General features: G+C 59.1%; 192 protein-coding genes and 2 pseudogenes (2 of these 194 cut by a window edge). 83 read left to right on the top strand and 111 right to left on the bottom strand.

All coding sequences use genetic code 11. The annotated features are described in order from the left end of the window. The 4 genes from AB3226_RS01770 to gloB form a co-directional block, all read right to left on the bottom strand. Positions 1-783 carry the beginning of an extracellular solute-binding protein gene (locus AB3226_RS01770; protein ID WP_367371760.1) on the bottom strand. The gene continues 1,059 nt to the left of window position 1, outside the view, so only the first 783 of its 1,842 coding nucleotides appear in the window; it begins with the start codon at positions 781-783; its stop codon lies beyond the left edge, outside the window. Beyond that, a complete protein-coding gene (locus AB3226_RS01765; RefSeq protein ID WP_367371759.1) occupies positions 780-2,612 on the bottom strand; it encodes an extracellular solute-binding protein in 1,833 nt (610 codons plus the stop codon). The genes AB3226_RS01770 and AB3226_RS01765 overlap by 4 nt, the downstream gene beginning before the upstream one ends. A gap of 285 nt (positions 2,613-2,897) precedes the next feature. Further along, positions 2,898-4,352, bottom strand: coding sequence for a transglycosylase SLT domain-containing protein (locus tag AB3226_RS01760; RefSeq protein ID WP_367371758.1), 1,455 nt, complete (start codon positions 4,350-4,352; stop codon positions 2,898-2,900). A gap of 99 nt (positions 4,353-4,451) precedes the next feature. Beyond that, positions 4,452-5,219 (bottom strand): hydroxyacylglutathione hydrolase, encoded by a 768-nt coding sequence (gene gloB / locus AB3226_RS01755; RefSeq protein WP_367375732.1) that lies wholly within the window; start codon positions 5,217-5,219, stop codon positions 4,452-4,454. A 65-nt stretch (positions 5,220-5,284) separates the two neighbouring features. Here gloB and AB3226_RS01750 point away from each other — a divergent pair, with 65 nt between their 5' ends. From AB3226_RS01750 to AB3226_RS01730, 5 genes are all read left to right on the top strand, one after another. After that, positions 5,285-6,043, top strand: coding sequence for a methyltransferase domain-containing protein (locus AB3226_RS01750; protein WP_052964263.1), 759 nt, complete (start codon positions 5,285-5,287; stop codon positions 6,041-6,043). A 92-nt stretch (positions 6,044-6,135) separates the two neighbouring features. Continuing rightward, positions 6,136-6,588 carry a ribonuclease HI gene (gene rnhA / locus AB3226_RS01745; RefSeq protein ID WP_003180633.1) on the top strand — a complete coding sequence of 151 codons (453 nt, stop codon included), beginning with the start codon at positions 6,136-6,138 and terminating at the stop codon, positions 6,586-6,588. Between the two features lie 152 nt (positions 6,589-6,740). Next, the gene (dnaQ, locus tag AB3226_RS01740) at positions 6,741-7,499 is read left to right on the top strand and encodes a DNA polymerase III subunit epsilon (RefSeq protein WP_367371757.1); all 759 of its coding nucleotides are present in this window, start codon (positions 6,741-6,743) and stop codon (positions 7,497-7,499) included. A gap of 303 nt (positions 7,500-7,802) precedes the next feature. Next, positions 7,803-10,058 (top strand): Orn/Lys/Arg decarboxylase N-terminal domain-containing protein, encoded by a 2,256-nt coding sequence (locus tag AB3226_RS01735; RefSeq protein WP_367371756.1) that lies wholly within the window; start codon positions 7,803-7,805, stop codon positions 10,056-10,058. Positions 10,059-10,072: 14 nt separating this feature from the next. Then, positions 10,073-10,687 (top strand): GNAT family N-acetyltransferase, encoded by a 615-nt coding sequence (locus AB3226_RS01730; RefSeq protein WP_367371755.1) that lies wholly within the window; start codon positions 10,073-10,075, stop codon positions 10,685-10,687. Here AB3226_RS01730 and AB3226_RS01725 read toward each other — a convergent pair. Then, a complete protein-coding gene (locus AB3226_RS01725; RefSeq protein ID WP_367371754.1) occupies positions 10,653-11,546 on the bottom strand; it encodes a LysR family transcriptional regulator in 894 nt (297 codons plus the stop codon). The genes AB3226_RS01730 and AB3226_RS01725 overlap by 35 nt on opposite strands. Positions 11,547-11,634: 88 nt before the next feature. Continuing rightward, positions 11,635-11,871, bottom strand: coding sequence for a hypothetical protein (locus AB3226_RS01720; protein WP_367371753.1), 237 nt, complete (start codon positions 11,869-11,871; stop codon positions 11,635-11,637). A 182-nt stretch (positions 11,872-12,053) separates the two neighbouring features. Between AB3226_RS01720 and AB3226_RS01715 the strand changes: the two genes are divergently transcribed. Beyond that, the gene (locus tag AB3226_RS01715; RefSeq protein ID WP_367371752.1) at positions 12,054-12,614 is read left to right on the top strand and encodes an NADPH-dependent FMN reductase; all 561 of its coding nucleotides are present in this window, start codon (positions 12,054-12,056) and stop codon (positions 12,612-12,614) included. A 264-nt stretch (positions 12,615-12,878) separates the two neighbouring features. Here the strand turns inward: AB3226_RS01715 and AB3226_RS01710 are convergent, their stop codons facing one another. Then, a complete protein-coding gene (locus AB3226_RS01710; RefSeq protein WP_367371751.1) occupies positions 12,879-13,829 on the bottom strand; it encodes a DUF1853 family protein in 951 nt (316 codons plus the stop codon). Positions 13,830-13,953: 124 nt separating this feature from the next. Here AB3226_RS01710 and AB3226_RS01705 point away from each other — a divergent pair, with 124 nt between their 5' ends. The 9 genes from AB3226_RS01705 to ltrA all read left to right on the top strand — a co-directional run bounded on the left by AB3226_RS01705 (position 13,954) and on the right by ltrA (position 26,969). Then, entirely contained in the window at positions 13,954-14,844 is an 891-nt protein-coding gene (locus AB3226_RS01705) for an NAD(+) kinase (protein WP_007906781.1), read from the top strand. Continuing rightward, positions 14,841-15,815: a metallophosphoesterase gene (locus tag AB3226_RS01700; RefSeq protein WP_367375731.1), complete on the top strand. Its 975-nt coding sequence runs from the start codon at positions 14,841-14,843 to the stop codon at positions 15,813-15,815. The genes AB3226_RS01705 and AB3226_RS01700 overlap by 4 nt, the downstream gene beginning before the upstream one ends. Next, on the top strand, positions 15,812-16,684 hold the full coding sequence (locus tag AB3226_RS01695) for a rhomboid family intramembrane serine protease (protein ID WP_367371750.1): 873 nt from the start codon (positions 15,812-15,814) through the stop codon (positions 16,682-16,684). The genes AB3226_RS01700 and AB3226_RS01695 overlap by 4 nt, the downstream gene beginning before the upstream one ends. A 31-nt stretch (positions 16,685-16,715) precedes the next feature. Further along, the gene (locus tag AB3226_RS01690; protein ID WP_038984092.1) at positions 16,716-16,976 is read left to right on the top strand and encodes a YeaC family protein; all 261 of its coding nucleotides are present in this window, start codon (positions 16,716-16,718) and stop codon (positions 16,974-16,976) included. Further along, a complete protein-coding gene (locus AB3226_RS01685; protein ID WP_367371749.1) occupies positions 16,973-17,803 on the top strand; it encodes a DUF2797 domain-containing protein in 831 nt (276 codons plus the stop codon). The genes AB3226_RS01690 and AB3226_RS01685 overlap by 4 nt, the downstream gene beginning before the upstream one ends. Positions 17,804-17,813: 10 nt before the next feature. Then, positions 17,814-20,471: an aminopeptidase N gene (gene pepN / locus AB3226_RS01680; protein ID WP_367371748.1), complete on the top strand. Its 2,658-nt coding sequence runs from the start codon at positions 17,814-17,816 to the stop codon at positions 20,469-20,471. Between the two features lie 1,115 nt (positions 20,472-21,586). Then, the gene (locus AB3226_RS01675; protein ID WP_367371747.1) at positions 21,587-22,654 is read left to right on the top strand and encodes a WD40/YVTN/BNR-like repeat-containing protein; all 1,068 of its coding nucleotides are present in this window, start codon (positions 21,587-21,589) and stop codon (positions 22,652-22,654) included. Positions 22,655-22,682: 28 nt separating this feature from the next. Continuing rightward, entirely contained in the window at positions 22,683-25,067 is a 2,385-nt protein-coding gene (locus tag AB3226_RS01670) for an RND family transporter (protein WP_008011335.1), read from the top strand. 480 nt (positions 25,068-25,547) lie between these two features. Continuing rightward, complete coding sequence (gene ltrA, locus AB3226_RS01665; RefSeq protein ID WP_367371746.1) at positions 25,548-26,969, top strand: group II intron reverse transcriptase/maturase; 1,422 nt, start codon at positions 25,548-25,550, stop codon at positions 26,967-26,969. 195 nt (positions 26,970-27,164) lie between these two features. Here ltrA and AB3226_RS01660 read toward each other — a convergent pair whose 3' ends face one another. Together AB3226_RS01660 and AB3226_RS01655 are read right to left on the bottom strand one after the other, a co-directional pair. Next, positions 27,165-27,884: a FadR/GntR family transcriptional regulator gene (locus tag AB3226_RS01660; protein ID WP_367371745.1), complete on the bottom strand. Its 720-nt coding sequence runs from the start codon at positions 27,882-27,884 to the stop codon at positions 27,165-27,167. A 209-nt stretch (positions 27,885-28,093) separates the two neighbouring features. Further along, the gene (locus tag AB3226_RS01655; RefSeq protein WP_367371744.1) at positions 28,094-29,830 is read right to left on the bottom strand and encodes an IlvD/Edd family dehydratase; all 1,737 of its coding nucleotides are present in this window, start codon (positions 29,828-29,830) and stop codon (positions 28,094-28,096) included. Between the two features lie 193 nt (positions 29,831-30,023). Here AB3226_RS01655 and AB3226_RS01650 point away from each other — a divergent pair, with 193 nt between their 5' ends. From AB3226_RS01650 to AB3226_RS01610, 9 genes are all read left to right on the top strand, one after another. Continuing rightward, a complete protein-coding gene (locus AB3226_RS01650) occupies positions 30,024-31,346 on the top strand; it encodes an MFS transporter (protein ID WP_367371743.1) in 1,323 nt (440 codons plus the stop codon). A gap of 159 nt (positions 31,347-31,505) precedes the next feature. Beyond that, positions 31,506-32,498, top strand: coding sequence for an AraD1 family protein (gene araD1 / locus AB3226_RS01645; RefSeq protein WP_367371742.1), 993 nt, complete (start codon positions 31,506-31,508; stop codon positions 32,496-32,498). A gap of 10 nt (positions 32,499-32,508) precedes the next feature. Beyond that, positions 32,509-34,089 carry an aldehyde dehydrogenase (NADP(+)) gene (locus AB3226_RS01640; protein WP_367371741.1) on the top strand — a complete coding sequence of 527 codons (1,581 nt, stop codon included), beginning with the start codon at positions 32,509-32,511 and terminating at the stop codon, positions 34,087-34,089. A 165-nt stretch (positions 34,090-34,254) separates the two neighbouring features. Then, the gene (locus AB3226_RS01635) at positions 34,255-34,551 is read left to right on the top strand and encodes a DUF5629 family protein (RefSeq protein WP_038984082.1); all 297 of its coding nucleotides are present in this window, start codon (positions 34,255-34,257) and stop codon (positions 34,549-34,551) included. Then, positions 34,544-35,713, top strand: coding sequence for a lactonase family protein (locus tag AB3226_RS01630; RefSeq protein WP_367375730.1), 1,170 nt, complete (start codon positions 34,544-34,546; stop codon positions 35,711-35,713). Before AB3226_RS01635 ends, AB3226_RS01630 begins: the two co-directional genes overlap by 8 nt. Positions 35,714-35,868: 155 nt before the next feature. Beyond that, on the top strand, positions 35,869-36,048 hold the full coding sequence (locus tag AB3226_RS01625) for a hypothetical protein (protein ID WP_367371740.1): 180 nt from the start codon (positions 35,869-35,871) through the stop codon (positions 36,046-36,048). A gap of 207 nt (positions 36,049-36,255) precedes the next feature. Continuing rightward, positions 36,256-36,381, top strand: a complete 126-nt coding sequence (locus tag AB3226_RS01620; RefSeq protein WP_301271561.1) for a hypothetical protein — start codon at positions 36,256-36,258, stop codon at positions 36,379-36,381. Positions 36,382-36,496: 115 nt separating this feature from the next. Continuing rightward, entirely contained in the window at positions 36,497-36,709 is a 213-nt protein-coding gene (locus AB3226_RS01615) for a hypothetical protein (protein WP_367371739.1), read from the top strand. Then, positions 36,706-36,963 carry a hypothetical protein gene (locus AB3226_RS01610; protein WP_367371738.1) on the top strand — a complete coding sequence of 86 codons (258 nt, stop codon included), beginning with the start codon at positions 36,706-36,708 and terminating at the stop codon, positions 36,961-36,963. The genes AB3226_RS01615 and AB3226_RS01610 overlap by 4 nt, the downstream gene beginning before the upstream one ends. A 157-nt stretch (positions 36,964-37,120) precedes the next feature. On the opposite strand, the gene AB3226_RS01605 is transcribed toward AB3226_RS01610, so the two are convergent. The 10 genes from AB3226_RS01605 to AB3226_RS01560 form a co-directional block, all read right to left on the bottom strand. Continuing rightward, positions 37,121-37,717, bottom strand: coding sequence for a glutathione S-transferase (locus AB3226_RS01605; protein ID WP_367371737.1), 597 nt, complete (start codon positions 37,715-37,717; stop codon positions 37,121-37,123). Further along, positions 37,714-41,355 (bottom strand): AAA family ATPase, encoded by a 3,642-nt coding sequence (locus tag AB3226_RS01600; RefSeq protein ID WP_367371736.1) that lies wholly within the window; start codon positions 41,353-41,355, stop codon positions 37,714-37,716. The genes AB3226_RS01605 and AB3226_RS01600 overlap by 4 nt, the downstream gene beginning before the upstream one ends. Next, the gene (locus AB3226_RS01595) at positions 41,352-42,596 is read right to left on the bottom strand and encodes an exonuclease SbcCD subunit D C-terminal domain-containing protein (RefSeq protein WP_367371735.1); all 1,245 of its coding nucleotides are present in this window, start codon (positions 42,594-42,596) and stop codon (positions 41,352-41,354) included. The genes AB3226_RS01600 and AB3226_RS01595 overlap by 4 nt, the downstream gene beginning before the upstream one ends. Positions 42,597-42,856: 260 nt before the next feature. Further along, a complete protein-coding gene (locus AB3226_RS01590; protein WP_367371734.1) occupies positions 42,857-44,497 on the bottom strand; it encodes a BatD family protein in 1,641 nt (546 codons plus the stop codon). Next, positions 44,494-46,230 carry a tetratricopeptide repeat protein gene (locus AB3226_RS01585; RefSeq protein ID WP_367371733.1) on the bottom strand — a complete coding sequence of 579 codons (1,737 nt, stop codon included), beginning with the start codon at positions 46,228-46,230 and terminating at the stop codon, positions 44,494-44,496. The genes AB3226_RS01590 and AB3226_RS01585 overlap by 4 nt, the downstream gene beginning before the upstream one ends. Beyond that, positions 46,227-47,306, bottom strand: coding sequence for a VWA domain-containing protein (locus tag AB3226_RS01580; RefSeq protein WP_367371732.1), 1,080 nt, complete (start codon positions 47,304-47,306; stop codon positions 46,227-46,229). The genes AB3226_RS01585 and AB3226_RS01580 overlap by 4 nt, the downstream gene beginning before the upstream one ends. Beyond that, a complete protein-coding gene (locus AB3226_RS01575; protein WP_038984065.1) occupies positions 47,299-47,793 on the bottom strand; it encodes a DUF4381 domain-containing protein in 495 nt (164 codons plus the stop codon). The genes AB3226_RS01580 and AB3226_RS01575 overlap by 8 nt, the downstream gene beginning before the upstream one ends. Next, complete coding sequence (locus AB3226_RS01570; RefSeq protein ID WP_367371731.1) at positions 47,790-48,734, bottom strand: DUF58 domain-containing protein; 945 nt, start codon at positions 48,732-48,734, stop codon at positions 47,790-47,792. The genes AB3226_RS01575 and AB3226_RS01570 overlap by 4 nt, the downstream gene beginning before the upstream one ends. Before the next feature lie 5 nt (positions 48,735-48,739). Further along, positions 48,740-49,699: a MoxR family ATPase gene (locus AB3226_RS01565; RefSeq protein ID WP_007901181.1), complete on the bottom strand. Its 960-nt coding sequence runs from the start codon at positions 49,697-49,699 to the stop codon at positions 48,740-48,742. A gap of 1,296 nt (positions 49,700-50,995) precedes the next feature. Beyond that, on the bottom strand, positions 50,996-51,349 hold the full coding sequence (locus AB3226_RS01560) for a hypothetical protein (RefSeq protein ID WP_038984062.1): 354 nt from the start codon (positions 51,347-51,349) through the stop codon (positions 50,996-50,998). A 502-nt stretch (positions 51,350-51,851) separates the two neighbouring features. On the opposite strand from AB3226_RS01560, the gene AB3226_RS01555 reads away from it, so the two are divergent. Beyond that, positions 51,852-56,759, top strand: a complete 4,908-nt coding sequence (locus tag AB3226_RS01555) for an NAD-glutamate dehydrogenase (RefSeq protein ID WP_367371730.1) — start codon at positions 51,852-51,854, stop codon at positions 56,757-56,759. 196 nt (positions 56,760-56,955) lie between these two features. Here the strand turns inward: AB3226_RS01555 and AB3226_RS01550 are convergent, their stop codons facing one another. From AB3226_RS01550 to AB3226_RS01540, 3 genes are all read right to left on the bottom strand, one after another. Further along, on the bottom strand, positions 56,956-57,372 hold the full coding sequence (locus AB3226_RS01550; RefSeq protein WP_367371729.1) for a cupin domain-containing protein: 417 nt from the start codon (positions 57,370-57,372) through the stop codon (positions 56,956-56,958). Between the two features lie 281 nt (positions 57,373-57,653). Then, complete coding sequence (locus tag AB3226_RS01545) at positions 57,654-57,947, bottom strand: antibiotic biosynthesis monooxygenase family protein (protein ID WP_367371728.1); 294 nt, start codon at positions 57,945-57,947, stop codon at positions 57,654-57,656. A gap of 123 nt (positions 57,948-58,070) precedes the next feature. Further along, positions 58,071-59,504, bottom strand: coding sequence for a PLP-dependent aminotransferase family protein (locus AB3226_RS01540; protein WP_367371727.1), 1,434 nt, complete (start codon positions 59,502-59,504; stop codon positions 58,071-58,073). Between the two features lie 203 nt (positions 59,505-59,707). Between AB3226_RS01540 and AB3226_RS01535 the strand changes: the two genes are divergently transcribed. Both AB3226_RS01535 and AB3226_RS01530 read left to right on the top strand, forming a co-directional pair. After that, a complete protein-coding gene (locus tag AB3226_RS01535) occupies positions 59,708-60,148 on the top strand; it encodes a carboxymuconolactone decarboxylase family protein (protein ID WP_367371726.1) in 441 nt (146 codons plus the stop codon). Between the two features lie 108 nt (positions 60,149-60,256). Continuing rightward, positions 60,257-61,237, top strand: a complete 981-nt coding sequence (locus tag AB3226_RS01530) for a LysR family transcriptional regulator (RefSeq protein WP_367371725.1) — start codon at positions 60,257-60,259, stop codon at positions 61,235-61,237. A gap of 127 nt (positions 61,238-61,364) precedes the next feature. Here AB3226_RS01530 and AB3226_RS01525 read toward each other — a convergent pair whose 3' ends face one another. The 4 genes from AB3226_RS01525 to AB3226_RS01510 form a co-directional block, all read right to left on the bottom strand. Then, positions 61,365-61,511: a hypothetical protein gene (locus AB3226_RS01525; protein ID WP_367371724.1), complete on the bottom strand. Its 147-nt coding sequence runs from the start codon at positions 61,509-61,511 to the stop codon at positions 61,365-61,367. A gap of 183 nt (positions 61,512-61,694) precedes the next feature. Beyond that, positions 61,695-62,453 carry a metal-dependent hydrolase gene (locus AB3226_RS01520; protein ID WP_367371723.1) on the bottom strand — a complete coding sequence of 253 codons (759 nt, stop codon included), beginning with the start codon at positions 62,451-62,453 and terminating at the stop codon, positions 61,695-61,697. Positions 62,454-62,456: 3 nt separating this feature from the next. After that, complete coding sequence (locus AB3226_RS01515) at positions 62,457-63,404, bottom strand: fatty acid desaturase (protein WP_367371722.1); 948 nt, start codon at positions 63,402-63,404, stop codon at positions 62,457-62,459. After that, positions 63,341-64,135 (bottom strand): hypothetical protein, encoded by a 795-nt coding sequence (locus AB3226_RS01510; RefSeq protein ID WP_367371721.1) that lies wholly within the window; start codon positions 64,133-64,135, stop codon positions 63,341-63,343. Before AB3226_RS01510 ends, AB3226_RS01515 begins: the two co-directional genes overlap by 64 nt. A 328-nt stretch (positions 64,136-64,463) precedes the next feature. Here AB3226_RS01510 and AB3226_RS01505 point away from each other — a divergent pair, with 328 nt between their 5' ends. Then, a complete protein-coding gene (locus tag AB3226_RS01505) occupies positions 64,464-64,991 on the top strand; it encodes a GNAT family N-acetyltransferase (protein ID WP_367371720.1) in 528 nt (175 codons plus the stop codon). A gap of 145 nt (positions 64,992-65,136) precedes the next feature. Here the strand turns inward: AB3226_RS01505 and AB3226_RS01500 are convergent, their stop codons facing one another. Continuing rightward, the gene (locus AB3226_RS01500) at positions 65,137-65,829 is read right to left on the bottom strand and encodes an aspartate/glutamate racemase family protein (RefSeq protein WP_367371719.1); all 693 of its coding nucleotides are present in this window, start codon (positions 65,827-65,829) and stop codon (positions 65,137-65,139) included. A gap of 233 nt (positions 65,830-66,062) precedes the next feature. Between AB3226_RS01500 and AB3226_RS01495 the strand changes: the two genes are divergently transcribed. Continuing rightward, positions 66,063-66,557, top strand: coding sequence for a hypothetical protein (locus tag AB3226_RS01495; protein ID WP_367371718.1), 495 nt, complete (start codon positions 66,063-66,065; stop codon positions 66,555-66,557). A gap of 157 nt (positions 66,558-66,714) precedes the next feature. On the opposite strand, the gene AB3226_RS01490 is transcribed toward AB3226_RS01495, so the two are convergent. Then, on the bottom strand, positions 66,715-67,026 hold the full coding sequence (locus AB3226_RS01490) for a hypothetical protein (RefSeq protein WP_367375885.1): 312 nt from the start codon (positions 67,024-67,026) through the stop codon (positions 66,715-66,717). Positions 67,027-67,229: 203 nt separating this feature from the next. Between AB3226_RS01490 and AB3226_RS01485 the strand changes: the two genes are divergently transcribed. The 3 genes from AB3226_RS01485 to AB3226_RS01475 all read left to right on the top strand — a co-directional run bounded on the left by AB3226_RS01485 (position 67,230) and on the right by AB3226_RS01475 (position 70,422). After that, positions 67,230-68,903, top strand: a complete 1,674-nt coding sequence (locus AB3226_RS01485; protein WP_367371717.1) for a nitrite/sulfite reductase — start codon at positions 67,230-67,232, stop codon at positions 68,901-68,903. Continuing rightward, positions 68,900-69,394 (top strand): DUF934 domain-containing protein, encoded by a 495-nt coding sequence (locus AB3226_RS01480; protein ID WP_367371716.1) that lies wholly within the window; start codon positions 68,900-68,902, stop codon positions 69,392-69,394. The genes AB3226_RS01485 and AB3226_RS01480 overlap by 4 nt, the downstream gene beginning before the upstream one ends. 356 nt (positions 69,395-69,750) lie before the next feature. Further along, on the top strand, positions 69,751-70,422 hold the full coding sequence (locus AB3226_RS01475; protein WP_367371715.1) for a DUF3313 domain-containing protein: 672 nt from the start codon (positions 69,751-69,753) through the stop codon (positions 70,420-70,422). Between the two features lie 143 nt (positions 70,423-70,565). Here AB3226_RS01475 and AB3226_RS01470 read toward each other — a convergent pair whose 3' ends face one another. After that, entirely contained in the window at positions 70,566-70,991 is a 426-nt protein-coding gene (locus AB3226_RS01470; protein WP_367371714.1) for a YciI family protein, read from the bottom strand. Positions 70,992-71,206: 215 nt separating this feature from the next. Between AB3226_RS01470 and AB3226_RS01465 the strand changes: the two genes are divergently transcribed. From AB3226_RS01465 to AB3226_RS01415, 11 genes are all read left to right on the top strand, one after another. Beyond that, entirely contained in the window at positions 71,207-73,789 is a 2,583-nt protein-coding gene (locus AB3226_RS01465) for an S-type pyocin domain-containing protein (RefSeq protein WP_367371713.1), read from the top strand. After that, the gene (locus AB3226_RS01460; RefSeq protein ID WP_367371712.1) at positions 73,779-74,054 is read left to right on the top strand and encodes a bacteriocin immunity protein; all 276 of its coding nucleotides are present in this window, start codon (positions 73,779-73,781) and stop codon (positions 74,052-74,054) included. Before AB3226_RS01465 ends, AB3226_RS01460 begins: the two co-directional genes overlap by 11 nt. Positions 74,055-74,161: 107 nt before the next feature. Continuing rightward, complete coding sequence (locus tag AB3226_RS01455; RefSeq protein WP_367371711.1) at positions 74,162-75,745, top strand: bacteriocin immunity protein; 1,584 nt, start codon at positions 74,162-74,164, stop codon at positions 75,743-75,745. A gap of 47 nt (positions 75,746-75,792) precedes the next feature. After that, positions 75,793-76,236: a polyketide cyclase gene (locus AB3226_RS01450; protein WP_367371710.1), complete on the top strand. Its 444-nt coding sequence runs from the start codon at positions 75,793-75,795 to the stop codon at positions 76,234-76,236. A 297-nt stretch (positions 76,237-76,533) separates the two neighbouring features. After that, positions 76,534-77,034, top strand: a complete 501-nt coding sequence (gene tpx, locus AB3226_RS01445) for a thiol peroxidase (RefSeq protein WP_367371709.1) — start codon at positions 76,534-76,536, stop codon at positions 77,032-77,034. A 165-nt stretch (positions 77,035-77,199) separates the two neighbouring features. Continuing rightward, positions 77,200-78,516, top strand: a complete 1,317-nt coding sequence (locus AB3226_RS01440; protein ID WP_367371708.1) for an MdtA/MuxA family multidrug efflux RND transporter periplasmic adaptor subunit — start codon at positions 77,200-77,202, stop codon at positions 78,514-78,516. Continuing rightward, entirely contained in the window at positions 78,513-81,617 is a 3,105-nt protein-coding gene (locus tag AB3226_RS01435) for an MdtB/MuxB family multidrug efflux RND transporter permease subunit (RefSeq protein ID WP_367371707.1), read from the top strand. The genes AB3226_RS01440 and AB3226_RS01435 overlap by 4 nt, the downstream gene beginning before the upstream one ends. Continuing rightward, positions 81,614-84,721 (top strand): efflux RND transporter permease subunit, encoded by a 3,108-nt coding sequence (locus AB3226_RS01430; protein WP_367371706.1) that lies wholly within the window; start codon positions 81,614-81,616, stop codon positions 84,719-84,721. Before AB3226_RS01435 ends, AB3226_RS01430 begins: the two co-directional genes overlap by 4 nt. After that, the gene (locus tag AB3226_RS01425; protein ID WP_367371705.1) at positions 84,718-86,211 is read left to right on the top strand and encodes an efflux transporter outer membrane subunit; all 1,494 of its coding nucleotides are present in this window, start codon (positions 84,718-84,720) and stop codon (positions 86,209-86,211) included. Before AB3226_RS01430 ends, AB3226_RS01425 begins: the two co-directional genes overlap by 4 nt. Positions 86,212-86,543: 332 nt before the next feature. Then, the gene (locus AB3226_RS01420; protein WP_367371704.1) at positions 86,544-88,625 is read left to right on the top strand and encodes a putative bifunctional diguanylate cyclase/phosphodiesterase; all 2,082 of its coding nucleotides are present in this window, start codon (positions 86,544-86,546) and stop codon (positions 88,623-88,625) included. A gap of 211 nt (positions 88,626-88,836) precedes the next feature. Then, on the top strand, positions 88,837-89,583 hold the full coding sequence (locus AB3226_RS01415) for an SDR family oxidoreductase (protein ID WP_008069154.1): 747 nt from the start codon (positions 88,837-88,839) through the stop codon (positions 89,581-89,583). A gap of 148 nt (positions 89,584-89,731) precedes the next feature. Here the strand turns inward: AB3226_RS01415 and mapR are convergent, their stop codons facing one another. The 3 genes from mapR to AB3226_RS01400 form a co-directional block, all read right to left on the bottom strand. Further along, a complete protein-coding gene (mapR, locus tag AB3226_RS01410; protein ID WP_367371703.1) occupies positions 89,732-91,141 on the bottom strand; it encodes a GntR family transcriptional regulator MpaR in 1,410 nt (469 codons plus the stop codon). A 185-nt stretch (positions 91,142-91,326) separates the two neighbouring features. Next, positions 91,327-92,757: a cytochrome c oxidase accessory protein CcoG gene (gene ccoG, locus AB3226_RS01405; RefSeq protein WP_367371702.1), complete on the bottom strand. Its 1,431-nt coding sequence runs from the start codon at positions 92,755-92,757 to the stop codon at positions 91,327-91,329. A 195-nt stretch (positions 92,758-92,952) separates the two neighbouring features. Continuing rightward, complete coding sequence (locus AB3226_RS01400) at positions 92,953-93,186, bottom strand: DUF3203 family protein (protein ID WP_367371701.1); 234 nt, start codon at positions 93,184-93,186, stop codon at positions 92,953-92,955. 130 nt (positions 93,187-93,316) lie between these two features. Here AB3226_RS01400 and AB3226_RS01395 point away from each other — a divergent pair, with 130 nt between their 5' ends. After that, positions 93,317-93,817, top strand: a complete 501-nt coding sequence (locus AB3226_RS01395) for an MgtC/SapB family protein (protein ID WP_367371700.1) — start codon at positions 93,317-93,319, stop codon at positions 93,815-93,817. A gap of 28 nt (positions 93,818-93,845) precedes the next feature. Here the strand turns inward: AB3226_RS01395 and AB3226_RS01390 are convergent, their stop codons facing one another. Then, on the bottom strand, positions 93,846-94,019 hold the full coding sequence (locus AB3226_RS01390; protein WP_367371699.1) for a hypothetical protein: 174 nt from the start codon (positions 94,017-94,019) through the stop codon (positions 93,846-93,848). Between the two features lie 216 nt (positions 94,020-94,235). Here AB3226_RS01390 and AB3226_RS01385 point away from each other — a divergent pair, with 216 nt between their 5' ends. The 3 genes from AB3226_RS01385 (at position 94,236) to glgB (ending at position 102,014) form a co-directional block, all read left to right on the top strand. Next, positions 94,236-96,233 (top strand): alpha-1,4-glucan--maltose-1-phosphate maltosyltransferase, encoded by a 1,998-nt coding sequence (locus tag AB3226_RS01385; protein WP_367371698.1) that lies wholly within the window; start codon positions 94,236-94,238, stop codon positions 96,231-96,233. 205 nt (positions 96,234-96,438) lie between these two features. Beyond that, a complete protein-coding gene (gene treS / locus AB3226_RS01380) occupies positions 96,439-99,780 on the top strand; it encodes a maltose alpha-D-glucosyltransferase (RefSeq protein ID WP_367371697.1) in 3,342 nt (1,113 codons plus the stop codon). 2 nt (positions 99,781-99,782) lie between these two features. Further along, a complete protein-coding gene (glgB, locus tag AB3226_RS01375; RefSeq protein ID WP_367371696.1) occupies positions 99,783-102,014 on the top strand; it encodes a 1,4-alpha-glucan branching protein GlgB in 2,232 nt (743 codons plus the stop codon). 49 nt (positions 102,015-102,063) lie between these two features. Here glgB and AB3226_RS01370 read toward each other — a convergent pair whose 3' ends face one another. The 13 genes from AB3226_RS01370 to AB3226_RS01310 all read right to left on the bottom strand — a co-directional run bounded on the left by AB3226_RS01370 (position 102,064) and on the right by AB3226_RS01310 (position 120,185). Further along, positions 102,064-103,131: an autotransporter domain-containing protein gene (locus AB3226_RS01370; RefSeq protein WP_367371695.1), complete on the bottom strand. Its 1,068-nt coding sequence runs from the start codon at positions 103,129-103,131 to the stop codon at positions 102,064-102,066. A 428-nt stretch (positions 103,132-103,559) separates the two neighbouring features. Continuing rightward, positions 103,560-104,360, bottom strand: a complete 801-nt coding sequence (locus AB3226_RS01365; RefSeq protein WP_367371694.1) for an endonuclease/exonuclease/phosphatase family protein — start codon at positions 104,358-104,360, stop codon at positions 103,560-103,562. Positions 104,361-104,480: 120 nt separating this feature from the next. Next, entirely contained in the window at positions 104,481-105,239 is a 759-nt protein-coding gene (locus AB3226_RS01360; protein ID WP_367371693.1) for a PIG-L deacetylase family protein, read from the bottom strand. A gap of 260 nt (positions 105,240-105,499) precedes the next feature. After that, positions 105,500-107,659: a glycogen debranching protein GlgX gene (glgX, locus tag AB3226_RS01355; RefSeq protein ID WP_367371692.1), complete on the bottom strand. Its 2,160-nt coding sequence runs from the start codon at positions 107,657-107,659 to the stop codon at positions 105,500-105,502. A gap of 176 nt (positions 107,660-107,835) precedes the next feature. Further along, a complete protein-coding gene (locus AB3226_RS01350) occupies positions 107,836-108,186 on the bottom strand; it encodes a DUF2934 domain-containing protein (RefSeq protein ID WP_367371691.1) in 351 nt (116 codons plus the stop codon). A 21-nt stretch (positions 108,187-108,207) separates the two neighbouring features. Then, positions 108,208-111,006, bottom strand: a complete 2,799-nt coding sequence (locus tag AB3226_RS01345) for a malto-oligosyltrehalose synthase (protein ID WP_367371690.1) — start codon at positions 111,004-111,006, stop codon at positions 108,208-108,210. Beyond that, a complete protein-coding gene (malQ, locus tag AB3226_RS01340) occupies positions 111,003-113,081 on the bottom strand; it encodes a 4-alpha-glucanotransferase (protein WP_367371689.1) in 2,079 nt (692 codons plus the stop codon). The genes AB3226_RS01345 and malQ overlap by 4 nt, the downstream gene beginning before the upstream one ends. Beyond that, a complete protein-coding gene (gene treZ, locus AB3226_RS01335; protein ID WP_367371688.1) occupies positions 113,078-114,874 on the bottom strand; it encodes a malto-oligosyltrehalose trehalohydrolase in 1,797 nt (598 codons plus the stop codon). Before treZ ends, malQ begins: the two co-directional genes overlap by 4 nt. A 13-nt stretch (positions 114,875-114,887) precedes the next feature. Further along, positions 114,888-116,474, bottom strand: coding sequence for a glycogen synthase GlgA (gene glgA, locus AB3226_RS01330; RefSeq protein WP_367371687.1), 1,587 nt, complete (start codon positions 116,472-116,474; stop codon positions 114,888-114,890). A gap of 596 nt (positions 116,475-117,070) precedes the next feature. After that, positions 117,071-118,018 (bottom strand): D-2-hydroxyacid dehydrogenase family protein, encoded by a 948-nt coding sequence (locus AB3226_RS01325; protein ID WP_367371686.1) that lies wholly within the window; start codon positions 118,016-118,018, stop codon positions 117,071-117,073. A gap of 14 nt (positions 118,019-118,032) precedes the next feature. After that, positions 118,033-119,076, bottom strand: a complete 1,044-nt coding sequence (locus AB3226_RS01320) for an alpha/beta fold hydrolase (protein WP_367371685.1) — start codon at positions 119,074-119,076, stop codon at positions 118,033-118,035. 228 nt (positions 119,077-119,304) lie between these two features. Continuing rightward, a complete protein-coding gene (locus AB3226_RS01315; RefSeq protein WP_367371684.1) occupies positions 119,305-119,739 on the bottom strand; it encodes a YqaA family protein in 435 nt (144 codons plus the stop codon). Beyond that, positions 119,739-120,185 (bottom strand): DUF411 domain-containing protein, encoded by a 447-nt coding sequence (locus AB3226_RS01310; RefSeq protein WP_367371683.1) that lies wholly within the window; start codon positions 120,183-120,185, stop codon positions 119,739-119,741. The genes AB3226_RS01315 and AB3226_RS01310 overlap by 1 nt, the downstream gene beginning before the upstream one ends. A gap of 286 nt (positions 120,186-120,471) precedes the next feature. On the opposite strand from AB3226_RS01310, the pseudogene AB3226_RS01305 reads away from it, so the two are divergent. Further along, positions 120,472-120,600 (top strand): annotated as a pseudogene (locus AB3226_RS01305) (LysR family transcriptional regulator); the annotation flags it as partial. On the opposite strand, the gene AB3226_RS01300 reads toward AB3226_RS01305, so the two are convergent. From AB3226_RS01300 to AB3226_RS01280, 5 genes are all read right to left on the bottom strand, one after another. Beyond that, complete coding sequence (locus AB3226_RS01300; RefSeq protein WP_367371682.1) at positions 120,589-121,551, bottom strand: GNAT family N-acetyltransferase; 963 nt, start codon at positions 121,549-121,551, stop codon at positions 120,589-120,591. The pseudogene AB3226_RS01305 and the gene AB3226_RS01300 overlap by 12 nt on opposite strands. After that, positions 121,551-122,840 (bottom strand): phenylacetate--CoA ligase family protein, encoded by a 1,290-nt coding sequence (locus AB3226_RS01295; protein ID WP_367371681.1) that lies wholly within the window; start codon positions 122,838-122,840, stop codon positions 121,551-121,553. Before AB3226_RS01295 ends, AB3226_RS01300 begins: the two co-directional genes overlap by 1 nt. 65 nt (positions 122,841-122,905) lie before the next feature. Beyond that, positions 122,906-125,308, bottom strand: a complete 2,403-nt coding sequence (locus AB3226_RS01290; protein ID WP_367371680.1) for an aldehyde dehydrogenase family protein — start codon at positions 125,306-125,308, stop codon at positions 122,906-122,908. Position 125,309: 1 nt separating this feature from the next. Then, a complete protein-coding gene (locus tag AB3226_RS01285) occupies positions 125,310-126,440 on the bottom strand; it encodes an acyl-protein synthase (protein ID WP_367371679.1) in 1,131 nt (376 codons plus the stop codon). A 21-nt stretch (positions 126,441-126,461) separates the two neighbouring features. Continuing rightward, entirely contained in the window at positions 126,462-127,703 is a 1,242-nt protein-coding gene (locus AB3226_RS01280; protein ID WP_367371678.1) for an MFS transporter, read from the bottom strand. 259 nt (positions 127,704-127,962) lie between these two features. Here AB3226_RS01280 and AB3226_RS01275 point away from each other — a divergent pair, with 259 nt between their 5' ends. Together AB3226_RS01275 and AB3226_RS01270 are read left to right on the top strand one after the other, a co-directional pair. After that, complete coding sequence (locus tag AB3226_RS01275) at positions 127,963-128,244, top strand: hypothetical protein (RefSeq protein WP_367375884.1); 282 nt, start codon at positions 127,963-127,965, stop codon at positions 128,242-128,244. Between the two features lie 57 nt (positions 128,245-128,301). Further along, positions 128,302-128,490: a hypothetical protein gene (locus AB3226_RS01270; protein ID WP_007901365.1), complete on the top strand. Its 189-nt coding sequence runs from the start codon at positions 128,302-128,304 to the stop codon at positions 128,488-128,490. On the opposite strand, the gene AB3226_RS01265 is transcribed toward AB3226_RS01270, so the two are convergent. Further along, entirely contained in the window at positions 128,480-128,881 is a 402-nt protein-coding gene (locus AB3226_RS01265; protein ID WP_367371677.1) for a fe2+ zn2+ uptake regulation protein, read from the bottom strand. The two genes, AB3226_RS01270 and AB3226_RS01265, sit on opposite strands and share 11 nt — an antisense overlap. 224 nt (positions 128,882-129,105) lie before the next feature. On the opposite strand from AB3226_RS01265, the gene AB3226_RS01260 reads away from it, so the two are divergent. After that, on the top strand, positions 129,106-131,451 hold the full coding sequence (locus AB3226_RS01260) for an acylase (RefSeq protein ID WP_367371676.1): 2,346 nt from the start codon (positions 129,106-129,108) through the stop codon (positions 131,449-131,451). A 55-nt stretch (positions 131,452-131,506) separates the two neighbouring features. On the opposite strand, the gene AB3226_RS01255 is transcribed toward AB3226_RS01260, so the two are convergent. Both AB3226_RS01255 and AB3226_RS01250 read right to left on the bottom strand, forming a co-directional pair. Continuing rightward, the gene (locus tag AB3226_RS01255; protein ID WP_367371675.1) at positions 131,507-132,508 is read right to left on the bottom strand and encodes a FecR domain-containing protein; all 1,002 of its coding nucleotides are present in this window, start codon (positions 132,506-132,508) and stop codon (positions 131,507-131,509) included. Positions 132,509-132,758: 250 nt separating this feature from the next. Then, positions 132,759-137,579 carry a dermonecrotic toxin domain-containing protein gene (locus AB3226_RS01250; RefSeq protein WP_367371674.1) on the bottom strand — a complete coding sequence of 1,607 codons (4,821 nt, stop codon included), beginning with the start codon at positions 137,577-137,579 and terminating at the stop codon, positions 132,759-132,761. Positions 137,580-137,841: 262 nt separating this feature from the next. Here AB3226_RS01250 and AB3226_RS01245 point away from each other — a divergent pair, with 262 nt between their 5' ends. Continuing rightward, the gene (locus AB3226_RS01245; protein WP_367371673.1) at positions 137,842-138,882 is read left to right on the top strand and encodes an Ldh family oxidoreductase; all 1,041 of its coding nucleotides are present in this window, start codon (positions 137,842-137,844) and stop codon (positions 138,880-138,882) included. Between the two features lie 131 nt (positions 138,883-139,013). On the opposite strand, the gene AB3226_RS01240 is transcribed toward AB3226_RS01245, so the two are convergent. Beyond that, on the bottom strand, positions 139,014-139,331 hold the full coding sequence (locus tag AB3226_RS01240; protein ID WP_052963404.1) for a YqjD family protein: 318 nt from the start codon (positions 139,329-139,331) through the stop codon (positions 139,014-139,016). 165 nt (positions 139,332-139,496) lie between these two features. Between AB3226_RS01240 and AB3226_RS01235 the strand changes: the two genes are divergently transcribed. Next, positions 139,497-139,748 (top strand): hypothetical protein, encoded by a 252-nt coding sequence (locus AB3226_RS01235; RefSeq protein WP_007897387.1) that lies wholly within the window; start codon positions 139,497-139,499, stop codon positions 139,746-139,748. A gap of 54 nt (positions 139,749-139,802) precedes the next feature. On the opposite strand, the gene AB3226_RS01230 is transcribed toward AB3226_RS01235, so the two are convergent. Further along, positions 139,803-140,717 carry a LysR substrate-binding domain-containing protein gene (locus tag AB3226_RS01230; protein WP_367371672.1) on the bottom strand — a complete coding sequence of 305 codons (915 nt, stop codon included), beginning with the start codon at positions 140,715-140,717 and terminating at the stop codon, positions 139,803-139,805. Between the two features lie 85 nt (positions 140,718-140,802). On the opposite strand from AB3226_RS01230, the gene AB3226_RS01225 reads away from it, so the two are divergent. Continuing rightward, complete coding sequence (locus AB3226_RS01225; RefSeq protein ID WP_367371671.1) at positions 140,803-141,723, top strand: carbon-nitrogen hydrolase family protein; 921 nt, start codon at positions 140,803-140,805, stop codon at positions 141,721-141,723. Here the strand turns inward: AB3226_RS01225 and AB3226_RS01220 are convergent. Next, positions 141,716-142,261, bottom strand: coding sequence for a GNAT family N-acetyltransferase (locus AB3226_RS01220; RefSeq protein ID WP_367371670.1), 546 nt, complete (start codon positions 142,259-142,261; stop codon positions 141,716-141,718). The genes AB3226_RS01225 and AB3226_RS01220 overlap by 8 nt on opposite strands. A 104-nt stretch (positions 142,262-142,365) precedes the next feature. Between AB3226_RS01220 and AB3226_RS01215 the strand changes: the two genes are divergently transcribed. Beyond that, a complete protein-coding gene (locus AB3226_RS01215; protein WP_367371669.1) occupies positions 142,366-143,943 on the top strand; it encodes an alkaline phosphatase D family protein in 1,578 nt (525 codons plus the stop codon). A 3-nt stretch (positions 143,944-143,946) separates the two neighbouring features. Here AB3226_RS01215 and AB3226_RS01210 read toward each other — a convergent pair whose 3' ends face one another. Beyond that, positions 143,947-144,420 carry an LEA type 2 family protein gene (locus AB3226_RS01210; RefSeq protein WP_367371668.1) on the bottom strand — a complete coding sequence of 158 codons (474 nt, stop codon included), beginning with the start codon at positions 144,418-144,420 and terminating at the stop codon, positions 143,947-143,949. A 270-nt stretch (positions 144,421-144,690) separates the two neighbouring features. On the opposite strand from AB3226_RS01210, the gene AB3226_RS01205 reads away from it, so the two are divergent. From AB3226_RS01205 to AB3226_RS01185, 5 genes are all read left to right on the top strand, one after another. Further along, positions 144,691-145,407 (top strand): YafY family protein, encoded by a 717-nt coding sequence (locus AB3226_RS01205; protein WP_217854795.1) that lies wholly within the window; start codon positions 144,691-144,693, stop codon positions 145,405-145,407. A 52-nt stretch (positions 145,408-145,459) separates the two neighbouring features. Then, positions 145,460-145,801: a nuclear transport factor 2 family protein gene (locus AB3226_RS01200; RefSeq protein ID WP_367371667.1), complete on the top strand. Its 342-nt coding sequence runs from the start codon at positions 145,460-145,462 to the stop codon at positions 145,799-145,801. A 238-nt stretch (positions 145,802-146,039) separates the two neighbouring features. After that, positions 146,040-147,158, top strand: coding sequence for a cell division protein ZapE (gene zapE, locus AB3226_RS01195; protein WP_367371666.1), 1,119 nt, complete (start codon positions 146,040-146,042; stop codon positions 147,156-147,158). Between the two features lie 18 nt (positions 147,159-147,176). Continuing rightward, positions 147,177-147,758, top strand: coding sequence for a DinB family protein (locus tag AB3226_RS01190; protein WP_367371665.1), 582 nt, complete (start codon positions 147,177-147,179; stop codon positions 147,756-147,758). A 116-nt stretch (positions 147,759-147,874) separates the two neighbouring features. Next, complete coding sequence (locus AB3226_RS01185; protein ID WP_367371664.1) at positions 147,875-148,366, top strand: GNAT family N-acetyltransferase; 492 nt, start codon at positions 147,875-147,877, stop codon at positions 148,364-148,366. Between the two features lie 163 nt (positions 148,367-148,529). Here the strand turns inward: AB3226_RS01185 and AB3226_RS01180 are convergent, their stop codons facing one another. Together AB3226_RS01180 and AB3226_RS01175 are read right to left on the bottom strand one after the other, a co-directional pair. Next, positions 148,530-150,275, bottom strand: coding sequence for a phosphoethanolamine transferase CptA (locus tag AB3226_RS01180; RefSeq protein WP_367371663.1), 1,746 nt, complete (start codon positions 150,273-150,275; stop codon positions 148,530-148,532). Positions 150,276-150,473: 198 nt separating this feature from the next. Beyond that, the gene (locus tag AB3226_RS01175; protein ID WP_367371662.1) at positions 150,474-150,656 is read right to left on the bottom strand and encodes a DUF6026 family protein; all 183 of its coding nucleotides are present in this window, start codon (positions 150,654-150,656) and stop codon (positions 150,474-150,476) included. A 272-nt stretch (positions 150,657-150,928) separates the two neighbouring features. Between AB3226_RS01175 and gnd the strand changes: the two genes are divergently transcribed. From gnd to AB3226_RS01160, 3 genes are read left to right on the top strand one after another with little or no spacing between them, the layout of a single operon-like run. Beyond that, positions 150,929-151,909 carry a phosphogluconate dehydrogenase (NAD(+)-dependent, decarboxylating) gene (gene gnd, locus AB3226_RS01170; RefSeq protein ID WP_367371661.1) on the top strand — a complete coding sequence of 327 codons (981 nt, stop codon included), beginning with the start codon at positions 150,929-150,931 and terminating at the stop codon, positions 151,907-151,909. Beyond that, positions 151,906-153,432, top strand: coding sequence for a glucose-6-phosphate dehydrogenase (zwf, locus tag AB3226_RS01165; RefSeq protein WP_367371660.1), 1,527 nt, complete (start codon positions 151,906-151,908; stop codon positions 153,430-153,432). The genes gnd and zwf overlap by 4 nt, the downstream gene beginning before the upstream one ends. Further along, the gene (locus tag AB3226_RS01160; RefSeq protein ID WP_367371659.1) at positions 153,425-154,246 is read left to right on the top strand and encodes an HAD family hydrolase; all 822 of its coding nucleotides are present in this window, start codon (positions 153,425-153,427) and stop codon (positions 154,244-154,246) included. Before zwf ends, AB3226_RS01160 begins: the two co-directional genes overlap by 8 nt. 115 nt (positions 154,247-154,361) lie before the next feature. Here the strand turns inward: AB3226_RS01160 and nhaB are convergent, their stop codons facing one another. The 3 genes from nhaB to AB3226_RS01145 form a co-directional block, all read right to left on the bottom strand. Further along, a complete protein-coding gene (gene nhaB, locus AB3226_RS01155; protein WP_367371658.1) occupies positions 154,362-155,864 on the bottom strand; it encodes a sodium/proton antiporter NhaB in 1,503 nt (500 codons plus the stop codon). A gap of 78 nt (positions 155,865-155,942) precedes the next feature. Then, positions 155,943-157,232 carry a hypothetical protein gene (locus AB3226_RS01150; RefSeq protein WP_367371657.1) on the bottom strand — a complete coding sequence of 430 codons (1,290 nt, stop codon included), beginning with the start codon at positions 157,230-157,232 and terminating at the stop codon, positions 155,943-155,945. A gap of 283 nt (positions 157,233-157,515) precedes the next feature. After that, positions 157,516-157,782 carry a hypothetical protein gene (locus AB3226_RS01145; RefSeq protein ID WP_367371656.1) on the bottom strand — a complete coding sequence of 89 codons (267 nt, stop codon included), beginning with the start codon at positions 157,780-157,782 and terminating at the stop codon, positions 157,516-157,518. A gap of 343 nt (positions 157,783-158,125) precedes the next feature. On the opposite strand from AB3226_RS01145, the gene AB3226_RS01140 reads away from it, so the two are divergent. Continuing rightward, complete coding sequence (locus tag AB3226_RS01140; RefSeq protein ID WP_367371655.1) at positions 158,126-159,451, top strand: sigma 54-interacting transcriptional regulator; 1,326 nt, start codon at positions 158,126-158,128, stop codon at positions 159,449-159,451. Positions 159,452-159,623: 172 nt separating this feature from the next. On the opposite strand, the gene AB3226_RS01135 is transcribed toward AB3226_RS01140, so the two are convergent. The 9 genes from AB3226_RS01135 to AB3226_RS01095 all read right to left on the bottom strand — a co-directional run bounded on the left by AB3226_RS01135 (position 159,624) and on the right by AB3226_RS01095 (position 168,287). Then, positions 159,624-160,904: a hypothetical protein gene (locus tag AB3226_RS01135; RefSeq protein ID WP_367371654.1), complete on the bottom strand. Its 1,281-nt coding sequence runs from the start codon at positions 160,902-160,904 to the stop codon at positions 159,624-159,626. 46 nt (positions 160,905-160,950) lie between these two features. Next, positions 160,951-161,691: a hypothetical protein gene (locus AB3226_RS01130; protein WP_367371653.1), complete on the bottom strand. Its 741-nt coding sequence runs from the start codon at positions 161,689-161,691 to the stop codon at positions 160,951-160,953. A 32-nt stretch (positions 161,692-161,723) separates the two neighbouring features. Further along, the gene (locus tag AB3226_RS01125) at positions 161,724-162,404 is read right to left on the bottom strand and encodes a C39 family peptidase (protein WP_367371652.1); all 681 of its coding nucleotides are present in this window, start codon (positions 162,402-162,404) and stop codon (positions 161,724-161,726) included. A gap of 62 nt (positions 162,405-162,466) precedes the next feature. After that, positions 162,467-163,774, bottom strand: a complete 1,308-nt coding sequence (locus AB3226_RS01120) for a heme utilization protein (protein ID WP_367371651.1) — start codon at positions 163,772-163,774, stop codon at positions 162,467-162,469. A gap of 52 nt (positions 163,775-163,826) precedes the next feature. After that, the gene (locus AB3226_RS01115) at positions 163,827-164,399 is read right to left on the bottom strand and encodes an adhesin (protein WP_367371650.1); all 573 of its coding nucleotides are present in this window, start codon (positions 164,397-164,399) and stop codon (positions 163,827-163,829) included. Between the two features lies 1 nt (position 164,400). Further along, complete coding sequence (locus tag AB3226_RS01110) at positions 164,401-164,838, bottom strand: hypothetical protein (protein WP_367371649.1); 438 nt, start codon at positions 164,836-164,838, stop codon at positions 164,401-164,403. A 497-nt stretch (positions 164,839-165,335) separates the two neighbouring features. Next, positions 165,336-165,860 carry an AAA family ATPase gene (locus AB3226_RS01105; protein WP_367371648.1) on the bottom strand — a complete coding sequence of 175 codons (525 nt, stop codon included), beginning with the start codon at positions 165,858-165,860 and terminating at the stop codon, positions 165,336-165,338. Then, positions 165,857-166,420: a nicotinamide riboside transporter PnuC gene (pnuC, locus tag AB3226_RS01100; RefSeq protein ID WP_367371647.1), complete on the bottom strand. Its 564-nt coding sequence runs from the start codon at positions 166,418-166,420 to the stop codon at positions 165,857-165,859. The genes AB3226_RS01105 and pnuC overlap by 4 nt, the downstream gene beginning before the upstream one ends. 232 nt (positions 166,421-166,652) lie before the next feature. Further along, the gene (locus AB3226_RS01095; protein WP_367371646.1) at positions 166,653-168,287 is read right to left on the bottom strand and encodes a methyl-accepting chemotaxis protein; all 1,635 of its coding nucleotides are present in this window, start codon (positions 168,285-168,287) and stop codon (positions 166,653-166,655) included. Between the two features lie 292 nt (positions 168,288-168,579). On the opposite strand from AB3226_RS01095, the gene AB3226_RS01090 reads away from it, so the two are divergent. Both AB3226_RS01090 and AB3226_RS01085 read left to right on the top strand, forming a co-directional pair. Next, positions 168,580-169,410: an undecaprenyl-diphosphate phosphatase gene (locus AB3226_RS01090; protein ID WP_123359582.1), complete on the top strand. Its 831-nt coding sequence runs from the start codon at positions 168,580-168,582 to the stop codon at positions 169,408-169,410. Further along, positions 169,407-169,838: a DUF1294 domain-containing protein gene (locus tag AB3226_RS01085; protein WP_367371645.1), complete on the top strand. Its 432-nt coding sequence runs from the start codon at positions 169,407-169,409 to the stop codon at positions 169,836-169,838. Before AB3226_RS01090 ends, AB3226_RS01085 begins: the two co-directional genes overlap by 4 nt. Positions 169,839-169,844: 6 nt before the next feature. Here AB3226_RS01085 and AB3226_RS01080 read toward each other — a convergent pair whose 3' ends face one another. Continuing rightward, complete coding sequence (locus AB3226_RS01080) at positions 169,845-170,204, bottom strand: MmcQ/YjbR family DNA-binding protein (protein ID WP_095054908.1); 360 nt, start codon at positions 170,202-170,204, stop codon at positions 169,845-169,847. Further along, positions 170,201-171,109: a LysR substrate-binding domain-containing protein gene (locus tag AB3226_RS01075; RefSeq protein WP_367371644.1), complete on the bottom strand. Its 909-nt coding sequence runs from the start codon at positions 171,107-171,109 to the stop codon at positions 170,201-170,203. Before AB3226_RS01075 ends, AB3226_RS01080 begins: the two co-directional genes overlap by 4 nt. A gap of 129 nt (positions 171,110-171,238) precedes the next feature. Between AB3226_RS01075 and AB3226_RS01070 the strand changes: the two genes are divergently transcribed. Both AB3226_RS01070 and AB3226_RS01065 read left to right on the top strand, forming a co-directional pair. Beyond that, on the top strand, positions 171,239-171,850 hold the full coding sequence (locus AB3226_RS01070; protein WP_367371643.1) for an FMN-dependent NADH-azoreductase: 612 nt from the start codon (positions 171,239-171,241) through the stop codon (positions 171,848-171,850). A gap of 169 nt (positions 171,851-172,019) precedes the next feature. Continuing rightward, on the top strand, positions 172,020-173,057 hold the full coding sequence (locus tag AB3226_RS01065; protein WP_367371642.1) for an alpha/beta hydrolase family protein: 1,038 nt from the start codon (positions 172,020-172,022) through the stop codon (positions 173,055-173,057). 120 nt (positions 173,058-173,177) lie between these two features. Here AB3226_RS01065 and AB3226_RS01060 read toward each other — a convergent pair whose 3' ends face one another. The 3 genes and pseudogenes from AB3226_RS01060 to AB3226_RS01050 all read right to left on the bottom strand — a co-directional run. After that, positions 173,178-174,365 carry an MFS transporter gene (locus tag AB3226_RS01060; RefSeq protein ID WP_367371641.1) on the bottom strand — a complete coding sequence of 396 codons (1,188 nt, stop codon included), beginning with the start codon at positions 174,363-174,365 and terminating at the stop codon, positions 173,178-173,180. A gap of 125 nt (positions 174,366-174,490) precedes the next feature. Continuing rightward, on the bottom strand, positions 174,491-176,080 hold the full coding sequence (locus AB3226_RS01055; protein WP_081501323.1) for an ABC-F family ATPase: 1,590 nt from the start codon (positions 176,078-176,080) through the stop codon (positions 174,491-174,493). A 71-nt stretch (positions 176,081-176,151) separates the two neighbouring features. Next, a pseudogene (locus AB3226_RS01050) lies at positions 176,152-176,377 on the bottom strand (site-specific integrase); the annotation flags it as partial. A 469-nt stretch (positions 176,378-176,846) separates the two neighbouring features. Between AB3226_RS01050 and AB3226_RS01045 the strand changes: the two are divergent. After that, positions 176,847-177,140, top strand: coding sequence for an excalibur calcium-binding domain-containing protein (locus AB3226_RS01045; protein ID WP_367371640.1), 294 nt, complete (start codon positions 176,847-176,849; stop codon positions 177,138-177,140). 427 nt (positions 177,141-177,567) lie between these two features. Here the strand turns inward: AB3226_RS01045 and AB3226_RS01040 are convergent, their stop codons facing one another. Next, entirely contained in the window at positions 177,568-177,771 is a 204-nt protein-coding gene (locus AB3226_RS01040) for a hypothetical protein (protein WP_367371639.1), read from the bottom strand. 372 nt (positions 177,772-178,143) lie between these two features. On the opposite strand from AB3226_RS01040, the gene lpxO reads away from it, so the two are divergent. Continuing rightward, positions 178,144-179,043 carry a lipid A hydroxylase LpxO gene (gene lpxO / locus AB3226_RS01035; protein ID WP_367371638.1) on the top strand — a complete coding sequence of 300 codons (900 nt, stop codon included), beginning with the start codon at positions 178,144-178,146 and terminating at the stop codon, positions 179,041-179,043. A 162-nt stretch (positions 179,044-179,205) separates the two neighbouring features. Here lpxO and AB3226_RS01030 read toward each other — a convergent pair whose 3' ends face one another. Beyond that, the gene (locus AB3226_RS01030) at positions 179,206-180,066 is read right to left on the bottom strand and encodes a Ku protein (RefSeq protein WP_367371637.1); all 861 of its coding nucleotides are present in this window, start codon (positions 180,064-180,066) and stop codon (positions 179,206-179,208) included. 210 nt (positions 180,067-180,276) lie between these two features. Here AB3226_RS01030 and AB3226_RS01025 point away from each other — a divergent pair, with 210 nt between their 5' ends. Together AB3226_RS01025 and AB3226_RS01020 are read left to right on the top strand one after the other, a co-directional pair. Next, the gene (locus AB3226_RS01025) at positions 180,277-180,651 is read left to right on the top strand and encodes a hypothetical protein (protein WP_367371636.1); all 375 of its coding nucleotides are present in this window, start codon (positions 180,277-180,279) and stop codon (positions 180,649-180,651) included. 51 nt (positions 180,652-180,702) lie between these two features. After that, entirely contained in the window at positions 180,703-181,854 is a 1,152-nt protein-coding gene (locus AB3226_RS01020) for a PQQ-dependent sugar dehydrogenase (protein WP_367371635.1), read from the top strand. Positions 181,855-182,029: 175 nt separating this feature from the next. Here AB3226_RS01020 and AB3226_RS01015 read toward each other — a convergent pair whose 3' ends face one another. Continuing rightward, complete coding sequence (locus AB3226_RS01015) at positions 182,030-182,365, bottom strand: DUF2834 domain-containing protein (RefSeq protein ID WP_367371634.1); 336 nt, start codon at positions 182,363-182,365, stop codon at positions 182,030-182,032. 248 nt (positions 182,366-182,613) lie between these two features. Here AB3226_RS01015 and ilvA point away from each other — a divergent pair, with 248 nt between their 5' ends. Further along, on the top strand, positions 182,614-183,627 hold the full coding sequence (gene ilvA / locus AB3226_RS01010; protein ID WP_367371633.1) for a threonine ammonia-lyase, biosynthetic: 1,014 nt from the start codon (positions 182,614-182,616) through the stop codon (positions 183,625-183,627). Positions 183,628-183,646: 19 nt separating this feature from the next. Here the strand turns inward: ilvA and AB3226_RS01005 are convergent, their stop codons facing one another. After that, positions 183,647-183,952 carry an NIPSNAP family protein gene (locus AB3226_RS01005; RefSeq protein ID WP_367371632.1) on the bottom strand — a complete coding sequence of 102 codons (306 nt, stop codon included), beginning with the start codon at positions 183,950-183,952 and terminating at the stop codon, positions 183,647-183,649. A gap of 30 nt (positions 183,953-183,982) precedes the next feature. Next, the gene (gene eco, locus AB3226_RS01000) at positions 183,983-184,465 is read right to left on the bottom strand and encodes a serine protease inhibitor ecotin (RefSeq protein ID WP_367371631.1); all 483 of its coding nucleotides are present in this window, start codon (positions 184,463-184,465) and stop codon (positions 183,983-183,985) included. Positions 184,466-184,855: 390 nt separating this feature from the next. Between eco and AB3226_RS00995 the strand changes: the two genes are divergently transcribed. Further along, positions 184,856-185,125 (top strand): DUF1652 domain-containing protein, encoded by a 270-nt coding sequence (locus AB3226_RS00995; protein WP_048393539.1) that lies wholly within the window; start codon positions 184,856-184,858, stop codon positions 185,123-185,125. On the opposite strand, the gene AB3226_RS00990 is transcribed toward AB3226_RS00995, so the two are convergent. The 13 genes from AB3226_RS00990 to AB3226_RS00930 form a co-directional block, all read right to left on the bottom strand. Next, a complete protein-coding gene (locus AB3226_RS00990; RefSeq protein ID WP_367371630.1) occupies positions 185,122-185,520 on the bottom strand; it encodes a hypothetical protein in 399 nt (132 codons plus the stop codon). The two genes, AB3226_RS00995 and AB3226_RS00990, sit on opposite strands and share 4 nt — an antisense overlap. An 88-nt stretch (positions 185,521-185,608) precedes the next feature. Then, entirely contained in the window at positions 185,609-185,872 is a 264-nt protein-coding gene (locus tag AB3226_RS00985; RefSeq protein WP_367371629.1) for a DUF2790 domain-containing protein, read from the bottom strand. Between the two features lie 323 nt (positions 185,873-186,195). Further along, a complete protein-coding gene (locus AB3226_RS00980; protein ID WP_367371628.1) occupies positions 186,196-187,140 on the bottom strand; it encodes a carbohydrate kinase in 945 nt (314 codons plus the stop codon). 13 nt (positions 187,141-187,153) lie between these two features. Then, positions 187,154-188,650 carry a xylulokinase gene (gene xylB / locus AB3226_RS00975; protein WP_367371627.1) on the bottom strand — a complete coding sequence of 499 codons (1,497 nt, stop codon included), beginning with the start codon at positions 188,648-188,650 and terminating at the stop codon, positions 187,154-187,156. 185 nt (positions 188,651-188,835) lie between these two features. After that, entirely contained in the window at positions 188,836-190,308 is a 1,473-nt protein-coding gene (locus tag AB3226_RS00970) for a mannitol dehydrogenase family protein (RefSeq protein ID WP_367371626.1), read from the bottom strand. A 14-nt stretch (positions 190,309-190,322) separates the two neighbouring features. Continuing rightward, positions 190,323-191,426, bottom strand: coding sequence for an ABC transporter ATP-binding protein (locus AB3226_RS00965; RefSeq protein WP_367371625.1), 1,104 nt, complete (start codon positions 191,424-191,426; stop codon positions 190,323-190,325). A 168-nt stretch (positions 191,427-191,594) separates the two neighbouring features. Beyond that, on the bottom strand, positions 191,595-192,425 hold the full coding sequence (locus AB3226_RS00960) for a carbohydrate ABC transporter permease (protein ID WP_140668699.1): 831 nt from the start codon (positions 192,423-192,425) through the stop codon (positions 191,595-191,597). Positions 192,426-192,435: 10 nt separating this feature from the next. After that, entirely contained in the window at positions 192,436-193,335 is a 900-nt protein-coding gene (locus tag AB3226_RS00955) for a carbohydrate ABC transporter permease (RefSeq protein WP_367375729.1), read from the bottom strand. A 201-nt stretch (positions 193,336-193,536) separates the two neighbouring features. Beyond that, positions 193,537-194,847, bottom strand: coding sequence for a sugar ABC transporter substrate-binding protein (locus AB3226_RS00950; RefSeq protein WP_367371624.1), 1,311 nt, complete (start codon positions 194,845-194,847; stop codon positions 193,537-193,539). Between the two features lie 323 nt (positions 194,848-195,170). After that, positions 195,171-196,076, bottom strand: coding sequence for an AraC family transcriptional regulator (locus tag AB3226_RS00945; RefSeq protein WP_063343635.1), 906 nt, complete (start codon positions 196,074-196,076; stop codon positions 195,171-195,173). A 156-nt stretch (positions 196,077-196,232) separates the two neighbouring features. Continuing rightward, complete coding sequence (locus tag AB3226_RS00940; protein WP_367371623.1) at positions 196,233-197,090, bottom strand: phospholipase; 858 nt, start codon at positions 197,088-197,090, stop codon at positions 196,233-196,235. 165 nt (positions 197,091-197,255) lie between these two features. After that, a complete protein-coding gene (locus tag AB3226_RS00935) occupies positions 197,256-198,548 on the bottom strand; it encodes a glycosyltransferase (RefSeq protein WP_367371622.1) in 1,293 nt (430 codons plus the stop codon). A gap of 50 nt (positions 198,549-198,598) precedes the next feature. Beyond that, complete coding sequence (locus tag AB3226_RS00930) at positions 198,599-198,967, bottom strand: response regulator (RefSeq protein WP_367371621.1); 369 nt, start codon at positions 198,965-198,967, stop codon at positions 198,599-198,601. Positions 198,968-199,225: 258 nt separating this feature from the next. On the opposite strand from AB3226_RS00930, the gene AB3226_RS00925 reads away from it, so the two are divergent. From AB3226_RS00925 to AB3226_RS00910, 4 genes are all read left to right on the top strand, one after another. Next, positions 199,226-202,717 (top strand): response regulator, encoded by a 3,492-nt coding sequence (locus AB3226_RS00925; RefSeq protein WP_367371620.1) that lies wholly within the window; start codon positions 199,226-199,228, stop codon positions 202,715-202,717. Between the two features lie 158 nt (positions 202,718-202,875). Beyond that, on the top strand, positions 202,876-203,691 hold the full coding sequence (locus AB3226_RS00920) for a protein-glutamate O-methyltransferase CheR (protein ID WP_367371619.1): 816 nt from the start codon (positions 202,876-202,878) through the stop codon (positions 203,689-203,691). 76 nt (positions 203,692-203,767) lie between these two features. Further along, positions 203,768-204,982 (top strand): ATP-binding protein, encoded by a 1,215-nt coding sequence (locus AB3226_RS00915; protein WP_367371618.1) that lies wholly within the window; start codon positions 203,768-203,770, stop codon positions 204,980-204,982. A 44-nt stretch (positions 204,983-205,026) separates the two neighbouring features. Continuing rightward, complete coding sequence (locus tag AB3226_RS00910) at positions 205,027-205,404, top strand: response regulator (RefSeq protein ID WP_038983388.1); 378 nt, start codon at positions 205,027-205,029, stop codon at positions 205,402-205,404. A 97-nt stretch (positions 205,405-205,501) separates the two neighbouring features. On the opposite strand, the gene AB3226_RS00905 is transcribed toward AB3226_RS00910, so the two are convergent. Next, positions 205,502-206,557, bottom strand: a complete 1,056-nt coding sequence (locus AB3226_RS00905) for a tetratricopeptide repeat protein (protein ID WP_367371617.1) — start codon at positions 206,555-206,557, stop codon at positions 205,502-205,504. 179 nt (positions 206,558-206,736) lie between these two features. On the opposite strand from AB3226_RS00905, the gene AB3226_RS00900 reads away from it, so the two are divergent. Genes AB3226_RS00900 through AB3226_RS00890 form a run of 3 tightly spaced genes read left to right on the top strand, consistent with a single transcriptional unit; the run spans position 206,737 to position 210,044 of the window. Continuing rightward, positions 206,737-208,884 (top strand): FUSC family protein, encoded by a 2,148-nt coding sequence (locus AB3226_RS00900; RefSeq protein ID WP_367371616.1) that lies wholly within the window; start codon positions 206,737-206,739, stop codon positions 208,882-208,884. Further along, positions 208,874-209,074 carry a DUF1656 domain-containing protein gene (locus AB3226_RS00895; protein WP_367371615.1) on the top strand — a complete coding sequence of 67 codons (201 nt, stop codon included), beginning with the start codon at positions 208,874-208,876 and terminating at the stop codon, positions 209,072-209,074. Before AB3226_RS00900 ends, AB3226_RS00895 begins: the two co-directional genes overlap by 11 nt. A 4-nt stretch (positions 209,075-209,078) precedes the next feature. Beyond that, positions 209,079-210,044 carry a biotin/lipoyl-binding protein gene (locus tag AB3226_RS00890; protein WP_367371614.1) on the top strand — a complete coding sequence of 322 codons (966 nt, stop codon included), beginning with the start codon at positions 209,079-209,081 and terminating at the stop codon, positions 210,042-210,044. A gap of 209 nt (positions 210,045-210,253) precedes the next feature. On the opposite strand, the gene AB3226_RS00885 is transcribed toward AB3226_RS00890, so the two are convergent. The 8 genes from AB3226_RS00885 to AB3226_RS00850 all read right to left on the bottom strand — a co-directional run bounded on the left by AB3226_RS00885 (position 210,254) and on the right by AB3226_RS00850 (position 221,714). Next, the gene (locus AB3226_RS00885) at positions 210,254-211,675 is read right to left on the bottom strand and encodes an efflux transporter outer membrane subunit (protein ID WP_367371613.1); all 1,422 of its coding nucleotides are present in this window, start codon (positions 211,673-211,675) and stop codon (positions 210,254-210,256) included. Continuing rightward, on the bottom strand, positions 211,672-214,863 hold the full coding sequence (locus AB3226_RS00880; RefSeq protein WP_367371612.1) for an efflux RND transporter permease subunit: 3,192 nt from the start codon (positions 214,861-214,863) through the stop codon (positions 211,672-211,674). The genes AB3226_RS00885 and AB3226_RS00880 overlap by 4 nt, the downstream gene beginning before the upstream one ends. A 15-nt stretch (positions 214,864-214,878) precedes the next feature. Then, complete coding sequence (gene mexE / locus AB3226_RS00875; RefSeq protein ID WP_367371611.1) at positions 214,879-216,132, bottom strand: multidrug efflux RND transporter periplasmic adaptor subunit MexE; 1,254 nt, start codon at positions 216,130-216,132, stop codon at positions 214,879-214,881. Between the two features lie 434 nt (positions 216,133-216,566). Continuing rightward, the gene (locus tag AB3226_RS00870) at positions 216,567-218,039 is read right to left on the bottom strand and encodes an amino acid permease (protein WP_367371610.1); all 1,473 of its coding nucleotides are present in this window, start codon (positions 218,037-218,039) and stop codon (positions 216,567-216,569) included. Positions 218,040-218,084: 45 nt separating this feature from the next. After that, a complete protein-coding gene (locus AB3226_RS00865; RefSeq protein WP_367371609.1) occupies positions 218,085-218,861 on the bottom strand; it encodes an SDR family NAD(P)-dependent oxidoreductase in 777 nt (258 codons plus the stop codon). A 207-nt stretch (positions 218,862-219,068) separates the two neighbouring features. Continuing rightward, positions 219,069-219,770 (bottom strand): FadR/GntR family transcriptional regulator, encoded by a 702-nt coding sequence (locus AB3226_RS00860; RefSeq protein WP_367371608.1) that lies wholly within the window; start codon positions 219,768-219,770, stop codon positions 219,069-219,071. A 3-nt stretch (positions 219,771-219,773) separates the two neighbouring features. Beyond that, positions 219,774-220,550 carry an SDR family NAD(P)-dependent oxidoreductase gene (locus tag AB3226_RS00855; RefSeq protein WP_367371607.1) on the bottom strand — a complete coding sequence of 259 codons (777 nt, stop codon included), beginning with the start codon at positions 220,548-220,550 and terminating at the stop codon, positions 219,774-219,776. 129 nt (positions 220,551-220,679) lie between these two features. Then, positions 220,680-221,714, bottom strand: a complete 1,035-nt coding sequence (locus AB3226_RS00850; RefSeq protein ID WP_367371606.1) for a cupin domain-containing protein — start codon at positions 221,712-221,714, stop codon at positions 220,680-220,682. Positions 221,715-221,742: 28 nt separating this feature from the next. Between AB3226_RS00850 and AB3226_RS00845 the strand changes: the two genes are divergently transcribed. Continuing rightward, positions 221,743-222,741 (top strand): NAD(P)-dependent alcohol dehydrogenase, encoded by a 999-nt coding sequence (locus tag AB3226_RS00845; protein ID WP_367371605.1) that lies wholly within the window; start codon positions 221,743-221,745, stop codon positions 222,739-222,741. Between the two features lie 103 nt (positions 222,742-222,844). Further along, positions 222,845-223,594, top strand: coding sequence for an SDR family oxidoreductase (locus AB3226_RS00840; RefSeq protein ID WP_367371604.1), 750 nt, complete (start codon positions 222,845-222,847; stop codon positions 223,592-223,594). A 150-nt stretch (positions 223,595-223,744) separates the two neighbouring features. Here the strand turns inward: AB3226_RS00840 and AB3226_RS00835 are convergent, their stop codons facing one another. From AB3226_RS00835 to AB3226_RS00805, 7 genes are all read right to left on the bottom strand, one after another. Next, positions 223,745-224,848 (bottom strand): mandelate racemase/muconate lactonizing enzyme family protein, encoded by a 1,104-nt coding sequence (locus AB3226_RS00835; RefSeq protein ID WP_367371603.1) that lies wholly within the window; start codon positions 224,846-224,848, stop codon positions 223,745-223,747. After that, positions 224,845-225,948, bottom strand: coding sequence for an alcohol dehydrogenase family protein (locus tag AB3226_RS00830; protein WP_367371602.1), 1,104 nt, complete (start codon positions 225,946-225,948; stop codon positions 224,845-224,847). The genes AB3226_RS00835 and AB3226_RS00830 overlap by 4 nt, the downstream gene beginning before the upstream one ends. Beyond that, a complete protein-coding gene (locus tag AB3226_RS00825) occupies positions 225,945-226,634 on the bottom strand; it encodes a dimethylsulfonioproprionate lyase family protein (RefSeq protein WP_367371601.1) in 690 nt (229 codons plus the stop codon). Before AB3226_RS00825 ends, AB3226_RS00830 begins: the two co-directional genes overlap by 4 nt. A 70-nt stretch (positions 226,635-226,704) precedes the next feature. Continuing rightward, positions 226,705-228,030, bottom strand: a complete 1,326-nt coding sequence (locus tag AB3226_RS00820) for an NAD(P)/FAD-dependent oxidoreductase (RefSeq protein WP_367371600.1) — start codon at positions 228,028-228,030, stop codon at positions 226,705-226,707. A gap of 14 nt (positions 228,031-228,044) precedes the next feature. After that, on the bottom strand, positions 228,045-228,938 hold the full coding sequence (locus tag AB3226_RS00815; protein WP_367371599.1) for a dihydrodipicolinate synthase family protein: 894 nt from the start codon (positions 228,936-228,938) through the stop codon (positions 228,045-228,047). Between the two features lie 95 nt (positions 228,939-229,033). Then, positions 229,034-230,185 (bottom strand): MFS transporter, encoded by a 1,152-nt coding sequence (locus AB3226_RS00810; RefSeq protein ID WP_367371598.1) that lies wholly within the window; start codon positions 230,183-230,185, stop codon positions 229,034-229,036. Positions 230,186-230,282: 97 nt separating this feature from the next. Continuing rightward, positions 230,283-230,686 carry the 3' portion of a GlxA family transcriptional regulator gene (locus tag AB3226_RS00805; protein ID WP_367371597.1) on the bottom strand. The gene runs 631 nt beyond the window's last position, so only the last 404 of its 1,035 coding nucleotides appear in the window; its start codon lies beyond the right edge, outside the window; the stop codon is at positions 230,283-230,285.

The raw sequence follows: 230,686 nt of genomic DNA, 5'->3' as shown, positions 1-230,686 counted from the left end.
GGTGTTGTCGCGGTAATAGTCGGTGGTCATTACGTCGAAATTGTAGAAGCCGCGATTGACCGGAAGGTCCTTGCCCCAGTAATCCTTGACCCGCTCATAGCGTACCGAACGTCCGGCCTTCACTTCGCTGACCTTGTACGGGCCGCTGCCCAGCGGCAGTTCCAGGTTGCCCTTGTTGAAGTCGCGGGTCGCCCACCAATGCTTGGGCAGTACCGGTAACTGGCCGAGGATCAGCGGCAATTCGCGATTGTTTTTGTGCTTGAACTTGAACAGTACTTTGAGCGGGTCTTCGGCGACTGCTTCTTCTACGTCGCTGTAATAGCCGCGATAGAGCGGGGCGCCGTCCTTGGTCAGGGTCTGGAAGCTGAACACCACGTCTTCGGCACGCACCGGGTGGCCGTCGTGGAAGCGTGCTTCGGGACGCAGGTAGAAGCGCACCCAGCTGTTGTCCGGGGCTTTTTCGATTTTGCTGGCGATCAAGCCATATTGAGTGAACGGCTCATCCAGACCCTGTTTGGCCAGGGTGTCGTAGATCATGCTGATGTCGTCGGCCGGCACGCCTTTGTTGATGAACGGGTTGAGGCTGTCGAAGCCACCGAACCCTGCTTGGCGAAAGATCCCGCCCTTGGGCGCGTCAGGGTTTACGTAATCGAAATGTTTGAAATTGGCCGGGTATTTTGGCGGCTCGTTGTACAGGGTCAGGGCATGTTGCGGGGCGGCGCAGGCCAGCCCGGCGAACAACAGACCGCTGGCCTGCAAGAGCAGGGCGCGTAGGGGTTTCATCGATCTTTCTCCGAAGATTTCAGCCACCACGCGCTCAGGCCCAGGGTGTAGGGCGGCGTGGTGACGAAGGCGAACCGGTTGCGGTAGGCCAGGCGGTGATAATTGAGGTACCAGTTGGGAATGATGTAGTGCTGCCACAGCAGCACCCGGTCGAGCGCCTTGCCGGCGGCGACTTGTGCATCGCGGGTCTGGGCGGCGAGCAGTTGTTCGAGCAAATGGTCGACCACCGGGTTGGCGATGCCTGCGTAATTCTTGCTGCCCTTGACCCCGACCTGGCTGGAGTGGAAGTACTGCCATTGTTCCAGGCCCGGGCTGAGGGTCTGGTTGAGGGTCATCAGGATCATGTCGAAATCGAACTGATCGAGGCGCTGTTTGTACTGGGCGCGATCGACCGTGCGCAGCCGTGCGTCGATGCCGATGCTGGCGAGGTTCTCGACGTAAGGCTGAAGGATGCGCTCCAGGTTCGGGTTGACCAGCAGGATCTCGAAACGCAACGGTTGGCCGATGGTGTTCTGTAGCCGTTGACCGCTGAGCTTCCAGCCGGCCTCGGCGAGCAGCTCCAGGGCCTTGCGCATGTTTTCCCGCGGAATGCCGCGCCCTTCGGTCTGCGGCAGGCTGAACGGCTCGGTGAGCAACTTGGCGGGCAACTGATCGCGATAGGGCTTGAGCAATAGCCACTCATGACCGACCGGTAGCCCGGTGGCGGAGAACTCGCTGTTGGGGTAATAACTCATGGCGCGCTTGTAGGCGCCGCTGAACAGTGTGCGGTTGGTCCACTCGAAGTCGAACATCAGCCCCAGCGCTTCGCGGACCTTGGCCTCGGCGAAGGTTGGTCGCCGGGTGTTCATGAACAGGCCCTGGCTCTGGGTCGGGATTTGGTGCTGGATCTGCGCCTTGATCACATCGCCACGGCGCACAGCCGGGAAGTTGTAGCCGTTGTCCCAGTTCTTCGCCTGGTGTTCGATGTAAATGTCGAACTCGCCGGCCTTGAACGCTTCGAAAGCCACGTCGCTGTCACGGTAGAACTCGACTTCCATGCGATCGACGTTGTACTTGCCGCGATTGACCGGCAGGTCTTTGCCCCAATAATCCTTGACCCGTTCGAAGACAATCTGCCGCCCGGGCGTTACCGAGGTAATGCGATACGGCCCGCTGCCCAGTGGCGGCTCGAAGGTGGTGGCCTTGAAATCGCGACCTTCCCAGTAATGCTGGGGCAGCACCGGCAACTCGCCCAGGCGCAGGATCAGCAGCGGATTGCCGGCGCGTTTGAAGACGAAACGGATGCGCCGTGGGTTGAGGATGTCGACCCGCGACACTTCCTGAAGGTTGGTGCGGTATTGCGGATGACCTTCCTTGAGCAGCAACCGGTACGAGAACGCCACGTCGTAAGCGGTGATCGGCGTGCCATCGTGGAAACGCGCTTCGGGGCGCAGGTTGAATACCACCCAGCTGCGGTCCTCGCTGTATTCCACCGATTGGGCAATCAAGCCATAACTGGAGGTCGGCTCATCGCCGGACGGCGCGTATTGGCCGGTGCCGACCATCAACGGTTCATTGAGTTCGTTGATGCCGTACTGCAGGAAGTTGGCGGTGGAAACCGGGCTCGAGCCTTTGAATGTGTATGGGTTGAGCGTATCGAAGGTGCCAAATGCCATCACCCGCAACGTACCGCCCTTGGGCGCTTGCGGGTTGACCCAGTCGAAGTGGGTAAATCTGGCCGGGTACTTGAGCGTGCCGAACTGCGCATAACCATGGCTTTCGCTGATCGTCGCGCTGGCGGGGGAGCTCAAGGCCAGGCTGATCAGGAGCAGGAGGAGGGGACGCTTCAAGTCAGAGATCCGATCCAGGCGGCTTGGGCTTTGTGTGCCGTACAGTAACAGCTTGTATCGACAGGAAAAAGACGGGGGGTTAATGCGTGGTTAATTGTGCCGGTGAAGGTTCGGCGGATCGCAGAACCCGTGGCGAGGGAGCTTGCTCCCGCTCGGCTGCGAAGCAGTCGTAAACCGAAATACGTGGTGTGTCAGAAATCACCGGGTTTCAGGTTTTGGGGCTGCTTCGCAACCCAACGGGAGCAAGCTCCCTCGCCACAAAAAGCCCCCATTGCCTGAACCAGCTTAATTCGGCGAAGCAACCGTCAGCATCTGCCCCGGCTTCAGCGCCTGGCCAACCCGAGGGTTCCAGCGCTTGAGGTGCTGCATTTCAACGTTGAAGCGTTTGGCGACCATGTACAGCGAATCGCCTTGCTTGACCTTGTACTGGGTCTGTTGCGTCTTGTTGGTTACCCTGCCATTCGTCTTGCTGTTCGCCGCGACCACAGTGTTGACGCGCCCGGATTTGCGCTTGGTGGTGTCCTGCATCACCAGGGTCTGGCCGACCTTGAGGTCTTTGCCCGTCAGTTTGTTCCAGCGTTGCAGGTCCTTGATGTCGACCTTGTTGGCCTTGGCGATGGTGCCCAGATTGTCGCCACGTTTGACCCGATAGGCGCGCTTGAGGTTGGCGATTTCGCTCTCGTCTGCGCCTTCGAACACAGGCTTGAACGATCGCTGACTGATCAGCTCCTCAGGACGCATGGTCGACAGGCTGGCGGTCAGCAGTTGCGCCTTGGACGTTGGCACCAGCAGATGCTGGGGGCCGTCGATGGTGGTGCGCTGCTTGAAGGCCGGGTTGAGCTGGAACAGTTCGTCTTCGTCGATGTTGGCCACCGCGGCGACCTTGGACAGGTCCATGCGCTGGTTGATTTCGACGACCTGGAAGTACGGTTCGTTGGCGATAGGGTTGAGGTTCACGCCATACGCTTCGGGCGCCAGGACCACTTGCGACAGGGCCAGCAACTTAGGCACATAGGCTTGGGTTTCTGCAGGCAGCGGCAGGTTCCAGTAGTCGGTCGGCAGGCCGAGCCGTTCGTTGCGCTCGATGGCCCGGCTGACCGTACCTTCGCCGGCGTTGTAGGCCGCCAGGGCCAGCAACCAGTCGCCGTTGAACATGTCGTGCAGGCGGGTCAGGTAATCCATGGCCGCGGTGGTCGAGGCGGTGATATCGCGACGGCCATCGTAGAAGCGGGTCTGACGCAGGTTGAAGTAACGCCCGGTGGAAGGAATGAATTGCCAAAGACCCACCGCATCGGCCCGGGAATAGGCCATCGGGTTGTAGGCGCTTTCAATCACCGGCAACAGCGCCAGTTCCAGCGGCATGTTGCGTTCTTCAAGGCGTTCGACGATGTAGTGAATGTAGAGGCTGCCGCGTTCGCCGGCATTTTCGAGGAAGGACGGGTTACTGGCGAACCACAGGCGCTGTTGCTCGATGCGCGGGTTGACGCCCAGGTTGTCCTGCAACTGGAAGCCTTGGCGCATGCGCTCCCAGACGTCCTGTGGTATTTGCGGTGTGGGTTTTTCGCTGAGCCAGACAGGTTTTTGCTTGGCTCGCGCGGCAATATTCGGAGTGTGTGTCGCTTCGGTCTGCGGCACATGGCTGGAACAGCCCGCCAAAGTGGCGGAGACAGCCACCGCGATGGCTTGAGCCAAGCGGGTCAATGCGTCTGAATTGATGGCTTTACGAATAGGTGACGACATTGGCTGGAAGTAAGTTCCGGGCAAAAATGTCGGGCGATTCTAGAAAGCGCACCCCCTGCGGTCAACCATTCAGAATTTTTGTATCGTCAAGCAGCCTCCCTAGAACGTATCTTTCCAAGCTCGAAGGGCAGCAAAAACCGCACTCGGAGCCCGGTTATCGGTTCCGTTCCGTTCGTCCACTTTTTCTTTAACGGATGTTTCGCCGGTACGCAAAAACGGATTGGTGAGCTTTTCCAATGCCAGCGTCGAAGGCAGCGTCATGATTCCGGCTTCACGTTGCCGGGTCACTTTGGCCAGCCGTTCGAGGGTATCGGGGTTGTTCGGTTCGACTGCTGTGGCGAACTTCAGATTGCTCAGGGTGTACTCGTGGGTGCAGTAGACCAGCGTGTCTTCGGGCAGCGCAGCGAGGCGGCTCAGCGAGTGATGCATTTGCTCGGGCGTGCCTTCGAATAACCGTCCACAACCGGCAGCGAACAGGGTGTCGCCGCAAAACAAATGGCCCTGGTGATAAAAGGCGATGTGCCCCAGGGTATGGCCCGGCACCTGCATGACGTCGAAGTCCCAGCCCAGCACGTTGATGCGGTCATTGTCCTTGAGCGCCACGTCTCGCGCCGGGATGCTTTCGCTGGCCGGGCCGTAGACTGTCGCGTCTGTCGCTTTTTTCAGCCGCTCGACGCCGCCGACATGGTCATGATGGTGATGAGTGATCAAAATATCGCTTAACACCCAACCCGGGTGCGCGGCGAGCCAGGCTTGTACTGGCGCGGCATCGCCCGGATCGACCACGGCGCAGCGCTGGGTGCTGTGGTCTTGTAATAACCAGATGTAGTTGTCGGTGAAGGCGGGCAGGGCACTGATCTGTATCATCGTCGGATTCGCCAAGCGGAAAACATTGGCGCATCTTAGAACTTCCTGGCGCGTTGGAGAATGCAATGACCGATAAAGCGTTCGCTCAGGCCGATCCTGAGTGGCTGACATTGATCAGCGCGGCCCGTGAATGGTTGTCCGGGCCCATCGGGCAATTTCTGCTGGACGAAGAACGACGCATGCTCGAAGACGAGTTGGGGCGCTTCTTCGGCGGCTACCTGGTGCATTACGGCCCCTCGGCGCAGACACCGCCGTCGGCGCCGCAGGTCCAGCGCAATGTGCGGCTCGGTGCGCCGTTGCCGGGGGTTGAGATCGTTTGTGAAGAGCAGGCCTGGCCGTTGAGCGAGCACGCCGCCGATGTGGTGGTGTTGCAGCATGGGCTGGATTTCTGCCTGTCGCCCCACGGTTTGCTGCGCGAAGCGGCGAGCAGTGTTCGGCCTGGCGGGCATCTGCTAATTGTCGGGATCAACCCCTGGAGCAGCTGGGGCCTGCGTCATGTGTTCGCCCATGACGCCTTGCGCAAGGCCCGCTGCATTTCGCCGTCGCGGGTTGGCGATTGGCTGAACCTGCTGGGCTTCGCGCTGGAGAAACGCCGCTTCGGGTGCTATCGTCCGCCGCTTGCGTCGCCCGCCTGGCAGGCCCGTCTGGCCGGTTGGGAGCGCAAGGCAGGTGACTGGCAATTGTCGGGTGGTGGCTTCTATTTATTGGTCGCGCGCAAGATCGTCGTAGGCCTGCGGCCGGTACGTCAGGAACGGCGCGAACCGATGGGCAAGCTGATTCCGTTGCCGATGGCCAAGGTCAACCGTCGTCACCTCGAACCGTAATACACAGTTTATTTTCCCGGCCGGGTTTGCCCCGGCCTCGGGCATCGTCGGTCACCGATCGGCGAGCCACCGCATTTTCTGGATAGATTGGCATGAGCGATAGCGTAGAACTCTTCACCGATGGCGCCTGTAAGGGCAACCCTGGCCCGGGCGGCTGGGGCGCGTTGCTGGTGTGCAAGGGCGTTGAAAAAGAACTCTGGGGCGGCGAAGCCAATACCACCAACAACCGCATGGAGTTGATGGGCGCGATCCGTGGCCTGGAAGAACTCAAGCGCTCCTGCGACGTGCTGCTGGTGACCGATTCCCAGTACGTGATGAAAGGCATCAACGAGTGGATGGCCAACTGGAAGAAGCGCGGCTGGAAAACCGCGGCCAAGGAGCCGGTGAAAAACGCTGATCTGTGGAAGCTGCTCGACGAACAGGTCAACCGCCATAACGTCACCTGGAAATGGGTGCGCGGGCATATTGGCCATCACGGCAACGAACGGGCTGACCAACTGGCCAACCGTGGCGTTGATGAAGTGCGTGGGTACAAGCAAGCCTAGACCCTTCACTGATCGTTCCCACGCAGAGCGTGGGAACGATCAGTGGGAGCGAGACTGCTCGCGATGGGTGCACACGGTGTATCTGAAAGACCCCGGCGAGCGTGTTAACATCGCCGCTTTTGCACGATTGACCCGTTGAGAGCTGAGCACTGATGGCCACCAGATCCGTTGTACTCGATACCGAAACCACCGGCATGCCGGTGACCGACGGCCACCGGATTATCGAAATCGGTTGTGTCGAGTTGATCGGTCGGCGCCTGACCGGCCGGCATTTCCACGTTTACCTGCAACCGGATCGCGAGAGTGACGAAGGCGCCATCGGCGTCCACGGCATCACTAACGAATTCCTGGTGGGCAAGCCGCGTTTCACTGAAGTAGCCGATGAGTTCTTCGAGTTCATCAAGGGCGCGCAGCTAATCATCCATAACGCGGCGTTCGACGTTGGCTTCATCAACAACGAATTCGCCCTGATGGGCCACCACGATCGCGCGGACATCACGCAACACTGCTCGATCCTCGACACCCTGATGATGGCCCGGGAACGTCACCCGGGGCAGCGCAACAGCCTCGACGCCTTGTGCAAACGCTATGGCGTCGACAACTCCGGCCGTGAACTGCACGGCGCCTTGCTCGACTCCGAGATTCTCGCCGACGTTTACCTGACCATGACGGGTGGCCAGACCAGCCTGTCGCTGGCCGGTAACGCGTCCGACGGCAATGGCTCAGGCGAAGGCGCGGACAACTCCGCCACCGAAATCCGTCGTCTGCCGGCCGATCGTCAGCCGATCCGGATCATCCGCGCCAGTGAAGACGATCTGGCTCAGCATATTGCGCGCCTTGAAGCCATCGCCAAATCCGCCGGCGCTCCGTCGCTGTGGCAGCAATTGGCCGAGGCCAAGGCTCAGGCCTGAGTCCCCTAGCGGAAGGCTTTTGTGGCGAGGGAGCTTGCTCCCGCCGGCCGATCCGCGCCCGGGCGCAGCAGTCGCAAATCCTGCCAACACGGTGTATCTGAGCGAATGCAGGGGGCCGCTTCGCAGCCCAACGGGAGCAAGCACCCTCGCCACAGATAAACTTTCTGAACAATGGGTTTGCTGGCCACATGCTGGTGCGCCTTCCGACCCACTTCAGGGCATCCCGCTCGCCACATGCGCGCCAACCCTCTACCCTGAGGTTATTGGCAGGCCACGGTCTGCCGCTTCAGGACACCGAGCACCATGTATAAAGATTTGAAATTTCCGGTCCTGATCGTCCACCGCGACATCAAAGCCGACACCGTTGCCGGTGATCGTGTGCGTGGCATCGCCCGGGAGCTTGAGCAGGAAGGCTTCAGCATCGTCTCGGCAGTCGATTACAACGAAGGGCGTCTGGTCGCCTCGACTCATCACGGCCTCTCTTGCATGTTGATTGCCGCCGAAGACGCCAGCACCCATGCTCATCTTCTGCATAACATGGCCGAGCTGATCCGCCTGGCACGGGTTCGGGCGCCGGACCTGCCGATCTTTGCCCTGGGCGAACAGGTCACCCTGGAAAATGCCCCCGCTGATGCCATGGCGGAGCTCAATCAGCTGCGCGGCATTCTTTATTTGTTCGAAGACACCGTGCCATTCCTCGCCCGTCAGGTCGCCCGCGCGGCGCGCAAATATCTGGACGGTCTGTTGCCGCCGTTTTTCAAGGCGCTGGTGCAGCACACGGCCGACTCCAATTATTCCTGGCATACCCCCGGCCATGGCGGCGGCGTGGCGTATCACAAGAGCCCGGTGGGGCAGGCGTTTCACCAGTTCTTCGGGGAAAATACCCTGCGTTCGGATTTGTCGGTGTCGGTACCGGAACTCGGTTCGCTGCTCGATCACACCGGCCCGCTGGCGGAGGCCGAAGCGCGAGCCGCACGCAATTTCGGCGCCGATCACACCTTTTTCGTGATCAATGGCACCTCAACCGCCAACAAGATCGTCTGGCATTCCATGGTGGCCCGTGATGATCTGGTGCTGGTAGATCGCAACTGCCACAAGTCGGTGCTGCACTCGATCATCATGACCGGCGCGATTCCGCTGTACCTGTGTCCGGAGCGCAATGAACTGGGGATTATCGGCCCGATCCCGTTGAGCGAATTCAGCCGCGAATCGATCCAGGCCAAGATCGACGCGAGCCCGCTGACCCAGGGTCGCGAGCCCAAGGTCAAGTTGGCGGTGGTGACCAACTCGACTTACGACGGCCTCTGTTACAACGCCGAGCTGATCAAGCAGAGCCTGGGCAACAGCGTCGAGGTGTTGCATTTCGATGAGGCCTGGTACGCCTACGCGGCATTCCACGAGTTCTTCGCCGGCCGTTACGGCATGGGCACCTCTCGCAGCGAAGACAGCCCGCTGGTATTCACTACGCACTCCACACACAAACTGCTGGCGGCGTTCAGTCAGGCGTCGATGATTCACGTGCAAGACGGTGGGGCGCGGCAGCTCGATCGCGATCGCTTCAACGAAGCGTTCATGATGCATATCTCGACCTCGCCGCAGTACAGCATCATCGCCTCGCTGGACGTAGCCTCGGCGATGATGGAAGGGCCGGCCGGGCGTTCGCTGTTGCAGGAAATGTTCGACGAGGCCCTGAGTTTTCGCCGGGCCCTGGCCAATCTGCGCCAGCACATTGCCGCTGATGACTGGTGGTTTTCCATCTGGCAACCGCCCTCGGCCGAAGGTATCGAGCAGGTGGTCACCGAAGACTGGTTGCTGCAACCCGACGCCGACTGGCACGGCTTTGGCGGCGTGACCGACGACTACGTGTTGCTCGATCCGATCAAGGTCACGCTGGTGATGCCGGGTTTGACGGCGGGCGGTGCCCTGAGTGCGCGGGGGATTCCGGCGGCGGTGGTCAGCAAATTCCTCTGGGAACGTGGGCTGGTCGTGGAAAAGACCGGGCTGTATTCGTTCCTGGTGCTGTTTTCCATGGGCATCACCAAGGGCAAATGGAGCACGTTGCTGACCGAGTTGCTGGAGTTCAAGCGCAGTTACGATGCCAATGTCAGCCTGGCCACCTGCCTGCCGTGCGTGGCGCAACACAATATTGCCCGTTATCAAGGCATGGGTTTGCGCGATCTGTGTGATCAATTGCACGCCTGTTATCGCAGCAACGCCACGGCCAAACACCTCAAACGCATGTACACCGTACTGCCGGAAGTCGCGATGAAGCCGGCGGACGCCTATGATCAATTGGTACGCGGGGAGGTTGAGGCTGTTTCGATCGATGCTCTGGACGGGCGGATCGCAGCGGTAATGCTGGTGCCATACCCGCCGGGGATCCCGTTGATCATGCCCGGCGAGCGTTTCACCGAGTCGACCCGTTCGATCATCGATTACCTGAAGTTTGCCCGTACGTTCGACAGCAGTTTTCCCGGATTTGTCGCCGATGTGCATGGCTTGCAACACGAAGACGAGGGCAATGGACGGCATTACACCGTCGATTGCATCAAGGAATGAGGACCTTTCCGAGTATGCAACCAGTCATGAATCCCAAATACCCAGGCCTCTCGGTGCGTGTCGCCGATGAGGGGTTTGCGGCTTATATCTGGGGCAGCGATTTCAGTTTTGAAGTCGCCGCCTACGGTGCCGCGCAAATTGGTAAGCCGGTGGCGCAGTGGCCGGTGACGCCAATTACCCCGTATCGCAAGTGTTATGGCATCGATCCCGAGGAATTCAGCAGTTTTCACGATGCTACTGACAGCGCGATTTTCATGGCCTATCTGGATGATGAGCCGGTGGGGCATCTGGTGGTCAGCACCAACTGGAACGGCTTCGCCCATATCGACGAATTAGCGGTGCATGCTCCAGCGCGCCGTCATGGCGTGGCCAAGGCGCTGCTGGACGTGGCGCAGTTCTGGAGCCGCAAGAAAAAACTGCCGGGCATCATGCTGGAAACCCAGAACAACAACCTCGGCGCCTGTCGACTTTATGAACGTTGCGGTTACACCGTCGGCGGGGTCGATCATCTGCGCTACCGCGGGATCGATCCGAACACCGCCGAGGTGGCGCTGTTCTGGTATCGGCTGTTCGATAATCCGCTGGAAAACCCGCTCAGCTCGCCAACATCGCCACGGCTTGTTCCGTGATGATATCCAGCAGCGCCTGAACGGCCGAAGAGTGCTCGACACCCTTCAGGGTCAAGGCATAGACGCTGATCGGCACGGCAGGCGCCAGCGGGCAGGCATCGAGCCCGGCCGATTTGGCGCCGAGGGCGGTAAACGGGTCGACGATCGCCAGGCCTTCACCGGCCTCGACCATGCTGCGCATCATCTGGTGGGTCTGGACCCGGGTCTGAATGACCGGGGCAGGGCGCAGCGCATGCAGTTTGTTGTCCAGCGCCGGGCTTAACGGATCGTGACCTTCCAGGCCGACCATCGACTGGCCGGCCAGGTCCTGCAGCGAGATGTACTTCTGTTTCGGTTGCAGCCAGCCATGGGGTGCCAGCAGCTGGAGCTTGCCTTGAGCGATGACCTGGCAATGGATGTCGGCGTGGTCCGGGTCATGCAGGCTCAGGCCCAGATCGCTTTCACGCAGCAACAAGCTTCTGACAATTTCGCGGGTCGGCTGGCTCAGGAGAGAGCACGGTGCGTCTGGGAGGCGTCGGCGCAGGGCCGCGATGCTGTGTGGCAACAGTTGTTGTGCCAACGGCGGGGTGCAGATAATCCGCAGGGGCGGGGCCAAATATTGCTTGAGGCTGCTGGCCAGTCGCTGGACCGGCTCGAGGGCTTCGTAGACGTGGGCGATCTCGACTTGTAGCTCCCGCGCCTCGCGCGTGGCTTGCAGGCGACCACGCACGCTGGCAAACAGCATGAAACCCAACTGATCCTCGGCATCACGCAGAGTGCGTTCAACCTCGGCCACCGGCAGCTGCAGCCATTCGGCGGCGGTGCCCAGGTGACCGGTCTGCAGGAGCGCCTGGATCACTTCGATATGACGTAAACGCATGCGTGAAGTCCATGTTCAGCAGGTGAGGGAGTCAGTCACTGAATCCTAACTCAAGTGCGCGCATATGACTTCTGCTCATAACAGCGGGTTATGAGGCCACGTTCGTTTCAGGTTCGCGAGTGAGGGTGACGCCTGATTGCACTAGCACAAATGCGTTGTCGTCGAGTTTGTTGAGCCGGTCGCCAATGGCCAGCTTATAGGTGGTGACAGGCACCGAGCCGGCGAGGCCGTCGTGCGACGGGGTGGATTCCTGGAACTCATGCACGGAATAAACGCGGCCTTCCGCGTCTCTTGCATGGAACTGACCGACGAGTACTGCTGCCATCTGCTTAGAACCTCTGGAGATAAATCACTCAATTTGCGGTTCTGTAGACCGTGGTTGGGCGAGGTAAGTTTTCCTACAGGAAAAAAATAGTCAGGGGCGGCGATTTCCGTCGCTCACTGGTTGAATCGTCATTTGAAATCTATAACTAGAAGCTCTTTCCATCGGACAGTCGAGAATCTTCCATGAGCAACGTCTACGAGATTGCCGTTCTGGTCGGCAGCCTGAGAAAAGCGTCGATCAACCGCAAAGTCGCGCTGGCGCTGGCCGAGCTGGCGCCTGCCAATCTGAAGCTGACTATCGTCGAAATCGGCGATTTGCCGCTCTACAACGAAGACATTGATGGCGAATCACCGCCGGCAGCCTACAGCACTTTCCGACAACAAGTGAGTTCATCCGACGCGGTGCTGTTCGTGACCCCGGAATATAACCGTTCGGTGCCAGCGCCATTGAAGAATGCGATCGACGTGGGTTCGCGCCCCTATGGCCAGAGCGCCTGGAACGGTAAGCCGGGTGCGGTGATCAGCGCTTCACCGGGCGCCGTCGGCGGATTTGGGGCCAATCACAACGTGCGCCAGTCCATGGTGTTTCTCAATGTACCGTGCATGCAACAGCCGGAAGCCTATCTGGGCGGTGCCGGTTCAGCGTTCGACGAGGCGGGCAAATTGTCGGAGTCGGTCAGGCCGTTCTTGCAGAAATTCATTGATGCGTATGCGCAGTGGGTTGAGCAGCATAAAAAGCAATGACCCGTTTACCAAACGCTGAATAACTCCTGCGGCGAGCACCCTGTGGGAGCGGCGGTGCGACGATTCGACTTGCTCGCGAAGACGACGGCACAGTCAACATCGATGTCGCCTGACATACCGCTTTCGCGAGCAAGCCCGCTCCCACAGGGTTTAGTGTGATCCTGATCTGACCCCAAATTAGGATTGGTGTCCAACTTTTGGGGTGCAGATCATCCTGTGGGAGCGGGCTTGCCCGCGATAGGGCCCGACCATTCACCACAAAACTCAACCATTACCCGGCACATTCGGCCAAAGATCGGACACCAGAAACAATCGCTCGGCTTCTTCCCAATCCCCGTTCGTGCGTTCTGTCAGCCGCACCATCAATTGCGCCGGTGCCAGTGGGTCCAGATCGCTCAACCATGCACTCAGCTGTTCAGCGTTCCAGGTTTGCTCCTCGGGGTAGTGCGCCGGCGCCAGCCAGGCATGGCGGGGCAGGGGTTGCCAGCGACCGGATGGGCGCTGCACGACAAAGTCTGCCCAGTCCTTCTGATGCAGCCAGCTACCGCGCAAATGCTGAGGGTGCGCGCCGCTGGGGGACTCGGCCTGTCCCGGCCACGGATAAAGCAGATAACCGCCCAGCCATAGATGCGCACTGAATTGCTGGATATCCAGTGATGCCAGCACGGCGCGGCTTTCCGCCCGCGCGGAAATCGGTAATTGATGCTGGCTCAGGTGCTTCAGTTTACGGTCGAGCCGATCATGACAACCCGGTCCGAGCCACTGCGCGGAGTCATGGCCGTCACCGTTCTGTGGCCCAAGGTAGAGCTTGATCGCCAGTTCCAGATGATGCACGCCATCGCGATCACGCAGCAGCATGTCCAGCTCACCCAAAGTGTGGCCTTCACGGCGGATCGGCAGGTTGGCGGCAATCAGTTCGATGCCCGGCGCGTGCCGCACGGCGTATTGCCACAGCCGCTCATAGTACAGACCCAGCCGCCGGGTCCTGGCCTGGGCCAGCCAGTGCAGCAAATCGTAACTGTCGCGATCCAGTTGCCTGAGCCAGTGTTCCAGGCGCTCCGGTGCCTGCACCCAGTCGCTGCCCGCCAGCGGATGACGCTGCGGCCACGGGGTGATGCTGAGCATCGGCGGCGCGAGGATGACCCAAGCCAGGTCGCGCACTTCAGGGTGGCGCAACTGGTGAGGTAACTGGAGCAAATCTGGAAATAGGATCATCTTGCGAGCATAGCCCGAAACGCGAGCGCACCGTTGTGGCTGAAAGGGTTTTGTCTACGCCGCGCTTTCGCCCATAATCGTGTTTTTCGCCGTCGCAGGCCCTCCGCGTCCCAATAGGAGCCCCATGGAGCAATTTCGTAATATCGGCATCATCGGTCGCCTGGGCAGTTCTCAGGTGCTGGATACCGTCCGCCGACTGAAACGGTTTCTGCTCGATCGTCACCTGCACGTGATCCTCGAAGACACCATCGCCGAAGTCCTGCCGGGTCATGGCCTGCAAACTTCGTCGCGCAAGATGCTCGGTGAAGTGTGTGACATGGTGATTGTGGTCGGTGGTGACGGCAGCCTGCTGGGCGCCGCCCGGGCGCTGGCCCGACACAATATTCCGGTGCTCGGCATCAACCGTGGCAGCCTGGGATTCCTGACCGATATTCGTCCCGATGAGCTGGAAGTCAAAGTCGCCGAAGTGCTCGACGGCCACTACCTGGTGGAAAACCGCTTCCTGCTGCAAGCCGAAGTCCGCCGCCACGCCGAGGCCATTGGCCAGGGCGATGCGCTGAACGATGTGGTGCTGCACCCCGGCAAATCGACGCGGATGATCGAGTTCGAGTTGTACATCGACGGCCAGTTCGTCTGCAGCCAGAAGGCCGACGGCCTGATCGTTGCCACGCCAACCGGTTCGACCGCTTACGCGCTGTCGGCGGGCGGCCCGATCATGCATCCCAAGCTCGACGCTATTGTGATTGTGCCGATGTACCCCCATACCTTGTCAGGTAGGCCGATCGTGGTCGATGGCAACAGTGAGCTGAAAATCGTCGTGTCCAAAGATATGCAGATTTACCCGCAAGTCTCCTGTGACGGGCAGAATCACTTCACCTGCGCGCCCGGTGACACCATCACCATCAGCAAGAAAGCGCAGAAACTGCGGCTGATTCATCCGCTGGACCACAACTACTATGAAGTCTGCCGGACCAAGCTCGGCTGGGGCAGCAAGTTGGGTGGTGGAGGCGACTGATGCTCGATCCCGCGCGTAGCTACGACCTGATCGGTGACGTGCACGGTTGCGCTCTGACCCTTGAGCACTTGCTCGACCGGCTCGGTTACCACAAACAGGCTGGCGTCTGGCGGCATCCGTCGCGCATGGCGGTGTTCCTCGGCGACATCATCGACCGCGGCCCGCGGATTCGCGAGGCGCTGCACATCGTCCGTGACATGGTCGAGGCCGGGCAGGCGCTGTGCATCATGGGCAACCATGAATTCAACGCCCTTGGCTGGAGCACGCCAGCGCTGCCGGGCAGTGGCCAGCAGTTCGTGCGTGAACACACGCCGCGCCATGGCCGCCTGTTGCACGAAACCCTGACCCAGTTCGAAGACCATCCCGCGGAATGGCATGACTTCCTGCAATGGTTCTATGAACTGCCATTGTTCGTCGATGCCGGACGCTTTCGCGTCGTGCATGCCTGCTGGGATGCCAGCCTGATCGAGCCGTTGCGTGGATTGTTCCCCGACGGCTGCATCGATGAGCATTTCCTCCAGGCCTCCGCGGTACCGGGCAGTTTTGCCTGCACCGTGTTCGATCGCCTGTTACGCGGCACCGACATGCGCTTGCCCCACGGGTTGACCATGACCAGCGGCGACGGCCTGACGCGCTCGTTTTTCCGCACCAAGTTCTGGGAAGACGACCCGCAAACCTACGGAGACATAGTGTTCCAGCCCGACGCCTTGCCTGAGCCGGTGGCCCGCACGCCGCTATCGTCCCGCGAAAAAGACAACTTGCTGCGCTACGGCGTCGATGAGCCGCTGTTGTTCGTCGGTCATTACTGGCGCAGCGGCAAACCGGCGCCGATCCGCCCGAACCTGGCGTGCCTGGATTACAGCGCGGTGCTCTACGGCAAACTGGTCGCTTATCGCCTGGATCAGGAAACCCGTCTCGACCCGCATAAATTTGTCTGGGTCGATGTCGAGCGGCCGGAGGTGCTGCAATGACGGCGGTAGCGGTATTGCGTCTGCCTCTGGCGGTGGATTTGAGCGGGTTCGTCAAATTGCTGCAGCGTATGCAAGTGCCCCATCGGGTCAGCGAAGAGGCGGGCGAGCAGGTGCTGTGGGTCCCGGCCAACATCAGCGAAGACGTACGCTCATTGTACGAACGCTTTCCGGCGGGCGACCCCGATCAGCAACTGGATATCCCGATCGCGCAGACGCGACCGCGTCCGGGCTTCGTCGAGCAATTGCGCCACAGCAAGGCTACGGCGCTGGTGCTGCTGCTGAGTCTGATCGTCGGCATGGTGACGCTGCTGGGCGAAAATCTCGAAACGATACGCTGGCTGACCTTCCTCGATTTTCGTGTGGTCGGTGAGTACATCCATTTCACGCCATTGGCTGACAGCCTGGCGGCGGGGCAGTGGTGGCGTCTGGTGACGCCGATGCTGATCCACTTCGGCGTCCTGCACCTGGCCATGAACGGCATGTGGTACTGGGAACTGGGGCGGCGCATCGAGTCGCGTCAGGGCAGCATCAACCTGATCGGCCTGACGCTGTTGTTCAGCCTGGTGTCCAACTATACCCAATACCTTTTCAGCGGTCCGAGCCTGTTTGGCGGGTTGTCCGGGGTGCTGTACGGCCTGCTCGGGCATTGCTGGATCTTCCAGGTTCTGTCGCCGAACCCGGCGTATCGCCTGCCCCGAGGGGTGTTGGTGATGATGCTGGTGTGGTTGCTGGTGTGCCTGTCCGGGCTGGTCTCGATGATCGGCTTCGGCCAGATTGCCAACGCGGCCCACGTCAGCGGGTTACTCATCGGATGCTTCACCGGTTTGTTGGGCGGTTTGTACAACCGCCGTAAACTGACTTCCAAATAAGTTATGTGAATTAAAGAGCGCGGAGCCCTTAATGTCCTCTTTTAACGAAATGATCAAAAACATCACCCCGGATATCTATCAGAGCCTGAAACTGGCGGTGGAAATCGGCAAATGGTCCGACGGCGGCAAACTCACCGCCGAGCAGCGCGAACTGTCTCTGCAAGCGATGATCGCCTGGGAAATCCAGAACCTGCCCGAGGAAGAGCGCACCGGCTACATGGGCCCGCAGGAATGCGAGTCGAAGTCGATTGAAGTGCCAAACATTCTGTTCAAATCGGATGCCATCCATTGATCGAGATTGGCCGCGGTGCAATCAGCAAAATGTCGGCGCGCCTTGACGGGCCGAACGTTCAGTACGCTTTTCGTCTGGGCGACGCCGAGGTACCGGTCAATCCGTTGATCGGCACCACAGTGCGCCTGGAATACCTGGGGGCGATCCATTGCACCCATTGCGGACGCAAGACCAAAACCAGTTTCAGCCAGGGTTACTGCTACCCGTGCATGACCAAACTGGCGCAGTGCGACATTTGCATCATGAGCCCGGAACGTTGCCACTACGACGCCGGCACCTGCCGTGAGCCTGCGTGGGGCGAAAAGTTTTGCATGACCGATCATGTGGTGTATCTGGCCAATTCGTCAGGGGTGAAGGTCGGCATTACTCGCGCCACCCAGCTACCGACCCGCTGGCTCGATCAGGGCGCCAGCCAGGCCTTGCCGATCATGCGCGTCGCGACCCGTCAGCAGTCGGGCTTCGTCGAAGACCTGTTCCGTAGCCAGGTAGCCGACAAGACCAACTGGCGTGCTTTACTCAAGGGCGATGCGGTGTCGGTGGACCTGGCGCAGGTTCGCGATCAGTTGTTCGACAGCTGCGCCGAAGGCCTGCAAACATTGCAGGAACGATTTGGCCTACAAGCAATCCAGACCATTACCGATGTCGAACCGCTCGAGATCCGCTATCCGGTCGAGCAATACCCGGTCAAGATTGTCAGCTTCAACCTGGACAAGAACCCGATTGCCGAAGGCACGCTGCTGGGGATCAAGGGCCAGTACCTGATTTTCGACACCGGCGTGATCAATATTCGTAAATACACGGCCTACCAGCTCGCCGTGCATCAGTAAGGATTCCAGTATGCGCACCGAACAACCGAAGATGATCTACCTGAAGGACTATCAGGCACCTGAGTACCTGATCGACGAGACGCACCTGACCTTCGAGTTGTTCGAGGACCACAGCCTGGTCCATGCGCAACTGGTGATGCGCCGCAATCCTGAACGTGGCCCGGGCTTGCCGCCGCTGGTGCTGGACGGTCAGCAACTCGAGCTGCTGTCGGTGACATTGGCCGATCGTGAGCTGAGCGCCGCCGACTACCAGTTGACCGAGAATCACCTGACCCTGCAACCGACCGGTACAAGTTTTACGGTCGACACCAGCGTCAAGATCCACCCGGAAACCAACACCGCCCTGGAAGGCCTGTACAAATCCGGCACCATGTTCTGCACCCAGTGCGAGGCCGAAGGTTTCCGCAAGATCACCTATTACCTCGACCGCCCGGACGTGATGAGCACGTTCACCACCACGGTGGTCGCCGAGCAGCACAGCTATCCGGTGCTGCTGTCCAACGGCAACCCGATTGCCTCAGGTCCGGGCGAAGACGGCCGGCACTGGGCGACCTGGGAAGACCCGTTCAAGAAACCGGCTTACCTGTTCGCGTTGGTGGCCGGTGACTTGTGGTGCGTCGAAGACACCTTCACCACCATGACCGAGCGCTCCGTGGCGCTGCGTATCTACGTCGAGCCGGAAAACATCGACAAGTGCCAGCACGCCATGAACAGCCTGAAGAAGTCGATGCGCTGGGACGAAGAGGTTTACGGTCGCGAGTACGACCTGGACATCTTCATGATCGTCGCGGTCAACGACTTCAACATGGGCGCCATGGAGAACAAGGGCCTCAACATCTTCAACTCCAGTGCCGTACTGGCCCGCGCCGAAACCGCTACCGACGCCGCGCACCAGCGTGTGGAAGCGATCGTTGCCCACGAATACTTCCACAACTGGTCGGGCAACCGCGTGACCTGCCGCGACTGGTTCCAGTTGTCGCTCAAGGAAGGTTTCACCGTGTTCCGCGATTCCGGCTTCTCTGCCGACATGAACTCGGCCACGGTCAAACGCATCCAGGACGTTGCTTACCTGCGCACCCACCAGTTCGCCGAAGACGCCGGCCCGATGGCCCACGCGGTGCGCCCGGACAGCTTCATCGAGATTTCCAACTTCTACACCCTGACCGTGTACGAAAAGGGTTCGGAAGTGGTCGGCATGATCCACACCTTGCTTGGCGCCGAAGGCTTCCGCAAAGGCAGCGACCTGTACTTCGAACGCCATGATGGCCAGGCCGTGACCTGCGACGACTTCATCAAGGCCATGGAAGACGCCAACGGCGTTGACCTGACCCAATTCAAACGCTGGTACAGCCAGGCCGGCACACCGCGTTTGGCAGTGAGCGAGTCCTACGACGCCGCAGCGAAAACCTACAGCCTGACCTTCCGCCAGAGCTGCCCGGAGACCCCGGACAAGGTGGAAAAACTGCCGTTTGTGATTCCGGTGGAACTGGGCCTGCTGGACAGCAAGGGTGGCGAAATTGCCCTGCGTCTTTCCGGTGAAGCCAGTGCTCAAGGCACTTCGCGGGTTATTTCGGTGACAGAAGCCGAGCAGACCTTCACTTTCGTCGACATCGCTGAAAAGCCGCTGCCTTCGTTGCTGCGCGGGTTCTCGGCGCCAGTGAAACTGAGCTTCCCGTACAACCGCGATCAGCTGATGTTCCTGATGCAGCACGACAGCGACGGATTCAACCGCTGGGATGCCGGTCAGCAATTGTCGGTGCAGGTGCTGCAAGAGTTGATCGAACAGCAACAGAAGGGTGAAGCGCTGGTGCTGGATCAGCGTTTGGTTTCAGCACTGCGTACCGTGCTGTCCGACGACACACTGGATCAGGCGATGGTCGCCGAAATGCTCTCGTTACCGGGCGAGGCGTATCTGACCGAGATCAGTGAAGTGGCTGACGTAGATGCCATTCACACGGCTCGCGAGTTTGCCCGTAAGCAATTGGCTGAAGGCTTGTTCGAGGCATTGTGGCTGCGTTATCAGGCCAATCGCGATCTCTCGAAGAAAACGCCGTATGTGGCCGAGGCCGAGCATTTCGCCCGCCGTGCGCTGCAAAACATTGCGCTGTCGTACCTGATGCTCAGCGGCAAGCCGCAAGTGTTGGCGGCAACCCTTGAACAGTTCGACACCAGCGACAACATGACCGAGCGTCTGACGGCGTTGGCGGTGGTGGTGAATTCGCCATTCGAAGAGCAGAAAGCCACGGCGTTGGCGACCTTCGCTGAACGCTTCAAAGACAATCCGCTGGTCATGGATCAGTGGTTCAGCGTTCAGGCCGGCAGCCCATTGCCGGGCGGTCTGGAGCGGGTCAAAGCCTTGATGCAACACCCGGCGTTCACGATCAAGAACCCGAACAAGGTGCGGGCACTGATCGGCGCGTTTGCCGGGCAGAACCTGATCAACTTCCACGCGGCCGATGGTTCTGGATATCGGTTCCTGGCGGATCTGGTGATCGAGTTGAACGGGTTTAACCCGCAGATCGCCTCTCGCCAACTGGCGCCGCTGACTCGCTGGCGCAAATACGACGACGCCCGTCAGGCGTTGATGAAAGGTGAACTGGAGCGGATTCGCGCTTCTGGGCAACTGTCCAGCGACGTGTTTGAAGTGGTCAGCAAAAGCCTGGCTTGAGTTTGGTCTTGCTCCTTCAGGGTTCACACGGACCCTGTGGGAGCGAGGCTTGCCCGCGAAGGCGATCTGATAGCTGACCTGTCTCTTGTGGATGTACACCGATCAAATTGTGGGAGCTGGCTTGCCTGCGAAGGCGGCCTGATAGCCGACCGGGATTTTTGATGGTGTACATATCCGTTTCTGCGGTCACGGCGGCTGGCGGTTTCGCTCTTACAGCGAGTCCCTTTTCCAAACGCCGAAAAGGAACCAAAAGGCTTTGCCCCTCCATTCGGTGCCTCGCCTAGGCTCGGCATGCCATAACGAAGGCATTGCTCCGGGGGCCCGCCGCCATCGGCCATCCATGGCCGGGGGCGGCTACCGCGGCATCCTTGCCGCGGTGCCCCCTACGCAACGCCTGCGTTCGGCCTCTGGGAAAGGGGCAACAGATCACGATCAAGATCAAAAGCCAAAGCCAAAGCAACGGCAAGATCAACAGCTTCGCGAGCAAGCCCGCTGCCACAGTTGGGCTGGGTACATCCGGGGAAGATTGGTCGGCTGACAGATTGCCATCGCAGGCAAGCCAGCTCCCACAATAGATCGGCGTACGACAGCGCTTTTCACCACTCAACAGGCCGAGCGTTAGCTCACCTGCTGCTTTTGACCTTGATGCACCGCCCCCTCGAGAGGCTGAGTGGAGGTTCTGCGCAGTGGGCAACCCGGCATGGATGCCGGGTTAGCCGCGCACGGCCATGGATGGCCGATCGCGGCGGGCCCACGGAGCAGGACCGGAGCGAGGGCATGCCGAGCCTAGGCGAGGCACCGAACGACAGGGGCAGAAGCGCTTTGGTTACTTTCGCGCTTTTCGAAAGTGACTCGCTGTAAAAGCGAAACCAATAGAAGCCATTACCGCAGCAACGGATATGTACACCAAACCCCAACCCCCTCAGGTTAACAAAACATAACGTGGCGTCGATTGTCAGACCTTTCCAAACCCCGATAGGATAAGCCAGCTTCCGAAGGGGCTCTGGATTGCGGGTTTCAGGACTATGCTCCTGAATAGGTCAATCCCGGTGAGTACCCCTAACGGCGCCCTGAAGGGTTGAACGACCTAACAATAATAATGTGGGGGAAGGTCTATGAGTGAGCCTGTCATGGGTGTGAGTATTGGCCGCCCGCCGGCGTTACGCAGGTTCGCGTTGCTGGCTACAGCGCTCTCGCTGTTGGGCTGTACCGTGCTGTCGGCGCCCGCGCTGGCCGCTGCCGCGTCGGCCACCGATGTGGTTTATTCCGTTGAATCCGCCAAGGCCAGCAAAGGCCTGATGCTCGATGTCGTACACGCCGGCAAACGCCTGGTGGCGGTCGGCGATCGCGGGCACATTCTGTATTCCGATGACCAGGGCGCAACCTGGACCCAGGCCAAGGTGCCGACCCGGCAACTGCTGACGGCAGTGTTTTTTGTCGATGACAAACACGGCTGGGCCGTTGGCCATGATGCGCAGATCCTTGCCAGCGAAGACGGCGGCATCACCTGGACCAAACAATTCGAAGACCTGACACGCGAATCGCCGCTGCTCGACGTCTGGTTCAAGGACGTTAACAGCGGAGTTGCCGTGGGCGCTTACGGTGCCTTGTTGGAAACCACCGACGGCGGTAAAAACTGGGAAAACGTCAGCGATCGCCTGGACAACGAAGACCAGTACCACCTCAACGCCATTGCCGCGGTCAAGGATTCCGGCATTTTCATCGTAGGTGAGCAGGGCAGCATGTTCCGCTCCGCCGATGATGGGCAGACCTGGGAAAAGCTTGAGGGCCCCTATGAAGGCTCGCTGTTCGGTGTGATCGGCACTGCGCAACCGGCCACGCTGCTGGCCTATGGGTTGCGCGGCAATCTCTACCGTTCCACGGATTTCGGCAGTACTTGGGAGCAGGTCGAACTCAAGGCTGCACGCGGCGCGCTGGAGTTCGGTCTGTCCGGTGCCACGCTGCTCGACGATGGTTCCATCGTGATCGTCGGCAACGGCGGCAGCATTATTCGCAGCACCGACGACGGCGAAACCTTCAGCGTGTTCAACCGTCCGGATCGCATTTCCGTTTCGGCGGTGACGGCGGCAGGCAACGGCAATCTGATTCTGGCTGGACAGGGTGGTGTTCGCGTCACTTCGTCCACCGGCGCAGAGAATGGAAAAAACGGGTCGTCCAAATGAGCCGGGCAAATAATAAGAAGGCGGGTCTATGACATCCTTAAGCACTCCTCATCAGGACAAGGCGACATTTCTTGAACGCCTGATTTTCAACAACCGCCCGGCAGTCATCGTCATCTGCCTGCTGGTCAGTGTTTTCCTGTTCTGGCAGGCGACATTGATCCGGCCGTCCACCAGCTTCGAAAAAATGATTCCGCTCGAGCATCCGTTCATTGAAAAAATGATGGAGCACCGCAACGATCTGGCGAACCTGGGCAACACGGTGCGGATTTCCGTGGAAGCCACCGATGGCGACATCTTCTCCAAGGAATACATGGAGACCCTGCGTCAGATCAACGACGAGGTGTTCTACATTTCCGGTGTCGACCGTTCCGGTCTCAAGTCGCTGTGGAGCCCGAGCGTGCGCTGGACCGAGGTGACGGAGGAGGGCTTCGCCGGCGGTGAAGTGATTCCCCAGAGCTATAACGGCTCCCAGCAAAGCCTCGACCTGCTGCGCAACAACGTGCTCAAGTCCGGGCAAGTCGGGCGCCTGGTGGCCAACGACTTCAAGTCGAGCATCGTCGACATCCCGCTGCTGGAGTCCTACCCGGACCCGCAGGACCAGGGCAAGTTGCTGGCGCTGGACTACCGCAAGTTCTCTCACGAGCTAGAAGACAAGATCCGCAACAAGTTCGAAGCGCAGAACCCCAACGTGAAGATCCACATTGTCGGTTTCGCCAAGAAAGTCGGCGACCTGATTGATGGCTTGGTCATGGTGGTGATGTTCTTCGGCGTCGCCTTCGTCATCACGCTGATCCTGCTGTACTGGTTCACCAACTGCATGCGCAGTACCGTGGCGGTTTTGAGCACGACGCTGGTGGCGGTGGTCTGGCAGCTCGGCTTGATGCACTTCTTCGGCTTCGGGCTTGACCCGTACTCGATGCTGGTGCCGTTCCTGATCTTCGCCATCGGGATTTCCCACGGCGTGCAGAAAATCAACGGTATCGCCTTGCAGTCCAGCGAGGCGGAGAACGCGCTGACAGCGGCACGCCGCACATTCCGTCAGTTGTTTCTGCCGGGGATGATCGCGATCCTCGCGGATGCGGTGGGCTTTATCACGCTGTTGATCATCGACATTGGCGTGATTCGTGAACTGGCCATCGGCGCGTCCATCGGCGTGGCGGTGATCGTGTTTACCAACCTGATCCTGCTGCCGGTGGCGATTTCCTACGTCGGTATCAGTAAACGCGCCGTCGAACGCAGCAAAAAAGACGCGCACCGCGAACATCCGTTCTGGCGCCTGCTGTCGAACTTTGCCAGCCCGAAAGTTGCACCGATTTCCATTGCCCTGGCGCTGATCGCTTTTGGTGGCGGCCTCTGGTACAGCCAGAACCTGAAAATCGGCGACCTCGACCAAGGCGCGCCGGAACTGCGTCCGGACTCGCGTTACAACAAGGACAACAGCTTCATCATCAATAACTATTCCACCAGTTCCGACGTGCTGGTGGTGATGGTCAAGACCAAGTCCGAAGGTTGCTCGCGTTATGAGGCCATGGCGCCGATCGACGAGCTGATGTGGAAGATGCAGAACACCGAGGGCGTGCAGTCGGCGATCTCGCTGGTCACCGTGTCCAAGCAGATGATCAAGGGCATGAACGAGGGCAACCTGAAATGGGAAACCCTGTCGCGCAACCCGGACGTGCTGAACAACTCCATCGCCCGTGCCGATGGCCTGTACAACAACAATTGCTCCCTGGCCCCGGTGCTGGTGTTCCTCAACGACCACAAGGCTGAAACCCTGGACCGTGCGGTGCATGCGGTGCAGGACTTCGCCAAAGACAACAACAAGGAAGGCCTGGAATTCATCCTTGCCGCCGGTAATGCCGGGATCGAAGCAGCCACCAACGAGGTGATCAAACGCTCCGAACTGACCATTCTGGTTCTGGTGTACATCTGCGTCGCGACCATGTGCATGATCACCTTCCGTTCCTGGGCGGCGACCTTGTGTATCGTGTTGCCGCTGGTGCTGACTTCGGTACTCGGCAACGCGTTGATGGCGTTCATGGGCATCGGCGTGAAAGTGGCGACCTTGCCGGTGGTGGCGCTCGGGGTGGGGATTGGCGTGGACTACGGGATCTACATCTACAGCCGTCTGGAAAGCTTCCTGCGTGCGGGTCTGCCGCTGCAAGAGGCGTACTACCAGACGCTGAAGTCCACCGGTAAAGCCGTACTGTTCACCGGCCTGTGCCTGGCGATCGGCGTGTGCACCTGGATCTTCTCGGCGATCAAGTTCCAGGCCGACATGGGTCTGATGCTGACCTTCATGCTGCTCTGGAACATGTTCGGCGCGTTGTGGCTGCTGCCAGCGCTGGCGCGGTTCCTGATCAAGCCGGAAAAACTGGCAGGGCAGAAGGGCAACTCGCTGTTTGCTCACTGACCGGTCGTTGAAACAACAAAGCCGCAACCTTGGTTGCGGCTTTTTTTTTATACGTGCGCCAGGCATGGCGCGTTGCGCGCAAGCGCAACCAGCTTGGCTGTGGTGGCCTCGCTGGTGACTTGGAGGTGAAAGTCCTCTACACACCCGGCAAGGGGAAGTGTTAGCCAGAGGCAAGGGTGTCGCGGGTGACCGCGAATCTGAAGGAAGCCCGAGGCAAAATGCTGGCCTGACGAACAGCAAGCGGATAGAGGCGGCGCAGCGGGGTAAAGGGGCGTGTTTCCCTAAAGCCCAATACTTGCACGGGACGCTGCGACGTAGATCCGACAGGCATAAGCAGGAAGGTCGCGCGAATTACCCTGGGAGATCTGCACGTTTGCCACAGTGCTACCGAGCGTCGAGAGGCGACGGGATGAACGTGCAGAAGTCAGCCGAGGCCGTAGTAAGTGGCGAATAACCCCGTCACCAAGGGCTGAACAAGTTATGCCGCCAGTAGGCGTCAAAGTCTCGTTGAATACCGAAATGCAGAAAGTTCTCCAAGAGAAGACTGTTACTCCGAGTCCCGGACAGTATCCGAGGATGACGGCTGACAGCGCACAGGTATCGGCGGCGTCTGTGACGTGGACGAACGCGGAGCCGGACACGCTGATGGAGCGGGTGCTTGCACCGGTCAACCTTAGGCGTGCGTATCAACGTGTGGTCAGCAACAAGGGCGCACCGGGTGCCGATGGCATGACGGTCGACGACTTGGCGGACTACGTGAAACAGTATTGGCCGACCCTCAAGGTGAGGTTGCTGGCCGGCGAGTATCACCCGCAGGGTGTACGCGCCGTTGACATCCCCAAACCCAAAGGTGGAACACGGCAACTGGGTATTCCCAGCGTCGTGGATCGCTTGATCCAACAGGCACTGCTGCAACAGCTCACGCCAATCTTCGATCCTCTGTTCTCGGACTACAGCTACGGCTTTCGTCGGGGTAGAAGCGCTCACCAAGCCATCGAAACCGCTCGCGGCCACGTGGCAGCGGGTCACCGCTGGTGCGTGGAACTTGATCTCGAGAAGTTCTTTGATCGGGTCAACCACGATGTCCTGATGGCCTACGTGGCGCGTCAAATCGAAGACAAGCGTGTGCTCACGCTGATCCGTCGTTACCTCGAAGCGGGAACGATGTCGGGCGGACTCGTCAGCCGACGGCAGGAAGGGACGCCGCAAGGCGGCCCGCTCTCGCCGTTGCTGTCGAACATCCTGCTCAACGAACTCGACCGCGAACTTGAACGGCGAGGCCATCGCTTCGTGCGTTATGCCGACGACGCGAACATCTATGTGCGCAGCCAGCGAGCTGGCACACGGGTGATGGCCGGTGTTGGGCGTTTCCTGAATCAGCGCCTGAAACTGACGCTGAACCGGGAAAAGAGCCACGTAGCACGGCCTTGGGTCTGCGACTATCTGGGTTATGGGATGAGCTGGCATCAGCAACCGAGGCTGAGAGTGGCGACGATGAGTCTGGGTCGCTTGCGCGACCGGTTAAGAGACCTGCTGCGCGGGGCGCGGGGCCACAAGATGGCGAATGTCATCGAACGGATAAACCCTGTACTGCGCGGGTGGGCAGGCTACTTCAAGCTCAGTCAGAGCAAACGGCCACTTGAGGAAATTGACGGCTGGGTGCGGCGCAAACTTCGCTGCGTCGTCTGGCGTCAATGGAAGCGGCCCTCAACGAGGGCACGTAACTTGATGCGCCTGGGGCTTAGCGAAGCTCGCGCCTGCAAATCAGCCTTCAATGGCCGAGGCCCATGGTGGAGCTCGGGAGCATCTCATATGAATCAGGCGCTGCCGAAGAAGCTATGGGATCAACTTGGGTTGGTCTCGGTACTGGATACGATAAACCGGCTTAGCCGCATAGCTTGAACCGCCGTATACGGATCCGTACGTACGGTGGTGTGAGAGGACGGCGGATGTAAATCCGCCTCCTACTCGATCTCATGTTCACACCAGTCCCTGTGGGAGCGGGCTTGCCCGCGATGACGGTTTAACATTCAACATTTGTATTGACTGATCCGCCGCCATCGCGGGCAAGCCCGCTCCCACAGGGTTCGGTGGTGGTTATGAGGGATCGGTTCCCAACACCACATTCAACGCACTGCGCGCATCATCCAGTTGCACCAGCGTCGCATGCCGTGCGCCCAGCGCATCGCGATTCTCGATAGCGGTCAGGATCGCCTTGTGCCGTGGCATCGCCAATTCATGCAGATTCGGTCGTTGGTTGGAATGCTTCAAGGCTTCTGCAATCGCCACCGACAGCATGTTGCACAGGTTCGCCAGCAAGTCGTTATGAGTCGCGTCGGCGATGCGGCTATGGAAATCCAGATCCGGTTGCAACAAGGCTTCCGGGGTCGGTGCCGCTTCCATGCGTTGGTAGGCTTCACCGATGGAGGCGATGTCTTCGTCGGTGGCGAACTGCGCGGCCAACGCGGCGGCGGCCGGCTCGATGATGCTGCGCACACTGGTCAACAGATCAAAGAATTCATTTTGCGGGCTGCTTTGCATCAGCCAGTGCAGCACGTCCGGGTCAAGCATGTGCCATTCCTTGCGCTGCTTGACCACCGTGCCGACCCGCGGACGGGAATACACCAGGCCCTTGGCGACCAGCACTCGGGTGGCTTCGCGCAGGACCGGCCGGCTGACCGCGTATTCCTCGCACAGCAGGGCTTCGGCGGGCAGTTTGTCGTCCGGTTTGAAGCGTCCCGAGACGATCTGCATGCCCAGTTCCTGGACGATGCGCGAATGCATGCTTTTGCGTTCGGAGGGTTTGCGGTAATCCATGGGGAACGACGCGATCCTGTGCGATGGGGGTGCGGCGCATGATAGCAGGCGCGGCGAGTGATGGTCGTCAGAGCAAGCACAGTCCTGACTCAGATGAAGATCAATATGTGGGAGCGGGCTTGCCCGCGATGGGGCCATCACATTTAACATTGATGGCGACTGATCCACCGCTATCGCGGGCAAGCCCGCTCCCACAGGGGTTGTGGTAATTAGTGAGAATGGCGCGGCACTTCGGCCCCTCGGCAACCAACCAGGAAGTCGAAGTCGCAACCCTGATCCGCCTGCAGCACATGGTCGATGTACAACTGACGATAACCGCCCACGATCAATTGCTGTGGCGGCTGCAGGTCGGCCATGCGCGCCGCCAGCTCTGCATCCGGAATGTCCAGGTGCAAACGCCCGTTGGCGCAATCAAGCTCGATCCAGTCGCCTTCCTTCACTGTCGCCAAAGGCCCACCAGCCGCCGCTTCCGGTGCCACATGCAGAACAACAGTGCCGTACGCGGTGCCGCTCATGCGTGCGTCGGAAATCCGCACCATGTCGGTCACGCCCTGGGCCAGCAGCTTGGCCGGTAATCCCATGTTGCCGACTTCGGCCATGCCCGGATAACCCTTCGGACCGCAGTTTTTCATCACCAGAATCGAATGGGCATCTACATCCAGTTCCGGATCGTTGATCCGCGCCTTGTACATGTCGAAGTTCTCGAACACCACAGCACGCCCGCGATGTTGCATCAATTCGGCACTCGCGGCGGATGGCTTGAGCACCGCACCGAGTGGCGCCAGGTTACCGCGCAGCACACAGATGCCGCCGTCGGCGCGGATCGGGTTGTCGAGGGTGCGGATCACTTCGTCCTGACCGTAGATCGGCGCGTCCTTGGTGTTCTCGCCGATGGTTTTGCCGTTAACGGTGAGGGCATTCGGGTTCGGAATCAGGTTGGCTTCGCCGAGGCGACGCAGTACCGCGGGCAAGCCGCCGGCGTAGTAGAACTCTTCCATCAGGAAGCGCCCGGACGGTTGCAGGTCGACGATGGTCGGCATGCCGCGACCGATGCGGGTCCAGTCATCCAGATCCAGCTCGACACCGATGCGCCCGGCGATGGCTTTCAAGTGGATCACCGCGTTGGTTGAACCGCCGATGGCGGCGTTTACCCGGATGGCATTTTCGAAGGCTTCCTTGGTCAGGATCTTCGACAGTTTCAAATCTTCACGCACCATCTCCACTGCGCGCATGCCCGACATGTGCGCCAACACATAACGGCGCGCATCGACCGCCGGAATCGCCGCGTTGTGGGGCAGGGAAGTGCCGAGTGCTTCGGCCATGCAGGCCATGGTCGAGGCCGTGCCCATGGTGTTGCAGGTGCCGGCCGAGCGTGACATGCCGCCCTCGGCCGCGAGGAAATCGTCGAGGGTGATGGTGCCAGCCTTGACCTGTTCGCTGAGCTGCCAGACCACCGTGCCCGAGCCGATGTCCTGGCCCTTGTGCTTGCCGTTGAGCATCGGCCCACCGGTGACGACGATGGCCGGCACGTCGCAACTGGCCGCGCCCATCAGCAGTGCCGGAGTGGTTTTGTCGCAACCGGTGAGCAGCACCACGCCATCGATCGGGTTACCGCGAATCGCTTCCTCGACGTCCATGCTCGCCAGGTTACGGGTAAGCATCGCAGTGGGGCGCAGGTTCGATTCGCCGTTGGAGAACACCGGGAATTCCACTGGAAAACCGCCGGCTTCGATCACCCCGCGTTTGACGTGCTCGGCGATCTGCCGGAAATGCGCGTTGCACGGGGTCAGTTCCGACCAGGTGTTGCAGATGCCGATGATCGGCTTGCCGTGGAACTGATGGTCGGCGATGCCCTGATTCTTCATCCAGCTGCGGTACATGAAGCCGTTCTTGTCGGCGGTGCCAAACCATTGGGCGGAGCGCAGGGTGGGTTTCTTATCAGACATAATCTGTTCTCTTATTGTATGACTATATTGTTTGAGCTACGGCGTAACATAAGCGCAATTTCGGCTGTTTGGAAGTGTTGTTGGTTAAATAGTATTACTATATAGTCGTTTTCAACGGAGGGATGGCCCTGGCAGTTTTCTGCGAGAGGCGTCCCCCGAGGTTCTATAACAACAACAATCGGAGACCGAACTCATGAGCCAGGAACTGCGGCTTATTCGCCGCATCACGCTGAAACTGATTCCCTTCCTGATCCTGCTGTACCTGATCGCCTATGTAGATCGCTCCGCGGTAGGTTTCGCCAAGCTGCACATGGGCGCCGATATCGGCCTGGGTGACGCGGCTTATGGCCTGGGTGCCGGGCTGTTCTTCATTGGCTACTTCCTGCTGGAAATCCCCAGCAACCTGATGCTCGACCGCTTCGGCGCCCGGCGCTGGTTTGCGCGGATCATGGTCACTTGGGGCGCCATCACCATCGGCATGGCATTCGTCCAGGGACCGAACAGCTTCTATGTGATGCGCTTTCTGCTCGGTGCGGCCGAAGCCGGTTTCTTCCCGGGCGTTCTGTACTACATCACCCAATGGTTCCCGATCCGCCATCGCGGCAAGATCCTCGGGCTGTTCATCCTTTCCCAACCCATCGCGATGATGATCACCGGCCCGGTGTCCGGCGGCTTGCTGGGCATGGACGGGATTCTTGGGCTGCACGGTTGGCAGTGGCTGTTCATCGTCATCGGTACTCCCGCGATCCTGCTGACCTGGCCGGTGCTGCGTTACCTGCCGGACGGCCCGCAACAGGTGAAATGGATGGACCAGTCTGAGAAAGACTGGCTGACCGGCGAGCTGAAAAAGGACTTGGAAGAATACGGCCAGACCCGCCACGGCAATCCGCTGCATGCGCTGAAGGACAAACGTGTGTTGCTGCTGGCGCTGTTCTATCTGCCGGTGACCCTGAGCATCTACGGTCTCGGTTTGTGGTTGCCGACGTTGATCAAGCAATTCGGTGGCACTGACCTGGTGACCGGGTTCGTGTCGTCGGTGCCGTACATCTTCGGGATCATCGGTTTGCTGATCATTCCGCGCAGCTCCGATCGCTTGAATGATCGCTACGGTCATTTGGCCGTGCTGTATGTGTTGGGCGCCATCGGTCTGTTCCTCAGCGCCTGGTTGACGGTGCCGGTGCTGCAATTGGCGGCGCTGTGCCTGGTGGCGTTCGCGCTGTTTTCCTGCACTGCGGTGTTCTGGACCTTGCCGGGTCGCTTCTTCGCCGGCGCCAGTGCAGCGGCGGGGATCGCGTTGATCAACTCAGTGGGCAACCTCGGAGGCTACATCGGCCCGTTCGTGATCGGCGCGTTGAAGGAATACACCGGCAATCTGGCGTCGGGGTTGTACTTCCTGTCTTGCGTGATGGTGTTCGGCCTGGTGCTGACGGGTGTGGTTTATCGGCTGCTGGAGCGTAAGCACGTGCTGCCGGCTGACCAGTTCGCCGCTAGTGCTCGGGGGGCGACCCGCACCTGACACGAAATAGGCGATCACCACCGACCCTGTGGGAGCGGGCTTGCCCGCGATGACGGCAGCACCTTCACCATTGATGTGTCAGACAGATCGCTATCGCGGGCAAGCCCGCTCCCACAGGGTTCTGCGTGTTTTGAAGTTTTGCGTTAACAGGAGAAAATCATGCGTTTAGTTCAGTTCGAATTGAGTAACGGCGAACGCCGCGTCGGCGTGGTCGAGGACGGCCTGGTGCGCGAAGTGCGGGATGCACGCACGGTGCGGGATCTGGCGCTGGCGGCGATCGAGGCGGGCGTCAATCTTGAGCAACAGGTTCAAACCCTGGGGCTGGGCATCGGCCACGACTATTCAGCGCTGCTGGCCAATCTGCAAATCCTGCCGCCGCTGGATCACCCGGACCCGGCGCACATGCTGGTCAGCGGCACCGGCCTGACCCATCTGGGCAGCGCTTCGGCCCGGGACAAAATGCATCAGCAGGCCGGCGACGAAACCGCCATGACCGACACCATGCGCATCTTCAAGTGGGGTGTGGAGGGCGGTAAACCCGCGACGGGCCAGGCTGGCGTGCAACCGGAGTGGTTCTACAAGGGCGACGGCAGCATCGTCGTACGACCGGGCCAGCCGTTCCCGTTGCCGCCGTTTGCCGAAGATGCCGGGGAGGAGCCCGAGCTCAGCGGTCTCTATGTGATCGGTCACGACGGCAAACCGTATCGCCTCGGTTTCGCGGTGGGCAACGAGTTCTCCGATCATGTGATGGAGCGCAAGAATTACCTTTATCTGGCCCATTCGAAATTGCGCAGTTGCAGCTATGGCCCGGAGCTTCGGGTCGGCGAATTGCCCCAGCATCTGGTCGGCACCAGCCGGATCCTGCGTGACGGTGAAGTGTTGTGGCAGAACGAGTTCCTCAGTGGCGAAGCGAACATGTGCCACAGCCTGGAAAACCTCGAGTATCACCATTTCAAATACAGCCAGTTCCTGCGCCCCGGCGACGTGCACATTCACTTCTTCGGCACCGCGACCCTGTCTTTCGCTGACGGCATTCGCACCCAACCGGGTGACGTATTCGAGATCAGTCAGGCCGAGTTCGGCGCGCCCTTGATCAATGGCATTGAGCCCGTTGAAGCGGCGTTCGAACCTGGCACCGTCGGCACACTTTAAGGAGACACCCATGACCCGGATTCTTGGCCACAACTACATTGGCGGTCAGCGCAGCGCTACCGGCGCCGTCGAGCTCCAGAGCGTCGACGCCAGTACTGGCGAGGCTTTGCCTCACGATTTCTATCAGGCCACCCTTGATGAAGTCGACGCCGCCGCGAAGGCTGCCGCCGCTGCTTACCCGGCCTATCGCAGCCTGAGCGCTGAACGACGTGCGCAATTCCTCGATGCGATTGCCGATGAACTGGACGCGTTGGGCGATGACTTTGTCGCCGTGGTCTGCTGCGAAACAGCATTGCCGGCCGGCCGGATTCAAGGCGAACGTGGTCGCACCAGCGGCCAGATGCGTTTGTTCGCCAAGGTGCTGCGGCGCGGTGATTTCTATGGGGCGCGGATTGATCGCGCGCTGCCAGAACGTACGCCATTGCCACGTCCGGATTTGCGTCAGTACCGCATCGGCCTGGGGCCGGTCGCCGTGTTTGGCGCGAGTAACTTTCCGTTGGCATTCTCTACCGCAGGCGGCGACACCGCTTCAGCATTGGCCGCCGGCTGCCCGGTGGTATTCAAGGCGCACAGCGGCCATATGGCGACCGCTGAATGGGTGGCCGACGCGGTGATCCGCGCCGCCGAGAAAACCGCCATGCCGGCCGGTGTGTTCAATATGATCTACGGCGGCGGGGTGGGTGAAGCGTTGGTCAAGCACCCGGCGATTCAGGCGGTCGGTTTTACCGGCTCACTGAAGGGAGGGCGTGCGCTGTGCGACATGGCCGCGGCACGGGCGCAGCCGATTCCGGTGTTCGCCGAGATGTCGAGCATCAACCCGGTGATCGTGCTGCCTCAAGCGTTGGAAGCTCGGGCTGAAAGCGTCGCCCGTGACCTCACGGCTTCGGTGGTGCAGGGCTGTGGGCAGTTCTGTACCAATCCGGGGTTGGTGATCGGCATTCGTTCGCCGCAGTTCAGTGCGTTCGTGCAGCAGGTGGCGGGGCTGATTGGCGATCAACCGGCGCAAACCATGCTCAATGTCGGTACGTTGAGCAGCTATGGCAAAGGCCTGCAGAAACTTCTCGCGCATCCGAAGATCGAGCATTTGGCGGGCGTTCCGCAACAGGGCAATCAGGCGCAACCGCAACTGTTCAAGGCCGATATGAGCCTATTGCTCGATGGCGATGAAGTGCTGCAAGAAGAAGTGTTTGGGCCGACCACGGTGTTCGTCGAAGTGGCGGATCAGGTGCAACTCAGTGCCGCGTTGAACGGTTTGCATGGGCAACTGACGGCAACGATCATCGGTGAGCCGGCGGACTTTGAACAGTTCAGCGAGCTGACGGCATTGCTGGAACAGAAGGTCGGGCGGATCCTGCTCAACGGCTATCCGACCGGCGTGGAAGTCTGCGACGCGATGGTGCATGGCGGGCCGTACCCGGCGACTTCCGATGCGCGCGGCACATCGGTGGGTACCCTGGCCATCGACCGTTTCCTGCGCCCGGTATGCTTCCAGAACTACCCCGACAGCCTGCTGCCGGAAGCACTGAAGAACGGCAATCCGCTGCGCATCCAACGCCTGGTCGACGGCAAGCCATCGCGCGAAGCCCTCTAACGACTGATCACAATCCCTGTGGGAGCGGGCTTGCCCGCGATAGCGATCTGGCAGTCACAGCGATGTTGGATGTACTGCCGCCATCGCGGGCAAGCCCGCTCCCACAGGGACCAGTGGAACGGCATGAGCTATCATTGCCTCTTTCTCATTCAAAGATTGACTGCCATGACTGCCGTAAACGACACCTTGATCAACGCCCTCGAACACTGCGACATGCTGGAGATCGACGGGCTGCACGCGTTCGACTTTTCTCTCGATGAAGACGATAACCTGCACATCGAATGCATGGACGGGCGGGCGCTCAAGCGCTGGGAGTTCAGCGTGGCGCAGATCGCGGCGGCAACGTTTGATCCCGACTTGAAGAGCTGGATCATTACCGGTGATTCCGGCGAGCACCGGTTGGTGCCTATGGAAGCGTTCGGCGGTGGTGACGACGAGGACGAAACGAATGAGGATGCGTAACCTCTGGCCACTGTTGATGGCCGGCAGTGTCGCCGCAATGGGCGTGCAAGCGGCCCCGGCGGACAGTTACGAGTTGCTGGTGGGGTCGTATACCTCTGGCCAGAGCCAGGGGATTTATCGTCTGAACTTCGACAGCCGCACCGGGCAGATCGACGCCAAACCCCTGCAAGTGGTGAAGAGCGCCAACCCGTCCTGGCTGGCCGTGTCCAAGGATCAACAGCGCCTGTTCGCGGTCAACGAAAACGGCCCCGGTCAGGCCGATCCGGTAGGTCGCGTCAGCAGTTATGCAATTGATCCCAAGACCCACGAGTTGAGCCTGATCAGTCAGGCGCAAACCCTGGGTAACGAACCGACGCATTCGAGCGTCAGCGGCGATGCCAGCCACTTGTTTGTCAGCAACTACTCGGTGGCTGAAGACCCGGGCGGCACCTTGGCGGTGTTACCGGTGGGCACCGATGGCAAGCTAAAACCCGTCGTGCAGATGAGCAGTCATCCAGCCAGCCGGGTCAATCCTGAACGGCAGAAGTCAGCGCACGTGCATTCGGTGGTTTCGTCACCGGATGGCCAGTACGTGTTTTCCAACGACTTGGGGGCGGACAAGATCTTCGTCTATCGCTTCGATCCCAAGGCCAATCCGGAACTGCCGTTGACCGCCGCCAAACCGGCGTCCGTCCAATTGCCACCCGGCAGCGGGCCGCGACACTTGCTGTTCAGTGCCGATGGAAAACACGCCTGGCTGACGATGGAAATGAGCGCGCAGGTCGCAGTGTTCGATTACCGCGACGGCAAGCTTGAGCAAACGCAGTTGGTCGATCTGGCGGCGGGTCTGCCGACATCGGGCAAGGCTGCGGCTGCGCTTCACGCCTCGGCCGATGGCAAGTTCCTTTACGTCAGCAACCGTGGCACCACCAATCAGTTGCTGGTGTTCGCCATCGACCCGGCGACCGGCCACCTCAAAGAGCTGCAGCGCCGCTCCGTGGATGGTGATCACCCGCGCGAGTTCAGCCTCGATCCGAGTGGCAAGTTCGTGCTGATTGCCAACCAGAAGAGCAACCAGATTGTCGTCGTCGAGCGCGACGCCAAGACCGGGCTGTTGGGTAAAACCGTGCAGAAACTGCCGATGGACGCCCCCAGCGATCTCAAGTTCCTGGTGCGTCAATAGACCGCAGGCCCCGGTTGATGGGGCCTGCAACCTTCTATTAATGAGACTGATATCGGCTAATGCTACAAAGCATTTCAAGGCGCCGACCCTCGGGAGTTAAGTTTGCTTCACGGCCCCACCGGGCAAGCAAGCCAACTGAATCGAGGAATACCGCCATGAACTTCAATCTCTTCTCCGTCATCGCCGCTTCCGCTATCTCTGCCACCGTTGCGCTGCCAGCCAACGCCAACGTTGAAATCAGCGACAAAAAATCCCACACCCAAAGCTACACCCAGAAATACCTGCAACAGAGCGCCAACTTCTACGCTGCTCTGGATCACAAATCCCAACACTGAAATGTAAGCCTCTGCACCTTTTATGCAGGAGCGAAGTCACTTGCCGATCGACCTGTAAGGCGTCGAAAAGCGTCGAAGTGATGTCGCTCCTGCATAACGCGTTTACGACAGCATCATATTGATATCAAGGTATTGCTTGATATCACATGGCCATGAGTTTAAATTTGGCGCTGATTTTTTGACTCCTTCCCTAAAAGGATCGACAGCATGGCGATGCGTCTGGCAGTGGTTCTCCTGTTTCTCTATTCCACCCCGATTCTATCGGCCGCCGAGCCCGTTCCCAACGAGCCGGAAGCGGCCCGCGAGCGCTTGATGAGTTTTATCGAGGACTGAAACACGCTGGGTTCATGATCAATAAAACTGATAGCTACTATGGATAAAGGTCGCTAGTTATCTTCTGTTTTTTGATTGACTCTGTGGGCACTGAAACATGCCCACGGAGAACACCATGGCCAGCGCAATCATCACTTCTGCCAAATACGGCGCCTACCTGGCCATCGGTCTTTACGTGGCCATGGTGTTGGTCGTCAGCCTTTCGGCTCAATCGCAACAAAGCCTTCAAGCACCGATCCAGGTCGGTTATCCCGCCATTCAATTCGAACACCGTGCTCAAAACGTAATGGTCGATCACGCCGACGTAGCGGGAGTGGTGGGGGCATGAAAGGACGCAAACTCTGGGGCATCGCCTTCCTGGCATTCATGACCAATGGCGCTTCTTTGCTGGGAATCGGGCAGGCCTCGGCGGGGTCGGTGGCTCGGGCCATCGAATGCAACCACAACATCACCCACAACATTCAGACTGCCAAGGCTCTGGAGCTGCTGGTGGGGAATCCGCCGATCAAATCCAATGGCGAATTCTTCGGGCCGTTCCAGGTGGATTGCTCGGCGTTGGGGATGTGCGCGGTATTGGCATGAGTCCCCAATCTAATGTGGCGAGGGAGCTTGCTCCCGCTGGGCTGCGCAGCGGCCCCAAAACCTGCCACCTCATTGTTTTCAGACAGCCTTCATCAGCTGATCTACGACTGCTACGCAGCCGAGCGGGAGCAAGCTCCCTCGCCACAAGTGCGCGGTGTTATTTCTGCATCACACCGGTGAACAGGGCTGACTCGATGAAGTGCTGCAACCACGCCTGCAATCGCCCATAAGGCGTCTGCCCGAACCATTCGCGATTCACGTGGGCGAATTGCCGTACGAACGGCATCAGGGCGATATCCGCCAGGCTCGGGTGCCCGGCCAGCAAGTAGTCGCGTCCCTCCAGCAATTCATCCAGCTTGCGTAAGAACACCTCGCCCTCTGACCGGTAAAACTCCATCGGCTGCTCGGGATAACGCTCGGCGTACTTGTAGCGATTCAGGTGCACCTTGAACACTTGATCGTTCTCTTCGATCAACGCGGCGCTGCGTTGCTGTCCTTGCGGGTCATCCTTGAGCAACCAGTCCTGCGGATCGTTCTGCGCCAGTGCCCAGTGCATGATTTCCAAGCTCTCATCGATCACCCGCCCATCCACACTCAGCACCGGCACCGTGCCTTTGCTCGACAGTGCGAGCATTTCGGCAGGTTTGGCCTTGAGGCTGACCTCGACGATCTGCACCGCAACCCCCGAATACCGCAGGGCCATGCGTGCGCGCATGGCGTAGGGGCAGCGGCGGAACGAATACAGCGTATTCATTTCACCTCCAGCGTACTCAGGCCGTTGCCTTGACGGTGAACCTGAATCTGCACCGGAATCCGTTCATGCATTTCCTGCACGTGGGAAATCACCGCGACCTTGCGGCCCTGCGCTTGCAGACCGTCGAGGGCGTCCATGGCCAGTTGCAGGGATTCCGGATCGAGGCTGCCGAAGCCTTCGTCGATGAACAGCGATTCGATTTTCAGCGTGCTCGACGCCATCGACGCCAAACCGAGTGCCAAGGCCAACGACACCAGGAATGTCTCGCCACCGGACAGCGAATGCACCGAGCGCAGTTCATCGCCCATCTCGGTGTCCATCACCAATAACCCGAGCATGCTGCCGCCGCGCTTCAACCGATAACGCCGCACCAGTTGCCGCAACTGGACGTTGGCGTGATGCACCAGCAAATCGAGGTTGTAGGCCTGGGCGATTTTGCGGAAGGTATCGCCGGTGGCCGAACCGATCAGCGCATTTAAGCGTGCCCAGCGCTGGTACTCGGTGTAGGCGTCGGCAATCTGTTGCGCCAGTGCCTGATTGGCATTCTGTCGACGCTGATCCTCGGCTTGTTCGGCACGCAATTCGGCGCAACGATGTTCGCTGGCGGCGAACAGGTTTTGCAGCTCGGCCAGCGTCGTGGCCAATTGTTCTGCATCGAGATTGCCGTTGTGCTGCGCCTGATGATCGAGCAGGCGCTGATCGCGCTCCTGCAACAGCACTTTGGCTTGCTCGATGGCTTTTTCGCTCTGCTGCAAACGTTGACGCAGTTCGCTGACGTGTTGGTCGTTGACGCTCAACAGATCTTCCAGTCCACCGTCGTCCAGCTCTGGATGCTGCGCACGCCAGTCGGCGATCTTGCCGTTCAAATCACGGTCTTCGGTTTCCAGCGCCAGCAGGCGTTCTTGCTGAGCCTTGAGTTCGGCGGCCAGTTGCACCAACCGTGTGCGCACGGTTTGCAATTGCTGATTGGCCGTCGCTTCGGCAGTGCGCGCCTGCTCGACGGCCTGATCCAGTTGCTGCTGCCATTGTTCGGCGCTGGCATGTTCGCCCAACAGTTGCGTCAGTTTTTCCTGGCAAGCCTGTTGTTGCCCGGCCAGCGCCGTGAACTGTTGCTGCGCAGCTTCCTGTTGCTGGATGCGGGTCTGCTGTTGGTACTGTTCTTTGTCCAGCGTCTGCTGGCGCTGTTGCTGTTCGCTGAGTTCTTCGCGCTGCTGGTCGAGTTGTTGCAGACGCTGGGCGATCTGCCGGTCGAGCTGCATGAAGGTCGCGGCGGGTTCGTTGCGCAAGGCCTCGAGCGTGTCGGCTGGGAGCAGGGTGCTGAACGTCTTCAGTTCTTCGTCCAGACGATGGCGATCACTGCTCAATTCACGTTGTTGGTTGATCAGGTGCTGTGTTGCTTGCTGACTCGCCGCTTCGGCGCTGCGCAGTTGTTGCGCCAGGCGTGCGGCATCCTGTTGCAGGGTGAGCAGGGCGGTTTGCCGTTGTTCGTCCTGCGTGATGCTCTGGTTCAACTGGCTGCTTTGTTGGGTCAGCCAGGTATCGCGTTTACTTGCGTCCTGCGCCAATAGCTGCGCGGACAGCGGGTGCGCTTCCAGGCTTGGCGTCAGGCCTAGTTGCTGAGTCGCGAGCTGTTCTTGCTGTTGCAGCAATTCCTTTTGCTGAGCAATCAAACCGCCGACTTCGGCGCGCAGATCGGTGAGTTTTTCCTTGAGCAGGTCGACGGCTTTCTGAGCGTTGGCCTGTTCGCTTTCATCATGCCGGCCGAGGCTTTGCAGCAAGGCTTCGGGTTGATGATAGGGATGGTCCGGGCTGCCGCAAACCGGGCACGGCTGATCGTCCTGCAACTGCGCACGCAGTTCTTCGACGCTGGCACTGCGCGCCAGACGCTGACGCTCCAGCAGTTCGCGGGTGACGGTCAGGGTCTGTTCGGCGACGCTCAGCTCGGCCTTGGTCTTTACACCGTCCTGAGTCAAACGATCGCGGTCTTGTTGAGCGGAGAGTTGCCGCTGCTGAAGCTCGGTACCGCGCTTGTCCAGTTCCTGCTGGCTGGCCCACAGTCGCGTCAGCTCTTCAAAGGCCCGCAGTTGCTTGCGGTTGTCCTGCAGCAGGCTGCCGAGGATCTGAATCTGCTCGGCCACCGCTTCAGGCTCAGCGCCGGCCTCTTTGTACAGCACCTCAAGACTCTGGCGCTGTGTGGCCAGTTCCTCGGCGGCACGGGCGGCGCTTTGCTCCAGGGCGGCCAGTTCGGCCTGGCCCTTGTTCAGGCGATTACCGATCAGCATCAGTTGTTGCAGGCGATCGCGGTAGGCGTTCCAGGCATCGCTCAACGGCGCCAGATGAGTGCTTTGCTCAAGCTCACCGGCAATCCGCTGCAACCGTTCGGCAACCTGTTTTTGTTGGTCGAGCAAACCCTGAATCGTGCCCTGACCCTGAGTGCAGGCTTGTTCCGCCTGCTGCTTGAGGTCGGCACTGAGGCTGGCGTCCTTGACCAGACGGGCGAGGGTGTTTTGCTCTTCGAAGGCCTGACGCAGCAGGGGCGCGCTGGAGCTGTGTTGGCTTTGCGCTTGGGTCAGCGCCGTTTGGGCGGAGCTCAGGCTCTGTTCGAGTTGAGTCTGTCGCTCGGTCAGCTCGGTTTGCTGTTGCGTGTGCTGCTGAATCTCCGCCGCCAACGGCGTGAGCTGGGCGGTGAGTTCAGTCTTGCGTGCGAACTGATGCCGTTGCGGGGCCAGTTGCTCCAGGCGGGTCAGCTTCAAGCGCTCACCGGCCAGGCTGTTCCAGTGTTGCTGGGCGGAGTGCAGTTGCTCGGTGGCGCTTTGTTGCGCGTCCTGCACCTGGCGCAGTTCCTTGAGCCAAGTGTGTTGCAACTCCAACTGTTTGAGCTGCGCTTGCTGGGTCTTGAGTTGCTGTTGAGCGTCGTTGAAGCGCTCATCGAGTTCGGCCCGAGCTTCCGGCGACAGCGGCGTGACCCCAGTAGCCTGATCCTGCAGCAACTTATGGGCTTCGCGAGCTTCTTTGGTCTTGTCGAAAGCGCGGCGACCGAGACGGGTGTAGAGCGCGGTGTCGGTGAGCTTTTCCAGCAGTTCGCTGCGGTCGTTATCGTCAGCCTTGAGGAAGGCGCTGAACTCGCTCTGGGCCAGCATGACGGCGCGGGTGAACTGTTCGAAGTTCAGGCCCAGCGCGGCTTCGAGCTGAGCTTTGTATTCGCCTTTCTGGCTGGCCAGCAGTTGATCCTGATCGATGTCGCGCAGGCTCTGGCGACTGGCTTGCAGCTTGCCGCCGGCCTTTTCCCGGGCGCGATTGGCCTCCCAGCGAGCGCGATAGCGGCGTCCGTCGATGCCGACGAAATCCACTTCGGCATAGCCTTCGCCGGTGCCACGCCGCAGCAGGGTGCGCGGGTCGCCAGTACCGATTTCGCCATCGGCATCCGGGACCTTGGCGTCGCGGCCGGTGTTGTTCAGGCGCGGCACGGCACCAAACAGCGCCAGACACAGTGCATCAAGCAGCGTGCTTTTGCCGGCGCCGGTCGGCCCGGTAATCGCGAACAGGCCGGCACTGGCCAAGGGCTCAGCGGTGAAGTCGATTTCAAACGGCCCGGCCAGCGAGGCGAGGTTTTTCAGGCGGATCGCGAGAATTTTCATGGCTGTTCGCTCTCCATCTGCACGTCTTGCAACAGCTCGGCGAAGTCCTTGAGCGTTTGTTCGTCGACCTCGCTGCCGTAATTGTCCTGCCAGGCGCGGCTGAACAGTTCCTGGGGCGAAAGTTGATCGAGTTCGATCAAGGTTGTGCCGTCATCGACGCCGTCGCGGCTGCCATTGCCGGCGTATTCGGCAGCAATCCGCACCAGCCGCACGGCTTTGCCTTGCAACGCCGTCTCCACTTGATGGCGCAGGTCCGGTTGCGGTTCGTCGAGACGAACCCGCACTTCCAGCCACGGCTGACGCTGGATATCGGCGAGCAGGTCGATGTTGGGCAGGTCGGCCAGTTGCAGCAGGATCTCCGCCAACGGCGCGGAGCCGAGTCGTTGCAAGTGGACGGAACGCGGAATCAGACGCGGTTCGACGCTGACCAATGTTTCGCCATCGAGATGAATGTCGAGGATCTGATGCTGGTAATTGATCTCGGAGAACGACAACGGAATCGGCGAGCCGCAGTAGCGGATGCGCTCTTCACCGTTGACCTTCTGCGGCTTGTGCAAATGCCCGAGGGCGACATAGCTGATGCTCGGCCCGAACAGACTGGCAGGCAGGGCTTCGGCGTTGCCAATGATCAGGCTGCGCTCGGAATCTTCCGAAACCGAACCGCCAGCCATGTGCGCGTGGCTAATAGCGATCAGCGCCTGGCCCGGTTTGCGCTTGATATTCGCGGCTTCGATCAGCCATTCATGAACCTGGCCGATGCCGCGCAAATAGTTATCGCCCAAATGCGCACCGGTCACTTCGGCCGGGCGCAGGAACGGCAGCGCCAGGCACCAGGCGACAATTTCGCCGCTGGCATCAGGCAACGGCAGCAACAGGCGTTCGGCATCCAGTTGACCGTCATCGAGCCACAGCACGCGACCGAGGGCGTGAGTGCGCAAGCGCCGCATCAGCGGCGCGGGCAGTTCGATCCGTGAGCCGGAGTCGTGGTTGCCGGCGATCATCACGATGGTCAGCAAGGGCTGCTGTTCGTGGGCGCTGACGATGAAATCGTAGAGGCGTTCCTGGGCTTTGACCGGCGGGTTGACCGTGTCAAAGATATCGCCGGCGATCAGCAGCACATCGGGCTGATCCAGCTTCAACTGGCGCAGCAGCCAGTCAAGAAAACAGGCGTGCTCGAAATCGCGCTCCTGGCCATGCAGGTTCTGCCCAAGGTGCCAGTCGGAGGTGTGAAACAGACGCAAGGCGTACTCCGTAGGAAATAAGGTAATGGTCGCGAGGAAAATGACAGCGACTAAAGGGAGGAGAGTTTACTGGCAAACACATGGGATGGCGCGATGGATCTGATCGAACCGAAGACCTGTGGCGAGGGAGCTTGCTCCCGTTCGGCTGCGCAGCAGGCGCAAAATGGTTGAAGCGTTATGCCAGAAGAAACGAGTGATGTGGTTTTGGGGCCGCTTCGCAGCCCAGCGGGAGCAAGCTCCCTCGCCACAGGGTGCAGTGATTATTTCGGATAAAGCGGCGGCAAGCCGGTATCGCCAACCAGATCCTGAACCCCTTCGGCCGTCGGGATCGCACGAATTGCGCGCCAGAGATCTTCGCCCTGCCAGTACTGGCCGGTTTCGCTGTACAGCGCGCCGTTCAGACCATCGAGAGCATCCGACAACGGCACAAAACGCGCGGCCATGTCGGCCAGGGTTTCCGGTTGTTGCCGGGCCCAGGCGTCGAGGGCCTGGCGGGTGGCGTGGGAGTCGTTGGCCTGGCAGGTGCGTTTGAGGTCGTCGAGCAGGGTGCGCGGGCTCGGGCCGGTTTGCGCGGCACGCAGGATTGCCGGTTGCGAGCGGGCGCGCCACCAGAGGCCGAAGCCCAGCAGGGTGGTGCAGGCCAGAATCACAGTGCTGAGTTTCCACCACCAGAGGGCTTCGTTGTTGGCGCCGGACATGACCTGCAGGCTGCCCGCCGGTGTATCGACGATCAGGCTCGGATTGCTCGCCACTTGCAGCGTACGGGCCGGCAGGCTGCTGTGTTCCAGGTGATCCTCGAAGGTGTTCCACCAGACCACTTCAACACTCGGTAAATCAATGTTGCCAGTGCGGGTCGGCACCAGGGCTTCACGGTCCTCGCGACTGCCAATCAAGCCGCGTTCGCTGCTCTGGTTGCCCAGCACCGGTTGATCCGGGTAACGCCGCAGGCCGTTGATCTCGGTGGCGGGCAGCGGTGGCAATTGCGAACTGGCGAGGCCTTCGGCGTTCAGGGTCAGGCTGCGAGTCAGCGAGTCGCCGACCTGCAAATGGTCTGGTTCCGGGCTCCAGCTTTCGCTCAGGCTCAGGCTGCGGGCCGGCAGCCAGGGCACATCGGCCGGATACGTGCCGGGTTTGGCCTTGACCATCAGCGGGATCTCGGCAGATTTGACGCGCATCTGCTTGCCCGGTTTCGGCCCTTGTGGTGTTGCGTCCTGGGACGGCCGGGTATCGACCGGCGTGGCGCTGAACATCTGCGCCGGAATGGTCAATTCACCGCTGTGTTGTGGGTAGATCGCGTAGCGCATTTCGATCACGCCATGGCGCAATCCGTTGATGACTTTTTCGTAGGTGCGCGACTCGCCCAGCTGTTCGATGCGCGCATCGGGAATCTGCAACGGAGTCAGGCTGCTGTCGTCGTACAGCGACACCGAATGGTAGATGCGCAAGGTCAGGATCGCCTGAGCCTGCACATAGACACTGTTCTGGTCGAGACTGGCCTCGATGAACACCGGCGCCAGTGTGGTGCTGCTGTCCTGGGTTTCGCTCTCGATCACCTGCACGGTAATCGGCTGGCTCTGGACGTCGCCCAGTTGCAGCGACGGAATCACCACGCTGCCGTTTTGCCGGGGCAGCAGGGTGATGATCCAGCGCGTGGTCGCTTGGGTGTCGCCGTTGAGAGTGTTCAGTTGGTTGACCTGGCGGGTGCCGCGTACTTCGAACAGCGGCTCCAGCGGGGTCAGGTCGGGTTTGCCGAACTGGGTCACGTCGCTGGTTTCCAGGGTCAGTTCAACCGTCTCACCGGAATTCAGGCGACTGCGATCGACGCTGGCGACCAGCTCCGCAGCCTGGGCCTGAACGGTGCAGAGCAGCAGGGCGAGCAAAAAGGCGGTGAAGCGGGTCATCGAGTTTTTTCCTGATCCTGATGTTGTTGCTGTTCGTACCAGAATTTGCGTCTGAGCAGTTCGCCGGGGTCATCCGGGATCTTGCGCAGCCATTGCTCCAGCGCCTGGCGCTGTTCGCCTTCGATCATGTCGCTAGCTGGGTGGCGTGGTGGCGTGGTGCTTTGCTCATCGCCCAACTCGCTGCCCGGGACTTCATTGGCGCCCGGTTGCGGTGGCGTCGTGGGCGGCTGCTCGGCGTCCGGCGTGGTTTGCTCGGCGTCGGTTTTCGGCTCGCCATTGCTGGGTTGGGTGGCGCTGCCCGGCGGCGGTTCCTGGGTGATGGTTTCGGTTTTGCCATCGGCGGTTTTGTCCGGCTCGACGGGCGGCGTTGAGGCCTTCTGTTTGAGCAGACTTTCCACCAGTGCCTTGTTGGTCAGGGCCGGGCGCAGATCCGGTTGACGCTCCAGCGCTTGATCATAAGCATCCAGCGCCGCTTCCAGCTCACCGCTTTTGGCCAGGGCGTTGCCACGATTGTAGTGGGCGTGGGCGTCATTGCTTTCGGCAAACCGCTGAGCGGCGCCACTGTAGTCGCCGGCTTCATAAAGCGCCACGCCTTGCCATTGAGCATTTTCAAAATGCTGCGCAGCCTCGGCCGGGCGCTTTTGTTTGAGCAAGTGCAGGCCCTGCTGATCGGGACGCAGCCACAGGTCTTCGAAATCGAAGGCGTAACTTGGTTGCGGCAGCAGGAACAGCAGCGGCAGGCAGAACAGCCAGCCGCGGCGCCCGGCACAAGCGGCCAGCAATAACAGTGGCAGCAGCAGCCAGTAACCCTGATCGGCCCAAGTGTCGAGACGCAGCGTCTGGCCGTCGTTGCGCAGATCCCGTGGGCCGTCGAGCAGGCCGAGGCCGCGCAGGTCGGCATCGTCCAGACGCGCCTGGCGGTAACGTCCACCCAGCCCGTTGGCAAAGGCCTTCAGGCTGGGGCCGTCCAGACGCGGCACCAGAATTGCGCCCAAGTCATCCTTGAGGAAACTGCCGTCGTCCTGTGCGACCGGCGCACCTTCGGCGGTACCGATACCGAGCATCAGAAATTGCGTGGACTTGTCGTCCAGCGCCTGACGAATCCCTTGGCGCTCCTGTTCTGTCAGCGACGAACCGATCAGCAGGATCCGACCCTGGCCGAGGGCGCCCTGATCCAACAACGCAAGGGCCTTGGCCACCGCCAGATCGGCACGATGACCGGCCTGGGGCATCAGCGACGGCTTGAGCGCATCCAGCAGGTTGCGGCTGGTCGACAGGTCGTCCGACAGCGGCACCAAGGTGTGGGCGCTGCCGGCGTAGACGATGATTGCGGTCTGCGCATCGCTACGGTTTTGCAGCAGGTCGAACAGCTTGCGCCGGGCTTGCTCCAGCCTGTTCGGCACAATGTCGGTGGCGAGCATTTCCGGGGTCAGCTCAAGCAACACCACCAGCGGGTCGGCGGGTTTCTGGCTGGTTTGTTCGACGCGCTGCCAGCTCGGCCCCAGCAGGGCCAGCACGGTCAGCACCCAGGCCAGACCCAGGGCGACCCATGGCAGTTTGCTCTCGCGACCGCTGCCACCACTGAGCAACGCGGCATGGAAGGCGGGGGGCAGAATCATTTGCCAGCGACCGGCGCGTTTCTGCCGATGCCAGAGTTGCCAGAGCAACCAGCCCAGCAGCGGCAACAACAGCAGCCACCAGGGACGGAACCAGTGCGGCCAGAGCGCAATCATCGACGCCTCCGCAGACGCAGGCGTTTGAGTCGCTGACGCCAGTCGGGCAGTTGCGATGGCAGAAACCGCTCTTTGGTAAACAACCGTTGCAACGGGTTGTCCGGCCAGCGCTCGCGGATCACCAGCAGCATGCTCAACAGCAGCGCCATCGCCAAAGGCCAGTGATACAACGCTTGGGCCGGGCGGGCTTGGGTGGGTTGTTGAGTCACGGGTTCCAGTTGGTCGAGGGTGCGCTTGATCGCCTGCAATTCCTCGCCGTCGTGGGCGCGGAAGTATTGGCCACCGGTGGCTTGGGCGATGGCTTTCAAGGCCGGTTCGTCGAGGTCCAGGCTCGGGTTGATGCCCAGAAATCCCAGGGTGCCGCTTTGCTCCGGGTCGGCGCCGATACCGATCGGGTAGATTTTCACGCCTTCGTTGGCCGCCAGTCGTGCGGCGGTCAGCGGGTCAATCTCGCCGCCGTTGTTGGCGCCATCGGTGACCAGAATCAGCACACGGCTTTGTGCCGGGCGTTGACGCAGGCGTTTGAGGGCCAGGCCGATGGCATCGCCGATGGCGGTGTTCTTGCCGGCGATGCCGATTCGCGCTTCGTCGAGCCACACGCGCACGGTGTGCCGATCGAAGGTCAGTGGCGATTGCAGATAGGCCTGGCTGCCGAACAGGATCAACCCGACCCGGTCGCCATCGCGACTTTCAAGAAAATCACCGAACAAATGCTGCACCAGCGACAGTCGGCTGACGCCTTCGTCCTGCCACTGCATGTCGGGGAAATCCATGGAGCCGGACACGTCCACCGCCACCAGCAGATCGCGGCCACTGGCGGCAACCGGCAGGGGGTCGCCGAGCCATTGCGGGCGCGCGGCGGCGATCAGCAATAGCAGCCACAGCAAAATGAACGGTGCTTGCTGACGCCACGCTGGCAGATTCGCCCGGGCGCGGCGGCGAGCGAGGCCTTCGAGGTCACTGAGGAAGCTGACTTTGAGCGCAGGTTCGCCACTGTCGGCCACCGGCAACAGCACCCGCATCAGCCACGGTAGTGGCAGCAGGGCGAAGATCCACGGCCAGGCGAACTCAAACATGTTTGCGAATCCAGGTGTCGACGGCTTGAGTCAGGCCGGCGATGGCTTTGTCGTCGAGTTTGCATTCGGGTTTGTAGGCGCCTTCCACCAGCACCATCCAGCGCGTGAGGCCGGCGGCCGGGCAGCGGTTATCGAGGAATGCCAGCCATTTGCGCCCGTTAAGGGTGTGGCTCTGGCTGTAGGGGTAATGGTTGCGGCACAAGCGTTTGAGCAACCCGTTGAGTTGCTGTAGCCAGGCACCGGCCGGGGCGCCGTCATAGGGCTTGGGCATCCGGGCGAGTTCGGCCAGCGCCGCGAGACGCACAGGGTCCAGCGGTTGTTCGGCGCGGACGACAGGGCGCTTGTTCGGAATGAAACGGCGCAACTGCCACAGGCCGAAACCGATCAATGGCAGCAATAACAGCAGTAGCCACCAGCCCGGCGCCGGCGGCCAGAAGCCGATCGGTGGCGGGGAAATCAGCGGTTGCAGTTGATCGAGGCTGCTCATCGACCTTTCCCCGGACGCTGCGGGTTCAGGTATTCGCGCAGTTGCTCGACCATTTCGCTTTGGGTGCTCAAAGGCATCAGCAATACCCGCAGTTTCTGCGCCAGCAGCTCCCAGCGAGCGATGCGCGCTTCCGCTTGTGCGCGATACGCCTGGCGCAAGTCGTAATTCAACGTGTCGAGTTCCAGCTGCGCCCCCCGTTCCGCGAAGCGTAAAAGCCCGGCGGCGGGCAGGGCGTGATCCAGCGGATCGGACACGGGCAGCAGCAACAGGTCGCAATGGCGTGACAACAGGCTCAACTGCTGCTCGGCACCGTCGGACAAGGCGCGTTCGTCGCAGATCACGATCACCAGGCTGCCAGGGCGCAACACTTCACGGGCGCGGCGCAAGGCAATGCCGAAGGCGTCGCGGTCGGGTTCGCGTTCGGTGTGCAGCGACTGATTAACCCGTACCAGTCGGTTGAGCAATTGCAGCAGGCTCTGTTTACTGCGTCGCGGCTTGATCTCGTAGTGTTCGTTGTCGCCGAACACCAGCCCGCCGACTCGGTCGTTGTGGCCCAGTGCGGCCCAGCCAATCAGGCTGGCGGCCTGGGCGGCGAGCACCGACTTGAACATCAGCCCCGAGCCGAAAAACAGCCGGCAGCTCTGTTCGACCATGATGAAAATCGGTCGCTCGCGTTCTTCGTGGAACAGCTTGGTGTGGGGTTCCTGGGTTCGGGCGGTGACGCGCCAGTCGATGCTTCGCACGTCATCACCGGCCTGATAGACCCGCACCTGATCGAAGTCCACCCCGCGCCCGCGCAGTTTTGAGTGGTGCAGGCCGATCAGCGGGCTGCGCTGGCTCGGCGTGGAAAACAACTGCACTTCACGCACGCGATGACGCATCTTGATCAGCTCGGAAAGACTGATGCGGATGCCCGGCTCGGGCGGCAGGAGGGCGTTCATCGGGGTCAAGCGACGGCTACGACGTCGAGAATCCGCTGGACCACCCGGTCCTGGTCGATGCCAGCGGCTTCGGCTTCAAAGGAAAGAATGATGCGGTGGCGCAACACATCGAACAACACCGCCTGAATGTCTTCCGGGCTGACGAAGTCGCGACCGGCGAGCCAGGCGTGGGCCCGGGCGCAACGGTCCAGGGCAATGGAGCCACGGGGGCTGGCGCCGTAGGCGATCCATTCGGCCATTTCCGGGTCGAATTTGGCCGGGGTGCGTGTGGCCATGACCAGTTGCACCAGGTATTCCTCCACGGCGTCGGCCATGTACAACCCGAGGATTTCCTTGCGCGCGGCGAAGATCGCCTGCTGGCTGACCCGGCGCTCGGGCTTGGTTTCGCCATGCAGCGCTTCGCCACGGGCCTGTTGCAGAATCCGGCGCTCGACGGCGGCGTCAGGGAAGCCGATTTTCACGTGCATCAGGAAACGGTCGAGCTGGGCTTCGGGCAGTGGGTAGGTGCCTTCCTGCTCGATGGGGTTTTGCGTGGCCATGACCAGAAACAGCGGCGACAGGTCGTAGGTGCTGCGCCCGACGCTGACCTGGCGTTCGCCCATGGCTTCGAGCAGGGCCGACTGAACCTTGGCCGGGGCACGGTTGATTTCGTCCGCCAGCACCAGATTGTGGAAAATCGGGCCTTGCTGGAACACGAAGCTGCCGGTTTCCGGGCGATAGATTTCCGTGCCGGTGATGTCGGCCGGCAGCAGGTCGGGGGTGAACTGGATGCGATGGAACTGGGCTTCGATGCCTTCGGCGAGTTCTTTGATGGCTTTGGTCTTGGCCAGCCCCGGGGCGCCCTCGACCAGCATGTGGCCGTCGGCGAGCAAGGCGATGAGCAAGCGCTCGATGAGTTTTTCCTGGCCGAGAATCTGCGTTGAAAGAAAGGTTCGCAGCGCGAGCAGCGCTTCACGATGTTCCATCGATGACTGTTCCTGGAAAGGGTGACCGAAGACGTTCGAATAACGCCAGGGCTGGGGGCGTTACTTTAATCCATCGCGGGGGGCGGCGACTAACGGCATTTTGTGCAAAGTGCGGGAATTGATGGGCGAAATTGTTGGAAATTTGTAGGCCGGGTCGGGCGGTGGCTGTTCTGGCCTCATCGCGGGCAAGCCCGGCTCCCACAGGTATCAGCGGTGTGCTTGCAATCTTTGCAGCACATCAGAGCCTGTGGGAGTGCAGGAATTGAGGGGCAAAATTGTTGGATATTCCAAGGTGGGTCGGGCGGTGGCTGTTCTGGCCTCATCGCGGGCAAGCCCGGCTCCAACAGGTTTCAGCGGTGTGCTTGCAATCTTTGCAACACATCAGACCCTGTGGGAGTGCAGGAATTGAGGGGCAAAATTGTTGGATATTCCAAGGTTGGGTCGGGCGGTGGCTGTTCTGGCCTCATCGCGGGCAAGCCCGGCTCCCACAGGTTTCAGTGGTGTGCTTGCAATCTTTGCAACACATCAGACCCTGTGGGAGTGCAGGAATTAAGGGGCAAAATTGTTGGATATTCCAAGGTTGGGTCGGGCGGTGGCTGTTCTGGCCTCATCGCGGGCAAGCCCGGCTCCCACAGGTTTCAGCGGTGTGCTTGCAATCTTTGCAACACATCAGAGCCTGTGGGAGTGCAGGAATTGAGGGGCAAAATTGTTGGATATTCCAAGGTTGGGTCGGGCGGTGGCTGTTCTGGCCTCATCGCGGGCAAGCCCGGCTCCCTCAAGTTTCAGTGGTGTGCTTGCAATCTTTGCAACACATCAGACCCTGTGGGAGTGCAGGAATTAAGGGGCAAAATTGTTGGATATTCCAAGGTTGGGTCGGGCGGTGGCTGTTCTGGCCTCATCGCGGGCAAGCCCGGCTCCCACAGGTTTCAGCGGTGTGCTTGCAATCTTTGCAACACATCAGAGCCTGTGGGAGTGCAGGAATTGAGGGGCAAAATTGTTGGATATTCCAAGGTTGGGTCGGGCGGTGGGTGTTCTGGCCTCATCGCGGGCAAGCCCGGCTCCCACAGGTTTCAGCGGTGTGCTTGCAATCTTTGCAACACATCAGAGCCTGTGGGAGTGCAGGAATTGAGGGGCAAAATTGTTGGATATTCCAAGGTTGGGTCGGGCGGTGGCTGTTCTGGCCTCATCGCGGGCAAGCCCGGCTCCCACAGGTTTCAGCGGTGTGCTTGCAATCTTTGCAACACATCAGACCCTGTGGGAGCGGGCTTGCCCGCGATGAGGCCCGCCCGAACACCATCAGAGCTGGCTGATGTAAGTTCCCGTGCCTTTAAGGATGTTCTGCAAGGTTTCTTCCACTTCAGCCAAATCCTGCGCATCGGTGCTGTGCAGAATTTCCAGCGAATCTTCGCCATCGAGCACATCGGCGTCCGCGGCGGCGATTTCGATCAGCAGGCGGTCAGGGCTGAGAGTGACTTTCACCCCGTTGAGGGCCGAAGGCTTGTCGTGGAAGATGATCTCCAGCTCATCCTCGTCCGGAAAGCGGCTCATCAGGAACATTTCGCCCTCGGCGCTGTTGCAGCAGAGCATGGCCAAGTTGTCTTCTTCTTCGTCGCACGGGTTGACGATCAAGAGGTCAGTTGTCATTTGCATGGGAAAATCCTGGCTCGGCGAGCGTGGTGAACGTAACAAAAGGCAATTCTGCCAGCCCCGGGGAATTTCTGCTCGGCTGAGTGTCAGAAGATGTGACGTGAACATCCGGAGCATCCTCAGTCATTTTTGGCACGAGGGTGCGGTAAAGCCGGGCATAAAGTGCCTATTTTTCCGCATGACTGCTAGTGTTGTTCGAGGCATGGACCGCCGTTTACGTGCCGATGACCGAATATGTCGCAGCGCTGCAAGCACGGCCCTTGCTGCACTCGTTAAGCTGCGCATCGAATGGATACCCGTAAAGGCATTGTGTAATTCATTGTACAGTCGCTTTTGCCGATACCCATTCAGGAAGGTGAATGTGACCTGAGTGTCTCGTCCAGCTTCATCCACCTGTCATTCTGTTTCCTCTGCCCGAGAATCAGGAACAGGGTGACGGATTGCCCCGAAAGGGGTTTTGCACGCGACGCTTCCATCAATAACAAGCCCAAGCGGAGTACCACAGATGGCGTTCTTCACCGCAGCCAGCAAAGCCGACTTCCAGCACCAACTGCAAGCGGCACTGGCGCAGCACATCAGTGAACAGGCACTGCCACAAGTGGCGCTGTTCGCCGAACAATTTTTCGGCATTATTTCCCTGGACGAGCTGACCCAGCGTCGGCTGTCCGATCTCGCCGGCTGCACCCTTTCTGCGTGGCGCCTGCTTGAGCGCTTCGATCACGCGCATCCGCAAGTGCGCGTCTACAACCCCGATTACGAACGCCACGGCTGGCAGTCGACCCACACCGCGGTCGAAGTGCTGCACCACGACCTGCCGTTTCTGGTGGACTCGGTGCGTACCGAGCTGAACCGTCGCGGCTACAGCATCCATACCCTGCAAACCACTGTGCTGAGCGTGCGTCGCGGCAGCAAGGGCGAGCTGCTGGAAATCCTGCCGAAAGGCACCCAGGGCGAAGGCATTCTGCAAGAATCGCTGATGTACCTGGAAATCGACCGTTGCGCCAATACGGCCGAGCTGAATGTCCTGACCAAAGAGCTGGAGCAGGTTCTCGGCGAAGTCCGCGTCGCGGTCGCCGATTTCGAACCGATGAAAGCCAAGGTCCAGGAGCTGATCGAAGGCATCGACAACAGCCAGTTCATCATCAATGCCGACGAAAAATCCGAAATCAAGAGCTTCCTGGAATGGCTGGTGGGCAACCACTTCACGTTCCTGGGCTACGAAGAATTCGTGGTGGGCGAAGATCAGAACGGCGGTCACATCGAATATGACCAGACTTCGTTCCTCGGCCTGACCAAACTGCTGCGCGCCGGCCTGACCGTCGATGATCTGCGCATCGAAGACTACGCCGTCAATTACCTGCGTGAACCAACGCCACTGTCGTTCGCCAAGGCTGCACACCCAAGCCGCGTACACCGTCCGGCGTACCCGGATTACGTGTCGATCCGCCAGATCGATGCCAATGGCAAAGTCGTTAAAGAATGCCGCTTCATGGGCCTGTACACCTCCTCGGTGTATGGCGAAAGCGTGCGGGTCATTCCTTACATCCGTCGCAAGGTCGAGATCATCGAACAGCGTTCGGGCTTCCAGGCCAAGGCTCACTTGGGCAAGGAATTGGCCCAGGTGCTTGAAGTGTTGCCGCGCGATGACTTGTTCCAGACCCCGGTGGACGAGTTGTTCACCACCGTGATGTCGATCGTGCAGATCCAGGAACGCAACAAGATCCGCGTGTTCCTGCGCAAAGACCCGTACGGCCGCTTCTGCTACTGCCTGGCCTACGTGCCGCGTGACATCTACTCCACCGAAGTGCGCCAGAAGATCCAGCAAGTGCTGATGGATCGCCTGAAAGCCTCGGACTGCGAGTTCTGGACCTTCTTCTCCGAGTCCGTGCTGGCCCGTGTGCAACTGATTCTGCGCGTCGATCCGAAGAACCGTCTGGACATCGACCCGGTTCTGTTGGAAAAAGAAGTGGTGCAGGCCTGCCGCAGCTGGCAGGACGACTACGCGAGCCTGGTGGTCGAGAGCTTCGGCGAAGCCCAGGGCACCAACGTGTTGGCCGACTTCCCGAAAGGCTTCCCGGCCGGTTACCGCGAGCGTTTCGCAGCCCACTCGGCTGTGGTCGACATGCAACACCTGCTGAGCCTGAGCGAAAAAAATCCGCTGGTCATGAGCTTCTATCAGCCATTGGCCCAGGTCTCCGGTCAGCGCATGCTGCACTGCAAGCTGTATCACGCCGATACGCCGCTGGCGTTGTCCGACGTGTTGCCGATCCTGGAAAACCTCGGCCTGCGCGTGCTGGGTGAGTTCCCGTATCGCCTGCGTCACAACAATGGCCGCGAATTCTGGATTCACGATTTCGCGTTCACCGCCGCCGAAGGCCTGGAACTCGACATCCAGCAACTCAACGACACCTTGCAGGACGCCTTCGTCCACATCGTGCGTGGCGATGCCGAGAACGATGCATTCAACCGCCTGGTGCTGACCGCCGGCCTGCCATGGCGCGATGTGGCGCTGCTGCGTGCTTACGCCCGTTACATGAAGCAGATCCGCCTGGGCTTCGACCTGGGTTACATCGCCAGCACCCTGAACAACCACACCGACATCGCTCGCGAGTTGACCCGGTTGTTCAAGACCCGTTTCTACCTGGCGCGCAAGCTGACCGGCGACGATCTGGAAGATAAGCAACAACGTCTGGAACACGCGATTCTGGCAGCACTGGACGATGTTCAGGTGCTGAACGAAGACCGCATCCTGCGTCGTTACCTGGACCTGATCAAAGCGACCCTGCGGACCAACTTCTACCAGACCGACGCCAACGGTCAGAACAAGTCCTACTTCAGCTTCAAGTTCAACCCGCACCAGATTCCAGAGCTGCCGAAGCCGGTTCCGAAGTTCGAAATCTTCGTTTACTCGCCTCGCGTTGAAGGCGTGCACCTGCGCTTTGGCAACGTTGCACGTGGTGGTCTGCGCTGGTCCGACCGTGAAGAAGACTTCCGTACCGAAGTCCTTGGCCTGGTAAAAGCCCAGCAAGTGAAGAACTCGGTCATCGTGCCGGTGGGTGCGAAGGGCGGCTTCCTGCCGCGTCGCCTGCCACTGGGCGGCAGCCGTGACGAGATCGCGGCCGAGGGCATCGCCTGCTACCGCATCTTCATCTCGGGCCTGTTGGACATCACCGACAACCTGAAAGACGGCGCGCTGGTACCGCCGGCCAACGTCGTGCGTCATGACGACGATGACCCGTACCTGGTAGTGGCGGCGGACAAAGGCACTGCGACCTTCTCCGACATCGCCAACGGTATCGCCATCGATTACGGTTTCTGGCTCGGCGACGCCTTTGCATCCGGCGGCTCGGCCGGTTACGACCACAAGAAAATGGGCATTACCGCCAAGGGCGCGTGGGTCGGCGTACAACGCCACTTCCGTGAGCGCGGCATCAATGTTCAGGAAGACAGCATCACTGTGGTCGGCGTCGGCGACATGGCCGGTGACGTGTTCGGTAACGGCTTGCTGATGTCCGACAAGCTGCAACTGGTCGCTGCCTTCAACCACCTGCACATCTTCATCGACCCGAACCCTGCGCCTGCCAACAGCTTCGCCGAGCGTCAACGTCTGTTCGACTTGCCGCGTTCGGCGTGGTCGGACTATGACACCAGCATCATGTCCGAAGGTGGCGGGATCTTCTCGCGCAGCGCAAAAAGCATCGCGATTTCCCCGCAGATGAAAGAGCGTTTCGACATTCAGGCTGACAAGCTGACTCCAACCGAACTGCTCAATGCCTTGCTCAAGGCACCGGTAGACCTGTTGTGGAACGGCGGTATCGGTACGTACGTGAAAGCCAGCACCGAAAGCCACGCCGATGTCGGCGACAAGGCTAACGATGCACTGCGCGTGAACGGCAACGAACTGCGCTGCAAAGTCGTGGGCGAGGGCGGTAACCTCGGTATGACTCAGCTGGGTCGTGTCGAATTCGGCCTCAATGGCGGCGGCTCCAACACCGACTTCATCGACAACGCCGGTGGTGTGGACTGCTCCGACCACGAAGTGAACATCAAGATCCTGCTGAACGAAGTGGTACACGCAGGTGACATGACCGACAAGCAACGTAACCAGTTGCTGGCGAGCATGACCGACGAAGTCGGCAACCTGGTGCTTGGCAACAACTACAAGCAGACTCAGGCCCTGTCCCTGGCGGCACGCCGTGCCTTCGTGCGGATTGCTGAATACAAGCGCCTGATGAACGATCTGGAAGGCCGCGGCAAGCTGGATCGCGCCATCGAGTTCCTGCCGGCTGAAGAAGCGATCAACGAACGCCTCGCGGAAGGCCACGGCCTGACCCGTGCCGAGCTGTCGGTGCTGATCTCCTACAGCAAGATCGACCTCAAGGAAGCGCTGCTCAACTCCTTGGTGCCGGACGACGATTACCTGACCCGCGACATGGAAACCGCTTTCCCGCCGACGCTGGTCAGCAAGTTCTCCGCTGCCATGCGCCGTCACCGTCTGAAGCGCGAAATTGTCAGCACCCAGATCGCCAACGATCTGGTAAACCACATGGGCATCACTTTCGTTCAACGACTCAAAGAGTCGACCGGCATGAGCCCGGCGAACGTGGCCGGTGCTTATGTGATCGTGCGTGACATCTTCCATCTCCCACACTGGTTCCGTCAGATCGAAGCCCTGGACTACCAGGTCTCCGCTGATGTGCAACTGGAGCTGATGGACGAGTTGATGCGTCTGGGCCGTCGCGCTACGCGCTGGTTCCTGCGCAGCCGTCGCAACGAGCAGAACGCTGCCCGTGACGTCGCGCACTTCGGCCCGCATCTGGCAGCGTTGGGTCTCAAGCTCGACGAACTGCTGGAAGGCCCGACTCGCGAAGGCTGGCAGACCCGCTACCAGGCTTACGTCGCTGCTGGCGTGCCTGAGTTGCTGGCGCGCATGGTTGCAGGCACCACTCACCTGTACACCTTGCTGCCGATCATCGAAGCTTCGGACGTGACCGGCCAGAACGCAGCGGACGTGGCCAAGGCCTACTTCGCCGTGGGCAGCGCGCTGGACATCACCTGGTACCTGCAACAGATCAGCGCTCTGCCGGTTGAAAACAACTGGCAGGCCCTGGCCCGTGAAGCGTTCCGTGATGACGTCGACTGGCAACAACGTGCGATCACCATCTCCGTCCTGCAACAGGGCGACGGCACCCAGGACGTGGAAACACGCCTGGCGCTGTGGATGGAAGAGCACGAAGGCATGATCGAACGCTGGCGCGCCATGCTGGTGGAAATCCGTGCCGCCAGCGGCACTGACTACGCCATGTACGCGGTGGCCAACCGCGAACTGCTGGACCTGGCGTTAAGCGGTCAAGCGGTGGTGCCTGCCACTGCGACTGCCGCTGTCAGCACCGAGCTGGAACCGGCTGCCTGATAGGCGTTGAATGAAAAAGCCCCGTCTCGAAAGAGATGGGGCTTTTTTTTTGTCTGGGATTTGCAGCAGCTGGGCGGGCCTCTTCGCGGGCAAGCCCGCTCCCACAGGTATTGTGGGTGACTCAGGATTTGAGCACGACACGGACACTGTGGGAGCGGGCTTGCCCGCGATGAGGCCGTCAGCATCACCTCGGTGATCAGTTTTCCAAAGGAATCAACACTTTCTCATCCGGAGCCAACACCATGAACACCAACAGCTTCGCGGTTTGGGTGGCGCTGGCATTCTTCGAGACCAGATGTTCAGAACCGGCCGGTTCGTACCAGAACTCGCCGGCCTTGTAGGTGATCGCTTTTTCACCTTTGACTTGCGAAATGATCTCCCCCGAAAGCACATAGGCCATGGCCGTGCCCTGATGTTTATGGGCGATGGACGATTGGCCCGGCTGGTAATCGACTTCGATCATCAAGGCTTTTTTGCCGGGTGCGTTCTTCAGCATCTGGTCCTGCAGGACGGTGACTTTTTCTGAAGCTGCGGTGTCGTGGGCGAATGCCGGGGCTGAAACGCTCAGCGTCAGGGCGGCGAAAGGAGCAGCAAAAAAACGAAGCGCATTCATGGTTGATTACCTGAGGTGGTGAGTCGTCAGGGACCACAGTAAGCCGCGCTATCGGGCAATCAAACGGCCAATTTTCGGGAAGGTGAGGGGACCAATCACAGAGTGCGCAGAGCTAAAGGGTGATGAACTGTGGCGAGGGAGCTTGCTCCCGCTGGGTTGCGCAGCGGCCCCAAAACCGGTGGACGCGCAGGACCAGGCAGACTGCGTTCGCCGGATTTACGTCTGCTGCGCCCGAGCGCGGACCGGACGGCGGGAGCAAGCTCTCTCGCCACAGATGTTTGTCAGACGATTGGAAAGCTGTTGAAGTCGACGGCATTCGCCAGTCGGCTGTCGATCAGGCCGATAAAGCCTTGCACTTCGGGGCAGTTGAAATGCGAGTGCATGGCCGCTTCCGATTGCCAGCGGGCGCTGACCGTCCAGCGGGTGTCGTCCTCGGGGCAGCGGTCGACCATATAGGAGTCACAGCCCGGTAGTTCGCGCAGGGTGTCGACAATCTTTTGCAGTTGCTTACCCAGTTCGTCCGAGCGGCCGGCGGCAGCCTGCACCTTTACGGTGTTGATCACTTCGTTGGACATTGCTCACACTCCTGAATCAGGCCGGACGAATCCTGCTCATTGAGGGATAACGCCCAATCAGGATAGGCCTGCACCCCCAGACCGCCAATAGCCAATCGCCAGATAAAGCCGCAGACCAATCCCTCAGCCGAGCTGCTGCAAAATGTCTCTTAAGCGGTCCAGGGCGATGTCGATGTCCAGGGTTTCGATCGCGCCGAACCCCAGGAAAAGCCCGGCCCGCGGCGTTTGCTGGTAAAAAAAACTGTCCAGGGCATAGAGTCCCACTTCGACTTTTTTTGCCAATTCGATCACCAATGGAATATCGACCGGCACCTTGCACAGCACCGCCATGTGGAACCCGGCCGTGGTCGGCACTGCCTCAAACCACGGCGAAAGGTCACCCGCCATGCGCGCCAGGATCCGTTCACGGCGTCCGGCGTAAATCGTATGGCTGCGTCGGATGTGCTTGAGTAGACAACCCTCGGCGATGAACTTGGCGAGCGCCCATTGGGGCAGGGTGGAGGTATGCAGGTCGGTAAGCTGCTTGGCACGGATCACCGCTTCGAGAATCGCCGGCGGCAAAATCGCGTACCCAAGCCGCAACTCCGGCAACAGGGTCTTCGAGAAAGTACCGACGTAGGCGACGATGCCGCGCTCATCCAGGCTTTGCAGCGAGTCGGTGGGCCGGCCTTCGTAGCGGAATTCGCTGTCGTAATCGTCTTCGATAATGATCGCCCCCAGCTCATAGGCCCTTGCGAGCAGGGCTTCGCGGCGGGACTGGCTCATAGGCATGCCCAAAGGGAACTGGTGGGACGGGGTGACGTAAATCAGCCGGGTGCCATCGGGAATGTGCTCGACCTGAATGCCTTGCGCATCCACCGGCACGCCGACCACCGTCGCGCCATGGCTCCCGAATAACAGGCGCGCCGGCGGGTAGCCGGGATCTTCCATGGCAACGAGGCTGCCCGGTTGGGTCAGGACCCGGGAAATCAGGTCCAGCGCCTGTTGCGCGCCGTTGCACACCACCACGTCTTCGTCCTGGCAATTGACCCCACGCGAGAACGCGATGTGCCGTGCGATGGCATTGCGAAGCGCCGGCAGGCCTTCGGGCAGGCTATAGAAACCTTTGGAACCGGCGATCTGGCGCAAGGCATGGGAAGTGCAACGGCGCCAATCGTCCTGCGGAAACTGGCCCTTGCTGGTGGCGCCACCGATGAACTCGTAACGCAGCGAGCCTTCCAGCGTCGGGTGGCGCAAGAATGTCGGCAGGCTGCGCCAGCGTTCGATGACATCAAAGCTCGCCAGCTCCGAATGGCTCTGTTTGCGAACGATTTTTGCCGGCCGGGCATTGACGTAAGTGCCTTTGCCGATCACCCCGGTAAGGAAGTTTTCGTAGGTGAGTTGCGCATACGTGTCGGAAATGGTTTTGCGTGAGATCCCCAGTTGTTCGGCCAGCAAGCGGCTGGGCGGCAGCTGCGCCCCGGCCGCCAGACGGCCGGATTCAATGGCGTCGCGCAGTTGCCGGTACAACTGGCCTGCCAGGTCCTTGCGGCCGTTGATGACAACATGAAGTTCCATACCGGCGGGGCTCCTGGGGCGGTTGAGGCGACTGTGCGTCGCGCCAGATTACCCGCATGAATGGCTGCACAGAAGTTGCGTGGGCGAAAAACCTGCGATTGGCCTGCTGCGGCGGTCCATGGTTTTTTCGACGAATTGGACCTGTCACGCCCAGGGATCAGGCTCTACCTTGGAGTCATCTATCCGATCCATGAGGTCGCCCCATGAACCCCCGTCTGGATTACTACAGCGCATCCCCCAAAGCGATGAAAGCCATGATCGCCATGGAGGCCTTGACCCGCGACCTGAGCATTGAACCGGCCTTGTTGAACCTGATCAAAATCCGCGCCTCGCAGCTCAATGGCTGCGCCTTCTGCACCGACATGCACTCGGTGGATGCGCGCCGCTTCGGCGAGAGCGATCGCCGGTTGTATGCGATCGTGGTCTGGCGCGACAGCAGCTTCTTCAACCCTCGCGAGCGCGCTGCCCTGGCCTGGACCGAAGCGGTAACCCTGCTCTCGGAAAGCCACGTGCCGGATGACGTTTACGCACTGGCCCGGGAGCAGTTCAGCGAAGGTGAACTGGTCGACCTGACGATGGCCGTCAGCACCATCAACAGCTGGAATCGCCTGGCGGTGAGCTTTCGGCAAACGCCCAGCGGTTAATTCAAGCGCTTACAGACAGGTGACTCAATTTTTGCCCGATTGTCATATCAGGTTCATGAACAGTCAGCAGGATAAAACGCTCAAGGACAGATCGACAGGGAGTCATCAATGTCATTCATGGAATCCACCTCGCGCCAGGGGATGGCCGAGTACCGCTGGCCCGCAGAACAGCGCGAATCCCTGCACTCGCGGGTAGCCGGCATTGATCCGGTGCTGGTGCAGTCGTTCATGGTCAGCGCCCGTTGCGGCTGTTTCATGCAAGCGGCCCGCAGCCTCAACATCAAGTCGACTCAATTGCGTAAACAATTGGCGCAACTTGAAGCGCAATTGCAGTGTTCGCTGTTCAGCCATTCGGGCAATGGCTTTGCCCTCAGTCGTGACGGCTTGCAGCTTCAGGCGCAGTTGATTGCCCTGGCCCGTGAACGCGACTTGCCAGTGATCGAACAACCCTTGATTCGCCTGGCCGTGGCGGAGTCAATCCTGCACGACATCCTCGGCCGTGATCTGGTCTCGCTGCTGCGGCGCAACGCCAGTGTGCGCCTGGACATCATTTCCCTGGACAGCGAACTGTCCCTGCGGGCGATCAGTGCCGATGTGGTGGTGTGGCTGGCCGGCACCGATTCGCCGTTGCCAGGCCCCAGTTTCGCTATCAGTGAGCCCCAGCGTCTGGCGCGGCTGGACTATATGCCGCACATCGCCAAACGGTATTCACGGGTCGCGGCGCGGCCGGACAGCCTGGGTGACCTGGCCGATTTCATGCTGGTGCAATGGCAGCACGATCGCCAGGTCACCGCTTTCGGCCCATGGAACAGTTTGGTGGAGCAGCGCCTGGCGGGGATGGTGCAGCTGCATTCCTATGAGCTGATGCTGGAGATGATCCGTTGCAGCGCCTGCATCGGTTTGTTGCCGCACTACATGAGCCAATTCGACCGGGCGCTGGTGGCATTGCCCGGGCTTTTCAAGCAACCGATGCAGCGCCAGGTGTGGATGGCGGTCAATGTCGACTCCCGGAATGAGGCCGGGGTGCAGGGGATCGTCGAGCTGATTCACAACACGTTCAACGAGCGGCGGGAATGGTTTGAAGGCTAGCCACTGTTCAAATGTGAGAGCGAGCCTGCTCGCGATGGGACCATCACATTCGACATCAATGTCGACTGTGCAGGTCGCCTTTAACGAGCAAGCCCGTCCCCACGCTCTGCGTGGAACATGGGAACGATCAATCTCCTTGTCTATCCGCTTGGATATCGGCCGGTGTGGTGGTGAAGGCAGGCGCCGCATGACTGTGCACTGTCTGGGCACCGACACCACAACTTGCGAAAAGCGCCATCAGGCTGAATCCAGCGACGCGAAGCAAACCTTTCATAGAAATTTCCTCATTTTCCGAAGGTGACATTCAGTCCGGCCAATAACGTCGTTGCTCAAGTCGAAAGTCCAGGTGGCGGTGTACGACTCCAGTGCTGGATAGTCGATTGGTATGCTTTTTACTCTAGCAGGTGGTTGTCGCGTCAACCGTCCAGCCATGCCGCTCTTTTATCGAGCTGTCCCCTTAGCTTTTTTTCAGCGGAAGAAAGTAGGCGGCCCATCTGATTGCCATCAACGCCAGATTGGCGCCATCGCGCAACAGCAAGCTACCCGCGGCACGCCGTACTTCCTTCGAGCTGACGCGGCCACGGGCGATGTCGAAGCGGGCAAAACTGTGCATGTGACGAATGACATCGAACGCCATGAGCCCCGATGCTGCCAGGAAAAAGAAAATCCGCTGCCAATAGGGTATGCCCAGCGACCGCACCAGGTCCGTGGTGACGTGCTGGTGCGCCACTTCTTCAGCGCAATGCCATCGCCACAGGCGGGTCTGTGGAGACTCCTTGACCGAGAGCAAGCCGCTCTTACGCAAGGCGGCAGCGGACATGACAGCCGTCACGTGCTCGAACGCGGCAGCCAATGCCAATTGCGCATTGAGTGACAATTTCGACTGAAGAGCCTCGAGATCTTTTTCGATCATGTGCTCGAACTTCTTGACTTCAAACCCCTGGTTTTCCAGTTGCTGGTTGTACAGCCTGTGCGCTCGCTGGTGGGCTCGTTCCTCTGCCACGAAGCTGCGCGAATGTTCGGCAAGCGCCGACGTTTGTTGCAGCCGCAACGCAGATGACTCCACCACCGAAATCACGAATTGCTCACCGGCAGGAAGCAGTACCGAACAGGCATCGAACAGATAGGTTTTGATCGATGTGTCGTTCCAGAATGGCTTGAAGACAATGGCCTCGGCAGTCTTTGCGCGCCGCTGTTCGATAGGTGCGTCTGTCATGGCTTACTTCCAGAGTCGGGGACCGAGTCGCATCCAGGTTGCAAGAAAGGTGGGCAGGTCCGTCACGCCGCCGGGCTTGCTTTTGGCCAGAGCCCTCGATTGAGCGTACGCATGGAACCAGCGGGTCGCCGGCGCGTGGTGGTGAATGCGGTGCAGCGAGCGATTCAGGATGAGCCAGGACAGAGGCCTTGGCAGGTATAAATCCGTCGTGATGTCTGCGGGTGCGCGGCGCGAGCCTTGAGCCGAGATCGGCACGCCATAGTGCTCGGCCTGCGTCAGCCAGAAATCCATCCAGGCAAAAAGGCAATACGGGAGCAGATAGGCGCACACGACTTGTCGAGGCACCTCATAGATGCCTGACCCCAGCACTGCAACGAAAGCGACGATCAAGGCATTGTTCCAGCGCCAGCGCCAGACCGCGCGAGGGGGCGTGTAGCGTCGGGAAATAATATTGGTGGTGACGGTCACCCATAGTTGCTCCGCTGCACCCAGCAGGCTGATCAGGCGTGTCCGCCATGTCTGTTCGTACATCAGCCCTTCGGGATCATCGGCCTGGCAGGTTTTGCGGTGGTGTTCGAGGTGAAAGTAGCGGTAGCCCACGAAGTTGGCGGCGAAAATGGCGGCCGCGAACACACCCACTGCATCATTGAGACGCGTGCCAACGAGGAACTGACGATGCACAGCCTGATGCTTGATCTCCTGAAGACCAATCATCAGGATCGCCTGGAGCACCATCAGCGGAACAACGGGCAGCCATCCGAACCTCTCATGCGCAGTCAGCCAGGCGATCGCGGTCGTATTCAAGACGCACAGGGCCATGAACAGATAGCTGGGCAGGTTGGAGCGCGAGCCAGCATCGACGTGCTGCGCTTTTGTCAGAGAGGCGTTCACAAGCACACGGAGCACAGTTTTTTCATGCGCTGCAGCCAAGGCAGCGGAACTCTCTTCCATATGAAGGAAAGGCCGGAGAGTGGCACTTTACCTACGATCAGCACGCCGACATCCAGCGAAGGCTCATGCGGGAAATAGTTGTCGTTGATGGCGACAATCTTGCGAAAGCCTTTTTTGAAGTAAAACCGCAGTTGTGGATCCAGCGGCAGGCCCTTGCGTTCACCTCGCACATACTGCGCTACTGGAAGATCAGGATTCTGCGAGGCCCAATGACGAAGACCCGGGACCGGCGAGCCAAGATAGATGTCTGACCATCCCGCCTTCAGCGCATGGGGCCAGAAGAACTCGAAAATCGCTTGCACCGCTTTCGGATCAACACTGCTCAGGCTGATGCCAAACAGCACACCGGTTTTTGCGGACTCCTCGCCGTCCTGTTTTCTTGCGCAGTCTGCCCATGTCGGGCACTTGCGTATGGTGTCGTGACGGGTAGGTTTCATGAACAACGACGCCAGCGCAGTCCCCGTGCGAGTGCAAAAAGCGCCGATACTCAATGCAGGGAAAGAGGCGATCCGTGACGCCAGCATGGAGGCCTCGGCGCGCTGATCGCTTTCCCATTTCCTTTGCTCAAGTTCAAGCACCGAGGGAATGTCAGCTGGCGATAGAAATCGAACGTTGATCTCAACATCGTTAGTGGGGCAGTAAGCCCCCACTTCATTTCTGCCAGCGTAACGATCAGGGATCTTTGCAATCCCGTTTTTCAAGGAGGCTTCCATCTCGGCAACAGTCAACATTACGTATTCGGCTCACAGATTGAAGGGGCGAGAAATCAATCCGAGTTACTGTATTGCGCTTGTGTGAACGTCTGATGATGGGGCCGCAATGACTGACCCCCGCTCATTTGTGGCGAGGGGGCTGCCCCCGTTGGGCTGCGCAGCAGCCTCAAAACCATTCAACCCGGTTTTATCTGATAAATCGCATTTACCGGGTTTACGACTGCTACGCAGCCCAACGGGGGCAGCCCCCTCGCCACAGGTGGATACACCTTCAATTGTTATCGCCACTCATGGGGATCGCGGTTTAGAGTGATCGGCCACACACCGATCAAGGACGAACACCGCCATGCCTGACCATGACCCCGCCATTCACCTCGAACGCTTCAGCGAACACCACATCGAGGGCATCACCGCGCTCTACAATGACCCGGCCGTGGCCCGGCAGGTGCTGCAAATGCCGTTTCAGTCCACCGAGGTCTGGCGCCAACGCCTGATGGCGGACAACGAACGCGCGGTGAAACTGGTGGCGCTGCACCAGGGATCGGTCATCGGCAATATTGGCCTGGAACAGTTTTCGCGAATCCGCCGCAGCCACGCCGGCAGCTTCGGCATGGGTGTCGCCGTGGCTTGGCAGGGCAAAGGCGTCGGTTCGAAACTGCTGGCAGCAGCGCTGGACATCGCCGACAACTGGATGAACCTGCAACGGGTCGAGCTTTCGGTGTACGCCGACAACGAAGCAGCCATCGGCCTGTACCAGAAATTCGGCTTTGAAACCGAAGGTCTGTTTCGTGATTACGCCGTGCGTGACGGTCGGCTGGTCGATACCCTGAGCATGGCGCGCCTGCGTCGCACGCCCGAGGCCCAATGCCGGTAAGTCACGAAATCTGAGCGACGAAAATCCTGTGGGAGCGTGGCTTGCCCGCGAAGAACGATGACGCGGAATACCTGAAAAACCGCGGTGCATTCTTCGCGGGCAAGTCGGATCGCCGCACCGCTCGCTCCTACAGGTTCTGCGCGAGTCAGTCGCCCAATGCGAACGCCACCGCCGCCCGCGCATGCAGTTCGGTGGTGTCGAGCAAGGGCAGGGCGCTGTGCTCGGGTTTGATCAGCAGGCCTATTTCGGTACAGCCGAGGATGATCGCCTGGGCGCCGCGTTCGGTCAGCGATTCGATCACCCGTTGATAGACCTGGCGTGACGCCTCGCTGATTACCCCGACACACAACTCGTCATAGATGATCTGGTGCACGGCTTGGCGCTCCTCGGCGTCCGGCACCAGCACCGTCAGGCCCTTGGCCGTCAGATGCTCCTTGATAAAGTCCTGTTCCATGGTGAATGCAGTCCCCAGCAAACCCACTCGCAGCGCGCCGACGTCCAGTGCCGCTTGGCCGGCCGGATCGGCAATGTGCAGGAACGGAATATCGATCGCTGCCTGTATCTGCCCGGCCACCTTGTGCATGGTGTTGGTACACAGCACCACGCACTCGGCGCCACCCGCCTGCAGACGCTGGGCCGCATCCACCAGAATCGCCGCCGCATCGTCCCAGCGCCCGGCATGCTGGGCCTGTTCTACAGGGCCGAAGTCGACGCTGTACATCAGCAATTTCGCCGAACGCAACGGCCCCAGGCGATCGCGTACCTGCTGGTTGATGAGACGGTAATATTCGGCGCTGGACTCCCAGCTCATGCCGCCGATAAGGCCGATGGTGTGCATTGGATTTCCTCAGGCTATGGCCTGTGTTGATAGGTCAGGCCTGAAGGGAGTTTCCGTTTGTCCAACGGCCGATACCAGCGAAAATCAACTGTACCGTTCATCTTTCGGTGAAGTGTCATGGTGCTTTTCATCTACCGAGCCTCTGTAGCCGTTCGCACCTTTTCTGTACGCGAGCGGCCGGCATCTGCCATGCTCAAAGTCCGCAGCAACGCTTCAACCAAAGGAACACCGCAATGGACGATGTACAGCAACTGGGCGAGATGCTTCGCCACTATGCAGATAGCGAAGCGCACAAGAAGCAACTGTTTGAGTCGCAATCGGCCGTGTGGGCGACGCGCGTTGGTGAGTTGTTCGATCAGATCCAGCAGTGGCTGGCACCGGTCCTGACGCCCAATTTGTTGGAGGTGAGCCGCGAGGCGTATGTCGCGTCCGGGCCGAGCGTGCCGGCGGAGACGTCGACGTTCAAGACCGAGAAACTGTCCATTGTGATCGCCGGTAAACCGGTGGAGTTCGTGCCGGACGTGATGGGCGCAGGTGGGCAGATTTCCCTTGCAGTGATGGGCTTGACCGCCGCGCGTTATGGCAGCATTTCGCTGGTGTGCCTGCCGCCCTCCAGCAATTGGCAGTGGCGCAAGACCAATGGCTTGAAAGACCCGGATACCTTTGCTTTCGATGCGAACTTCCTGGCGCAGCAGCTGCAGAGCCTGATTCCCCGCGAGCGCGGCTGAATTCTCTGAACTTGCACATTCCCCTGTGGGAGCGAGCCTGCTCGCGATGGCGGTTTAGCAATCAACATGTATGTTGACTGACCCTCCGCTATCGCGAGCAGGCTCGCTCCCACATTGATCTGCGGCGTTCCCGGCAGATGGATTCACTGCAGCTTCCTCAGTAGATGGGGTGCCTCAGATTTCGAGGTTGCCCCAACCCGGCTTCACCTCTCCCTGCCACCGCTTTCACGGTTTTGCCTGTCGCCAATTCCACGCGCCGCGCCACTTCAAGGTCATCGACGAACGGAATCAGGCTGGCATCGTGCCGTCGTCGTTGGTTGACCCACATCGAGGCGATATAGACAGAACAGACTAGAAGAACCGAGTCTATGCGGATCAGATGCGGCGCGCGCCTGCGGCCATAGGCCGCGTCCTGATACGGTTTTTTAGTGTTTAGCTGAATCTGTAACGTGCTGCGCTGCTGTCGCATAGTTGCCCTCCAGATCGAGCCGCAGAATTCGACGCACCGCAATTCCTGTGAGGAGTTTGTGTGGCGAGGGAGCTTGCTCCCGCTTGAGTGCGCAGCACTCACATCATTGGGGCCGCTGCGCAGCCCAGCGGGAGCAAGCTCCCTCGCCACACAAGCCCGCTCCCACAGGTTCTGTGCAAAACCCCTGATGAGGTGGCAGCCACATGTATCAGTACGACGACTATGACCGAGCCCTGGTGTTCGAGCGTGTTGCGCAGTTTCGCGATCAGGTCGAACGTTTCATGGCAGGCGATTTGAGCGAAGAAGAATTCCTGCCCTTGCGTCTGCAGAATGGCCTGTACATGCAAAAGCATGCCTACATGCTGCGCGTGGCGATTCCTTACGGCACGCTGAGCGCGAAGCAAATGCGAATTCTGGCGAGCATTGCGCGGGACTACGATCGTGGTTACGGCCATTTCACTACCCGGCAGAACATGCAGTTCAACTGGATCGAACTGGCTCAGGTGCCGGACATCCTTGAGCGTCTGGCCGGGGTAGAAATGCACGCGATCCAGACCTCCGGCAACTGCGTGCGCAACATCACCACCGAAGCCTTCGCCGGCGTCGCGGCGGACGAGTTGATGGACCCGCGCCCGTTGGCAGAAATCCTGCGGCAATGGTCGACCATCAACCCGGAATTCCTGTTTCTTCCACGCAAGTTCAAGATCGCCATCTGCTCGGCGAAGCAGGACCGCGCGGCGATCATGATGCATGACATCGGCCTCTATCTTTATCGCGATGACAGCGGGCAAATGCTCTTGCGGGTGATCGTAGGTGGCGGCTTGGGGCGCACACCGATCCTTGGTTTGCAGATTCGCGAAGGCTTGCCGTGGCAGCATCTGCTGTCCTATGTAGAGGCAGTGTTGCGGGTCTATAACCGTCACGGGCGCCGCGATAACAAGTACAAGGCGCGGATCAAGATTCTGGTCAAGGCTTTGGGTATCGAAGCGTTCGCCAGGGAAGTGGAGGAGGAGTGGGAGTACCTCAAGGACGGTCCGGCGCAATTGACCGACGTTGAATATGAGCGTGTCGCCAGTGCCTTCGTGCCCCCCGATTACCGTTCACTGGCCGGCACTGATCTGGACTTCGGTACACGCCTGGCCGAGAACCCGGCGTTCGCCCGTTGGGTGGCGCGCAATGTTCAGCCGCACAAGGTGGCGGGTTACGCCAGCGTGGTGCTGTCGACCAAGCCGGGCATCACCGCGCCGCCGGGGGATGTCACCGCCGAGCAAATGGATGCGGTGGCCCGGTGGTCCGAGCAATTTGGTTTCGGCGAAATCCGCATCGCCCATGAACAGAACATCGTTCTGCCGGACGTGCCCAAGGCTGGACTTCACGCACTGTGGTGCCTGGCCTGCGAGCAAGGCCTGGGGAACGCCAACATCGGCTTGCTGACCGACATAATCGCTTGTCCCGGCGGCGACTTTTGCGCGCTGGCCAACGCCAAATCAATCCCCATCGCGCAAGCGATTCAGGCACGTTTCGAGGATCTGGATTACCTGCATGACCTGGGCGATATCAGCCTGAATATCTCTGGTTGCATGAACGCCTGCGGCCACCACCACATCGGCAATATCGGCATTCTAGGCGTCGATAAAAGCGGCAGCGAGTGGTACCAGATCACTCTAGGCGGCGCCCAGGGCAAGAACAGTGCGTTGGGCAAAGTCATCGGCCCATCCTTCAGCGCCACCGAAGTGCCCGATGTCATTGAACGGATCATTGCCACGTTCGTTCGCTACCGGGAAAGCGAGGAGCTGTTCGTCGATACCTTTGCGCGCATCGGTCTGGAGCCGTTCAAGGAGCGGGTGTATCCGAAAATGCTGGAGGTTTCAGCATGAACAATCTGCTGCGTTTGCAAGACAGCGGCGCCGAGTGGGTGCGAGACGATCCGTGGCAGTTGATTCGTGGAACAACGGAGCAATTGCCGGCCGGACCGCTGATACTGCCGTTACCCCAGTGGCTGGCCCTGAATGCCGACAGGACATCAGCGCTCGAAGGCGTCTGGCTGGGTCCCAACGAAGAAGTGACAAACGTGGCTCCTTGGTTGCCGGACCTGCCGTTGATTGCCCTGGACTTCCCGAGTTTTCGCGACGGGCGCGCCTACAGCCAAGCCTATCTGTTGCGTACGCGTTTCGGTTGGCAAGGCGAATTACGTGCGATTGGCGATGTACTGCGCGATCAACTAAGCCACATGCGCCAATGCGGTTTCGACAGTTTTGCCGTGCGCGAAGACAAGTCCGCCGAAGATGCACTGAAGGGCTTGGCGGGGATGAGTGTGCTTTATGGGCGCTCGGTGATTGAGCCGCGGCCATTGTTTCGGCGGCGCTGAAGTTTTCCAGGTGGGCTTGCCCCGATACCCGACCAAGGCGATGCGGGGCGGTAGTCGGCGGGAATTGGCGGCGAAAAAAACGGATCTTTGTGGTGATTGACCAGTTTTTTCCAGATGAGGTTTTGTGTTGTTCGAGATGATGTCTTCGCGGGCAAGCCTCGCTCCTACGGGACCGGGTTGTATGCATTTCTTACAAGTAGGAGTGAGGCTTACCCGCGAAGGGGCCTTTGATGTCAATGATGTGCTGTGGCAATAGATGAATATTGTGTTTTTTGAAAACAAAGTGCCGGGCATTGGCTATACCTGTAATTCCTCTATGCAATATTGTTGCCCGGCCTTCTGACAGGAGTTACAGCATGAAGCTTGCGTTAATGATGAGCACACTGTGCATCGCCTCTATCGGGGTGGTGGGTTGCTCCAGCAAAGTCGTCGAGCCAGACCAGTACTCCGGTTTTCTCAAGGACTACAGTCAGCTGAAGGAAGCCAAGTCGCCATCGGGCGCCGTGGTGATGCGCTGGATGGACCCCAAGCTTGATATCAACAAATTCACCAGTGTCTACGTCGAACCGACTCAGCTCTATCCCAAACCGCAACCGACGGTGAAGATCCCTCAGACCACACTGAACGGCATCACCAGTTACTACGATCAAGCACTTAAACGCGAAATAGGGAAATCCCTGCCACTGGCCAACGGTCCCGGCCCTGGCGTGATGGTGGTGCGTGCGGCGATCACCGCCGTCAGCAGCAAGACCGAAGGCCTCAAGCCTTATGAAGTCATCCCGATCGCCCTGGTGGCTGCGGCAGTCAGTACTGCCAGCGGCATTCGCGACCAGGAAACCGATCTGGCCACCGAAGCGGTGTTTCTCGATGGCGGCAGCAACAAAGCCGTCGCCCAGGTCGTGCGCAAGGGCACCGGCAAACCGCTGGAAAACTCAGATCAGGTGATGAAGACCGATGACGTGAAAAACGTGATCGATGGCTGGGCGTCGGACCTGCATCAGTCGTATCTGAAGCTCAAGTCCAAGTAATGCGGTGGGGCTGAGGGCCTCTTCGCCAGCAAGCCCGCTCCCACATTGATTCTGTTTCGATCACACATTTTGTGTACGCCAGAGATCAAATGTGGGAGCGGGCTTGCTCGCGAAAGCGGCCTTTCAGGCTTATCAAGTGCGCTTCAGTGCTTCTTCGCCTGCGCACGCACTCGTTCTTCCTGCTCGCGCAACTGCGGTGTGAATTCGGCCCCGAAGTCTTCGGCCTCGTACACTTGGCGAATCTCGATCTCGGCCTCTGTGCCCGGCATCGGGTTAGGGCAGCGCTTGACCCACTCGATCGCTTCCTCTTTCGACTTCACCTGCCACAGCCAATAGCCGGCGATCAGCTCTTTGGTTGCGGCGAACGGGCCGTCGATCACCGTGCGCTGGTCACCCGAGAAACGCACTCGGGCGCCTTTGCCGCTGGGCTGCAGGCCATCGCAATCGATGAGGATGCCGGCCTTGGCCAGTTCCTCGTTGAAATTGCCCATCGCGGTCATCAGTTCTTCACTGGGCATCACGCCGGCCTCGGAATCCGGGCTGGCTTTCACAATGATCATGAATCGCATGGTCTTGTCTCCGCTGGATTTGAATGACTCACTGTCTAGTCGAATGGCAGTCGCCTGAATCGACACTACCTCTAACAAAAGACCGCAAAAGGAACGGATTTGTTACCTCTGTGAGTGGCTCATGGCACCTCGATATAAATCCACACCGATAACTATGTACCGCACCTGACCGCGGCTCCATCGACATGCTGTGCCTACAGACAAGGAGTGACTGTATGGCACAAAACATATTGAACGATGGAACGACAGGGGAAGTTGTCATCAGGCCGGGACCCTCATCCTCGGGCAGCGTTTTTAGCGTCGGCGGAGGGGTATCAGGCGGATTCGGTGGTACGAGCAGCAAGAAGAGAAAAAGGGCCCGAAAACGGGCCATGGCAGCGCATCGTCAGGCGCAGGAAAAAGAGCGGGCTCAGGCTGCGGCCAACGCTCAAGCCGAAGCGGCGCGAGCACAAGCGGCCGCTGCGCAAGCTCAGGAACAGGCGCGGCATCAAGCGCTTTTGCAATTTCTGGCAGGCCTGACGCAGCGGCGCGACGTCATCCGATCCGAAGTGGATCGCCGTTTTGCCGAGAAGTCCAGACAACTCACCTCAGCGCTTGAACAGGAAATTCTCGCAACAAAGAGGCCCCCTGACGCCAACCAGACCGAGCGTTGGCAGCTCTACACCATCACCAAAGAAAAAAACGAAATCGACGGGCTGCTCGCCCGCAAGACCATTGAGCTCAATGCAAAAAACGCGGTTGCCCGGTCCTTCGATGGGCATGATCCATTTACCCGCACTTCGAATGATTACCTGACGCGATTGGGGGCGTTCGGTCAGGCGCTCAATGACGGCCACCAAATTTGGGAAAACGCCTACAACGCGGCCCATGAAGCGCGGTTGCTGACATCGCAAATCAATGCACTGACGGGCAAATCCATTGCGCTGGCCAAGTATCACGCTGACCAGACCGTGGTCTGGCGCGAAAGGGAAGCCGTCCGGGAGGCCCAACGTCAATACGCCGAGCAGCGTGAAGCACGCGTTCGCTTCAAGCAGCAGACTGATGAGGATGTACGGGTTGAACGGGTCAGGCAGGCTCACACGCTGACGGCTCCTGTTACCTCCGTTGCCGCTGGCGGGATGGTTTTGACGCGTAACGGCGTATTTGTGGCGCGGCAAGCGGCGGCAGCGCTTGAGGCGGCTGTCCAGTCTGCCGTCAACACCCTCATCGATTTCGCACGCATTGCAGCAAAAACAGGGCCGGTGTTCGTTACCGCAATGGTGTACTCGCCAACCTTGGGCAATGGCGAGTTGACTGCCGAGCAACGTCGGCGTTTGTTCCAGGCTGTCGGGGTGCCGGCGCAAGCGTTGGGCCTTGCTGACCGTCAAGCGTTGCAATCGATCGCCGATGCGGGCGGTTCAGTGGAGGTCGCGTACCGGCTCAAACCTGAGACCGTGCCGGAAGGCACAGCGATCATCGTTGTCAGCACGGGTGGGGAGATAGGTGCCCATGTGCCGGTTGTCAACGCAGTGCTTGACCCGTTGACCGGCTTCTATAGCGCCGAGATTCCCGGGTCACCGACCAGGCATCTGCAATTCACCCCGGACACCACTCAGGTTGCCACTGCCAGTCAGCCCGGGCTGAGCGTGTTGACACCACAGGTCGAGGCCATTGCGACGGGTGTCGATCTGCGTTTCAGCGATTGCATAGTGTGCGTGCCTGGCCAGCCGCCGATTTACTTGACCTTCAATCTGCCACCCATAGGCTCGGGCGTCGTCACGGGGATCGGTAAACCGGCGGCGAATGACTGGTGGAAATCCGCGAGCCAGCCTCAGGGCGCAGCCATCCCGGTACAGATTGGTGACCAGTTTCGAGGCCGGGAAATCAACTCGTTCGGTGCTTTCGACGAAGCGTTGTGGCGAACGCTCGGCGAGCATCCGGCGCTCATCGCCCAATTCGATGAGGTCAACAAAAAGCGCATCGAACAGGGCTTCGCGCCATACGCGCCGAAAAGCACCTGGGCCGGTGAGCGACGCGAGTTCGAATTGCGCTATCAGGAGCGAGCAGAGCTCGGCGCCAATCCTTTCAACCTCGACAAAATCAGCATCACCACGCCGCAAAGCACCCAGGGGCGGCCAGGGATTACCCTTGCGGTCCTGCCCTGGCCGACTCGTCCGATCGGCGTTGGTACCTGGACCCCTCTGGTTCCGCCAGGTATCGAACACCTCGGTCCTACAACCTCACCGGTTACACCGTCGATTCCAGCCGTTTATCCCGGCGCACCCGTCATCCCGGTCCTACCGCAAAACGAGACGTTTCCGGCTGTTGACGAAGGGCAGATCGGTGCCAGTATTCCTGGGTACCCGGCGGATATGGAATTGCCGTCCTCCGATGTCCTGTTTCTGGATCGGCGAGATGATCCAGGTATGGCGATGGGGTTTGGGGAGCAGGTATCAGGCGTATGGCTAGGCGAGGCTGCACGAATGGACGGTGCGCCGATTCCCGAGCAGATTGCGGATCAGTTGCGGTGGATGGAGTTTCGTAATTTTCATGGGTTCAGGCGGGCGTTTTGGAAGGCTGTTGCGGCGGATGTGGAATTGAGTCAGCAGTTTAGTGCTCGCAATTTGAACAGAATGCGTGCAGGGCTCTCTCCGTACCCTACGTTAGCTGACCAAAGCGGCGGACGTAAAACGTTCGAACTTCATCATGATGTTGAAGTTTCAAGTGGGGGCGAAGTTTATGGGATGGATAATATTTCTGTAATGACGCCACGGCGACATATTGAGCTACATAAGGAAAGAAAAAATCATGATCTTTAAAGAGAAATTAGAGGATTACACTGAAATAGACTTTCTGAATTTTTTGAAAGGGTTTGACCATTATCCTAGTGGCTTGGAGGGTAGGGAACTGGAGGTATATCTGGATCGACTTCTCACGCATTTTGAACGTATTACTGAGCATCCAGGTCGTTCGGACGTCATCTTCTACCCAAAGGAAGGCCAAGAGGACAGTCCAGAGGGCATCCTGAAAGAAGTCAAAGAATGGCGCGCACTAAATAAAAAGCCCGGCTTCAAGCCAGAATAACTGCACGGCTTGAAACGCAAACAACTCAAAGGCATCTGCTCATCACAACATGAGCAGATGCTGTTATCTGGCAACCGTTGTGTGCCAGAAACAAGGAAGCCATAAAGATGGAACTTAAAACAACACTCAAGGATTACACCGAGCCCGAATTCCAGGCACTGGTCGACAGAATCTGGGCCGTCGATCTGCCGAAACAGGACCACGACCGACTGATCAATCATTTCGATCGCATCGTGGGTCACCCGAAAGGCGCAGACCTGCTGTTTTATCCGCCGGAGGACGATACGAACACCTATTTATCGGGCTCGGTCGTGTACTACGTCAAAGACTGGTACCACAAACAGAACCGTGCAGCATTCAAGGGGGAGGGGGCTCCTGTTCCACGTCCGGTTGTTGCAAGACCGGGAGCGCCGTTGACCCTGGCGCAGATGACGCAGCAGCGCATTGCCCATAATCTGGCGGACGTACAAAAAACCGCCGTCGATCTGCTGGCCTCGGAGCGGGCGGCAGAAGCGGAACTCATTCTTTTCGAACAACGGATCAAACACCTGAGTCAGCGACAGAGCGCCCAAGTGGACATCCGTGGGCGCGAGGCAGACATCCGTGCTCTGGAGGTCGCCGAGTTTGAAGCGCGCCTGGCAGCTCGCCGGTACGAATACTGGAAAATGAGCCTCACATTCAAGCGAGACAGCGCCCGGCGCGACCTGTCCTACGCCCGATCCGAGCACGCGCAGTGGCAAAGTATCGCCCACCAGATCAACGTCACTTACGACCGCTATCTGGCGAAGCTGAATGAGATCAATCAACGTCTCCATCGCTTTCAAATGGATGCCGAGGCGCTGCTGGTGGTCGCGCAAACACAACTCGTTGATCAGCGTTATCAGCAGGGAACAGGGCCGACTCAGGTGTCCGAACTGCTTTTTGCACCGCTTGCCTTTGCCAATGCGCGACCGGGTATTTTCCTCGATGGCGGCCTTGCGCAACCATTGGAAACCCATCGGGTCGCGCTGCAAAAGGCCATACGCTCGGCGGTGGCGGAGTTTACCTGGCAGATCACCTCGGGAACCCAGGATCATCAAGGTCAATACGCCGCCGTGCTGCAATTTGATTTTTTCAGTCGGGCCGAAGTGGGCAGGTATGGGCTCAGCGTTCCTCTGCTCGAGTTGCTGCCAATCGAGGGTCAGGATTGGCAGGGTTTGGCCGCGTCGGGTGCCGAAGTCGATCTTCCTTTCAGGATGAGCAGCGGCACGTACGCCGTTCCACCCGGGACTATGTCCCGAGGCCTGAGGGAAATAAAGACATTGCTACAGGTGGCGATTACGCCGACGAATGGCAGCGCATTATCGGCCAGAGTGAGGGTGCGAGCCGCCGTCTGGAATGAGCAACTGAAGACCTACTGCTTCACGGCTGACGGATCGGCCCCGATGATCGTGAGCTGGAGTGCGCCAGCTACCATTGAAACCACCTCGACCCTGGCGCCAGCCCCCGAGTATCGGCTGGGATTTCTCCGGTCTTCATCTGTGCCCTTGTTGGAGTCCTTCAGTGACATGGCCGCAATTCGTTTCGATGATTATGTCGTTGTCTTCCCGCCAGCGACGGGCCTGGACCCGCTTTACATCATGTTCAGAGATCGGCGCGAATACCCTGGAATGACCATTGCTGAAGCAAAACCTGGCGCGACTGTGCTCTAACGCAGCCGCTAATCAGCCACCCGCCAAACTAAGGAATGTTACCGTCTATGCCTGTTCTGGAACTCACCACCCTGATCCCCAACCGCACGCCCCGGCAAGTGCTCGACTTCTGCCTGGAAGGCGTCAACTTCCCGAAGATCTTCCCGGAACGGGTCACGCCGTTGGGTGATATCGACCTGACCAACCTGCGCATTGAAGCCGATCGACAGTTTCGCTTTCGACACTGGATGTTCAACTTGATCCCGTCGAATTGGACGGTGGTGATCCGCGAGGTGGGCGAGCACCATTTCATCGATGAAATGCTCAAGGGGCCAATGGCGGCCTTTCGTCATGAACATCGGGTGGCGGCGGGCGAGGGCGGTACGCTGTACACCGACCGTGTGACCTATGCGGCCATGGGTGGCGCACCGTTGGAATGGCTGCTGGTCAATGCCTACATGCGGCGGATTTTCGAAGCGCGGCACCGCAATATGTTGCGCTTGCTCGGATAGTGCGAAGTGCATCCAATCCTGTGGGAGCTGACTTGTGTGGCGAGGGAGCTTGCTCCCGCTGGGTCGCGAAGCGGCCCCAAAAGCTTGCGACGGCTACGCAGTCGAGCGGGAGCAAGCGCCCTCGCCACACAAGCCCGCACAGGGTTATGCAGTGTTAAGTTTTGTTGAAGCACGTATATCCAGTTTTGTGTGACGACATATCACAATTTGTATCTGGGCATAGGTCGTCAGCCCATTTCGTGGTTAACTTCGGCCTCGTCAAAACTCTCTACTTCAACGTTCAGAAGGACTCCGTTCATGGCTCAAGTCACTCTTAAAGGCAACCCGGTTCAAGTCAACGGCCAACTGCCACAAGCCGGTTCCAAGGCGCCAGCCTTTTCTCTGGTTGCCGGCAATCTGTCCGACGTGACCCTGGCGAGCTTCGCCGGCAAGCGCAAAGTGCTGAACATCTTCCCAAGCATCGACACCCCGACCTGCGCTACTTCGGTGCGCAAGTTCAACGCCCAGGCCAACGACATCGCCAACACTGTCGTGCTGTGCATCTCTGCTGACCTGCCGTTCGCCCAGGCTCGTTTCTGCGGCGCCGAAGGCCTGGAAAACGTGCAGAACCTGTCGACCCTGCGCGGTGCCGAGTTCATCGAGAACTACGGTGTAGCGATTGCCGATGGCCCACTCAAAGGCCTGACCGCCCGTGCCGTCGTGGTGCTGGACGAAAACGACAATGTCCTGCATAGCGAGCTGGTCAAGGAAATCGCGGAAGAGCCGAACTACGACGCAGCGCTCGCCGTTCTGAAATAAGCGAAGTTTTACAATTGTTAACGGCCTGGCCCTGTCCAGGCCGTTTTCATTTGTGTCCCTAACCTCCTGTTACGTAAGCCAAAGGTAAATTGCCGGTAAAGGCGCTTTGCTTAATACCCACCAGTGCTTATCGTTCAGCCTCATGTAAAGAAGCCCACGCGCCCAATGGTTGATCACTCAATGCAATCCTCCGCTTCCCGCAATCCTCGTCGCTGGCTGTTCGGCCTGCTTGTCCTGTTGGTCATCGCTGGCCTGTGCTGGAAATTCTGGCCCGCAGGCAGCAGCCCGAAGGAGGGCGCAGGGCAGAAAGCCGTTGCCGGGCACACCGGTCGATCGGGGGGGATGCGTCCAGGGTTTGGTGGGGCGTCCGGGCCGGTGCCGGTGCGCGTGGCTCCAGCGGTCAAAGGCGATTTTCCGCTGTATTACAAGGCGCTGGGCACCGTGACCGCGCTGAACACCATCAATGTGCGCAGTCGCGTTGGCGGTGAGTTGATCAAGATTTCGTTCGAAGAAGGGCAGATGGTCAAGGCGGGCGACCTGCTGGCCGAGATCGATCCGCGTCCTTACCAGAACGCCTTGCTCCAGGCCGAAGGCACCTTGCTGCAGAATCAAGCGCAACTGAAAAACGCTCAGGTCGATGTCGAGCGCTATCGCGGCCTGTACCGCGAAGACAGTATCGCCAAGCAAACCCTGGACACTGCCGAAGCATTGGTCGGCCAATACCTGGGCACGGTCAAGACCAATCAGGCGGCGGTCAATGACGCCAAGCTCAATCTGGAATTCACCAAAATTCGCGCCCCAATCGCCGGGCGTGTGGGCCTGCGTCAACTGGATGTCGGCAACCTTGTGGCGGCCAACGACACCACGGCGCTGGTGATCATCACCCAGACCCAACCGATCAGCGTGGCTTTCACCTTGCCGGAAAACAGCCTGGACACCGTACTGGCCCGCTATCGCACCGGCGCCAAGCTCCCGGCCGAAGCCTGGGACCGTGGCGACACTAAACTGCAGGCCACGGGCGTGTTGCAGAGCCTGGACAACCAGATCGATGTCACCACTGGCACCCTGAAATTCAAGGCCCGTTTCGAGAACCGCGATCAAGCGCTGTTCCCTAATCAATTCGTCAATGTCCACTTGCTGGCCGACACCCTTAAGGGCGTGGTGCTTGCGCCTTCGGCCGCCATCCAGTTCGGCACCAACGGCACGTTCGTCTATGCCATGGACGGCGACAAGAAGGTCACCATCCGCCAGTTGAAAGTCGGCGCCAGTGACGGTGACAACACGGTGATCACCGAAGGTCTGGCCGCTGGTGATCGGGTGGTCCTTGAAGGCACCGACCGCCTGAAGGAAGGCAGCGAAGTGGAGGTCGTCAACGACAGCAAGGATGTGCCGACCACTCCGACCGAACACCTGCAAGGCAAGTCGGCCGCCACTGCACCTGACGCGACGGCCACCGACAAGGCGAAAAAGGGCGGCGCATGAACATCTCGCGGCTGTTCATCCTTCGCCCGGTCGCCACGACCCTGAGCATGCTGGCGATTATTCTGGCCGGCGTGATTGCTTATCGGCTGCTGCCAGTGTCGGCATTGCCCCAGGTCGACTACCCGACCATTCGCGTCATGACCCTCTATCCCGGCGCCAGCCCGGATGTCATGACCAGCGCCGTGACTGCGCCGCTGGAGCGTCAGTTCGGGCAGATGCCCGGCCTGACCCAGATGGCGTCCACCAGCTCCGGCGGCGCGTCGGTGCTGACCCTGCGGTTCAGTCTCGACATCAACATGGACGTTGCCGAGCAGCAGGTGCAGGCCGCGATCAACGCCGCGACCAATTTGCTGCCCAAAGACCTGCCGGCACCGCCGGTGTACAACAAGGTCAACCCGGCGGACACCCCGGTGCTGACATTGGCGATTACCTCGAAAACCATGCTGTTGCCCAAACTCAATGATTTGGTCGACACGCGCATGGCGCAAAAAATCGCCCAGATCAGCGGCGTCGGCATGGTCAGCATTGCCGGCGGCCAGCGTCAGGCCGTGCGCATCAAGGTCAACCCCGAGGCCCTGGCGGCCAACGGCCTGAACCTGTCGGACGTGCGCACCCTGATCGGTGCCTCCAACGTCAATCAGCCCAAGGGCAACTTCGACGGCCCGACCCGGGTGTCGATGCTCGACGCCAACGACCAACTGACTTCCCCCAAGGACTACGCCAACCTGATCCTCGCCTACGCTAACGGCGCGCCGTTGCGGCTCAAGGACGTGGCAGAGATCGTCGACGGTGCCGAAAACGAACGTCTGGCGGCGTGGGCCAATGAAAACCAGGCCGTTCTGCTGAACATCCAGCGCCAGCCCGGCGCCAACGTCATCGAAGTGGTCGACCGGATCAAGGCCTTGCTGCCGAACATCACCGACAACCTGCCGGCCGGCCTCGACGTCACGGTACTCACCGACCGCACTCAGACCATCCGTGCCTCGGTCACCGACGTGCAACACGAACTGCTGATCGCCATCGCGCTGGTGGTGATGGTCACGTTCCTGTTCTTGCGGCGGGCCAGCGCCACGATCATTCCGTCGGTGGCCGTGCCGCTGTCGTTGATCGGCACCTTCGGCGTGATGTACCTCGCAGGCTTTTCGGTCAACAACCTGACCCTGATGGCGCTGACCATCGCCACCGGTTTTGTGGTGGACGATGCGATCGTCATGCTGGAGAACATTTCCCGATATATCGAAGAGGGCGACAGCCCGCTGCAAGCGGCGCTCAAGGGCGCCAAGCAGATTGGCTTCACCCTGATTTCCCTGACGCTGTCGCTGATCGCGGTGTTGATTCCGCTGCTGTTCATGGCCGACGTAGTGGGGCGCTTGTTCCGTGAGTTTGCGATCACTCTGGCGGTGGCGATCCTGATTTCCCTTGTCGTCTCCCTGACCCTGACGCCAATGATGTGCGCACGGCTGCTCAAACGTGAACCCAAGGAAGCAGAACAGGGCCGGTTTTACCGCTCCAGTGGTGCCGCAATTGATTGGATGATCGCGGCTTACGGGCGCAAGTTAAAGTGGGTTCTCAAGCATCAACCGCTGACCCTGATGGTTGCCATCGGCACGCTGGCCTTGACCGTGTTCCTGTATATGGTGGTGCCCAAGGGTTTCTTTCCGGTGCAGGACACCGGGGTGATCCAGGGGATTTCCGAGGCACCGCAGTCGATTTCCTTTACGGCGATGAGCGAGCGTCAGCAGGCACTGGCCAAGGTGATCCTGGCCGATCCGGCGGTCGAAAGCCTGTCGTCCTACATCGGGGTCGATGGCGACAACTCGACGCTGAACAGCGGCCGGCTGCTGATCAACCTCAAATCCCATAGCCATCGCGACCTGAGTGCCACCGAAGTGATTGCGCGCCTGCAACCGGAGCTGGACAAGCTGATCGGCATTCGTCTGTTCATGCAGCCGGTGCAGGACCTGACCATCGAAGATCGGGTCAGCCGCACGCAGTACCAGTTCAGCATGTCCTCGCCGGATTCCGAGCTGCTCAGCCTGTGGAGCGGGCGTCTGGTAGAAGCGCTGGCCCAACGGCCGGAGCTGACCGACGTCGCCAGCGATTTGCAGGACAAGGGCTTGCAGGTTTATCTGGTGATCGACCGTGATGCGGCGTCGCGGGTCGGCGTATCGGTGTCCAACATCACCGACGCGCTGTACGACGCCTTCGGTCAGCGGCAGATTTCCACCATTTACACCCAGGCCAGCCAATACCGCGTGGTGCTGCAATCGCAGTCCGGCGAGAAGATCGGCCCGGATGCGCTGAACCAGATTCACGTCAAGACCACCGATGGCGGTCAGGTGCGCCTGTCCAGCCTGGCGCATGTCGAGGAGCGTCAGGCGCAACTGGCGATCACCCATATCGGCCAGTTTCCGGCGGTGATGATGTCGTTCAACCTGGCGCCCGGCGTGGCGCTGGGGCATGCGGTGGAGATCATCGATCAGGTGCAGAAAGACATCGGCATGCCGATTGGCGTGCAGACCCAGTTCCAGGGCGCGGCCGAAGCGTTCCAGGCGTCGCTGTCGAGCACCTTGCTGCTGATTCTGGCGGCGGTGGTGACCATGTACATCGTGCTCGGCGTGCTCTACGAGAGTTACATTCACCCGATCACCATTCTCTCGACCTTGCCCTCGGCGGCGGTCGGCGCCTTGCTGGCGTTGCTGTTGAGCGGCAATGACCTGGGGATGATCGCGATCATCGGCATCATCCTGCTGATCGGCATCGTGAAAAAGAACGCGATCATGATGATCGACTTCGCCCTCGAGGCGGAACGTAACCAAGGCATGGACCCGCAAACCGCGATCTATCAGGCCGCGCTGCTGCGCTTCCGGCCGATTCTTATGACCACCCTGGCGGCGTTGTTCGGCGCGGTGCCTCTGATGCTGGCCACGGGTTCCGGCGCGGAACTGCGCCAGCCTTTGGGTCTGGTGATGGTCGGTGGCTTGCTGGTGAGTCAGGTGCTGACGTTGTTTACCACGCCCGTCATCTACTTGTACTTCGACCGCCTCGGGCGGCGCTGGGGCCGTAAGTCCGAGTCCGTGGAACCGGTAGAACAGCCATGAACCTGTCCGGACCTTTCATCAAGCGCCCGGTCGCGACGATGTTGTTGAGCCTGGCGATCATATTGCTGGGCGGCGTGAGCTTCGGTCTGTTGCCGGTATCGCCGCTGCCGCAGATGGACTTCCCGGTGATCGTGGTTCAGGCCAGTTTGCCCGGCGCGAGCCCGGAGGTCATGGCCTCGACCGTGGCCACGCCGCTTGAGCGTTCCTTTGGCGCCATCGCCGGGGTCAACACCATGAGCAGCCGTTCCAGCCAAGGCTCGACGCGGGTGATTCTGCAATTCGACCTGGACCGCGACATCAACGGCGCGGCGCGGGAAGTGCAGGCGGCGATCAACGCCTCGCGCAATTTGTTGCCGAGCGGCATGCGCAGTATGCCGACCTACAAGAAGGTCAATCCGTCTCAGGCGCCGATCATGGTGTTGTCGCTGACCTCGGATGTGCTGGAAAAAGGCCAGCTCTATGACTTGGCCTCGACCATTTTGTCCCAGAGCCTGTCGCAGGTGCAGGGCGTGGGTGAAGTGCAGATCGGTGGCAGCTCGTTGCCGGCGGTGCGCATCGAACTCGAACCCCAGGCGCTCAACCAGTACGGCGTGGCGCTGGATGATGTGCGCAACACCATCGCCAACGCCAACGTGCGCCGACCCAAGGGCTCGGTCGAAGACGGCCAGCGGCTGTGGCAGGTGCAGGCCAACGATCAACTGGAAAAGGCCAAGGATTACGAGTCGCTGATCATTCACTACGCGGACGGCGCGGCCCTGCGCCTGAAGGATGTGGCTAAGGTCAGCGACGGCGTCGAGGACCGTTACAACAGCGGCTTTTTCAACGACGACGCGGCGGTGTTGCTGGTGATCAACCGCCAGGCCGGCGCCAACATCATCGAGACGGTCAACGAGATCAAGGCGCAGCTGCCGGCGTTGCAGGCCGTGCTGCCGGCCAGCGTCAAGCTGAACCTGGCGATGGACCGTTCACCGGTGATCAAGGCCACCCTGCACGAAGCTGAAATGACTTTGCTGGTTGCCGTGGCACTGGTGATTCTGGTGGTGTTTCTGTTCCTCGGTAACTTCCGTGCCTCGCTGATTCCCACCCTGGCGGTGCCGGTGTCGCTGGTGGGAACGTTTGCGGTGATGTACCTCTACGGGTTCTCCCTGAACAACCTGTCGCTGATGGCGCTGATCCTGGCCACCGGGCTGGTGGTGGACGACGCCATCGTGGTGCTGGAGAACATTTCCCGGCACATCGACAAGGGCGTGTCGCCGATGAAGGCCGCGTACCTCGGGGCCCAGGAAGTCGGTTTCACGCTGCTGTCGATGAACGTCTCGCTGGTGGCGGTGTTCCTGTCGATCCTGTTCATGGGCGGGATCATCGAAAGCCTGTTCCGCGAGTTTTCCATCACCTTGGCGGCGGCCATTGTGGTGTCGTTGCTGGTGTCGCTGACGCTGACGCCGATGCTCTGCGCGCGCTGGCTTAAGCCGCATACGCTGGGTCAGGAAAACCGCCTGCAACGCTGGAGCCAGCGGACCAACGAATGGATGGTCGGCAAATACGCCAGCAGCCTCGACTGGGTGTTGCGCCACCGTCGGCTGACCTTGCTCAGTCTGTTCGTGACGATTGGCGTGAATATTGCGCTGTATGTCGTTGTTCCTAAAACATTTCTACCCCAGCAGGATACTGGCCAGTTGATCGGTTTCGTGCGCGGCGACGATGGCCTGTCGTTCAGCGTGATGCAGCCGAAGATGGAAATCTTCCGCCGGGCCGTGCTCAAGGATGAGGCGGTGCAAAGCGTCGCCGGGTTCATCGGTGGCAGCAACGGTACCAACAACGCCTTCATGCTGGTGCGGCTGAAACCGATCAAGGAACGCAACCTGTCCGCGCAGAAAGTCATCGAACGCCTGCGCAAGGAAATGCCCAAGGTGCCCGGTGCGCAGTTGATGCTGATGGCGGATCAGGACCTGCAATTTGGCGGTGGCCGCGAGCAGACCTCCTCGCAATATTCCTACATCCTGCAAAGCGGCGATCTCGGCGCGTTGCGCGAGTGGTATCCGAAAGTCGTCACCGCGCTCAAGGCGCTGCCGGAACTGACGGCGATTGATGCGCGCGAAGGCCGTGGCGCCCAGCAAGTGACCCTGATCGTCGATCGCGATCAGGCCAAGCGTCTGGGCGTGGACATGGACATGGTCACCGCGGTGTTGAACAACGCCTATAGCCAGCGGCAGATTTCAACGATCTACGACAGCCTCAACCAATATCAGGTGGTGATGGAGGTCAACCCGAAATACGCCCAGGACCCGATCACCCTGAATCAGGTCAAGGTAATCACGGCGGACGGTGCGCGGATTCCACTGTCGACCATCGCTCACTATGAAAACAGCCTGGAAGACGACCGGGTCAGCCACGAAGGCCAGTTCGCGTCGGAAAGCATCGCTTTCGACATGGCCGAAGGCGTGACGGTGGAGCAGGGTTCGGCGGCCATTGAGCGGGCGATTGCCAAGGTCGGTTTGCCCGAAGACGTGATCGCGAAAATGGCCGGTACTGCCGATGCGTTTGCCGCCGCTCAGAAGAGCCAGCCGTGGATGATTCTCGGCGCGCTGGTGGCGGTGTATCTGGTGTTGGGCGTGCTGTATGAAAGCTATATCCACCCGCTGACTATTCTCTCGACCTTGCCGTCGGCCGGGGTCGGGGCGTTGCTGTCGATCTATGTGCTGGGCGGCGAGTTCAGCCTGATCTCCTTGCTCGGGCTGTTCTTGCTGATCGGCGTGGTGAAGAAAAACGCCATTCTGATGATCGATCTGGCGCTGCAACTGGAGCGGCACCAGGGCCTGGAGCCACTGGAGTCGATCCGCAGCGCTTGTCTGCAGCGGCTGCGACCGATTCTGATGACCACCCTGGCGGCAATCCTCGGCGCCTTGCCGTTGTTGCTGAGTCGTGCCGAAGGGGCGGAAATGCGTCAGCCGCTGGGCCTGACCATTATCGGCGGGCTGGTCTTCAGCCAGGTGCTGACCCTTTACACCACCCCGGTGGTTTACCTCTATCTCGACAAACTGCGCCATCGCTTCAACCACTGGCGTGGGGTGCGTACCGATGCTGCTCTGGAAACTCCGCTATGACTGACCGTTCGCTTATCAAGCTGGCTGCACCGCTGATCACGGCGCTATTCAAGGCGCAGCGCTCGCGCTTGCTGAGCCTGTCGCTGTGCGTGGCGATGCTCAGTGCCTGCGCCATCGGCCCGGATTACCAGCGCCCGCAAGCCGCCGCGCCGGCACAGTACAAGGAAGCGGCTGGTTGGCGTCAGGCCAATCCCAGCGATTCTTTGGCGCGGGGAGCCTGGTGGGAGCTGTATGGCGATCAGCAACTCAACGGCCTGATCGAAAAACTCAACAGCGCCAACCAGACCGTCGCCCAGTCCGAAGCCCAGTACCGCCAGGCTCAGGCCTTGGTGCGCAGCGCCCGGGGTGCGTTTTTCCCGACAGTGGACCTGACCGTCGGGAAAACCCGCTCCAGCCAAGGCACCGGTAGCAGCAGTTCGAGCCTGAGCAGTTCTTCCAGCGGTATTCGCGACACCTACACCGCGCAGGCTGGTGTCAGTTGGGAAGCAGACGTCTGGGGCAAATTGCGTCGAGGCCTGGAAGCGGACACGGCCAATGCCGAGGCGAGCTTTGCCGATCTGGCGGCGATGCGCCTGAGCCAGCAATCGGAGCTGGTGCAGAACTATCTGCAACTTCGCGTGATCGACGAACAGAAGCGTCTTTTGGAGGCGACAGTCGAGGCCTATCAGCGCTCGCTGAAAATGACCGAAAACCAGTACCGCGCCGGTGTCTCCGGCAAGGACGCAGTGGCCCAGGCCACCACTCAGCTCAAAAGCACCCAGGCGGAGATGGTCGACCTGATCTGGCAGCGCGCGCAGTTCGAGAACGCCATCGCCGTACTGATTGGTTTGCCGCCGGCCGAGTTCAGCCTGGCTGAAACCAAAGACATCCCGACATTGCCGCAGGTGCCACTGAGCCTGCCTTCGCAATTGCTGGAACGCCGTCCGGACATCGCTTCCGCCGAGCGCTCGGTGATGGCCGCCAACGCCAACATCGGCGTGGCCAAAGCGGCCTACTACCCGGACCTGACCCTGAGCCTGAACGGAGGTTATAGCAGCAGCACCTCTAACAACTGGATCAGCGTACCCAACCGCTTCTGGTCGGTCGGCCCGCAACTGGCCATGACCCTGTTCGACGGTGGGCAGCGCTCGGCGGAAGTCGACCGCAGCGAAGCGGCCTATGACGAGACCGTCGCCAAGTACCGCCAGACCGTGCTCGATGGCTTGCGTGAAGTGGAAAACTATTTGGTGCAGCTCAAGGTGCTGGAAGACGAAGCCAAGGTGCGCCAGGAAGCCCTGGATGCGGCGCGAGAATCCTTGCGGTTGACCCAGAATCAATACAAGGCCGGGGTCATTGCTTATCTGGATGTGGTGGTGGTTCAGGCCACGGCGTTGAGCAACGAGCGCAACGTGCTGAGCTTGCTGCAGAGCCGCTTGATCGCCAGCGTGCAATTGATTGCCGCGCTGGGCGGCGGGTGGGATGGGCAGCTTCAGGTGAGCGACAAGGAATAACACAAGGTGGGCTAATGCCGGTAAGCCGAGAAATTTGAGCGACGAAAATCCTGTGGGAGCGTGGCTTGCCCGCGAAGAATGCGCCGCGGTTTTTCAGGTAGTACGCGTCATCGTTCTTCGCGGGCAAGCCACGCTCCCACAGGTTCTGCACCTTGACTTACCGGCATTAGGGCCAGCCCCCTCGCCACAGTGCAGCGATCACACAAACGTTTCATCATCTTGATGGCCTTTTGATTACTTTGTGAGTGCGTTCGTCCGCGGAATCAGTACAATCGCCAGCTTTGCTCCCCGAGAACTAACACAGCACGGCGGGGGCGTTCGCGAGAAGTCCCATGCTCATCGGTAGTTATTCCCTTACCCTGGTTTTCATATCGCTCTGTGTGGCGATACTTGCCTCTTATACTGCGCTCGACCTCACCGGTCGCATCACCACGGCCAAGGGCCGGGCGGTGCATCTGTGGACGGCGGGTGGCGCTTTTGCGATGGGGGTCGGCGTGTGGTCGATGCATTTCATCGGCATGCTCGCGTTCACATTGCCGATCGATCTGGGCTACGACGTTAGCCTCACGGCGCTGTCCCTATTGATTGCAGTCCTGTCCTGCGGCTTTGCCCTGTGGCTGGTCAGCCAGCCACAACTGCCGGCCTGGCAACTGGCGTTCGGCGCCTTGGTCATGGGCGCTGGCATCAGTGCGATGCATTACACCGGCATGGCCGCCATGCGCATGCAGCCGGGCATTGATTACGACCCTGCACTGTTTAGCGCTTCGCTGCTGATCGCCGTCGGTGCATCGGGGGCGGCGTTATGGATCGCGTTCCGCCTGCGCCAGCACGCGCCGTATGTGCGTCTGATTCGCGGCGGTGCAGCGGTGATCATGGGCATCGCCATCGTCGGCATGCACTACACCGGCATGGCTGCGGCGCGCTTTGCCGACGGCAGTTTCTGTGGTGCGGCGGTCGATGGCCTGAACGGCGAGGGCCTGGACAATCTTGTTCTGATCACTACCCTGGCGGTGTTGAGCATTGCCTTGCTGACCTCGATCCTCGATGCCCGTCTGGAGGCCCGCACCGCTGAGCTCGCCCAATCACTGACCGAGGCCAACCGCGAACTCACCCAACTGGCGCTGCACGACACGCTGACCGGGCTGCCGAACCGAGTGCTGTTGGCCGACCGTATCGATCAGGCGATGTCGAGGGTGCAGGAGCAGGGCAGTTGTTTTGCGTTGATGTTCATTGATCTGGACGGCTTCAAGCCGGTCAACGATGCATTCGGACACCACATGGGCGACCAGTTGCTGCGTGAAGTCGGCCTGCGCCTGCGCGAGGACTTGCGCAGCCAGGACACCCTGGCGCGGATCGGCGGCGATGAGTTTGTGCTGCTGGTGCAACTCACCGAGCCGAATGACGCGCTGAACCTGGCGGCGAGACAGGTGGGGCTGATCGGGCGCTCGTTCCGGGTCGCGGAACATGACTTGCAGATTTCCGCCAGCGTCGGCATCGCGCTCTATCCGGGTAACGGTCACACCGCCGAGGAATTGCTGATGAACGCCGACGCCGCGATGTACCACGCCAAGGGCGCCGGGAAAAACGGCCACCGCTTCTTCGATGCCTCGATGAACAGCAATGCGCGCAAACAGCTGCAATTGCTGCAAGACCTGCGCAATGCCGTCGATCAGCAGCAGTTCAGTCTCTATTACCAACCCAAATTCGACGCTGGCAATGGACGACCGCTAGGTGCCGAGGCGCTGCTGCGCTGGGAACACCCGACCCAAGGCATGCTGTTGCCGGACAGTTTCATCGACCTCGCGGAGAAGACCGGGCTGATCATCCCGATCGGCGAGTGGGTGCTCAACGAAGCTTGCCGTCAGATGCGCGAGTGGTACGTGCTCGGTTACACCGACTGGCGCATCGCGGTGAACCTCTCGGCATTGCAGTTCTGCCACGCCGGGTTGGTCCAGAGCGTCGCCAAGGCCTTGGCCACTCACCATTTGCCGGCCAACAGCCTGACCCTGGAAATCACCGAAACCACCGCCATGAGCGACGCCGATGCGAGCATGACGGTGCTGCAGGAACTCTCGGAAATGGGCGTTGACCTGTCCATCGACGACTTTGGTACCGGCTATTCGAGCTTGATGTACCTCAAGCGCCTGCCGGCCAATGAACTGAAGATTGATCGGGGTTTCGTCCGCGATCTGGAGCACGACAGCGATGACGCAGCCATCGTCTCGGCCATCGTCGCCCTTGGCCAGGCGCTGGGCTTGCGGATTGTGGCCGAAGGGGTGGAAACCGGTGTCCAGCAAGACTTCCTGACCCAACTCGGTTGCGACTCGTTGCAGGGTTACCTGCTGGGGCACCCGCTGCCTGCCGATCGTTTCATGGCTGATATTCATCGTGGGGAGCGATTGGCGGCGGGCTGATTGACCCTGGGATTACTGTGGCGAGGGAGCTTGCTCCCGCTGGGCAGCGAAGCGGCCCCCTCATTTCTTCAGACCTACCGGGTTGCCTGGACTTACGACTGCTGCGCAGCCGAGCGGGAGCAAGCTCCCTCGCCACAACCCATGCAAAACCGCGCAATGGCGGTTATTCTTGGCCCCGACTGCTTACGCTTGAAACGGGGGAAATGCCAGCATGGACAAAGTCATCGTCATCACCGGCGGCAGCCGCGGAATCGGCGCCGCCACGGCCCTGTTGGCCGCAGAACAAGGCTATCGGATCTGTATCAACTATCAGTCCGACGAACAGGCGGCGCACAGTGTGCTGGAACAAGTTCGCGCACTCGGCGCCCAGGCCATTGCCGTGCGCGCCGATGTCAGCATCGAAGACGAAGTGATTGGCCTGTTCCACCGCGTAGACACCGAACTCGGTCGGGTCACGGCGCTGGTGAATAACGCCGGGACTGTCGGGCAAAAGTCTCGGATCGACGAAATGTCCGAATTCCGTATTCTGAAAATCCTCAAGACCAACGTTCTGGCGCCGATCCTCTGCGCCAAACACGCGATCCTGCGCATGTCGCCCAAGCATGGCGGGCAGGGCGGCAGCATCGTCAATGTATCGTCGGTCGCTGCCCGCTTGGGCGCCCCCAGCGAATATGTCGACTACGCTGCGTCCAAAGGCGCGCTGGACACCTTCACCATCGGTCTGTCCAAGGAAGTGGCGGGGGAGGGAATTCGCGTCAATGCCGTGCGGCCGGGTTACATCTACACCGATTTCCATGCATTGAGCGGCGATCCGGATCGGGTCAGCAAGCTGGAATCGGCGATTCCCATGGCCCGGGGTGGTCGGCCGGATGAGGTGGCGGAGGCGATTGTGTGGTTGTTGTCGGATAAGGCTTCTTATGCGACGGGGACTTTCGTCGACCTTGGTGGTGGGCGTTAATCCTTAAGGTTGGCGCTGTCTGTTCTGGCCTCTTCGCGGGCAAGCCCGCTCCCACAGGGATCGCTGGTGTTCATGAGTTTGTGTTCACCTCGATCACTGTGGGAGCGGGCTTGCTCGCGAAGGCGATAGCCTAGACAACATCAAACCTTTAGAACGACCGCACGATCCTGCCCAACGTCTCCATCGCCTTCTCTGAATCCTCGGTCCAAGGGCTTCCATAATTCAGCCGTATACAATTCCTGAACCGCTGGGTCGGTGAAAAGATCGGCCCCGGTGCAATGCTGATCCCTTGCGCCAATGCCATCTGAAACAACTTCAACGAATCCATCTGCGGCGGCAGTTCCAGCCACAGGAAATAACCGCCGGCCGGCTGACTGACGCGAGTCTCGGCCGGGAAGTAACGGGCGATGGCAGCGAGCATGGCGCTTTGCTGTTCTTCCAGGGCGTAACGCAATTTGCGCAGGTGCCGGTCGTAGCCGCCGTGTTGCAGGTAATCGGCGATGGCGGCTTGGGCAGGCATCGAGGCGCAGAGTGAGGTCATCAGCTTCAGGCGTTCGACTTTCTGCGCATACCGCCCAGCGGCGACCCAGCCGATGCGGTAACCAGGGGCCAGGCTCTTGGCGAACGATCCGCAATGCATCACCAGCCCTTCGGTGTCGAAAGCCTTGGCCGGTTTTGGCGCCTGTTGCCCGTAATAAAGCTCGGCGTAAACGTCGTCTTCGATCAGCGGCACCTGATGGGTGCGCAACAGTTCCACCAGTTCCTGCTTCTTCGCTTCGGGCATGGTCGCGCCCATGGGGTTCTGGAAACTGGTCATGCACCAACAGGCTTTGATCGGATGCCGTTCCAGCGTCTGGGCCAGCACGCCGAGGTCGATGCCGTCTCGCGGATGGACGGGAATTTCCACCGCTTTGAGCTTCAGGCGTTCCAGCACTTGCAGGCTGGCGTAAAACGCCGGGGCTTCGATGGCCACCAGATCGCCGGGTTCGGTGACTGCTTGCAGGCACAGGTTCAGGGCTTCGAGGGCGCCGCTGGTGATCAGCAGCTCTTCCATGGGCAACATCAGCCCGCCGACCATGTAGCGCAGGGCGATTTGTCGACGCAGCTGGGGGTTACCCGGCGACATGTCGGTGACGACCATGCTCGGGTCGATTTTCCGGGCGGCGCTGATCAGCGAGCGGGACAACCGTTGCAGCGGGAACAGCGTGGGGCTCGGGAAAGCCGAGCCGAAGGGCACGGTGTTCGGATCCTTGATCGAGTCCAGCACCGAGAACACCAGTTCACTGACGTCGACTTTGGTGGACTCGTTGACCTGGCTGCTGATCACCGGCTCCGAGAACGGGCTCGGTGCATGCGCATTGACGAAGTAACCGGAACGCGGCCGGGCGCGGATCAGGCCGCGGCGTTCGAGCAGGTAATAGGCCTGGAACACGGTGGACGGGCTGACGCCGTAGGTCTGGCTGGCGTAGCGCACCGATGGCACCCGCTGGCCGGGACCGAGGACGCCGGAGCGGATCAGTTCAGCGATGTCGTCGGCGAATTTTTCGTAGCGTTTCATCTAGTGCCTGGTTTGAAGGTATTCATGGGGTACTCTTTTGTGGCGAGGGAGCTTGCTCCCGCTCGGCTGCGTAGCAGTCGTAAATTTTTGGGGGCGCTTCGCACCCCAGCGGGAGCAAGCTCCCTCGCCACAGAGACAGCATCTGACAGAGGACTGCATCTGACAGAGAAGTGCATCTTAAAGGCTCAACGGTTCATCGGCGAAACAAACCGGCTCTTGGCCACGCTGTAGATGTCCGGTTCATCATTGTCGACAACCTTGAAACTGATGGTCTGCGAGCTGCTGCTCGGGCGATCCGTGGTCATGGCCACCGACACCGGCACGTCGACGATCTCACCGGGGGCCAGGCTCAATTCGCTCTTGCCTTGCAGCTGGAAGCCATCGCCGTCGACCAGCGTCAATCGATAATCCTGACGTTGCTGGGTCTTGTTGATGACCTTCAGGCTGTAGATGTTTTCGATCTGGCCTTCACTGTTCTCGCGGAACAGGCCACGGTCCTTGCTCACGTCCAGCGACACCATCGGCCGCTCCACCAGCGCCAGGACGAGGGCGCCGATCATTACCAGCAGCACCGCGCTGTAGCCGATCAAGCGCGGGCGCAGCAGGTGGGTCTTGCCACCCTGCAACTCATGCTCCGAGGTGTAGCTGATCAGCCCACGGGCGTAGCCCATTTTGTCCATGATCGAATCACAGGCGTCGATGCACGCGGCGCAACCGATGCATTCCATCTGCAAGCCGTCGCGAATGTCGATGCCGGTCGGGCAGACCTGCACGCACAATTGGCAATCGATGCAATCACCCAGTCCGACCTCGGTGGGTTTGATGTCACGTTTGCGCGGGCCACGGTTTTCGCCGCGGGCTACGTCATAGGAAATGGTCAGGGTGTCTTTGTCGAACATCACGCTCTGGAATCGCGCATACGGGCACATGTGCATGCACACCGCTTCGCGCAGCCAACCGGCATTGATGTAAGTGGCCCCGGTAAAGAACAGCACCCAGAACAGGCTGACACCGCCGATTTGCAAGGTCAGCAGTTCTTCGGCCAGCGGACGGATCGGTGTGAAGTAGCCGACAAAGGTCAGGCCAGTCAGCAGGCTGATCGCCAGCCACAGGGTATGTTTGGCCGAGCGGCGGATCAGTTTGTTCAGGCCCCAGGGCGCAGCTTGCAGTTTGATCCGTTGGTTGCGCTCGCCTTCGGTGAGCTTCTCGCACCACATGAAGATCCAGGTCCAGGAACTCTGCGGGCAGGTGTAACCGCACCAGACACGGCCCGCAAAAACGGTGATCGCAAACAGGCCGAACGCGGCAATGATCAGCAGCGCCGACAGCAGAATGAAATCCTGTGGCCAGAAGGTCGCGCCGAAGATGTGGAATTTGCTTTCGCTAAGGTCCCAGAGCACCGCCTGGCGGCCACCCCAGTTCAGCCACACCGTGCCGAAAAACAGCAAAAACAGAAACCCCGTGCCGCTCATGCGCAGGGTACGAAACAAGCCCGTGAAGCTGCGGGTGTGGATCAGGTTGTCGCTGGATTTTGACTTTATCTTTGGGCGCAAAGGCTCATTGCTTTTTATAAATGAGGCAGGTTCAACGGTTCGGACGGGGATTCTATCGCTCATGGTCTTTCGCTCATCAGCCTCCATCAGGCCTGAGCACTATGACCAGCGATCTGTTTGCATAACAGGTTCAGCTAAATCAATAAAAAGCAGATCAGATGAGTTGCTGGCGCCTGCCTGCGACAACTTGATGCACCCGTAACGGCTGGCCACAAACACCTATGCCAGGTGTTTGCGGCGTGTGTTGATGCGGGTCAGTCAAATCACCGAATCACTGTCCGTGGCCTTCAAATGCCGGCGACCGTCCACTGCGCCTGCTACGGTCAATGCATCGGCTTCTGCTTCGGTGATGTAGATGTGCTGGCCGTCGAGGTCGACCATCGACATGGATTTTTCCCCGTCGGTGATGATGGTCACGTCGGGACAAAGACGGATTTCTTCGCCGTTTTGGGTGATGAAGAAGCAAGTCTGGTTTTCGATGCGCACGGTCATGGAGGCGTCCTTTTTTCGGCGGATTCTGAAGTGTTAGGACGCATCCTCCGGTCATCGTTCTGTGCAACCGATTAATGGTGGGTGCGGTCCATCCTCTATCGAGTCATTACATCATCACAAGGACTGCGCCATGGACGCCTGGTGGCACGAGGTTTGGGTGACGCTGCAAGCGGAGTTCGCCGACATTGGCGATGCTTCTCAGCTGACGCGCATTACGGTGCGATTGCTAATGGCCGCCTTGCTGGGCGGCATTCTCGGTTTCGAACGTGAGCAGAAGGGCAAGGCCGCCGGGATTCGCACCCATATGTTGGTGGCGCTGGGCGCGGCGTTGTTTGTGTTGGTACCGCAGATGTCAGGATCCCAGGCCGATGCCATGAGCCGCGTGGTGCAGGGCGTGATCGCCGGCATCGGTTTTCTCGGGGCCGGGACTATCCTGAAAAACACCGATGGCGACGAGGCTCACGTCAAAGGCCTGACCACCGCCGCCGGGTTGTGGATGACGGCGGCCATTGGTGTGTCGGCCGGGATGGGTCGCGAGGCGACGGCGGTGCTCAGTACGTTGCTGGCGTTGGTGATTCTCGGTGTGATGCCTGTCGTGGTGCGCCAGATTGAAAAGGATCGCAGCCCGTAAATGAACCTTCACGCGTCGGGGGCATTGTTCACGGACTCACGATCTGCGGCGGCTGGGAGCTCGGCGGCTCTTCCCGGGGTGGCGGGCTGGTGCCGGGTGGTTCCTGCTCGGGGATGGGGCCGGGTTCGGTCGGTGGGGTTGGCGGAATCGTCGGCTCATCGATGTTCGGATCGGGTGTCTCGGCGGGGATAGGAATACTCATCGAAACAGTCTCCAGTGGCAGATGGCGTGAGTCGTGCTTAAGTTGATTGACCCATACGCAGGGAATTTGATTCCCCGAAAGACTTGGCAAATCCCTCTGAACTTTTACCGGCGCCTGCTGTTCGGAACTTAAGTGAGTTCATCTCGGGGCAGACCGCTTCGGGTGAACGACGACCAGGCACAAGAGCGTCCTTGGGGCGTTAAGGAGAGATGCTCGATGACCGCTGAAAAACCCACAGAACTGAGCTACAACCCGCATATCCCGCTGTCTCAGGCATTACTCCTACCGCGGATCGTGATTGAAAACACCATGCCGACCCTCGATGGCGGGCAATTCGCCGTTAAAGCCGTGATTGATCAGGACGTGGTGGTGACCAGCAAAGTGTTTGCCGACGGTCACGACAAACTGGCCGTGCGCATTCGCTGGCGTGCCGACGGCGACGAAACCTGGCAGAGCGAGGTGATGGCCGATCTGGGCAATAACGGCTGGCAGGGCCAGTTTCGTGTCAAGAAGCAGGGCCGCTATGTGTTCTGCCTCGAAGCCTGGATCGATCAGTTCGCCAGCTTTAGTTATGAGCTGGAGAAAAAGCACGTCGCTGGCGTCTCGGTCAGCCTGGAGCTGCAGGAAGGGCGCACTCACGTTCAGCAGGCCGCCGAACGCTGCGAAGGCCTGCTCAGTGAACAACTGGCGGCGTTGCACCATGAATTGTCCGGTCTGCTCGAAACCGAGCAGGTCGCTTTGTTTTTGCACCAGCGTAGCGCGGACTTGATGGCCCAGGCCGACCATCGCCCCTTCCTGAGCCTGAGCCCTGAATACCCGGTGGACGTAGAACGAGCGCTGGCGCAGTTCGCCAGTTGGTATGAACTGTTTCCGCGCTCAATCACTGATGATCCGGCTCGCCACGGCACGTTCAACGATGTGCATTCGCGGCTGCCGATGATCCAGGACATGGGCTTCGACGTGCTGTATTTCACGCCGATCCACCCGATCGGCCGCAGTTACCGCAAAGGCCCGAACAACTCGTTGATCGCCGGCCCCGACGATCCGGGCAGCCCTTACGCCATCGGCAGTGAAGAGGGCGGGCATGAAGCGATCCACTCGGAACTGGGCACTCGCGAGGACTTTCGCCGGCTCGTCGCGGCGGCCGCTGAGCATGGGCTGGAAATCGCTCTCGACTTTGCGATTCAGTGTTCCCAGGATCACCCGTGGCTCAAACAGCATCCGGGCTGGTTCAATTGGCGGCCGGACGGCACGATCAAATACGCCGAGAACCCGCCGAAGAAATACCAGGACATCGTCAACGTCGATTTCTATGCCGTGGACGCGATTCCCAGCCTGTGGATCGAGTTGCGCGACATCGTCGTGGGCTGGGTCAAGGAGGGCGTGAAGCTGTTTCGCGTCGATAACCCTCACACCAAACCGTTGCCGTTCTGGCAGTGGATGATCGCCGATGTGCGGGCGCTGTACCCCGAGGTGATCTTTCTGGCTGAAGCCTTTACCACGCCGGCGATGATGGCGCGCCTGGGCAAAGTCGGTTACTCCCAGAGCTACACCTATTTCACCTGGCGCAACACCAAGGCCGAGCTGGCAACCTATTTCACCGAACTGAATGAATCGCCGTGGCGTGAATGCTACCGGCCGAATTTTTTCGTCAACACGCCGGACATCAACCCGGCGTTCCTGCATGAATCCGGGCGCGCCGGTTTTCTGATTCGTGCCGCGCTGGCGACCATGGGCTCCGGGCTGTGGGGCATGTATTCGGGTTTTGAACTGTGTGAAGCGGCACCGGTGCCGGGCCGGGAGGAATACCTCAATTCCGAGAAGTACGAAATCCGCCCACGGGACTTCAACGCGCCGGGCAACATCATTGCCGAAATCGCCCAGCTCAACCGCATCCGCCGCCAGAACCCGGCGTTGCACTCGCATTTGGGCCTGAAGGTATACAACGCCTGGAACGACAACATTCTGTACTTCGGCAAACGCAGCGACGACGGCAGCAATTTCATTCTGGTGGCGGTCAGCCTCGATCCGCATCACGCCCAGGAGGCGAACTTTGAATTGCCCCTGTGGGAAATGGGCCTGCCCGACGATGCCAGCACCCACGGCGAAGACTTGATGAATGGTCACCGCTGGACCTGGCACGGCAAGTACCAGTTCATGCGGATCGAACCGTGGCATCTACCGTTCGGGATTTGGAGGATATCTGCCTCTTGAATACACCGCGCTTCCCTGTGGCGAGGGAGCTTGCTCCCGCTCGGCTGCGAAGCAGTCGCAAACCCGGTGAATGCGGTGCAACTGATGAACTGCAATGGGGTTGCTGCGCAACCCAGCGGGAGCAAGCTCCCTCGCCACAAAGAGCCACCCTCGGCAGCAGAGTGTTTCGCCTTAGTGGCTTTATTGAATTCAACAGGAGTTACAAATGGCGAAGAAACCCAGGTCAGCCACCTTTATCAAGGATCCGCTCTGGTACAAGGATGCGGTGATCTACCAGGTTCACGTTAAGTCTTTTTTCGACTCCAACAATGACGGGATCGGCGACTTTCCCGGCCTAATCGCCAAACTCGATTACATTGCCGATCTGGGCGTCAACACCATCTGGCTGTTGCCGTTCTACCCCTCGCCACGACGCGACGATGGTTATGACATCGCCGAATACCGTGGCGTGCACCCTGACTACGGCACCATGGCCGATGCCAAGCGCTTCATTGCCGAGGCCCATAAACGCGGCCTGCGGGTGATTACCGAACTGGTCATCAATCACACCTCGGACCAGCACGCCTGGTTCCAGCGCGCGCGCAAGGCCAAGCCCGGTTCGGCGGCTCGCGACTTCTACGTCTGGTCCGATAACGACCAGAAATACGATGGCACTCGCATCATCTTTCTCGACACCGAAAAGTCCAACTGGACCTGGGACCCGGTGGCCGGTCAGTACTTCTGGCACCGCTTCTATTCGCACCAACCGGACCTGAACTTCGACAACCCGCAGGTCATGAAAGCGGTGCTGTCGGTGATGCGTTACTGGCTCGACATGGGTATCGACGGACTGCGGCTGGACGCGATCCCGTACCTGATCGAGCGCGACGGCACCAACAACGAAAACCTGCCCGAGACCCACGATGTCCTCAAGCAGATCCGTGCCGAAATCGATGCCAATTATCCGGATCGCATGCTGCTGGCCGAGGCCAATCAGTGGCCGGAAGACACACAGCTGTACTTCGGTGACACCGACAAAAAGGGCCTGAACGGTGACGAATGCCACATGGCGTTCCACTTCCCGTTGATGCCGCGCATGTACATGGCGCTGGCCCAGGAGGACCGTTTCCCGATCACCGACATTCTGCGGCAGACCCCGGAAATCCCGGCCAACTGCCAGTGGGCTATTTTCCTGCGCAACCACGATGAGCTGACCCTGGAAATGGTCACCGATCGGGAGCGCGATTACCTGTGGAATTACTACGCCGCCGACCGTCGGGCGCGGATCAATCTGGGGATTCGCCGGCGTCTGGCGCCGTTGATGGAACGTGATCGTCGCCGCGTGGAACTGCTCAACAGCCTGCTGCTGTCGATGCCCGGCACGCCGACTCTGTATTACGGCGATGAAATCGGCATGGGCGACAACATCTACCTCGGCGACCGCGACGGTGTGCGCACGCCGATGCAGTGGTCGATCGACCGTAACGGCGGCTTCTCCCGCGCCGACCCGGCCAGCCTGGTGCTGCCGCCGATCATGGACCCGCAATACGGCTACCTGTCGGTCAATGTCGAAACCCAGGCCGGCGACCCTCATTCATTGTTGAACTGGACCCGGCGCATGCTCGCGGTACGCAAGCAGTCCAAGGCCTTCGGTCGAGGGACGCTGAAAATGCTCTCGCCGAGCAATCGACGGATTCTGGCGTATACCCGCGAATTCACCGGCCCGGACGGCAAGCACGAGATTATTTTGTGCGTGGCCAACGTGTCCCGCAGCGCGCAAGCGGCGGAACTGGATCTGTCGGCTTACGTCGGCATGGTTCCGGTGGAGATGCTTGGCGGCAATGCGTTCCCGCCCATCGGCCAGTTGAATTTCTTGCTGACGCTGGCGCCTTACGGTTTCTATTGGTTCGGGCTGGCGGCGGAAAACCAAATGCCGAGCTGGCACGTGGAACCGGCGCAAAGCCTGCCGGACTTCACCACCCTGGTGCTGAAGAAACAGATGGAAGAGCTGCTCGAAGCGCCGTCCCGCCACACCCTGGAACAGGGCATCCTGCCGAGCTGGCTGCAGAACCGCCGCTGGTACGCCGGCAAGGACGGCATCATCGACAACGTCAACCTCGCTTACGGCGTGCGCTTTGGCGACCCGCAGCATCCAGTGCTGTTGGGTGAAATCGACGTCACCAGTGGCGGTCAGACCAGCCGCTATCAATTGCCATTCGGTTTTATCTCCGAGGAGCAGGTCGGCGCGGCGTTGCCGCAGCAATTGGCGCTGGCGAGGGTCCGACGCGGCCGTCAGGTCGGTTTGATTACCGACGCCTTCAGCCTCGACAGCTTTGTTCATGCGGTGTTGCAGAGTATGCAGGCCGGCATGGTGTTGCCGTCGGACGGTGGCGAGATCCGCTTCGAGCCTACCGACGAACTGGCCAGGCTTGGCCTGACTGCCGAGTCGGAGGTGCGGTACCTGTCCGCCGAGCAATCCAACAGTTCGGTGGTGATCGGCAGCAGTCTGGTGCTGAAACTGATCCGCAAGGTCGCATCAGGCGTGCACCCGGAGCTGGAAATGAGTGCGTACCTGACCCATGCCGGTTTCAGCAATATTTCGCCACTGCTGGGGTCGGTGATTCGTCGCGATGCGGCGGGCGAAGACACGCTGTTGATGATCGCCCAAGGCTACTTGAGCAATCAGGGCGATGCGTGGGAATGGACCCAGAACAACCTCGAACGGGCGCTTCGCGACGAACTCGCCGATGCTGTGTCCGAGCAGGAGCAGCACTACAACGCCCTCGGCGAGCTGAAGGATTTTGCCGGCATGCTTGGCCAGCGCCTGGGGGAAATGCATCAGGTGTTAGCAGCCCCGAGCGCCAACCCGGACTTCGCTCCACAGGTCACCACCCAGAAAGATGCCCTGGCCTCGGCCAAGGACGTGGCGGCGCAGCTGGAACATGCCCTGAAGTTACTCAAGCAGCATCAAGCTGAACTGAACGCCGCGGATCAGGCATTGGTCAGTCGATTGCTGGACAACAAAAAAGCCATCCTCAGCCATGTTCAGGAGCTGGGTAAAAAGGCGGCTGGCGGTTTGCGTATCCGCGTCCATGGTGACTTGCACCTGGGGCAGGTGCTGGTGATCAAGGGCGATGCCTACCTGATCGATTTCGAGGGCGAGCCGGCGCGGCCGTTGCATGAGCGCCGAGGCAAACACAGCCCTTATAAAGATGTCAGCGGCGTGTTGCGCTCCTTCGATTACGCCGCGGCGATGGCGATCAACGTGCATAACGTCGATAACACCGCCGATGCCCGGGCAGCGCGTCAACGGGTCGCCGAGCGTTATCTGAAAGAGGCGCGGCAAGCATTTGTCGACGCTTATCGGCTGGCGGCAGCTAGTCTTGCTCATGCATGGCAAGATCCTGAAGGCGAGGACGCTGCGCTGGCGTTGTTCGGGCTGGAGAAGGCGGCTTATGAAGTGGCCTATGAGGCTGAAAATCGCCCCACCTGGCTGCCCGTGCCGTTGCACGGTTTATATGGATTATTGAGTGGGCTTAAACCCTTTTCCGATCTTGGTGGAGAGTAGTCATGAGTATCTCGAACAAGGAACAGGGGCACGTGGAACAGGCGCTGCTACCCAGGGCGCGGGATCTCGATGCGTTGGTACGCGCCGAGCATCGGGACCCCTTTGCAATTCTCGGCCCGCACGGCGATGGCGCTGGCGGGCAATTCATTCGAGCCTATCTACCGGACGCCTTGAGCGTGCAGGTGGTGGACAAGGAATCCGGGGAAGAGCTCGGCAGCCTTGAGACCACCCAAACCCCGGGGCTGTTCGTCGGGCACTTCGAGCGGGCCCGACCCTATCAGTTGCGAACCCGTTGGGCCGGTGGCGAGCAACTCGCCGAGGACCCTTACAGCTTTGGCCCGTTACTCGGCGAGATGGATTTGTATCTGTTCGCCGAGGGCAATCACCGGGACTTGAGCAGTTGCCTCGGCGCGCAACTGAAGACGGTCGATGGCGTCGACGGCGTGCGCTTCGCTGTGTGGGCACCGAACGCCAAAAGGGTCTCGGTGGTCGGCGACTTCAACGTCTGGGACGGTCGTCGGCATCCGATGCGCCTGCGCCATCCTTCCGGGGTCTGGGAGTTGTTCATTCCGCGCCTGCAAGCGGGGGAGCTCTACAAATACGAAATCCTTGGCGCCCACGGCATTCTGCCGCTCAAGGCCGACCCGATGGCCCTCGCCACTGCACTGCCGCCGGACACTGCATCGAAAGTCGCCTCGCCGCTGAAAATCGACTGGCAGGACCACGCCTGGATGCAGTCGCGGGGCGAGCGTCAGCGAACCAGTGCACCGCTGTCGATCTACGAGTTGCATGCCGGTTCCTGGCAATGCGAGCTGGATGACCTGGGCGAGGTCGCCCGTCAGTACACTTGGCCCGAGTTGGCTGAGCGGCTGATTCCTTACGTGAAGGAGCTGGGTTTCACCCACATCGAACTGATGCCGATCATGGAGCATCCGTTCGGTGGCTCCTGGGGTTATCAATTGCTGTCGCAATTCGCCCCGAGCGCCCGTTACGGCACGCCGGATGACTTCGCCGCGTTCGTCAATGCCTGTCACCAGGCCGAGATTGGCGTGATCCTCGATTGGGTGCCGGCGCATTTCCCCACCGATACCCACGGCCTGGCGCAGTTCGACGGCACCGCGTTGTATGAGTACGGCAACCCGCAGGAAGGTTTTCACCAGGACTGGGACACGCTGATCTACAACCTGGGCCGAACCGAGGTGCACGGCTACATGCTGGCATCGGCGCTGCACTGGCTCAGGCATTTCCACGTCGATGGCCTGCGCGTGGATGCAGTGGCGTCGATGCTGTATCGCGATTACTCGCGCAAGGCCGGCGAATGGGTGCCCAACCGTCACGGCGGTCGGGAGAACCTGGAGGCCATTGATTTCGTCCGCCATCTCAACGATGTGGTGGCCCTGGAAACGCCGGGCGCGTTGGTGATTGCCGAAGAATCCACGGCGTGGCCGGGTGTCAGCCAGAGCACGCAACAGGGCGGGCTGGGTTTTGCCTATAAGTGGAACATGGGCTGGATGCACGACTCGCTGCATTACATTCAGCAGGATCCGGTGTACCGCGCCCATCATCACAATGAGCTGAGTTTCGGCCTGGTGTATGCGTGGTCCGAGCGCTTCATCCTGCCGATTTCCCACGATGAAGTGGTGCATGGCAAGCATTCGCTGATCGACAAGATGCCCGGCGATCGCTGGCAGAAGTTTGCCAACCTGCGGGCTTATCTGAGTTTCATGTGGACGCATCCCGGCAAGAAACTGTTGTTCATGGGCTGCGAATTCGGCCAGTGGCGCGAGTGGAATCACGATCAGCAACTGGACTGGTATTTGCTGCAATACCCGGAACACCAAGGGGTGCGCAAACTGGTCGGTGACCTGAATCGGTTGTATCGCGAAGAACCGGCGCTGCACGATCAGGACGATGCGCCACAAGGCTTTCAGTGGTTGATTGGCGACGATGCGGTCAACAGCGTCTACGCCTGGCTGCGCTGGAGCAAGGACGGGCGGCCGGTGTTGGTGGTGGCCAACTTCACCCCGGTGCCGCGACAGGCCTACCGCGTCGGCGTACCGTTTGCCGGGCGTTGGGTCGAGTTGATCAACAGCGATGCCGATACTTATGCCGGGTCCAATTACGGCAACGGCGGCGGAGTGTTCACCGACGAGGAACCGAGCCATGGCCAGGCCCTCTCTGTGGAATTGAACCTGCCGCCGCTGGGGGTGTTGATCTTGCGTCCGGAGGGTTAGGATCCTGATCGTTCCCACGCGGAGCGTGGGAACGATCATCGGCCAGGCTTCACCAACGCATCCGCACCCCAAGGCTGCCAATCAACCCGTTCAGATCATTGTCATCCACATCGCTGCTGTAATCGGCGCTGACATACAGGCTGACCAAAGGCGTCACTCTGGCCACCAAACCCAGACCCACATCCACCGTCGATGAATTTCGGCTGCTGCTGATTTTGTCGACCTGATCCAGGCTCACGGTATTGCCGGTATACACCGTGTGCCACACGTTGGTGCGCACATACGGTTCGACCGGCAGGCCGTTAATATCGTAACTGCCTTTCAAGCGTGCACCGACCCGACCGCTCCAGGACGTCAAGTCGCTGGATGACGCATTACCAGAACCGGCATACGGCGTATCCAGCGTAATGCGTTGATTGATCAACTGCGCCTGGGGTTCGACCACCCAGTTATTACCCAGACCAATCGGGAAACCACCTTCCACCGAGAACGTCACCGCGCTGCCTTCGGTGGCTTGTCGCGCGCCCTGGTCATTGCGACTGTAGCCGTTGACCCGGCCACCGCTGGCCGTCAAATCCACGTGCCAGCCTTGCGGGCCGGTCAGGCTCCAGTAGGCGCCGAGACTCTGGCCTTGAAGGCTGAGCGTGTCGTGGCCGGGATCGGCAAGGGCGCGACTGGTCAGCAGGCCGTTGTCATTGCCCTGGAATTGAGTGGTGCCGCCGATCAGTCCGACCCGTTGTGTATGGCCGCTGTTGCTTTGTACGGTCAGCAGTGCCGGGCCTTTGAATTCACTGGCGCCGGGGATAGAAGACCCCTGGGCCAGAGAGTCGGTTTGGGCCTGCCGAGAGGTCTTCCCGTAGACGTGGTCCCAGGCTGAAGGCGAAGCATCTTCAACCGTCAGGCGTGAGCTTTGTAAGTCTGGATTGAAGCGTAAGCGGCCGGGATACGTGGCGGAGGCGGTGGGCAAGGTGAGAGTCGGCAGTGCCTGGTTGTACCAGGGAGTTGGTTCGTCCTCGGCAGGCGAGGCCCGCACCTCCATGGATGAGCACAACAGGAGTGAACCCGTAACAGTGCAAAAAGTGATTTTGATCTCTTGTGAGGTGAATGAAGTTCTCATGGGGGTCTACCTTGCAATCGCATGCGTATCTCGCTTTGGCGTCTCTCCTACCCCGAATGAGGGGCGACCGAATGGATTGAGGCAAGGTCAGACCCGCCCGTTTTTACAGGAGTCTGGAGGCTTGCCCCTGATGGATTTCCGGGGGTAGTAAGCACTAGCTAAGAAGACTGCCGACCTCGCGTCAAGAAAGTGGCCGATAAGCGGTATGGATATTTTAGACCTTGTAAGTGACTGATTTTTGGCGTGTATATAAGTGATTGTTTATGCGAAAAATCATCCAGAAAGGTGCGGTCCAGACGCGCTGGGTAGGGGGCTCTCGGTTGTTTGACGGATCATCCAGCAGAGGATAATCAAATGGCGTCGGTGCGCCATTGCTGTCATTTTTTCTGTCAGAGTTGGCAGTACTTGGCGACTGTCATTTGACGGTGTTACAGGCGCACTTCCACCGCCAGTGGTAAATGGTCTGACAGATGCGTCCAGGGTTTGTGGCCGAGTATTCGCGGTTCATGACTGCTGGCATTACGCAGGTAGATCCGGTCCAGGCGCAGCAGGGGAAAACGCGCCGGGTAAGTTTTCGCCGGTCGGCCATGATGGCGTTCGAAGGCTTCATGCAGGTAGTCGCGCCGGGCGAGGGCGGCGTTGCCTTGCAACTGCCAGTCGTTGAAGTCGCCGGCAATGATCACCGGGGCGTCATCGGGCAGCGATTCGAGCAACAGGCAGAGCAACTGCAGCTGGAGCTGTCGATGGCTTTCCAACAGGCTCAGGTGCACGCAAATGGCATGCACTTCGGCATGCCCCGGCACATCCAGAACACAGTGCAACAACCCGCGCCGCTCGGGACCGGTGATCGAGACGTCGAGGTTGCGAAATTCACGGATCGGGTATTTCGACAGCAGGGCATTGCCGTGATGGCCGTCGGGATAGACCGCGTTGCGGCCGTAAGCGAAATCGCTCCACATGCTGTCGGCCAGGAACTCGTATTGCGAGGTCTGTGGCCAGTCGTTGTAACGGGAAGAATGCCGGTCGTGCTCACCAACCACTTCCTGCAGAAACACCAGGTCTGCCGACGTGCTACGTACTGCTTCACGCAGTTCCGGGAGGATGAAACGCCGGTTGAGGGCGGTGAAGCCTTTGTGGGTATTGACCGTCAGCACTCTCAGACGATGAATCGCCACTGGGGTGTTTGATAGCATTGATTCGACGGCCTGTCGTTCGGCATCACTGGTCACGTTCACTCCTCTGAATCAAGGCTGCTGTTTCCATGCGACTGATACACGGGCGAGCAGTTCAGTTTGAGCGACGCCAATCCAATGTGGGAGCTCCATCGCCCAAGACATTCCTCGAATGATTCAGACAAACACAATTTCATACGGCAACCGCATGCGCTCCAGTATCACCGGGGGCAGCATTGGGGCGATGCCGATTGCCGGCTCGCCGTCGAGTTGGCTGGCGTAGGCGTAGGTGGCGTGGCTTTTGCGTGCGACGGTCCAGGTGTCAAGGCGTACCTTGCGTGCGCGATGCCAGGGAATCAACCCGTGATCGCGCGTCGGCCAGTGCCAGGCCCAGACGGGTACTTCGTTGAGCGTTGCCCCGACCAGGGCCACAGCTCTGGCGCTGGCACGGCCGACGGCGTCATGGTCGACGTTACCGTCTTTGCACCACGTGCTGAACACCACATCGCCGGGGCGCAGATAACGGGCGATGAATTGGGTCAATTCGGACTCCCGCTCGGCAAGACCGTTGTCAGTGAAGCCGCCGCGAATCCACTTCAGGCTGTGCATCGGCAACCCGAGTCGGCGCAAGGCTTCGACGCTTTCCTGGGGCCGGAACACGCTCAGGCGTTTTTCCGACCACTGTCGCGATCCCGGATGGCTGGCGCTACCGTCGGTGATCGAGATCAATTGCAGGGGATGACCCAGGGAGCACAGCAACTGCAGCAGACCACCGCAGGTCACCACTTCATCGCCGGGATGCGGCGCGATGACTACCGCGCGAGCACCGGCCGGGACCAGTGTTTCGGTGTTGATGACAGGGATGTTGTCCAGTTGCGGGGCGCTGTTCCAGATCTGCGCGAGCGAGCTGTTTTCGCTGATGGAAACCGATTTCATAGGCGCTACGTCCTTGTTCTGTCGTGCCCTCAGTCATGCGTATTACTTGCAGGACGCAAGCCTGGCAAACCCGTGAAGGCGGGGTAAATAGCAATTACAGCGCTCCGAACCCTGGATTGCCGCGGGCAGAGTATTGCTCATGGAATGCTATTCGTCGCCTCAGCCTTTGGTCTGACAGGTTTTTTTGATCCGGGCTGTGTCGGGTGTCGCAAATAATCACCGAAACCTTCGAAGGCAAGCACAATACCTGTAGGGGCTTTTTACTCGTCTTCTTCACGCTGCAATTCAAACAGCAGCAGCGAACGGCCGGTGACTGAATATTCGTGACCGAACTCGAAGCGTTCCTGGCCACGAATCGAGGGTTGATTGGTATCGATCATGCAGGTCCAGAAACCTCCGTCAGGCACTTCCGGCAGCAGGAAGTTGACGATGTCATGGTGGGCGTTTACCACCAGTAGCAGGGTTGCGTCAGCACCCTTGCGGCGAATGCCGGTTTCCTGGGCGCGGCCATCGAGCAGCATGCCCAGGCAACGACCGTGGCCTTCTTCCCATTGTTCAATGGACATTTCGCTGCCGTCCGGGGCCAGCCAGGTCACGTCCTTGACGCCGATGTCTTCGTTGTAATTGCCCACCAGGAAGCGCCCGCGACGCAGAATCGGATAGGCCTGGCGCAATTTGATCAGGCGTTTGACGAACTTGAGCAGGGCCTTGCCGTCTTCGCTCAGGTCCCAGTTGACCCAACCGATCTCGCTGTCCTGGCAATAGGCATTGTTATTACCTTCCTGGGTGCGGGCGAACTCATCGCCGGCCACCAGCATCGGCGTGCCCTGGGACAGCAGCAACGTGGCGAAGAAGTTGCGCATCTGGCGCTGGCGCAGTTCATTGATCTCGGGATCGTCGGTGGGGCCTTCGACACCGTGGTTCCAGGACAGGTTGTTGTTGCTGCCGTCCTGATTGTTCTCGTCGTTGGCTTCGTTGTGTTTGTCGTTGTACGACACCAGGTCGTTCAGGGTGAAACCGTCGTGGGCGGTGACGAAGTTCACCGAGGCATACGGCCGCCGGCCACGCTGATTGAACATCTCGCCGGAAGCGGTCATGCGACTGGCGAAGTCCGCCAGTTGACCGTCGTCGCCTTTCCAGAACGCGCGCACGGTGTCGCGGAATTTGTCATTCCACTCAACCCAACCCGGTGGAAAGTTGCCGACTTGATAGCCCCCGGGGCCGCAATCCCAGGCTTCTGCAATCATCTTCACCTGGCGCAGCACCGGGTCCTGGCGGCAGGCCACGAGAAAGCTGTGACGCTCGTCGAAACCGTCGTGGTAGCGGCCAAGGATGGTCGCCAGGTCAAAACGGAAACCGTCCACATGCATTTCCGTGGCCCAGTAACGCAGGGAGTCGGTGACCATTTGCAGCACGCACGGGTGACTCAGGTCCAGGGTGTTGCCGGTCCCGGAATCGTTGATGTAGTAGCGCTTGTCGTCGGGCATCAAGCGGTAGTATGAGGCGTTGTCGATGCCGCGCATCGACAGGGTCGGGCCTTGTTCGTTGCCCTCGGCGGTGTGGTTGTAGACCACGTCGAGGATCACTTCCAGATTGGCCTCGTGCAGGTGCGCGACCATCTCCTTGAACTCGGCGATCTTGCCGCTGGCCAGGTAGCGTGGGTCCGGGGCAAAGAACGCGATGCTGTTGTAACCCCAGTAATTGGTCATGCCTTTGTGCAGCAGATGCTGGTCATTGACGAAGGCATGAATCGGCAGCAATTCCACGGTCGACACGCCGAGCTTGCGGATGTGTTCGAGCACGTCATCGACCATCAACCCGGCGAAGGTGCCACGCAGATTTTCGGGGACGGAGGGGTGACGCATGCTGAAACCGCGTACGTGTGTTTCATAAATGATCGTTTTGTCCCATGGCACGCTGACACGATGGTCATGACCCCAAGTGTGAGCCGGGTCGATCACTTTGCATTTGGGCACGAAGGGCGCGCTGTCCCGTTCATCGAAACTGAGGTCGGCGTCCGGATGGCCGATGGTGTAGCCAAACAACGCTTCGGACCATTTCAATCGACCCACCAATTGCTTGGCATAGGGATCGATCAGCAGCTTGTTGGGGTTGAAACGATGACCGTTGGCCGGGTCATACGGACCGTACACGCGATAGCCGTAGATCAACCCCGGGTGGGCGTCGGGCAAGTAGCCGTGGTAGATCTCGTCGGTGTATTCCGGCAACTCGATACGCTCGAGTTCCACCTCGCCGGCATCGTCGAAGATGCACAGTTCGACCTTGGTCGCGTTAGCCGAAAACAGCGCGAAATTGACCCCCAGGCCATCCCAGGTCGCGCCAAGCGGGAAGGGCAGGCCTTCACGGATTCGCGAGGCCTCGGCACGAGGTTCGGGCGCGGTTTTCTTTGGACTACTCATAGATGCTCCTGCATTGGGGGGCGGTACTGGGCTAATGCCGGTCAGCTGTGGCGAGGGAGCTTGCTCCCGTTGGGCCGCGAAGCGGCCCCCCTATCCCCAAAAAGAGGGGGACCGCTTCGCAGTCCAACGGGAGCAAGCTCCCTCGCCACAATCAAGCGGGGCAAGGCGATGAAGCGTCAGGTCGTTGGCGGTTTACGCGCGGCGCGAGGCTTTTTCACCGTGGTTTTTTCTCCCGGCGGGATCACTGTCGAAGCGGCGGCGGGTTTGGCTTTGGGCTTGGTTTTAGCTTTGAGTGCGGGTTCGATGTCTTTGGCATTGACCAGCTTGCCGTCTGGCTTGCCGAGCGCAGACTTGGTGCCGACGCGTTTGCTGCCGGTCACTTTCGATGACTTGCCGGGAGCCAGTGCTTCAGCTTCGGCCAGTTTGCAGGCCATCTCCCAATGGCGTTTTTCCTGGCCCACGGGTTTTCCCTCGGACTCCCAGATTTGATAGGCAAACTCGCGGATGCGTTTATCGTCGGTACTCATCGCAATGCTCCTGAACTGAACTCAAGCTTGGGTAGTTTGGATAAAGAGATTGACCGGGAAATCCCCCAGCGCGGCGCTGACCATCAGCTCCCTGTGTTTTGTGACTGTGATGCTCGCAAAAAGTCCCTTCATATTTTCTTCAGGGACGGCGAACGGCAATTTGACCCGTGTATCGCCCCAGAGTGGCGCGTCAATCTGTGGTTCGGCACTGTTTTCCAGCAGTTCGGCACAGCGTATAGGTACGATCACGATTGCCCGTTTTCCCTGCCATTCACGAGCAAATGCCAGTACCCGCTGAGCCTGGCTGCCGAGGACTTCAAGGGCTTGATAAATCCCTTTTTGAAACAGCCCGGCATGCTCGGCACGCCGGTTTAACGTCTGGGTGATCAGGGTTTGCTTGATGCGCCCGTCACGCCAGTTCACCAACAGATCCGCCAGGTCCAATCGTAGGTGCATGGCCTGCTGACGGCTGACGTAATCCACCGGCCGGCGGTTGTCCGGATCGACCAGCGTGAAGTCCCAGAACTCGTTGCCCTGATAGAGATCCGGCACCCCCGGCACGGTCATTCGCAGCAAGGTTTGCGCCAAGCCATTCAACGCGCCTGGGGCGGCGATGCTCTGCGCCGCCGCACCGAGGGCAGCGCGCAGTGGCTCGCCTTCGGGGCTGAGCAGCAGGCGTTCGAGAAACCCATGGCTCGCCTGTTCATATCCCTCGTTGGGTGCGCTCCAGCTGCTTTGCAACTTGGCTTCGCGCAGGGCTTTGCGTTGCCACTGCCAGAGGCGTTTGGCGTAGTTCTCGAGCGCCACCGGATCATCGCTGCGCAGCTCCAGCGGCCAACTGCCGAGGATCGCTTGATAGAGAATTAGCTCGTCGCCCGCCGAGGGCGCGCCGGGTTCAGTGCGCAATTCATCGGCCAGTGTTCGCCAGTGCTCGACCTGTTCGGTATACCAGGTGCTGCGCTCGCTCAACACCGCCAGCCGCGCGCGGGTGTCTTCGCCGCGTTTGTGGTCGTGGGTCGCGGTGGCCAGCAGGTTGTCGGGGAATTCGGTGAGGCGATTGGCGCAGGCCGCATGGAAGTCAGCCACTGGGGCACTGAACTGCTCAGTGTTGTAGCCGACATCGTTGCGCGACAGCAGCACCGCCGAGCGATACAGCGCGGTGTCTTCCACCGCTTTGGCCGCCGCCGGTGAGGTCAGTTGCTGGAAGCGCACGCACGCATGCTTGAGCAGTTTGCGTGGGCGGCCCACCGGGTGTTTGCGCCAGGGTTGGCCACCGAGCCAGCCGGACAGGCAATCGAGCACGGGCCAGTCGGCCTCGCCAAGGGTTTGCCTTGCACCCTCCATGGCCTGTTGGAAAAACACCTCGTCCTGGGCGCAGTTTCGGCCTAGCGGGCTGATGTAAGTGCGATACACCGGGAAGTGCACGATCAGTTCCTGCAAGGCCCGACGGATCGCGCCGAGGGTCAGGTCCCGGGTCATCAGGTCGTCCCGGGCCACTTGCAGCAAGGCGTGGGCGACACTTTCGAAATCGCCGGCGAGGGAGCCGTTGAGAATCTGTTGGCGTGCCAGTTGTGCTTCCTGACGGAAATCGGCGGGCCGTTCACTGTGCCGGCTCCAGAGTTCACCCAAGGTCTGGGCGCCTTCGGGGTCGTGTTGCAGCAACGACAACTGGTTCATGAATTCGTAACCGGTGCTGCCATCGACGGACCAGTCGCGGTGCAGGGTTTCGCCTTCGCCGAGGATCTTCTCGACGTAGATCGGCAGGTGCCGCTCCGGTGCCAGGCTATCGACTCTGCGCCGTAATTTGCGGCAGTAGCCACGCGGGTCGGCGAGGCCGTCGATGTGGTCGATGCGCAGCCCGTCGACAAGACCTTCGGCCACCAGCTCGAAGATTTTTGCATGGGTCGCCTCGAACACCGCCGGGCGTTCGACGCGCAGGCCGCCCAGTTCATTGATATCGAAAAAACGCCGCCAGTTGATGTCGTCCGCCGCGGTGCGCCAACTGGCCAGGCGATAACTCTGGCGCTCCAGCAGGTTATGCAGGCGCTGGAAACCCTCAGGGGTGAGCGAGTCGTAAGTGCCGAGGGTGTGCTGGATGGCGTGAAGAATCGCCGGATCGCTGGCCAGTTCATACAGCTCGGTTTTTAGCGGAATCGCCAGGCTGTGCGCATCAGTCTGGTAACTCAAGGTACTGAAGCGGTCTGCCAGGGATTTGAGCTGCTCGACCTGCTCGGCATTCAACTGATCATCCGCCTTGAGCAGTTCGCCGTAGTTCGTGGGGCAAATCGGGAAGTGATGCTCGTAGTGCTCGACATAAAAGGCGCCGCGCCGGGCATCGAAACGCAAGGGCAGGGTGCCGTCTTGCAAGGCGATGCCGTAATCGCTGCCCAAAAACGGCAGCAGCAATTGGCCTTCCATCAAGGGGTCGGGCGAGTGCCATTGAATGTCGAAGAACTCGCCGTAAGGGCTCAGTCGCCCCCATTCCAGCAAGTCGAGCCACCAGGGATTATCGCCACCGCCGACGGCCATGTGGTTGGAGACGATGTCGAGGATCAGCCCCATGTTCTGTTCGCGCAATGCGCCGACCAAACGGCGCAATGCAGCTTCGCCGCCCAGTTCAGGGTTGACCGTGGTCGGGTCCACCACGTCGTAGCCATGCATGGACCCCGCGCGGGCGGCGAGCAGCGGTGAGGCATAGACGTGGCTGATGCCCAGGCTGGCGAAGTACGGCACCAGCGGCACTGCTTGATCCAAAGTGAAACCTTTATGAAATTGCAGCCGCAGGGTTGCCCGCAGCGGTTGGTTGAACGGTTGATTCATTGGTCACGCTCGGCCGCCTGAAGTCGCGCACAGGCGAGCAGTTCCAGGCGCCGGGCGGCGTCCGGATCATCAAGCAGGGCTTCGCTGGCGCCGGGCAGCCTGCGCGACCAGTTGGGATGGGTGTCGGTGGTGCCGGGCAGGTTGGCCTGCTGTTCGATACCCAAGGCATCTTCCATTGGCAGCAATACCAGCGGCGCGCGGGTATGGCCGAGGAAGCGGATCGCGGCGTCGAGCACCTGATCGGTTTCGTGGGACTCTTCACGAAAGTTCTGCGGGTCCTCGCTCAATACCCGGCGCAAACCTTCGCGCTCGCGTTCACGGTGTTGGCGCCATTCGATTTCCCCCGGGGCGTCGACCAGATTCAAGCGCGCGCTCCAGTCGATATCACGGCCATGCCACCAGCCATTGAGCGTCGGCAGGTCATGGGTGCTGGTGGTTGCCAGGGCGTTGTCCGGCCAGTCGAGAATTGGCTTGAAGTGAGTATTGTCCTGTTCGAACAGCAGCACGCGCATGCCGAGAATCGAGCGTGCGATGAGTTTCTCGCGCAGCCCCTCGGGCACCGTGCCGAGGTCTTCGCCGAGGACGATGGCCTGATGTCGATGGGATTCGAGGGTCAGCAAGCGCAGCAGGTCGTCCACCGGGTAATAGAGGTAGGCACCCTCGCTGGGTTGCGCGTCGTTGGGGATCACCCACAGTCGTTGCAGGCCCATGACGTGATCGATACGCAGGCCGCCGGCATGGGCGAAGTTGGCCCGCAGCATTTCGATGAACGCGCGAAAGCCGTTGCGCACCAGACCTTCGGGGGAGAACGCGGAAATGCCCCAGCCCTGGCCGGAACGATTGAGGATATCGGGTGGCGCACCCACGGTCAGTGAGGCGAGCAATTCGTCCTGGCGACTCCAGGCCTGGCTGCCGCCGCCGTCAGCGCCAACGGCTAGGTCGGCGATCAGGCCAATGCTCATGCCGGCACCGCGGGCGGCGGCCTGGGCGCGTTCCAGGCTGCGCGCAATCAGCCATTGGCAGAACGCGTAGTAGCCGATGCGGGTCGAGTTTTCTTCGGCAAAATGCGCCAGGGCGGTGCTGCGCGGGTCACGCCATTGCTCGGGCCACTCGCGCCAGTCGAGGCTTTCACCGCGCCGCGCACGGGCTTCCTGGATCGCTTCGAAGCGGCAATGATTTTCCAGCGCTTCGCCACCGGCATGGCGGAAACTGCTGAAGTCTGGGTGCAAGGGATGTTCACCGTGGGTGAACCCTTCGTACAAGGCTTCGAGCAAGCGGTGCTTGGCTTCGGCGGCGGTGGGCCAGTCGATCAACGGCAGTGCTTCGAGGTGCTTGAGCTCAGTGGCAAGGCCGGTGGCATCGATCGCGGTGCGCAGGGCACGTTCACCGAGAATCGCACCGGGCGCTGCGTACAGGCTATTGAGGAACAAGCGACTGGACGGCGAGTAAGGGCTGTAACGCTGGGTGTCGCCGCTGAACATCGCATGCAACGGGCTGATCGCCAACGCTTCGGCGCCTCGTTCGCCGGCCACCCGGGCCAGATCTTCGAGGGCTTGGGTATCGCCGAAACCGCCATCGCCGGGGCGACGCAACGAGTACAACTGCACGCTCAGGCCCCAGGCGCGCGGGTTTTCACTGTCTACGGCGTCGCCGACGCTGTAGCAGTGCTGGGGTGCCACCGCCAGGGTGAAGGACTGATCGTCGATGCTGACGTGCTGATAACCCACCGGCACCAGCCCGGGCAACACAGCGTTGTCATCGAGCTTCAGGTTAATCCGTGAGCCGTCTTCGAGATGGATCTCACACGGGGTTTGCGGTTCGAAGTAGTGGGCCAGGTCAAGGCCGACGCCCACGTCGCAGGTCAACAGCGGCGGCAGGTGCCGGGTTTGTTGCACCTCCTGCAATTGCAGCAGGCTGGCGTCGATCTCCAGGGCGGTATTGGCGGGATGGCCAAGCCCGGCCAGCACCGAGCGCAACACCGCCGGGGTAACTTTTTGTGGACGGCCATTGGCGTCGATCCAGTCGACGGCCAGGCCTGCTCGGCTGGCCAGTATTTCCAATTGCGTATTGCTCATGGGCGCTCTCCATCCGGGGGTAGCAAAGGGGCTGCGGCCGTGAGGCTGACTAGCGCGCAATACGGGGCAAGCATGCCCTGATTCAACAGACCGGCCGATTGTGGCGGGTGTTCGAACAGCAATGTCGCGTCGGCCTGTGGGGTGTGGACCACGGGCGCATCGCGCAGGTTCAGATCAATGCGCAACTGACTGCCATCGCCCAGCCGCCAGCGCGCCGTCACCGCGCCCTCGGCCAGTACCTGCGCGCCCAGCGCCTGGGCGCCGGGCAGGTGCGCGATGATGTGTCGGTGGCGGATCTGCAGCAGTTGACGATACAGAGCGTAAATCGGTGATTGGCGGTTGGCGGTCAGTGTCGGCCGTGAAGCGTCGAAGGTTTGCGTCGCGTTCGGGTCGGGAATCTGCTCGCGTGTGTGCGGGTCGGCAAAGGCGCTGAACGCCGCGAACTCGTTGCGTCGTCCTTCGCGCACCCGTTCCGCCAATTCACCGTGGTGGCTGGTGAAGAACAGGAACGGTTGCTCGGCGGCGAATTCGTCGCCCATGAACATCAGCGGGATCATCGGCGACAACAGCAGCAGCGCGGTGGCGGCGTAAAGGGCATCAGGATGGGCCAACTGATGCAGGCGCTCGCCAAAGGCGCGGTTGCCGATCTGGTCGTGGTTCTGCAGAAAAAGCACGAAGGCCGTGGGCGGCAAGTGACCGCTCGGCTCACCGCGCGGCGTACCGTGGCGGGTGATGTGGCCCTGAAACACGAAGCCCTGGCTCAGGCAGCGGGCGAGTTGTTCGGTGGGCTGCTCGGCATAGTCGGCGTAATAGGCATCGGTTTCACCCGTGAGCAGAACGTGCAGGGCGTTATGGCCGTCGTCGTTCCACTGTGCGTCGAAACCTTGCTCCAGCAGACTGGCCTGGTTGTGCTCGTTTTCCGCTATGAGCCACACGTGCCGCGCCGGATCGGTTTGCCGCCGCACCCGTTGTGCCAGCTCTTGAAGGAAGTCCGGGTCTTCGATGGCGTGCACCGCGTCCAGGCGCAGGCCGTCGAAGCGGTACTCCAGCAACCACATCAACGCGTTGTCGATAAAGAAGTCGCGCACCTCGCGCCGCCGGAAGTCGATGGCCGCGCCCCACGGGGTGTGTTTGTCTTCGCGGAAAAAGCCTTCTGCGTAGCGATGCAGGTAATTGCCGTCCGGGCCGAAGTGGTTGTAGACCACGTCGAGAATCACCGCCAAGCCATGGCCGTGGGCCGTGTCGATCAGGTGTTTGAGTTGTTCGGGCGAGCCGTAGGAGGCTTGAGGCGCGTAAAGCAAAACCCCGTCATAGCCCCAGTTTCGCTCGCCGGGAAACTGCGCCAGCGGCATCAGTTCGATGGCGGTTATACCCAGCTCGACCAGGTGTTCCAGATGCTGCTCAACCTGGCTGAAACCGCCGAGTGCCCCGACATGCAGTTCGTAGATCACCGCCTCATTCCACGGTCGACCCTGCCAGGCACTGTGTTGCCACTGATAGGCGAGGGGATCGACCACCACGCTGTGGCTGTCGATATCGCCCGCCTGGGCGCGGGAGGCCGGGTCCGGCACCGTAAGCTCGCCATCGATGTTGTAGCGGTAGCGGGTACCCGCGGGGCAGCGGGTCTTGATCACAAACCAGCCATCGGCCTGAGGCAACAGCGGCAAGGATTGTCCATCTTCCAGTTCGAGACTGACGAAAAACGCATCTGGCGCCCACAAGGCAAAACGCGTGTGTTCTGCGTCCAGCATGATCGCGCCGTGGGGCCAGGTCTCAAGGGTCCGTAACGGCATCGTTGAAAACCTCTTACTGTTTGCCCGATTTTCCCAGCGCTTTAGCCACCAGTTGTTCGTAGAGTTCGGCGTAGGGTTCGACTGCCTTGCACCAGTTGAAAGGCGCCGCCATGGCTCGGCAACGCATCGCGTTGAGCAGACCGGGGAAGGCGAATACCTTGAACGCGCGGCTCAGGGCTTCGCGATAACTCTCCACCGTGGATTCGTCGAAGAGGAAACCGGTCACGCCATTTTCAATGGTGTCAGCCAGGCCCCCGGTATTGCGCGCCACTGGCAATGAACCGAAGCGCTGGGCATACATCTGGCTCAGGCCGCAGGGTTCGTAACGCGAAGGCATCAGCAGGAAATCGCTGCCGGCGAACATCCGTCGGGCGTCGGTTTCATTGAAGCCGATGTGTACGCCGACTTGCCCGGGGAAGCGCAACGCCAGTTCTCGCATGGCTTGTTCTTCTTCCGGTTCGCCACGGCCGATGATCGCGATTTGCCCGCCGTTGTCGACAATGTATTCGGCCACTGCTTCGGTCAGGTCCAGGCCTTTCTGGTAGACCAGACGCGAGACCACGGCGAACAGCGGACCTTCGGAATCTTCGAGGTCGAACAGCCTGCGAACGTGCATGGCATTGACAGCTTTACCGTCCCAATCGCCGATGCCGAACGGGTGGAACAGGTGCGGATCGGTCGCTGCGTCCCAGCTCTCATCGATGCCATTGGGAATCCCGCTGAGCAGACCTTGCTGGGTCTTGGCGGCGAGAAAGCCGTCGAGGCCGCAGCCGAAGGCCGGCGTGGTGATTTCTTGGGCATAGGTCGCGCTGACGGTGGTGATGTGGCTTGAGTAGGCCATGCCAGCCTTGAGGAATGACATCTTGCCGTAAAATTCCATGCCTTCCTGTTGCAAGGCATGCATGGGGATCCCGAGTTCCGGGCACGAGCCGAGGCTGGTGACGCCTTGGTACGCCAGGTTGTGGATGGTGAACAGGGTCGGGGTGCGTTGGCCACGCCAGTGCATATAGGCCGGTGCCAGCCCAGCGGGCCAGTCGTGGGCGTGCACCAGGTCCGGGCACCAGTGAATTTGTGCGAGGTTGGCGGCGATATCGGCTGCCGCGAGGCCCAGTCGGGCGAAACGAATATGGTTGTCCGGCCAGTCGCGGCCGTTGTTGGCGCCGTAGGGTGAACCTTCGCGCTCGTACAATTCAGGGCAGATCAACACGTATATGACCAGGCCGTCGGGCATGTCCATGCGCCCGATCTTGCAGGGGGGCAATGCTGCGTGCCCGCCCAGTTCACCGATGATATGAATCGGGTTTTCGCTGTTCATCACTTGCGGATAACCGGGGATCAGCACACGCACATCGTGCAGATGCGCCATGGCTCGCGGCAGTGCGGCGGAAACGTCGCCAAGACCTCCGGTCTTTACCAGGTCGGCAATCTCCGAGGTGACGAACAGGACTCTCTTCTTGTTGGGATTCTGACTGGCTACTGGTGCCAGCGTCTTGGGGACCGGAGCTTTGACCGATTTGGCATTGAGGACACCGACGGTGCTCGTTTCCCCGACCTGCTGATGAGCACGTTCTCCCTGGATATCTAAAGCCGCACTGATCATATGAATCTCCCGTGTTGTTGATCTAATTCCAGGCCTGGCACAAACGGTGTTCGTGGCCAAATCCTGTGGCCGGGCGCAAACGCGCTACGCATCGGTGAGCAAGTGCTGCCCATGCGCTGAAGCAGAATGGGTGAAGTGGCTGTTGCAAGGAATGCACCAGTCGCTGCGGCCCTACCTTTAACCTGACACGAGGCCAGCACTAAAAGTTTCGATTATTTTCACCGAATGACCAGCCGGTTTTACTCCGCGAAAATCAGTCTAGGCCAGAACTTAGAGCGGGGTCGGCCATCGGGTGAAATTGTTCGACAATCGGTCAAATGAGGGTACAGGCATGGGGCTTTGCGGGAAGGCGCACCGACGAAGTGCGGTTTTGTTTTTTGATATGGGTCAAATCGGGACTGGGAAGTCACGATAATCGGGCGTGATGGGACGTGGGTTGCACCATTGCGGTGCGTTTTATCCCTGGGAGATGTGGTGAGGTTGAGGGCCTCTTCGCGGGCAAGCCCGCTCCCACAGGATTTGTGTCGGTCACGGTATTACGGTCGAAACAAATCCTGTGGGAGCGAGGCTTGCCCGCGATGAACGATAACTCGGATTCAGCCTAACAGCCGAACCGGCTCCCCAGCCGCCCAGGCCTGTATGTCTTCGATCATCTGCGAAAAGAACAGCTGGTAACTCTGTCGGCTGACATACCCGACATGAGGCGTGGCCAGTACATTGTCCAGCGTCCTGAAGGGATGATGGCGAGGCAAGGGCTCGTGCTCGAACACGTCCAGCGCCGCACCCGCCAGGCGTTTTTTCTGAAGTGCCTTGATCAACGCCGACTCATCGACAATCGGCCCGCGGGCGGTATTGATCAGCCATGCCGTGGGTTTCATCCAGTCCAGTGCCTGCGCGTCCACCAGCCCTCGGCTGCGCTCGCTGAGCACCAGATGGACCGACAGCACATCGGCCTGCTCGAACAATTCCTGTTTGCTGACATAGGTGACGTCGACCTCAGCAGCCCGTTCGGCAGTCAGGTTTTCGCTCCAGGCAATCACCCGCATACCGAACACCTGACCGAACCGGGCGACCCGTTGACCAATGCTGCCCAGACCGAGGATCGCCAAGGTCTTGCCCTGCAGGTCGCCGCCCAGCCCTTGTTGCCATTGGCCTGCGCGCAAGGCATTGGCTTCGGCCACCAGGTTGCGGGTCGCGGCCATGATCAGCGCCCAGGTGAGTTCGGGGGCGGCATGTTTGTAGCTGTCGGTGCCGCAGACCTGAATGCCTAGCGCGGCGGCGGCTTTCAAGTCCAGGGCGGCATTGCGCATGCCGCCGGTGACCAGCAGTTTGAGTGCGGGCAAGCGACGCAGCAGGTCTTCGTCGAACCGGGTGCGCTCGCGCATCACGCAGATCACCTCGAATGCGCCGAGCCGTTTGGCCAGGGTTTCGTTGTCGGCAGGGTAGTCATGGATAAAACTCACCTGCCCGATGCTGTCCAGCACTGACCAGTCCACCACGTCGCGAGCCACGTCCTGCCAGTCGTCGATCACCGCAATCTGCATTAGCCTTTACCTCATCAAGGAACGGTATTGGTTTGGTTCAGCCAGCCGAGCAACGCCTGATGGAATTTCGCCGGTTCCTCCATCTGCGGCGCGTGGCCCATCCCGGGAAATTCGATCAGCGTCGACCGGGGAATCAGTTTCGCCACTTGCTTGCCGAGTACGTCGTAATGACCGATTGTCGCCTTGACCTCGGGTGGTGCGATGTTCTTGTTGATGGCCGTGGTGTCGGAGGTGCCGATCAGCAGCAGGGTTGGCACTTTCAGGTCCTTGAACTCGTAGTACACCGGCTGGGTGAAGATCATGTCGTAAATCAGCGCCGAATTCCAAGCCACCGCTGTTTTGCCCGGCCCTTTGGCCAGGCCTGCGTACATGTTCACCCAACGGTCAAATTCCGGTTTCCAACGGCCATCGTAATAGGTGCTGCGTTGGTAGTCGTGGATACCTTGCGCCGTGACTTTCAGCTCGCGCTCATACCATTGGTCAACCGTGAGATAGGGCACGCCAAGGGCTTTCCAGTCTTCCAGGCCGATGGGATTGACCAGTGCCAGTTGTTCGACTTGATCGGGGTATTGCAGCGCATAGCGCGTGGCGAGCATGCCGCCGGTAGAGTGGCCGAGCAGGGTGGCTTTCTGGATACCCAAGGCCTTGAGCAGTTGCTGGGTGTTGGTCGCCAGTTGCTGGAAACTGTATTGATAGTGGTCCGGTTTGCTTGAGGTGCAGAAGCCGATCTGGTCCGGGGCAATGACCCGGTAACCGGCCTCGCTCAGCGCCTTGATCGAGCTGTCCCAAGTGGCGCCGCAGAAATTTTTTCCATGCATCAGCACTACGCTGCGCCCGTTGGCCTTGCCATGGGCGGCGACGTCCATGTAACCCATTTGCAAGGATTTGCCCTGGGATTCAAAAGCGTAGTGTTTGAGCGTGTAGGGGTACTCGAAGCCCTGAAGTTCCGGGCCGTATTCCGGCGTTTCGGCCTGGGTCTGGTCTTGGGCTTGGGCGAGAACCGGTAGTGCCGCCGTCAGCAGCAGGCCCGGTAACCAGAGGGAGAAAATGCGCGACATGGGTGAGCTCCACAGGAAATCTGCCGATGCTGGATCGGCATGATTAGGGTGACATTAAACATAGGTCACGACCGTAATGCCGAGCGCAATCCATGTGGGAGCGGGCTTGCTCGCGAAGAGGGAGTGTCAGTCGACATTAATGTTGCCTGTCACATCGCCTTCGCGAGCAAGCCCGCTCCCACAGGTTCCGCAACTGACTGGCACTGGGTCATGGCTGCGCATGATCGTTCAACCCATCCACCCCAGCGTAGCAAGGGCCAATACACCATAGCGGGCGCCCTTGGCGAGCGTCACGATCATCAGGAAACGCCCCAACGGTTCGCGCATGACGCCGGCCACCAGCGTCAGTGGATCGCCGATGATGGGCACCCAACTGAGCAACAACGACCAATGACCGTAACGCTGATAGTGCTTTTGGGCTTGCTCGAGATGGCGAGGGCTGACCGGAAACCAGCGCCGGTCGTGAAACCGCTCGATGCTGCGCCCCAGCCACCAGTTCAGCAGCGAGCCCAGCACGTTGCCCAGCGTTGCGATGGCCAGCAGCGACCAAAGCCAATACTGGCCGCTGAGCAACAGCCCCACCAGCACGGCTTCAGATTGCAAAGGCAGCAACGTCGCGGCACCGAATGCCGCGAGAAACAGCCCGATGTAGGCGCCGAACATCAATGGGCGGGGTAGTCCGCCACCACTACGTCAGTGCCGTCCTTTTTCAGACCGATCACTTGGTAGGCATCGCTCATGCCGTCCATTTCCATGCCGGGCGAGCCCATGGGCATGCCAGGGGCAGCCACCCCCAACAGATCGTCGCGCTTGCTCAAGGCCAGTACTTGATCGGCCGGTACATGGCCTTCGACGAATTTGCCGTTGATAAGGCCGGTGTGACACGACGCGAGGCGAGGTGGCACGCCGTGTTGTTGCTTGAATTGGCTCATATCGGCTTCAACATGGTCTTCGACCTTGAAACCGTTGGCTTCCAGATGGCTGACCCATTTTTTGCAGCAACCGCAGTTGGCGTCGCGGTGAACTTCGATGGGAATCAGGTCGGCGGCCCGGGCCATGGAAGAGATGAAGAGGGCGCTCAGGGCGGCCAGACGCAGGTGGGTTCGCATGGGAATCTCGTTTCGGGCTGTGGCCAAAAAGATGCATTTTGACCATTTTCTCTCGCGAAGAGGAGGCGGATTGTTTCGAAGTAATACAGCGTTGGGTAAACATTGTGACGAGGGGGCTTGCTCTTCGGCTGCGAAGCAGTCGCAAAAAACCGAACATGCAATCTGATTGAAAGATACGGGCCGCAGATTTGGGGCTGCTACGCAGCCTAACGGAGGCAAGCCCCCTCGCCACAGGGGGCCTGCCAGTCTGTTGTGATCATGTCTTCGCCAGGCAACCGGGCACCTTCTTCCGTTGACGGCGCTCTATCCACTGCACCGCCAGTTGTCTCGACGGGTGAGGGTGTTTGTCGATTGGCTGGTGGCGCTTTGCGCGCAGCCGGGCGGTGATTTTTATAGAAAATACTCAGGCGGCTGAGCGGGAACCGATAAGGGCGTCGACGTACCGGTGGGTTCTCGTGGCATTGGCGTTTTGCTGTAAGTCGTCATGCAACCGTTGCATGTGCGCGCAGTGCAGGTTGAGGGAGCGAGACTGGGCGCCTCGATGAAACAGGGCGAACCAGCCATTATCACCTGGCGTGGGCATCAAGCCGGTGAAGGCGAAGCCCAGAGCCGAAAAACTGTGCATGTCCCGGGCGAAGTGGCGGGACAGTTCCAGTCGTGCCGAGATCAGCCAGTGCCCGGGCAGTTGGCTGATCTGTTCCAGCAAACGTTTGTTCAAACGCTGAATGACAATGTCGAATCGATGGTGCTGTTGCGTTATTTGCAAGGGCATCGCGGGCCGTGATGCCTTGTCTTGCTGGGTTCCGAACACCGAACACAGGTGCTGCATAAACGTCCGGCAGCTTGTGGGCCAAGGGATGTCGGGGAGTGGGCGCATGTGTCCGTCGATCAGGTGACAGCCCATCACCATGGTTTCCGGAAGTGGTTCAGCGAATGGTGAAGGGACAAAGTCGGGAATCAGTCCAGTGCTGTGGAAGCCGATTTTTCCTGCCATGCGTTGAGTGTAGGGATGGTGGGTTACTTGCTTGATCGAGATGCTCTTGAGCCCCAGAGCGCCCGATTGCGTCAATATCTCGCGGCCCAGGCGGGTCGCGATACTTTGTCCCTGCGCGGCGGGATGCACCACGCTGAGGGCCAGTTCCGCAGTATTCAAAAGCGAATCGCGGCACAGCGCGGCATGCCCGAGCACCCGCGCGTCATCCACCGCCAGTATCGATTGCCAGCGGCCTTCGGCGTTGTGCTGACTGATCATGTTCGGCAGGTAAACATCCGGCTGAGCGTAAAGATCGCCGTAGACCTCTCGAAACAACTGGCTGACGGCAACTGCGTCGGAAGGACGATAGGGGCGAAATATTAACCGGCTCATCAGGCGGGCTCCTGTGGGGGGACGTCATACACTCGTAAATCGCGCACTCGCAGTTGTTTGCCCGAGCGAGGATGAAGCTGTAGGTCCGTGGTTGCGCAGGACAGTACTCGAAACTCCAGCAGACCTTCGCGGCTCAGGTCGTCGATGGCGGGGTAGTGGGCAAGCAGCGCTTCACGCAATGCGCGGAGCACCGGCTCGACGGCTTGCAACTGAGGTCCGGGCACCCACTTCACGCTCAACAGATCCTTGGGGCCAGCCTGTTCGATCAGTAATTGCCATTGCTCGCTGTGCGCTACGCGCTGAACGATTTCGTGTATTTCTTCGGTAAACAGTGACAGCACACCTACGCGTACCCGCTGGCTGTGGGCGCTGCGCCCCTTGAGGGCGAATTTACGCATTGGGGTTGCAGTCGGTTCACGCCAACACGCACGGTCGCCTACCGGGTAACGCAGCAGCGGCATGAGCCGGCGTGTCAGGTTGGTCAGTACCAACAACCCGATGCGATCGCATTCTTCAATCACTTCACCGGTGTGTTCATCGATAATTTCCAGCAAGGTTTGCTGTTCGAATACACGATGCTCGCCCAATGCACAGTCACGATCGCTGGCGCCTATGAGTCCGGCGTCCACACTGGCATAGCCGATAGAGGCGATACGAGCGTTGGGGAATACTTCGCCGAGGATTGCCAACTGCGGGGCAAACAGGCTTTCGCCGCCATACAGCAGTGTTTCGACCCCGCACAGCACACGCCGATGCTGCGTCAGGTAGGCCGCGAATCGCAGTAACTGTGCGGGCACCCCGGCCAGAACGTTGATCCGATATCGCGTGATCGCATCCGCCAGTACGTCCAGCTCGATGTCTCCGGTAAACGGAAACTCACAAACGGATCGTCCGACATGGGCCAGAGAATCGTGGACAAACAGAAAACTGGCGTAGAGATCCCCTGAAAAGAACAGATTGGCGATGCGGTCGCCATTGTTCAATTGAGCAGTGAGACTGTTTCCGAATGTACTGACCAGTGTTTGCCATTCCTCGTAGGAGTAAACCGCAAGTTTGCCCTGACTGGTCGAACCTCCTGTTTTAAACACCAGCGCATCATCGACGTTTCCGGTAAGGACCGGCCAATGACTCAAATCATCGCTGCCGGTCCAATAGTCGGCCACATTGGTTAACGGTAAATCTTTTAAAGTAATACCTGTGGTGGGTAAACGTTTCAGATGCTCGCTGTAGTAATTTGAATGCTGTCGTACAAAGGGCACGAGTTGTTCGAGCGAATGACTGGATTTCACTGGATTCTCTTTTCTAATCAGGCGTTTTTTGGTTTGAAAAACACGGTCGTTGAAACGTTTTATTTTTATATTCTTTGATCGATGATCAGTGAGACTTTGCCGCTGTGTTTGTTTCGTATGAATTCATGTTCAGCGCACGCCGTTACTTCTACAACTAACAATGCCGCGGCTACGGCATTTGCCAATGCTTCATGGGTCAGCAATTTTTCTCGTACCCAAGCGGTATCTGCGTCCGCTCGAACTTGCATTCGTTCTACGCCACTGGCGGTGTAGTCCAGAACAATTTGAATGGGGACGCCTATGCTGTGTTCCAGCGCCGAAGGTGAAATGAACTCCGTACCCATTCGCACCAGCTTGCCGTGCCGCTGCAGCAGTTCGAATCGCGGCGTTTCCAGTCCGCAAGGGCAGGCTCCGGGGAGCCAGCGGCCGGTGTCGCCAATGTCATATCGGTGAACGCGCTGACCTTGGCGGGCGCGGGAGGTAAATAGCAGGCGACCGATCTCATTGGCTTGCACCGGCACATCCTGTTCGAGCTGAACGATTTCCAGATACTGGGTTTCGCACATCAAGTGAAACACGCCGTCTGCCATTGCCCGGCAGGCATGACCCAATGGGCCTGCATCGACGGACCCATAAAGAGCAGAACGAATCGTCGACACTCCGCAACTTTCCATCAGGCGTCGACTGGCCTCCCCCGGATGCTCGCCGCCAAGGAGCACTTTGCCGATACCGGCATAGTCGCGAAGTCGGGCCTGCTCTTTGAAAAACAGGCGATGCAGCGTACTGGGCATGCCGATCAGCACGGTGACACGTTGCTCCACGATCAGTCGGACGATTTCGCTGAAGTCGTCGTCCTGGGGAGCCCCCATGGGCAAATGTGCAACGCCCATCTGTTCAAGAATGCTCGAAAAGCTGAAAAAACCACCGTACAGGTTCCCGCCATAGAACAGGTTCATCACCCGGTCCTGTGACGGATCGAGCCCGGCAGCGAACATGCCATCAGCCGCGGCGCGCATTTGTCGTTGAAAGTCTCGGTAGCTGAAACCTGCCAGGGCCGGGGTGCCGCTGCTACCACCGGAGCGGAAGTACAGCTGTGCCGTGGGGCTGATCGGCTGGCTCATGAAGGTGGCTTTGTCCATGATCGGGCCGCGGGCTGTCTCAGGGGCAGGCGGTACCGGGTCGAGCGTTGAGCGGCCAATCGAGACATCAGCAGCCAGGCTCACTGAGAGGCGGCGACTCAGACGCGACAGCGCATAAACACCATCGTGAGGCTCGCCAGCGTAGCCATCATGAATCGTCTCGCAAGGTGCAATACGAGTGACACCGGCGTTGACCAATGTACGAACGAACTCGGGCGTTTCTGCAGGGTGGGCTATCAGCGCGCAGCTTTGCAGGACGGTTCGCCAGGGCAGCAGTGATTCGGCGAGCAGGTGCTGCGGGACTGGCTTGAGCAGCACTGTGCGAAAGAGCGGCGATGGCGCGAGCGTCTGATGATGCTCCCAAATGACACGCCACCCGGGGCCGGTCCAGACCTGACCGGTCTGATGGGTGAAGCACTGATCAAGCTGCGCCATGGCAGTGCGTGTGGTGATTTCCGAAGCTTCCTGGTCTGTCGGTACCAGCGCTGGCCACTGTTGGGCGCGACGTTTGAAGGCTTCGGCCAGACGCTCTCCGAGGTCGTGCAGAACCGCCGGATCGTTGCTGTCCACCAACACCCATTGAGGGCTGGAGCACGCTTGTTGATCCAGTCGACAAACTTCATCTACCAAGGCATCGAGCGCTGCAGGATCCGCCGCTTCAGGTGACAGATAGGCGAAACTGATCTTGTGCCCCCAATCGATCCAGCGGCACCCCGCAGGAATCTGCTGACGAATCGCCTTGAGCGCGGCTTCACCACCCCAGGCCGATACGCCGTCTGCCGTGGCGCAAAGTTGAGCGATCTGTGAGGTGCCAACCGGTAGAACTGCTACGAACTCGGCCAGTCTGCCGCTGCTGTCGCATTGCACAAAGGCGGCGAGTAACTGCGCGGTCAACCCCTGATCACTGGCACTGGGACGCAACCAGTTGATATTGCCGGCCAGCAGACTTTCGAGTATTGCGCAGAACGCCAGTAACGGCGCATTGCCGGGGGTGATATGCACCACCAACCCTAATGGATGCCAGCTCTCGAAACATGGCTGTCGATAGTCGATACGTCGCAGCGAACGCGGTTGCAGGCCCAGCTCGCGCTCAAGTTTTGTGCCCAGGTTGCTGCGCTGGCAAAAATCGATCAGCCCCTGATATTGCTCGTCGTCGAGGGACAGATCCAGGTCACGAGATTGCAACTTCGTGGCAAAGCGAGCGGCAGACTCGATAACGGTCTCACTATCGATCGGTGAAGAAAGCAGCCGAGGCAATGGTTTCTGAAGGAGTTCGAGGGCGCTTTCCGGGGTGACGTCATCACGCAACTGGCCATTGATCAGATACATATCAAGCGCCTCCGATCAGTTCGGAAGCGGCCATGGCACAGCTGCGACTGGCGGAGGTGCCGGCACGGCCATGCAGCTCGAACCAATCGGTTGGCAGACCGCATCCGCAACTGGCGCCCGGATGTAGTGTTGCCAGATCGCCCATGACCACGGCATGGGCAGGGCTCGACGAAATGTACGGCGAGACGAATTCCAGCAAGCCGCGCTGGCCGTATGGCTGGACAGTGAAATCGGATGGGTTACGCACGAAAACCTTCGAATAGATCGGCACATGAAAATGATGGTGGGCACACTGGATATAAGGCACTGCATGCTCTACGGCGCCATAGCCGTCCCGACATCGGGGCAGGTCGATACCCAATTGCCGATTGATTCGGGCATACAGCTGATGCAGGGGAATTTCCTGTGCCGCGTGGGTTTTCCAGCCCCCCCCAAGAAACACCAATGACTGGGCAGGCAACTGCAAATCGGCCACGCAGGTGTCTTCCATGTGCTGCAGTGCATGCGAAAGGAACGCCGGAAAACCGAGAATGCGAACGGGCAATCCTTCCTCGGCAAACTCTTGCAAGGCTCGAATAACACCAAAAAGATCGAACTCGTGACCTTTGCCGGTAAGGCGCAAGCCATAAGCGACACGATTGACAGGGGCGTAGCTGCAAAGAAACTGATCGGTATAGGCTGTGCCCAAGGTGTTGGCCGCCTCCGGCTCGTAGCTCAGGAGCAAATAATTGCAGGGGCTGTCCGGTGTGTCCCAGCCGTAATGCCGGAAAATGTGGTTCACCATGCCTTGTGCCGCGGCCATGCTGCGATGGTCGTAGCGCATGCGACTCTTTTGGCCGCTGGTGCCGGATGATGTCAGCTCCAGCGCGCCTTCGCCTGTGGGACCGAACACCAAATGACGTTTGAAGTAATTGGCGAAAATCGGCGGCAGCCTTGACCAGTCATCCAATGTATCGAGGGCGTTGGCGTCAAGACCATTGGCGTTCAACCAGCGTTCGTATCCGGGCGTGTGATGACAATGAAACAGGCTGATTTCGCTCATGGCCCGGTCGAACAGGCCGTCCGGCACGGAATCCAGGCAATAGGGTTGCGTTAACGCACAAAGCGCATCGGTATGGGGTAGTTGAATCATCAAAAGACCTACTGGTTGGTGTCAGATCGCAAGCGGGGTGTGAGAACGACGCAGAAACAATCTCAAGGGCGCCAGGCACAATAGCCCCATGAGGCAGGCCATCAGAGCGAAGGCCTCAAGGCTGTCACCGGCACCCAGGGCAGCGATAATCGAGCCCCCACCACCCATGACAGCGATGGAGATCATGCCGATCGCGGCTGAGACCAACCCTTTACTGTCATGGCTGGAAAACAGCGCGAGCCGGTACAGCGCGGCGTTGCTCATGCCAAGGCCGATGGCGTAAAGCGACAGGCAACTGACCAACAGGAGCGTCGAAGCACCGGTCAAAGTGATGGCGGCCAACGCGATAAGCCCACCGCAAAACGGCCAGAGCGCGTATCGAATCAGTTGCGGCAGTTCAGTGTTGGCAATCAATCGGTTGAGTATCAGATTACCGAGAATGACTGCCGCAAATACCGGGATCTGCCACAGGCCGTACTGCAAGGTAGAAAGTCCCTGGTTCTGGATCAGCAAGAGCGGCGCCAGCCCGATCCAGGCAATCAACGGCAGACTCATCAATCCCAAGGCGACGGTAGCGCGCAGGAACTGCATGTTGGTGAGCAAAACGGCGTAGCGGCGCACCGTGCCACCCCATTCAAAGGACACGGCAGCCAGGCGTTGACCGTCCTGACGCAAGGTGCCCACGGTTTCCGGCATGTACCAATAAAGCCCCAACCAGACCATCGCGCCACCGACACCTAACAGTAGAAACAGCTCCCGCCAGGAGAGCCACTCCAGCATCAGACTGCCGAGCAAGGGGCCCAACAGCGGGGAGAGCAGCGCTACGTTGCCCAGCAATGCCATGATCTTTACTGCGTCGGCTTCACAGAAGACTTCTTGCAGGGCCGGATAACTGACCGCGATGACAAATCCCAATCCCATGCCCTGAATCAGGCGCAAACCATTGAAGACAAAGATGCTCTGCACGTAATACGCCGCGGCACAGGCTAGAGCGAATAGCGCACAGCCGATGAGCAGCATCCGGCGACGACCGAAATGATCGGACAGCGGACCGATAAGCCATTGCAAAAGAATGCCCCCCGCCAAATAAAGATTGAAGGCGTAGGGAACATGACTCGCACTGGCATTCAGTTGATGGGTTACGGTCAGCATGGCCGGCATGATCATATCGCTGGCCATATAAGTCAGCAGTTCGAAAAGAGTGATTGCAAGGCAAAACCCAAGTAGTCGAGGCGAACTTATATCTATTAAAGGTTTGTGCATGATGTTCCTGTTGGTGCCGGAAGTTTGATAAGGCGGCAGAACAAGGATAGACATGGCCCCTGAGGAATTTCATGTGCTTAATTGAGGCAAAAAGCTTCTGTGGTTTTTCATGGTGTGTTTGATTGGAGTTTCTAGGGAAAAGAGGCTGTGAGTTGGTAAATAAAATCCCGGCGGAATAAGAATTGTCCTATACGAAAAATGCCCGCTATAAAACAGGCATTTGTACGGGGGCTTGTAGGATAAGTTCTTTGTGTTGGGGGTGAATAAGTCGGTTGTTTATCCAGCCAAGAAAAACTATTTAATGCTACCGATGCTGATAATAGCCCGGTGCGCCATGGTCATAATGGTGATCGCCATGCCAGCCGCCATGGGGGAAAACGATGCAGCCACTCAGGGGCAGGAGAGCAAGCAAGGAAATCAGCAGTGTGATTCGACGAAACATTTCAAAATCCTCATGGTTATCGCCGCAATGAAGTCAAAACTCGTCATCGGCTGTAACATAAGACCTCGTTTGCAGCCCCTCATCCCTGCAGAAGGGTAGTGGCTTGGCATGCAATCGGATACAAATCGGATACATTTTTTGGTTCAGGAACCCGCAATGACCCAGTCGCAACGTTTGAAATACTCGATTCTGATTTCCCTGGTGGTACTGGGGATCATGTTCGGCCTTTCCTGGCTGCAAAATGCAGGGATCATCACAGAGCAGCTGTTCCAGTACATCGCCATTGGCGTGGCGGTGCTCGTGGTGGTGATCAATGGCGTGATGCGTCGCAAGGTCAAGCCTTGAGCGATGCCCCTTGGCCGGATTGCTCGCTGTAAAGGACGGCGGCGGCCTGTGGATGCAGGCTGTAGCTTTTGTCCGGATTGAGGGTGATCACGCCTTCTGCGCACAAGCGTTTCAACACTTCACGGACACTGAGAAAGGACAGGGGGATGTCCAGGTCCAGCAAGTGGCTGTGTACGCCACGCACTCCCAGGCGGCGGTCGTTTTCGGCGGCGGTCAGCAAGGCGTCGATGACTTTGAGGCGAATCAGGCTGGTACGCAGGCCGAAACTCTTGAGCAGAAACCTGATCCGTTCGTTGCCGTGGCGTTCGGCTTGTTGATTGAAAACGCCGGAGCCCAGGGTGCTGGCCTTTGGCGCATGGCTACCGTCCGTTGGCAGTTGCGGGTTGTACATGCAAAAACTCCTTTTCAGAGCCTGATCAGGAAAAAGTGATGGGTGCTCTCAATCAATAAGACGAATGAGCCAGGCAAATAATGAAGACCCACATGTAGAAAATTTGTCGCCGTTACGTCAGCGGCCCGTGAGCCGGGCGTGCGGACGTCCTAAATTTTTGCTGTTTGCTTCGTTTTAAGGGGAGGCGCATTGCGTGTCATACGTCTTTTCGATCAGGAGCGAGCGTGATTATTTCCAGGCAGTTAACCAGGTTGAGCCTTGCGGGTGTGTTTCTGGGGCTGAGTCTTGCAGCAAATGCGCGCAGCCAGCCAGAGCCGGCGACGGCCGAGATTCGTCGAACCAGTTTCGGCGTGCCGCATATTCGTGCCGACAACGAGCGCGGGCTCGGCTATGGCATTGGCTATGCCTACGCTCAGGACAATCTGTGCTTGCTGGCCAATGAGATCGTCACCGTCAATGGCGAGCGCTCCCGGTATTTCGGCCCGGACCAGTTTACCGTCGAAGAGCGCGGGAACCTGGCCAGCGATCTGTTCTTCAACTGGCTGAATACCCCCCAGGCAGTCGCCGCTTTCTGGCAGGCGCAAACACCGGAAGTACGCGAGCTCATCGAAGGTTACGTGGCGGGTTACAACCGTTCGCTGACAGAGCGTCGGGCGCAGGGTTTGCCGCCGCAATGCCAGGGAGAATGGGTGCGTGCGATTACCGCGCAGGACCTGGTCAAGTTGACCCGACGTCTATTGGTCGAAGGCGGCGTGGGGCAGTTTGCCGAAGCATTGGCCGGCGCTACCCCGCCGAAAACCGTTGCCCGTCTGGCGGGCGAGCCGGCGTCGTTCCAACTGGCAGCTTCGCGCATGCAACGCTTCGCTCTGGATCGCGGCAGTAACGCCGTGGCGGTCGGCAGCGAGCGTTCGTTCAACGGTCGCGGGATGTTGCTGGCTAATCCGCACTTTCCGTGGGTCGGTGGGATGCGTTTCTATCAGATGCACCTGACCATTCCCGGCAAACTGGACGTCATGGGCGCCGCGTTGCCCGGCTTGCCCATGATCAATATTGGTTTCAACCAGCACCTGGCATGGACCCACACGGTGGATTCGTCCAAGCACTTCACGCTGTATCGCCTGCAACTCGATCCCAAGGATCCGACCCGTTACCTGCTGGATGGCAAGTCCTTGCCGATGAAAAAGCAGACGCTGGTGGTGAATGTGAAGCAAGCCGATGGCCAGACCCGGCAGATTTCCCATGTGGTCTACAGCTCGCAATTTGGCCCGATTGTGCAATGGCCCGGCAAGCTGGACTGGAACAACCAGTTCGCCTACAGCCTGCGCGATGCCAACCTGGAAAACGACCGGGTCTTGCAGCAGTGGTATGCGATGAACCGTGCCGTCAGCCTCAAGGATTTGCAGGCATCGGTGCACAAGATTCAGGGGATCCCGTGGGTCAACACGCTGGCGGTAGACGATCAAGGGCAGACGCTTTACATGAACTTGTCGGTGGTGCCGAACGTCAATGCCGACAAGCTGGCCAAGTGCAGCGATCCGCGGGCCGGATTACAGATGATCCTGCTCGACGGTTCCAACAGCGTCTGTGCCTGGGACATCGACCCGCACGCTGCGCAAAAAGGTATTTACGCAGCAGATAAACTGCCGCAACTGCTGCGCAAAGACTTTGTGCAGCATTCCAATGATTCGGCCTGGATGGCCAACCCGGCACAACCGCTCACCGGTTTCTCGCCGTTGATCAGTCAGGATAATCAGCCATTGGGGTTGCGTTCACGCTTTGCGCTGGAGCGCCTGGGGAGTTTGAGCAAGGCTGGCCCTGTCGCTGCGGCCGATCTGCAACACATGGTGATGGACGATCAGGTGTACCAGGCAGCTCAAGTGATGCCGGACCTGCTGCAATTCTGCGCCGCGGATCTTGGCGCCGATGCGCCGACGCTCACGCCATTGTGTGCCAGCCTCAAGGCGTGGGATCGCCGGGTGAATCTGGACAGTGGACTGGGCTTTGTGCATTTTCAGAATGTCATGGGGCCGCTACAGCAAATCCCTGACATCTGGCGTGTGGCGTTCGACCCGAAGGATCCGCAACACACTCCACGTGGCCTGGCAATTGAACGGCCAGACGTCGCCAAAGCGATTCGGGCGGCGATGCTGGCTTCGGTTGAACAGGTAAAAACCCTAGGCCTGAATGCCGATAGCCGCTGGGGCGATATCCAGGTGGTCAGCAGTGGCGGGCAGCAAACGCCGATCCACGGCGGGCCTGGCACGCTGGGTGTGTATAACGCGATCCAAAGCGTGCCGAGGACCGACGGCAAACGCGAAGTCGTCAGTGGCACCAGCTATTTTCAGGTAGTGACTTTCGATGACAAGGGGCCGCAGGCTCGGGGTTTGTTGGCATTCTCGTTGTCCAGTGACCCGGCGTCGAAGTACTCCCGGGACCAGACACTGGCCTTTTCGAAGAAGCAGCTGAGTGTGTTGCCGTTCACCGAGCAGCAGATCACGTCTGATCCGCAGTACCAGGCTCAGACGATTCGCGAGCAGGATGAAAAAGCAGGGAAGATCGCCGCGCAGTAATCGCGATAGCGTTTGAATCAATAGTGAAGGCCGCACCTCGCAAGGGTGGCGGCCTTCAGCTTTTTGGGGCTTGTTGCGGGATTGAATTGAGGACCGGATTGCCGTCCTTGTTGCGGGTCAGATAGACCGGCAGCACCTTGGGCAACGAAGCCACCAGGCTGTTGAGCTCTTTGATGTTGTAGATACCGCCGAGGCGAATCGAGCCGGTGCTGTGGTCGGCGATCATGACTGGCTTGTTCAAATAACGATTGATCAAGGGCAGGGCATCGGTCAGCGTCAGATCATCAAGCACCAGTTTGCCGCTGCGCCAGGCCAGCGAATGGTCGTTGGCAGAGGTCTGGCTGATTTGTGGCGTGAAGTCGCCGTGTCGGTAACGTGCCTGCATGGCAGGTTCGAGACTTACACCCTCACTGGGCAGGGCTCCGTTGCTGGTCACCAGCACGGAACCTTCGATCAGGTTCACGCGTACCTGGTCTTCATACATCCAGACGTTGAATCGGGTTCCGGTGACGCGAATCCTGCCATCGGCTGCCCTGACGATGAATGGATGCTGCAGGTCATGACTGACGCTGAAGAAGGCTTCGCCTTTTTTCAGCGTGACACGACGCTGATCCTTGTAATTGCTGAACGTCAGCTCGCTGCCCAGGTTCAGTTCCACCTGGCTGCCATCACTCAGCGTGACCTGACGAACATTATCGGTCGCCTCGAAATGCTGGTAGGCATTGGGCAGCCAACCCAGGTTCCACCCGGTATAGGCCGCGAGCGGCAGCGCGAGGGCGCAGACGGTGGCGGCAATGCCGAAGGTGCGCCAAGGCGTTGCCGGTTTGACGCGAGCAGCCGGCATAACGGCTTCGGCACGAGGCAAATCCCCAGCCACATCCCAGATCTCCAGCATGGCTTCGTACTCGAAGGCATGCAACGGATGAGCATTACGCCATTGCTCGAACGCCAGGCGTTCTTCGGCCGTGCAGTCGATGGCATGCAAACGCATACACCAGTGCGCAGCGGCATCGGTGATGGCGTCGTATTGAGCTTGCGAGAGAGAGTGGTCGGTCATTGACTCATCCTGATTTCCTGCATTCTAACCTTGAGGGGAAGTCTGCGAGAACAACCGTCATGGCAATTGCCCATCAAAGTGCAATTTTTATATCCAGATACCCTGAAAAAACATGTGTGTGGCCAGCAGTATCCATAGCTGGAGTGAAAAAATGGTCAAGTCCCACAGGACGATCTCTGTCCCGGACGACAAAAGCAGGTGCAGGTCGGGTGACCTGCGCCTGATTTTATGTGCTTGAAGTCAAACCCGGTTATGGGACTGGCACCGGATCCAGCTGTCGACCCATTTCAGATATCAATAAAGCGATCGAGTCGGCGTTGCGCAAAATGGTGTCGATGCGCAGGTTCGCATCCACTGGATTGCGGAAGGCGTTGCGAGCTTCATTCATCGTCGTGCAGCCCGTTGTTTTGAGGATGTCCTTACCTACATGCTCCAACCCTTCAATCGAGTCCAGACTGATCCATGACTGTAATGTATCGTTCCAGCGTGCAAACAATTCTTCCCTGGGGGTGGCCAGGGACAGTGCTTGTCGCTGGAGGTCTTGCTGCTTCTGTTTGGTTGTTGCACCGTAACTGGTGACTGTGGCGATGAGATCGGTGAACGGACGTCTTGCTTCAAGCGTTGCGATATCCACGGTCTTTGAAAAAAGATGGGAGAACTCATGAATCACGGTAATGGCCCGGGCATGGTCGTCAACGTCGAACGGCCCAGTCAAACCGCACTTGTACCAATCGAGTTGCGGGTCAAAAAACCTCTCCGTGAAATGCACACGCTTCTGTATATCGCCATCCATGACAAAAGCGATTGTGCCGTCGAACCAGTCTTTGTTTGAACCGACCACAAAATGCTCGGTATTCATCAAATCCTCGTTTGGGTCTACCAGCGCGTTGCAAATGGGAACGATGACCTTCTTGATTTTCTCGAGGGTACTGGCGTCGAGACTATCGATATCAAAAAAAGCTTTAAGAAATGTATCCAGTCGCGTCCCCGGGTTCAGGTGCCTGAGCTGCACGAGGTTATGCAGACTGTTAAAAGCGTAATAGCGAGCCAGATCGATGGCTTTCACGATCATGCGTGCTTTTTCCGGGTGTTTTGTCCTGATCTCTTCCATTCCCCGCGCTTCGATATTCAGGACCGCTCTGACCGTGAGGCTGGCTGCAAATTTATTGTGCATTTTCGACAGGGCTTTTCCATAGTGGACAGTATGGATATCCGGATCGAGCACCAGTTGCTTGTCAGGCGTAGTCAGTAGAGCAGGGCCTTCTTCCTTGTCTTTGATCATCCGCCAGATCGCCCCGGGTCTGGTCACGCGGTACACCTTGCCCGCGATAGGTGCATAGGTTTGTTTGCTGGTCATTTCCAGGTAGGTGCCATTCGCGCTGTTCTTCTTCAGATCTTTAAGTTCGACGGCAGTGGTTTCGAAGGGCAGCAGTGACGTGCGCATCGGTGCAGTGGACTTCACCTGCGACCAGTGCGGCGCGGCCACAGGAGTGGCCACCGGTTCGGCGAGGGTGTCGGTCGTTGTCTGCGTAGCGCCGATCGATTCTTCCAGCGATAACCTGCCCAATGAGACCATTTGCACTGCACCGGCAATAAAGTCGAGCACTGCCTGTTTCCAGTGGCGATTCTGCTGCGCTTCGGCCGAGGCCTTGAAGTCTTTGTAGGCTTGCCACAGAAACAGCCCATAACTGAGTTTGCCGGGTAACAGGCCTGCGAGCCTGTGGATGCCCGAGCTGAACAGGTGCTTGGCTGCCTCCCAGTCCGACTGGCCGTTGACGTCGGACTGAGTGCCGAGCATTTGCGACAGCAGGTGGATGTTGTCGCGGAACAATCGGGTCAGCAAGTTGCCGTCGATGGAGTTGGAGGCGAGGGTGATTTCGCTCGCTTGTCCGATAGTGGACTTCAACAGATTGCGAACCCCGGATTGCGCACCTGCTGGAAGACGACGTATCAGCAGCTCCTGTAGCGGTCCTGGCGTATTGAGCGCCGAGATAACGCTTGCCTCATTGTCGAATTCGGTGAATAGCGAGTCTGCATGGAAGGGGGCATACAGGATTTGGGGACCTTTCTGACCGGAGCCGGGGCCGATCAGGTACAGGCCCAGTGTCTTGACGGCTGCAGCGCCGACAGTCTTGATCAGCTCCAAAGGGCGAACAATGGCGTGGGCGCCGTTGACAGCTGCCCGGGCGATAGCGTCCGGCATGTCCATAACCTGTCGAATCAAATCGAAGCCGCTATCGGAAATACGTTGCTGCAGCTTCTGTGCATGGGCGTGTTGCATCAATTGCCAAGGCAATTGCCGAATGAAGCGCAGCCTTCGAGCATCAGCATTGGCGCTGTTGTTCGACAAGCTGTCTGTCATCCGTTTTGCGTAGGTTTGCTGAATGTTCAGTGACAACAGGAGTTGCCTGACAGCGGACTGGTCCAGGCCTTGCGGAAGCAATTGAGTGGTTTTCGAAGTGATCTTGAACCCTGTGCCCTGGACAACGTTGACATGGTTCAAGGCAAACTCGGTCAGGGAACGAGCGGGGCCGGCCAGGGTCAGGTTGGGGGTGATTTCGATGTCGTCGGGGTCTGGCAGTGTCCCGGAGAAGCGGCTACCGAGCAGTGACACCAATGTGTCATGCACATAGGACCTCAGTGTCTTCATGCCGTGCAGGTAATCTTTATCATCGTCGACGCTGTTGCAGTATTGCTCCAGCAATTCGATGTGCAACTGCTGTTCCTCGACGGGGGCCATTGCGAACCAGGCTGGCAAGGACTGCTGTCGGGTAATCGCCTGCGCGATCGAAGTGGCTCTGCGCAAGTTGGTGTCGACCACCGTTTTTTTCAGGGATTGAAGGGCTTTGGTCTGTTTTGCATCGTCCAGTTTCAGGGCGCGCAGGTGTTCGCAGCGTCCCAGGAAGTGGTCGACCGATGATTGTGATAACCGCTGCAAGACATGACCTTCAATCAGTCGCAACGCGCCGAGTGAATAGCGCTGGTGGAAGGTGCGTTGGACTGGGGAGAGGTTTTCCAACAGCGCCAGACGTTTGTGCGGATCAAGCAGGCGCCGGTCCAGCTCCTGCTTTGCGTGACTGACGGTGTCAAAGACTTCCAGGCCCTGCGCAGGGGTCCATAGAACTGTTCGGCCCGAATGCTGAGAGTCGAGCCCGCCACGCTCGGTCAACAGCAAACAATTGGCCAAGGGCAGGAAATTCGTTTGGCCGGAGCGCTCAAGGGTCAATGAATAGGCGTCAGGCCGGAACCCCCTGAGTGACAGACGGCTTTTACGATCCGAGTGGTCCGGATTGAGCACCGTATCGACAATGGCCCGATCCGTGTCGCCCAATGTTGCGTCGAGCACCCGAAGGCTGGCTTCCCCGCGTATGCCCACGGAAAGGGCGTGAGCCAACCGGGGTTTCATGTTCTCCAGATAGACCCGCTGCAGTGCCAGCGAAGCAATGGGTTGCGAAGCGAAGTCCGTGCTGATCAGCGCCTCGATATCGCTGAAGGTTTTTACGAACGCCGCCGCGTTGTCTGCCAGCACCATGGACGGTTGTTGATTGCCCGACAATACCGGCCGCGTACTCCATCGTCCCTGGGTATCCAGCGTCAGCAGTTGCTCGCTGATCATCGAACGGATGTCCAGCGCCTTGTCGAACAAGGCGTTGATGTCCACGATGCCGTCGCTGTGACGGAAAACCTGCAGGGCATACTCTATGTTCTGCTGTTGTTTGGTGATGATTGCTTCGAACATCTTTTTGAAGATAGAACCGGAAATCGCTTCCCCAGAGACATTCGGCCAATCAAAACCGATGAAGCGCTGACGCTCCTCCAGACTCAGCAGGCCGTAGAACTCATCCTCGTGACCGGCCGCGCTGAATTTGCTCAACAAGGTGTTTTTGAGGTCCTGATAGTCTTTGAGTACCTGCAGCCCTTGAGTGGGGGTGTAGAGAAACGCATTGCCGCCATTGATCATCAGCGAGCCTGCCAGCTCCACATAGTTGGCCTGATATTCCCAGAGACGCACGGTTTCGACGGTCAGTGTTTCGTACGTTCTGCTGGTTGGCTCGATCAGCGAATGCAAGTCCTGGCTCTGTTCAGGCGTGATGATTTCGGCTTCGCGCTTGAGCAGGAAGTCCGCTCGCGCCTTTTCAGCAATGGCCTTGCTGAAAAATTCGCGACGTGATGCGCCATCGGCGCTCGCGGCATTCCAGTAGTCTTGCAGTTGCGCGGAAAGCAGGCTGATCAGCTTTTTGGAAGCAGTGGCGAGCGCGGTATCCCAGTGTTGCTGGTCAGTGCTCGCCGGGTGCTTTTTCGGGTGGGAAAACTCATGTGATTGCCCCGACGGCCAGCGTTGATTGCGGTAGTACAGCAGCACCGCATCACTCAAGGACATGGCGTTGATCCAGCGCCGCGCCGGAGTGCTTTCCTTATCGTGTTCATCGGCCGTTGCCGTGGAATAGAAACTGACCTGGGTCTGGCGCTGATCCAGGCCGGGGAAGGCTGACTTCAGCAGTTCATCCAGCACTGTATCGAGCATCGAAATCAACGAAGGCGATGCTTTCAGCTCGCCGAGCATGGCCTGATCGTTCATTTGCTGGAGTGCGGTGATGGTGCTGCTCTGATCTTCGAACACCTCGCCTTCGATGGTTTGAAAGGTCACCTCGATAGTGGCGGCATCTGCCAGCGTTCTGCGTTGAGACAACGACATGAAAGCCAACAGGTCGTCGTCCTCGGTCGCGCTGTTCAACTGACGCTTAAGCTGTTCGGTCAAGGCTGAGTGGCTGTCGTACTTCTTTATGCCGCCATACGGGGTGTAGAGAATTACGCCGTTGTCATCCGGTGTGGCGCTCAGCACGAAGCTGCCGGCCAGGGGCATGGGTTCCAGATTGTTGGTCTTGAGCAGGATTTTTTCGGCGAGCATGGGCGGTTTCTGTTCACCGCGCAGCGTGTGGTTGGCAAGTTGCAGGTGACTGAACCATTCGAAGTCCTTTTGCGTCAGCCCGTGGGTTTGGCCAAGTCTCCTCCAAAGGCCGGGAGACTTCAGGGCCTGAGGGAAAAACAATGGAGTGGCAGGTGTAGGCATCGTCGAGTCTCGCTCAGGGCGCGATTGAAATGCGCCAATGGATTGAGCCTCGAGACTAAAAGTCATTGACGTGTGGAAGGTGGTAGATAGTTACCGCACAGCCTGCCGGTTGGTCGTGCAAAACTCGAGAAGAAAGCACAGCCCGTGTTGGTATGGCCTGCAGGTGCTCAACCGAAAAGTTGACAGCTCGCTCGCCGTGCGTTGTTAATCGGCTGGTTTTCGTACGCTGTTGCCCCCTCCAATAATTACTCTGGAGCTTCAGATGTCTGCGCCACACGATCATGTGTCTACTGCGGTTTCGCAAAACCTGTCCTTCGAAGCGCTGACGGCGTTGCTTGAACAGATCTTCCAGCGTCACGGCACCTCAGCCGATGTCGCCAAAACCCTGGCCCTCAACTGCGCCGGCGCCGAGCGCGACGGGGCTCACAGTCATGGCGTGTTTCGCATTCCCGGTTATGTGTCGACGCTGCAAAGCGGCTGGGTTAATGGTCAGGCAGTGCCGGTGGTCGAGGATGTAGCCTCGGGATTTGTCCGGGTTGATGCCGGTAATGGTTTTGCCCAACCGGCCCTCGCGGCGGCGCGGTCCTTGTTGGTCGAGAAGGCCCGCAGTGCCGGCATTGCGGTGCTGGCCATCCGCAATTCCCACCATTTCGCCGCCTTGTGGCCAGATGTCGAGCCGTTTGCCGACGAAGGGCTGGTGGCACTGAGCGTGGTCAACAGCATGACCTGCGTGGTGCCGCACGGTGCCGATCGGCCGCTGTTCGGGACCAACCCGATTGCCTTCGCCGCCCCTCGGGCCAACGGTGATCCGATTGTTTTCGACCTGGCGACCAGCGCCATCGCCCATGGCGACGTACAGATTGCGGCTCGTAAAGGCGAGCGTTTGCCGGCGGGCATGGGTGTGGACAGCCTCGGCCAACCGACCCAAGACCCGAAAGCAATCCTTGAGGGCGGCGCCTTGCTGCCGTTTGGCGGCCACAAGGGCTCGGCGCTGTCGATGATGGTGGAGTTGTTGGCGGCGGCGTTGACCGGGGGCAATTTTTCTTTCGAGTTCGACTGGTCGAACCATCCGGGGGCGAAAACACCCTGGACCGGTCAACTGCTGATTGTGATCGATCCGAGCAAATCGGCGGGGCAGAATTTTGCCGAGCGCAGTCAGGAACTGGTCCGGCAGATGCACGGTGTAGGGCTCAAGCGGTTACCGGGTGATCGACGTCACCGGCAGCGCGCCAAAGCCAAGGTCGAAGGCATCGCGCTCGATGCTCAGACGCTGGCAAATCTGCGGGAACTGGCCGGGCTCTGAGCTAAAACGCAATCTCTAATGTGTGTGGGCTTGCTCGCGAAGGCGGCGGTACAGTCAACATTGATCTCGCCTGACACACCGCTTTCGCGAGCAAGCCCGCTCCCACAGGTTCCGTACTGATGCTCAATGGCTTAACGCCGGCCCAACAACAACCCCACCACCAGACCGAATCCGGCGGAGATGGCCACGGTTTGCCAGGGATGACCACCGATGTAGATTTCGCTGGCCTCGACTGCGGGTTTGGCCCGGTCACGCACGCTGGAGACTGAAGTCCGGGCCTGCTGGAGCTTCTGGGCGATTTGCCCGCGAAGGGTGTCCGCTTCTTCACCGACCAGTGAAGCACTGCTCTTGAGCAGTTTTTCCGATTCTTCGATCAGGGCCTGAAGTTCGCTGAAGACCTGATCCTTGATTTGATCCTCGGCGACTTGATCGATGATTTTGCGGGCCATTGGAGTACTCCTTGCAGGTAAATGGGCAGTGAACAATGGAGTCTGGCGCCATGGCAAAAGTTGCAGCCATTTTGCGTGGTGACGCCACCCTTGTGAAAAATCCAGGGCAGGACATTTCCTCCTACAGTGTAAGATGTCGCCTATTTTACGCAGCAGGTATCTTCCATGAGCTTCAATCTGGCCGACAAACCCCTTGCCGAGCGCGCGGCGCTTGAAGACGAGAAATCCCGTCTGTTCGAGCTCTGGCAAAACAACCTGGGTAAATCCAAGGGCGAAGCCGCACGGTTGTTCGGTGAGCGTGCCAAGCGCAAAGGCAAATGGGCCGAGTGGGTCCGCGCCGAACTCGACGGCATGTCGCCCCCGGAGTTTGCGAACATGGTGCGCAGTGAAGTCAATCGCCTGATGGCCGCTAAATAAGCTTCCAGCACTGACAGTTTCGAAATTGCCGAAGATCGCAACCTGCGCCAGCTCCTACGGGTGGGAAAAAGTCGCGATAATCGCCTCGCGCACTTTCAGCACCACCGGATCGAGCTGTGTGCTGGTACGCCAACCCAGCTCGATCGGGTAGCGTGGCAACGCCAAAGGGCAGGGCAGCAACGCCAGTCCGCTAAGCGCGGCGATACTTTGAGCCGCATGGGCCGGAATAGTCGCCACCGCCTGGCTGCCCTTGAGCAGATGCGGCAACGCGGCAAAGTGCGTAGTCGACGCGCATACCCGCCGACTCAGGCCCAACGCCGCCAGGCCTTCATCGGTGATCCCGATAAAACCGCCCGATGACACCAGGATGTGCTCGCGGGCGACGAACGCTTCAAGGCTGAGAGTTTCCTGTCCCTCGGTCAGACTGAGGGGGTCCACCAGGCACAGATAATCGCCTTCACCCAGCACCTGACGACTGAGCAAACGCTCGGCAAATCCGCCTGCCGTGATCGCCAGATCGATGCTGCGTTCCATCAAGGCCCGGGCGACGATCTGGCTATGGGTCTGGCGAAAGATCAGGCGCAGTTTCGGCGCGCGATCAGCGATCTCTTCAATCAATCTTCGCCCGTAGGCGATTTCGAAATCATCCGACAAACCCACCGTCACCGAACGCCCGTCGTAATGATGCGCAGCCGGATCGACCATCGCCAGGCTCTGGCGGCATTTGTTCAGCGCATCACTGACCACCGGTTTCAACTGGTTGGCCTTGAGCGTCGGCGCAAGACCTCGACCGGTGCGCACGAACAACTGATCGCCATACACCTCTCGCAATCGACGCAACGCCGCGCTGACCGCCGATTGCGTCACGCCCAGACGCAGCGCGGCACGGCTGGCGCTGGATTCTTCATGCAGGGCTTCGAAGACTTTGAGCAAGTTGAGATCGACGGTTGCGATATTCATTTGGTTCATATCATTCAGCAGTGAGTCGGGCTTTATTCATGATCCGGTGGCGCCGGAGAATGAGCAACACCTCATTACTGACGGAGTCACCGCGATGCCCAAGTCCATCGTTGCTGCCCTGCAAATCGGCGCCTTGCCCGGCGGCAAGGCCGATACCCTCGATCAAATCCTCTCCTGGGAAACCGCCATTATCGAATCCGGTGTCGCACTGGTGGTCATGCCGGAGGCGTTGCTCGGCGGCTATCCAAAAGGCGAGGGTTTCGGCACGCAACTCGGCTATCGGCTGCCGGAGGGGCGGGAAGCATTTGCGCGGTATTTTGACAACGCCATCGACGTGCCGGGTGCCGAGACTGAAGCCTTGGCCGGGTTGTCCTCACGCACTGGCGCCAATCTGGTGATCGGCGTAATCGAGCGCGCGGGCAGCACCTTATATTGCACCGCGTTGTATTTCGATCCGCAGGCCGGGCTGGTCGCCAAGCACCGCAAACTGATGCCCACCGGCACCGAGCGACTGATCTGGGGCAAGGGCGATGGCTCGACCTTGCCGGTGATCGACAGCCAGGTCGGGCGAATCGGTGCCGTGGTGTGCTGGGAAAACATGATGCCGCTGCTGCGCACCGCGATGTACGCCAAAGGCGTGGAGGTCTGGTGCGCGCCGACGGTGGACGAGCGGGAAATGTGGCAGGTCAGCATGCGCCACATTGCCCATGAAGGACGCTGCTTTGTGGTCAGCGCCTGTCAGGTGCAGGCCTCGCCGCAAGCCTTGGGCGTGGAAATCGCCAACTGGCCGGCGCAGCGCCCGTTGATTGCCGGCGGCAGCGTGATTGTCGGGCCGATGGGCGACATTCTCGCCGGGCCGCTGCGTGACGAGGCAGGTTTGCTCACTGCCGAAATCGACACCGACGACCTGATCCGCGCTCGTTACGACTACGACGTGGTCGGGCATTACGCGCGCCCGGACGTGTTTGAGTTGACGGTGGATGAGCGAGCCAAACCCGGCGTACGTTTTATCTGAGGCGCAGCCACTCTTCGCGGGTGATCTCCCAGAGCTCCTTCGGGAATCGCCCGCTGACAAAATCGCCTTCATCGGTGTGTATCAAACGCATGCCGGTACGTTCCGAGAGTTTGCGCGAGCCGATATTCGGGGCCGCTTTCGGCACGCGCAGCAACGGCCGACCGAGTGTTTCGAACCAGTACTCGGTCACCGCCGCACTGGCTTCACCCATCAACCCCTGGCCTTGCCATTGCGGGGCCAGCCAGAAGCCGCGGTTATTGTCCTGTTCATTCATCAGGCTGACATTGCCGATCAGTTGATCGGGGGCCGACTTCAAGCGGATCGACCAGTGCCATTCTTCGCCCCGGGCCATCGCCGGCAGGGCAATTTCACGCAGATAAGTCATCGCGCCGTCGGCAGGATAAGGCCACGGCACCAGGACGTTCAGATAACGCACCACGTCCCAGTGGGGGAAATGCTGCTGGATGGCCTCGGCATCGGTCAGTTCCAGCGGGCGCAAAATCAATCGTTCGGTGTAGAGCGTTGGAGCGGTGTGCATCGTGGGTGACCTCCTTGTAGGGACGGGCGCTGCGCATCATGCGCAGCGTCGATTGTCCGTCTAGTCTCTAGGCGTTCACACCCCTGTCAACGGATGGACTGTCCATGAGTTTGTTACTCGGCCCGATTCTGCAGTTTCGTGGCATCAACAGTAATGTCTATAACGTGTCGGCTCTAGTGGTTTTGCCCTTGGGCGCGACATCACCCAGCGTAAAAGTACCTGGCGGTGTCAGTGCGGGTAAACCGTTGGCCATCGCCGATATCCCGTTGCTCAATCCTCAGTACCGCGTCTGGCGCATCGATTTAAAAGCGCTGCAAGACCAGGCTGTTGCCAGCACTTACACGGTCAAGATAGAGGGCGCGGAGGCTAACTTCGTCGTTCCGGCCGAGGGCCAGTCGCCGCGCATGGCCTATGTGTCGTGCAACGGCTTTTCGGACCCCAAGGGCATGGAGAAGGTGGACCGGAACAATGAGCGTTGGGAGCATATGTGGGGGGCTCATCAAAGCAAGCCCTATCACCTGTTGTTGATGGGGGGCGATCAGGTATACAGCGACGAAATGCGCAGCAGTGTGACGTCGATGAAAATCTGGTTCGCCAAACCCTTCGCCGACCGTCAGAAGGCTGCCTACAGCAAGGTGATCGAAGCCGATCTGGACAAGTTCTTCGCCAGACTCTATCTGGAACGCTGGAAACAGCCTGAGGTCGCGAAGCTGCTCAGCGCCGTTCCGACGGTGATGATGTGGGATGACCATGACATCATCGATGGCTGGGGCTCCTACGATGAGATTCTGCATTCAAGCCCGGTGTTCCAGGGGCTGTTTGCCACGGCCAAACGCTATTTCAGGATTTTCCAGCAGCAACTGATCCAGACTCATCCTCATCTCAAGCCGTCCGCTGATGTTCATCCCTGTGCGATTCCCGACACCGCCGACGGCTTTCACCTCGGGTTCACCGGGCTGGGTGAATTGGCATTGCTGGTTCCTGATTTACGCAGCGAACGTGCGCCGGATTTGACGACCCCACGGGCTCAACACACCCGAGTCATTTCCCCCGTCAGTTGGGATGCGATTTATGCCTGGCTGGGCAAGGTCAAGGCGCATAAGCACTTGCTGCTGATGTCGAGTATTCCCGTGGGTTACCTGGATTTGCAGGCGGCCGAAAAGGCGCTGGACCTGATATCGGGGCAACAGGAACTCGAGGACGATTTGCGCGACCATTGGCGAAGCCTGCCCCATCGAGATGAACGCAAGCGGCTGATCATGCGGTTGCTGGATTTCGCCCATGCCGAGTCATGCAAGGTCACGCTGGTGTCCGGTGATGTTCATGTGGCGGGGGCCTGCGTGATCGAATCGACGCTGTCCCGGCATCGCAATGATGGTTCAGGATTGATCTACCAATTGATTTCGACCGGGGTTGTGCATCCTGCACCGCCGGTGTTGGCGGTGCAGTTTCTGGAGTCCATTGGCAAGCATCAGGAACAGATCGACTACGCCATTACCGGAACCCTGTTGCCCATCGGTGCGCGGGGACGTTACCTGATCGCCGCTCGAAACTGGCTGGCGATAGAGCCGGATGAAGACAGCACCGGCAAAAGTCGGTTATGGGCCAACTGGCACGTAGAAGGTCTCAAACATTGCGTGACCCAGGTGATCGATCCCGTTAAACCACGGGCCGAGCCGTGAGCGTTACCACGTGCCGGTGGTCGGCCCCGGCAGGCTGAGTTTGCCGCGATCAACGAAACGCATTGTGCCGAACACGCCGCCGGCCAGTTTGCCCCGAAGCACGTACGGCAGATTGTTCAGTGTCTGCGTCTGTCCCAGCCCGAGGGTCTGACGCAGCACCGAGAAGGCCGAAACGCTTACCGGCACCACGATGACCGCTTCGGAAAAACGCGGAATCGAGCCCGTCTGGTCGCTTACACCGGAGGCGAGTGATTGACCGTTCACCTCCAGATCCAGGGCTACACCGTTGTAGTCGATTGCCGTTTCATTGGGGTTTTGCACGCGCAGTTTTACCGCAAAACGCACTTCCAGTTCCTGGCTTGGCAGCGGCTCGATACCGACTACGTTGATGTTAAGCGGGTCGTGTTGGGGGAACAGGGCGCAGGCGCTGAGGGAAAGCAGCAGGAGGGACAGAGACAGGGCGAACAATCTGCGCATGGACAGGCTCTCGAACAGGAAGTTATTCAGCACGATAGCGCACAACGCGCTGACAGTGATTCGAAGATATTTCGCAGCCTGTTATGACGCCTTCGCGGGCAAGCTTCGCTCCTACAGGTTTTGTGTCGTGCCCAAATCCCGCGGCAATCGCTGTACTTGTAGGAGCGAGGCTTGCCCGCGAAGCTTTTCAGGCGGCCAATCACTACCGCCAATTTCTGACAGCAGCCTCTGCTAAGCTCCGACAACTTTTCAGGAAAGAGCCTGCCGACCGTGTCGCGAACCAGCCGTTTACTGACTTTGTTACAAGTGCTTCGGGGCAAAAGTCGTCCGGTGACTGCCGCGACATTGGCCAGCGAACTGGAGATTTCCGAACGCACGCTGTACCGCGACATCGCGGAACTCACCGCTCTCGGAGCGCCGATCTTTGGCGAAGCGGGGATCGGTTATGTGTTGCGCAGCGGCCTGTTCCTGCCGCCCTTGATGCTCAATGCCGATGAAACCGAAGCCATCGTGCTCGGGCTGCGCTACGTGGATCAGCGTGGCGATGAGGTCTTGAGCAAAGCCGCGGCCGATGCCCTGGCGAAAATCGCCGCGGTACTCGACCCGGCGGCCCAGGAGGCCTTGCGCAACCCGACGGTGCTACCGGGCCCACCGGGTTATGGCTATCCGCAAAATGCCGTGCCCTTGAACGTGTTTCGCCAAGCCATCCGCGATCAGGCCAAACTGCACATTGATTATGCGGACGCCAACCAGGTGCCGAGTCAGCGGCTGATCTGGCCACTGGCCCTGGGCTTTCTCAACGAGGTGCGGATCATCGTCGCCTGGTGCGAATTGCGCAGCGCCTATCGCACCTTTCGCACCGACCGGATCTCGGCCGCCAGTGAGCAGGGCGAACGCTATCCGGGGCGGCGCAGCGACCTCTTGCGCACCTGGCGCAAGCAGATGCAACTGGACGAAGCAGGACGTTTCACTCCTGACAAGAACTGACACAGGCTTGTTTTAGCATGGCTTCAGAATCAACTCACAAGGAGCCGTAAACATGTCCAGTCCAGCCTCTTCACTGGCCCCCGCCATCGCCGCCTACATTGCTGCCGCCAATACTCGCGACACGTCGAGGGTTGCCAGTTTTTTCGCTGAGGATGCCAACGTGTTCGACGAAGGGCAGCATCAGGTTGGTACGCAAGCCATCGCCCAATGGATGCAAGACACCGCACAACGTTATCAGCCCCGGGTCGAGGTACTCGACGTTCAGCTGCGCACCGGCAAAGTGCTGGTGCATAACCTGATCTCCGGCACGTTTCCCGGCAGCCCGCTGGAACTGCGCTACATGTTCCGCCTCAATGAACAGGGCAAGATTGCCCGGCTGGATATCTCGCTGTAACCCGGCAGCTGCCGAAAACGGAACCTGTGGGAGCGGGCTTGTGTGGCGAGGGAGCTTGCTCCCGCTCGGCGGCGAAGCAGTCGTAACCCTTTACATGCGGTTTAATTTTGAAATGCCGGGGTCGCTGCGCGATCCAACGGGAGCAAGCTCCCTCGCCACCGCCCGCTCCCACAGGGATTGTGCTTGACCTGCTAGCATCAGGCTTCACCAGCAACGTCAGAGACGTATACTCCCGCGCATGAATGTCGACTCTCCCTTAAGCGCCTGGCAACACGCCATCGAACAGAAGGGCTTCGTCCAGGACGAAGCTCAGGAACACGCCGTGTGGGCGCTGCAAAAATGCCACGAAGCCTTGCATGAAAACCACACGCCCGTCACCGGCGTGTACCTCTGGGGCCCGGTTGGGCGGGGCAAGACCTGGTTGATGGATCAGTTCTACCAAAACCTGCGCGTCCCGGCCCGGCGCCAGCACTTTCATCACTTCATGGGCTGGGTGCATCAGCGCTCCTTTCAATTGACCGGCACCGCCGACCCGTTGAAAGCGCTGGCCCGCGAACTGAGCCAGGAAGTGCGGGTGCTGTGTTTCGATGAACTGTTCGTCAACGACATCGGTGACGCGATCATTCTCGGGCGTTTGTTTCAGGTGATGTTCGAGCAGGGCGTGGTGGTGGTCTGCACCTCCAATCAGCCGCCGGATCAGCTGTACGCGGATGGCTTCAACCGTGACCGGTTCGTGCCGGCCATTACCGCAATCAAGCAACACATGCAGGTGATAGCGGTGGATGGCGGGGAAGATCATCGCCTGCACCCTGGCGCCGGTCTGCAGCGTTACTGGGTGAACGTACCGGGTCAACCCGGCGCCTTGAGTGAGGTGTTCAAGGCCTTGACCGTGGGCCAGTCGCTGTCCGGCGATCCGGTCAAGGTCGGCTACCGTTCGGCCAATGTGATGCAGGCCAGTCCAACCGTGCTCTTGTGCCGTTACGCCGAGCTCTGCGAGCAGCCGTTTGCCGCCATGGACTTCATGGCCCTGTGCGATACCTTCAGCGCTATTCTGTTGAGCGACGTGCCCAACCTCAGTGCACAAAAACGCGAAGGGCGCATCGCTCGCGGCACTGAAGACGGTGTCGAGCGGGTGGTGGCAGGCGATCGCGAGTTGCCGCAGTTGTCGGTTCACGACGACGGCGTGCGCCGGTTCATCGCCTTGGTGGATGAATGCTACGACCGCAAGGTGCCGCTGTACCTGGAAGCGCAGGTGCCGATGGAGGCGTTGTACACCGAGGGCTATCTGGAGTTTCCGTTTCGCCGCACCCTTAGTCGTCTGCAGGAAATGCAGCTAAAACGTTTCGCCGAGGCTTGATATGCGGGAGGAGCGAACATGAATCAGCCTTTGTCCCACCATTTGCTGACCATGGCCTATCAGAACGCTTGGGCCAATCACCGACTGGCCAAGGCCTGGCTTCAGCTAAGCCCGGCCGAGCTGGCGGCGCCGCGAGTCAGTTTCTTTCCCAGCCTCAGCGCGACCCTCAATCACATCCTTACGTGCGACTGGTTCTATGTGGATGCACTGGAGCGGGAGTTGCGCGGTGACGAACCGCATCCCGACTGCTACGTATTTTTCAACGAAGACGAGCCGTTCACCCACGGCGCCGATCTCAAGCGCGAGCAAGCCCTGGTGGACCGTCGATTGATCGCCTATTGCGAGCAATTGCGCGACACAGACCTGGGACGGATCGTGACCATCGCGCGCGACACCCCGCAACATGACAGCCGTTTGCGCATGCTGTCCCATTTGTTCGAGCATCAGATTCATCATCGCGGGCAGGTTCACGCGATGCTCAGTGGCACCTCGGTCAAGCCGCCGCAACTGGACGAGTTTTTCTGTGCCGGTGAGGCAAAGTTGAGGGCCGAGGACTTTGCCGAGTTGGGATGGACCGAGGCATTGATCTGGGGCGCTTGAGAGAGAATCATCACAGCAGGATCTAGTTGTCGGCACCCCGGGACTCGCGATAAGGTCGCTGGACCTTTCAGTGCGCAAGAGGCGAGCTGGGGCAACTTGTGTGATTGAGGGTGGAAATGGAATCCGCAGAAATTCTTGTGCTTCAGGCCAGCTACACCAACCCGGTGCATGCCGAGGCGATTTGTCTTGTATTGAACCACTACGCCGAAGACCCGATGGGTGGCGGTCACCCGTTACCCGCCGATAGGTTGCAACAACTGCCGGGGGAACTGGCCAAACGTCCCCATGCCTTCAGCGTACTGGCGTTTGTCGGCGGCGAGCCGGCAGGGCTGGTGAACTGCTTTGAAGGTTTTTCGACCTTCGCCTGCCGGCCGCTGGTCAACGTGCATGACGTGGCAGTGGTGTCGAAGTTTCGCGGGTTGGGGCTGAGTCAGAAAATGCTGCACAAAGTCGAGGACATCGCGCGTCAGCGCGGCTGCTGCAAAATCACTCTGGAAGTACTGGAAGGCAATGCGGTGGCTCAGGCGTCTTATGGCAAATTCGGTTTTTCGCCAGGCATGTTCGACCCGGCGCACGGGCGGATGCTGTTCTGGACCAAGGCGCTTTAACCTGTGGGAGCGGGCTTTTGTGGCGAGGGAGCTTGCTCCCGTTGGGTCGCGCAGCGACCCCGGCATTTCAAAATTAAACCGCATGTAAAGGGTTTACGACTGCTTCGCAGCCGAGCGGGAGCAAGCTCCCTCGCCACAAAAGCCCGCTCCCACATGGGGGCAATTACTGCTGAACGACTTCCGGCGTGACAGGTGCGCCCTTGGGTTTCATCAGGCTGAAGTCGATCAACGGCCTTTGCTTACGTGCATAAGGGTCGCCGATCATCAATGGCCGAGGTTTGAAACTGTCGCTGACCAGGCTTTTACTGCGGTCCAGTTCATCAAAACTCAGGCCTGCCAGATCCGCCCAGGTGTGAATCAGCTGAGAACTGCTGTATGGCCGTCCGAGATCACCGGCAAAATTCCAGTCATGGGTTTCACGCCATTTCGGCGAAGCCCAGGCCATGAACGGAATGGTGTACATCGGTGCCGTCGGCTTGCTCTCGTTGCGGCCCAGGGTATTGTGGCCAGCGGAGTCGAAAACATCTTCGCCGTGGTCGGAGAGGTACAGCAGGAAGCCGTTGGGGTCAGTCTTGGCGTAGTCCTTGATCAGGCTCGACACCACGAAGTCGTTGTACAGCACTGCGTTGTCATAGCTGTTGTACGTCGGCACCTGATCGTCACGCACGCCGTCCGGAACACCTTTGCGGTCGGTGAACTTGTTGAACGTCGACGGGTAACGGTACTGGTAGCTCATGTGCGTGCCGAGCAAGTGCACAACGATCAGCTTGCGCGGCGCCGCGTCGGTCAGCGCCTTGTTGAACGGTTCGATCACGTCGCCATCGTACTGGGCGGCGTTCTGGTTGCGGTTGTTGTTCAGGTACACCTGCTCATCGGCCTGCTGGGAGAACGTTGTGAGCATGGTGTTGCGCTTGGTCATGGTCTGCTGGTTGGTGATCCAGAAGGTCTTGTAACCCGCCTGTTTCATCATGCTGACCAGCGACGGCGTCGACAGGTAAAGCTCCGGGTTTTCTTCGTCGGCGAATGTCAGTACCTGCTGCAACGCCTCAATGGTGTAGGGGCGCGGGGTAATGACGTTATCGAAAACCGCCAGTTGATCCTTGAGTTTGTCCAGTTCCGGCGTGGTTTCCCGTGGGTAACCGTACAGGCTCATGCGCTGACGGTTGGTGGACTCGCCGATCACCAGCACCAGAGTCGCGGGCTGATTGGCCATCGCATCGGTGAGGTTCTTGAGCGGTGCAATCTTGCTGGCGCTGTCGAGCATGGCTTGCATGCCGGCCAGGGTATTGAGGTAACGGTGATAGGCCACGGCCATCTGCCACGGCACCGCGGGCTCGATGCGAGTTTCGAATTTCTCGAAGCCGCGCGCCAGGCTGCCGGTGTGTGCGGTCTGCTTGATCAGCGGGTAACCGACCACTGCCAGCAGAATCGCCATCGCTGCGATCAGCGCCTGGCCACGAGGCAGGTACACCGGACGCAGGCGGGTCCAGAGGAAATACGCGAACGCGGTGTGGGCGAGGAACGCCAGCACCATCCACCAGGCAAAATACTGGGTCATGTACTCGCCGGCTTCAGACACGTTCGATTCGAACATGATGAAGATGACGCTCTGGGAAAATTCCTGCTGATAGATGAAGAAATAACCGAGGCTGGCCATCGAACAGGCCCACAGCACCACGCCGATCAGCGCGGCCATCACGCGTGTTTGCCTAGGGAACAACAGCATCGGCGCGAGCCAGATGGCACTCATCACAAAGGCCTGGCGGAACCCGGTAAAACCGGAGGTGCCCGTCAGTTGAATCAGCAGTTGGGTAATACCCGAAAAATACCAGAAGAACAGAAATAACCAGAGAAATCCTGTCCAATCAAAACCTTTCGCAGACGTTTTGCTGCGTTTAAACAAAGCCATTCAGCACTCCAGCCTGATAATTTCTTCGGCCGTCGGCACTCTCCCTGTCGCAGACGAGCGGGCGCCGCGCGGATACCGAGCGGCCACAATGAGCCGGAGTATCGACAAGTAGGTGTGAAAACTTTGTGAGTTGCTGGAATTGGCAGGGTTACAACGAGTCGGAAACAGCGGCGGCTGCTTCCGAGTCAAACGAGGGGGTCAGGCGTGGGGAACACGTTGGGTGACAGGCCAGGGCTGAACCTCATTGCCTTGGGTCAGCAGGCGCAATTGCGCGACTTCCCGCTTCAATTGGTCACGCTCGTCTTTCAACTGGCGCAGTTCATCGCGACGGATCGTGACGTAAAGGGTTTGTGCTGGCAGTGCTGTGTGTACGGTGCCCATTGCTCACCTCGCAAATGGCTGTCTCAACTGTAAGTTCGCTCCCTGGATCAGGTGCTCTCTTACTATCGGCGCCAATTTTGATTTCTTTTGCCCTTGAAGGGAACTTTTTTATTTTTCATGGTCGTTGTGTCTTCGGCACGATTCCCGACGTTATCAGTCTGGATCGGGCACAATGCCCGGAAACTTCATCCCCATACGCTGGACTAACTCGAATGAGTCGCGTTGGGCTATAACCTTTGACACACTTTATTTGTAGTAGGGAGCATCAGTACATGCAACTCGGGATTATTGGACTGGGCCGCATGGGCGGCAATATTGCGCGGCGCCTGATGCTCAACGGACATACCACCGTTGTTTACGACCGCAATACCGCCTTTGTCGACACCCTGGCTGAAGCAGGCGCCACCGGTGTTGCCGACTTGCCAGCCCTGGTCGCTGGCCTGGCCAAACCTCGCGCGGTATGGGTCATGCTGCCCGCCGGCGCACCGACCGAAGACACCATCGACACCCTGAGCACTTTGCTCGACGCGGGCGATACCATCATCGACGGCGGCAACACCTTCTATAAGGACGACATCCGCCGGGCCAAAACCCTGTCGGAAAAAGGTCTGCACTACATCGACGTCGGCACCTCCGGCGGCGTCTGGGGCCTGGAGCGTGGTTATTGCATGATGATCGGCGGTGATGCCGAAACCGTTAAGCGTCTCGACCCGCTGTTCGAAACCCTGGCCCCAGGCCTGGGCGACATCCCGCGCACCAAGGACCGCCAGTCCGATGACGATCGCGCCGAGCGCGGTTACATTCACGCAGGCCCGGCCGGTTCTGGCCACTTCGTGAAAATGATCCACAACGGCATCGAATACGGAATGATGCAGGCCTTCGCCGAAGGCTTCGACATCCTCAAGACCAAGGCCAGCACCCACCTGCCGGAAGATCAGCGCTTCGACCTCAACGTCGCCGACATCGCCGAAGTCTGGCGTCGTGGCAGCGTGGTGTCGTCCTGGCTGCTCGACCTGACCGCCGATGCGCTGGCCAGCGACCCGAAACTGGACGGTTACTCAGGCTCGGTGGCTGACAGCGGTGAAGGTCGCTGGACCATCGAGGCCGCGATGGAGCAATCGGTGCCTGTACCGGTGCTGTCGAACTCGCTGTTCTCGCGCTACCGTTCGCGCGGGCAAGGCACCTTTGGCGACAAGATTCTCTCGGCCCAGCGCTTCGGCTTCGGCGGCCATGTGGAGACCCCGAAAAAATGAGCCATGTGATCCGCAGGAAATCCAAGGCAGAACCCGCACCGCCTACCACGCTGTTTCTGTTCGGTGCCCATGGTGATCTGGTCAAGCGCCTGCTGATGCCGGCGCTGTACAACCTGAGTCGCGACGGTTTGCTGGGGAATGGACTGCGGATCATCGGCGTTGATCACAACGCCATCAGTGACGAAGCCTTCGCCAAGAAACTCGAGGATTTCATTCGGGCGGAAGTGGCGACCAAGGTCGGCAAGGGCGATCAAGCCCTTGATCCGGCCTTGTGGGCCAAACTGGCCAAGCACATCAGCTACGTCCAGGGCGACTTCCTTGACGAACGCACCTACGAAGCACTGGCGGCGAAAATCGCCGCCAGTGGCACTGGCAATGCAATTTTCTACCTGGCCACCGCGCCGCGCTTTTTCAGCGAAGTGGTGCAGCGGCTCGGCGCTGCCGGATTGCTGCAAGAAACCCCTGAAGCGTTCAGAAGGGTGGTGATCGAAAAACCTTTCGGCTCCGACTTGCACACCGCCGAGGCCTTGAACGCGTGCTTGCTCAAGGTGATGACGGAAAACCAGATCTACCGGATCGATCACTACCTGGGCAAGGAAACCGTGCAGAACATTCTGATCAGCCGGTTTTCCAACAGCCTGTTCGAAGCCTTCTGGAACAACCATTACATCGACCACGTGCAAATCACCGCCGCCGAAACCGTCGGCGTGGAAACCCGTGGCAGTTTTTATGAGGTCACCGGCGCCCTGCGGGACATGGTGCCCAATCACCTGTTCCAATTATTGGCGATGGTGGCCATGGAACCACCAGCCGCTTTTGGCGCCGATGCGGTACGCGGCGAAAAAGCCAAAGTCGTCGGCGCGATCCGCCCCTGGTCGACCGAGGAAGCGCGAGCCAACTCGGTGCGCGGCCAATACACCGCTGGCCAGATCGACGGGGAGCCGCTGCCCGGTTACCGCGAGGAAGCCAACGTGGCGCCCGACAGCACGACCGAAACCTATGTCGCGCTCAAAGTCATGATCGATAACTGGCGCTGGGTCGGCGTGCCGTTCTACCTGCGTACCGGCAAGCGCATGAGCGCGCGCGACACCGAGATTGTCATTTGCTTCAAGCCAGCGCCGTATGCGCAGTTTCGCGACACCGAGGTCGATGAGTTGCAGCCGACCTACCTGCGGATCCAGATTCAACCCAACGAAGGCATGTGGTTCGATCTGCTGGCCAAGCGGCCGGGGCCGGCGTTGAACATGGCCAACATCGAGCTGGGCTTTGCCTACAAGGATTTCTTCGAGATGCAGCCATCGACCGGCTATGAAACCCTGATCTACGACTGCCTGACCGGCGATCAGACACTGTTCCAGCGTGCCGACAACATCGAGAACGGCTGGCGCGCCGTGCAGCCATTCCTCGACGCTTGGGAGCAGGACGCAACGGTGGAGAGCTACGCGGCCGGCGAAGATGGGCCACAAACCGCTGACGAGCTGCTGACTCGCGACGGCCGCGTTTGGCATAGCGTCGGTGAGTGACGTAACGCAACAACCCATCCGTTTTCTGCTCAGTGACATGGACGGCACTTTACTGCTCCCTGATCACAGCCTCAGTCAGCGCACAATCGAAGCGGTCCGCGCCTTGCGCGAGGCCGGCGTGCTGTTCAGCCTGGCCACCGGGCGACCGCCCAAAGCCATGTTGCAGCAGATCGAAGCCCTGGGTGTCGATCTGCCGACGGCGGCCTTCAATGGCGGCACAATCGTAAATCCGGATGGTAGTTTGCTGGTTGCGCATTATTTGCCGGCAGCGGCGGCGCTGACGGCTTTGGCGCTGTTTGCCGATCAGCCGGACATTGAAGTCTGGGTGTTCAGTGGCGGCGACTGGCTGTTGAAGGATCCATACGGCCCGATGGTCCCGCGAGAGCAGCACGGCCTGGGTTATCCGCCAGTGGTGGTCGAAAGTTTTGAGCCTTACCTGGCACACATCGACAAAATCGTCGCCGCCAGCAACAACGCCGAACTGTTGATCGAACTGGAAGCGCAGTTGCTGCCCAAGGTCGAAGGGCAGGCGCAGGTCTCGCGTTCACAACCGATCTATCTGGACGTGACCGCGATGAAAGCCAACAAGGGCGAGGCATTGGCGACACTGGCCGAGTTTCTCGGCGTGCCGCTGGAACAGACTGCCGCTCTTGGTGACGGCGGCAATGACCCGGCGATGTTTCACCGGGCCGGATTGTCGATCGTCATGGGCCAGGCGGAGGAGGCGGTGAAGCGTCAGGCCGACGTGGTGACCGGGGCCAATACCGAAGACGGCGCGGCCCAGGCGATCGAGCAATACATCCTCCCTCGATAACGACACAAAACCAATGTGGGAGCGAGCTTGCTCACGAAGAGGCCGTCACATTCAACATTGTTGTTGAATGACACATCGCCTTCGCGAGCAAGCCCGCTCCCACATTTGGCCGGTGTTACAGCCAGTAGCTCACCGCATACCAGCCCAACACACCCATCACCACGGTGTAAGGCAGCGCCATCCACACCATCCGTCCGTACGACAGGCGAATCAGCGGAGCAATCGCCGAGGTCAGCAGGAACAGGAACGCCGCCTGGCCATTGGGTGTTGCCACGCTTGGCAGGTTCGTACCGGTATTGATCGCAATCGCCAGGGTTTCAAAGTGCTCGCGGCTCATGTGGCCGGAGATGAACGCCTGTTTCACTTCGGTGATGTAAATGGTTGCCACGAATACGTTGTCGCTGATGGCCGACAGCAAGCCATTGGCAATAAACAACATGCCCGGCTGCTGATCTGCCGGCAGCGCCAGCACCCACTGGATCAGCGGCGTGAACAATTGCTGATCGTGAATCACGGCCACCACTGCGAAAAACACCACCAGCAGCGCCGTGAACGGCATTGCATCCCTGAATGCGTTGCCGATGCGGTGTTCGTCGGTGATGCCGGTGAATGCGGTGATCAGCACGATTACCATCAAACCGATCAGGCCCACTTCGGCAATGTGAAACGCCAGCCCTGCAATCAGAATCAGCGCCGCCATCCCTTGTACCAGCAACGCAGCGCGTTGACGGGAAGTGCGTTGGGCGTTGTCTTCGGCGGCGTAGTTGGCCAGCACCGCACGTACATTGTCCGGCAGCAACGTGCCATAGCCGAACCAGCGCAGTTTCTCGAGCAGCACACAGGTCACCAGACCGGCTGCCAGTACCGGCAACGACACCGGGGCGATTTTCAGAAAGAACTCAGCGAAGTGCCACCCCATCTCATGACCGATCAGCAGGTTCTGCGGCTCGCCAACCAGCGTACACACACCACCCAGCGCGGTGCCGACAGCACCGTGCATCAGCAGGCTGCGCAAGAAGGCGCGGAACTGTTCGAGGTCGGCATGATGAAGGCTGGGTAAATGCCGGTCGTCGCTGAACTCGGCATCCTCGCGCGGATCGTGGCCGGAGGCGACACGGTGATACACCGAATAAAACCCCACGGAGGCACTGATGATGACTGCCGTCACGGTCAGCGCATCGAGAAACGCCGACAGAAACGCGGACAGGAAACAGAACATCAAGGCCAATAGCGCCTTGGAGCGAACCCCCAACAGCAGACGCGAGAAAAGAAACAGCAGCAGGTCTTTCATGAAATAGATGCCCGCCACCATGAACATCAGCAGCAGGATCACCGGGAAGTTGTGCACCAGCTCGTCATAAAGCGCCTGGGGCGTGGTCATTTTCAGCAGCAGTGCTTCGATCAGCAGCAAGCCGCCGGGCATCAGCGGGTAACACTTGAGCGCCATGGCCAGGGTGAAGATGAACTCCAGCACCAACAGCCAGCCGGCCGCCACCGGACCGACCGTCCACAACACCAGGGCATTGAGAATCAGGAAGCCGACGATGCTCGCCTTGTACCAGCGAGGTGAGTGCCCGAGAAAGTTATGCGCGAAGGCCTGGGCCATTGAACCGGACATCGGCTACTCCTTGTATTAAGAAGCGCGCAACTTGCCGTAAGAGCCACAGAAGATCAAGTGCAGGCAAATGACGTTGGCCTAACACTGATAACGCGCGACGATCGCGCGGCAGTTTCCGTCCAGTGAATAGCCGCCTATGACAATGCAGCCATCGGCCTGAATGGCCAATGAAGTAGCGGTATGCGAACCGCGACCCAGGCGTGTGCGACACCAGCCAATGCCCTTGGCAAAACTGCGATCCAGCTGCCCACTGGGTAAATATCGGGCAAAAATGAAATCGGCTTCGATCTCGCCGACCGTCGATCCAACTGTCAGCACACGTCCATCCGGTTGAGTCTTGGCGGCGATCCAGCGGCAGCCACTGCGGCCGACGCCCAATAGCTTTGGCTGGCCACCGTTGCAATGAATATCGGGTCGGCCATTACTGTGAACTTTCAGAGACAGGCAATGCATCGGGTCGCGACTGCTGCCAAAGCAATGCAAGTCACCATTTTCATGCTGGACGATCTGGCAGACCTGAGCGCTGTGCTCCCGTGCCTTGAAGGTCATGAAACCATCCACGGCGAAGCTGTCGTCCAGTCGGCCATCCGGGTGATAACGCGCCAGCAGACCTTCCTCGGGAAAATTGATTGATCCGCTCACCAGTATCCGGCCATCGCGCTGCACCTTCAGGCTACTGAGGCAGGTGTTCATCAACAAGTGCCGAACCATGACGAAGCCGCGACCGTTGAAGCTGTCGTCCAGCGAGCCGTCAGCGTTGAGTCGTATCAGCATGCCGACGTGATCGGTCGGTTCGAAGTAATGATTGGCCAGCAGCAGGATTCGACCGTCGTCCTGCACACAGACATCACAGGCTTCGGCGCTCGGCACGCTGGGCGGTAACCAGGCGTCGCGAGCACCCCGGGAAAGATTGCCCGGAAGGTGCACCACGCAACGTCCATTGTCGCCAAAGCCCTGGACCGGGCAGCCTTGCTGATCAAACATCGCCAGGGCGGGCAGCGTACGGTGAGCATTCTCGTAGTGCAGGCCGGCCACCAGAATGTGCCCGTTGGGCAATGCCCGTACCTTGCCAGCCATGGCCTCGAAGCCGAGTGCGAACTGGCCGCTGATGCTGCCTTTTTTGCCGAATGCCAGATCCGCCGAACCATCTGCAAGCAGGCGGGCCAGGCCAAAGCGTTGGCCGCCCGGCGTACCGACCTTTGCCGCCACCAACAACCGGCCGACAGGGTCAATCGCAACGTCATTGGCCATGCTGGAGAGACTGCCGGCGAAATACACTTGAGTCTTGCCGGTGCCAGCGAAACTCGTATCGAGCCGTTCGGCACCATTCACGGTTGCAGGTAAGGCAAAAGCAGTCTGGGGTGACATGCATGAATCTCCTTGCCAGTCGTCCATATCCGGGTGCCCGGACGGTGACTGCCTGAGCAAAACATTCAATCCCTGAATGTCCCGGCGCACAACTGTTTTCATGAGCCGGAGGAGGGGCGTTTTGTGCCAGAACAATGTCTTTTCGAACCACTGAAAAGCCTGCCAAGTAATCTGGCGGATTAGAAGTTGAAACAGGCGAGTGGTGTTGCGCAGATGACTGTAGAAAATCGTCAACTAAAAGGAAGAGGGGGGCGGATTGCCGGGAGGCAATCCGCGAAAATACTTAGTGCGGCATGGACCACGATTGCAGTGTGTAACCTTCCTGGCTCAACTCGGCACGGGCTTCTTCCAGCAGATGTTCAAGTTGCGCCGGATCGGAATAGGCGCTGCTTGGAATTTGTTTGCGGCTGATACGAGTGCTAGTGCGATCGATGATAGTCAGGCTGAGCTCGCCATTACCGTCTTGTGGTGCCCAGGCCACGCATTGAAAGGGTTGGAATGCGCGGTCGGCAATCAAAAGTGCTTCGTTGATACGGAGCGGGGCGTTCATGGGGTCTTCTCTCTGTATGCCCAATCAAGTGATGTGCCGTCGGTTGGGCTTACCGTTCGGCTGGTTACTTGTACTGATGCCCGCAAGTGGGGGTCGGGTCACACACAATCAAAAGAAAATTCAACTTTCTTTCATTGATTTGATATTCAGGCGGTTTCTGAAAGCCGAATGAAAGGTTCAACTCGTTAGGCGACTAACCAAGTGACTTCTTATAACTAATAAGCAAACAGCCCTATAAGCAATCGATACAAGCCCGCGTCAATTTCTTGCTAGTGTTACAACGAAGCCCGCCAAATGACTGTTTTTAATAATATTTCCTAAAATTTGGCGTCAAGGAACAGTCATGATTGAAGCGCCTGCCTTGCGACGTTTGTTAGTAGTGGATCCTTGCGACGACTGTCACCGTTTGTTGCCGGGTTTACGCGCCGTAGGTTGGGATGTTGACAGCTGTACCCTGGAAAACGCCACGGAACGAACCTGCGACGTCGGGCTGTTGCGTTTGCAGCCCTTTCATCTGGAGCGCCCGGAAGCCGTCAAGGAATTGATCTCCCGTAGCGGTACCGAATGGATTGCAGTGCTGAATCAGGAAGTCCTGCGATTGCAAAATGTCGGGGACTTTGTCTGCGAATGGTTTTTTGACTTCCATACCCTGCCGTTCGATGTCTCACGGGTTCAGGTCACCCTGGGCCGCGCGTTCGGGATGGCGCGTCTGCGCGGGCAGGGCACGGTTCATATCGATCAGCCTGAGCACGAACTGCTTGGCGACAGCAAACCGATTCGTGAACTGCGCAAACTGCTGAGCAAACTGGCACCCACCGAATCTCCGGTGCTGATCCGCGGCGAAAGCGGGACCGGCAAGGAACTGGTCGCTCGCACCCTGCATCGACAATCCCAACGTCACAGCAAACCGTTCGTGGCGATCAACTGCGGCGCGATTCCCGAACACTTGATCCAGTCCGAACTGTTTGGCCACGAGAAGGGCGCCTTTACCGGCGCTCATCAGCGCAAGGTCGGGCGGATCGAGGCGGCCAACGGCGGAACGCTGTTTCTCGATGAAATCGGTGATCTCCCCCTGGAGCTGCAAGCCAATCTGCTGCGCTTCCTGCAGGAAAAACACATTGAGCGTGTAGGGGGGCATCAGCCTATTCCGGTGGATGTGCGGGTATTGGCCGCGACGCACGTCGACCTTGAAGCGGCCATCGAGAAGAAGTCCTTTCGCGAAGATCTGTACTACCGTTTGAACGTCCTGCAAGTCATCACCGTGCCATTGCGTGAACGCCATGGCGATCTCTCGATGCTGGCCAACCACTTTTCCCACTTCTACAGCCAGGAGACTGGCCGTCGTCCTCGCAGCTTCAGCGAGGACGCGCTGATCGCCATGGGCAAGCACGACTGGCCGGGCAATGTCCGCGAGTTAGCCAACCGGGTACGGCGCGGGCTGGTTCTGGCCGAAGGACGGCAAATCGAGGCGCGAGACCTGGGGCTGATCAGTCAACACGCCTTCGCCACGCCGATGGGCACCCTTGAAGACTACAAGACCCGCGCCGAGCGTCAGGCGCTGTGCGATGTGTTGAACCGGCACAGCGACAACCTGAGCGTCGCCGCCAGAGTCCTGGGCGTGTCGCGGCCGACTTTTTACCGATTGCTGCATAAGCACCAAATCCGCTAGGGCGCGGTGAAACGAAAAGGCCCGCTGCGACATCCATCGCAGCGGGCCTTTTCCATGAGACTCCTTGTGGGAGCGGGCTTGCCCGCGATAGCGGTATGTCTGTTACATCATTGTCGAATCTGCCGACGTCATCGCGGGCAAGCCCGCTCCCACAGGTATTTGCGCTGAACTCTTAGAAGTAGTACGGGAATTTCAGGCTGAAGGAAAAGTCTGGCGAGTCGTCGGTCAGACCGATGGCCAGGTTGGGCACGATCGTCAGGTTATCGGTGGCTGCCAGGGTCATGCCGATGTTGAAGTTGGCTGAGTTGTAATCGCTGTTGGAAATCGATTGCCAATCTCCACCGTCCGGCTTGATCTTGCTCTTGCGGGCGAACTGGTCGGTGAACGAGAACGACATACTCATCTTCTCGTTCAAGGCGAATGCAATGCCGGCGCCGACCTGCCAGGAATCGCCCAGTTTCACGTCCCCGGGCACCTTGGAGTTGACCTGAGGACTGATGTCGCTGAAAGAGTCTTCCATGTTGTAGGTGTAGGCCAGGCTGCCGAACAGCACGGCCGGGTCGAAGCTCTTGACCAGCGAGATACCCGGGGTGATTGACCAGACACCATTGCCGGTAGGCAAGTCCTCGGGTACCGAGAGGTTATCGTTGTTCGGGTCATTGACCAGCTTGATGCCATAAGGGTCTTTACCGGTCGGCGCCTTGACGCGCAGTGTAAAGACCGCGTCGGGCAGATTGGCCGCCTCATCCAGAAACTTGTAAGCAACGCCAACGTTCACATCGCCGATGGTCGGGTCGCGGGTAACGGTTGCGTCCGACGTCACCGGGCCTGCGCCACCGGCGCCACCGGAGGAATACGTTGATTCGCGATAAACCACCGGGACGTTAATGTCGAACTGCCAACGTTGTGCCACGTTGTAGCGGGCGGTCAGGTCCAGGGTCCAGTTATCCGCCTTTATACGGTCGAGGTTGATGTTGCCGAGGAAAATCGCGTCCAGTGCCAGGAAGCCGTTGAGCACCAATGCACGGGTATCGTAGTGCGTGTAGGTCAGGCCGGTTTCGACGCTGAACTTGCCGCCACCGAAGAAGCCACTGGCTTCGTCATACAGGTTGGAAACGCTTTGCGCAGGCTGCGAATCATCCTGGAGCGATTGGCCGTATGAACTGCCCGTGGTTCCCGGTGCTCCGGCGGCCACCGTCTGACCACTCCCGGGCGTTTCGGCGGGGGATTTGGTCAGGCGTTTGGGAGCAGGTGTCGCAGGTGTTTCTTCGACTTGGCGAACGCGTTGCTCGAGTACCATCAGCGCGTTCTGTTGTGCTTCGTAACGCTGTTTCAACTCCATGAGTTCTTGTTTTAGTGCTTCAACCTGGGGATCCGTTGCTGCGTACAGCAGTGTGACCGGGGCCAGGCTACTCAAACAAACGATAGCTCTGAGCGTCAACGATCGGTGCATGGGTTAGCCGTCCCTTCTGACTTCATCGGGTGACACTGAGCGTAGATCAAAATCCGAGAGTGCGAAGACCTCTGAGCTGGTCCAGGTTGCCGTTCAGCGACCCGGTTGTCGCCACGTTGTCACGCAGCACGACATTGAAAGATGTGAGGTTGCTGACCTGGTTGCCACCGCCGAGCAACGTCGTGTTCTGCATCAGCCCACCTTGGCCCAGGCGTTGTACGGTATTGCCCTGGTTGTTGCTGGCCACGATGTTGAGTTGCACACCCGTACCTGCCGAGGAAATGCTCAGCGAACCCGCGCCATTGGCGCCGACCAACGTCGAACCTGCGGCCAACGCCTGGCCCTGCTGTTGCGTTGCTGGCGCTTGGCTAGCCTTTGTGACGTTGATTTCAACGTTGTTGTAGGCAGTGTTATGGTCGCCGGCAGCACGCACGACTTGAGTGACGCCTTCGGTGCTGTTGAGGCCGCTACCGCCAGTGACGGTACCGGTGCCTTGCGAATACGCTGAGCCATTACCTTTTTCGTTGATTATCGACACATAGAACTGTGGCGTGATGGTCGATTGTTGAATTTGCATTGAGGAAGTTGCCCCGATCACTTCACCGTTGGCATTTTGCCAAGCGCTGGTCATGACAATGCCGAAACTGATGATCCGCCCCGGCATGACATAGCGGCCACGCAGGGTCGCCAATTCATGATCCTTCAGTTCAATGGGTTTGAACGTCTGTGCCTGGGTCGGCAGGCTGGCGGCCAGGCAAACCACGACCAGCCAGATTGGAGTCTTCATTGGATGCTCCCGGAGCGTCGTGCTCCTTGTCATTAGAAGAAGTCACTTCGGATGAATCCGAAATCCATCAACTCTGCGTCTCGCACCGGGGTGAAGGTGTTGATGCGGTTCTTGGCGGTCAATGGCAGGGGTGGGTCGAGCAACGCATTGGTTTTGTCGTAGCCCTGACCGATCACGGCAAAGATGATGCCGTTCCAGCCTTTTATAAAGTCATCGACTTTGTAGCGTTTATGACCGAGTACCGGATCTCCGATATACACCCAGCCCTTATGGACTCTTTGCATGACCACAAAGTGTTTGTAGCCACGGATATCGAGGAGTACCACAACCGGAATTCTGATTTCGCTCAACGTTTCTGGCGCTACCCGGTAGCCGCGGGCCCGCATGCCGATACTTTCCACGTAACGCTTCATGTCGAGCATGGAGAAGCCCTGGACGCGGACAAGATCTTGATCGGAGTGTGCCAGCATGCCTTCGATAATCTGTTCTTCATTCACGTCCAGCCAATAGGCCTGGCGCAAAATGGTCGCCAGCGCAGCTGCGCCGCAACTGAAGTCGGTTTTCTGTTGCACCAGGTCGGCAAATTTACGCTCGCGCATGCTCTGGATCGGCTTATACACCACCGCGCCACCCGGCAGGACGGAAAGCGGCATTTGTGCAGCCTCGCTCACACTGGCCACGCAAAGCAAAAATGCCAAGACAATAATGCGCATGTCAGGACGCCTTCTGGTGGTGTTGAAACAGGCCCCCGTAAGGGGGCCTCCAGAGACAGCAATCAGAACGAGTTGTTGGAAATGGCCAGCGAGTTGCTTTGTTGGTTACCCACACCGGCAGCCACGTTGACGCCCAGGTTGCCACTGCCACCATTCACCGAGCCGTTCAGGGACGCAGTGTTGGTCACAGGGTTTGCCCAGCCAGTTGGAGTCAGCACTTGATAGGAATAGGTGTTGCTCAAATCAAAAGAACTGCTCTCGCTGTAACTTTTCGATTTGTCGTACGAAGATTCGGACTCTTTACTGCCCGATTTTTCGAACGAGGAGGCGGACGATTTCTCCCACGATTTATCGAACGATCTTTCGAAAGAGGAATCGCTCGATCTTTCGCGCGATGCGTCGAAATCTGCATCGACCGATACGTCAAGCGATGCATCGACAGACCTGGTGCGGGTGCGATCGCCAAAGCCATTATTCCAAGTAACAGTTCTGGTAGCGTTCGCAGACGCGTCCACATCAACGTTCAAAGTTCCACTGCGATAAGAGCTGCTATCCGAGCTTCTGGAGCCGCTCACATCAGAGCTCCTGGAACCACTCGCATCAGCGCTCCTGGAACCACTCACGTCAAAGCTCGAAGAAGCGCTTTTATCAACGCTCAAATCGGAAGACTTATCGCGAGAGGAACTACCGGTGGCCGTTCTGGTAAAGGTCATCGTATCCAGGCGATACGTCCGATCAGCGTTGTTATTCACGACCAGGCCAGGACCTTGTTGATCGGCAGAGGCGGTGGCTGTTGCGTTACCGAGCGGGGCATTGGTGTTGGCAATTGCCATGGTGTTTTTCTGCTGGTTAAGGTCGCCACCAGCAATGTTGATCCCCATATTACCGCTGCCGCCATTACCCGATCCGCCCATCACGGCAGAGGCTGTGCTGCCGAAGTTGTTGACCCTGTTATTGTTGCTGTATTGCGTGACGTCGGCGGTGGCTGTCGCAGTGCCGAACACGAAGCTGTTGTCCTGACTGGAGTTTGACGCAGCATTCGCGATGGCGGACGCGTTGTCTTGTTGGTTGCCGCTACCGGCAGCCACGTTGACGCCAACGTTGCCGCTGGCGCCTGTGGCAGAGCTGGTCATTTCAGCTTCGTTGACAGTCCCTTCATTACGGATGCGGTTGCCGGTACTGCTCTGGTTATCCCACGCATTGGCAGTCGCATAGACAGGGATCTTTGTTGGAGGAGGGGGTTGATGGCCATTGTTGTGGCCATGGTGGTGGTCATTGTCACGCCAATCGTTTTGCCCAGCTTGTACAGCAACAGCCATGACCGCAGCAATTGCGAAAACCAGAGGCTTGAGTGCCATCGAAGGTTTCATGGTGATTCTCCGTACTTATTTTAGGTTAAGTGTTGTTTCCTACCTGTTTGGGTCAATCCGTGACCCGTACGCTCAGGGTGTTGGCCGTTTGGTTTCCCACCCCGGCGCTCTGATTCAACTGGATCACCCCACGGCTACCGGTGAATGCCTGATCGCTGGTAGCGACCTGGCGATAACCTGGTGCAGAGTCAGTTGGATCGGAGTTGGTGATCAGCATCACGTTCTGCTGCATGAGGACGCTGTCGTCGATGCTTTGCGGCTGGGTACTGACGCTTATCCGCAGGGCATTGGCTTGCTGGTTGCTGGCGCCCGCGCTCTGGTTGACGCCCAGTACGCCGTTGCCGTGGCTGAAGGAGTCGCCTTGAATGCTCGATCGAGCATCGATCCTGGGGTCGACCTGCGTACGCAGCCGTTGGCGAATCTGTGTGGTAGCACTGGCGTTGTTGCCGATGGCGATGGCCCGGGCATTGGCCTGTTGCTGCTGATCGCCCGCCGCCTGGTTGACCGAGAGGTTGCCCTGGTGCTGCATGCCCGAGCCGTCGATTTCGGCATTATTGATGACGGGAGATTGGGCAAAGGTCGATGCACTGCAAAACATGGCGAGCATCAGCAGCGTACGATTCATCTTAACGGTCTCCCGTTACGACTCTCAGAGCACCCAGGCCTTGCTGGATGTTTGAATTGACCATGTTGGCAATACCGTTGCCCGAATTTCCAGAACGTCCAGAGGGGAGGTTGGAAAGCTGGGACTGGTTGGTGATATTGCCGCTCAGGTTGTTGGTGTTTTGCGTGACCAGGCGGGAGATGCCTGCACCACTGGCGACGCTGGCAAAGTCGCCGTCGCTCAATTCGTTGGTTTGCCTGAGGACTTGTTTGGACGGGTTGGCATTGGCGGTCGTGGGGCTAGGATCGGGAATCACCGGCGCACGCGTTGCCATGCGCGGTTGGACATCTCGTTTGATGATAATGATGCCGTTATCAGCCTGTACGGGCAGGCTGACACTTGAGCCCAGTACGCATCCGATCAGCAGAAGGCTATAGATGCTTTTATCAAATGTCCCCACGGCGGCAATTCCTTCTTTGTTATGGGCTGGCCCTAGTCAGCCTTGGGAAGGGGGAAAGCGAAAGCTGTGCCGGATTTTGATTGTTGTTTTGATTCAGAGGGTTATCGATCAAGGCTAGTGAGTCGATGGAGGGTGCTGTTTCAGGTCTGAGACAACCGCCGGGGCGGCAAAGTGATAAAGGATCGCAAACACTCTGGATCCAAGCTTTGTGCGGTGATGTATCGGCGCTTTAACACATCGCATGGCAAGACGATGACCAGCGTTGAAACGGGCTGTTTGAGAGGGGGCGCGTGTTTCAGAAACGGACGAATTTTGCAAAAATACTGCAACAAATGCTGGGGTATTTGGCCAGTGCCCGTCAGATCAACGCAATCACTGTGGGAGCGGGCTTGCCCGCGAAGGCGGCGGCACAGTCAACATTGATTTTGCCTGATACACCGCTATCGCGGGCAAGCCCGCTCCCACAGGGATTTGGGTGTTGGCCGAAATAAGGAAAATCAGCGCTCGAGCAGTAACGCGACGGCTTGTATTGCCTGAAGCCGGCGTTCGGCCCAATCGCCCTGAAGCACTTGAACAGGCTGCCGATGTTGCTCCAGCCATGCCTGAGTCGCGTTGAAAAAAGACCGGCGTTCATCCAGCTCGGGCTGACAACGCTGACCGTCATCGGTCCAGGCGACCTGTTCGGGCGACAGCAGCAAGTGCAAGTCATAGTGCCGAGCCAGCAGCGCCTGCTCGAGCCAGGCCGGGCAATCTCCGAACAGGGTCTGGCTCCAGAGCATGTTACTCAGCAAGTGCGTGTCGAGAATCAGCAACGGCGGCCCGAGGGCGCGGGCGTTGTCCTCCCACTGCAACTGACCGCGAGCGATTTCGGGGATATCGGCCAGGCACGTGTCTCGTGCCTCCTGCTCAATGAACCAGCGCACGTATTCGCCCACCAGCGCGCCGCCGAATTGCTGTTGCAGTTCGGCGGCCAACCAGCTCTTGCCGCTGGATTCAGGCCCCGTGAGTACCAGCACTTTCATGTGCGCAACGCCGGGTCGGTGCGCCATGTCCGCCAGCCGTGCACCGCCAGCAATGCGAATACCCCATAGAGGCCGGCGGTCAGGTACAGCGCTTTATAGATGAAGAGACCAACAAAGATGATGTCCAGCGCGATCCATAGCGGCCAGCATTGCAGACGTTTTTGCGCCATCCATAACTGCGCCACCAGGCTAAAACCGGTCAACGCCGCATCGAGCCAAGGCTGGGCGGCATCGGTCCAGTGAGCCATCGCGGCGCCCAGCAGCAGACTGCCGACCGCGCCCACGGTCAGGCCGAGCACGATGGATTTGCCATCCAGCTGGCTGACCTGCCGCTTGCCATGAGTCGCGGTCCCCTGAGTCCACTGCCACCAGCCATAGAGCTGCAACGCGGCGTAGATCACTTGCAGCAGCATGTCTGAATACAGCTTCACCTCAAAAAAAATCCAGCTATACAGCAGCACCATGACCAGGCCGATCGGCCAGCACCAAGGGTTCTGTTTGACCGTCAGCCATACGGCAATCACGCCGAGGGCGGCAGCAAACAGTTCAAGCCCGGACATGGAGGTTCCTTGGTGTCGTAAAAATGAGGGGGGCGAATTGTACCCGGATTGTGGGGAATGGGCTTGTTGTGGGGAAGAGGGCTTGCCAATGCCAGGCAATCAAACGCAATCCCTGTGGGAGCGAGGCTTGCCCGCGATGGCGGCGGTACAGTCAATATTGATGTCGCCTGACACACCGCTTTCGCGGGCAAGCCTCGCTCCCACAGGGGACAGCGGGGATGCTGGGACGGAGTTACACCCGAAACTGCTTCAGCAACCCGTTCAGCTGTTCGCTCAGTTCCTTGAGGTGAACGCTGGCCACGCTCGATTGTTCGGCCGCCAGTGCCGTGCTATGGGACAACCCTGCTGCCTGGGTGACGTTCTGATTGATGTCTTCCACCACGTGGGCCTGCTGCAAGGTCGCACTGGCAATCGAAGCGTTCAACCCGTTGAGGTTGCGCAAGGCCTGGCCGATGGCATTCAGGCTGGCGCCCGCCAGGCCGGCCTGTTCGATGGTCAGTTGCGACGCACGGCTGCTGTCGCCAATCACCTTGACCGCCGCTTCGGAATGGCTTTGCAGGCGTTCGATCATCGACTGGATTTCCGCCGTGGACTTCTGGGTGCGCTGTGCCAGCAGGCGCACTTCATCGGCGACCACCGCAAACCCGCGACCTTGCTCGCCGGCCCGGGCGGCTTCGATGGCGGCGTTGAGGGCCAGCAAGTTGGTTTGCTCGGCGATGGAGCGGATTACTTCCAGAACGCTGCCGATTTGCGTGCTTTCGTTGGCCAGCGTGCGAATCACTTCGACGGCTTGATCGATGGTCGAAGACAGCTTGTCGATCTGCTGCAAGCTGCCGTCGATATTGACCTGCCCCTGTTGCGCCTGAGACTCGGCATTGCGCATTTCGCTGGCCGCGTGCTCGGCGTTTTTGGCCACGTCCTGCACGCCGTAGGTCACTTCGTTGATCGCGGTCGCCACCAGTTCCATTTGTTGGGATTGCTGTTGGCTGCGTTGCTGAGCTTGCGCGGCATCGTTGCCCAGTTCGCTGGAAGACTGGCCCAGTGCGCTGGCGGAGGTTTGCAGCTGACTGATCACCAGGCGCAGTTTGGCGGTAAAGGCGTTGAAGTGCCGGGCCAGTTGCGTGACTTCGTCCTGGCCGTGGGTATCGAGGCTGCGGGTCAGGTCGCTTTCACCGCTGGCGATGTTGGCCATGGCGTTCACGGTTTCCTGCAATGGGCGCACGATGCTGCGGGCAATCATGATCACCAGCAACGCCATGATCAGGGCAATCACCAGTCCCACGAAAGAGGCCTTCCAGACCTGAGCATAAAACTCGGCCTGCATGTCATCGATGTATACGCCCGAACCGATCACCCAACCCCAAGGCTCGAACAGTTTCACGTAAGAGGTTTTTTCCACCGGTGCACTGGCGCCCGGTTTCGGCCAGCGGTAATCGACCATGCCCGCACCCTTGGCCTTGGCGATGGCGACCATCTCGTTGAACAGCGCGAAACCGTCCGGGTCTCGGATCGTCGAGAGGTTCTGGCCTTCGAGTTTCGGATTGGTCGGGTGCATGACCATGACGGGCGTCAGATCATTGATCCAGAAATAATCGTTCTGGTCGTAGCGCAGACCGCGCACGGCAGTCAGTGCCTGTTTTTGCGCGGCGTCGCGGGTGAGGGTGCCGGCGGTTTCCAGGCTGTGGTAATAGGTGAGGATGCCACTGGCAGTCTGCACCACATGCTGGGTTTTCTGAGCCTTGGCCTGATAAAGGTCGTCGTGAATTTGCTTGAGCATCAGCACGCCCAACGTCAATAGCATCACCACGGCCACGATCAAGATGAGCCACAAGCGTCGGCTGATCGATACACTGCGCAAGCTGTTCATAACGCTGTTACTCCGGTTTCTTGTTCTTGTAATAAATGATCGCCAGCATCCAACCACACTTTGCCAATGGGGCCTATTCGACTCAGGTCCTATTACGCGGCAGCGAAAACAGGGCGTGTCTGATAGGATTTCGGCCCCGCGCGAAAAAACCTGAGTTCCAGTTTGTTTTTCACGGAATTTTTACGGTTTTGTGGGGATCTTTGCGCGCGCGGGATGTCAGCTACGCTGATCGCAATTGAATGCTTAAAAATATTAACGGGGCATGCCTGGGGCATTGCTTCTTGGGGGATTGATGGATCTTTGGACGGCCTTTCAGGCATTGATTTTAGGCGTTGTAGAAGGGCTGACGGAGTTCTTGCCCATTTCCAGTACCGGGCACCAGATCATTGTGGCGGACTTGCTCAACTTTGGGGGCGAGCGGGCCATGGCCTTCAACATCATTATTCAGCTCGGGGCGATCCTGGCGGTGGTCTGGGAGTTTCGCCGCAAAATCTTCGACGTGGTCATCGGTTTGCCGACGCAGCCCAGCGCTCGACGCTTTACCGCGAACCTGTTGATTGCCTTCCTGCCGGCCGTGGTATTGGGGGTGATTTTCGCCGACTTGATTCACGAGTATCTGTTCAACCCGATTACCGTGGCCACCGCATTGGTCGTGGGCGGGATCGTCATGTTGTGGGCTGAACGCCGTCAACATGAAGTGCATGCTGAAAGTGTCGACGACATCACCTGGAAAGATGCCCTGAAGGTCGGCTTCGCCCAATGCCTGGCGATGATTCCGGGGACCTCGCGTTCTGGCTCGACGATCATTGGCGGTTTGCTGTTCGGGTTGTCGCGCAAGACGGCCACCGAGTTCTCGTTCTTCCTCGCCATGCCAACCATGGTCGGCGCGGCGGTGTACTCGGGCTACAAATACCGCAACCTGTTTGTGCCGGCTGATTTTCCGGTGTTCGCCATTGGCTTCGTCACTGCGTTTATCTTTGCGATGATCGCCGTGCGGGGCTTGCTCAAATTCATCGCCAGCCACAGTTACGCGGCGTTCGCCTGGTATCGCATTGCGTTCGGTCTGGTAATCCTGGCCACCTGGCAATTCGGCTGGGTCGACTGGACAGCAGTCAAGCCATGAACGATTCCAGTACGCGCAACAATAACCCCGGACGCAAGTCCGGGGGGGCCATTCAGAACCTGCGGCTGAAACTGCTGGTGTTCGCTGTGCTGTGCGCAGTGCCGTTGTTTGGCTCGGTGTCGCTGTGGCTGCGCGGGGTGTCGGTGATTCCCCTGGCGGCCTACGGCATCGTCAGCGTGCTGGCGTTTTTCCTGTACTGGAGCGACAAGCACAAGGCCCGCGCCGACAGTTGGCGCACGCCGGAGAACGTGTTGCACGCGGTGGAGCTGGCGGGTGGTTGGCCGGGTGCCTTGCTGGCCCAGCAAGCGTTTCGGCACAAGACCCGCAAAGTCTCGTTTCAGTTGGTGTTCTGGCTCATCGTGCTGATGCATCAGGTGTTCTGGATCGATCAGCTGTTTCTGGGCGCTAACCTGTTTGCAGTGCTTTAAAGCCCTTTAAAGCAGCAAGCCGACCTGCGTGCGCTTGGGCAACTTGCTCACCACTAGTTGGTGGGAACGTTGCAGCAAGCCTTGCAGCTCTTCGGTGCCCAGCGGGTAGGGCGTTTCCATGATGACCCACTGGGCCCGGGCCAGATACGGCGCCGGGTGAATGCCCGGCCGGTCGCAATGGCCCAGGAACAGGTCCTTGTCGACCTTGAACGCCAGCGACTGCCCCCGCAAGTTCTGCAAGGCGAACATCTTGTTCCCGGCAATCGAAAACACCCGCACGCCACCCCACTTGTAATCCTCCCGCGCACCGGGCAACGCCAGGCAGAATTGCGCGACGTCCTCTTCGCTCATTAGTCCCGCTTTCATAACAGTCTGTCCCCACAAGCATTGAATGATTCGATCAGATGGTCGATCCAGGCACGCACGGCCGGCATCACCCCGCGTCGATGAGGGTAGACGGCTTGCAGCCAGCCGCCCGGCAATGACCAGTCAGGTAACAGTTGCACCAGCTCGCCGTTTTTCAGCTCCTGCTCGCAATGCATCATGGGCAGCATGGTAAAACCCTGGCCGCTGAGGGTGCAGGCTTTGCGCACGATGAAATCGTCGATCCCCAATCGCGCTTCCAGGCTCAGATCATAGCTTTTACCTGTTTGATCAAACATGCGGATGTGCACCATGCGGTCGGCTTCCAGAGCGCCGAGCACGGGCAGATTTTTCAGGTCTTCGGGATGATTGATTTCACGGCCGAGCAAAAATGCAGGGCTGGCAACCATCAGCATCTGAGCCTGACGCAGGCGGCGGGTGACCAGCAATGGATCTTCATCACCCAGATCCCGCACTCTCAAGGCGACGTCGACGCCCTCGTTAATCAGGTCAACCCGACGGTTGAGCAACATCATCTCCAGCTGAACCTGAGGGAATTTCTCCAGGAAGTTACTGATCACCCCAGGCAGAATTTCGTGGGCCAATCCGACGGGACAGGACACTCGTAGGCGCCCTCGGGGTTCGCTGGACATGCTGGCCACCGCTTCGTCGGCCATCTCGGCTTCCAGCAGCATCGCCTGACAATGGCGCAAGTAACGCTCGCCCACGGCGGTCAGGTTGAGTTGGCGGGTGGTGCGTTGCAGCAGGCGCGCGCCCAGGCGTTCTTCCAGCTCGGCGATGCGTCGCGACAACCGCGATTTGGGAACCCCCAACAAACGCCCGGCCGCTGCGAAACCACCGGCTTCGACCACCTTGGCAAAGTAGTAGAGGTCGTTGAGATCTTGCATGGTTTAAGCTCGACTGTTCTATCAGTGGGACAAACTATCGCATTGCTGCCGACTAATCATCTATTGGTTTCGTCGGTAGGATTGTTTCCATCAGATCGCCGGTGGCGATCCTCACTTTGGAGATCCCACATGAAATTACTGCATATTGATTCGAGCATTCTGGGTGACAACTCGGCTTCCCGTCAGCTGAGTGGCGAAGTCGTCAAAACCTGGCAAGCCGCCGAGCCTGGCGTTGTGGTGACTTACCGCGACCTGGCCGCCGATGCCATCAGTCATTTCTCTGCCACCACCCTGGTTGCCGCCGGCACCGCCGCTGAACTGCGCAACGCCGCGCAACAGCACGAAGCCGATCTGAGCGCGCAGGCCTTGGCCGAATTCATCGCCGCCGATGCCGTCGTGATTGCCGCGCCGATGTACAACTTCACGATCCCGACCCAACTCAAGGCCTGGATCGACCGCATCGCCGTGGCCGGTCAGACTTTTCGCTACACCGAAGCCGGCCCTGAAGGCCTGTGCGGCGGCAAGAAAGTAGTCATCGTGTCGACTGCCGGCGGTCTGCATGCCGGTCAAGCGACCGGTGTTGCGCACGAAGATTATCTGAAAGTGCTGTTCGGCTTCCTCGGCATCACCGACATCGAGTTCGTCCGCGCCCATGGCCTGGCCTACGGTGATGAAGTGCGCAGCAAAGCCATGAGCGACGCTCAGGCGCACATCAGCGAGCAATTGTTCGCTGCCGCGTAAGGCTTGCGTAAAGTCGTAAACAGCTCGGGCAATACCCCTGAAACTCTGTATTCTGGTCATCGTGATGGCCAGGTACGGAGTTTTTTGTTTCTGGCGGTTATCAGTCTCTGGCCCAGGTTATGCAGTCGAGGGTTAACATCTGCGGTCAGGTAATAAGGTGGGGCATCCCATGGTGCGTCTTTGTGCAACGCTACTGATTTGTCTGCTGGGCAGCCTGAACTCAGTGCACGCCATGCCTGCGCCGCATCCTCACTGGAGCGTCGGTTTCCATGAGATGACCTTCCTTGATCCGCTGGACTTGCAGCCGATGCGTGCCATCGCCTTTTACCCGTCCAGTGAAAAGGAACATTCCAGTACGCTCGAGGGCTACTCGGTCGAAGCCGGTGAAGACACCAAAGTCGCCATCGGGCGTTTCCCGATGCTGATGCTGTCCCACGGCAACACCGGAACCCCACTGGCCCTGCACGACCTCGCCACCTCATTGGCACGCAAGGGTTTTGTGGTAGTGGCGGTGATCCATCCCGGCGACAACTCCAAAGACCACAGCCGCCTCGGCACCTTGAGCAACCTTTATGGGCGGCCGATCCAGATTTCTGAAGCCATTACCGCGACCTTGGGCGACCGGATGCTTGCGCCCTTCGTCAATGCCGAGCAGGTTGGGGTGATTGGCTATTCGGCGGGCGGCGAGACCGCGTTGATCCTGTCCGGTGCCACCCCGGATCTGAATCGTCTGCGCCGTTATTGCCAGGAGCGCCCGGATGATCACGATGCCTGCAACACTCAAGGCGAACTGATCGTCGATCGTGATGACTTGCAGCCAGTGGCGGACCCGCGCGTGCATGCCTTGCTGCTGATGGCGCCGCTGAGCCTGAAGTTCGGCCGCCATACCCTGGCCGACGTGCATGTGCCGGTGCTGCTATACAGCGGTGATGGCGACAAACTGGTGGCGTTCGACAAAAACGCTGCAGCCCTTGCGCGTAAACTGCCGACCGCACCGGACTTCAAATTGCTGGCCGGGGCAGGGCATTTCGTGTTCATGGCACCGTGCAATGAAGAACAGATCGCCGCCATGCCGGCACTGTGCACCGATGCCGACGGCGTCGACCGCAAGGATATTCACCGCAACATGATTTCCGAAGCGGGACGGTTCTTCTCCCATGCCTTGGGCAAACCCACCCGCGCCGGGATGCAGACCGCAGATCAATAATGTCCCGGAACCCTTGTGGGAGCGGGCTTGCTCGCGAAGAGGGCGTGTCAGTCGACATTAATGTGTCTGACCCACCGCATTCGCGAGCAAGCCCGCTCCCACAGGGGATATGCGGCAGGCTTAGACCATTGCGCGGTGTTTCAGTAACAAGGTCAAACCGAGCCCGGTTATCGACAACAACGCCGCACTAAAGAAAATCCACGAATACCCCAGGTTCAACGCCACCGCGCCCATCAGCGGTCCGGCAATCGCCAGCGCCAGATCGAAAAACACCGCATAAGCACTCAAACCCGCTCCGCGACTGGAATTGGGCACTTGCTTGATCGCTTCCACTCCCAGCGCCGGATACACCAGCGACAGGCCGAACCCGGTCAGCCCAGCGCCGATCAAGGCATAACCCGTCGAGGGCGCCAGCCACAGCAGGACCAGCCCCACGGTTTCAATGGTCATGCAGGCGATGGCGGAGGTGAAGCCGCCGAAACGGCTGATGCTGGATATGAACAACAGTCGCGCCAGAATGAAGCAGACACCGAATACCGTCAGGCAATAAGCCGCGCCGGTCCAGCCAAGGCTGACGTAATACAGGGTAATAAAAGTGGTGAGTGTGCCGTAACCGATGGACGCCAGGCTGAGGCTCGCGCCGAAGGGCGCAATACGCCCGAACACTGCCCAGAACGGCAGGCGCTCGCCGCGAATCACCGGTACCGAAGGTTTGTTGCGGATCAACAGCAACGCCATCAAGGCCAGTAACGACAGCGCGATCCCGAGGCTGGCGAACCCCAGTTCAGCGACCATCACCACGCCCAGCGGCGCGCCGATGGCGATGGCGCCGTACGAGGCGATGCCGTTCCAGGAAATCGAACGCGCCGTGTGCTCGGCACCAACCTGGCCCATGCACCAGCTGATCGTGCCGACCCCGATCAACCCTTGAGCGATGCCCAGCAGCAATCGGCCGGCGATCAGGATGATCAGGCTCAACAACGGCACACTTTGCAGCAGGGTCGACAGCAATGTCAGAACGCCGCTCAATGCAATCCCCGACAAGCCATAAACAATCGCCCGTTTGGTGCCGATGCTGTCCGACAGACGCCCGGCCATGGGCCGACTGAGCAGGGTGGCCAGGTATTGGGAGCCAATGGTCAGCCCCGCCACGATGGCGCTGAACCCCAACTGTTCATGGACATACCCCGGCAACACCGCAATCGGCAGGCCGATGCAGAGGAAGGCAATAAAGGTATAGAAAACGATGGAGACGATCTGCAGAGTGATCGCCATGGAGCTTTGCGGGGGCAGCTGCTGCACAGACATGAGAGCTCGTTCGCGGGCGGCGGTAGGAGAACTGCATCATGGCGTGGGTGGGTAATAAAAGGAAGCAGGCTAACGATCAGCCCCATCACCAGGACAGGGCTTTTCACTTGAAGCTTGCAGCCGTCTTACATCAAAACACCCTGACTACGCAGGTAGTCATCATAGGTGCCGCTGAAGTCGATCACGCCATCGGCGCTCAACTCGATGATGCGGGTGGCCAGGGACGATACGAACTCACGGTCGTGGCTGACGAAGATCAGCGTGCCCGGGTAGTTCTCCAGCGCCAGGTTCAGCGCTTCGATGGATTCCATGTCCAAGTGGTTGGTCGGTTCGTCCATGATCAGCACGTTCGGCTTTTGCAGGATCAATTTGCCGAACAGCATGCGACCTTGCTCACCACCGGAGATGACCTTGACCGACTTGAGGATCTCGTCGTTGGAAAACAGCATGCGACCGAGGGTGCCGCGAACGATTTGCTCGCCGCCCTGGGTCCACTGGCCCATCCAGTCGAACAGGTTGCAGTCGTCTTCGAAGTCGTGAGCGTGGTCCTGGGCGTAATAGCCCAATTCCGCGGCGTCGGTCCACTTCACAGTACCGGCATCCGGGGTCAGTTCGTTGACCAGGGTACGCAGCAGAGTGGTTTTACCGATACCGTTCGGGCCGATGATCGCCACGCGCTCGCCGGCTTCAACCTGGAAGCTGAAGTCCTTGAACAGGGTCTTGCCATCGAAGCCTTTGGCCATGCGCTCGACGATGACCGCCTGACGGTGCAGCTTCTTGGTTTGTTCAAAACGAATGAACGGGCTGACACGGCTCGAAGGTTTGACCTCGGCCAGCTGGATTTTGTCGATCGCTTTGGCGCGGGAGGTCGCTTGCTTGGCTTTCGAGGCGTTGGCCGAGAAGCGGCTGACGAACGATTGCAGCTCGGAAATCTGCGCCTTCTTCTTGGCGTTGTCCGACAGCAGTTGCTCGCGGGACTGGGTCGCCACGGTCATGTACTCGTCGTAGTTGCCCGGGAACAGGCGCAGCTCGCCGTAGTCCAGGTCAGCCATGTGGGTGCACACGCTGTTCAGGAAGTGACGGTCGTGGGAGATGATGATCATCAGGCTGGAGCGCTGGGTCAGAATGTTTTCCAGCCAGCGGATGGTGTTGATGTCCAGGTGGTTGGTCGGTTCGTCGAGCAACAGCACTTCAGGATCGGAGAACAGTGCCTGCGCCAGCAACACACGCAGTTTCCAGCCAGGGGACACTTCGCTCATCGGACCAAAGTGCTGCTCAATGCCGATACCCAGGCCCAGCAGCAATTCGCCAGCACGGGATTCGGCGGTGTAGCCGTCCATTTCGGCGAATTCGGTTTCCAGCTCGGCCACGGCCATGCCGTCTTCTTCGGTCATTTCCGGCAGCGAGTAGATGCGGTCGCGCTCGGCCTTGACCTTCCACAGCTCTTCGTGACCCATGATCACGGTGTCGATCACGGTGAATTCTTCGTAGGCGAACTGGTCCTGGCGCAATTTACCCAGACGCACGTTCGGCTCGAGCATGACCTGGCCGCCGGACGGCTCGAGGTCGCTACCGAGGATTTTCATGAAAGTCGACTTGCCGCAACCGTTGGCGCCGATCAGGCCGTAGCGGTTACCCGCACCGAATTTGACCGAAACGTTTTCGAATAGCGGCTTGGCGCCGAACTGCATCGTGATGTTAGCTGTGGAGATCAATTACTTTACCTATCAATGGGTTGCGAGCTACGCATTTGGCACTTGGGCCATTCCTGGGACATTCTGGAGATTCACTCCATCTCTCCCCAGTCACCGCTAGAGTTCAACCAGCGCGCATAAGTCGAGTGCAGCATCTGGACGCTGTGTCCAAGCTGTTGGGCAATAAAGGCGGGATTCATGCCAGACATTGCGCATATTGTCGCATAAGTGTGACGGCAGTTGTACGGTGGGCGATAACGTGTCGCCAGCATCTTCAGGGTTCGGTCCCGGTTTGTGCAGAATCGGGGTCTGTCTGATGGGGTGGCTCATTCAGGGGGCGGGCAAACCTAGGGGCGCTCCTTTTGTTCGTACCTCAATGTTATTTTTGTTCAGTGTTGTGTTCGGGACACTTGGCGTGGCTCTGGGTAAAGTCAGCACTGCTTGCCCGGCCTGGTGTGTTTCAGATGGATTGCTGAATGGCCAGCACTTTGGTCAGGGTGGGCACCTATTCAGATTTGTCTCTCCATACCTCTCGTGACAGCAGAAGGTGGGGAGGGGGCTATTCTTCTTCGTCAGGGCTCGGGATTTTCGGGTGCGCAGGCGCTTAGTTTTCATCACCGCAGATCATCTGATCGATAGCGACTCGCAGATACTCTCTCTGGTTACTCACCCAAGACGCGCTCCTCGCCCGCCATTCCCCCGGCAGGCTATGAGTGGACTAATGGGTTACGCTGGAAAGCAGGCAGCGTGAGAACGCAAACAGTCTCGCATCATGGGTGGGATCAAAATGAAACTGATTTTGGTGATGCTTATTGTTGGTCTGTTGGCTTGGAAGCTTTCCCCTGAACTACAGTCCTGGGCTGCGGCTCAACTATCGAATCCCGAAGAAATCTCTAAAGAAGTCTCTATAGTCGTGACTGCGCCGAAGCCTGTTTCAGCGCCATTCAAATGTGATGGACGCAAATATTGTTCGCAGATGACCTCATGCGCAGAGGCCAAGAACTTTCTGCAAAATTGCCCAGGAATGAAAATGGACGGCGACAACGACGCAATTCCCTGTGAGTCGCAGTGGTGCCAATGACTATTTGCCGCTCAGCAACAGGCTTAGTGGTTTAATGAGAGAAATTCTTAAAGGAGAGAGTGCTATGGATAAGGCGTTTCGAAACCCGATTTTTCTGACTGGGCTGCCAATGGCTATCTGCGGTCTCGCTATCACTGCGCCTGGTCTATGGATTCTCGGCCTGGGTTTAATGGTGGTCGGCTGGGCAAAGGGGAATAAACGAGCTTGACGGTATCAATGCATGCGGGCGTTGTTGGAGGGGAAGAGGGTTGCCGTCAAAACTACTGCCGACTGATGAATTAGTATTCCTTCCTCCCAACCAAGGGAAAGTGACTATGAAGTAGTCGCTATCTGCCCGCTGTAAACGACTTGCTGGCAGCAGTTGAAAGCCTGGCTTTGCCGCACGTTGAACAGCGTGCGACAAGTCGGTGCCTGACCAGGTCGAGACTCACAAGTAGCCAGTGGCTAGTCCGAGGTGCTTGTCCTGCCCTCCAGTGATGAGGTGCAGTGGCATGTGTGGTTGTTCATCAAGGGATGGGATTTCGAAACTTCCCATTATTTGAACGTGTTGCTCATACAGTCCGGTCGACTCTTCTTCTTTTGCCTTAGCCATTCTCGCGTGGTTCGCTGCGATTTCATTGAGAGTTGACACGTTACATCTCCCGGTGACTGACCAAGCGTATCGCTGGAGTCCTTAAGCGTTAATTTAATTGCCGCCGCGTCAGAATTACGTCGTTCTGGGGCCGCTACATTCAGCTCTGCAAAGCCTAAGCCAGTTACCGTCATATATTGGGCGCTATATTTACATACGCGACGAATGGTGGTATGGCATGAGGCTACTATCGAGAGAGCGGTTCGCGAACCGTACTCAAATAACGTAGACACATTTTCACAGTTGAAGGTTAACTATTAGTTACAGAGTTTGGCTAAAATGCCATTTTTCGACCCTGTGCCGACCGTCGGTATGCCTCAAGAACGCACCATCGGGACGCAATTTGTTCATTTCTGACGTGTGACGATTTTCGTGAAACTTATCATTGCCGCTATTTATGTCATCTCCATCGCGTATGTTCACTTGCGCGGAAAGGTGCGCCACAAATTAGGCCGCCAACTGAGTGACCACTCGACGTTTCTGGCACCGATCAATTGCTTCCTTTATCTGTTCTCGAAAACGCCCAGTAAGCCTTATCTCAATCCGGCAGACTTTCCTGACTTGAGCCCTTTGCAGGCTCATTGGGAAGAGATTCGCGCCGAAGGCCAGAATCTGCTCAAGGCCGGGGAGATCAAGCGTTCGAATCAATACGACGACGTTGGTTTCAATTCGTTTTTCAAAAGTGGCTGGAAGCGTTTCTACCTTAAGTGGTACGGCGACAGTCACCCGTCTGCCGCCAAACTCTGCCCGCGCACGACTGAATTGGTGCAAAGCATCGGCTCGATCAAGGCCGCGATGTTCGCCGAACTGCCGCCGGGTTCGAAACTGGTCCGTCACCGCGATCCGTATGCCGGTTCATACCGTTATCATTTGGGGCTGGAGACGCCGAACGACGCCGGTTGCTACATCAACGTCGACGGTGAGAGCTACCATTGGCGCGACGGCGAGGCGGTGATGTTCGATGAGACCTTCATTCACTACGCCGAAAACACCACTGCGCAGAATCGCATCATCCTGTTCTGTGACGTTGAGCGGCCGATGAAGTATCGCTGGGCGACGGCGTTCAACCGCTGGTTCAGCCGCACGGTGATGGCGGCGGCGGGTGCGCCGAACGATGCCGGCGACAAGGTCGGTGGTATCAACCGCCTGTTCGCCAGAATCTACAAGATTCGCCTGCGCGGCAAAGCGCTCAAGAAACGTAACCGCACTCGCTACTACCTGGAGAAGTGGGCGATTTTTGGTGGATTGCTGGCGGTTTTTGTTTTGATCTGAGTTTTGCGTTGTGACGCATGACGCCATCGCGGGCAAGCCCGCTCCCACAGTATCCGCGTCGAATACAAATTCTGCGAACGCCTCCGAAACCTGTGGGAGCGGGCTTGCCCGCGATGAGGCCGGTATGTTCACCGCATAATTTATGAGTGCTACTGTGACCGGTCAGCCACGAGAATGCTTCGTAGCTTTTTTGTCTGTAGTCGTTTTGGCTTTTGCTGTCGCTTTACCGCCCCCCTTGCCACCAAGACTGCGTTTGAGCAGTTCGGTCAGATCGATAACATCGGCGGTTTTACGCACCTCTTCACCCGTCACTGTTTCGACATCTTCGATCTTGCCTTCATTCGCCTTCTTCTCGACCAGCGCCATGATCTTGTCTTCGAAACTGTCGCGGTACTCCTCGGGCGTCCAGTCGGCACTCATGTCTTCCACCAGCCGTTTGGCCATATCCAGCTCACCTTTGGCCAGATCAGGCTTGGTTACTTCACTGCCTAACTCCAATTGATCAAGGCTGCGCACTTCCGCGGGCCAGCGCAGCATCACCAGCATCATGGCTGATTCCAGCGGCATGAGGGCCGCCAAGTGCTGGCGCGAATGCAACACCACTCGGGCCAGGGCGACCTTGTCGGTTTTGCTGAGGGTTTCGCGCAACAGCGCATAGACCTTGCCGCCGCGTTTGTCCGGCGCCAGGTAGTAGGGCGTGTCGATGTTTTGCAGGGGGATCTGCTCGCTGGCGACAAAGGCAAAAATGTCGATGGTCTGGGTCGACAGTGGATGCGCCGAGCGAATCTCCTCCTCACTGAGCACCACGTAACGTCCTTTTTCGTACTCGATCCCTTTGACGATGTGCTCTTGGGTAACTTCCTTGCCGGTGACCTTGTTGATGCGCTTGTAGCCGACCGGATCCATGCTGCGGCTGTCGAGCCAGTTGAAATCGATCCCGCGCGAAGACGTCGCCGAAACCAGTGCCACGGGGATGTGCACCAGACCGAAACTGATTGCGCCTTTCCAGATTGCCCGTGCCATCGTCGTGATCTCGTCGATTGATGTTCTGGTGACCTGTGGCCAAGGGCAAAAGTTTCAGTCGGCGGCGGCCCGGTCCTGCGGGCGGATCGGCGGTGCGGTTAACTCGTGTTACATCTTGTGGAGCAGGTTTTGGTTAACAAATTCGAACCCTGGGCGTAGCGTGGCTTTATTCATCCATGAAGCGTGACACGCTCATTTAGAGAGGTCCTCATGAACCGATGTGTGCTCGGCGTCATCGCGCTGGCATTGAGTGGCGTGCTAAGCCCTTTGGCGCTGGCAGGCGCCGCATCGCCGTCCTCGCCCTTGCTGCTGGCGCAAAACCTGCCGGGTAGTACCAACAACAATCCCTATAACAGCCCGATTCGCCGGGCCAATCCCAACAGCATGCAAGGCACCCAGCCAAGCATCCCGGTGATTCGCGGGCCAGGCACGGTGCCTGTGCCACGACCGCCAACGCTGGATAACGGTGGTATCGGCAACCGCTATCCGCAAGATCGACCGGCTCCCACCAGCCAGCCGACATTTATTCCTAATTCAGCCATTCCCAATCCACCACCCCGGGACTCGGACCGCAACTACCGTTGAACGGCAGGACAGAGGTGTTGCCAGCTATTTTGACGACAAAAGGAATCGTGCATGTTGCGTAAAACCCTCTTGGCCACTTTCTGTGCCAGCGCATTATTTACAGTCACGGCGTCCGTTTTCGCGGCGCCGACACAGGATTTTAAAAGCGAGCAGGGCACCCTTGAGCTCACGCCGATCGTTAAAGGCCTGGAACACCCTTGGGCGCTGGCGTTTCTGCCCGATCGCCAAGGGATGCTGGTGACCGAGCGGCCCGGCAACCTTCGGCTGATCAGCGCCGACGGCAAACTCTCGGGCCCGCTCAGCGGCGTGCCTCAGGTCTGGGCCAAGGGGCAGGGCGGATTGCTCGATGTGGTGTTGTCGCCCGATTTCAAGCAAGACCGTATGGTCTATCTGTCTTATGCCGAAGGAGGCGGTGAGGGCGGCAAGGCCGGCACCGCGGTCGGTCGCGGACGGTTGTCCGAGGACCTGGCAGCCATCAGGGATTTCAGGGTGATCTTCCGACAGGAGCCCAAGCTCTCGGTCGGCAATCACTTCGGCTCGCGACTGGTGTTCGACCGCGACGGTTATCTGTTCATCACCCTGGGCGAGAATAACGACCGGCCCACGGCGCAGGATCTCGACAAGCTGCAAGGCAAGATCGTGCGGATCTATCCAGACGGCAAGGTGCCAAAGGACAACCCTTTTGTCGGGCAAAAAGGCGTTCGCCCGGAAATCTGGTCCTACGGCAATCGAAACCCGCAAGGGGCGGCACTCAATCCCTGGAGTGGCACGCTCTGGGAAAACGAACACGGCCCCCGGGGCGGCGACGAGATCAACATCATCGAACGCGGCAAGAATTACGGCTGGCCGCTGGCAACCCATGGCATCAACTATTCCGGCCTGCCAATTCCGGAAGCCAAGGGCGAAACCGCTGAAGGCACCGTGGGCCCGCACCATGTCTGGGAAAAATCCCCCGGTCTCAGCGGCATGGCCTTCTACGATGGCGATCGCTTCAAGGCTTGGCAGCACAACGTGTTTATCGGGGCGCTGGTGAGCCAGGAGCTGATCCGCCTGCAGTTCGAAGGCGATAAAGTCGTTCACGAAGAGCGGCTGCTCGGTGAACTCGACAAACGGATTCGCGATGTACGGCAGGGGCCGGATGGTTATCTGTATTTGCTGACGGATGAGGGCGATGGTGTGTTGTACAAGGTTGGGTTGAAGTAATACGCATCAACGGTGAATCAAGAAATTTGAGCAACGAAAATCCTGTGGGAGCGTGGCTTGCCCGCGAAGAATGCACCGCGATTTTTCCGGTACTACGCGTCATCGTTCTTCGCGGGCAAGCCACGCTCCCACAGGTTCTGCGTCTTGACTTGCCGGCATTCCCACAAATTCCGGATCAGACCTCTTGAGCTGCGCTGACGGCGTTTTTCCGCCCCTGAAGACCTCGCACCACCAGATACAACAACGGCCCGACAGACACAAAAATCGCCGTCACCAACAGATAGGGAACCACCGACAACCCCGACTGCCCACGCTTGCGCGCATCCTTGTACATCCAGATACCGGCAAGTGTCGCCAACAGGTACAAATCGATCACCACCTGCGCGGTATCGGGCCGCGACATCAGGCTGATGCCGAAGTCGAGCAACGACTGCTCGGCCTGCAGCATCACCGAAACGGTGTAGCCGGCGAAAGCGATCAAGGCAATGAGGGGCAGGGCGACAGACTTCATGGTTTCCTTCCTTGGGACAATGAGCAGAATCGCCAGCCTACAGCGGCCCTTGAAAATTGGCCATTGACTTGCCATCAGCGTCCGGCTAATTTCCAACCATGACTTCCACCGTATTGCGCTGCCAGCCAAGCATTATTACCGCCATTCCTTATTTGGCGGGCTAGCTCACGACTGCAGCACCCAACCCGCCCTAGAGGCGGGTTTTTACTTTCTGTCTCCTGGGCTCCGATCAAAGTCAGGAGACGACCATGAGCAGCACCCCCGCCCAGCAGAGCTTGCTTGAGCACTACGTAAAAAAGATCCTCGCCGCGCCGGTTTATGAACTTGCCGTGCGCACGCCATTGCAAGCGGCACCAGCCTTGTCCGAGACATTGGGCAATCAGATCCTGCTCAAGCGCGAAGACTTGCAACCGACCTTTTCCTTCAAGATCCGCGGCGCCTACAACAAACTGGTGAACCTGAGCGATGAACAGAAAGCCCGTGGTGTGATCACGGCCTCGGCGGGCAATCATGCCCAAGGCGTAGCGTTGGCGGCCCGCGAACTCGGGATCGCCGCAACCATTGTCATGCCCTGCACGACTCCGGAATTGAAGGTGCACGGGGTTCGCAGCCGAGGAGCGGATGCGGTGCTGCATGGTGAGAGTTTTCCGTTTGCCCTGGAGTACGCGCTGAGCCTGGCACGGCAAACCGGTCGCACCTTTGTCTCGCCTTTCGACGATCCGGACGTGATCGCCGGACAGGGCACCGTCGCCATGGAAATCCTGCGCCAACACCAAGGGCCGCTGGACGCGATCTTCGTTCCGGTGGGCGGAGGTGGCTTGATCGCCGGGATTGCCGCGTACGTCAAATACCTACGCCCGGAAGTCCGCATCATCGGCGTCGAGTCGGAACATTCCGCCTGCTTGCAGGCTGCATTACAGGCCGGCAAACGGGTTGTGCTGCCAACTGTCGGTACCTTCGCCGATGGCGTGGCCGTCGCTGAGATCGGCGCCCATGGTTTCGAGGTCTGCCGGTTTTGCGTCGATGAGGTAATGACTGTCAGCAACGACGAACTCTGCGCCGCCATCAAGAACATCTACGACGATACCCGCTCGATCACCGAACCTTCCGGCGCCCTGGCCGTGGCCGGGATCAAGCAGTACGTGGCGCAAACCGGTGCACGGGGGCAGACCCTGGTGGCCATTGATTCTGGAGCAAACATCAATTTCGACAGTTTGCGGCATGTGGCCGAGCGCGCCGCATTGAGCCGCGTGTCGGCGTGAGGAGGCTCAGACGTCAGGCTCAGGCCAGCAGCGGACGCAAAAAGGTCCGCTCGTAGCTCACAATGAACTTCTTCTCGACTAACGAAGCCACCAGTTCCGTGCTTTCTGGGTCGGTCATCGCAATATGTCGGTAGCTTTCGTAGTCCGCCAGTGACGGAAAACTGAACAGGCAGTAGGCGATATTGCTCGCGCCCTCGGAAGGCAGGAAGTACCCGTGGTGAGTACCGCCCAAACGTTCGACGATGCCGAGCCAGGCTTTGGCGTAGGCTTCGAATTCGGTCAGTTGATAGGGGTCGATCACATATTTGACGTGACAGGTAATCAAGATGGGCACTCCTGTGGCGTGATGGACCGGTTATTCCTGAACGGCTTTTTCGACATGGCTCGACGCCGACCAGATCCGGTAGCGCACTTCGACGTCTTTGGGCACGTAGAGCACGATCGGCAGCTTGCTGTTGTAACGCAGCTTGAAACCGTCACCGACCACCGGCACGAAGTCCTTTTTGCTCTTGCCATCCGGGCAGGCCATCAGTGTGCTCATTGGGCCGGTGACTTTTTCCAGCCGGTAAAACGCATAGCCCCAGCCCTCGAGATTTTTTTCCTCAAGCATGCCGCCCAGGCGCTGACGGTTGCAGTCGACGGTCAGGGTCTTGCCGGCCAGGATCTCGACTTGATAACCGTCTTCCTGTTGTTGCGGGGCGAGGTGAATGACCTGGCGGGTAAAACCGCTCTCGGGCTTGGGATACGGCGCGACGTCTTCGAGGGTTGCGGCGTGGGCTACGGACGACAAAACGGCAATTATCAGCCCGACGGTCGTGTTAAGCGGCAAAGCACCCATGATGCCTCCTTGCGTGTATGCGGGGTCAGCGGATACTGAATGGATGGGCCGCATTCTCACTGCCGTCCTCACCCAATGCAAATCCGCCATCGGGGTGTTTGCAAAATACAGGTCTCGAAACAGGCCTTTCTTGCATTTTGCATGACGCGATGTGTTGCCAACTCTCCTGAATCCTTGATTTGCCGACGAGGTGCAGAGCGAAATTCTGGGCATGTTTTATGCTGTAGCTGTCTTGAGCTGGCCACGATTCCTGCTGAGTCAACGCTGAAACAAGAAAGCGATCGGACACCGGAACAATCAGGCCCTCCACGGAAGAAAAAGCAACGGGCGATTTGAGCTCCGACCGACATTGATTTTTGATTGGCAATCTCACAAACCGAGAGGGTGGCCATGTTTCTTTCTGCCTTGGAACTACGCAATATCGTTGAAAGCAGTTTTCTCCCGAAACGCTGCCAATGCACGCTGTCGCCGGACCTGTCGATGACCGTCAAGGTGTATTCGGACGTCGAGACAGATCATCTCGACCTATGCGTCACCGGCATAGATGCTCAACGCCTCAATGGATGTCGGGAGATCAACAATCTGATCGCCGAGTTACGCACCGACCTTGAGCACAACAGGCATAGCCAGCTGTTGCACCCGACGTCAAAAGCCCATTAACCGGCCGTTTCACCGAGTTCGAGCGACACACGCCGGGTCTGGATAAACCCCAGGCCCAGTGCTAACTCCACCACAATCGCCAGCAAAATACCCGGCCCGGCATGACCATTGAGCCATTCGCCGAAGCCCAGCGCTGCCAAACCGAAACACCCCACCATAAACCCGTTGCACATTGCGCTTCGTGCCGCCGAGGGCGGTGCATGCCGCACGAGATAAAACATCACCCCCAACGCGCCGAACAGCACCGCACTGCGCCTGGCGACAAAACCCGCCGCGGACGAATACTCGATGCTCCAGATCGCCAGCAACGATTGCGGCATCAAACCCCAGACCAGCGCCAGCAGAAAACAAAGCGCGGCGGTGAACGTCGACAGCGTGCGAAACGAGAACTGCATGGCGAATCCTTTCGACAGTGAGGGACGCCAGAGCATAGCGTCAGAATCCTCACAGGCCTACCGCCAAGCAGCGAATCAGAATCTTCTGTCAGTTCTGATAACTGCACGCGTCAGAAAGTTTTCGGTACGTAATTTCCGCAGGCTTGCCCGACTTGTCGATGTACTTCATGTCGGCCATCACCACTTGGCATTCCAGCGTCTGCGGCTCAGTCAAGGAAACGACTTTGCCCACATGAAGCGGCATGCCGTAGTGATAGGGCACGGCCTGGGACGACGTCTCGTTGGCCTGAGCAAGACCTGCGAACGCGGTGCAGGCGAGGGCGGTGGTTATCAGCAGTGTTCGCATGTTCATGATGGGTCTCCAGTGCAGAGAGGAAGTCAGTTCGGCTGAAGAACGTCGAACCTGCCGCACTGGGCGTCAGAGGGAGCTGAGGGCGTGCGGTCCAGTAAAGTTTTGGACCGTGGAGTTAAGCGATGGTTAACCGGGTTGCATGCCGCCTGTCGTGATGAAAGTTCTGTCAGCGCTCTAAAGGCAGTACCGGGAGCGATTGATTGTAAGTTGCTCCGCCATCGCGAGCAGGCTCGCTCCCACATTGGATCGTTGCCGACCCCCAAACCTGTCTCCACTGAAGATCTACTGTGGGAGCGAGCCTGCTCGCGATGAGGCCCTGACATTCAGCGCATTTCTAACTGCCGTCGATAAGGCAAATCCGGCCCGGTCTTGCTGCAAGTCAACGCCGCAGCGCTCACTGCAAACCTGAGCATCGCGTCAATTTGCTCGCAGCTCAGCTGTTGCAAACCTTCAACCGAATCCAGTTGCTGCTCGGTCAACCAGGTAATCAGCGCCGCTTGAAACGTATCGCCAGCCCCCACGGTGTCGGCAATTTTTACCGAACAGGCCGGCACCGACCACGAACCGTGGGCGCGGCTGAACACCGTTGCTCCTTCGCCGCCACGGGTCAGGAACACCAAGTGACAGCGATGCTCCAGCCAGCTATCGATAACGCGCTGAGGATCTTGCTCGGGGTACAACAGGCTCAAGTCTTCGTCGCTGACCTTGATCATGTCGGCCAGCTCTACCAGCGTGGCAATCCGCGAGCGCCACAACTCGATGTTCGGCTCGGGATTCAGGCGCACGTTCGGGTCGAGGCTGATCAGGCGTTTGCCGCTTTCCCGTTGTACCAATGCCAATAACGTATCGGCAATCGGTTGCACCACCACCGAGAACGAACCGACGTGCAAACCGCGTACATCAGGTCCCAGCTCTGGCAGATGCGCCAGGCTTAACTGCCGATCAGCACAGCCTTCGCCACGAAAGCTGTAATGGGGCGAGCCATTGGCACCGACGGCGACCATCGCCAACGTAGTCGGCGCGGCAAAGTCCACGAGGTAGTCCGGGCGTACACCTTCGTCCTGCAGCACCTGCTGCAAACGTCGGCCGAGGTAATCGGTCGACAGCCCGCCAAACAGCGCGGCGTCCACACCCAAACGGCGCAAACCCACCGCCACGTTGAACGGCGAGCCACCGGCAATCGCCTTGAAATTCACTTTGGACGCCAAGCCGTTGGCATCGTCTTCGCTGAAGAAATCGAACAGCGCTTCGCCACATACCAAATACATAATTGTTCACTCTTTAAAGGGTTGCGACATGCTGTTGATAGCGTTCATAGGCCTGCTGACAGGCCACCACATTTGCTGCAATCGGTAAGGTTCCACTGGCCAGATCGAGCTTTACGCAACGCTCGCACAAGTCCGCCAGGCTGTCTTCGTGACCGTTTGCCCAGGATTTGCACCACGCCGCCTGAATCGCTGCGCCGAGGGCCGCGGCTTCACTTTGCTCGGTACAAATCACTGGCGTATTCATGATGTCAGCGACGATCTGTCGCCACACCGGGCTCTTCGAGCCGCCGCCGATCAGGCAGATGCTGCGGCTTTGTAAGCCATTCTGGCGCAGCAGGTCCAGCCCGTAACGCAAACCGAATGTGGTGCCTTCCACCACGGCGCGGCACAGGTTGGCCCGGGTCAGGTTGGTCATGGTCAGCCCCAGCAGGCTGCCGCTGGCATGGGGCAGGGCGGGCACGCGTTCGCCATTGAGGAACGGCAGCATGCACACGCCGTCGGCACCGATCGGCGCTTGCGCGACCAAGGCGTTGAACGCCTCGATATCCAGTTCGAACAACTCGCGAATCACGCCGGTGGCATTGGTCAGGTTCATCGTGCAGATCAATGGCAGCCAGCCGCCGCTGGAGGAGCAGAACGTCGCGACCGAAGCATCCGGGCTGACGTTCGCTTGCTCGGCATAAGCGTAAACCGTTCCCGACGAGCCGAGGCTCATGGTGATCGCGCCGGGCTTTATATTGCCGGTGCCGATTGCGCCCATCATGTTGTCGCCGCCGCCGCTGGAGACCAGCGCCTTGGGGTTGATGCCGAGGTGCTCGGCCATACTCGGGAGGATCGTGCCGACCGGTTGGTGCGCATCGACCAACTCCGGGAGCGCGGCTTGCAGGCGCCCGGTGGGGTCGATGTCGCGCAGCAGTTGCAAGTCCCACTGGCGGGTGCGCACGTTGAAATAACCGGTGCCCGAGGCATCGCCATACTCGCTGCAACTGCGGCCGGTGAGCCAGTAGTTGAGGTAGTCATGGGGCAGCAGGATGCGGGCGATTCGGGCAAATACCTCCGGGTGCTGTTCTTTGGTCCAGAGCAGTTTGGACACGGTGTAGCCCGGCGCGATGACTACGCCGAGGCGTTCCAGTGAGCCTTTTTCGCCGCCCAGATGGGCGAGCAAGCGATCGTTCTCCGGTGTGGACTCGGTGTCGCACCAGAGCTTGGCCGGGCGCAGCACTTGGCCCCGATCGTCGAGCAGCACCAGGCCATGCTGCTGGCCGGAAACGCCGATGCCGAGGATGTCTTGACCATCTACATTCGCTGCGAGCAGCGCGCGGCGGGTGGCCAGGGTAAAGGCTTCCAGCCATTGGGCGGTGTCTTGCTCGCGACGACCATTGGCGCCGCAGATGAGGCTGTGGGCAGCGGCGCCTTGACCGAGTACCTGGCCGCTGTGCGCGTCGAGGACAACGGCTTTGGTGCCTTGGGTGCCGCAGTCGATGCCGAGGAATAATTGTTGGTTTGCCATGGAAGATCCTTGGATCGTCAGGTCGATATCAGTGCACATTCAACATTTACGTTGTTTGTCAGTCAGCCATCGCGGGCAAGCCCGCTCCCACAGTGGTCCGTGGTGGAACACAGATCTGTGACCAACCTCGCCCCCTGTGGGAGCGGGCTTGCCCGCGATGACGACAGCAATTCCACCGCAGGGGCTTACGCCAGAATCCGCTCCAAAGTTCGGGTCACCCCAACCTCCCGCAAGCTGTTACAGCACCACTCGAACGCAGCGACGAACTCCGGAGACCGCGGAATCGCGGTCCCGAAAATCTCCTCAACTTCCAGCAACCGCTGAGTGATCAACACATCATCGGCCACCAGCGCCTGACAGAACGCCGCCCGCGGATCCGCAATTGCATAGGTCTGGCCATGCTCATCCACGCCTTTGAGGTACAGCGCCCACGCCGCGACCACCAGCGCCGCACGCTTGGTCTCCTGTCCGTCGGCAATCAAGCGATTGATCGTCGGCACGGTGAACTTCGGAAACTTCGACGAGCCATCCGAACACACCCGCTCCAGCTGATCGGCAATCGCCTGGTTGGAGAAGCGCGCCACCAGGGTGTTTTTGTACTCGGTCAGGTCGATCCCCGGCACCGGCGCCAGTTGCGGCGTCACGTCCAGGTCCATATAGGCGCGCATGTAGCGCACGAACAGCGGGTCGTTCATGGTTTCGTGAACGAAGCGGTAACCCTTCAAAAAGCCCAGATAGGTCAAAGCCAGATGGCTGCCATTGAGCAGTTTGATCTTCATCTCTTCGTAAGGCGTGACGTCGTCGGTGAACTGTACGCCGACCTTCTCCCAGGCCGGGCGACCGTTGACGAACTTGTCTTCCAGCACCCATTGCACAAACGGTTCGCAGACCACCGGCCAAGCGTCATCGACCGCATGTTTGTCGGCCAGTTGCAGACGATGCTCGGTACTGGTCATCGGCGTGATGCGGTCGACCATCGCGTTAGGGAAGCTGACATGGCGCTCGATCCAGTCGCGCAGATCGGCATCGCGCAGGGCGGCGAAAGCCAGCAGTGCTTTACGGGTCACGGCACCGTTGTGCGGCAGGTTATCGCAAGACATCAGTGTGAACGCGGGCGTACCGGCTGCACGCCGTTTGGCCAGTGCGGCGCAGAGGAAACCGAACACGGTTTTCGGTGCGTTCGGGTGAGCCAGATCATGCTGGATCTGCGGCAGGTGCGCCATGAACTCGCCGTTGCTGTCATCGATGCAATAGCCGCCTTCGGTGATGGTCAGCGAGACGATACGGATGTCTGGATCGGCGAGTTTGTCGATCAACGCCTCGGCGCTGTCTTCGGCCAGCAGCATGTCGCGGATGGCGCCGATAACCCGCACTTCGGCGTCGTCGGCGTCGCCGAGTTCGAACAGGGTAAACAGATAGTCCTGCTCTTTGAGATCGTCCCGGGCGCGGCGGTCCTCGGCGCGCAGGCCTACCCCGCAAATCGCCCAGTCCAGTGCTTCGCCGGTATTCATCAAGGCGTCGGTGTAATACGCCTGATGCGCGCGGTGGAAACCGCCGACGCCAATGTGCGCGATGCCTTGGCGGGTGTCGTTCAGGCTGTAAGCGGGCAGGGCCACCTCGCGGGCGAGGCGGTTGAGGTTCTGTTTATTCAGTTTCATCGCATGCTCTCGGATCAGGCTGCGGCGCGCAGTGGGCGGGTCAGCGCCACGCCGTCGGCATCGAATAAATGGCAGTGTTCAGCGTCCAGATGCAGGCTCAGGGTCTCGCCATAACGGCTGGCCAGATCGCCGCGAACGCGCATGGTCAGCGCTTCGCCGGAAGACGTCAGGACGTGGCAAAAGGTGTCGCTGCCCAAGCGTTCGCTGACGTCGGCCGTGACTTGCAGCGTGCAGTCACCGGGTTGCGCCAGTTGCAGATGCTCCGGACGAATCCCTAAGGTCACGGCGCCGCCGACACTCAGGTTGGCACCGCTGAGCGGCAGGGTGATGCGGGTTCCGGCGTCCAGCAGTACTTCACAGCTTTGGCCGTTAACGCGGGTGACTTTGCCCTTGAGGAAGCCCATTTTCGGCGTGCCGAGGAAGCCTGCGACAAACAGATTGGCCGGCTGGTGATACAGGTCCAGTGGCGAACCGACTTGCTCGATCTTGCCGCCATTGAGGACGACGACTTTGTCGGCCATGGTCATGGCTTCGACCTGGTCGTGGGTCACGTAGATCATCGTGGCTTGCAGTTCTTTGTGCAGGCGCAACAGTTCCAGGCGCATCTGCACCCGCAGGGCGGCGTCGAGGTTGGACAGCGGTTCGTCGAACAGGAAGATTTTCGGGTTGCGCACGATGGCCCGGCCGATGGCCACGCGTTGACGCTGACCACCGGACAGTTGCTTCGGCTTGCGCTCCAGCATCGGCCCGAGTTCAAGGATGCGCGCCGCTTCGCCGACTTTTTTCTCGACTTCGGCTTTTGCTACACCGGCCAGGTCCAGCGCGAACGACATGTTTTTGCGCACGCTCATGTGCGGGTACAGGGCGTAGGTCTGGAACACCATCGCCAGGTCGCGCTTGGCCGGGCTGACTTCGGTGATGTCGCGGCCATCCAGTTCGATGGTGCCGCCACTGACTTCTTCCAGGCCGGCGATCAGCCGCAACAGGGTGGATTTGCCGCAGCCTGACGGGCCGACGAACACCACGAATTCCTTGTCATTCACTTCGAGGTCGATGCCTTTGATGATGGAAAAACCTTCGAAGCCTTTTTGCAGATTTTTGATTTTCAGGTTGGCCATGGGGGCCTCCGCTTGAGTTAATTCAATTGCGCCTGGTGAGCCTTTTGTGGGAGCGGGCTTGCCCGCGATGGCGATTTAGCAGCCGACATCCAGGTTGAATTTGCCGACGCCATCGCGGGCGAGCCCGCTCCCACAGGGTTTTGTGTCAGATCAGGGATCCGGGGACATTCATTTCACGGCGCCAAACGACAGGCCGCGGACCAATTGTTTCTGGCTGATCCAGCCGAAGATCAGGATCGGCGCACAGGCCAGGGTCGACACCGCCGACAACTTGGCCCAGAACAGACCTTCAGGACTCGAATACGAGGCGATCAACGCGGTCAGTGGCGCGGCCTTCGATGAGGTCAGGTTCAGCGACCAGAATGCTTCGTTCCAGCACAGGATCAGCGACAGTAAAACCGTGGAAGCCAGGCCGCCCTTGGCGATCGGCAGCAACACCCGAACCATTTCCTGCCACAGCGTTGCGCCGTCCAGGCGTGCGGCTTCGAGGATGTCTTTGGGGATGTCTTTGAAGTAGGTGTAAATCATCCAGACCACGATCGGCAGGTTGATCAGCGTGTAGATCACGATCAGCGCGATCCGCGTGTCCAGCAAGCCGAAACTCTTGGCCAGCAGGTAGATCGGCATCAGCACGCCCACCGGCGGCAGCATCTTGGTCGAGAGCATCCACAGCAGCGTGCCTTTGGTGCGCTGGGTTTCGTAGAACGCCATCGAGTAGGCCGCCGGCACCGCGATCAGCAGGCACAGGGCTGTGGCGCTGAAAGAAATCACCACCGAGTTCCAGGCGAAGCTGAAGTAGTCGCTGCGCTCGTTGATGTGCAGGTAGTTCGCAAGCGTCGGCGTGAAGATGAACTGCGGCGGCGTGGCGAACGCATCAATTTCGGTTTTAAAACTGGTCAGCACCATCCAGAAGATCGGGAAGAAAATCAGGATGGCGATGGCCCAGGCCAGAGTGCCGAGCAGCAGGCTTTGCAGGCGGCGGGATTGTTGAAGAGTCATGGCGCAGGCCTCAGGCTTTGTCTGTCAGGTTTTTGCCGATCATTCGTACCAGCACGATGGCCGCGACGTTGGCAATCAACACCGCAATCAAACCACCGGCGGACGCCATGCCGACGTCGAACTGCACCAGCGCCTGGTTGTAGATCAGGTAGGCGAGGTTGGTCGAGGCGTAGCCGGGACCACCGTTGGTGGTGGTGAAAATTTCGGCGAACACAGACAGCAGGAAGATGGTTTCAATCATCACCACCACCGCGATTGGCCGGGCCAGGTGCGGCAGGGTCAGGTGCCAGAAAATCGCGATGGGACCGGCACCGTCCAGGCGTGCGGCTTCTTTCTGCTCCTGATCGAGGGACTGCATGGCGGTCATCAGGATCAGGATCGCGAAGGGCAGCCATTGCCAGGAAACAATGATGATGATCGACAGCAGCGGGTAGTGCGCCAGCCAGTCCACCGGCTGCGCGCCGAACAGCTTCCAGAGGTAGGCGAGAATCCCCGAGACCGGATGGAAAATCAGGTTTTTCCAGATCAGCGCACCGACGGTGGGCATGATGAAGAACGGCGAGATCAACATCACCCGCACGATGCCTCGACCGAGAAACTCACTGGCCTCCAGCAACGCGCTGATCAACACACCGAACACCACGCTGATCAGCAGCACGCTGCCCACCAGCAACAGGGTGTTGGTGGCGCCGGGCAGGAAGCCCGAGTCGCTCAGAAAGTAGCTGAAGTTCTCTAGCCCCACGAACTGGTTTTCACCGGGGTAGAGCAGGTTGTAGCGAATCATTGAAAAGTAAACGGTCATGCCCAGCGGCACGATCATCCACAGCAGCAACAACGCTACCGAGGGGCTGACCAGAAACCAGCCGGGGTTGCTCAACCGGCTTTTACGCACCGGTTGGGGGATGTCCATGTGAGCTTTGACAGTTGAAATATTCATGGCGATAGAACCGATTAAGTGCAGATACATGTTCAGGACAGTAGGTATTCCCGACATCGACGCTAACCCTGTGGGAGCGGGCTTGCCCGCGAAGCGGCCGGTACACCAGACACATCTTCATGACTGATCCATCGCTATCGCGGGCAAGCCCGCTCCCACAGGGTAAGGGGATGGTTACTTGGGGTAACCGGCGCGCTTCATCTCACGTTCGGTGGTTGACTGGGCGGCGGTCAGGGCCTGGTCGACCGTGGTCTGGGCGATCAGCGCTGCCGAAAACAGCTTGCCGACCTGGGTGCCCACGGCCTGGAATTCAGGGATGGTCACCAACTGGATGCCGATGTAGGGCACGGGTTTGAGCGACGGTTTACTCGGGTCCGCCGCTTTCAGCGATTCCAGCGTCACCTTGGCGAACGGCGCGGCATTCATGTAGGCCTCGGTGTAGGTCGAGGCGCGAGTGCCTGGCGGCACGTTGGCGATGCCGTCTTTTTCTGCGACCAGGGCACCGTATTCCTTGGAGGTGGCCCAGGCGCTGAACGTTTTCGCCGCGTCCTTGGCCTTGGAACTGGTCGGAATGGCCAGTGCCCAGGAATACAACCAGGCCGACCCTTTGTCGGTGGTTTCATGCGGTGCGTAGGTGAAGCCGACGTGATCGCTGACCTTGCTTTGGGTCTTGTCGGTGACGAATGAACCGGCGACGCTGGCATCGACCCAGATCGCACACTTGCCACTGTTGAACAGCGCCAGGTTTTCGTTGAAGCCGTTGCTCGATGCGCCCGGCGGGCCGGACTTCTTCATGGTGTCGACATAGAAGTTCAGCGCATTCTTCCACTCGGGCCCGGTGAATTCTGGCTGCCATTTTTCATCGAACCAGCGTGCGCCGTAAGCATTGGCGACAGTGGTGATCAGCGCCATGTTCTCGCCCCAGCCAGCCTTGCCGCGCAGGCAGATGCCGTACTGTTCTTTGTCTTTATTGGTGAGTTTGCTGGCAAATTCACTGATCTGAGTCCAGGTCGGGCGTTCGGGCATGGTCAGCCCGGCGTCCTTGAACAGATCGGTGCGGTAATAGGTGATGGAGCTTTCTGCGTAGAACGGCAGGGCATAGAGCGTGCCCTTGACCGAAAGGCCTTCACGGACCGAAGGGAACACGTCGTCGAGGGCGTAGGTGGCCGGCAAGTCCTTCATCGGTTCAAGCCAACCCTTGGCGCCCCAGAGTGCGGCTTCGTACATGCCGATGGTCAACACATCGAACTGTCCGCCCTGGGTAGCGATGTCGGTAGTCAGGCGTTGGCGCAGGACGTTTTCTTCGAGCACCACCCAATTGAGCTTGATGTCCGGATGCTCGGCCTCGAAGGTTTTCGAGAGTTTTTGCATGCGGATCATGTCGCTGTTGTTGACGGTGGCAATGGTCAGGGTCAGGGCGCCGAGGCTGACGCTACTGAGGGTCATGCAGGTGAGAGCAAGCAGAGCTTTTACCGAAGGTTGCATCGTGCACTCCTTTTCTGCACCCGGCGGGTTACAGAAGGACAGTTATTGTTTTTGTGTCTTCCTGCGGAGGAAGAATGTGCACTGATTACAGCCTTCTATCGATGGGCTGACAAATCATCCATCGCACTGTGACCGATACTTTTTTGCACTGGACTTTTGAGCGGGAGATGCAAGGACAGGCTTTGCAGAGGCGGGCGGTCATTGAATTTGTACAGGTTTCAGCGGCCCTTTCGCGGGCAAGCCTTGCTCTTGTAGGCGCGAGCGGTGCGGCGATCCGACTTGCCCGCGAAGGCGATCTGAAAATCACCACATGACCAAGGCCTTCAGCCCAGGTTTTGCTCAGTCAAACGCTGCACCGCCAACCGCCGGTAGTGCGACGGCGTCATGCCCTTGAGCTGTTGGAAGCGCCGGTTGAAGTTGGAAATATTATTGAAGCCCGATTCGAAACACACATCGGTCACCGTTTTGTCGCCATCGGCCAGCAGCTCGCAGGATTTACTGATGCGCAGGCGATTGACGAATTCGATGAAGCAGCGCCCGGTGGCCTGTTTGAACACTCGGCTGAAGTAGGTCGGCTTCAGGCCCAGGTGCTCGGCGACTTCTTCCAGCGGCAGTTCCCGGGCGTAATGGGCAAAGATGTAATCCACCGCCCGGTTGGTGCGGTCGATATTGTGTTCATCGGCCAATTGCGGCGTCGTCGCACCGGACAGCAACTGATAATCATCGGACGCTGCCAGCAACTCCAGCAGAATGAAAAAGTGCCCCAGCCGAGTCATGCCCTTGGTATCAGCGATGCGCTGCATCAAGGTCATGGCCTGGCGGATCGTGCGCTTGCAGCGAAACTCGATGCCGTACTGCGCGCGCTCCAGCAAGGGTGCGAGCGTCTTGAGTTCGGCGAACACCTGATGGCCGCTTTCAAACAGTTCGTCAGTGAAATTGACCAGCATGTCGCGCTTGGGCACCACTTCGTCTTCGGCGACCTGGCTGATCCAGTTGTGGGGCAGGTTGGGTCCGGTCAAAAACAGCGTTTCCGGGTAGAAATTACCGATGTAGTCACCGATGAACACCTTGCCGGAGCTGGCGACAATCAGGTGCAGTTCGTATTCCTTGTGGAAATGCCAGCGCACCAAAGGGCAGGGGAAGCCGTGCTGACGATAGATGATAGACAACCCGTTGTGGTCGTCCATCAATTCGTAGGAAGGATCGGTAACTCTGGCTGGTCGGCTCATATCGGGACACTTTTATTGTTATCGCCCGTTGATCATGCCTCTTTCGTCGTGCGGAACGCCAGTGTAGCGATCGCACGCTGGGTGGCTTACAAAGGGCTTACTCCCATCGCCCAGTGCGTGAAAAACCGGCACATCTGACACAACCCCTAGAGGCATCTATTTATTGAGCGCCTGGGCTTTGATTATGTTAGCGGTGCGGCAATTGGACACGAGTTTCGATTCTTCAAAGAAGTCCGCGTTAATAATGCTGCATTTCAAGATCCAGCTGTCGGGGGCGGGGTCGAACCATAGATCAAGGTGCTCCTTGATGTCTGTGGGGCCACCGGGTGCCGTATAACTGGTTGCGGAGAGTGACCATGGCACCCGGGATGACGGAGGGTTTTGCGTCACGCGAGCGATAAGCGCTCGCACCTCCTCGACACTGGTCAGCGATTCACCGCTCCATTCGTGTTGAATGCTGGAGAGTAACCAGTGTTGATCCAGATCCGGATGGTACTCGGCAGCAATCCATACCCGCTGGGTACGACTGTCCCGCTTCAGTTGACCGAGGTTCATGTATCGGTTACCAAACGGGATGATTCTCTGGTCCAGATGTGTCAGGAGAAATCGGTTGAACTCCTTGTAATCAAAGGGGGCTTGGGCGGATTTCAATTCATGGAAGTCGAGCAAGACGAATTCGTCGGGGTTCTCCTGAAGAAAACGACTCACCTGCATGACCAGGTTTTCCAGCGACCGGGATGATCGGAAGCCGTTGTGCTGGAACCAGAATGTGCCAACCCCTCTGGCGTCGAGGTTGTATTCGACTCTTACATCAAGCGCGCGTGCACCGTTATTCAATTGGTCGTAAAAGGAGTTGTTTTGGCAAGCAGCCCAGTGAGAAACACCGGGCGTCACGTAAGTTGCCTTTTTGTCTACGCCAGCGTTGTGGGCGCCAGGCAGGATCAACTCGTTGAGTGTCATTGAGTCAATGCCAGGGGTGTTCGCCATCCAACGGCTAAAAGTGTAATCGTTCATGGTATGCATCCTTGCATGGGTTAAACGGTGATAATAAAAAAGTACCGCGCTTAGTGTCTGTAAGAAGGCGGGTGATATTTATAAGGTAGGCGAGCGAAACAGCCAATAAAAAACGTTATGCAAATAATGTTATTAGGCTGTGGCGCGCCGATTGAAAGTCAGTGCTTATTGATTTCTATTTTTCGCTTCAATCCACTGCGCCATATATTGCGTACTTTTATGTTGATGGTGGCGCAGCATGCCGCCAGTAAAGTTATCTCTTCTGATGTGTGCGAGATGCTGTTGGCTATAAAGCAGTTTTTCGATTAGAGCGGCCCCATGAACGGATTGCTGGTAACGATTGGCTAACAGAGATTGCCCATTTTCCTGGGCCTTCATCCAGCAAACCTTATCGGTATAAAGCTGCACGGCACAATCGGCGAACTCACGCGCAGTTCGGGTAACGGCGCCCGGCCACGGCTGTTCGCCGTGCATCGCTTCTGCGCCAATCGGGGTGGTGACATTGGGTGTGCCGCACAGCATGGCGTCGACGATCTTGCCTTTGATACCCGCACCGAAGCGTAATGGCGCCAGGCACACCCGGGCCGCGGACATGACTTGCAAGGCATCTTCTGCCCAGTTCATCACATGAAACCCTTGGGCCGCATTGTGCAGCGCGGTGGCTTTGGGCGGCGTATAGGCGCCATAGATATGCAGTTGCGCCTCTGGCAACTGCGCACGGATCAGCGGCCAGATCGTGGTTTTCATCCAGAGCACGGCATCCCAGTTGGGCGCGTGCCGGAAGTTACCAATACTGAGGAAATGCGCACGATCTTCAAAGGCTGGCGGCGGCACACTCGGCGCATCGACCATCAGCGGACACCAGTGCAGCAAGTTGCGTGGCAGTTTGAACTGCTCGACCAGCAGTTCGATCTCGACTTCGGAGATCATCAGGTTCAAGTCACAGCGATACAGCGCGGCGATCTCTCGTTTTGCCAGATCGGTATCGGCCATGAGCTCGAACTCTTCTGGCAATGCCGGGGCGAACAACTCACTGAAGTCATTGGTGTCATCACTGGCCTTCAAGCGCTCCTTGAGCCGCTGGTGCCGGGCATGTCGCAGGCTTTGCAGGTCGGAGGTCTCCAGTACACGCAGAGCATCGGGGCAGTGTTTCTCTACTCGCCAGCCGAACTGTTCTTCCATCATGAACTGGTCGAACAACACGATATCCGGTGCCAGTTCATTGACAAAGGTGTCGAAACTGCTGTTATTCAACTCGATCGGCACTTCGCGAATGCCCAACGCCGTCAAATCTGCCCGGTGCTCACCGGTGCCGGCCGGGCTGCTGAAGGTGATGTCCCAGCCTTGCTGCAGGAACGTATCGAGAATTTGCATCACATGCCCACTGGCCGCAGAAGAGCGGGGCTCGGGCCAGACGTAACCAATCACCAGGACTTTGGTTGCGCGGGGCTGACTCATTGAGGGGTATTCCTTGGTGCAGAGTAGAGGGCAGGGGAGAAACGGGGGAATTAAAGCTGGGGTGTGAGCATGCCCCTGACCTTGTCCCGCAACTGATCGATGGAGAACGGCTTGCCGATGACATGCATACCGTCAGGCACCTCAATGCTCTCGGCATAGCCGCTGGCGAACAGGATTGGCAACTCGGGACGCAGCATCCGCGCCTGTTTGGCCAATTCCCGACCGTCCATGACCGGCAACCCCACATCCGTCATCAGCAAGTCGATGTCCTGGTCTTCATCGTTGATGAACTCCAGCGCCATTTCACAGCCATCCGCCGCAAGCACCGTGAACTCGAGCTCCTCCAGTACATCGACGATCAGCGTACGCACGATGGCATCGTCTTCGACGACTAGGATGGTGGAGGTGTCAGCGGGCATAGTGGGGCTCTCAAAGATTGAATGTGCGGTTTCGTCGATCGAAATCACAGGGCTTTTGCATGAGTAAGTGACGAATCATGACAAGGTGCCGGCGCGTTACAAAAACAATAGCCGTACAAGAGCTGCAGAGAATAACCGCTCCTTTGCCCCAGAGCAGCTAAATGCAGGTTTTTGCCGCGAAACATGTCAGAAAAATGGATGAGCTCGGCCGTTTTGGGGCAGACTCGATGCTTTTCAACAGTACGACAAGGCTTCCCCATGACCTCTGCGTCCTCGGTTGATGAGCAACGATTCCGTAAACTCCTGAGCCGCAACGTCAGCCTGCCATTGGGGGTGGGCGTCATCAGCGCGGTGTTCTTCGTTTCGCTGATTTCCTATCTGCTGTCGGTGATCCAGTGGGTCCAGCACACCGACCGGGTGATCAATAATGCCAATGAGGCAATAAAGCTGACCGTCGATCTGGAAACCGGCATGCGCGGGTTCTTGCTCAGCGGCGACGAACATTTCCTTGATCCCTACGAGACGGCCAAGCCGAGAATCGCCGTCGCTCTCGATACCTTGCTCGAATTGACCGCCGATAATCCGGTCCAGACCGATCGTCTGCGCCGGCTCCAGGCCTTGCAGACGGAATGGGCCAATTACGCGCAATCGATGATCGATTTGCAACGCGCCAGCGGTGACTACCGTGGCGCCGTCAAGGCCGGGCGCGGCAAGCGGCTGACCGATGAGATCCGCAAGCAATTCGAAGATGTGATCGATTTGGAACAGCAGTTGCGTGCCACTCGCAACGAGGAAGTGCGCGAAACCACGATCTGGAGTATTGGCCTTTATCTGCTGTTCGTGGCCGGTATCAGCGGGTTGCTGGCCTACATTGGCCGTCGGGACTTGCTCAAACTGTCCCGAAGCTACAGCGCCAACCTCGCTGGGCAACAGGCCAGTGCCCGGCGTCTGGAACAGCAAGCCTGGTTACGCAACGGTCAGACCGAACTGGCAGAGCAAGTCCTGGGGCAGCTATCCCTCAATCTGTTGGGGCGCAACATTTTGCAGTTCTGCGCCCAATATTTAGGGACGGCTGTTGCGGCAATCTATGTCCGTGAGGACCATGGTGGCCTGAAACGCATCGCGTCTTACGGTTTCTCCCGGGAACAGGAAGCGCTTGAACAGCAGATCTACAGTGGCGAAGGGATTGTCGGCCAGGTGGCGCAACAGGCGCGCTTGATTCGGCTTGATGACGTACCGGGCGACTACTTCAAAGTCAGCTCCGGTCTGGGTGAAGGTTTACCGCACAGCGTGCTGGTGGTGCCGACCAGCGACGACGATCGGGTCAACGGTGTGATCGAACTGGGTTTCCTGCGGCCGCTGACGGATCGTGATGTCGAACTGCTCGAATTGATTGCCGGCAACATCGGCACCTCGATCGAGGCCGCCCGCTATCGCCAGCGCTTGCAGGAAGTGCTGGCCGAAACCCAGCACCTCAACGAAGAGCTGCAAGTTCAGCAAGAAGAACTCAAGACCGCCAACGAAGAGCTGGAAGAGCAGTCGCGGATTCTCAAGGAATCCCAGGCCCACCTGGAAACCCAGCAGGTAGCGCTGGAGCAAACCAATGAACAACTCGCCGAACAGGGGCAGATCCTGGCCGCGCAGCGTGATGCCATGGATCTGAAGAACACTGAACTGAATCAGGCCCAGGTTGAGCTTGAAGCGCGCGCCGAAGAGTTGCAGCGTTCCAGCAAGTACAAATCCGAATTCCTTGCCAACATGTCCCACGAGCTGCGCACGCCACTGAACAGTTCGTTGATCCTGGCCAAACTGCTGGCGGAAAATCCGCAGGAAAACCTCAGTGCCGAACAGGTCAAGTTCGCCGACTCGATCTATTCCGCCGGCAACGACTTACTTAACCTGATCAACGACATTCTCGACATTTCCAAGGTCGAGGCCGGCAAGCTTGAGGTACGTCCGGAGAACACCAATGTTGCGCGTCTGGTGGAAGGCCTGCGTGGCATGTTCCAGCCGATGGCTGCGGAAAAGAACCTGGATTTCCAGATCCAGTTACAGGCCGATGCACCGCTGATGCTGTTCACCGACCGCCAGCGGCTGGAGCAAGTGATCAAGAATCTGCTGTCCAACGCGGTGAAGTTCACCGAAAAGGGCACGATCAACCTGAGCGTCGCTGCTCAGCCGGACAACGGTATCGCCTTTATTGTCCGAGATTCCGGCATCGGTATTGCCCCGGATCAGCAGGAGAGCATTTTCGAAGCCTTCCGTCAGGCCGATGGCACCACCAATCGTCGTTACGGCGGCACCGGCCTGGGCCTGTCGATCTCTCGTGATCTGGCCACGTTATTGGGCGGCTCCATCAGTGTGACCAGCATGCCTGGGCAGGGCAGTGTGTTCGCCCTGGTGTTGCCGCAGCACTACGTCGAGCCGGGCGATGCGCCTGTCGAGACGATCAAAGCCACGCCGGTGGTCATGCCCAAAAGCGCCGTGGTGACTGCGCCTGTGCCGCTGATTGCCGACGTCGACATTCCGCGTTTCGACGATGATCGCAACAAGGCGCCATTCGCCACTCGCTGCATTCTGGTCGTGGAGGATGAGCCAAACTTTGCGCACATTCTCTACGACCTGGCCCATGAACTGGGTTATCAGTGCCTGGTAGCCCACGGCGCCGACGAAGGCTACGACCTGGCCAGGCAGTTCATTCCCGATGCGATCCTGCTGGACATGCGCCTGCCGGATCATTCCGGGCTGACGGTATTGCAGCGTTTGAAAGAGCATGCCGAAACCCGACACATCCCGGTGCACGTGATTTCGGTCGAAGACCGCGTCGAGGCCGCCATGCATATGGGCGCCATCGGTTATGCGGTCAAGCCCACCACGCGTGAGGAACTCAAGGCTGTGTTTGCCCGCCTCGAAGCCAAACTGACGCAGAAGGTCAAACGGATATTGCTGGTCGAAGACGACGATGTGCAACGCGACAGCATTGCCCGGCTGATCGGCGACGAGGACATCGAAATCACCGCTGTCGGCCTGGCGCAGGATGCGCTCGACCTGCTGCGCAGCACGATTTTCGACTGCATGATCATCGACCTGAAGTTGCCCGACATGCTCGGCAACGACTTGCTCAAACGCATGTCTACCGAGGATATCTGCTCGTTCCCGCCTGTGATCGTCTATACCGGACGTAACCTGACCCGCGACGAAGAGGCCGAGCTGCGCAAGTATTCGCGCTCGATCATCATCAAGGGCGCGCGCTCCCCCGAGCGGCTGCTGGACGAAGTGACACTCTTTCTGCACAAGGTCGAATCCCGTTTGTCCCAGGAGCGCCAGACGATGCTCAAGACCGCTCGCAGCCGCGACAAGGTTTTCGAGGGACGTAAAGTGCTGCTGGTGGACGATGATGTACGCAACATTTTCGCCCTCACCAGTGCGCTGGAGCAGAAGGGCGCAATCGTGGTCATTGGCCGTAACGGCCGTGAAGCGATCGAAAAATTGAATGAAGTCGAGGACATCGATCTGGTGCTGATGGACGTGATGATGCCGGAGATGGATGGTTTTGACGCCACCCTCAACATCCGCAAGGACCCGCGCTGGCGCAAGCTGCCGATCATTGCGGTGACGGCCAAGGCCATGAAGGACGATCAGGTGCGCTGCTTGCAGGCCGGCGCCAATGATTACCTGGCCAAACCCATCGACCTGGATCGCCTGTTCTCGTTGATCCGTGTGTGGCTGCCGAAGATGGAACGTATATAAGTGTCCTGCCTCGCGAGTATGTTTATTTTTGGCGGCGTCTGTTGTCGCCATACTGCGTTGCCGCGCCTCGCCATAGCCAGCTATGACTTGTCGCGGCGCCTTGTCTGGCAACATCAGCCACTCCCCAAAAAGGGACATATTCGCGAGGCAGGACACTAATGGAGCGCAGTACGGAAATCGAATTGCGCTTGCTGATTGAGGCGATTTACCTCAAGTACAGCTACGACTTTCGCGACTACTCCAGCGTGTCGATCAAACGCCGGGTCAATCACGCCTTGAATCAGTTCGAGTGCAAGACCATCTCGGCGCTGCAAGAGAAGGTTCTGTACGATCCGATCGCGTTCATGCAACTGCTGCAATTGCTGACGATCCCGGTCAGCGAAATGTTCCGCGACCCTTCACACTTCCTGGCGCTGCGTCAGGAAGTGATGCCGCTGCTCAGGACCTATCCATCGATCAAGGTCTGGATCGCTGGTTGCAGCACCGGCGAAGAGGTCTATTCGATGGCGATTTTGCTCCGCGAAGAAGGCCTGCTGGATCGCACCATCCTCTATGCCACGGACATCAACCCGCGCTCGCTGGATAAAGCCAGGCAGGGGATTTTTTCCCTGGAGAATGTCCGGGCCTACACTCACAACTACCAGCAGGCAGGTGGGCAGCGATCATTCGCCGATTACTACACGGCGGCCTATGGTTATGCCATTTTCGACAAGAGCCTGTGCGACAACGTGACCTTCGCCGATCACAGCCTGGCCACCGACAGCGTGTTCTCGGAAACTCAATTAATTTCGTGTCGTAATGTATTGATTTACTTCAACAAAAAACTACAGGGTCGCGCGTTTGGCTTGTTTCATGAATCCCTGTGTCATCGGGGGTTTCTGGCATTGGGCAGTAAAGAGACCCTGGATTTCTCGGTCTATGGCAATCAATTTGAAGCATTGGTCAAACCCGAACGGATATACCGCAAATCATGAATAGGGCAGTGCTGGATACTCATTCGCTGGATCTTCGAGGCATCGGCCGTCTGCTTATCGGACTGGAAGGAATCGCATGTTAGGGAATATCCAGGCCAAATTACTGATCGTCGACGACTTGCCGGAGAACCTTCTGGCGCTCGAAGCCTTGATCAGGCGTGAAGACCGTATCGTCTACAAAGCCCTGTCCGCCGACGAAGCTTTGTCGCTATTGCTGCAACACGAGTTCGCCATGGCTATTCTCGATGTGCAGATGCCTGGCATGAACGGTTTCGAGCTGGCCGAGTTGATGCGCGGCACGGAAAAAACCAAAAACATCCCGATCGTGTTCGTCAGTGCCGCCGGCCGCGAGCTTAATTACGCGTTCAAGGGCTACGAAAGCGGGGCGGTAGACTTTTTGCACAAGCCGCTGGACGTTCACGCGGTGAAGAGCAAGGTCAATGTCTTCGTCGACTTGTATCGCCAGAGCAAAGCGATGAAGCATCAGGTCGAAGCGCTGGAGCAAAGTCGCCGGGAGCAGGAGGCGCTGCTCGAACAGTTGCAGAACACCCAGAATGAGCTGGAGCAAGCGGTGCGCATGCGTGATGACTTCATGTCTATCGTGGCTCACGAAGTCCGTACGCCGCTCAATGGCCTGATTCTCGAAACCCAGTTGCGCAAAATGCACCTGGCCCGGGATAACGCCGCGGCATTCACGATGGACAAGATGCACGCGATGGTCGACCGCGACGAGCGGCAAATCAAAAGCCTGATCCGTCTGATTGAAGACATGCTCGATGTGTCGCGGATCCGCACCGGCAAGCTGTCGATTCGCCCCAGTCGGTTTGACTTGGTGCCACTGGTGAACAACCTTCTGCAAAACTTTGCACCGCAGGTCGAGGCCGCGGAGTCGTCGGTTACCTTGACGGCCAACCAGCCCGTGATGGGCCACTGGGACGAGTTCCGTATCGAACAAGTGATTTCCAACTTGTTGACCAACGCGCTGCGTTATGGCGCCAAGAGCCAGATCGACGTACGCGTGTACAATCAGGACGGGCAAGCGTGGGTTGAGGTTCAGGATCGCGGTATCGGGATCAGTGAAGAGAATCAGCAGCGCATTTTTCAGCAGTTCGAAAGGGTTAGCGCCAAGGCCGTTGTAGCCGGGCTGGGCCTGGGGCTGTTTATTTCGGAGCAGATTGTCGCCGCCCATGGTGGCTCCATCACCGTCGAGAGCCGGATTGGCGAAGGCGCCTTGTTTCGCGTTTGTCTGCCGCTGCAGGAAAACAGCCAGGTAAACGCAACCTCTGAGTGACCTCACGGTCGTATCAGCAGCTATTGATCGAACAAAGGCTTTCCATGAGCGAAGATGCACAAGATGTGGTACTGATCGTCGAGGATGACCCTTCGATCTTGATGGTGCTGTCTGCTTACTTGTCGGGTGAGGGTTACCGGGTGCTGCAAGCCGAAAACGGCGAGCAGGCCTTTGAAATTCTGGCGAGCAAACCGCATCTGGACATGATGATCACCGACTTCCGCTTGCCGGGGGGAATCTCTGGCGTGCAGATCGCCGAACCCGCCGTGAAGCTGCGACCGGAGCTCAAGGTCATCTTCATCAGCGGCTATCCGCAGGAAATTCGCGAGACCGACAGTCCGATCACCCGCAAAGCGCCGATCCTGGCCAAGCCGTTCGATCTGGATGTGTTGCAACAGATCATGCAGGACATGCTGTCCTGAAGGCAGCTATATCGTTGACCAGCCGGCCCCTGTAGGAGCTGCCGAAGGCTGCGATCTTTTGATCTTGATTTTCGATCTTTTGATCTTTTGATCTTGATTAAAGACCTTGCTGCAGCGCCGGATCGTCGGGGTTTAGCTGTTCCAGCTGTGCCAGCAGGATCTGCACGTTCTGCAACTGTCCGCTTTCCTTCCAGTAGTTGATCAGCAGCACGCGCGCCTTGCGATCGGCCGGGTGGCGTTGAACGATTTCCTGCAACTGGTTCTGTGCAGCCTCCAGCTCTTGCTCACCATGCAGCGTGGTGGCCAGGTCGTAGCGGTAATCCTTGTTGTCCGGCTCAAGCTCCACGGCTTTGGACAAGCCGAGCAGGGCGAACTCACTTTGCCCGTGATGCAGCAACCAGAGCCCCAGCGCATGTTGCAGATAGGCCGAGTCAGGCTGGGCCTTTAACTGTTTCGCCAACAATTGCCTGGCGGCATCGCTTTGGCCCTGTCTATCCAGCACTTCGATCTGCATCACCAGTGCCGGCAGGTTGCCGGGCGCCAGTTGCAACGTGCGCTCCAAGGCCTGCTGCGCGTCCTTCAGCTCGGCATTGTGCAAGTGCAGGCGCGCGATTTGGTATTGGGTTTCGGCGCTTTCCGGTTGACGCTTGAGGAGCTGCTCCCAGACATCGATGGCTTGCTCCAAGGGGCCGAAGTACAAGCCCAGCTCATCCGGCGTCAGACCCAATAAGGCATTGACCGCCGCAAACCGGACGCTCGGGTCGCTGTCATCGAGCAAGGGCCCCAGCAACAGGCTGCGCTGCCCACTGGGCACCAGCCCATTGATGCTTTTGATCGCTGCGATACGCACCTCCGCCGATGGATGTTGCAGGTCCGCATCCGCGAGCTTCAGGGCCTGGGGGCTCGGGTAGTTGGGCAGTTCGGCATGCAGCCAGACACGGCGCTTGGTCGACAGGTCAGGACGACCCAATTGCTGGTAAAGCACCCGCGCCGCCCCCGGTTGACCCGCGCGTGCCTGCGCCAGCGCTTCGCTGTAGCCATGCTTGATCGCCGCAGGTACCACGGGCGTCGTACTACGCAGGAAAAACCAGGCGAGGGCGAGGGCAAACACTACGCAGAGGCTGATGAGCAAGTAGCGGCGGGACTGAGGCATGCAGGAATCCGGGAGCTGGCAGGCTTTTGCAAAGCCACCAGCTTCGGTCAGGCCGGGCTGTGAGTCAAACCCTGGCTTAGGTCAATACGTAGTCGTCGGCGAATTTGCCTACAGGTTTTGTCGACACTGAAACCTGTCGAGGCACTGAAGCAATGACTACGCTTGCTGGAGATGACTTAATGAGCGCTCCCATGCAACCGCTGCTTCAGTATTTCAAGGCGATACTCAACCCCGGACGTGAGGTGCTACTGTTCGCCCTGAGGACCATTGTGGCCGGGCTGCTGACATTGTATCTGGCCTTCCTGTTCGACCTTGAGCAGCCCAAGTGGTCGATCATGGCGGTGGTCATCGTCAGCCAGCCATTGGGCGGCATGGCCCTGGCCCGAAGTTTCGGCCAGGTCATCGGCACCACGTTCGGAGCAGTGGTGGCGGTGTTGATCATGGCGATCTTTCCCCAGGCTCCGCTGCCTTTCATCCTCACCCTGGCCTTGTGGTTGGCATTCTGTACCGCCGGCGGCACCTTGTTGCGCTACACAAGTTCCCAGGCCTTTGTTCTGAGCGGGTACACGGCGGTGGTCGTGGCGCTGCTGGCGGTCCCCGATCAGGAAGGCACGTTTCTGCTAGCCGTCACTCGTGTCACCGAGACGCTGTTGGCGGTGGCTTGCGTCTGCGTGGTCAGCCTTCTCACAGCGCGGCCGGAAGCTGTGGCGCGGGACTACTTCGCCAAGATCGATCAGATCATCAAGCTGCTCGCGACACACGCTGCTGCCGTCATCCGAACCGAAGAAAGCGAGGTCGATTTTCATCGGCGACAGATGCAGCTGCTCGGCGCAATCAGTGCTCTGGAGGGGGTGCGTCGGCATTTATATTACGATGCGCCACGGTTGCGCAGCGCCAATAGTCTGGTGCAGTTACTTGGCAATCAATTGGTGCTGCTGACTTCGCGGTTGACGGCCCTGCGTCACCAGCGGCAACTGCTCACCGAACGCTGGGAAGGCGCGTTGGCGGAAGAGATACAGCGTTTGCGCGCCGAAGAACTGGCGTTTCTCGATGAACTGGCTCTGCAAGGGCGCTCGTTGTCGAGCGAGGCGCGGCACCATTTCGCCGCGCTGCAACAGCGTTTCGATGACCAGGCCTACAAGGCCGAACAACTCACCGAGACGATGCCTGCCACCCTGCGTTCATTGGCTTGGGCACTGCGTTGGGAGCAGGCACGGATGCTAGAGCAACTGGCGCAGATTCTGGAACTGAGCGACGCGATCCAGGAAGGGCGTGAAGCCAGTTGCGTGTTCCGTGGCCAGGAAAATCCGCTGCATCTGGACTTCACCTTGGCGGCAATGAATGCAATCCGGGCATTTTTCGCGTTGCTGGTGGCCGGGTTGATCTGGATCGAGACCGCTTGGGACGGGGCCCGTGGCGGGATGATTGTGGTGGGGATTCTCTGTTCGCTGATGGCGACTTTTCCGCGGCCGTTGCTGGCCGCACAAAGCTTTGCCAGAGGGCTGGGTCTGGCCTTGGTGGTGTCGGCGCTCTATCTGTTCATGCTGATACCGATGATCAGTAACTTCGAGTTACTCGCCTTGTTGCTTGCCCCATTGCTGTATGCCGTCGCGGTGGGACTGGCCAATCCGTCAACCACTGGCACAGGCATCGGTCTTGGGCTAACGACAATACTGTTGCTGGGCCCGCAAAACACAGGAAGCGGCCAAAACAGTGCCATTCAGTGGTTCGAGTTTGCCGGTGCGTATATCAGCGCAGCCGCGCTGGCGCTCAGTGTCTACGCCTTGATCTTCCCCTTCAGGCCCGTTTTGCGGATGCGTCGACTGTTCAATGAAAACTGCGAGCAGGTCTACGCTTTGCTGAAGACGCCCGCCACCGATGAACAACAATTTGCGTTTGAAAGCCGTATGGTCGATCGCCTGACCATGATGCTGGGATTATTGCCGGCTACCAACGACAAGCGCTCCAGCGAGCTGTTCGAAGTCAGCCTTGGGTGCATGGCACTGGGTGTGGCTTTGAACCAGCTCAGGCAACAGGGGCAAAGCAACACGTTGCTGACTACAGACCAGCCAAACCGTTTGCTGGCTGCCGTGCGTGAGACAGGCCGATTGATCTCCGGGCGACCCGGGATTGACCTTGAGCAGCTGCTCGGAAACTTGCGTGTCTTGGGCGATGAAATGGACGACTTGCATTTAGACGTTCATGAACACCTGTGGTCGGTATTCAGGATGCGCGTGGCGTTGTTGATTGTGGTGTCGTTTCTGGAGCGACATCGCCAACACTTTCAACCCGTCCAAACCGAAGGAGAGCCAGCCCTTGCCCATTGATTTTGAATTGGGGGGCGTCTACTTGCCGCCGATTGCCCAGGCGTTGCTGCTGTCCCTGCCCATTTTCCTGCTGCTGGACTGGATCTTGCGCCGCTTTGGCGTGCTGCGTTTTGTCTGGCATGAGGCCCTGTTCGAAGGCTCGTTGTACGCGTGCGTTTGTGCGACGCTGATTCTGGTGATGGGAGCTTGATGCCTTGAAGAAGATCCTTGCCCGACTCGTGACTGTGGCGGTGGTATTGCTGGCCTTTATCCTCGGCTGGTTCGCCTGGGAACATTACACCCGCGCGCCCTGGACTCGGGATGCGCGGGTTCGCGCCGATGTGGTGACGTTGTCTGCCGATGTCTCGGGGCGCATCGTCAGCCTGGGTGTTCAAGACAACCAGCATGTCGAGAAAGGCCAGTTGTTGCTGGAGATCGACCCGGCTCGTTATACGCTGGCAGTGGAGCATGCCAAGCGCGCGGTGGAAGTCGCAAAAGCCACGCTGGGCCAATCTGAAGCGACGATTGTCTCTAGCGAAGCGCTGCTCAGGCAGCGCCAAAGCGAAGAGCGTCGCCGTCGAACCCTCAAACAGGGTTTCGCGATCTCCGGCGAAGAATGGGAAAAATCCAGTACCGAAGTGGCGGTGGCGCAGGCGGAGCTGTTGCGCAATCAGGCCAACCTGGGGCTGGCTCAAGCCAATGTGCAACTGGCGATTGCCGCGTTGACCCAGGCCGAACTGGACTTGCAGCGCACGCGGGTCGCAGCACCTGTCAGCGGTTACGTGACCAACCTGCTGACTCGTCAGGGCGATTACGCCACCGCCGGGGGAGCGTTGTTGGCGCTGGTGGACAGCGACTCGTTTTATGTCAGCGGCTACTTTGAAGAAACAAAGCTGCCGCGAATCGAGGAGGGCGACCGGGTCAGGGTCGAGTTGATGAGCGGCGAGACCTTCGGCGGCACCGTACAAAGCATCGCTTTTGCTATAGCCGACCGCGAGAACTCCCCCGGCAGTCGCCTGCTGGCGAGCATCAACCCCAGTTACACCTGGGTCAAGCTGGCGCAGCGGGTACCGGTGCGGATTCAGATCGATGCTGACTATGTCGCTAAAAACCGCCTGCGTGCCGGGACCACTGCCACCGTCACCGTCATGGAAAGCCGCGAGACTCAAGAACACCGCTAACCCTGTGGGAGCGGGCTTGCCCGCGATGGCGGTGGGTCAGCCAACATCAATGCTGAATGTGCAATCGTCATCGTGGGCAAGCCCGCTCCCAAAGGGGATTGTGGTGTTTGAGCCATGGTGTGCAGACAAAAAAAAGCCCCGCGACCGAATGAGGCGCGGGGCAAAAAGAATTGGTTGGTTGCGGCCAACCAAAGGAGCTCTTTGAAACGTTACTTGCTGGCGACCGTCTCTGGCTGCCAGCCGCCGCCGAGGGCTTTGTAGATGGCGACAATGCCGCGATACAAATCGACTTCGGCCTGGGCCTGGGTGTCTTCGGCTGCCAGGCGCTCGCGCTGGGCATCGAGCAGCACGAGGAAGTCCACGGTGCCTTCGCGGTAGCGAATGTCGGCGAGATCGGCAGCGGCGCGGCTTGATTCGCTTTGACGAATCAGCGAGATCAGGCGCTGCTGACGTTTACCGTAATCGCTGAAGGCGTTTTCCGATTCTTCCAACGCCAACAGTACTTGCTGCTCGTAGGTCGCCAGGGCGCCTTCGGCTTCAGCATCGGCACCGCGCAAACGGGCGCGCACGCTGCCCAGGTCGAATGCCGCCCAGGTAATGCTTGGGCCCAGTGCCCAAGCGTTGGCCGCCGAGGAGCCGATCTGCGAACCGCGCCCGGCGGTGAAGCCGAGGAAGCCGCTGAGGCTGACCCGTGGGAACAAATCAGCCTTGGCCACACCGATACGGGCGGTGGCGGCCGCCAGTTTGCGTTCGGCGCTGAGGATGTCCGGACGCCGCTGCAGCAGTTCGCCCGGATCACCGATCGGCAGGGCCTTGGCGATCGCCGGCAAGTCTTTTGGACTCAGGTCGACGGTGAGCTTGTCCGGACGCTCACCCAGCAGGGTGGCGATGCGGTTGCGCTGACGCACCTGTTCGGCCTGCAGTTGCGGCACGCTGGCTTCGACAGAGGCCAAGCGTGCATCGGCGCGAACCACGTCCAGCTGATCGCCGACACCGGCATCACGCAGGCTTTCGGTGATCTTGCGCGACTCTTGCTGGTTGTTCAGGTTGGCTAGGGCGATCTTTTCCCGCAACTGCGCGCCGCGCAGTTGGCCATAGGCGTCCACCAGTTCGGCAATCATGGTGACTTGCAGTTGGTAAAGGTCGGCTTCGGCCGCCTGCTGTTCGGCGTCGCTGGATTCCAGGTTGCGCTGGATGCGACCGAACAAGTCCAGTTCCCAGGCCATGTCCAGGCCCAGGTCATAGCGTTCACTGCTGACGCGTTTAGTGGTTTGGCCGGGAATCTGTCCTTTGGCCAAATCACTGCTCGCACGGCTGGTGATGGTCGGCATGGCGTCATTGCTGGCGTCATCGCGAATTGCCCGGGCCGCTTTCCAGCGAGCGAAGGCTACGCGCAAATCGCGGTTGCCTTGCAAGGATTGCGTCACCAACTGGTTGAGGGTCGGATCCTCGAACTGCTGCCACCAGATGCCTTCGAAACGGGCGCGGTCGAAGTTCTTCTGACCGGCGCTGCCATCGGTGGCGGCCGTGATGTTGGCCGCCTCCGTCGCTGGGGTTTTGTAGTCCGGGCCAACGGCGCAGGCACTCAGGGCCAGTACCAGAAGGCTCGGCAGGAAGGCTTTCAGGCTCATTGTTGCGCCTCCAGTTGCTTTTCCAATTTCAGCGCCTTGGCCGCTTTGCGCGCTTCACCGCGCTCCACAAAGTTGCGAATCAGTACGTAGAACACCGGCGTCAGCAACAGACCGAAGAAGGTCACCCCGAGCATCCCGGAGAACACCGCCACACCCATGGCATGACGCATTTCGGCACCGGCACCGCTGGAGAAAACCAGAGGCACAACACCCATGATGAACGCGAAGGAGGTCATCAGGATCGGCCGCAGACGCAGACGGCAAGCTTCCAGCACCGCGGCCAGCGGGCCGAGGCCTTCTTCCTGTTTATCCTTGGCAAACTCGACGATCAGAATCGCGTTCTTACACGCAAGTCCCACCAGTACGATCAAGCCGATCTGGGTGAAGATGTTGTTGTCGCCGCCCGAGGCAATCACACCAGTAATGGCCGACAGCAGGGTCATCGGTACGATCAGGATTACCGCCAGTGGCAGGCTCCAGCTTTCGTATTGCGCCGCGAGTACCAGGAACGCCAGCAGTACGCAGAGCGGGAACACGAACAGCGCCGTGTTGCCGGACAGAATCTGCTGGTAGGTCAGGTCGGTCCACTCGTAGGTCATGCCGTTGGGCAATTCGTCCTTGAGCAGTTTCTCGATGGCTTTTTCGGCTTGGCCAGAGCTATAGCCGGGGGCTGCCGCACCGTTGATTTCAGCGGTGATGAAGCCGTTGTAGTGCATCACGCGGTCCGGCCCCGAGGTGTCGCTGACCTTGATGAAGGTCGCCAGCGGGATCATCTCGCCCCGGTTGTTACGTACTTTCAGCTGACCGATCTGGTCCGATTCGAGGCGGAACTGTTGCTCAGCCTGAACGTTGACCTGGTAGGTGCGACCGAAACGGTTGAAGTCGTTGGCATACAGCGAACCCAGGTAGATCTGCAGGGTGTCGAAGATGTCACTGACGGCAACGCCGTGGGTCTTGGCTTTTTCTCGGTCGATGGCGGCATCGACCTGCGGCACGTTCACGGTGTAGCTGGTGAACAGGCCAGCCAGTTCCGGCACGCTGTGGCTTTTGGTGATGATGTTCATGGTTTCTTTGTACAGCTCGTCATAGCCCAGGTTGCCCCGGTCTTCGATCTGCAGGCGGAAACCGCCAATGGTCCCCAGGCCTTGTACCGGCGGCGGCGGGAAGATCGCCATGTAGGCTTCCTGAATCCCCGCGTACTGGCCGTTCAATGCACCGGCAATCGCACCGGCGGACATGCTCGGATCCTTACGCTCGTCGAACGGTTTGAGGGTGACGAACACGATGCCGGAGTTAGGGCTGTTGGTGAAGCCGTTGATCGACAGACCCGGGAAGGCCACCGCGCTTTCCACGCCAGGCTGTTTCAGGGCCAGGTCGGACATGCGCTTGATCACGTCTTCGGTACGGTCCAGGCTCGCGGCATCCGGCAGTTGCGCGAAGGCCACCAGGTATTGCTTGTCCTGGCCGGGTACGAAACCGGTCGGGGTGTTGGAGAAACCGAAGAACGTCAACACCATCAGGCCGGCGTACACAAGCAGGGCGATACCGCTGCTGCGGATAACCCGGCCCACGGTGCCGACATAGCCGTGGCTGGCCTTGTCAAAGAAACGGTTGAACGGACGGAACAACCAGCCGCCGAAGATTTTGTCCAGAACCTTGGAAAAACGGTCTTTCGGCGCGTCATGACTCTTGAGCAATACCGCAGCCAGAGCCGGCGACAAGGTCAACGAGTTGAAGGCCGAGATCACGGTCGAGATCGCAATCGTCAGGGCGAACTGTTTATAGAACTGCCCGGTCAAGCCGGAGATGAACGCGGCCGGGATAAACACCGCACACAGCACCAGCGCCGTCGCAATGATCGGACCGGTCACTTCGCGCATCGCACGCTTGGTGGCTTCTACAGGGGTTAATCCGAGCCCGATGTTTCGCTCGACGTTCTCCACCACCACAATCGCATCGTCGACCACGATACCGATGGCCAGTACCAGCCCGAACAGCGACAGGGCGTTCAATGAGAAGCCGAACAGGTGCATCACGGCAAATGTACCGATCAACGAAACCGGCACCGCCACCAACGGGATGATCGAGGCGCGCCAGGTTTGCAGGAACAGGATCACCACGAGCACAACCAGAATCAGCGCTTCGAAGAGGGTGTGAACCACCGCTTCGATAGAGCCGCGCACGAAGATCGTCGGGTCATAGACGATGCTGAAGTCCATGCCTTCCGGGAAGTTCTTCTTCAGCTCGGCCATTTTCTCCCGAACATCGTTGGAGATCTGGATCGCGTTGGAGCCAGGGCGCTGGAAGATCGGGATCGCCACCGCCGGCTGGTTGTCCAGCAGGGAGCGCAGGGCGTATTGGCTGGAGCCGAGTTCGACGCGGGCGATGTCTTTCAGGCGAGTGATTTCACCATTTTCGCCGGAGCGAATGATGATGTTCTCGAACTCTTCCTCAGAAACCAGACGACCTTGCGTGTTGATCGACAGCTGGAACGCCGTGGCATTCGGTGCTGGCGGGGCACCCAGGGCACCGGCCGCCACCTGACGGTTCTGTTCCCGAATCGCGGTGACCACATCGGTCGCGGTCAGGTTGCGCGAAGCGGTTTTGTTCGGATCCAGCCACACCCGCAGGGAGTAGTCGCCCATCCCGAACAGCTGCACATCACCGACACCGCCCAGACGCGCCAGCTCATCCTTGATGTTGAGCAAGGCGTAGTTGGACAGGTAGAGCATGTCGTAGCGTTTGTCCGGCGAGGTCAAGTGCACAACCATGGTCAGGTCGGGCGACGCTTTGTCGACGGTGATACCGATGCGCGTCACTTCTTCGGGAAGCTTCGGCTCGCTGCGGGTCACGCGGTTCTGAACCTGCACTTGCGCGTTGTCCAGGTCAGTGCCCAAAGCGAAGGTGATGGTCAGGGTGATCTTGCCGTCAGCGGTGGACTGCGAGGACATGTACAGCATGTTCTCGACGCCGGTGATGGCTTGCTCCAAAGGAGCGGCCACGGTTTCACCGATGACTTTAGGGTTGGCGCCCGGGAAGTTGGCACGGACCACAACGGTCGGTGGCACGACTTCCGGGTATTCGCTGATCGGCAACTGGAACAGCGAGATGGCGCCGGCGATCAGGATCAGCAGCGACAGTACCGCTGCGAAGATCGGCCGTGAAATGAAGAATTGGGAAAAATTCATCGGAGTAATTGTCCCTTAACCGCGTGGAGTCGCAGCAGCCACTTTCACAACCGTACCCGGCGCGACCTTGGCAGGTGCGACTTGGGGCAGGTTGCTGGCTTCCAGCGCTTGTCGTTGTTGTGCGAGGGCCGCGAGGGTTTCCTGGCTAGCCATCGGGATCACTTCAGGGGTGACCGGTGAGCCAGGGCGAACCCGCTGCAAGCCCTTGACGATGATGGTGTCGTCCTTGTTCAGGCCGCTGCGCACGATGCGCAGACCTTCGATCTTCGGACCCAGCTCGACAGGGCGGTAAGCCGTTTTGTTGTCGGCATCCATCACCAGCACGAACTTTTTACCCAGGTCGGTACCGACCGCTTCGTCGTTGATCAACACCGCGGAGTAAGTGCCGCTGCCCACCAGTTTCAGGCGTGCATAAAGCCCCGGGGTGTAGGTGCCGTCGCTGTTGTCGAACACCGCACGACCGCGGATGGTGCCGGTCTTCGGGTTGACCTGGTTATCGACAAAGTTCATCTGGCCCTGGTGCGGGTTGCCGTCTTCATTGGACAGGCCGAGGTACACCGGCGTGGTTGCGCCGCGTTGGCCCTGGCGGGCGAGCTGGGTGTATTTAAGGAAGACACGCTCGTCGGCGTCGAAGTAGGCGTAGACCTTGTCGGTGGACACCACGCTGGTGAGCGCGGTGGTATCGGCGGTAACGAGGTTGCCGGCGGTGATTTCCGCACGGCTGACACGGCCGCTGATAGGCACAGTGACGCGGGTGAAACTCAGGTTCAGTTTTGCCAGGTCCAGTTGGGCCTGGAGGGCGCCGACGGCGGCGCGGGCTTCTTGAGCCGCGCTGGTGCGCGAGTCGGCGAGTTCAGCGGAAATCGCGTTGCTGGTGCGCAGGCGTTCGCCGCGCTGGGATTCGTTTTCGCTGCGGGTGGCGGTGGCGCGAGCCTGGGCAACCAGGGCTTCGAGGCGGCGGACCTCAGCCTGGAAGGGGCGCGGGTCGATCTGGAACAACAGATCGCCTTTCTTGACCAATGCGCCTTCAGTGAAGGCCACGTCATCGATCTGGCCGGAAACCCGTGGACGAATCTCTACCGTTTCCGGCGCTTCAAGGCGCCCGGTGAATTCGTCCCACTCGTTGACCGGTTGTTCCAGCACCTTGGCCACGCTGACTTTGGCCGCAGGCATGGTGGCGGCAGCGTCCGGAGTCTTGCCGCAAGCGCTCATCACCAGCACGGCCAACAAGGCCAAGGGGAAGCGCAAATGTTTGAGTGAATGTTCCATGGATTCATCCGCCAATGTATTGAGATGGGCGGATGATGCTTGGCGGGGGGTGTATGGCACGAATCGAATGGGGCGAAGGTAACTATCATTCAGAATGATATAAGCCCAAAGGCAGCCCTCTAGCATGCACCTTCCATTAATGGGCTATCAAATGAAATGATGACAAATCAGTGTTGCAGGGAGTGTAAAGGAGGTGGCACCAACCGCGTCGTGGCCATCGCGAGCAGGCTCGCTCTCACATTGGACCGGCGGCGTGCACAAATCCCCGTAGGAGCGAGGCTAGCCCGCGAAGAGGCCGTCAGCCCCAAAACAAAAATCAGGATCAAACCAGGCTATCCGGATCCCCGAAAAACATCTGAGCCGGCTAAAAAAAAGCCGGGGTCGGTTGCCCGAGCCCCAGCTTTGTTAATCAACGCAATACCTGCTTTATAGCCTCAAATACTCGGGCTGGACTGCCCCTGCAGGGGCTCTTTGGGCATGTTGAGCATCAGCATCTGAATCAGCCCCAACGCAACGATGACGACAATCGAAACCAGGATCAGGTAGTTGCTCAGCCATCCAGCTTCCGGCGTGCGTGGCCACATCAGGTTGATGATGGAGGCAATGCCGAAAACCAGCGCAATCACTTTAACCACAAGGCCCGCAGATCCCAGCTTGAAATCCCCATCGGCACGCCACCCGCGAAGACTGGCCAGCAACGATGCGATCACTACCATCTGGAAGGACACATAGACGCCGGTTGTTGCGAAGCTGATGATTTGAGTGGCTGCGTTACTGGACACGAAACCAATCGACAATATCAGGATGGTCAATGTGGCAGTGACCCAGAGGGCACTGATAGGCAGGCGACGAGGACCTTTAAGCGTGCCTAGCAGGCTGGCCCCGACAATCATCTTGTCCCGACCCAGGGAGAAAAGCAGTCGGCTGGTAGACGCAATCACCGAGGTGACCGCACTGATGACTACGGCCAGCAGGCAGACCAGCGTTATTTTCATTCCGACCGGGCCCATGACTTGCAGAACCGCAGCACCTGCCGGGTCGGCCAAGGTTCCGTCCACTGCGCCTTGCATGTCCGGCAGTGCGAACAGCAGGCCCAAGGTCATCAACAGCGCAGAACCACCGCCGCAGATGATGGTCATCAACATTGCACGAGGTACTGCTTTCGAGGCGCCGCTGACTTCTTCGGCCAAGTCCCCGCAGGCTTCGAATCCATAGAAAATCCAGACGCCGATCAGGCTCGCGAAGAACAGTGCAGAGGTGTAGCTGCCTTCACCACGGCCGAAGCTGTCCCACAGCACCGACACTGGTTGCACGGGACCAAAGACCAGCATGTATCCGCCGCAAATGGCCAGCCCGATCAAACCTGCCCACACCCCGATTTCAGTGGTGCGAGCGAGTATTTTGGTGCCTGCGAAGTTAGCCAGAATGGCGATTAGCGCAATGGAAATACCGGCTATTGCGTTGAATTCCGGTGATGGCTGCACACCCAGAAGTACCGACAGAAAGGGTGCGCCGCCGGCCGAGATGCCAGCGCCTGTGCCAATCAGTGCGAACAGGTAGATCCAGGCCGTCAGGAACCCCCAGCGTTGTCCGCCCAAGCGTCGGGCCCATTGGTAGATGCCGCCGGCGATTGGATAAGCGGAGGCGGCCTCGGCGAAAACCAGGCAAACGAACAGCTGGCCCAGCAAAACGACAAGCATGGTCCAGAAGAAGGGCGGGCCCACTGCGACCAATGCGGTAGCAAAGAGTGCAAACATCCCTGCCATGGGGCTCATATAGGAATAGCCCAGCGAAAAGTCGGCAAACAGCCCGAGTACGCGATTGAACTCGGGACGATAACCCAGGGCCAGAAGGCGAGCGTCTTCGCTTGCGTCCCTCCCTGATTTGGGTTCAGTGTGTTTTGACATTTTGAACACCTCTTATATTTTTATAATGCCCAAGGCGAAGCTGATTCAGCCTTTCGAGGCCCAACCGTTGTCGACATAGAGAGCGGCGCCATTGATGAAGCTGGCTTCATCGGACAATAAAAACAGTGCCGCGGCGGCCGCTTCTTCGGCTTCGCAGATTCGGACCTGGGTGGCTGACAAGCCGGCTTCTTCCCAGGTTTGGCCTTGGGCATCGAGTTGGTCGAGTTCACGCAAACCATGGGCGGTGCGCACAAACCCTGGGCAGATGGCATTGCAGCGAATGCCATGTTCGCGGTATTCCGCAGAGATCGAGCGGGCCAATTGCAGCACGGCGCCCTTGGTCATGCAGTACGCACTCTCCAGAGCGAAGCCCTTTTCCCCGCCGATCGACGACGTAATCACGATGCTGCCTTTGCCTCTTTTCAGCATCCCTGGCAGCACCGTTTTGCAGGTAACAAAGGCGGATCGGGTATTGATCGCCATCAAGCTGTCATATTCTTCGAGCGTGGTTTCATGAAGTGCTTTAACGACGATGGTGCCCGCATGATTGAAGAGGGCGTCGATCCAGCCCAACTCCGCGGTAGCCGCCTCGATGGCCGCAATGAGTTTCGGCGCATCACTCACATCTGCCTGGAAAAACGTTGCCCGGCCGTCCAGTGCGTTGATCGTTTCGACCACTTCACAGCCAGCAACCGGATCCCGGTCGATGATGGCAAGGTTCGCCCCCTGTTTTGCGAACAGCATGGCGGCTGCTCGACCAATGCCCCCTGCGCCCCCGGTGATAAGTACGTTTTGATTGTCCAATCTGGGTTTATTTGCCATCTGGCGCGTGCCTCTGTTGTTATAAGTGCTGGTCTAAAGGTATGTAATAAATACCAATAGACCATGACGAAAAAAGGCTGTCAAACGCCGTCAGTCGCCATGTCGCGATTAGGTATCCAACGCTGCTGCGCCTATCTAGTGCGGCAGTGCAAGAGACTGAATATAAAAGTAAATTATGGGGAAACGCTGAGAGTGCGTCGTTGCCGCTCAGGCAAAACCGACAATGTCACGGAGACGGACTCGATCCGTTGTGATGAGTTCGCGTGCTGCGCGTTCGGCTTCATCGCCTTGCCGATTGCGGATGGATTCGAGCAACAGCCGGGCCGCTTCGATGTTCAAGTTACGTTCGCTGCGATCCTGCGTCAGGTCAGGAAGTACGAAAAGCGCAACCAGGGCGTCTTCGATTGACTTGTACAGAAGCGGATTGTGCGATGCGGCGCCAAGCGCCAGATAAAACATCGACTCGGCACGGCGCAGGGTGGCGGAGGTGTCTGCGCACTTTATCGAGTTGAAGGCCGATTCAAGTGCTGCAATATCGGTGGGGGTGCGGCGAGCGGCAGCATGGCGAGCGGCCGGGGGCTCATTGGCTTCTCGAAACTCCAGAACCCGCATCACCATGGATGGATCTCGACTGATGCGTCGAGAGGACAACTCTCGCAGCACGTCGATCTCGTTAAGGAAGACACCCCCGCGCGCGCCTCGGCGCACCACAAAGTAGTCTTCGGTTTCCATGACCCGCAGTGCTTCGCGTAGCGTCACCCGGGACACGCCCAATTGAATGGCGAGAGCCCGTTCGGGTGGCAACTGCTCACCCGGGAGCAGCAGCCCGAGATGAACATGGCGGCGCAGTGCTTCGACGGTCAATCCGTAGGCTGATTGCTGTTCGACTGGTTGAAGACCCCAAAGCATCTGTCAAACCGCCGTAAACGTGTTGTCCACGAAAATTTCAGCGCCGTTGATGAAGCTGGATTCTTCACTGGCCAGGAACAAGGCGACATTGGCAACTTCTTCAGGTTCGCAGATTCTGCCCTGCATGATGTTCACATCCTGTTCGGAAGCAAAAATGCCATAAGCGCGCAATTGGGCAATTTCATGCTCGCCATGGCGCGTGCGAACAAAGCTTGGGCAAATGGTGTTGCTACGAATGCCCTTGTCGCGGTATTCGACCGCAATCGCCCGGGCCAATTGGTGCATGGCGGACTTCGAGGCGCAGTACAGGGATTCAAGGTGAGTGGCAGCCCGCACGGCAGAGGAACTGGTGCTGATAAGAACGCCGTAACCACGTTTCAGCATTCCTGGCAGCACAAGTCGGGTCATTAGGAATGCACTCTTGGCGTTGTTCTCCATCATCTCGTCCCACTCCTCGATACTGAATTCAAGGAAAGGTTTCACGATGATGATGCCGGCATGATTGAACAGAATGTCGATGCAGCCGAACTTCTCGATCGTGGCTTTTACGGCGAACTCGGCTTCATCGGCTTTGGACACATCGGCGCAAACGAAGAACGCACTAAACCCTTGCGCGTTGAGTTCCTGTTCCAGCTTGCGACCGGCTTCTACATCGCGATCGACAATAGACACCTTGGCAGATTCGCGCGCAAACAATCGGGCAGAGGCTGCCCCTGCGCCGTTGGCGCCGCCAGAGATAATTGCTACGCGACCGGCGAGTCGACCTTGAGGGGAGGGCATACATCACCGCCTTGGAGGATGGAGCGAGCCATGGTACGCGCGGGCAGATAGACGATCAATACAAGCTTGGGTTACCTCGGGCGTCTTCTTTGGCCCCGTGCTGCGTGCCGACATATCGGCAGGAAAACTTTAAACCCGAGTTAAGCCCAGCGCCGCCGATCTATCAGGCCGCGGATCGTTCCTGCCGGAAGTCCTCCGCTCGCTTCGCCATTGTCCAGGTGACACACCGGTTGCGGCTTTAAACGCGCGGCTGAGTGCGATGTCGCTGCCGTATCCCGTCTGCTCCGCTGCAGCTGCGATCGAGTGGCCGGCAGCGAGGATGAGCTTGGCACGATAAATACGCCACGTCGCGACATAGGTCAGCGGCGGCACTCCGACGACCGACTTGAACAGCGCCGCGAAGGTGGAGCGCGACATCCCGGCGTCACGGGCGAGTTGCTCCAGCGTCCACGGGTGCGCCAGGTCTGCATGGATGCGGTGCAGCGTTTGCGCCAGTTGGCGATGGGTCAGCCCGGCAAGCCAACCCTCGGGCATATTGCCTTCGGAACTGGCCCAGGTTCGGATCGCCTGAATGAACAGCACATCGAGCAGCCGGCCGACGACATAGGAGCCGCCAAGCGATGCCTGTGCTTCCTCTGCACCGATCTGTTCGAGGATCGAGACCATCCGTCCCGCGTCGGACTCCGGCATCGCGATATGAACGACATCGGGCAGCAGTGCTGACAGGGGTTCGCCTGCGGTGTGGTCGAACGTGAACAAGGTCGAGAAGAACTCAAACGCTTCGCCGTCCCCACCGAAGGAAACTGTCTCGCCGGTCACATGGTCGGCGATCTGCCAGCAGGGGACTGCAATACGGTCCGGCGCATCACCCAATATGCCCATGACCCCCTGCTTGATGATCAGGCAGTCGCCTTCCTGTACGACGACCGGCGGGAGGCCGACCTGGGTGAACCAGCCCCGCCCCCTGGCGACAACGATAAGCCGCGCCTGGCCGCCGCTGTCGAACGAAATCGCCCACGGCGCATGGGCGCGCATCCAAACGAATAGCGAACTTTCGAGCTGCATGGCGTTTAGGACGACGTCAAAGGGATGCATGGTGATCTCGGACGATGGGTTATAAATTGCATACTCCAGGCAATGGATGATCCAGTCAAGCGCCGCCATACTCGTCCCACAATTTAGAGGCTACGCAATGAAGATCTATCGTTTGCAGAAAATCGGCTCAATCGACGGCCTGGAGTTGTGCGAAGAGCCCACGCCTGAACCGGGTCCGGGCGAAGTCCTGGTTAATATCAAGGCAACCTCGCTCAATTTTCGCGACCTCACGATCATCAACGGCTGGTCGCCGTTTTCCCTCGAAGAAGGGCGGGTGCAGTTGTCCGATTCTGCCGGGATTGTCGAGGCGGTCGGCTCGGGGGTCACCCGCTTTGCGGTTGGCGACCGGGTGACGAACAACTTTATGCAGGGCTGGCATACGGGGCCGTTCCGGGAGTTCGGCCCGCAATATGGCACCCAGATCGATGGCTGGATGGCCGAATATCGCACGGTTGATCAGAACGAGTTGGTCGCCATTCCCGATTCGATCAGCTTCGAAGACGCCGCGACGCTGCCCTGCGCCGCGGTCACCGCCTGGAACGCGATCGCAAGCGTCGGGCCGCAGCATCGCGTACTGACGCAGGGAACCGGTGGCGTGTCGCTGTTCGCGCTCCAGTTCGCCAAGGCGCGCGGCGCCGAGGTGATTGCCACGACTTCGTCGGCCGAGAAGGCGGAGCGGCTACGCGCCTTGGGCGCCGATCATGTCATCAACTATATCGAGAACCCCAATTGGGGCGAGCAGGCGAAGGCGCTTTCCGGCGGGCGCGGCGTTGATCGTGTGGTCGAGGTTGGCGGCCCCGGCACCTTCGCCCAATCGCTGAAGGCGGTCGCGCTCAGCGGCCAAGTGTCGATGGTTGGCGTGCTGGCGGAGGGCGAGATGCCCGGTTACCTCGACATGTTTCTCACTTTTGCGCGTTTCCAGACGATTGCAACCGGTAATCGCCAGGACCTGGAAGATGTAATCGCGGCCGTCGCACAGCATGGCATCCGTCCGGTGATCGACAGCCGCTTCGCGTTCGACGACGGCAAGGCCGCGTTCGAGCATTTCGGCAAGCGCAATGTGTTCGGCAAGGTTGTCATCACCAACGAAGCTTGAGAGATCAGCGTTCCAAGGCCGTGCATGTCGACTTGGAAGGCGATTTTAACCGCGCCGGTGCGACGCGCTTTATCGCACCCTATCGATGCAAGGAGTACATGAAATGGGAAAACTACTTGGAAAAGTCGCTTTAATCACCGGGGGCGGCAGTGGCATCGGCCTCGCCTCAGCGAAGCTGTTCGCCGAGGAAGGCGCAAAAGTCGTCATCGTCGGCCGCACCAAATCCGCCCTCGATAAAGCCGCCACCGAAATAGGCGAAAGCGCCGTGGCCATCGTCGCGGATGTTTCCGATCTGGACGCACTGGACGCCCTCTATGCTGAAGTCGGCACGCGCTTCGGCAGGATCGACGTGTTGTTCGCCAACGCGGGCGTCAACAGTCTCTCGTCGTTCGAGGCGGTGACGCCGGAGGACTTCGACAGGCAGTTCAATGCCAATGTTCGCGGTCTGTTCTTCACCGTGCAAAAGGCTCTGCCGCTGCTCAGCGAGGGGGCGTCGGTAATCCTCAACGCATCGGTGGCGCACAAAAAAGGCTCCCCGCTGCATTCGGTCTATGCCGCGACCAAGGCGGCGACGCGCTCTTTTGCCCGTAGCTGGACGACGGACCTCAAGGACCGGAACATCCGCGTCAATTCGCTCAGCCCCGGCCTGATCGAGACTCCGATCTTCGGAAAATTGGGCGTTCCGGTTGAGGTTATTCAGGAAGCACTGCCGGCTCTGCTAGCGGGCATGCCAATGGGCCGGGTCGGACGCGTGGAAGAGGCGGCAACTGTTGCGCTGTTTCTGGCAAGCGATGACAGCTCGTTCGTGACAGGCATTGATCTTCCGGTCGATGGCGGGCTGGGACAGGTATAGGGTTGTGCTGAATAAGATTGAATCGGCAGCCGCCGGGCGCAGATGGCTATCGCCCGTTGCGCCTGCGGTCAGCGATGCCATCGTGTAGAAAAGTCAGATTTTGTTGGCATCGCGAAACCGCATTTGAAAAGTCGCCACCAGTCTGCTGATTTAGAACGACGCCACCGGTTCGCCGAAAATGCCCTCTTCGGGGACGATGCCCAAGCCGACACCTTGGGGGCGTTTGATATAACCTCCCTCAACGCGCACCCCGTTTTTTTGGTCGTAGTGACCATCAATCATTGGAGCGGCAATCCAGACGCCTTCAAGCAGTTCAGGGGCTACGGTCGCGCCAATGTGGGTACAGGCGGCCGCAATGAGGTCTCCGCCCCATGCATCATCACACGTGTGGGGCAGATTACGCGCGGCACAGATGTCCCGGAATGCTCGCATCGGATGCAAGCCACCCAGTGCGGTGACCTTCATTCCAAATCCGTCGACTAATCCGGTTCCCGCTACCGTAATCGCAGTATTCAGGCTGGTGCAACTCTCATCCATGTATATCGCATGGCTAATCTGCGAGCGGATTTTTTGGAAGTCTTCGATAGTGTTGCATGGTTGTTCAAGGATGAAAGGGACGTGTGCGCATTCGCGGCAGAGTCGCAGAGCATCGCGAGTATTCAAACCCCGATTAGCGTCTGCGGCGAGTTTGATACGCGAGCTGCCTACGGCTTCCCACACCTTATTGACGGCAGCGATATCTTCTTCGATCGGTCTGCCCCCTAACTTCAGCTGAAGACGGGGATAACCTTGGTCGCGTTTCTCGACAGCAAGGCGTGCAGATTCATCTGCATCGCTGATCCCGACAACAGAATACGAGGGAACACGATCTGCCAGTGCACCGCCTAAAAGATCTGAAACACTTAGATCTAAATGCTTCCCCAGGAGGTCATGCATGGCAATATCGACTGCTGCTTTGGCGTAGTTGTGACCTTTGAGCAATCCGTCCATGCGTCGGTGCAGAGGTACGGGTAGCACCTCAGTGCCTACGAGTCCTTTACCCATTTCAACTAGAGCCGCAACCGCGCCTCCTGAATGTGACTCGGAGAAGATTGGGCCAACAGGGCATGTTTCTCCCCACCCAAACAGTCCGTTATCTGCTACAAGCTTGACCAGCGTAGTGGTCAATGAATTTACAACCTGGTTGGCCATGGTGTAAGGGCCGTTAAGAACAGGTAGTTCGTATGTGTAGATATGGACGCTGGCAATTTTCATTGGTTAACCTCCGGGATGATCAGAACAAGCTTGCCCATATGGGCTTTGCTCAAAAAATCTTCTTGCGCCTGATGAATGTCGTTTAGAGAGTAGGTTTTAGCCACGACGGGCCGTATTTCTCCCGCCTCTATATATGAAATAAGATTGTTAAAGACCTCGTCCTCCTGGAATGTGCAACCGAAAAGAGTGAGGTCTTTGAGGTAAAGGGTACGAAGATCAATCTCTGCAATCGGGCCGGCAATCGCACCAGCGATTGCATAACGCCCGCCTAACCGTAAAACACGCAAAAGATCCGGCCAGTCATCACCCCCTACAACGTCGACCACCACGTCAACGGAGTTTTCTCCTAACAGCGAAACCAGATCGGCTTTGCGATCTATGATGTGATCTGCTCCTAGTGCCTTCACCTCGGATGCTTTCGCAGGTGAACACTGTGCGATAACCGTTGCGCCTCTGCGTTTGGCGAGCTGGACGGCCGCGGATCCTACTCCCCCGGAAGCGCCGGTAATGAGCACCACTTCGGCGCCAAGCCTTACCCGGTGAAGCATGTTTTCTGCAGTTGAATACGCACAAGGAATCGACGCGAGTTCTGCATCTGTCCAGTTGCATTCAACCTTGAATGTTTCTTTAGAGGGCGCAACGGCAAATTGCGCAAATCCGCCGTCACATTCGCTGCCGAATGTCCAACATTCATAAGGCCTGTAATCGACGTAGGTGCGTAGCAAATTACTGACGATTACACGCTCACCGATTCTGGTGGGGGAAACGTCTTGACCCACTGCAACGATGTAACCACAACAATCGGCGCCCTGGATGCGTGGGAACTTCACCGAAGCGCCTGACCATGAGGCATCTTCACCGTTCACGTTTTCAAACCCGCTTGCACCACCGGCGCCGGTATCGGTACTGATTGATTTGGAATACCAACCAATCCTGGTGTTGATATCGGTGTTATTGACAGCAGAGGCTCGTACTTGAATGAGCACTTCACCAGGGGCGGGTTGGGGTACGGTTACATCCGTGCGGTACTCAAGTTGCTCTATTCCGCCCAGTCCATTCAGTAACACTGCATGCATCGTAGTCGGTAGTGAAGGTGTCATGTGTACGCCTCATAAAATGGTTGAAAACCGTTGCGTCGCTTGTTGGGTGACGATTCCTCTATCAGTCCCCATAGTGCTAGCAGTGGCTTGTGGGTAGACCTCATTGAATGGACAGCTGATGACGGGGTGAACACCACACCGCCAGGCCCCGGACTCCACCATCCGACATCTTCCCGGTACCAATCGCCTTCTGATAAAACGACGTAGAATTCTGCGGGGGGATGCGTATGGAACGGGTAGCAAAGGTTGGGCGCCATCACCGCCAGTCCCACTGTCATCGTTGAGCATTCGAACAGTGCACCTTCTCCGAGAATCAATGCATGTCGATGTTTTTCTTCGAGATCGGCATCATCCCCTTCAGCAGCGAATCGCTTTATCCAACGACTATTGCGTAATAGGGGCTCAAGCGCTGATAGCAGAGTCTTGAAGTCGCGCTGAATTCTGGGCGCGTCCGACAACGCCTGTGAGACCGTGGAATGCAAGAACGAGGGCAGGGGATTGCCCTTGAAGGGAGGCAGGCCGATGTTCAAGTGGGCATCAGCCAAGGAGCGAACACAGGCTTCAGTATCCACGCCGTCGATCCCACAAAGTGGGGAATGACGGGCAAGGATTCGCAGGAGTGCCTCCCGCATAATCACTCCATGCATCAGGAGTTCTTGCTCCGACACAGTGCGGTTGAATTGCATAGCCCTTTACCTCTCGAATAGACAAAGTGGATCGCTGGGAACGCCTTTGATTTACAAAGGCGAGGGCACCTTATTCACGGCCAGCGAGCAGCTCTTTCATATAAAGATTGGCGCTCGCCCCGATACTGAGGAAAGGTTCTGCTGGCAACTTCTTGGGCGGCGCGTAGTTGTTGAAGATGTCGAGAATCGGAGTGCTTTTTTCCATCGCGAAATCTGCTGCGGCGATCCCGGCAGCGGTGGATTTTGAAGCCCCGAGACCGTTGCAGCCGCAAGCGCTGATCACACCAGGCGCAACTTCTCCAAACGCGGGTACTCCGTTCAATGTCACCGCCATTTCCCCACCCCACCGGTACTGCATACGAACCTTTGGTAGCATCGGAAAACGATTGGCGAACTTTTTATCGTGAGCCTTGCCAGCGCTGTTCACCGCGCTTTCGCTGACCTGCACCTTGGTGCTAAAGGTGTAGCGTGAACGAATCAGTATTCGATCACCGTCGTTGCCAGCGATTCGCCGCACGGTCGTGCCCATGGGCAGGGCAGGAGTGGCGGCCCACTGTCTTTGTCCAGAAAGCAGGTCGGGATCAAACGCCTCCGTCATGGATGCATAGGTGAAGATAGGCATGAGCGTCTTCTGAAAGAAGCCAAAATCACGCGCGTATCCATTGTTGGCCAAGATTATTTTTTGAGCTGTCACGGAGCCATTAGGTGTCTTGATCAGCCAGCTGCCGTTTTTAACTTCAAAGGATAAAGCCGGCGTCTGCTCAAATACCTGTATCGGTGCACGCAGGCTATCCGCGACGCCTCGGATGTATGCAGCCGGTTGCACAATGACCGTGCCAGGCATGAACAGGCCAGCCGTATAGGCAGGTGTACCTGTGATCTGCGAAATGTCCGTAGCACTGAGTATTTGATGACGCTCGCCTAAAGCTGTCAGTTGCTTCGCATAGGCCTTGATATGTTCTTCGCCGCGCGATCCCATGGCCACGCTGTATCGCCCGCATGGATTGAAGATCTCTGGTCCCCATTGCTGATCTTCAGCAACACCGGCAGCGAGATCGATCGCGCTTCGATACAGGAAAATATCCTGTTTGGAACGAACCAGGGAATTTCCGCCGTAGTCATCTGAAGACACTTCGTGTGGCAGGTCGATGATGAAGCCAGAGTTGCGTCCTGCGGCACCTTCCCCAATGATCGTGGCCTCAAGCAGGGCGACAGTGATCGTGGAGTCGATTTGCGAAATTCGGCGGGCGGCGGAAAGGCCCGCAAAGCCTGCGCCAATGATTGCAATATCGACTGTAATTGCCTTTTGAAGGGGAAGCGTCGGCGTTCGCCGGTCCAGCAGCTCAACCCAACCGGAGGTTGTGGTCAGTTTCGGTAATTTTGAAGCGACGAACATGGTGTTCCCCTTGCTCAGGACGCAGCGGCTTCGAGTTCTACCAGTTGCCCTAGCGCGTCGCGTAACACTCTGGTCCGCTCGGCAGACAGGGGAGTGAGGGGGCGCCGGGGTTGGCCGGCGCCGTATCCGGTGATGTCGGCGCCCGCATAAACGGATTGAACGTAGTCGCCCTCCCAAATCAGCGACATCACGGGTTCAAGCAGCATCCAGATTTCCCGAGCCTCATCCCAACGATGTTGAGTGGCGGCTTTTACCAGCGCGACGCAGGTCCTGGGGGCCATGTTCGCACCGCCCCAGATGAGCCCTGCACAGCCAGCAAAGAGAGCATAGGGAACCAAAGGGTCAGCGCCATTCATCACAGGCAACCCGGTGCGGATCAGTGAGGCTTGTTTGCCGAGATCGCCGCTGCTGTCCTTGACGCCTGAAAAACCAGGGATCTGGCACAGTTTGCGGTGAAGATCCGGAGTGACTTCGACGCCGACCGCTTGAGGTACGTTGTAGCCAATGATCGGCAAGCCGGCCTTTGCTACGGCTGAGTAAAATTGGATCACACCCTCGTCGTCGGTAGGGCCTTCAAAAAAAGGCGGCAATAACATGACCCCATCAGCGCCACAGTCAGCGGCGTGTAACGTCCGCTCTACGACGTCGTCTACCAGCAGCGCCGAGGTCTGGACGATGATCTTGGTGCGGCCGCGTATTACCTTCGATCCAAAGGCCACCAACTCCTTGGATTCCTCCTTGGAAAGATAGACATGCATGCCGGTGCCTGAACTCAGGACGAACCCATTTACTCCCGCACTGATGTAGCGCTCAAGGAGGGTTTCAAAGCGTGCGAAGTCGATCTTCCCGTCGGTGTCGAACGGGGTAGTCACAGCAAGGTTGACGCCTGGAAAAGCAAAATCATTCATCTTCTGAACCTCTCCGTGGGGGAATAACGCTGAAGCAATTCTTATTGGGTCTCTCCAGGACGAAGTGGAGAGATATCGCGCCTGAAAAGATTCGGTTAATTGCGAAGTAATCGAGCTGTTGCACTGACAAAAACCAGCAGAACAATCAGGCAGCCCAGTGCGAATGACAAGGTGCTTAGATGGGCAACGGCCCCAATAAATACGGGACCTATCAGAATGCCTGCATAGCCCATTGAGATGACAGCGGGGATGGCAACCGCCTGTGGCATACGTTGTTGCCGGCCTACAGCGGTAAAGATCACTGGGACAATGTTCGAGCAGCCAGCCCCGACCAGGGCATAGCCGACCAGGGACGCGGGCCAGCCATCGATTCCAAGTGAAACGAACATACCTGCGGCTGCACAGAGCCCGCCTAGCGCTACTACGCGCACGCCGCCTAGTTTGCTGACGATGGCGTCCCCCGTCAGGCGGCCCACCGTCATCGCAGCGGCGAAGGATGCGTAGCCCAAACCGGCGATGCTCGGCTCTAACCCTCGGTTCGAGACAAGGAAGACCGCGCTCCAGTCAAGCATTGCACCTTCAGTGAGGAATACGATGAAACAGAGCGTCCCTAAAAACAGCACGATACCCTTGGGCACCGCGAACAATGGCCCACCCCGTTCAGTGCCATAAGTCAGCAAAGCAGGTGCAGCCTTGTAAAGTGATCCCAAAACTGTGGCAACGATGCAGAGCACAGCCATCAGTGGATCCAGGCCGAAGGTCAGTAAAGCGGTCATCGCCCCGGCGCCTAATATACCTCCGACGCTGTAAAGGCCATGGAAGCCAGACTGAAGTGCCTGCCCGCTGTTTTTCTCGACGATGACGGACTGTATGTTCATGGCGCAATCAAGCATGCCCATGCTGGCGCCGAAGATAATGACAGCTATCACCAGGCCAGGTAGCCACACCACGGTGCTCAAAAGCGGAAGAACGGCACACAGTGCAATAGTTGCCCAGATGATGACCGGTCGGCACCCATAGTGCGCAGTGAGATATCCAGCAAAGGGCATGGCTACAATAGATCCACCGCCAAGGCCGAGAAGCAGCAACCCCAAGCCACCATCGTCCAAACCGACGCGTGCCTTTACCAATGGAACCAGAGGCGCCCAAGCGGACATGAGTAAGCCCGCGATAAGGAAGGCAATGCGTGTAGACATCCGCTCGCTGTAGTTAGCCGTCGGTATCAACACTGACGATGGAGCATTCATAATTCTCGGTAATCCTTATCGATGATGTTAATCATCATTTACTCGGCTTGGATTTTGCGGATTTCTTTGGTTTTTTACGTGTTTGCGTTTCGGAAAACTAACGCCTGCGCTCATACGTCGCTCTATAACTACTCGGCGCTACGCCGAAGAAGTCACGAAAGCGCATATGAAAATTGGCGAAGCTACAAAAGCCAGTCGCGATCGCGATATCGGTGATCGGCCGATTGCTCTGCAGAATAAGCTGACGCGCTCGAGTCAAGCGCAGTTCCAAGTAGTAACGTGTGGGAGTGGCGCCGACGAAACGGCAGAAGCGGCGCTCCAATTGTCGTCGGGAAATGTTCACACATTCGGCCAGTTCGTCGATGGATAGCGGCTCTTCGATGTTCTTTTGCATCAGTTCTAAAGCGAGCTTCAGGGTTTGTGGCAAGGTGGGGTCAGCGTCAACGATGACCGTCGATATCCCAGAGACTTCAGGGGTTTGATCGCAGCTGAGTATTTCCT

The organism is Pseudomonas lini (genome assembly GCF_964063345.1).
Classification (GTDB): Bacteria; Pseudomonadota; Gammaproteobacteria; order Pseudomonadales; family Pseudomonadaceae; genus Aquipseudomonas; species Aquipseudomonas lini_B.
Note: the sequence above shows the minus strand (reverse complement) of the source record. Positions and strands in the feature narration are given on the sequence as shown.

Excerpts from the sequence above, each read along its gene's own strand:
- AB3226_RS01280 (WP_367371678.1), bottom strand. The coding sequence starts at position 127,703 with ATGCACAAACCTTTAATAGATATAAGTTCGCCTCGACTACTTGGGTTT.
- AB3226_RS01440 (WP_367371708.1), top strand. The coding sequence starts at position 77,200 with ATGGTTGATCACTCAATGCAATCCTCCGCTTCCCGCAATCCTCGTCGC.
- AB3226_RS01315 (WP_367371684.1), bottom strand. The coding sequence starts at position 119,739 with ATGTTCGGCGCCTACATCGGGCTGTTTCTCGCGGCATTCGGTGCCGCG.
- AB3226_RS01290 (WP_367371680.1), bottom strand. The coding sequence starts at position 125,308 with ATGTATCTGATCAATGGCCAGTTGCGTGATGACGTCACCCCGGAAAGC.
- AB3226_RS01485 (WP_367371717.1), top strand. The coding sequence starts at position 67,230 with ATGTATCAGTACGACGACTATGACCGAGCCCTGGTGTTCGAGCGTGTT.
- AB3226_RS01720 (WP_367371753.1), bottom strand. The coding sequence starts at position 11,871 with ATGGCAGCAGTACTCGTCGGTCAGTTCCATGCAAGAGACGCGGAAGGC.
- tpx (WP_367371709.1), top strand. The coding sequence starts at position 76,534 with ATGGCTCAAGTCACTCTTAAAGGCAACCCGGTTCAAGTCAACGGCCAA.
- AB3226_RS01590 (WP_367371734.1), bottom strand. The coding sequence starts at position 44,497 with ATGACCCGCTTCACCGCCTTTTTGCTCGCCCTGCTGCTCTGCACCGTT.
- gloB (WP_367375732.1), bottom strand. The coding sequence starts at position 5,219 with ATGATACAGATCAGTGCCCTGCCCGCCTTCACCGACAACTACATCTGG.
- AB3226_RS01575 (WP_038984065.1), bottom strand. The coding sequence starts at position 47,793 with ATGAGCAGCCTCGATCAACTGCAACCGCTGATTTCCCCGCCACCGATC.
- AB3226_RS00900 (WP_367371616.1), top strand. The coding sequence starts at position 206,737 with ATGAGCGCTCCCATGCAACCGCTGCTTCAGTATTTCAAGGCGATACTC.
- AB3226_RS00970 (WP_367371626.1), bottom strand. The coding sequence starts at position 190,308 with ATGAAACTGAATAAACAGAACCTCAACCGCCTCGCCCGCGAGGTGGCC.
- AB3226_RS01360 (WP_367371693.1), bottom strand. The coding sequence starts at position 105,239 with ATGAAATCGGTTTCCATCAGCGAAAACAGCTCGCTCGCGCAGATCTGG.
- AB3226_RS00880 (WP_367371612.1), bottom strand. The coding sequence starts at position 214,863 with ATGAATTTTTCCCAATTCTTCATTTCACGGCCGATCTTCGCAGCGGTA.
- AB3226_RS01750 (WP_052964263.1), top strand. The coding sequence starts at position 5,285 with ATGACCGATAAAGCGTTCGCTCAGGCCGATCCTGAGTGGCTGACATTG.
- AB3226_RS01025 (WP_367371636.1), top strand. The coding sequence starts at position 180,277 with ATGAACCGATGTGTGCTCGGCGTCATCGCGCTGGCATTGAGTGGCGTG.
- AB3226_RS01235 (WP_007897387.1), top strand. The coding sequence starts at position 139,497 with ATGAGCTTCAATCTGGCCGACAAACCCCTTGCCGAGCGCGCGGCGCTT.
- AB3226_RS00995 (WP_048393539.1), top strand. The coding sequence starts at position 184,856 with ATGTTTCTTTCTGCCTTGGAACTACGCAATATCGTTGAAAGCAGTTTT.
- AB3226_RS01735 (WP_367371756.1), top strand. The coding sequence starts at position 7,803 with ATGTATAAAGATTTGAAATTTCCGGTCCTGATCGTCCACCGCGACATC.
- AB3226_RS00990 (WP_367371630.1), bottom strand. The coding sequence starts at position 185,520 with ATGCAGTTCTCGTTTCGCACGCTGTCGACGTTCACCGCCGCGCTTTGT.
- AB3226_RS00835 (WP_367371603.1), bottom strand. The coding sequence starts at position 224,848 with ATGAAAATTGCCAGCGTCCATATCTACACATACGAACTACCTGTTCTT.
- gnd (WP_367371661.1), top strand. The coding sequence starts at position 150,929 with ATGCAACTCGGGATTATTGGACTGGGCCGCATGGGCGGCAATATTGCG.
- AB3226_RS01135 (WP_367371654.1), bottom strand. The coding sequence starts at position 160,904 with ATGCACCGATCGTTGACGCTCAGAGCTATCGTTTGTTTGAGTAGCCTG.
- AB3226_RS01255 (WP_367371675.1), bottom strand. The coding sequence starts at position 132,508 with ATGACCGACCACTCTCTCTCGCAAGCTCAATACGACGCCATCACCGAT.
- dnaQ (WP_367371757.1), top strand. The coding sequence starts at position 6,741 with ATGGCCACCAGATCCGTTGTACTCGATACCGAAACCACCGGCATGCCG.
- AB3226_RS01350 (WP_367371691.1), bottom strand. The coding sequence starts at position 108,186 with ATGAGTACCGACGATAAACGCATCCGCGAGTTTGCCTATCAAATCTGG.
- araD1 (WP_367371742.1), top strand. The coding sequence starts at position 31,506 with ATGCGTTTAGTTCAGTTCGAATTGAGTAACGGCGAACGCCGCGTCGGC.
- AB3226_RS01200 (WP_367371667.1), top strand. The coding sequence starts at position 145,460 with ATGTCCAGTCCAGCCTCTTCACTGGCCCCCGCCATCGCCGCCTACATT.
- AB3226_RS01490 (WP_367375885.1), bottom strand. The coding sequence starts at position 67,026 with ATGCGACAGCAGCGCAGCACGTTACAGATTCAGCTAAACACTAAAAAA.
- AB3226_RS00985 (WP_367371629.1), bottom strand. The coding sequence starts at position 185,872 with ATGAACATGCGAACACTGCTGATAACCACCGCCCTCGCCTGCACCGCG.
- AB3226_RS01555 (WP_367371730.1), top strand. The coding sequence starts at position 51,852 with ATGGCGTTCTTCACCGCAGCCAGCAAAGCCGACTTCCAGCACCAACTG.
- AB3226_RS01505 (WP_367371720.1), top strand. The coding sequence starts at position 64,464 with ATGCCTGACCATGACCCCGCCATTCACCTCGAACGCTTCAGCGAACAC.
- AB3226_RS00810 (WP_367371598.1), bottom strand. The coding sequence starts at position 230,185 with ATGAATGCTCCATCGTCAGTGTTGATACCGACGGCTAACTACAGCGAG.
- AB3226_RS01085 (WP_367371645.1), top strand. The coding sequence starts at position 169,407 with ATGAACGATTCCAGTACGCGCAACAATAACCCCGGACGCAAGTCCGGG.
- AB3226_RS01345 (WP_367371690.1), bottom strand. The coding sequence starts at position 111,006 with ATGAATCAACCGTTCAACCAACCGCTGCGGGCAACCCTGCGGCTGCAA.
- AB3226_RS01475 (WP_367371715.1), top strand. The coding sequence starts at position 69,751 with ATGAAGCTTGCGTTAATGATGAGCACACTGTGCATCGCCTCTATCGGG.
- AB3226_RS01455 (WP_367371711.1), top strand. The coding sequence starts at position 74,162 with ATGGAACTTAAAACAACACTCAAGGATTACACCGAGCCCGAATTCCAG.
- glgA (WP_367371687.1), bottom strand. The coding sequence starts at position 116,474 with ATGATCAGTGCGGCTTTAGATATCCAGGGAGAACGTGCTCATCAGCAG.
- AB3226_RS01090 (WP_123359582.1), top strand. The coding sequence starts at position 168,580 with ATGGATCTTTGGACGGCCTTTCAGGCATTGATTTTAGGCGTTGTAGAA.
- AB3226_RS01190 (WP_367371665.1), top strand. The coding sequence starts at position 147,177 with ATGAATCAGCCTTTGTCCCACCATTTGCTGACCATGGCCTATCAGAAC.
- AB3226_RS01245 (WP_367371673.1), top strand. The coding sequence starts at position 137,842 with ATGTCTGCGCCACACGATCATGTGTCTACTGCGGTTTCGCAAAACCTG.
- AB3226_RS01185 (WP_367371664.1), top strand. The coding sequence starts at position 147,875 with ATGGAATCCGCAGAAATTCTTGTGCTTCAGGCCAGCTACACCAACCCG.
- AB3226_RS01130 (WP_367371653.1), bottom strand. The coding sequence starts at position 161,691 with ATGAAGACTCCAATCTGGCTGGTCGTGGTTTGCCTGGCCGCCAGCCTG.
- AB3226_RS00855 (WP_367371607.1), bottom strand. The coding sequence starts at position 220,550 with ATGCCCTCCCCTCAAGGTCGACTCGCCGGTCGCGTAGCAATTATCTCT.
- AB3226_RS01390 (WP_367371699.1), bottom strand. The coding sequence starts at position 94,019 with ATGAGTATTCCTATCCCCGCCGAGACACCCGATCCGAACATCGATGAG.
- AB3226_RS01695 (WP_367371750.1), top strand. The coding sequence starts at position 15,812 with ATGACGGCGGTAGCGGTATTGCGTCTGCCTCTGGCGGTGGATTTGAGC.
- AB3226_RS01725 (WP_367371754.1), bottom strand. The coding sequence starts at position 11,546 with ATGCGTTTACGTCATATCGAAGTGATCCAGGCGCTCCTGCAGACCGGT.
- AB3226_RS01615 (WP_367371739.1), top strand. The coding sequence starts at position 36,497 with ATGGCCAGCGCAATCATCACTTCTGCCAAATACGGCGCCTACCTGGCC.
- AB3226_RS01175 (WP_367371662.1), bottom strand. The coding sequence starts at position 150,656 with ATGGGCACCGTACACACAGCACTGCCAGCACAAACCCTTTACGTCACG.
- AB3226_RS00905 (WP_367371617.1), bottom strand. The coding sequence starts at position 206,557 with ATGCCTCAGTCCCGCCGCTACTTGCTCATCAGCCTCTGCGTAGTGTTT.
- AB3226_RS01370 (WP_367371695.1), bottom strand. The coding sequence starts at position 103,131 with ATGAGAACTTCATTCACCTCACAAGAGATCAAAATCACTTTTTGCACT.
- mexE (WP_367371611.1), bottom strand. The coding sequence starts at position 216,132 with ATGGAACATTCACTCAAACATTTGCGCTTCCCCTTGGCCTTGTTGGCC.
- AB3226_RS01300 (WP_367371682.1), bottom strand. The coding sequence starts at position 121,551 with ATGAGCCGGTTAATATTTCGCCCCTATCGTCCTTCCGACGCAGTTGCC.
- AB3226_RS00930 (WP_367371621.1), bottom strand. The coding sequence starts at position 198,967 with ATGCCCGCTGACACCTCCACCATCCTAGTCGTCGAAGACGATGCCATC.
- AB3226_RS01015 (WP_367371634.1), bottom strand. The coding sequence starts at position 182,365 with ATGAAGTCTGTCGCCCTGCCCCTCATTGCCTTGATCGCTTTCGCCGGC.
- AB3226_RS01635 (WP_038984082.1), top strand. The coding sequence starts at position 34,255 with ATGACTGCCGTAAACGACACCTTGATCAACGCCCTCGAACACTGCGAC.
- AB3226_RS01400 (WP_367371701.1), bottom strand. The coding sequence starts at position 93,186 with ATGACCGTGCGCATCGAAAACCAGACTTGCTTCTTCATCACCCAAAAC.
- AB3226_RS01660 (WP_367371745.1), bottom strand. The coding sequence starts at position 27,884 with ATGGATTACCGCAAACCCTCCGAACGCAAAAGCATGCATTCGCGCATC.
- AB3226_RS00850 (WP_367371606.1), bottom strand. The coding sequence starts at position 221,714 with ATGGCGGCGCTTGACTGGATCATCCATTGCCTGGAGTATGCAATTTAT.
- AB3226_RS01270 (WP_007901365.1), top strand. The coding sequence starts at position 128,302 with ATGACCCAGTCGCAACGTTTGAAATACTCGATTCTGATTTCCCTGGTG.
- AB3226_RS00865 (WP_367371609.1), bottom strand. The coding sequence starts at position 218,861 with ATGGCAAATAAACCCAGATTGGACAATCAAAACGTACTTATCACCGGG.
- glgB (WP_367371696.1), top strand. The coding sequence starts at position 99,783 with ATGAGTATCTCGAACAAGGAACAGGGGCACGTGGAACAGGCGCTGCTA.
- AB3226_RS01710 (WP_367371751.1), bottom strand. The coding sequence starts at position 13,829 with ATGATCCTATTTCCAGATTTGCTCCAGTTACCTCACCAGTTGCGCCAC.
- AB3226_RS01060 (WP_367371641.1), bottom strand. The coding sequence starts at position 174,365 with ATGTCTGTGCAGCAGCTGCCCCCGCAAAGCTCCATGGCGATCACTCTG.
- AB3226_RS01225 (WP_367371671.1), top strand. The coding sequence starts at position 140,803 with ATGCCCAAGTCCATCGTTGCTGCCCTGCAAATCGGCGCCTTGCCCGGC.
- AB3226_RS01570 (WP_367371731.1), bottom strand. The coding sequence starts at position 48,734 with ATGAACGCCCTCCTGCCGCCCGAGCCGGGCATCCGCATCAGTCTTTCC.
- AB3226_RS01285 (WP_367371679.1), bottom strand. The coding sequence starts at position 126,440 with ATGATTCAACTACCCCATACCGATGCGCTTTGTGCGTTAACGCAACCC.
- AB3226_RS00950 (WP_367371624.1), bottom strand. The coding sequence starts at position 194,847 with ATGCAACCTTCGGTAAAAGCTCTGCTTGCTCTCACCTGCATGACCCTC.
- AB3226_RS01480 (WP_367371716.1), top strand. The coding sequence starts at position 68,900 with ATGAACAATCTGCTGCGTTTGCAAGACAGCGGCGCCGAGTGGGTGCGA.
- AB3226_RS01515 (WP_367371722.1), bottom strand. The coding sequence starts at position 63,404 with ATGGAAGAGAGTTCCGCTGCCTTGGCTGCAGCGCATGAAAAAACTGTG.
- AB3226_RS01045 (WP_367371640.1), top strand. The coding sequence starts at position 176,847 with ATGAAACTGATTTTGGTGATGCTTATTGTTGGTCTGTTGGCTTGGAAG.
- AB3226_RS01115 (WP_367371650.1), bottom strand. The coding sequence starts at position 164,399 with ATGAATCGTACGCTGCTGATGCTCGCCATGTTTTGCAGTGCATCGACC.
- AB3226_RS01520 (WP_367371723.1), bottom strand. The coding sequence starts at position 62,453 with ATGACAGACGCACCTATCGAACAGCGGCGCGCAAAGACTGCCGAGGCC.
- AB3226_RS01625 (WP_367371740.1), top strand. The coding sequence starts at position 35,869 with ATGAACTTCAATCTCTTCTCCGTCATCGCCGCTTCCGCTATCTCTGCC.
- mapR (WP_367371703.1), bottom strand. The coding sequence starts at position 91,141 with ATGAAACGCTACGAAAAATTCGCCGACGACATCGCTGAACTGATCCGC.
- AB3226_RS01150 (WP_367371657.1), bottom strand. The coding sequence starts at position 157,232 with ATGTCACCCCAGACTGCTTTTGCCTTACCTGCAACCGTGAATGGTGCC.
- AB3226_RS01610 (WP_367371738.1), top strand. The coding sequence starts at position 36,706 with ATGAAAGGACGCAAACTCTGGGGCATCGCCTTCCTGGCATTCATGACC.
- AB3226_RS01395 (WP_367371700.1), top strand. The coding sequence starts at position 93,317 with ATGGACGCCTGGTGGCACGAGGTTTGGGTGACGCTGCAAGCGGAGTTC.
- AB3226_RS01230 (WP_367371672.1), bottom strand. The coding sequence starts at position 140,717 with ATGAACCAAATGAATATCGCAACCGTCGATCTCAACTTGCTCAAAGTC.
- AB3226_RS01675 (WP_367371747.1), top strand. The coding sequence starts at position 21,587 with ATGAGTGAGCCTGTCATGGGTGTGAGTATTGGCCGCCCGCCGGCGTTA.
- AB3226_RS01215 (WP_367371669.1), top strand. The coding sequence starts at position 142,366 with ATGAGTTTGTTACTCGGCCCGATTCTGCAGTTTCGTGGCATCAACAGT.
- AB3226_RS01655 (WP_367371744.1), bottom strand. The coding sequence starts at position 29,830 with ATGTCTGATAAGAAACCCACCCTGCGCTCCGCCCAATGGTTTGGCACC.
- AB3226_RS00870 (WP_367371610.1), bottom strand. The coding sequence starts at position 218,039 with ATGTCAAAACACACTGAACCCAAATCAGGGAGGGACGCAAGCGAAGAC.
- AB3226_RS01120 (WP_367371651.1), bottom strand. The coding sequence starts at position 163,774 with ATGAAACCTTCGATGGCACTCAAGCCTCTGGTTTTCGCAATTGCTGCG.
- glgX (WP_367371692.1), bottom strand. The coding sequence starts at position 107,659 with ATGAGTAGTCCAAAGAAAACCGCGCCCGAACCTCGTGCCGAGGCCTCG.
- AB3226_RS00860 (WP_367371608.1), bottom strand. The coding sequence starts at position 219,770 with ATGCTTTGGGGTCTTCAACCAGTCGAACAGCAATCAGCCTACGGATTG.
- AB3226_RS00960 (WP_140668699.1), bottom strand. The coding sequence starts at position 192,425 with ATGACTCTTCAACAATCCCGCCGCCTGCAAAGCCTGCTGCTCGGCACT.
- AB3226_RS00925 (WP_367371620.1), top strand. The coding sequence starts at position 199,226 with ATGACCTCTGCGTCCTCGGTTGATGAGCAACGATTCCGTAAACTCCTG.
- AB3226_RS01240 (WP_052963404.1), bottom strand. The coding sequence starts at position 139,331 with ATGGCCCGCAAAATCATCGATCAAGTCGCCGAGGATCAAATCAAGGAT.
- pepN (WP_367371748.1), top strand. The coding sequence starts at position 17,814 with ATGCGCACCGAACAACCGAAGATGATCTACCTGAAGGACTATCAGGCA.
- pnuC (WP_367371647.1), bottom strand. The coding sequence starts at position 166,420 with ATGTCCGGGCTTGAACTGTTTGCTGCCGCCCTCGGCGTGATTGCCGTA.
- AB3226_RS00920 (WP_367371619.1), top strand. The coding sequence starts at position 202,876 with ATGGAGCGCAGTACGGAAATCGAATTGCGCTTGCTGATTGAGGCGATT.
- AB3226_RS01425 (WP_367371705.1), top strand. The coding sequence starts at position 84,718 with ATGACTGACCGTTCGCTTATCAAGCTGGCTGCACCGCTGATCACGGCG.
- AB3226_RS01435 (WP_367371707.1), top strand. The coding sequence starts at position 78,513 with ATGAACATCTCGCGGCTGTTCATCCTTCGCCCGGTCGCCACGACCCTG.
- AB3226_RS01540 (WP_367371727.1), bottom strand. The coding sequence starts at position 59,504 with ATGGAACTTCATGTTGTCATCAACGGCCGCAAGGACCTGGCAGGCCAG.
- AB3226_RS00885 (WP_367371613.1), bottom strand. The coding sequence starts at position 211,675 with ATGAGCCTGAAAGCCTTCCTGCCGAGCCTTCTGGTACTGGCCCTGAGT.
- AB3226_RS01320 (WP_367371685.1), bottom strand. The coding sequence starts at position 119,076 with ATGTCGCGCATTTTCTCCCTCTGGTTACCGGGCCTGCTGCTGACGGCG.
- zapE (WP_367371666.1), top strand. The coding sequence starts at position 146,040 with ATGAATGTCGACTCTCCCTTAAGCGCCTGGCAACACGCCATCGAACAG.
- ilvA (WP_367371633.1), top strand. The coding sequence starts at position 182,614 with ATGAGCAGCACCCCCGCCCAGCAGAGCTTGCTTGAGCACTACGTAAAA.
- AB3226_RS01470 (WP_367371714.1), bottom strand. The coding sequence starts at position 70,991 with ATGCGATTCATGATCATTGTGAAAGCCAGCCCGGATTCCGAGGCCGGC.
- AB3226_RS00845 (WP_367371605.1), top strand. The coding sequence starts at position 221,743 with ATGAAGATCTATCGTTTGCAGAAAATCGGCTCAATCGACGGCCTGGAG.
- eco (WP_367371631.1), bottom strand. The coding sequence starts at position 184,465 with ATGGGTGCTTTGCCGCTTAACACGACCGTCGGGCTGATAATTGCCGTT.
- treS (WP_367371697.1), top strand. The coding sequence starts at position 96,439 with ATGGCGAAGAAACCCAGGTCAGCCACCTTTATCAAGGATCCGCTCTGG.
- AB3226_RS01690 (WP_038984092.1), top strand. The coding sequence starts at position 16,716 with ATGTCCTCTTTTAACGAAATGATCAAAAACATCACCCCGGATATCTAT.
- AB3226_RS01580 (WP_367371732.1), bottom strand. The coding sequence starts at position 47,306 with ATGTTTGAGTTCGCCTGGCCGTGGATCTTCGCCCTGCTGCCACTACCG.
- AB3226_RS01650 (WP_367371743.1), top strand. The coding sequence starts at position 30,024 with ATGAGCCAGGAACTGCGGCTTATTCGCCGCATCACGCTGAAACTGATT.
- AB3226_RS01495 (WP_367371718.1), top strand. The coding sequence starts at position 66,063 with ATGGACGATGTACAGCAACTGGGCGAGATGCTTCGCCACTATGCAGAT.
- AB3226_RS01705 (WP_007906781.1), top strand. The coding sequence starts at position 13,954 with ATGGAGCAATTTCGTAATATCGGCATCATCGGTCGCCTGGGCAGTTCT.
- AB3226_RS01730 (WP_367371755.1), top strand. The coding sequence starts at position 10,073 with ATGCAACCAGTCATGAATCCCAAATACCCAGGCCTCTCGGTGCGTGTC.
- AB3226_RS01075 (WP_367371644.1), bottom strand. The coding sequence starts at position 171,109 with ATGCAAGATCTCAACGACCTCTACTACTTTGCCAAGGTGGTCGAAGCC.
- AB3226_RS01250 (WP_367371674.1), bottom strand. The coding sequence starts at position 137,579 with ATGCCTACACCTGCCACTCCATTGTTTTTCCCTCAGGCCCTGAAGTCT.
- AB3226_RS01605 (WP_367371737.1), bottom strand. The coding sequence starts at position 37,717 with ATGAATACGCTGTATTCGTTCCGCCGCTGCCCCTACGCCATGCGCGCA.
- AB3226_RS01310 (WP_367371683.1), bottom strand. The coding sequence starts at position 120,185 with ATGCGAACCCACCTGCGTCTGGCCGCCCTGAGCGCCCTCTTCATCTCT.
- AB3226_RS01095 (WP_367371646.1), bottom strand. The coding sequence starts at position 168,287 with ATGAACAGCTTGCGCAGTGTATCGATCAGCCGACGCTTGTGGCTCATC.
- AB3226_RS01600 (WP_367371736.1), bottom strand. The coding sequence starts at position 41,355 with ATGAAAATTCTCGCGATCCGCCTGAAAAACCTCGCCTCGCTGGCCGGG.
- AB3226_RS01385 (WP_367371698.1), top strand. The coding sequence starts at position 94,236 with ATGACCGCTGAAAAACCCACAGAACTGAGCTACAACCCGCATATCCCG.
- AB3226_RS01560 (WP_038984062.1), bottom strand. The coding sequence starts at position 51,349 with ATGCAAATGACAACTGACCTCTTGATCGTCAACCCGTGCGACGAAGAA.
- AB3226_RS00940 (WP_367371623.1), bottom strand. The coding sequence starts at position 197,090 with ATGAACGATTACACTTTTAGCCGTTGGATGGCGAACACCCCTGGCATT.
- AB3226_RS00840 (WP_367371604.1), top strand. The coding sequence starts at position 222,845 with ATGGGAAAACTACTTGGAAAAGTCGCTTTAATCACCGGGGGCGGCAGT.
- AB3226_RS01430 (WP_367371706.1), top strand. The coding sequence starts at position 81,614 with ATGAACCTGTCCGGACCTTTCATCAAGCGCCCGGTCGCGACGATGTTG.
- AB3226_RS01180 (WP_367371663.1), bottom strand. The coding sequence starts at position 150,275 with ATGGCTTTGTTTAAACGCAGCAAAACGTCTGCGAAAGGTTTTGATTGG.
- treZ (WP_367371688.1), bottom strand. The coding sequence starts at position 114,874 with ATGCCGTTACGGACCCTTGAGACCTGGCCCCACGGCGCGATCATGCTG.
- AB3226_RS01020 (WP_367371635.1), top strand. The coding sequence starts at position 180,703 with ATGTTGCGTAAAACCCTCTTGGCCACTTTCTGTGCCAGCGCATTATTT.
- AB3226_RS00830 (WP_367371602.1), bottom strand. The coding sequence starts at position 225,948 with ATGACACCTTCACTACCGACTACGATGCATGCAGTGTTACTGAATGGA.
- nhaB (WP_367371658.1), bottom strand. The coding sequence starts at position 155,864 with ATGTCCGGTTCAATGGCCCAGGCCTTCGCGCATAACTTTCTCGGGCAC.
- AB3226_RS01760 (WP_367371758.1), bottom strand. The coding sequence starts at position 4,352 with ATGTCGTCACCTATTCGTAAAGCCATCAATTCAGACGCATTGACCCGC.
- AB3226_RS01030 (WP_367371637.1), bottom strand. The coding sequence starts at position 180,066 with ATGGCACGGGCAATCTGGAAAGGCGCAATCAGTTTCGGTCTGGTGCAC.
- AB3226_RS00915 (WP_367371618.1), top strand. The coding sequence starts at position 203,768 with ATGTTAGGGAATATCCAGGCCAAATTACTGATCGTCGACGACTTGCCG.
- AB3226_RS01325 (WP_367371686.1), bottom strand. The coding sequence starts at position 118,018 with ATGCAGATTGCGGTGATCGACGACTGGCAGGACGTGGCTCGCGACGTG.
- AB3226_RS00980 (WP_367371628.1), bottom strand. The coding sequence starts at position 187,140 with ATGTATTTGGTATGTGGCGAAGCGCTGTTCGATTTCTTCAGCGAAGAC.
- AB3226_RS01415 (WP_008069154.1), top strand. The coding sequence starts at position 88,837 with ATGGACAAAGTCATCGTCATCACCGGCGGCAGCCGCGGAATCGGCGCC.
- AB3226_RS00820 (WP_367371600.1), bottom strand. The coding sequence starts at position 228,030 with ATGTTCGTCGCTTCAAAATTACCGAAACTGACCACAACCTCCGGTTGG.
- AB3226_RS00815 (WP_367371599.1), bottom strand. The coding sequence starts at position 228,938 with ATGAATGATTTTGCTTTTCCAGGCGTCAACCTTGCTGTGACTACCCCG.
- AB3226_RS01550 (WP_367371729.1), bottom strand. The coding sequence starts at position 57,372 with ATGAATGCGCTTCGTTTTTTTGCTGCTCCTTTCGCCGCCCTGACGCTG.
- AB3226_RS01140 (WP_367371655.1), top strand. The coding sequence starts at position 158,126 with ATGATTGAAGCGCCTGCCTTGCGACGTTTGTTAGTAGTGGATCCTTGC.
- AB3226_RS01670 (WP_008011335.1), top strand. The coding sequence starts at position 22,683 with ATGACATCCTTAAGCACTCCTCATCAGGACAAGGCGACATTTCTTGAA.
- AB3226_RS01585 (WP_367371733.1), bottom strand. The coding sequence starts at position 46,230 with ATGATTGCGCTCTGGCCGCACTGGTTCCGTCCCTGGTGGCTGCTGTTG.
- xylB (WP_367371627.1), bottom strand. The coding sequence starts at position 188,650 with ATGGCAAACCAACAATTATTCCTCGGCATCGACTGCGGCACCCAAGGC.
- AB3226_RS01065 (WP_367371642.1), top strand. The coding sequence starts at position 172,020 with ATGGTGCGTCTTTGTGCAACGCTACTGATTTGTCTGCTGGGCAGCCTG.
- AB3226_RS01535 (WP_367371726.1), top strand. The coding sequence starts at position 59,708 with ATGAACCCCCGTCTGGATTACTACAGCGCATCCCCCAAAGCGATGAAA.
- AB3226_RS01145 (WP_367371656.1), bottom strand. The coding sequence starts at position 157,782 with ATGAACGCCCCGCTCCGTATCAACGAAGCACTTTTGATTGCCGACCGC.
- AB3226_RS01630 (WP_367375730.1), top strand. The coding sequence starts at position 34,544 with ATGCGTAACCTCTGGCCACTGTTGATGGCCGGCAGTGTCGCCGCAATG.
- AB3226_RS00910 (WP_038983388.1), top strand. The coding sequence starts at position 205,027 with ATGAGCGAAGATGCACAAGATGTGGTACTGATCGTCGAGGATGACCCT.
- AB3226_RS01640 (WP_367371741.1), top strand. The coding sequence starts at position 32,509 with ATGACCCGGATTCTTGGCCACAACTACATTGGCGGTCAGCGCAGCGCT.
- AB3226_RS01510 (WP_367371721.1), bottom strand. The coding sequence starts at position 64,135 with ATGTTGACTGTTGCCGAGATGGAAGCCTCCTTGAAAAACGGGATTGCA.
- AB3226_RS01210 (WP_367371668.1), bottom strand. The coding sequence starts at position 144,420 with ATGCGCAGATTGTTCGCCCTGTCTCTGTCCCTCCTGCTGCTTTCCCTC.
- AB3226_RS01530 (WP_367371725.1), top strand. The coding sequence starts at position 60,257 with ATGTCATTCATGGAATCCACCTCGCGCCAGGGGATGGCCGAGTACCGC.
- AB3226_RS01715 (WP_367371752.1), top strand. The coding sequence starts at position 12,054 with ATGAGCAACGTCTACGAGATTGCCGTTCTGGTCGGCAGCCTGAGAAAA.
- AB3226_RS01460 (WP_367371712.1), top strand. The coding sequence starts at position 73,779 with ATGATCTTTAAAGAGAAATTAGAGGATTACACTGAAATAGACTTTCTG.
- ltrA (WP_367371746.1), top strand. The coding sequence starts at position 25,548 with ATGCCGCCAGTAGGCGTCAAAGTCTCGTTGAATACCGAAATGCAGAAA.
- AB3226_RS01265 (WP_367371677.1), bottom strand. The coding sequence starts at position 128,881 with ATGTACAACCCGCAACTGCCAACGGACGGTAGCCATGCGCCAAAGGCC.
- AB3226_RS00965 (WP_367371625.1), bottom strand. The coding sequence starts at position 191,426 with ATGGCCAACCTGAAAATCAAAAATCTGCAAAAAGGCTTCGAAGGTTTT.
- AB3226_RS00825 (WP_367371601.1), bottom strand. The coding sequence starts at position 226,634 with ATGCAATTCAACCGCACTGTGTCGGAGCAAGAACTCCTGATGCATGGA.
- AB3226_RS01620 (WP_301271561.1), top strand. The coding sequence starts at position 36,256 with ATGGCGATGCGTCTGGCAGTGGTTCTCCTGTTTCTCTATTCCACCCCG.
- ccoG (WP_367371702.1), bottom strand. The coding sequence starts at position 92,757 with ATGAGCGATAGAATCCCCGTCCGAACCGTTGAACCTGCCTCATTTATA.
- AB3226_RS01070 (WP_367371643.1), top strand. The coding sequence starts at position 171,239 with ATGAAATTACTGCATATTGATTCGAGCATTCTGGGTGACAACTCGGCT.
- rnhA (WP_003180633.1), top strand. The coding sequence starts at position 6,136 with ATGAGCGATAGCGTAGAACTCTTCACCGATGGCGCCTGTAAGGGCAAC.
- AB3226_RS00935 (WP_367371622.1), bottom strand. The coding sequence starts at position 198,548 with ATGAGTCAGCCCCGCGCAACCAAAGTCCTGGTGATTGGTTACGTCTGG.
- AB3226_RS01220 (WP_367371670.1), bottom strand. The coding sequence starts at position 142,261 with ATGCACACCGCTCCAACGCTCTACACCGAACGATTGATTTTGCGCCCG.
- AB3226_RS01565 (WP_007901181.1), bottom strand. The coding sequence starts at position 49,699 with ATGGAACATCGTGAAGCGCTGCTCGCGCTGCGAACCTTTCTTTCAACG.
- malQ (WP_367371689.1), bottom strand. The coding sequence starts at position 113,081 with ATGAGCAATACGCAATTGGAAATACTGGCCAGCCGAGCAGGCCTGGCC.
- zwf (WP_367371660.1), top strand. The coding sequence starts at position 151,906 with ATGAGCCATGTGATCCGCAGGAAATCCAAGGCAGAACCCGCACCGCCT.
- AB3226_RS01465 (WP_367371713.1), top strand. The coding sequence starts at position 71,207 with ATGGCACAAAACATATTGAACGATGGAACGACAGGGGAAGTTGTCATC.
- AB3226_RS01525 (WP_367371724.1), bottom strand. The coding sequence starts at position 61,511 with ATGAAAGGTTTGCTTCGCGTCGCTGGATTCAGCCTGATGGCGCTTTTC.
- AB3226_RS00955 (WP_367375729.1), bottom strand. The coding sequence starts at position 193,335 with ATGGACATCCCCCAACCGGTGCGTAAAAGCCGGTTGAGCAACCCCGGC.
- AB3226_RS01500 (WP_367371719.1), bottom strand. The coding sequence starts at position 65,829 with ATGCACACCATCGGCCTTATCGGCGGCATGAGCTGGGAGTCCAGCGCC.
- AB3226_RS01080 (WP_095054908.1), bottom strand. The coding sequence starts at position 170,204 with ATGAAAGCGGGACTAATGAGCGAAGAGGACGTCGCGCAATTCTGCCTG.
- AB3226_RS01105 (WP_367371648.1), bottom strand. The coding sequence starts at position 165,860 with ATGAAAGTGCTGGTACTCACGGGGCCTGAATCCAGCGGCAAGAGCTGG.
- AB3226_RS01450 (WP_367371710.1), top strand. The coding sequence starts at position 75,793 with ATGCCTGTTCTGGAACTCACCACCCTGATCCCCAACCGCACGCCCCGG.
- AB3226_RS01125 (WP_367371652.1), bottom strand. The coding sequence starts at position 162,404 with ATGCGCATTATTGTCTTGGCATTTTTGCTTTGCGTGGCCAGTGTGAGC.
- AB3226_RS01420 (WP_367371704.1), top strand. The coding sequence starts at position 86,544 with ATGCTCATCGGTAGTTATTCCCTTACCCTGGTTTTCATATCGCTCTGT.
- AB3226_RS01545 (WP_367371728.1), bottom strand. The coding sequence starts at position 57,947 with ATGTCCAACGAAGTGATCAACACCGTAAAGGTGCAGGCTGCCGCCGGC.
- AB3226_RS00945 (WP_063343635.1), bottom strand. The coding sequence starts at position 196,076 with ATGAGCCGACCAGCCAGAGTTACCGATCCTTCCTACGAATTGATGGAC.